Here is a 230,686-nt window from a genome sequence, read left to right as displayed (position 1 = left end):
GATTCTCAGCATCAATTCACCGCAAATGCCCGGCACCGAACTCAGCGATCTGGTGGAAACCCTGCTCGCCCGTCAGATCAGTCAGATCGACGGTGTAGGCCAAGTGAACATCACCGGTCAGCAACGTCCGGCGATTCGCGTGCAGGCCTCGGCGGACAAACTCGCCGCCATTGGCCTGACCCTGGCGGACATTCGCCTGGCGATCCAGAAAACCAGCCTCAACCAGGCCAAAGGTGCGTTGTACGGCGAGTCGAGCATCTCGACCCTGTCCACCAACGACCAGTTGTTCCACCCCGAGGATTACAGCCAACTCATCGTTTCCTACAAGAACGGTGCCCCAGTTCATCTCAAGGACGTGGCCAAAGTGGTCAACGGTTCAGAAGATGCCTACATCCAGGCCTGGGCTGACGGCCAGCCGGGGGTGAACCTGGTGATTTTCCGGCAACCGAGCGCCAACATCGTCGAGACCGTTGATCGTATTCAAGCGGCCCTGCCGACGCTGAATGCCATGTTGCCGGCCTCGGTGCAGGTCAAGGTGTTGATCGACCGCACCCAGACCATCCGCGCCTCGCTGCATGAAGTGGAAGTCACCCTGCTGATCGCGATCCTGCTGGTGGTGGCGGTGATGGCGCTGTTCCTGCGGCAACTGTCGGCGACCCTGATCGTGACAGCGGTGCTCGGTGTGTCGCTGACTGCCAGTTTCGCCCTGATGTACATCATGGGCTTCAGCCTGAACAACCTGACGCTGGTGGCGATCGTGGTGTCCGTCGGGTTTGTGGTCGACGATGCGATTGTGGTGGTGGAAAACATTCACCGGCACCTGGAGGCCGGCGACGGCATGCGGGAGGCGGCGATCAAAGGCGCCGGCGAGATCGGTTTTACCGTGGTCTCGATCAGTTTCTCGCTGGTGGCGGCGTTCATTCCGCTGCTGTTCATGGGCGGCGTGGTCGGGCGGCTGTTCAAGGAGTTCGCCTTGACCGCGACCTCGACCATTCTGATTTCGGTGGTGGTGTCCCTGACCCTGGCACCGACGCTGGCCGCGCTGTTCATGCGCGCACCGGTGCATCATGCCCACAGCAAGCCGGGTTTCGGCGAGCGCTTGCTGGCGCTGTACGACAAAGGCCTGCGCCGCGCCCTCGCCCATCAGACATTGATGATCGGTGTGTTCGGCCTGTCCCTCGGTCTGGCCATCGCCGGCTACATCTTCATCCCCAAAGGCTTCTTCCCGGTACAGGACACCGGATTTGTCCTCGGCACCACCGAAGCAGCTGCAGATATTTCCTACGGCGACATGGTGAAAAAACACTTGGCGATGGCCGAAATTGTCGCCGCCGACCCCGCCGTCGAGACGTTCTCGCACTCGGTCGGCGTTTCGGGCAGCAACCAGACCATCGCCAACGGCCGCTTCTGGATTTCGCTGAAAAAACGTGGCGACCGCGATGTGTCCGCCAGCCAGTTCATCGACCGGATTCGCCCGCAGTTGATGAAAGTCCCGGGCATCGTGCTGTACCTGCGCGCCGGGCAGGACATCAACCTCAGTTCCGGCCCGAGCCGTGCCCAGTACCAATATGTACTCAAGAGCAATGACGGCGCCCTCCTGAGTACCTGGACCCAGCGCCTGACGGAAAAACTGCGCAGTAACCCGGCGTTCCGTGACATTTCCAACGACTTGCAACTGGGCGGCAGCATCACCCACATCAGCATCGACCGCACCGCGGCGGCGCGCTTCGGCCTGACCGCCAGCGATGTCGACGAAGCGCTGTACGACGCCTTCGGCCAGCGGCAGATCAATGAATTCCAGACCCAGACCAACCAGTACAACGTGATTCTGGAACTGGACACCAAACAGCGCGGCAAGGCCGAAAGCCTCAACTATTTCTACCTGCGCTCGCCGCTGAGTGGGGAAATGGTGCCGCTGTCGGCCCTGGCGAAATTCGATGCGCCGACCATCGGCCCGCTGTCCATCGCTCACGACGGGATGTTCCCGGCGGCCAACCTGTCATTCAACCTGGCGCCCGGCGTGGCGCTGGGCGATGCGGTGATCATGCTCAACCAGGCCAAAGCTGACATCGGTATGCCAGCGGCCATCAGCGGTAATTTCCAGGGCGCGGCCCAGGCGTTCCAGAGTTCGCTGGCCAGCCAGCCGTGGTTGATTCTGGCGGCGTTGGTGGCGGTGTACATCATTCTCGGCGTGCTGTACGAAAGCTTCGTGCATCCGCTGACGATCATCTCGACCCTACCCTCGGCGGGGCTCGGGGCAGTGATCATGCTGTGGATCTGCGGCCAGGACTTTTCGATCATGGCGCTGATCGGGCTGGTGCTGCTGATCGGTATCGTCAAGAAGAACGGTATCCTGATGATCGACTTCGCGCTGGATGCCCAGCGCAACCGTGGCCTGCCACCGCTGGAGGCGATCCATGAGGCCTGCCTCACACGGTTCCGGCCGATCATCATGACCACGCTTGCCGCCCTGCTCGGCGCCTTGCCGTTGATGATCGGCTACGGCACCGGCGCCGAACTGCGCCAGCCATTGGGCATCGCGGTGGTCGGCGGTTTGCTGGTGAGCCAGGCGCTGACGCTGTTCACTACGCCAGTCATATACTTGTGGCTTGAGCGGATATTCCATAGACCCACACCAGCACAGCAGCCGGTGCTGGCGACCACAGACTGAGGCGGGGTCATGCGCGTTCTGATTATCGAAGACGAGGAAAAAACCGCGGATTATCTGCACCGCGGCCTGACGGAACAGGGTTACACCGTGGACGTGGCCCGCGATGGCGTCGAAGGCCTGCACCTGGCGCTGGAAAGTGACTACGCGGTGATTGTCCTCGACGTCATGCTGCCGGGCCTCGACGGTTTCGGCGTGCTGCGCGCATTGCGTGCGCGCAAGCAAACCCCGGTGATCATGCTCACCGCCCGCGAGCGGGTGGAAGACCGCATCAAAGGCCTGCGCGATGGCGCGGACGATTACCTCGGCAAACCGTTTTCCTTCCTCGAACTGGTGGCGCGCCTGCAAGCGCTGACCCGGCGCAGCGGTGGCCATGAGCCGGTGCAGGTGAGCATTGCCGACCTGTGGATAGATTTGATCAGCCGCAAAGCCACTCGCGCCGGCACCCGCCTGGATCTGACCGCCAAGGAGTTTTCGCTGTTGAGTGTGTTGGCGCGCAGACAGGGTGAAATCCTCTCGAAAACCGCCATCGCCGAGATGGTCTGGGATATTAATTTCGACAGCGACGCCAACGTGGTCGAAGTCGCGATCAAACGCCTGCGGGCCAAGCTCGACGGGCCGTTCGACGAGAAATTGCTGCACACCATTCGTGGCATGGGTTATGTGCTGGAGAGCCGTGGTGTCCAGTAACTCCATCGCGCTGCGCCTGAGCGGGATGTTTACACTGGTGGCGCTGCTGGTGTTCCTGTTGATCGGCGGTGCGCTGTATCAACAGGTCGACAAGGGCTTGGGCCTGCTGCCCGAAGCCGAACTCGACGCCCGCTACAGCGTGCTCGAATCGGCGCTCAACCGTTACGGCACGCCCGAGCATTGGGTGAAGATCAACGCCAAGCTCAAGCTGCTGAGCGAAGAAGACAAACGCATTCGCTTTTGGGTGGTCAGCGGTAATCCCGGTTATGAATACGGCCAACCCGACGCGTCGATCCGCGCGTTCGCACAAGGCCCGTTGGGCATGCGCGACATGGAATTGCCCGACCATCCGTACCCGCTGAAAGTGCTGCTAACCGAGTTGCCGGCCAAGGACCAGCGCCCACCGCTGCGCTTCATGATCGGCATCGACACCGAAACCTTTTACGAAACGCAGCACCACTTGCTGATCGCCCTGATCAGCCTGGCGATCATTGGGGTATTGCTGGCCTCGCTACTCGGTTATTGGGTGGCGCGGATCGGCCTCAAACCGCTGATCAAGTTGTCGCAGGAAGCCCAGCGCCTGGCACCACCGAGGCTGTCCGGGCGCCTGCAATTATCGCCATTGCCCCCGGAGCTCGATCAGTTCGTCAGCTCGTTCAACGCCACCCTGGAACGGGTCGAACAGGCCTACTCGCGGCTGGAATCGTTCAATGCCGACGTGGCCCATGAACTGCGCTCGCCGCTGACCAACCTGATCGGTCAGACCCAGGTTGCACTGACACGCGGGCGTTCAGCCGAACACTATTTCGAAGTGCTGCAATCGAACCTTGAAGAGCTTGAACGGCTGCGCTCGATCATCAACGACATGCTGTTCCTCGCCAGCGCCGACCAAGGCAGCAAGGCCACCCAACTGACGTCCACCTCACTGGCCGACGAAGTGGCGACGACGCTGGAGTACCTGGATTTCATTCTTGAGGATGCGCAGGTTCAGGTCGAGGTCAGTGGCGATGCGCAGGTGCGAATCGAGATCGCACATCTGCGCCGGGCGTTGATCAACTTGCTGAGCAACGCGGTGCAGCACACCGCGCCTGGGCAAGTGATTCAGGTGCGGATCGAAGTCGAAGAGCATCAAGTGAGCATCGGCGTCGCCAACCCGGGGTCGCCGATTGCCAATGAGCATCTGCCGCGCCTGTTCGAACGTTTCTACCGGGTCGATGCGTCACGCAGTAACAGTGGCAACAACCATGGCCTGGGGTTGGCGATCGTCAAGGCGATTGCGCTGATGCATGGCGGGGATGTGTTTGTGCGCAGTGATCATGGGATGAATACCTTCGGCATTCACCTTCCAGTCTGATAGGACAGGAACCCTGTGGCGAGGGGGCTTGCCCCCTCGCCACAGGATGTCCTTCTGCGCTCAAGGACTGTTACTTTTAGCGCAACAGTCCTTTATGCAATCCACTCTTTTTCCCCTCGCCCAAGCCCCTTATCGTTGCCCCATCAAACAGCACTTGCCAAGCAAGAAGGTTTTAAAGATGTCCAACAGTATGGGTATTGCCAGCGCTTTCGTTTTGTCGTTCTTGTTCCTGTCTCCGTTCGCCATGGCTGAAGAGTCGCAGACATTCGTCGCACAAAATGCCGAACGCGCCAAAGCCTACGAACAGTATCAAAGCGAACTGACAGCCAAGACCCAAGAGGCTGCGCAAACCCCTCAAGCGTCGAGCACTCAAGCCCAGCCACGGGTTGAGAAAGACAGCTGATCCATACATATCGCTCTGTTTCCCTCGACACTTTTCATCGGCTCTTCCCTTTGAAAAGTTGTCTTCAAAGCCGCTGCTATCAGCGGCTTTTTTTCGTGGTGGTTTTAAACCCCTTCAGTTCGTCTTCCCTGACAACAAACATCCGCACTTCAAAACAATGAAATACTTAGTTGACCCAAGGAGCTTTACCGCACGTGCGTTTCCCTCTCAGATTCAGTCCGCTGTTCATTGCAATCACTGCAACGATGGCCAACAACGCGCAGGCCGACGACGAATCCAGCCGCGAAGGCTTTGTCGATGGGTCGAGCCTCAACCTCAATGCCCGCAACTACTACATGAACCGCAATCGCCTGCAAAAGGCTGATGACAACATCGAGTGGGGTCAGGGCTTTCTTGGCCGCTTCGAATCGGGATTCAGCCAGGGCACCATCGGTTTCGGCGTTGATGCCCACGCGATGCTCGGGCTCAAGCTCGACGGCGGCGGTGGCACCGACGGGTCGAGCATCCTGCCGATCAGCGATGGCAACGGCAAGGCACCGGGCTCGTTTTCCACGGCTGGCGGCACCCTGAAAATGCGGGCCTTCGATACCGAATTGAAGGCCGGCGACCTGTTCCTTGCCAACCCGGTGATCGCCGGTGGCGAAACCCGCATGCTGCCGCAGACCTTTCGCGGCGTCAGCCTGACCAACCACAGTGTCGACGGGTTGATGATCGAGGGCGGTCAGGCCAGCTTCACCAAACTCTACAACCAAAGCGGCCACACCCGCATCGGCACGTCCTATGGCAGCCTGGCCGATGGCGATGAAAGCCGGCATCTGAATTGGGCCGGCGTGGCCTGGAGCGGCCTGCCGGGCCTGACCAGCAGCCTGTATGCGGCCGAACTCAAGGACATCTGGAACCAGTACTACTACGACCTGGATTACACCTATGCGCTGAATGACTTGGTCAGCCTCAACCCGGGCCTGCACTTCTATCACACGCAAGACACCGGCGATGCACTGCTGGGCAACATAGACAACAACACCTACAGCCTGCATTTCACTGTCGGCGTGGGCCATCACAGCGTCACCGCCGCCTACCAACGGGTCAACGGCAACACGCCATTCGATTACATCAGCCAGGGCGACAGCATTTATCTCGACAACTCCCAGCAGTATTCAGACTTCAACGGTCCGAATGAGCGCTCGTGGAAACTCAAGTACGCCTACGACTTTGCTGGTATCGACATGCCCGGCCTGACCTCGGCGGTGTCCTACTCACGGGGTGAACTGGACCTGACCAAGGTCGATCCAGACAGCCGCGGCTACGCCTCGTGGTACAGCGCCGACGGCAGAAGCGCCAGGCATTGGGAACGAGACATCGAGCTCAAGTACGTGGTCCAGGGCGGCAAGGCCAAAGACCTGGCGATGCGTCTGCAATGGGCGTCTAACCGTGGCGGCAATGGTTACGGTGCGCTGGATCAGGACACGGATGAATACCGGGTAATTGTCGACTACCCGCTGAATGTCTTCTAAGCTTCAATTAGCAAAAGGCCAGCATGTTTTGCTGGCCTTTTTTTTATCCGGGATTTATATAGGCGCGCTGGACGCGACCGGTTTCTGGGACTCTGCCCGATTCTTGTAAAAGCACTTTCATAACGCCTTATTTGCAGAAGTCAGAACCATGAGTGTGAACAGTGCGAAATCCCGTGATCCGATCCGTTCGACACGCTCGGAGCGGCTTCTGGTTCTCAGTAGTGTGTTGTTGGTGATTGCAATACTGAGCATCGTCGCGTTCCTGCTGATCCGCGAACGCGTCAATGCCGAATTGTCTGCCGCTCGCGCCGCCAACAATATCGTGCAATTGATCGACGCCGACGTGCTGCGCAATGTCGAACTCTATGACGTGTCCCTGCTGGGTTTGATCGCTGCCTCCCAGCGGGAAGACCTCAAGAACGTTTCCCCAGCCATTCGTCACCTGGCCTATTTCGACCGAGCCACTGCCGCGCCGTACAAGGGCAACATCTTGTTGCTCGACAACAAGGGCGATGTGATCGCCGACTCGGCCTCGGTGGAGCCCAGAAAGAGCAACTTTGCCGATCGCGAATACTTCCAGACCCACATCAACAATCCGGACCCTGGCATGTTCATCAGTCGCCCCTTCAGGGCCCGACCGCCGGAACAGGATTGGCGGATCAGTTTCAGCCGCCGGGTGAACGGCACCCAGGGTGAGTTCCTCGGCGTGGCCGAAGCCGCCATGCGCTTGAGCTACTTCGATCAGTTGTTCAACAGCTTGAGCATCGGCCGCGACAGCACGGTCAACCTGATCAGCAAGGACGGGATTCTTCTGGCCCATCAACCCCGCCTGGCCGAAGAGCTGATCGGCAAGGACTTCAGTAACCGCCCCAATTTCCAGCGCATCGTCAAAGAAGGCAACGGCAGCTTCACCGGCATGTCCAGTCGATACAACGATGAGCGCTTGTACACCTTCTCCAAGGTCGGGAATTTGCCGTTGATTGTCATCGTTGCGCTGTCCAGCGATGAAGTCTTTGCGGCCTGGAAGCGCACCGCGGTGGTGGTCACTTCTGCGACCGTTGCCCTGTGCGTGAGCCTGCTGTGGCTGACCTGGTTGCTCTGCCGGGAGCTGCGTCGACGCCAAAGTGCCGAGCAGGAACTGGCACAACTGGCCGCCACCGACCCCTTGACCGGTCTGGCCAATCGCCGAAGCCTGGATCAGGCCCTGCACCATGAATGGTTTCGTGCCCAGCGTTCCGGTCAACCGTTGTCGCTGTTGATGATCGACATCGATCACTTCAAGGCGTTCAATGATCGCCACGGCCACCGAGGGGGCGACGATGCCTTGCGCTCGGTGGCCAAGGTGATCGACACCCATGTTCGACGGCCGGCGGACCTGGTCGCCCGGTATGGTGGCGAGGAGTTTTCAGTGATCCTGGCTGAAACCGACAGCGCCGGCGCCCAACAGATTGCCGAAAAAATCCGTATAGCGGTGGAGCAATTGCCGTTGGTAGGGGGTGATGTGTCGCCGATTACTGTCAGTATTGGTATCAGTACCTGGACGACAGCAACCGACATCAGCCTGGAACAGTTGCTGTTTGCAGCGGACAAGGCGCTGTATCAGGCCAAGGAAAACGGGCGGAACCGGGTGGTCGCTGCGGATTGATCGTTCCCGCTGGCATAAAAAAAGGCCACCCGAAGGTAGCCTTTAAAAAACTAGAGAGGTTTTTTGCTTACACGGCCGCAACAGGACGCATGTAAGAGATCGGTGCGGTGCTGGCGTCTTCGAACGTCACGACTTCCCAAGCATCTGTCTGCTCAATCAACTTGCGCAGCAGCTGGTTGTTCAATGCGTGTCCGGACTTGAAGCCCTTGAACTCACCAATCAGGCTATTGCCCAGTAGGTAGAGGTCACCAATCGCATCGAGGATTTTGTGCTTCACGAATTCGTCTTCATAGCGAAGGCCGTCTTCGTTCAGTACACCATCCGCGTCGACCACAATAGCGTTTTCAACGCTGCCGCCGAGTGCGAGGTTGTGCTTGCGCAGGTACTCGATATCACTCATGAAACCAAAGGTACGTGCGCGGCTGACTTCTTTTACGAACGAAGTGCTGGAAAAATCCACGCTTGCACTTTGTGTGCGGTCACGGAAAACCGGGTGATCGAAATCGATCTCGAAGCTCACTTTGAAACCTTCGAAAGGAACGAAAGTGGCGCGCTTGTCGCCGTCTTCCACTGTCACTTCCCGCAGGATCCGGATGAACTTCTTGGCGGCGTCCTGCTCTTCCAGGCCGGCCGATTGAATCAGGAATACGAAGGGTCCAGCGCTACCATCCATGATCGGGACTTCGGACGCGGAGAGCTCGACGTAGGCGTTATCGATGCCCAGGCCAGCCATGGCCGAGAGCAGGTGCTCCACCGTGTCCACTTTGACGTCACCGTTAACAAGCGTGGTCGACATAGTGGTTTCGCCAACGTTTTCCGCGCGGGCAGGGATCTGCACCACAGGGTCGAGGTCAGCACGACAAAACACAATGCCGGTGTCGACAGGCGCTGGCTTGAGGGTCAGGTAGACCTTCTCCCCGGAGTGCAGGCCGACACCTGTGGCACGGATAATATTCTTCAGGGTGCGTTGTTTAATCATGGCATGGGCCGCTTCAGCGCAAATTGCGAACTGGTATCAACAAAGGCTGGCGATGATAGCAGACCAGACCTTTGCTGAACACCAATCACCCTAATACCCCTGATACATTTCATCAATCGGCCTGACGACGCAGGAAAGCCGGGATGTCCAGGTAGTCCAGATCATCTTGCGGGTTCATCTTCGCGGCAGTCGCAGCACCGGCCTGAGCCTGGTTGCGCATGACGGTCGGACGGTCCAGGTCACGGTAGTTCACCGCAGGCTGTTCCTGACGAACAGGAGCTTGTTGTTGTGGCTGGGAGGCCATCGAGGTGTGAACGGTGTTGTCGATGACCTTCACAGGCTTCTCGATTTTAGCGCCCAGGCCGGTAGCAACAACAGTCACGTGCAGCTCGTCGCGCATGTCCGGATCGATAACGGTACCGACCTTGACCATTGCGTGCTCGGAAGCGAAGGCTTCGATGATGCTACCCACGTCGGAGTACTCACCCAGGGACAGGTCAGGACCGGCGGTGATGTTCACCAGGATGCCGCGTGCACCTTGCAGGTTCACGTCTTCGAGCAGCGGGTTGCGAATGGCCGCTTCGGTCGCTTCACGTGCACGGTTCGGACCGCTGGCGCAGCCAGTGCCCATCATCGCCATGCCCATTTCGCTCATCACGGTACGTACGTCGGCGAAGTCGACGTTGATCATGCCCGGACGCTTGATGATGTCGGAGATACCGCGAACGGCACCGGCCAGTACATCGTCGGCCTTGGCGAAAGCCGACAAGAGGCTTGCGTCTTTACCTAGGATGGTCAGCAGCTTCTCGTTAGGAATGGTGATCAACGAGTCGACGCTTTCAGACAGCAGACGGATACCTTCGTCGGCGAGCTGCATGCGCTTGCGGCCTTCGAACGGGAACGGACGGGTCACCACCGCAACGGTGAGGATCCCCATTTCCTTGGCCACTTCGGCAATGATTGGCGCCGCACCGGTACCGGTACCGCCGCCCATGCCGGTAGTGATGAACACCATGTTGGTGCCCTGCAGGACTTCGGCAATGCGCTCACGGTCTTCGAGAGCGGCCTGACGACCGACTTCAGGGTTGGCGCCAGCGCCCAGACCTTTGGTCACGCTGGTACCCAGTTGCAGAATGGTGCGCGCGCTGATGCTTTTCAGCGCCTGGGCATCAGTGTTGGCGCAGATGAATTCAACGCCTTCAATGTTGCTCTTGACCATGTGATTGACAGCGTTGCCGCCGCCTCCGCCAACACCGATAACTTTAATAACCGGGCTTGCGGGGATGTTGTCTACGAGTTCGAACATTTTCCCTCTCCTTACATTCTCTAGTTTTTTCGCCTACTGCTTTTGAAGCGGTGTTGCGGTAAAGCTTTAGAAATTGCCTTGTACCCAGCTCTTGATGCGATCGAGCAGAGCGGCTTTCGGTTCGTCATTGCTGTAGCTGTCGCGGCTGCCGATGCCCGAGAACGAAATCCCGTCGGACTGCTTCTGCAGGCCGTACATCAACAGGCCAACGCCGGTGGAATAGATCGGGTTGCGGACCACGTCGTCCAGACCCTTGACGCCATGGGGCACGCCCAGGCGAACCGGCATGTGGAAGATCTCTTCGGCCAGTTCGACCGCGCCTTCCATCTTCGAGGTACCGCCGGTCAGCACGATGCCGGCCGGGATCAGGTCTTCATAGCCGCTGCGACGCAGTTCGGCCTGGATCAGGGTGAACAGCTCGTCGTAACGCGGCTCGACCACTTCGGCCAGGGCCTGGCGGGACAGTTCGCGCGGTGGACGGTCGCCGACACTCGGCACCTTGATGGTTTCACCGGCACCGGCCAGTTTGGCCAGGGCGCAGGCATAGCGAATCTTGATTTCTTCGGCGTACTGGGTCGGGGTGCGCAACGCCATCGCGATGTCGTTGGTCACCTGGTCGCCCGCAATCGGGATCACTGCGGTGTGGCGGATCGCGCCTTCGGTGAAGATCGCGATATCGGTGGTGCCGCCACCGATGTCCACCAGGCACACGCCCAGTTCTTTCTCGTCGTCGGTCAGCACCGAATACGCCGAAGCCAGCTGCTCGAGAATGATGTCGTCGATTTCCAGGCCGCAGCGACGCACGCATTTTTCAATGTTCTGTGCGGCGTTGACGGCGCAGGTGACCACGTGAACCTTGGCTTCCAGACGCACGCCGGACATGCCCAGCGGCTCGCGCACGCCTTCCTGGTTATCGATCACATAATCCTGCGGCAGGGTGTGCAGCACGCGCTGGTCAGCCGGGATTGCCACAGCCTGGGCAGCGTCGAGGACGCGCTCAAGGTCGGCAGAGCTGACTTCGCGATCACGAATCGCCACGATGCCGTGGGAGTTCAGGCTGCGGATGTGATTGCCGGCCACGCCGACGAACGCCGAGTGGATCCGGCAACCGGCCATCAGTTGCGCTTCTTCGATAGCGCGCTGGATCGACTGAACGGTGGACTCAATGTTCACCACTACGCCTTTTTTCAGGCCGCGGGACGGGTGAGTACCGATCCCGACGATTTCGAGCGTGCCGTCGTCCGCAACCTCGCCTACCAGCGCCACCACCTTGGAGGTGCCGATATCGAGACCGACGATCATTTTGCCGCTTTGCACGTTTGCCATGGGTCCTGCCTCTTCTCAATTCTTCGCGACAGCGGGTTGGGCTGCCGTGGGCGCTACAGGTTCCCGCCAGCCAACGGCAAGGCCGTTGGCGTAGCGCAGATCGATGCGCGCAATGTTCGTAATCTGCTCTTTGAGCGTCTTGTCGTAGATGGCAATGAAGCGGCGCATCTTTTCCACCAGGTTGCCGCGTCCCAGCAGCAGTTCGATTCCGGGACCCGCGCTGCCTGCGCCGGTGGTCAGGAACCAGCTGCCTCGTTCACGCAACTCCAGGCGTGCAATCGAGAAGCCCAATGGCCTGAGCATCTGGCTCAGCACCTGGTATTGCTGCATCACTTGTTGCTGGGCCCGCTGCGGGCCGAACAGCTGTGGCAAGTGTTCGTAGTTCGCCAGCTCGCGCGGGGTGAACGCCTGTCCCTGGTTGTTCAACAGCGACTCATCGCCCCAACGAGCCACCGGCAGTTGTTCTTCCAGGCGAATCACGACCTGATCCGGCCACACCCGACGCACTTCGGCATGGGCAATCCATGGCATCTGTTCAAGCTCGGTGCGCATGCTCGCCAGGTCGATGGTGAAGAAGCTCGACGCCACGTACGGGGCGATCCGCTGCTGCACCGCTTGCTGGCTGATGTAACTCAAGTCACCCTGCACGGCGATTTTGGTGATCGGCCGGTCGGCGTACGGCAGCAAACGCTGTGCGCCTTCGTAAGTACCGAACCCCAACGCCACCAGCAGCACGGGCCAGAACAGGCTTTTCAGAAAACCGAAGTTGGCTTTCGGCAGGCGCACGGACATCGGCTCTTTGGCCACCATTCGGCTGGCACCCCGCGGCACCGGCTTGCGACCGGGTGGTGCGGAGGGCTGATGTCTCAGCTGTGCGCCTTGCATGGTCTTACCCTCGTGGCTCAATGCTTGCGGCCAGAATCGCCAGAACCAGTTGCTGGAAATCCAGGCCGGCGGCACGGGCCGCCATTGGCACCAGACTGTGATCGGTCATGCCCGGTGCGGTGTTGACTTCCAGGAACCAGAACTGCCCGTCGGCGTCCTGCATCACGTCCGCCCTGCCCCAACCGGCAATACCCAGTGCCTCACAGGCTTTGGCCGTGAGGTCCATGAGTTCCTTTTCTTTGTCGCTGTCCAGGCCGCACGGAATGCGGTACTGGGTATCGTTGGCGATGTACTTGGCGTCGTAGTCGTAGAAACTGTGCGTCGTGCCCAAGGCAATCGGTGGCAACACCTGGTCACGCAGGGTGGCGATGGTGAACTCCGGACCGTGAATCCATTGCTCGACCAACACTTGCGAATCGTAGGTACTGGCCGCTTTCCACGCCTCGATCAACTCGGGCGCGGTAGTCACTTTGGCCATCCCGATACTGGAACCTTCATGGGCCGGTTTGACGATCAGCGGGAAGCCCAGTTCCTTGGCCGCCGAAATACAATCGGCCTCGCAGCGCAGTACCGCGTGGCGTGGCGTCGGAATGCCGAGGCTGTGCCAGACCTGCTTGGTGCGCAGTTTGTCCATGGCCAGGGCCGAGGCCAGAATGCCGCTGCCGGTGTACGGAATCCCTGCGCATTCGAGCAGGCCCTGCATGCTGCCGTCTTCACCGCCACGACCGTGGAGGATGATGAAGGCACGGTCGATTTTTTCGTTCAGCAAGCGTTGCAGCAGGTCATCGCCTACATCAATACCGAACGCGTCCACGCCGGCGCTTTGCAGTGCTTCGAGCACCGCGTTACCCGACTTCAGGGACACTTCACGCTCGGCACTCTTGCCGCCGAACAGCACGGCAACGCGACCGAAATCCTTCGGCGCGACAGTGGAGACGAGGTTGGCGTAAGCAGCAGTCATTTCAACTTCCCCTCTACCGGTGCGGCAACGGCCCCGGCGAACAACGGACTGTTCAACAGTTTGGGTGCGAGACCGCCGATATCACCGGCGCCCTGGCACAGCAGAATGTCGCCAGCACGCAGCAGCGGCTTGACGATCGGCGCGAGGTCGATGCCGCGCTCGATATAGATCGGGTCGAGCTGACCGCGCTGACGGATGCTGTTGCACAGCTTGCGGCTGTCGGCGCCCGGAATCGGCTCTTCGCCGGCCGGATAGACTTCCATCAGCAGCAGCACGTTGGCGTCGGCCAGCACATTGACGAAATCGTCGTACAGGTCGCGGGTGCGGCTGTAACGGTGCGGCTGGTAGACCATCACCAGACGGCGCTCCGGCCAGCCACCGCGCACGGCTTTGATCACGGCCGCGACTTCGGTCGGGTGGTGACCGTAGTCGTCCACCAGCATCACGTTGCCGCCTTCGACCGGCAGTTCGCCGTACACCTGGAAGCGACGGCCAACACCCTGGAACCCGGACAAGCCCTGGACGATGGCTTCATCGCTGACGCCTTCGTCGGTGGCGATGCAAATAGTCGCCAGCGCGTTCAACACGTTGTGGTTGCCCGGCATGTTTACCGAGACATCCAGCGGCTCGCGATCAGGGCGCAGCACGGTGAAGAAAGTCTGCATGCCTTGTTGGCGTACGTTGATGGCACGAACGTCGGCGTCATCGCCGAAGCCGTAAGTGACCGTCGGACGCTTCACTAGCGGAAGGATTTCACGCACCACCGGATCGTCCAGGCACACCACCGCCAAACCGTAGAACGGCAGGTTGTGCAGGAACTCGACGAAGGTTTTCTTCAGTTTGTTGAAGTCACCGTCGTAGGTCGCCATGTGATCGGCGTCGATGTTGGTGACCACGGCCACCAGCGGCTGCAAGTGCAGGAAGCTGGCATCGCTTTCGTCGGCTTCGGCGATCAGGTAGCGGCTGGTGCCAAGCTGAGCATTGGTGCCCGCGGCATTCAGACGGCCACCGATGACGAACGTCGGGTCCAGGCCACCGGCGGCGAACACCGAAGCGATCAGGCTGGTGGTGGTGGTTTTGCCGTGAGTACCGGCGACGGCGATGCCGTGGCGGTAGCGCATCAGCTCGGCGAGCATCTCGGCACGCGGCACCACCGGAATCCGGCGTTCCAGCGCGGTCGCGACTTCCGGGTTGGACGTGTTGACGGCGCTCGACACCACCAGCACGTCGGCGGCTGCGGCGTTCTCGGCACGGTGGCCGATGAAAATATGCGCACCAAAAGATTCCAGGCGCTCGGTCACCGGCGAAGCTTTCAGGTCGGAACCGGACACTTGATAGCCCAGGTTCAGCAACACTTCGGCGATGCCGCACATACCCACGCCGCCGATTCCGACGAAGTGGATACGACGGATGCGGCGCATTTCCGGTTGTGGCATGGCTTTCTTGTTCTCAACCATGGGCCACCTCAAGGCAAGTATCGACCACGTTACGAGTGGCATCGGGTTTGGCCAGGCGGCGTGCCGCGCTGGCCATGTCGTTGAGTCGTTGCGGTTGCATCAAGACCTCTGTCAGGCGAGCGGCAAGGTCCGCTGCGCCAGTCGTTCTTTGCGGCATCAGGAAGGCAGCGCCTTCACGGGCCAAATAATCGGCGTTGCGGGTCTGGTGATCGTCGATCGCGTGGGGCAAAGGCACCAGCATCGAAGGCAGACCGGCGGCCGCCAGTTCACTGATGGTCAGCGCTCCTGCGCGGCACACCACCAGGTCGGCCCAGCCATAGGCTTGGGCCATGTCTTTGATGAAAGGCTGTACTTGCGCCTCGACGCCAGCCGCGCGATAGCGCTCTGCAGTCACTTCATCGTGGTTTTTGCCGGCCTGATGGAACACGTCCGGGCGCAGGTCGGGGGCGACTTGCGACAGGGCTTCAGGCAGCAACTTGTTCAACGGCTCTGCGCCCAGGCTTCCGCCCAGGATCAGCAAACGCGCCTTGCGACCGGCCAGGGCAGGTCGCGGTGTTTCGAGGAACAGCTCGGTGCGCACCGGGTTACCGGTGGTCCGACGGCTGTCCGACAGGGTAAAGGTGTCGGGGAACGCTTCACAGACTCGGGCGGCCAACGGCACCAGCAACCGATTGGCGGTACCGGCCACGGCGTTCTGCTCGTGAACGATGACCGGCACGCCGGCCAGTCTGGCTGCAACGCCGCCAGGGCCAGTCACAAAACCACCAAAGCCGACCACACAGACTGGCCGCAGCTGACGAATGATCGCCCGCGCCTGCCAGATCGACTTGAGCAACATGACCGGCGCCTTGAGCAGGGACAATTTGCCCTTGCCGCGCAAACCGCTGGCGTGGATCCGATGCAATTCAATACCGGCCGCCGGCACCAGATCGTTTTCGATCCCGCGGGGCGTGCCGAGCCAGTGCACGGTGTAGCCGCGGGCCTGGAACTCACGCGCACAGGAAAGTGCCGGGAACACATGGCCCCCGGTGCCGCCAGCCATGATCAGTACGTTAGCGCCCATGGTTCGGCTCCTCGGCGAAGTCGCTCTCATGGAATTCCATTTCTTCGCTGCCCAAATGGGTTCGACTCTCCCACTCGATGCGCAGCAACAAGCCAAGACAGGCACAGCAGATCACCAACGAACTGCCGCCATAACTGAGGAATGGCAGGGTCAGACCTTTGGTCGGCAACAGGCCGACGTTCACGCCGATGTTGATCAGGAACTGGCCGATCCACAGGAACGACAAGCCGTAAGCAACGTAGGCGGCAAAAAACTGTTTGGCTTTCTCGGCCCACAGGCCGATGTACATGCCACGAATACACACGAAGACGAACAGCGCCACCGTGCACAAGGAACCCACGGCACCCAGCTCTTCAGCCAGCACCGAAAACACGAAGTCGGTATGGGCTTCCGGCAGGTAGAACTGTTTCTGCACGCTGTTGCCCAGGCCGACGCCCAGCCATTCGCCGCGACCGAAAGCGATCAAGGCCTGGGAGAGCTGATAGCCGGCACCGAACTGGTCGGCCCACGGATCGGCAAAGTTGGTCAGACGCGCCATTCGATACGGCTGCATTTGAATCAACAACACCACCGCCGCGACAGCCAGGACCACCATCAGGGAAAACCGGAACAGGCCGACTCCGCCGAGGAACAGCATTGCCGCCGCCGCCCCCATCATCACGACGGTGGCACCGAAGTCCGGCTCCATCAGCAACAGACCCGCCATTGGCAACAGCACGATGAACGGCTTGAAGAAGCCCATCCAGCTTTCACGCACTTCTTTCTGGCGACGTACCAGATAACCGGCGAGGTAGATCACCACGAACACCTTGGCGATCTCGGAAGGCTGAACGTTGAAGAAACTGAAGCCGATCCAGCGCATCGAACCGTTCACTTCCCGGCCGATCCCCGGGATGATCACCATCACCAGCAAGCCGAACGCACCGATCAGCATCAGCCAGCCCAGGCGTTGCCAGGTGGCAATCGGAATCATCATGGTGACGATGCAGGCACCCAGGCCCAGCACAACGTAGATCAGGTGGCGAATCATGTAGTACAGGGCGCTGCCCGACTGCACCGCCCCCACCTCGGTCGATGCCGAGGCAATCATGATCAGCCCCAGACCGAGCAGTGCCAGGCAACCGGCGAGCATCGGGAAATCGAGGTCGATACCGCGCCCGGTGATCAGCGGCGATGGATACGGCTTGATGATGTTTCTCAAGCTCATGCCAGATCCTCCACGGCGCGGACGAACTGGTGACCACGGTCTTCATAGTTCTTGAACATGTCGAAGCTGGCGCAAGCCGGCGACAGCAGCACCGCGTCGCCCTTTTCGGCGATGGCGCGGCATTGCTCGACCGCTTCGATCAGCGAGCCAACGCGAATCAGTGGCACGGCATCGCCGATGGCCTCACCGATCTTGTCGGAATCACGGCCCATCAAAATGACGGCGCGGCAGTTGGCCGCCACCGGATCACGCAAATCCTTGAATTCGGCGCCCTTGCCATCGCCACCGGCGATCAGCACAAGCTTGCCGTCGATGTCCGCCCCCAGGCCTTCGATGGCCGCCAATGCGGCGCCGACGTTGGTGGCTTTGGAATCGTTGTAATAGCTCACGCCATCAAGGTCGCGGACCCACTGGCAGCGATGCTCGAGCCCGGCGAAATTACGCAGGGCCGAAAGCATGGCGTCGAACGGCAGGCCCACGGCGTGACCCAGCGCCAAGGCCGCCAGGGCGTTGGACTGGTTATGCGCGCCACGAACTTTCAACTCGCGCACCGGCATCAGGTTCTGGAATTCGAAGGCCAGGTATTTCTCGCCGTTCTCTTCTCGAATGCCGAAGGCCTTGAAGTCGGGTTTGTTCAAACCGAAGGTCCAGCACGGCTGACCTTCACCCATCAGCGGACGGCTCAGGGCGTCCTGACGGTTGACCACAAACTGCCTGGCGCCCCGGAAGATCCGGTGCTTGGCCAAGTGATAGGCCGGCAGACCGCTGTAGCGGTCCATGTGGTCTTCACTGATGTTGAGCACGGTCGCCACTTCGGCGTTGAGCTGATCGGTGGTTTCGAGCTGGAAGCTCGACAGCTCCATCACGTACAGCTCGATGTCATCGCTGAGCAAATCCAGCGCCGGCGTGCCGAGGTTGCCACCAACGGCAACACGCTTACCGGCCGCAGCCGCCATCTCGCCGACCAGGGTGGTGACGGTGCTTTTGGCGTTGGAACCGGTAATGGCGACAATCGGCGCTTTCGCGTTACGCGCGAACAGCTCGATGTCGCCGGACATTTTCACGCCACGGGCGGCGGCAGCCTGCAGGGCCGGGGTCGCCAGCGCCAGGCCGGGGCTCACGTAGAGCTCGTCGGCACGGCACAGGAATTCGACGTCCAGCTCGCCACAACGCACTTCCACGTGCGGATAGTCACGCTTGAGCGTGGCCAGTTCCGGTGGATTTTCCCGCGTATCGGCGACAGCAAACGACACGCCCCGGTTCGCCAGGAAGCGAACCAGGGACATGCCGCTCTTGCCGAGGCCGACAACGATGCGGAAGTGGTCAGAAGCGATCAGAGACACTCGTTCTACCTCAGCTTCAGGGTGGCAAGGCCGATCAACACGAGAATCACGGTGATGATCCAGAAACGGACGATCACGCGCGGCTCGGGCCAGCCCTTGAGTTCAAAGTGGTGGTGAATCGGTGCCATGCGGAACACACGGCGACCGGTCAGTTTAAAAGAGGCGACCTGAATGACGACTGACAGGGTCTCCATCACGAACACACCGCCCATGATGAACAGGACGATTTCCTGACGGACGATCACTGCGATGGTGCCCAGGGCCGCACCCAGCGCCAGCGCGCCAACGTCGCCCATGAAGACTTGTGCCGGATAGGTGTTGAACCAGAGGAAGCCCAGGCCCGCACCGATCAAGGCGCCGCAGAACACAATCAGCTCACCCGCGCCCGGTACGTAAGGAATCAGCAGGTATTCGGCGAACTTCACGTTACCCGACAGGTAGCAGAAGATCCCCAGGCCACCGCCGACCATGACGGTGGGCATGATCGCCAGACCGTCGAGGCCGTCGGTCAGGTTGACCGCGTTGCTCGAGCCGACAATCACGAAATAGGTCAGGACGATGAAGCCTGCGCCCAGCGGAATGCTGTAGTCCTTGAGCATCGGCAGGATCAGGGTGGTTTCCACCGGCGTCGCGGCAGTCATATAAAGGAAGATCGCCGCGCCCAGGCCGAACACCGACTGCCAGAAATACTTCCAGCGGCTCGGAAGACCGCGGGAGTTTTTCTCGATGACTTTGCGATAGTCGTCAACCCAGCCGATGGCGCCGAACAGCAGGGTCACCAACAACACGACCCAAACGTAACGGTTGGTCAGGTCAGCCCAAAGCAAGGTGCTGACGCCGATGGAGGAAAGAATCAGCGCGCCGCCCATGGTCGGGGTGCCCGACTTCGACAGGTGCGATTGCGGGCCGTCGTTGCGAACGGATTGACCGATCTGACGGTTCTGCAGAGTACGGATCATCCACGGGCCATAGCACAGCGACAAGACCAGCGCGGTCAGTACACCGAGAATCCCGCGCAGGGTCAGGTACTGAAAGACCGCGAAGCCTTTGTAGAACTGTTGCAGATACTCCGCTAGCAGCAGCAGCATTAATGTTTCTCCAGACTGGTCCCGCACAAAGCGGCAACGATGTTTTCCATCGCAGCGCTGCGCGAGCCCTTGATCAAAAAGGTGGTGTTTGTGTCCTGCTCGGCATCCAGGGCCTTGATCAGTTCAGCCTGTGTGCTGAAGTGAAAGGCCTGCTCGCCGAAAGCGTTCACGGCGTGAGCCATCATTGGCCCGACGGCGTAAAGCGCGGAAACCTTGCCGCGGGCGTAATCGCCCACATCTCGGTGCCCCTGCTCTGCCCACGCGCCCAACTCGCCGATATCCCCGAGCACCAAAACGGTGCGACCGGAAAAGCCGGCGAGTATATCAACGGCGGCGCACATAGAGGTGGGGTTCGCGTTGTATGTGTCATCGATTACGCGCATGCCGTTAGGCGCCAGTTGCGCGACGGTGCGGCCCTTGACCGGTTGCACCGCGCCAAGGCCGGTGGCGATGCCGAACAGCGACACACCCAAGGCATGCGCGGCAGCGGCAGCGGCCATGGCATTGGCGACGTTATGGGTGCCGAGCAGATTCAGCTGAACCCGCTCCACACCTTCAGGGCTGTGCAGGTTGAACGCCGGGCAACCGCGGGCATCGCGATCCAGGTCGCTGGCATGGAAATCGGCGTTGACGTTGCTCAGGGCAAAAGTCAGCACTTTTCGACTGGCGGCACGGGTCTTCCAGATGTCGAAGGCCTTGTCGTCGAGATTCAGCACGGCGATGCCATCGGCATCCAGCCCTTCGAGAATCTCGCCCTTGGCTTCGACGATTTTTTCCGGCCCGCCGAACTCACCAACGTGGGCAGTCCCGGCGTTGTTGATGATGGCCACGTGGGGTTTGGTCATGGCGACGGTGTAGGCAATCTCGCCAATGCGCGAAGCGCCGAGTTCGATCACCGCGGCGGTGTGTTCCGGCGCCAGTTCGAGCAGGGTCAGCGGTGCGCCGAGGTCATTGTTCAGGTTGCCACGGGTCGCCAGCACCGGACCGCGTGTGCGCAGGATGCTTGCCAGCATTTCCTTGACCGTGGTCTTGCCGCTGGAGCCGGTAACCGCCGCGACCGGCTGAGTGAACGCGGCACGGTTGATCGCACCCAACTGGCCGAGGGCCTGGCGGGTGTCCTTGACCAGCAGTTGCGGCAGCGAGCTGTCGGCAACTTCGCGCTCGACCAGTGCACCCACGGCGCCTTTGGCGGCGACGTCATTCAGGTAGTCATGGCCATCGAAACGCGGACCGGCCAGAGCAATAAACAGCTGGCCGGGCTTGATCGCGCGGCTGTCGATGCTGACACCATCGAAGCTGGCATCGACGGAGATCAGACGGGCATTCAGTGCGCCGGTCAGCTCGCTCAGTTTCAAGGCTTTAAGCATGGGCCACCTCCCACGCGGTCAGGGCATGATCGGCCTCGACCAGATCGGAGAAAGCGAGACGCTCACCGTTGATTTCCTGATAGTCCTCATGACCTTTACCGGCCAGGACAATCACGTCATCCGCCGAAGCGCTGGCGATCAACTGGGCAATCGCCTGGCCACGGCCGGCGACAAAGGTGACTTTATCCACAGCGGTGAAACCGGCGCGGATGTCGTCGAAAATCGCGGCAGGGTCTTCGGTGCGCGGGTTGTCGTCGGTGACCAGCACACCATCGGCCAGGCGCTCGACCACTTCAGCCATCAGCGGACGCTTGCCGCGATCGCGATCACCGCCGCAACCGAACAGGCACAGCAACCGGCCTTTGGCGTGAGGACGCAGGGCCATCAAGACTTTTTCCAGCGCATCCGGCGTGTGGGCGTAATCGACCACCACCAACGGCTGAGTGCCGCCGCCCAGACGCTGCATGCGACCGGCCGGGCCTTCGAGTTTCGGCAGCACGTTGAGGATTTCGTCCAGCGCGTAGTCCAGACCGAGCAAGGCACCGACCGCGGCCAACACGTTGCTCAGGTTGAAACGGCCGAGCAAGGTGCTGCGCAAATGGTGTTCGCCCTGCGGCGTAACCAGCGTGGCGCGCACGCCTTCGTCACTGAACTGGGCTTCGCGGCAATACAGGTAAGCGCGGGAGTCTTCCAGGCTGTAAGTGATCAGCCGCGACTCACGCTCATCAGCCGCCAGTTGCCGGCCAAAATCGTCGTCGAGGTTGACCACCCGGCACTTCAGATCATTCCAGGCAAACAACTTGGCCTTGGTTTCGCCATAGGCCTGCATGGTGCCGTGGTAATCCAGATGATCGCGCGACAGGTTGGTCATCACCGCCACATCGAAGGCCAGTGCGGTTACGCGGCCCTGATCCAGCCCATGGGAAGAGACTTCCATGGCCACGGCTTTGGCACCGGCCTTTTTCAGGTCGGCGAGGGTTGCTTGCAGCGCAATCGGGTTCGGTGTGGTGTGCAAGCCGCTTTCCAGCGCGCCATGGAAACCGGAGCCCAAAGTGCCAACGATACCGCAGTGTTGACCGAGCAAATCGAGGGCTTGCGCGACCAATTGGGTCACGCTGGTTTTACCGTTGGTGCCGGTCACGCCGATCAGGTTCATGTGACGGCTCGGGTCGCCGTAAAAGCGCCCGGCGATGTCCGACAGCTGCGCCGCCAGGCCTTTGACCGGAATCAGCGGCACGTCGGTAATCGGCAGCACGGTCGCGCCTTCGACTTCATAAGCCACGGCGGCAGCACCGCGCTGCAAGGCGTCGGCGATGTGCGCACGACCGTCGAACTTGCCACCAGGGACCGCAAGGAACAAATCACCTGCCCGTACGTTACGGCTGTCCAGCGCCAGTTCGCGGATCAATAGATCATGGCCGGCGTGGGCGAAAATCTTGTTCAGGCTCAGCGACATCAGCCGCGCCCTCCATTAGCTTTCAGCGGAACGACCGGTGCGGCGTTCGCTTGTTGAGTGGCTGGCAGGTTGTCCGGGGTGATGTTCATCAGGCGCAAGGTCCCGGACATCACTTTGCTGAACACCGGCGCCGATACCAGACCACCGAAATAACCGGCCTTGGTCGGTTCGTCGATCACCACCACGATCGCGTAACGCGGGTCGCTCATCGGGCCGAAACCGGCGAACAGCGAGCGGTAGGAGTTCTCGGCGTAGCCTTTGGTTCCGACCGACGTCTTACGCGCAGTACCCGACTTGCCGCCCACGTGATACGCCGGCACCTGCGCACGGAATACGCCGCGCGGGGCTTCGATCACTTGTTGCAGCATGCCTTGCATGGTTTTCGCGACGGCTTCCGGCAGCACCTGAGTGGTTTGCGGCGCCTTGTCGGTTTTGATCAGGGTCAACGGCGCGAGGCGACCATTGTTGGCCAGGGCCGAGAAAGCGTGGACCAACTGGATCGCGGTCACGGAAATACCGTAGCCGTAGGACAGCGTGGCGGTTTCAGCCTTGCGCCATTCGCGGTAGTTCGGCAGGTTGCCGACGCGCTCACCCGGGAACCCCAAGCCGGTGTCCTGGCCGAGGCCAACTTTCTGTGCCAGACGGAAAATCGTTTCGCCACCGATATCGAACGCGACCTTACTCATGCCGACGTTACTGGAATTGATCAGGATACCGGTCAGGTCGAGCACCGGACCTTCGGTCTTGGATACGTCCTTGATGGTGTATTTACCAATCTGCAAGCTGCCCGGGTACACCTCGACGGTGTCGCTCGGTTTCCAGCGCCCGGTTTCGATCGCGGCGCTCATGGAGATCGCTTTCATGGTCGAACCCGGCTCGAACACGTCGATCATCGCGCGGTTGCGCATCATCGCCGGTTGCAGGTTGCGACGGTTGTTCGGGTTGTAGGTCGGCTGGTTGACCATGGCGAGAATCTCGCCGGTCTTCACGTCCATGATCACCAGACTACCGGCCTTGGCGCCGTTCTCGATGATCGCGTTGCGCAGCTCGCGGTTGGCCAGGTATTGCAGACGCAGGTCAATGGACAACGCCAAGGGCTTGCCGGCCTTGGCGTTTTTGGTGACCTGGACATCTTTGATCAGCCGGCCGCGCCGGTCCTTGATGACCTGTCGCTTGCCGGGCACCCCGGCCAGCCATTCGTCGTAGGCCAGCTCGACGCCTTCGCGTCCGTGATCGTCGATGTCGGTAAAGCCGACCATGTGGGCGGTGACTTCACCGGCCGGGTAGAAACGCCGGAATTCTTCGATGCCATAAACGCCCGGCACTTTCAGATCGAGCACAGCCTGGCCCTGCTCAGGGGTCAGCCCGCGCACCAGGTAGATGAATTCTTTGTTGGCCTGGGCTTCGAGACGTTCGGCCAGGGCTTTGGGATCCTGCCCCAGGGCAGCCGCCAGTGCCGGCCATTTCTCTTTGGCCAGTTGCATTTCCTTGGCGTTGGCCCACAGGGTGGTGACCGGGGTACTCACGGCCAACGGCTCGCCGTTACGGTCGGTGATCAGACCACGGTGAGCCGGAATTGGAATATGACGAACACTGCGCGCGTCACCCTGACCTTTAAGGAAGTCACGGTCGACCACTTGCAGATCAATGATGCGCCAGGAAATCGCCGCCACCATGATGCCGAGCAAGCCCAGTACCAGACGGAACCGCCAGGGGAAGAGTGCGCCTTCGAGTTTCATCATGGCGCCACCATCTGCACTTCAGCAGCGCCAGGAATGCGCATCTTCAGTTGCTCGGTCGCCAACACTTCGATACGGCTGTGGGCGGTCCAGGTGCTTTGTTCGAGAATCAACCGGCCCCACTCCGCCTGCGCCTTGTCGCGCACGCTCAATTCGTTGTACAGCGTATTCAACAGCTGACGGTTCCAGTGGGCGCTATAGGACACGCCGATGGCCGACACGAGCACACCGATAAACAGCAGCAGCATGAAAAAGCTTCCGCCGGGAAGTGGTTTGGCGAAAAGCTTGCTCACCGCAGTTTCTCCGCGACGCGCATGATGGCGCTACGGGAACGTGGGTTGGCTTTGAGTTCGGCCTCGGAGGCGGATTGCGCTTTGCCATGGACTTTGATTTTCGGTTCGAAAGCGACGTGACGGACCGGCAAATTGCGCGGCAGGTTGTCGGCTTCACCTTTCACCAGTTTGCGCATGAACAGTTTGACGATGCGGTCTTCCAGCGAGTGGAAGCTGATCACCACCAGACGACCGCCGACTTCCAGGCACTCCAGCGCGGCTTCGAGGCCGGTTTCCAGATCGCCCAGCTCGTTGTTGACGTGAATACGCAGCCCCTGGAATGCACGGGTGGCCGGGTTCTTGCCCTTTTCCCATGCAGGGTTGGCAACTTTCAGCACTTCTGCCAGATCGGCAGTGCGCTCGAACGGCTTGATGTCGCGACGTTCGGCCACGGCACGCGCCATGCGGCCGGAAAAACGTTCTTCGCCGTATTCCTTGAACACCCGGGCGATTTCTTCCACCGGCGCGGTATTGACGAACTCGGCGGCGCTGATCCCGCGGGACGGGTCCATGCGCATGTCCAAAGGGCCGTCGTTGAGAAAACTGAAGCCGCGCTCAGGGTCGTCGAGTTGAGGCGAAGACACGCCCAGGTCAAGCAGAACACCGCTGACCTTGCCGGCCAGACCGCGTTCGGCGACTTCCGAACCGAGCTCGGCAAAGCTGCGCTGTACAACGACAAAGCGGCCGTCTTCGGCCGCTAGCGTTTGCCCGGTGGCAATCGCTTGAGGATCTTTGTCGAACCCGAGCAACCGACCATCGGGCCCGAGCTTGCTGAGGATCAACCGGCTATGTCCGCCGCGCCCGAACGTGCCGTCCAGATAGCAGCCATCAGGACGTACGGCGAGAGCCTCGACGGCTTCGTCAAGCAGTACGGTGATGTGGTTAAAGCCGCTATCAATAGTCACAGGATCAAATCACGCAGTTCATCAGGCATGGCGCCCGGTTGTTGAATGGCAGCCAGGTCAGCGGCAGAAACCGCATTCCAGGCATCCTCGTCCCACAATTGGAACTTGTTCAGTTGGCCTACCAACATTGCGCGCTTATCCAACTTGGCATATTCGCGAAGACGCGGCGGAACCAGAAAACGACCACTGCCATCGAGCTCGAGGTCGACGGCATTACCAATCAGTAAACGTTGCAGGCGGCGGTTTTCTTCGCGAAGCGAAGGCAGTGCGCGCAGTTTGGTTTCGATAATTTCCCACTCATCGAGGGGATAAACACACAAACACGGATCAACGGCATCGATGGTGACGATTAATTGACCGGAACTACGCGAAACGAGCTCGTCACGGTACCGGCTCGGCATGGCGAGACGGCCCTTTGCATCGAGACTGATAGCGTTAGCTCCGCGAAACACGTCAGCGTTTCTCCAAATATTAGCGTTTTGCGCTCAAAAAACCCACTTCATGCCACTTTCCGCCACTTGCGCACACTATAGGAATGCGCCCACCACACCGTCAAGGCGCGGATAGAAGGAAAAGCCTTACAGAACGGAGATTTAGGAGTGTAAAAGGAGGGGAAACGAGAATCTGGCGGATGAATTTGTTCAATAACTTGAATCAGCACAGAAGGCTGCGTTCAGAAGTTAAAGTAGTTTGTTAAGAGTAAGATTTTTTCGGTATTACAAAAGCGCTTCTGCTATTGATTCAGCAGGGAGGGAAATTGCCATTACGCATATCGCTGCCAATGATTGAAGCAGAGAGAAAAAAAGGTGGAGAGTCGATCTGTAAGCCGGGTTCTGTCTTGAACAGTCATTCGTCTACGATGGCCATCACTGGACATCTTTAGCAACCTACCCGGTCCCAGCGCGGGCCACGCCTTGGGACCCTATTTGGTCTTGCTCCAAGTGGGGTTTACCTAGCCACGAACTGTTGCCAGACGTGCGGTGCGCTCTTACCGCACCTTTTCACCCTTACCGGCGCCGAAGCGCTTAGGCGGTTATTTTCTGTGGCACTTTCCGTAGGCTCACGCCTCCCAGGCATTACCTGGCACTTCGCCCTATGGAGCCCGGACTTTCCTCCCCCCCCTAATTTTCATAGAGGGCAGCGACTGTCCGATCGACTCTCCGCCGCGAAGATTAACGGCAGAGCGGTCGAAGAACAAGCTCTAAAAGCCTCTGGCCGGCGCTGCGCGTCGCTTTTTTACTCGCCCTTCTGCTTATCCAGCGCAACCTGATAGAGCACATTCTTGCGCTCGCCAGTAATTTGCGCCGCCAATGCCGCCGCACGCTTGAGCGGCATTTCTTCAAGCAGCAGATTGAGAATACGCATGGCTTCGCTGCTGACAGCGTCCTCAGTCTCGGGAGCAGACCAGCCAGCGACCAGCACTACGCACTCGCCGCGCTGCTGGTTGCTGTCCGATTCGACGAACTCGCGCAACTCGGCCAGCGGCAAGCCTTTAAGGGTTTCGAAGGTCTTGGTCAGCTCGCGCGCCAGCAATGCCGGACGATCGGCCCCGAATACCAGCTCCATGTCTTGCAGGCACTCAAGGATGCGGTGTGGAGCCTCATAAAAAATCAGCGTGCGCGGCTCTTCTTTTATCAGCTCCAGGCGAGCGCGTCGGCCGACAGCCTTGGCCGGTAGAAACCCTTCGAAGATGAAACGGTCCGATGGCAACCCCGCCGCCGAGAGTGCCGCAATCAATGCGCAGGCACCCGGAACCGGCACCACATTGATCCCTGCGGCACGGGCCTGACGCACCAGGTGATAACCCGGATCGGAAATCAGCGGCGTCCCGGCATCGGAGATCAATGCCACATCGTCGCCAGCGAGCAAGCGAGTGATAAAGCGGCTGCCTTCATCCCGCTCGTTGTGTTCATGGCAGGCCGCCAGCGGCGTGGGGATGCCGAAGTGCTGCATCAATCGCTGGGAATGGCGAGTGTCTTCGGCAGCAATCAACGAAACCTCGCGCAGGATCTTCAGCGCACGCGCACTGATGTCGTCCAGGTTGCCGATGGGCGTCGCCACCACATAAAGCGAGCCAGCAGCGGAATTCAAAGCACCTGGAGCAGTCAAAGCGCACACCTCATGATCGGTAAAAGCCGCCATTGTAGCGCGTAGCGACATTCGCGATACCTGCAAGCAACCCTCGGTTTTCCTGCCTTTTGTGCAGTGTCGCAACATTTGCATGAGCTAAATTGATCGATTCACGCCAGTAACATCGCGCCCCGGCCAGCGCTTGGGTACAATTCCACGCCTATTTGATCGAGTATCAGGAACACTTACATGATCGCTTGCCTGCGGCTGTTCTCTGCCCTCTGCCTCGCTGCCTTGCTGGCGGCTTGCGCCAGCTCGCCCTCCTCCAGCCTTGGCGAACTTCCACGGACCCCGGATGCCAGTGTCGAGCAACTGCTCGAACAGGCCACTCAAAGTAAAGCGCCGGACAAGGCAGCCTTGCTGCGCTTGAGCGCGGCAGACCTGGCTTATCGTCAGGGCAATGCCGGCCAATCCGCGCAAATCCTGCAACAAGTACCGATGGAACAACTCAAGCCTGGCCAACAGGTCTTCGCCAGCACCCTGGCGGCAGAATTGGCCATGGTGCGCAATCAGCCCAAAGCGGCGCTGACGGCCCTGAGCCATCCGAGCCTGCAACGGCTGAGCGAACTGCCAGCCGAGCAACAGGTTCGCACCGGCACCGTCCATGCCCGCGCCCTTGAGGCCGACGGCCAAACCCTGGCCGCCGCACGGGAGCGCATTTTCATCGCCCCCATGCTGAGCGATCAAGCTGCGAGCAAAAACCACGAAGCGATCTGGACCCTGATCGCTTCACTGCCGACCGATCAATTGCAGCCGACCACCGACGACGACCTCGGCGGCTGGTTGAGCCTGGCCCGGGCAGTGAAAACAGCCGGCACCCTGGAACAGCAGCAAGCCGCGATCGACAACTGGCGCGCGAACAATCCAAAGCACCCGGCCGCCATCCAGCTGCCACTGCCATTGACCAAACTCAAGGATCTGGCCAGCCAGCCCCTGAGCAAGATTGCCCTGCTGCTGCCGCAAGACGGCCCGCTGGCCTCGGTCGGCAAAGCATTGCGTGAAGGCTTCATGGCCGCACACTACCAGGCGCAACAAGCCGGGCAGAAGCCGCCAGCCATCGAGTTCTATGACAGCTCGCGCCTGACCTCCCTCGACGAGTTCTATCGCAAGGCCCAGGCCGACGGCGTGCAATTGGTGGTCGGGCCGCTGGAAAAACCGCTGGTCAAACAGCTCAGCGCTCGCCCGCAACTGCCGATCACCACCCTGGCGCTGAACTACAGCGAAGGCGAACAAGGTCCGGCCCAGCTGTTCCAGTTCGGCCTTGCCGCTGAAGACGAAGCCCGCGAAGTATCCCGTCGTGCGCGCGCCGATGGCCTGCATCGCGCCGCCATCATGGTGCCGAAAGGCGAATGGGGTGACCGCGTACTCAGAGCATTCAGCCAGGATTGGCAAGCCAACGGCGGCAGCATTGTCGCGACCGAGCGCGTCGACCAACCGGTGCAACTGGCCCAGCAAATTGCCGACATGTTCCAGCTGCGTCAGAGCGAAGGCCGCGCCAAGAGCCTGCAAAACACCGTTGGCTCGCAGGTAGCCGCCCAGCCTTCGCGTCGTCAGGACATCGAGTTCATCTTCCTGGCCGCGACGCCGCAACAGGCTCAACAGATCAAACCGACCCTGAACTTCCAGTACGCGGGTGACGTGCCGGTTTACGCCACCTCCCACGTATTCAGCGCCAGCGGCGACCAGAACCAGTACAACGACATGAACGGTATTCGCTTCTGCGAAACCCCATGGCTGCTGGATGCCAACGACCCGCTGCGCAAACAAGTCACCGCACAATGGCCACAAGCCGCTGGCAGCCTTGGCCGTCTATACGCGATGGGCGTTGACGCCTATCGCCTGGCACCACGCCTGGGGCAACTCAAGGCCTTGCCGGACAGCCGCATCGAAGGTCAATCGGGCAGTCTGGGCATGACTCAGAATCAACGGGTCGTGCGTCAGTTGCCATGGGCACAGTTCGTCAGCGGTCAGGTTCAACGCCTGCCGGACACCTCACGCTGATGCCCGACAGGTCACGCCAGCAGAGCGGCAAGGATGCCGAGCGCCATGCGCTCGAGCATCTTCAGCAACAAGGTCTGCGCCTGCTGGCGCAGAACTGGTTATGTAAACGCGGCGAGCTTGATCTGGTCATGCTTGATGGCGATACAGTAGTATTCGTCGAAGTCCGCTACAGAAAAAACACCCAATGGGGTGGTGCGCTCGATAGCATCGATGAGCGCAAACGGCAGAAACTGATTTTCGCCGCGCAGTACTTTCTTCAGCGCGAGTCGCGTTGGGCCAATTCCCCTTGCCGCTTCGACGTGGTTGCCATCGACAGCAACCTTGATCAGTTGAACTGGTTGCAGAATGCCTTCGACAGCTGATCGCTTGCGCCCCGAACCGGACACCTTCACCCAACACTTTTGCTCTTTGCTTTGCGGGCTGCACATTCATGTGCCGAGTAGCCGCGCTAATTAAGGTCACACAGATGGACATGCAATCGCGAATTCGCCAGCTTTTTCAGGCCAGTATCGACACCAAGCAACAGGCGATGGACGTACTTGCACCGCACATCGAGCAAGCCAGCCAGGTCATGGTCAACGCCCTGCTCAACGAGGGCAAAATGCTGTCCTGCGGCAACGGCGGTTCCGCCGGTGACGCACAACACTTCTCGTCCGAACTGCTCAACCGCTTCGAGCGCGAGCGCCCGAGCCTGCCGGCCATCGCGCTGACCACCGACAGCTCGACGATCACCTCGATCGCCAACGACTACAGTTACAACGAAATCTTCTCCAAACAGATCCGCGCCCTTGGCCAACCGGGTGACGTATTGCTGGCCATTTCCACCAGCGGCAACTCGGCGAACATTATTCAAGCGATCCAGGCCGCACATGATCGCGAAATGATTGTCGTAGCATTGACGGGGCGTGATGGCGGCGGCATGGCGTCACTGCTTTTGCCGGAGGACGTCGAGATTCGCGTACCGGCCAACGTCACTGCACGTATTCAGGAAGTCCACCTGCTGGCGATCCATTGCCTTTGCGATCTGATCGACAGCCAACTGTTCGGGAGTGAAGAATGACCCCTAATCGCCTAGGCCTTCTGGCCTTGACCCTGTGCCTCGGCATCAGCGGCTGCACCTCGGTGGTTAACGCCAGCCGTGAAGCGCCAATCGACGATGACCGCGGCACCCGCACCTTCGGCAGCAAAATCGACGACTCCCTGATCGAAACCAAGGCCGGTGTAAACATCGCCAAGGCCGATCCGGACCTGGACAACAACTCGCATATCGTCGTCACCAGCTTCAACGGCGTGGTACTGCTGGCCGGGCAAACCCCGCGCGCCGACCTCAAGGCCAAGGCCGAACAGGTCGCCGCCTCCGTTCAGCGCGTGAAGAAGGTGCACAACGAACTGCAAGTGCTGCAGCCCTCCTCGCTGCTGGCGCGCCAGAACGACACCTGGCTGACCACCAAGATCAAGACCCAGATGCTTACCGATCCCTCCATCCCGGGCTCGCGCATCAAGGTTGTGACCGAAAACGGCATCGTTTATCTGCTCGGCCTGCTGACCAAGCAGGAAGCGGCGCAGGCGACCAATCTGGTGCAAGGCGTTTCTGGCGTGCAGAAGATTGTGAAGCTGTTTGAGTACATCGACTGATACACCCCTCCTGCAGTAATAAAAAAGGCGATCCATCCGGATCGCCTTTTTTATTACTTCACCACCTTCAAACTGGGTCGACCGCTGGGACGCGGCGGCTCGCTGTCGGGTGGCGGGATATCATCATCCGGCTCGATCTCATCCTCGTCTTCCAGAGGCGATTCCATATCGAACACCATGCCCTGACCGTTCTCCCGAGCGTAAATGCCCAGGATCGACGCGATAGGCACGTACAGGGTGTGTGGCACGCCACCGAAGCGCCCCTCGAAACTGACCGCCTCGTTATCCATGTGCAAATGACGCACGGCTGCCGGGGATACGTTCAGGACAATCTGCCCGTCACTGGCAAAACCCTGAGGCACCTGCACCGACGGATACTCGGAATTGACCAGCATGTGCGGGGTGCAATCGTTGTCCACAATCCACTCGTAGAGCGCGCGGACCAGATAAGGTCGACTGGAGTTCATAGCGGCTCCTTAAGCCTTAGCGCATATCGCGTTCGACACCAGACAGACTCGCCTGGAAAGCCTCACGCGCAAACGAGCGCTCCATGTAATCAAGCAGCGGCTTGGCAGGCCGCGGCAGTTCTATACCCAGAATCGGCAATCGCCAGAGTATTGGCAATAGGCAGCAATCCACCAGACTTTGTTCCTCACTGAGGAAAAACGGCTTGTCGGCGAATAGCGGCGACACGCCTGTCAGGCTTTCGCGCAGCTCTTTACGAGCCACCACGCGAGCTGCTTCCTTGGTCCGCGAATCCAGAATCAGATCCACCAGGCCACACCAGTCACGCTGAATGCGATGAATCAGCAGACGGCTGTTGGCACGCGCCACAGGATAAACCGGCAGTAGTGGCGGATGCGGGTAACGCTCATCCAGATATTCCATCACCACGGTCGACTCCCACAACGCCAGGTCACGATCGACCAGGGTGGGCAGGCTTCCGTAAGGGTTCACTTCAATCAGTTTAGGCGGCTGACGACCAGCCTCCACGTAAATGATCTCGGCGCTGACACCCTTCTCTGCAAGTACGATGCGCACTCGGTGGGAATAGTGGTCGGCGGGGTCGGAGTAACAGGCCAACCGATTGGTCACGCCCATGGCGGTCCTCCTCGCTTGTTGAAATTATCGGAAACGGAAAAACACGCGCGCCCAGAGGGCGCCTCCCGTAACGCCTGGATCACCAGACTCGTTACACCTTCAGAGACGCCCCTGGGCGCGTGCGATTAACAGCAATGGCTTACAACGTTATCAATGGACGTCTTTCCAGTATTCACGCTTGAGCAAGTAAGCGAATACGAAGAAGAACGCCAGGTACAGCAACACATAGGTACCGATGCGCTGATGCTGCAGCTTCACCGGGTTGGCCGAGTAGGCCAGGAAGGTCACCAGATTCTTGACCTTCTCGTTGAACTGCTCTTCGGTCAGCGTGCCGGTTTTCGGCAATACAGTCAGTTGATCGCAGGCTTCATGAGTCAAAGCGGTGCCGGTCAGCGGATCGAATTGCTTCTTGCCGTCATCGACGACTTGAACCTGTTTACAGCCTACCACCTGGCGACCCTGCAAGCCGACCAGAACGTTAGGCATGCCGACGTTCGGGAACACCTTATTGTTCACGCCCCATGGACGCGACGGGTCTTCATAGAACGAACGCAGGTAGCCATAGAGCCAATCTGTGCCACGAACGCGAGCCACCAGTGTCAGGTCGGGTGGCGCCGCACCAAACCAGGTCTTGGCGTCAGCCGGCTGCATGCCGATGCTCATGTGGTCGCCGATCTTGGCACCAGTAAACACCAGCTTCTCGAGCATCAGCTCGTGAGGAATGCCCAGGTCATCGGCGACACGCTCGTAACGCTGGAACTTGGCACTGTGGCAGCCCATGCAATAGTTGGCAAACGTACGTGCGCCATCCTGCATGGCAGCCTTGTCGGAAACGTCGACGTCGACTTTTTCCAGCTCTGGGCCGCCGTGTTCGGCCGCGAAGGACAGTGCTGGCAGAGCAGCAAGAATCAGTACAGCAAATAGTTTTTTCATCAGCCAGTCACCCTTTCCGGAACCGGTTTGGTCTTCTCGAGCCTGGTGTAGAACGGCATCAGAATGAAGTAGGCGAAGTACAGGAAGGTACAAACCTGCGACAGCAACGTACGTTCCGGGGTAGGCGCCATGACGCCCAGCCAGCCAAGAATCACGAAGGAGATGCAGAATACCCAGAGCCAGATCTTGCTCAGCCAGCCCTTGTAGCGCATGGACTTGACCGGGCTACGGTCAAGCCAGGGCAGGACGAACAGCAAGGCAATCGAAGCACCCATGGCAACAACACCCAGGAGCTTGTCCGGAACTGCCCGCAGAATCGCGTAGAACGGCGTGAAGTACCAGACCGGAGCGATGTGTTCAGGGGTCTTGAAGGCGTTCGCCACCTCAAAGTTCGGCTTCTCGAGGAAGTAGCCGCCCATTTCCGGGAAGAAGAACACGATCGCGCAGAAGATGAACAGGAACACCACCACGCCGACGATATCTTTCACGGTGTAGTACGGATGGAAGGCAATGCCGTCCAGCGGTACGCCGTTTTCGTCTTTGTGTTTCTTGATGTCCACGCCGTCCGGGTTGTTCGAACCCACTTCGTGCAACGCCAGAATGTGCAGCACCACCAGGCCGAGGATCACGATCGGCAAGGCAACCACATGCAAGGCGAAGAAACGGTTCAGGGTAATACCGGAAATCAGATAGTCACCACGAATCCACTGGGTCAGGTCGTTACCGATGACAGGGATCGCACCGAACAGCGAGATGATCACCTGGGCCCCCCAGTAGGACATCTGGCCCCACGGCAGCAGGTAACCCATGAAGGCTTCAGCCATCAGCGCCAGGTAGATCAGCATGCCGAACACCCACACCAGCTCACGCGGCTTCTGGTACGAACCGTAGAGCAGGCCACGGAACATGTGCAGATAAACCACGATGAAGAACGCCGAAGCGCCAGTGGAGTGCAGCAGACGCAGGATCGAGCCGTACTCGACGTCGCGCATGATGTATTCGACGGAAGCGAATGCTTCTTCCGCCGACGGGGTGTAGCTCATGGTCAGCCAGACACCGGTAACGATCTGGTTGACCAGAACGAGCAGCGCCAGGGAGCCAAAGAAATAGAAGAAGTTGAAGTTCTTCGGGGCGTAATACTTGCTGAGATGGTCCTCCCACATTTTGGTCGCGGGGAAGCGCGCATCAACCCAATCCATGAACTTGCTCATCACGCTTTCTCCGTATCGACGCCAACGACAATGATGTCATCGGTCTCATAGGAATGCGGGGGAACTGGCAGGTTCAAAGGCGCGGGTTGCGACTTGTAGACGCGGCCAGCCAAATCGTAGTGGGAACCGTGGCAAGGGCAGAAGTAGCCCCCGACCCAATCCTTGCCCAGATCGGCAGGTGCCACTTCCGGACGGAAGGTCGGTGAGCAACCCAAGTGAGTGCAGATGCCGATCAGCAGCAGGACTTCTGGCTTGATCGAACGCGTCTGCGGGTCGACATAGGTCGGTTGCGTCGAGTTCTTGGAGGCGGGGTCAGACAGCTGGCCCTCAATCTTTTTCAGATTCCCCAGGATTTCCTCGGTACGGCGGACGATGAATACCGGCTGGCCGCGCCACTCAGCAATCATTTGCTGGCCTGGCTCGATTTTGCTGACATTCACTTTCACCGGTGCACCTGCGGCTTTCGCCTTGGCACTGGGAAACCATGACCCCACGAACGGGACCGCAGCCCCCACCGCTCCTGCAGCACCCACCACGGATGTGGCTGCTACCAAGAAGCGACGCCGGCCTGCATTCACGCCGTCATTGCTCATTCAGTCCTCTCCCATCAGCTTTGTGGCCTGTTAAATCAGGCGTCTACTAAGTAAAAATCTGAACTTATAAAAATTTTGCCGAATGGTAATGAAAAGCCCCAATTCTGACAAGGTAATTACCGAAGGGCTCCACTGCCAAGCCTTGTAGTATAGGGCCTCTGCGGATGTGGCAAGTTGTCACAGCGTAATTCGCTGATAAATAGCGCCCATAAAAAAACGCCCAGCTTCGCAAGGAAACTGGGCGTTCTTTTTGAACGTGAAAGCGAATTAACGCTTCGAGTACTGCGGACGCTTACGCGCTTTACGCAGACCTACTTTCTTACGTTCAACTTCACGTGCATCGCGGGTTACGAAGCCAGCTTTGCGCAGAGCAGAGCGCAGAGTTTCGTCGTAGTCCATCAGAGCGCGAGTGATACCGTGGCGGATTGCGCCAGCTTGACCACTTACACCACCGCCGATCACGGTGACGTAGATGTCGAACTTCTCGACAGTCTCAGTCAATTCCAGCGGCTGACGAACTACCATGCGAGCAGTTTCGCGGCCGAAGAAATTATCCAGCGAACGGTTGTTGATGGAGATGTTACCAGTGCCCGGACGCAGGAAAACGCGTGCGGTTGCAGTCTTGCGACGGCCAGTGCCGTAATTTTGAGTCGCCGACATAATGAACTATTCCGTTAAAACTTCAGTTCTTGGGGCTGCTGAGCAGTATGAGGGTGAGCAGCGCCCGCATAGACTTTCAGCTTACGATACATGTCGCGACCCAGCGGGTTCTTAGGCAGCATGCCTTTGACCGCGGTCTCGATCACGCGCTCAGGGGCTTTAGCGATCAGCTTTTCGAAGTTGATCGACTTGATGCCGCCCGGGAAACCGGAGTGGGAGTAGTACATTTTGTCAGTGGTTTTAGCGCCAGTAACACGTACTTGCTCAGCGTTGATTACGACGATGTAGTCGCCGGTGTCAACGTGAGGAGTGTACTCAGCCTTGTGCTTGCCACGCAGACGGCTCGCGATTTCAGTGGCCAGACGACCCAGGGTCTGACCAGCAGCGTCGACGACAAACCAGTCGCGCTTTACTGTTTCCGGTTTAGCAGTAAAAGTTTTCATTCTTTATAGCCTCAGGGGCCGCCCTGTAAATTAGACGGCGGATCTTACTGAATAGTGCGTACTTTGACAAGTCAAAGGCAGCCGAATACAGACGCTTTCGGGGGCTCGGGTCGGCGCGTCCGTTCAACGGCAAGATTCTTCGGCGGCGGCGCATCACTTCCACTGCAGAAAGAGGTGCGCAATTATGCAGATTGCGAAAAATATTTCAACCTGCTTTTATGATTGTTTTGCCCAAGGAGCACCCGATGGACTATCGCCAGCTAGGCCGTACCGATCTGAACGTGAGCGCCATCTGCCTCGGCACCATGACCTGGGGCGAGCAAAACAGTGAGGCTGAAGCCTTCGCCCAGATCGAACGCGCCAAGGGCGCCGGGATCAATTTCATCGACACCGCCGAGATGTACCCGGTGCCGCCCAAGGCCGACACCTACGCTACCACCGAGCGCTACATCGGCAACTACTTCAAAAGTCGCGGCGATCGCGCCGACTGGATCCTGGCGAGCAAGATCGCCGGCCCCGGTAACACCATCGACTACATTCGCGACAAAAACCTGCGGCACAACCGCCAACACATCCGCGAAGCCGTGGACGCCAGCCTCAAGCGCTTGCAGACCGATTACATCGACCTCTATCAACTGCACTGGCCGGAACGCAGTACCAATTTCTTTGGCCAGCTCGGTTACAAACACAAGATCGAAGCCAATCTGACGCCACTGGAGGACACCCTCGAAGCGCTGGACGAACAGGTCAAGGCCGGCAAGATCCGCCACATCGGCCTGTCCAACGAAACCCCGTGGGGCACCATGCGCTTCCTTGCCCTCGCCGAAGCCCGTGGCTGGCCCCGCGCGGTATCCATCCAGAACCCCTACAACCTGCTCAATCGCAGCTTCGAAGTCGGTCTGGCGGAAATTGCCATCCGCGAACAATGTGGCTTGCTGGCTTACTCACCACTGGCGTTCGGCTTTCTGTCGGGCAAGTACGAAGGTGGCGCGCGTCCGCCCAAAGGTCGCCTGAGCCTCTACAGCCGCTTCAGCCGTTATTTCAACCCACAGTCGGAAGCAGCGTGCAGTCGTTACGTGGCACTGGCCCGTAAACACGGCCTGGACCCCGCGCAGATGGCGCTGGCATTCGTCACACAACAGCCATTCGTGACCAGCAACATCATTGGCGCAACCACGCTTGAGCAACTGGACAGCAACATTGCCAGCGTCGATTTGAAGCTGTCGGATGAAGTGCTGGCAGGCATTGAGGCGATTCACCAGGATCAGCCGAATCCTGCACCGTAACTTACGTCGACGATCGTTCCCACGCTCTGCGTGGGAACGCATCCCGTGACGCTCCGCGTCACTTCCGAAGCGGACGCAGAGCGTCCATGGCGGCATTCCCACGCAGAGCATGGGAACGATCACGCTGCATTACAGCGACCGCGCAATAATCTCCTTCATGATTTCATTGGTCCCGGCATAAATCCGCTGCACCCGCGCATCCGCCCATGCCCGGGCAATCGGGTATTCCCACATGAATCCGTAACCGCCATGCAACTGCACGCATTCGTCGAGCACCTTGCATTGCAGGTCGGTGCCCCAGTACTTGGCCATCGCCGCCGTCGGCACGTCGAGCTTGCCTTGCAGATGCAGTTCCAGGCAGCGATCGACGAAGACCCGGCCGATCTGAATCTCGGTCGCCATTTCAGCGAGCTTGAAGCGGGTGTTCTGGAAGTCGGCGATGGCCTTGCCGAAAGCCTTGCGCTCACGGGTGTAATCCAGCGTCCACTGCAACGCCGCTTCGGCTGACGCCAAGCCTCCCACCGCGACCGTCAGGCGCTCCTGCGGTAATTCCTGCATCAGATAAGCGAAGCCCATCCCCGCTTGGCCCAACAGGTTTTCCTTGGGCACCCGAACGTCCTGGAAGAACAGCTCCGAGGTGTCTTGAGCCTTCATACCGACCTTTTCCAGGCGCTTGCCCTTGGCGAAACCCGGCGTGTTGGCCTCCACCAGGAATAGACTGGTGCCTTTCGCCCCGGCCTTCGGATCAGTCTTGGCCACGACGATTACCAGGTCAGCCAGAAAGCCGTTGGTGATGAAAGTCTTCGAACCGTTGATCACGTATTCGTCGCCCTCCAGCACCGCAGTAGTCTTCACCCCTTGCAGGTCGGAGCCAGCACCCGGCTCGGTCATGGCAATCGCAGTGACCATCTCGCCAGACACCAACTTGGGCAGGTATTTATGTTTCAGCGCCTCACTGCCGTAATGCAGGATATAAGGCGCAACAATGTCCGAATGAAGAGAAAATCCGATTCCGGTCAGCCCCAGACGACCGACCTCCTCGATCACCACTGCGCTATAGAGAAAGTCTGCCCCCAACCCGCCGTATTCTTCCGGCAGATGCGAACAGAGCATCCCCGCCTCCCCCGCCTTGTTCCAGAGATTGCGGTCGATATAGCCTTGTTTTTCCCATTGCCCATGGAACGGCACGGCCTCTTTTTCGAGGAACGTTCGCACGCTGTCGCGAAAAAGTTCGTGCTCGGGGCTGAACAAGATTCTAGGGATCATGCGGCACCTGTCGTTATTGTTAGACGGAATTGACCTTCAGAGACTAAGCCTCGCTTCCGATACAGGACACTGGACACATCCGACAAAAAATAAGACGATCCAGCCGTCTGGTGACCACTTTCCCCTATAAAAATAAAGTTGAATTATGTCTAATCAAGTCTCAAAGCCCTTGCGGCGCGTCAGTATCCTGGCTATCGACCGGGTTTTCGCTTCCACCCTCATGCAAGCCAAGGATTTCTTCCACCTGGCCAGCCTGCGCTACGGCAAACAACTGGGCCACGGCCTGACACCGGCGTTCGAAACCCGGCTGGTCAGCCCCGACGGCAAACCGGTGAACAGCTTCAGCGACGTGATCATGCCGGTGGACGGCGGCCTGGAAAATGCCGACGTCATCATCCTCCCCGCCTTCTGGGACGATTTCGACACGCTCTGCAAACGTTATCCACAGGTCCTGCCGTGGCTGCGCGAACAACACGCCCGCGGGGCAGTGCTGTGTGGCGAGGCCACGGGGGTGTTCTGGCTCGCCGAAGCCGGGCTGCTCAACGGCAAGGAAGCGACCACGTACTGGCGCTTCTTCAATGCTTTCGCCGAGCGCTTCCCGCAGGTTCATCTCAATCAGGACAAACACCTGACCGACGCCGACAACCTGTATTGCGCCGGCGGCACCACCTCGGCCTGCGACCTCTACATTTACCTGATCGAGCGCTTTTGCGGCGCCAACGTGGCCCAGGCCGTGGCCCGCGACATTCTCTACGAAGTGCAACGCAGCTATGCGCCGGGGCGGATCGGTTTCGGCGGGCAGAAACTGCACCAGGATGTGATCATCCTGCAGATCCAGCATTGGCTCGAAGAACACTTCGCCGATAAATTCCGCTTCGAAGACGTGGCCCGCGAACACGGCATGAGCATCCGCAACTTCATGCGACGCTTCCAGACCGCCACCGGCGATAAACCGCTGCATTACCTGCAACGCCTGCGCATCGAGACCGCCAAGGGCTTGTTGTCCGGCAGCCGCAAGAGCATCAAGACCATCAGCTATGAAGTCGGATACGACGATGCGAGCTTCTTCGCCCGGCTGTTCCGCCAGCATACGGAGTTGTCGCCGAATCAGTATCGGCAGCAGTTTCAACAAGCAGCTTAAGGGCTGGACACCAATCCAGATTGGCTCTTCAGCGCGCATAAAAAAGGGCCTGCATTGCAGGCCCTTTTTTATTTTCCGAAATGTCCTACGGCTTGTGCGCCCGGGACAGGAATTCGTGAGACTGCATTTCCAGCAAGCGGCTAAGCGTGCGCTGGAACTCGAAGGTCAGGCGACCGCCGGTGTAGAGGTCTTTAAGCTCGACTTCGGCGGAGATGATCAGCTTCACGTTACGGTCGTAGAACTCGTCGACCATGTTGATAAAACGTCGGGCGATGTCGTCGGTGGTGGCGCTCATCTGCTCGACGCCGCTGAGCAACACGGCGTGGAAGATCTTGCCCAGTTCGATGTAGTCGTTCTGGCTGCGCGGGCCGTCGCACAGTTCGCGGAAGTCGAACCAGGCCACGTCATCGCAGGTGCGCACGGCGCGGATTTCACGGTTCTCGATCATCAGCACGTCGTTCTCGACGGCAGCCGTGCATTCCGGCGTCAGGGCCCGGAAACTCTTGCGCAGGCTTTCCTGGGCGGCTTCGTCCAGCGGGAAGTGGAACAGCTCCGCTTGCTCGAGGTGACGCAGACGGTAATCGACGCCGCTGTCGACGTTGACGATTTCGGTGTTCTGTTTGATCAGCGCAATGGCCGGCAGGAAGCGCGCACGTTGCAGGCCGTCCTTGTACAGACCGTCCGGCACGATGTTCGAGGTCGCGACCAGGGTCACGCCGTTCTTGAACAGCTCTTCCATCAGCGTGCCAAGGATCATGGCGTCGGTAATGTCGGAGACGAAGAATTCATCGAAACAGATCACTCGCGTCTCGTCGGAAAAGCGCTTGGCGATGATCGTCAGCGGGTTTTTTTCGCCGCCCAGCGTCTTCATCTCTTCGTGCACGCGCTTCATGAAGCGGTGGAAGTGAGTGCGGGTCTTTTCCTTGAACGGCAGCGCTTCGAAGAAGGTGTCGACCAGGTAAGTCTTGCCGCGACCCACGCCACCCCAGAAGTACAGGCCCTTGACCGGCGCCTGGTCCTTCTTGCCAAACAGTTTGCCGAGCAGGCCCGGTTTGTTCTGCGAAGCCGCGACCAGATCGTCGTACAGGCGCTGCAAATGACGCACTGCCGTTTCCTGCGCAGCATCGTGGAAGAATTCCGGGCGTTTCAGATCAGCTTGGTATCGTTCTAGGGGCGTCATAATTCGTTAGCAAGGCAACAAAAACGGGCCGTCACTGTAGCGACGGCCCGTGGGAATGGCAATCGGCCCTTGGTCGGACCGAACCGTTGTTTATTCCTGAACCGGTGTCAGTGCAACCCGCAATGCGCCGATGGCAGCATCGCGAGCAGCACTGTCGGCGAAGGCCGGGCTGTCGGCAACGCACTCGCCTTCCAGCCAGACGCTGAAGCTCAGGTCTTCACTGCGCACGTCCAATGGCTGGCCGGATTGCAGTTGTTTGGTCACCTGACCTGCGGTTTTGCCATCGGCGAAGTGCCGCGACAGCAGCAGCTGCTCGCCATCGGCCGCCAGCAGACGGAAGCGGAAACTGCCATCGTCTTCACGGAAGCTGACAAAACGCGCGGCTTTCGCGGCTTTCTTCTTGGTGGTGGCAGCGACTTGAGTCTGGGCGACGAAAGAACGCAGGCCGACCGCTTCACGCAGTTCGTTGAGGAACGGCGTGGCCACGGCGCGCGCCTTCTTGGCGCCGAGCTGCAGGATGTCTTCCAGGTCTGCCGGGCGGCCGATCAACTGGTGATAACGATCGCGGGACTCGCCCAACTCGTTGTCCAGCAACTGGAACAGGCGATTCTTCGCCTCGCCCCAGCCCAGGCCCTGGAGCAATTCGTTGCGGAACTCGTCGGCTTGTGCCGGTGTAGCGAAAGCCTGGAACAAGGTGAACAGGTGCGAGTTGTCCGGATCTTTGGCTTCCCCCGGGGCACGGGAGTCGGTCACGATCCGCGAAATCGCGTCTTTCATCTCTTTGGCGCTGCTGAACAACGGAATGGTGTTGTCGTAGCTCTTCGACATCTTGCGACCGTCGAGGCCTGGCAGCGTGGCGACGCTTTCCTCGATCAGCGCCTCGGGCATGGTGAAGAACTCCTTGCCCTGGCCGAACAAGTGGTTGAAGCGCTGGCCGATGTCACGGGCCATTTCCACGTGCTGGATCTGGTCACGACCGACCGGCACCTTGTGGGCGTTGAACATCAGGATGTCCGCGGCCATCAGCACCGGGTAGCTGTACAGGCCCATGGTGATGCCCGCATCCGGGTCTTCGCCATTCTCGACGTTCTTGTCCACCGACGCCTTGTAGGCGTGGGCGCGGTTGAGCAAGCCCTTGGCGGCCACGCAGGTCAGCAGCCAGGTCAGCTCCGGGATTTCCGGGATGTCGGACTGGCGATAGAACGTCACCCGGTCCACGTCCAGGCCACCGGCCAGCCAGGTCGCGGCAATTTCCAGACGCGAGCGCTGGATGCGCAGCGGGTCATCGCATTTGATCAGGGCGTGGTAGTCGGCCAGGAAGTAGAACGAATCGGCATTGCTATCGCGGCTGGCAAGAATCGCCGGACGGATAGCCCCGGCGTAGTTGCCCAGGTGCGGCGTGCCGGTGGTGGTGATGCCGGTGAGGATACGGGTACGAGTCGTCATGGGTAATCGCTTGTCAGACTGCAATCAATTCGAAAGACGCGGCAGGATCAGATCCTTGAGATCGGTCAGCTTGCCATGAAAAAAGTGTCCGCATTCTGCCACTTTCAGCAGCTCATGGGGGCGATCGAGTGCGTCGGACCAATCGTAAACGAGCTGCGGATCGATCACTTCGTCGGTTTCCGGCTGGATCAGGGTCAATGTACCTTGGTGCGGCAGTTGATCCTGATCGCCCAGACGCATGACAGCAGGCGCGACCATGAACAGATGCTTGATCTGCTCACCCTTGGCCTCCAGCCGTCCGCCGAGACTGGCTGCAACAAAACCGCCGAAGGAGAAGCCGAACAGGGTCAAAGGTAATTCAGGATGTTTGGCCCGCAGCCACTCGGCCGCTGCCTGGGCATCGTCGACTTCGCCGGAGCCCATGTCGTGCGAGCCTTCACTGGCGCCGACGCCACGGTAGTTGAAACGCAAGGTAATCAAACCGGCGTCCCGCGCGGTACGCTGCAGGGTCGAGACGACTTTGTTCAGCATCGTGCCGCCCTGTACCGGGTTCGGATGGCAGATCAGCGCCAGGCCGCGTGGGTGTTCATTGTCCAGGCTCTTGTTTTCCAGATACAGAGCTTCCAATTGGCCGACTGGGCCATCAATCACTACAGGGGTTTCGCGCATAAGCAAGGAAGGAACTCCGTGACCTCGAATCGGGTCGACTCGTCTAGCAAATTGTCTGTGCCAATCTATTGCGAGTGAATCGCGGTATACAGCGCAGGTTCGAGCCGTTAACGTAAAGCAAAGCCGTTTATAGAGGAAGGACTCGTGGAACACTCGCTCTTAGTTTGGTTGTTGCCGACTCTTGCCCTGGTTGTGGGTGTCGCCATTGGATTCCTGATCGCTCGCCTGGTGCCGAATGCCGCTCCGAGCAGCACGCAACGTCAGCTGGATGATATTCAGGAACGTTTTGACAAGTATCAGAACGAAGTGGTCACCCACTTCAACAGCACTGCATCCCTGGTCAAGAAACTGACTCAGAGCTATCAGGAAGTGCAGGATCATCTCGCCGAGGGTGCCAACCGTCTGGCCCTGGACGAGCAGACTCGCCAACGCTTGCTGGCTGCCCTGCACGCTGACGCGGTGCAGGCTCCACGGGAACGCCTGACGCCACCGCGCGATCAGGAGCCGCCTCGCGATTACGCTCCCAAAGCCCCGAACGCGCCGGGCATGCTCGATGAGCATTACGGCCTGAAGAAGTAATCAGGTTTCGCGCGACACAAAAAGCCCTCGGACGAGTGATTGTCCGAGGGCTTTTTTTATTCTGAAGTTTTCATCGCCTGAACAAGCGGCACAAAAAATGCCCGATCCTTTAAGGATCGGGCATTTTCATTTCAGGGAGAGGTCAGCCTCTCATGGGTACTGCTGGACAGTGCCTTGCTGTTGCTGGCCGCCGTATTGCTGGCCCGGAATCGCCTTCAGGTTAACCTCGACGCGGCGGTTCTGTGCCCGGCCATTGGCATCACCGTTGCTGGCAATCGGGTTATCCGGCCCGGCACCACGTGCCGACAGGTTGGCGCCACTGACACCTTGTGAGGTCAGGTAAGTCGCCACGCTCTGGGCGCGACGCTGGGACAGGTCCATGTTGTGCTGTCGGCTGCCGGTGCTGTCGGTGTAGCCGACGATCTCGATCTGGTTCTGGTTGAACTCCTTGAGCGAGCCCGCCAGGTTGTTCAGCGGCTGGTAGAAGCTTGAGGCAATGTTCGCCGAATCGGTGGCGAACGTGATGTTGCCCGGCATGATCAGCTTGATCTGATCGCCCTGGCGCTGCACCTCAACTCCGGTGTTGGCCATGCTGGCGCGCAACTTTTTCTCTTGCTGGTCGGCGTAGTAACCGTAACCGGCGGCAGAAGCACCCACCACGGCGGCGCCAATCAGCGCACCCTTGCCACGGTTATCGTGACTGATGGCAGCACCGGCCAGCGCACCGGCCAGGGCGCCGAGGCCACCGTATTTGGCGGTTTTGCTCATGCCCGTGGAGCTGCCATCGGCCTGACCCTGGTTGTCATAAGGGTTCGGCGATGCACAACCGGACAACAGAGCCACTGCAGTAGCGACAACGATCAAACGACGCGAGGTGAACATGGAGGAGCTCCTACTTTTTTGCATTCTGTGGTGCAACGGACTTAAGCAATGAACCTTTGCGGGCGTTGGATCACTGGCAATGACAAAAATTCCGTCAGAGCCCTTCAAGCTCTTACAAAGGGGTTACCGCGCATTTCATCGCCCAGACAGGTGTCCGGACCATGCCCGGCCACTACGGTTGCCTCTTCATCGAGGGTATACAACCGCTGCTTGATCGATCGCACGAGCGTTGCCTGATCGCCACCCCACAAATCCGTGCGCCCAACCCCGCGCTTGAACAGCGTGTCACCGGCAATCAGCAGCTTAGCCTCTGAAAACCAAAAGCTCATGGAACCTGGCGTATGACCCGGCGTGTGCAACGCCACGCCACATCCGCAGGCCAGCTCTTCTTCATCGGCCAGCCAGCGATCCGGTGATGGTACCGGGGTGTAAGGCACGCCGAACATCTGGCACTGCATCTCCAGGTTGTCCCAGAGAAATTGATCTTCTTTATGCAGGTGCAGCGTTGCGCCGGTTTTCTCCTTCATCTGGCCGGAGGCCAGGAAGTGATCGAGGTGCGCGTGGGTATGGATGATGCTGACCACCTTCAGGCCCAAGGCGTCGAGGCGCGCGAGGATCAGCTCGTGATTGCCGCCCGGGTCGACGACGATGGCTTTTTTAGTGATGGGGTCGCCGATGATTGTGCAGTTGCACTGCAAAGGGCCGACGGGGAAGGTTTCGCGGATGAGAGTGGGGGTCGGAGCGTTCACGGGAGGCCCTGATAAGTCGATTTCGAACAGGATACCAGCGCGCATTCCTCAAGACTCACTGGCGCACGCCGACACAGATTTACTGGCCAGTTTTTTGACGCCATTATTAAAAAAAATAGTGGCTATGTAATATCAATTGACGCTGACTCTGGTGCAAAATCGCGTCCTTGTAGCGGCCACATACAGGACGGTCGCAGCCCTCTCAGGATATTTAGAATGTCGTCTCCTCTTGGTTACGTTTTAACAAAGCCATCTGTTCTGACCGGTAACCAACAAGTCGACAGCCTTATCCATGGCACCTCCTGGCTGAGCCCTGACTTCGGCTCAGACATCTTCGCGACAAGGCTGACCTATAGTTTCGTCACCCCCGGCCAATCGTATTTCTCTGCCAAATACAGCGAAAAAAATGAATTCCTGAACAGCTTCGCTCTGACATCGGCCCAACAAGACGCCGTGACTGGGGCGCTTGGCGCCTGGAGCGCCGTGGCTAACGTCAAGTTCACTCTGGTCAGTGACAACATCAACACTGTGGGCGACTTGCGATTCGGTGGCTATTTGGGCATGGACGACGCCGTCGCTGCCTGGGCCTACTTCCCCGACCGAACCCCGCTGGCCGGGGATGTCTGGATCGGACCGGCGACGAACAACTCTGCCCCCGTAAAAGGCACCTATGACTTCATGACGTTTGTGCATGAAATCGGTCATGCCCTGGGCCTCAAGCATCCATTCGAGTCGAGCCTATCCAACAGTACGCTGATCTCGCCCCTGCTCGATGATTCGCATTACACGATCATGAGCTACAACAATGCGTACTCCTATCAGCCGACGACACCGATGCTGCTGGATATTCTCGCTATCCAGAAGATTTACGGCGCCAACATGCTTTGGCAAACCGGTGACAACGTCTATCGCTGGGCACCCGGTCAATCTGTATTCGAAACCATCTGGGATGCCGGCGGAAACGATACGATCGATGCCAGCAACCAGCAGGCGGCCGTCAGACTGAACCTGAATGAGGGTGAGTTCAGCAACATCGGCAAGGCATTCGTCGACATCAAGAACCTGCAACTGGTCAATGACGGGCTGGCGATCGCCTTTGGCGCCAAAATCGAAAATGCCACCGGTTCGGCCTTTGACGATGAGTTAATCGGCAATGCGCTGGGTAACGTTCTCGATGGTGGTGCCGGCCAAGACGTCATGATTGGCGGTGCAGGCAACGACGTTTACGTTGTGGATAACGCTGATGACGTGGTGGTGGAAACCAGCACCTCGCTGAGCGAAATCGACACGGTCCTGTCGTCGATCAGTTACACCTTGGGCAACAACCTCGAGAACCTGACCCTCACCGGCAGCGACCAGCTCGACGCCACCGGCAACGCCCTGAGCAACCGCCTGACCGGCAACAGCGGCAACAACGTTCTGGACGGTGGCCTCGGCGCCGACGTGATGATGGGCGGCAGCGGCAACGACACCTACATCGTCGACAGCCTCAAGGACGTGGTCACCGAGACCAGCACCCTGGCGAGCGAAATCGACACCGTGCGTTCCTCGGTCAACTGGACCCTGGGCGCCAACCTGGAAAACCTCACCCTCACCGGCAGCGACAACCTCATCGGTGTCGGCAACGCCCTGAACAACGTGCTGACCGGCAACAGCGGCAACAACATCCTCAGCGGTGGCGCGGGCCTGGACACGCTGATCGGCGGCGCCGGCGACGACACCTACGTCCTCGACCAGGCCGGTGAACTGGCGCTATTGCAGGATGACGTTGATCAGGGCCACGACCTGCTGTACATCAACTACACATCGACTCCGGCCACCAACACCGTCGATCTCAGCCAAAGTAACCTGCAAAACGTCGAAGATGTCATCGTCACCGGCCTCGGCGACTTCACCGTGATCGGCAACGACCTGAACAACATCCTGATAGGCAACAACTACGACAACACCCTGCTGGGCGGGGCCGGCAACGACTGGCTGGATGGTTGGGCCGGGGCTGACAAGCTCATTGGCGGCAGTGGCGATGACACCTATGTCATCTACAACAACGGTGTACAAGTCACTGAACTGGCTGACGAAGGCCACGACCTGATCCAGACGGCAGTAAGTTACTACTTAGAAGACAACGTCGAAGACGCTGTGCTGCTCGGTTCTGCAGCGCTGAGCCTCTCGGGCAACAAGCTCGACAACCGTCTGACCGGCAACTCCGCCGCCAATGTCCTCGACGGCTGGGGCGGGGCCGACACCCTCGACGGCGGTGCCGGTAACGACACCTACTACGTCGACAATGTCGGCGACACGGTGATCGAACGCGGCACCTCGCTGAGCGAAATCGACACGGTTGTGTCGTCGATCAGCTACACCCTGGGCAGCAACCTCGAGAACCTGACCCTTATCGACTTCAACAACCTGAATGCTACCGGTAATGCCCTGAATAACCGCCTGACCGGCAACAGCGGCAACAACGTTCTGGACGGAGGACTTGGCGCCGACGTCATGATCGACGACCGCGGCAGCGACACCTACATCGTCGACAACCTCAAGGACGTGGTCATTGAGACCGGCCGCTCGCTGTGGGATATCGACACCGTACGCGCCTCGGTCAGCTGGACCCTGGGCGCCAACCTGGAAAACCTTACCCTCACCGGCAGCGACAACCTCAACGGCGTCGGCAACACCCAGAACAACGTGCTGACCGGCAACAGCGGCAACAACGTGCTCAACGGCGCGGCCGGACTGGATCGAATGATTGGTGGCGCCGGCGACGACACCTACGTCCTCGACCAGGCCGGTGAACTGGCGCTATTGCAGGAAACGGCCGACCAGGGCCGCGACCTGCTGAACATTGCCTACGCCTCGACCTTGGCCAGCAGCACCGTCGACCTCAGCCAAACCAGCCTGCAAAACGTCGAAGATGTCACCGTCACCGGCCTCGGCAACTTCACCGTGATCGGCAACGACCTGAACAACACCCTGCTCGGCAACGCCTACAACAACACCCTGCAAGGCGGGGCCGGCAACGACTGGCTGGATGGCGGCGCTGGCGCCGACACCCTCAGCGGCGGCAGCGGCGACGACACCTACGTCATCGACAACGCCACCGACAAGGTCACTGAACTGGCCGACGAAGGCCGCGACCTGATCCGCACGGCGGTGAGCTACACCCTCTCGGCCAACGTCGAAGACGGCATGCTGCTCGGCACTGCCGCGTTGAACCTCACGGGCAACGAACTCGATAACAGCCTCACCGGCAACGCCGCTGCCAACCTCCTCGACGGCAAGGCCGGGGCTGATACCCTGGACGGCGGTGCTGGCAACGACACCTACGTGGTCGACAACCTCGGTGACACGGTGATCGAGCGCGGCACCTCGCTGAGCGAAATCGACACGGTCCTGTCGTCGATCAGCTACACCCTGGGCAACAACCTCGAGAACCTGACCCTCACCGGCAGCGACCAACTCGACGCCACCGGCAACGCCCTGAGCAACCGCCTGACCGGCAACAGCGGCAGTAACATTCTGGACGGTGGCCTCGGCGCTGACGTGATGATTGGCGGCTCCGGCAACGACACCTACATCGTCGACAACCTCAAGGACGTGGTCACCGAGACCAGCACCCTAGCGAGCGAAATCGACACCGTACGCGCCTCGGTCAGCTGGACCCTGGGTGCCAACCTGGAAAACCTCACCCTCACCGGCAGCGACAACCTCGCCGGTGTCGGCAACGCCCTGAACAACGTGCTGACCGGCAACAGCGGCAACAACGTGCTCAGCGGTGGCGCGGGCCTGGACACGCTGATCGGCGGGGCCGGCAACGACACCTACGTCCTCGACCAGGCCGGTGAACTGGCGCTATTGCAGGAAACGGCCGACCAAGGTCGCGACCTGCTGAACATTGCCTACGCCTCGACCTTGGCCAGCAGCACCGTCGACCTCAGTCAAACCAGCCTGCAGAACGTCGAAGACGTCACCGTCACCGGCCTCGGCAACTTCACCGTGATCGGCAACGACCTGAACAACACCCTGCTCGGCAACGCCTACAACAACACCCTGCAAGGCGGGGCCGGCAACGACTGGCTGGATGGCGGCGCTGGCGCCGACACCCTCAGCGGCGGCAGCGGCGACGACACCTATGTCATCGACAACGCCACCGACAAGGTCACTGAACTGGCCGACGAAGGCCGCGACCTGATCCGCACGGCGGTGAGCTACACCCTCTCGGCCAACGTCGAAGACGGCATGCTGCTCGGCACTGCCGCGTTGAATCTCACGGGCAACGAACTCGATAACAGCCTCACCGGCAACGCCGCCGCCAACCTCCTCGACGGCAAGGCCGGGGCCGACACCCTGGACGGCGGTGCTGGCAACGACACCTACATCGTCGACAACCTCGGTGACACGGTGATCGAGCGCGGCACCTCGCTGAGCGAAATCGACACGGTCCTGTCGTCGATCAGTTACACCTTGGGCAACAACCTCGAGAACCTGACCCTCACCGGCAGCGACCAGCTCGACGCCACCGGCAACGCCCTGAGCAACCGCCTGACCGGCAACAGCGGCAACAACGTTCTGGACGGTGGCCTCGGCGCCGACGTGATGATGGGCGGCAGTGGCAACGACACCTACATCGTCGACAACCTCAAGGACGTGGTCACCGAGACCAGCACCCTGGCGAGCGAAATCGACACCGTACGCGCCTCGGTCAGCTGGACCCTGGGTGCCAACCTGGAAAACCTCACCCTCACCGGCAGCGACAACCTCGCCGGTGTCGGCAACGCCCTGAACAACGTGCTGACCGGCAACAGCGGCAACAACGTGCTCAGCGGTGGCGCGGGCCTGGACACGCTGATCGGCGGGGCCGGCAACGACACCTACGTCCTCGACCAGGCCGGTGAACTGGCGCTATTGCAGGAAACGGCCGACCAAGGTCGCGACCTGCTGAACATTGCCTACGCCTCGACCTTGGCCAGCAGCACCGTCGACCTCAGTCAAACCAGCCTGCAGAACGTCGAAGACGTCACCGTCACCGGCCTCGGCAACTTCACCGTGATCGGCAACGACCTGAACAACACCCTGCTCGGCAACGCCTACAACAACACCCTGCAAGGCGGGGCCGGCAACGACTGGCTGGATGGCGGCGCTGGCGCCGACACCCTCAGCGGCGGCAGCGGCGACGACACCTATGTCATCGACAACGCCACCGACAAGGTCACTGAACTGGCCGACGAAGGCCGCGACCTGATCCGCACGGCGGTGAGCTACACCCTCTCGGCCAACGTCGAAGACGGCATGCTGCTCGGCACTGCCGCGTTGAATCTCACGGGCAACGAACTCGATAACAGCCTCACCGGCAACGCCGCCGCCAACCTCCTCGACGGCAAGGCCGGGGCCGACACCCTGGACGGCGGTGCTGGCAACGACACCTACATCGTCGACAACCTCGGTGACACGGTGATCGAGCGCGGCACCTCGCTGAGCGAAATCGACACGGTCCTGTCGTCGATCAGTTACACCTTGGGCAACAACCTCGAGAACCTGACCCTCACCGGCAGCGACCAGCTCGACGCCACCGGCAACGCCCTGAGCAACCGCCTGACCGGCAACAGCGGCAACAACGTTCTGGACGGTGGCCTCGGCGCCGACGTGATGATGGGCGGCAGTGGCAACGACACCTACATCGTCGACAACCTCAAGGACGTGGTCACCGAGACCAGCACCCTGGCGAGCGAAATCGACACCGTACGCGCCTCGGTCAGCTGGACCCTGGGTGCCAACCTGGAAAACCTCACCCTCACCGGCAGCGACAACCTCGCCGGTGTCGGCAACGCCCTGAACAACGTGCTGACCGGCAACAGCGGCAACAACGTGCTCAGCGGTGGCGCGGGCCTGGACACGCTGATCGGCGGGGCCGGCAACGACACCTACGTCCTCGACCAGGCCGGTGAACTGGCGCTATTGCAGGAAACGGCCGACCAAGGTCGCGACCTGCTGAACATTGCCTACGCCTCGACCTTGGCCAGCAGCACCGTCGACCTCAGTCAAACCAGCCTGCAGAACGTCGAAGACGTCACCGTCACCGGCCTCGGCAACTTCACCGTGATCGGCAACGACCTGAACAACACCCTGCTCGGCAACGCCTACAACAACACCCTGCAAGGCGGGGCCGGCAACGACTGGCTGGATGGCGGCGCTGGCGCCGACACCCTCAGCGGCGGCAGCGGCGACGACACCTATGTCATCGACAACGCCACCGACAAGGTCACTGAACTGGCCGACGAAGGCCGCGACCTGATCCGCACGGCGGTGAGCTACACCCTCTCGGCCAACGTCGAAGACGGCATGCTGCTCGGCACTGCCGCGTTGAATCTCACGGGCAACGAACTCGATAACAGCCTCACCGGCAACGCCGCCGCCAACCTCCTCGACGGCAAGGCCGGGGCCGACACCCTGGACGGCGGTGCTGGCAACGACACCTACATCGTCGACAACCTCGGTGACACGGTGATCGAACGCGGCACCTCGCTGGCCGAGATTGACACGGTCCTGTCGTCGATCAGCTACACCCTGGGCAGCAACCTCGAGAACCTCACCCTCACCGGCAGCGACCAACTCGACGCCACCGGCAACGCCCTGAGCAACCGCCTGACCGGCAACAGCGGCAGTAACATTCTGGACGGTGGCCTCGGCGCTGACGTGATGATTGGCGGCTCCGGCAACGACACCTACATCGTCGACAACCTCAAGGATGTGGTCACCGAGACCAGCACCCTGGCGAGCGAAATCGACACCGTGCGCTCCTCGATCAGCTGGACCCTGGGTGCCAACCTGGAAAACCTCACCCTCACCGGCAGCGACAACCTCGCCGGTGTCGGCAACGCCCTGAACAACGTGCTGACCGGCAACAGCGGCAACAACGTGCTCAGCGGTGGCGCGGGCCTGGACACGCTGATCGGCGGGGCCGGCAACGACACCTACGTCCTCGACCAGGCCGGCGAACTGGCGCTATTGCAGGAAACGGCCGACCAAGGTCGCGACCTGCTGAACATTGCCTACGCCTCGACCTTGGCCAGCAGCACCGTCGACCTCAGCCAAACCAGCCTGCAAAACGTCGAAGATGTCACCGTCACCGGCCTCGGCGCCTTCACCGTGATCGGCAACGACCTGAACAACACCCTGCTCGGCAACGCCTACAACAACACCCTGCAAGGCGGGGCCGGCAACGACTGGCTGGATGGCGGCGCTGGCGCCGACACCCTCAGCGGCGGCAGCGGCAACGACACCTACGTCATCGACAACGCCACCGACAAGGTCACTGAACTGGCCGACGAAGGCCGCGACCTGATCCGCACGGCGGTGAGCTACACCCTCTCGGCCAACGTCGAAGACGGCATGCTGCTCGGCACTGCCGCGTTGAACCTCACGGGCAACGAACTCGATAACAGCCTCATCGGCAACGCCGCCGCCAACTTCCTCGACGGCAGGGCTGGGGCCGACACCCTGGACGGCGGCGCAGGCGCCGACCTGATGATGGGCGGCAGCGGCAACGACACCTACATCGTCGACAACCTCAAGGATGTAGTCATCGAGACCAGCACCCTGGCGAGTGAAATCGACACCGTACGCGCCTCGGTCAGCTGGACCCTGGGCGCCAACCTGGAAAACCTCACCCTCACCGGCAGCGACAACCTCACCGGGATCGGTAACGCCCTGAACAACGTGCTGACCGGGAACAGCGGCAACAACGTGCTCAACGGTGGTGCGGGGTTGGACACGCTGAGCGGCGGCGCTGGCGACGACACCTATATACTCGACCAGGCCGACGAACTGGCGCTGCTGCAGGAAACGGCCGACCAAGGGCGCGACCTGCTGAACATCACCTACGCCTCGACCTTGACCAGCAGCACCGTCGACCTCAGTCAAACCAGCCTGCAGAACGTCGAAAACGTCACCCTGACCGGCCTCGGTGCCTTCACCGTGATCGGCAACGACCTGAACAACACCCTGCTCGGCAACGCCTCTGTCAACGATCTACAAGGCGGGGCCGGCAACGACTGGCTGGATGGCGGCGCCGATGCCGACACCCTCAGCGGCGGCAGCGGCGACGACACCTACGTCATCGACAACGCCATCGACAAGGTCACTGAACTGGCCGACGAAGGCCGCGACCTGATCCGCACGACAGTGAGCTATACCCTATCGGCCAACATCGAAAACGGCGTGCTACTCGGCCTCGCCGCGTTGGACCTTACAGGTAATGAACTCGATAACAACCTCACCGGCAACGCCGCCGCCAACACCCTCGACGGCAAGGCCGGGGCCGACACCCTGGACGGCGGATTGGGTAACGACACCTACTTCGTCGACAATGTCGGCGACACGGTGATCGAACGCGGCACCTCGCTGAGCGAAATCGACACGGTCATATCGTCGATCAGCTACACCCTGGGCAGCAACCTCGAGAACCTGACCCTCACCGGCAGCGACCAGCTCGACGCCACCGGCAACACCCTGAGCAACCGCCTGACCGGCAACAGCGGCAACAACGTTCTGGACGGCGGCCTCGGCGCCGACGTGATGATGGGCGGCAGCGGCAACGACACCTACATCGTCGACAACCTCAAGGACACAGTCACCGAGACCAGCACCCTGGCGAGCGAAATCGACACCGTGCGTTCCTCGGTGAGCTGGACCCTGGGTGCTAACCTGGAAAACCTCACCCTCACCGGCAGCGACAACCTCACCGGTGTCGGCAACGCCCTGAATAACGTGCTGACCGGTAACAGCGGCAACAACGTGCTCAATGGTGGAGCAGGCAACGACCTGCTTGATGGTGGTATGGGCAATGACCTGCTGATAGGAGGTCTGGGTACAGACATCCTGACGGGCGGCGCTGGTACCGACCGGTTTGTTTTCAATTTACTCAGTGAGCTGGGTAAAGGGGCAAACAGTGACGTCATCACCGACTTCAGCAGCCTACAGGGCGATAAGATCGATCTGTCGAAACTCGATGCCAATATCCTCACCACTGCGTTCAACGCCTTTACATTCATTGACTCGAATGAGTTCACAGGGGCAGGACAACTGCGTTTCGAAGATCATGTGTTGTACGGCAACGTCAACGGGAGGCTGGATGCAGACTTCGAAATCCAGCTGGTGGGCGTCGATACCTTCAGTGCCAAGGACCTGGTAGCTTGACCAAGGTCTGAACAATACGCCCTGACAAATGTCGGGGTGTTTTGTGCCACCAAAACTGAACCAAAACGCTAATACTTGAACGCGAAAAAGTATCGGGTGACCTGCTCTACCCCAACACCCCCAACTCCTTCGCCCGAGCCACAGCCTGCGTACGCCGCTCTACCCCAAGTTTGCTGTTGATATGGCTGGCATGGGTTTTAACGGTATGCAACGAAATGAACAACTGATCACTGATTTCCTGGTTCGAACACCCTTGGGCGATGAGCCGCAAAACCGCCAGTTCACGCGTACTGAGTTGCTCAGCAACAGGCGATGACTCCACCACCGGACGGGAAGCCATTGCTGGAAGCTTTTCCAAGAGGTTCTGCGAAACGGCTGTCGGCGCACAGAGTTGAAGTTGCCCACGCAGCCAGTCCGGCTGCTCGGCCAGCAATCGGTCAAACGGTTGCAGGACGCCTCCGGCGGCCGCTTCCAAAGCCTGGGACAGCGCCCTGCGGGCCTCGGGTTCGCGTCCGCCCGCCAACAACAACGTAACGTTCTGATTCAGCGCCATCACGCTGAGCATCTGCCGACCGCTGCGCTGACCGTGTTCATGCAGCGCATTCAGGCGCCCTTCGGCGAGCATGGGCTGGCCCTTCATCATGTCCAGCACCGCCTGTTGCAACTCAATGTGCAGCGGCAGTTGTGGATGGAATTCCGGGGGGGCCGCCGGGTGCTCGCCGTTATAGGTCTGGCCCAGTCGCGCAAGCCAGGCTTCGGCCAGATCGGTGCGGCCCTGAGCCAGCCAGAGTTCACATTTGACCAGGGTAATCATCGCCAGATAGTAAATCGGCGGGACGTCCCAGATGTGCATCAGGCGCTCGGCTTCGGCAAGTTCGGCGAAGGCCTTCGCGAATTCGCCGCTGTTGCCCTCCAGCCGGGCAATCACGCAGTGGCCGATTAATACGCTGATATCGCGACAGGCCCGGGCTTCGCCCAACCCCGCTTGCAAACGTGCCCGTGCGGCCTGGGGTTGCAAGCGCAGCGCCAGCAAAAAACCCTCGTACAAGGTCAGGCGCGCGCGCACCGCATAAAGCCGTTGAGGGGATAAACCTTGCAGGCGTTGCAGCCCCTGACGGACTTCATCCAGTGAACGCAGGATCTCCCCTCGCGCCTGCAATACCCGGGCGCGGTCGTAATGAGCCAAGGCCTCGAACAACGGATTGCCAACGCGCTGTGCCAACTCCAGCGAATCACGATTCAACCCCCGGGCACGCCACAAGTCGCCATCGGCAATCGCCAGATTGGACAATGTCGACAGGCACATCAGTCGCTGTCCATACCGTTTGGCCGGCAGGCTTTCCAGCGCTTCGGTGCAATAGAGCATGGTCAGCTCGCGATCGCCTCGCCCCCGGGCAATGATCCCGCTCAGGGCCAGCCATTGCGCCAGCATGGATTTTTGCGCAGTAGCCGACGGTGCCGGCAGGAAGCGGCTCAGGTGACTGGCCAGCTCCTCGGCGGCGTCCAGTTGACAGGCCAGCCCCAACGCCCAGCTGTAGAGCACGATCAGCCGTGGCGTGCTGATTAACAGGCTATCGGGCAAGTCCATTTTCCAGCGCAGCAACATGCCGACGTTCTGCTCGGCCAGCAGTTGCTCTTCAGAAAGGTTTTGCACCAGATTCGCCGCGACATCCAGATGCCCGGCGCGCAACGCCTGCTCCACCGCCTCATCGAGTAGCCCTTGGGCGTTGAACCAGCGGCAGGCGCGCAGGTGCAAGCTGGCCGTCGGCACCATCGCCTGGGCGGTGGGCCGGCTGCGCAACAGATCGGAAAAAAGGTGGTGATAGCGATACCAGTGACCGTGTTCGTCCAACGGCACCAGAAACACCTGATGCGCCAGCAGGAAACGCAGGATTTCGGCGCTGTCATGGGCTTCGCGCACAGCGTCGCACAGCTCACTGCAAAAGCGTTCCTGGGGCGCGGTGTCGTACAGGAATGACTGCACCTCGGCGGGCAGGCAATCGATGACTTCTTCGAGCAGGTAATCGCGAATCAGCCCTTCCCCGCCGTACAACGACTGGGGCAATGCACCCTCGCGGCCCACCTCGGAGGCCGCCAAGAGCCAGAAGCGCAGCCCTGCCACCCAGCCTTCGCTGCGCTGGATCAAATTCTCCAGCGCCTCGCCACGCAATGAAATGCTGTGTCGATCAAGCAGGCTCAGGGCTTCATCATGGGTCAACCGAAGATCCTGCTCATGCAACTCGAGCAGTTGCCGCGACAGCCGCAGGCGTGCCAGATGCCAGTCCGGACGCTGCCGACTGGTGACCATGACCAACAGGCCATCGGGTAAATGATTGAGGAAAAACTGCAGACAACGATCAAGCACCGGGCCCTGGGCCAGATGATAGTCATCAAGTACCAACAGCAGCGGCGTGTTGGGTGAGAGGTGCACGGCCAGTTCATCGAGCAAACCGTCCAGCCATTCTTCAAAGGCGAACGGTTGATGACGTTGGCGCATTTTCAGCAGCCCCAACGCCTGGCTGCCCAGTTGTGGAAAGTAGTCCTGAAGACCTTCGAGCAGGCGCTCAAGAAAACGGCCGGGATCACTGTCCCGCAGACTCAAGCCCAGCCACAGGCTTTGCCAGTGATCCGGCAACCCCTGACAGAACTCCACCGCCAATGAACTCTTGCCGAACCCCGCCGGCGCGCTGACCAGCAACAGCCTGCCACCCAGGCCTGCACTCAGGCGCTCGCACAGACGCGGCCGCAGCACATGGCCGGCGGGCAGCGGAGGCCGGAAAAAACGCCCGTCCAGTGCCGCGACGGCAACGCTTGCAGGGCCCGGAAGTGGGGACAGATCAGTCATGGCCGGCTCTTGTTTGAAATACTGATGGCGGCGTTACAGATGTCCGCAGCCTAGCGGTAAACGAAGAGCTATTGAAGGTTATTGCTACAAATGGCTACAAAAAGACTACGAGCAAAAATGTCGGTAAACCGGACAACCACACCGGACAACGATCTTTATGAACTGCCAAAAAAAACGCCCCGAACCAGTCGGGGCGCTTTTTCGAGGATGCGGCCTCGGGTTACAACGTTTTAGCGAACGCCTTCCTGACGCAACGCGGCCGGAGTGAAGTCGGCGGTGCTGGCGGTGAAGCCGAAGTTATAGGCCGACTTCTCTTCGTTCTTCATGCCCAGTGCCAGGTAGCGGCCCGATTGCAGGTCGTACAAGGTTTCGAGGGCGTACCACGGCACTTGCTTGTCGTAGTAGTTCTCGGAGTGAGCCTCGGCGACGCGCCACAGTTGCCCGCGACCGTCGTAGTGGTCGACCACTGCCGCCTGCCAGGTGTCTTCGTCGATATAGAAGTCACGTTTGGCGTAGATGTGACGCTGACCTTCCTTCAGTGTCGCGACCACATGCCAGACCCGGCGCAGTTCATAGCGAGCCAGGTCCTGGTTGATGTGACCAGCCTTGATGATGTCGGCGTACTTCAGCTGTGGCGAATCGAGCTTGTAGCTGTCGGAGGCGATGTACATCTCTTTCTTGCCTTCGAGCTTCCAGTCATAGCGATCCGGCGCACCGTTGTACATGTCCAGGTTGTCGGAGGTACGCAGGCCATCGGCAGCGGTACCCGGCCCGTCGTAGGACACTTGCGGCGCACGACGCACACGGCGCTGCCCGGCGTTGTAGACCCACGCCGAACGCGGTTCTTTAACCTGGTCGAGGGTTTCGTGCACCAGCAGCACGCCACCGGCCAGACGAGCCGGCGCGGTCACTTTCTGCTTGAAGTAGAACAGAATGTTGCCCGGGTTCTTCGGGTCGTAATCCTTCATCCTGTCGCGGAACACGAACTGGTCCTCGAAGTACACCAGGCTGAACGAGCCGTTCGGCTGCGGCGTGGCCTGGGTTATCAGACGGGTCACACTGCCGCCGCGATAACGGGTGATATGGTTCCAGATAACTTCAACGCCACTTTTCGGAATCGGGAACGGGATCGCGGTTTCGAAGTTCTCCAGACCATTACCACCGGACACCAGGTTAGTGTTGGTAGCGTTCTTCTTGATGGAGGCAAACACCTCATCCGGCACAGTGGCGCCACGATGGGACGGGTAGACCGGCATCTTGAAGGTTTCCGGGTAGCGCTTGAACATCGCGTACTGGCCCGGCGCGAGTTTGTCCTTGTACTGGTCGACGTTCTGCGCGGTGATGGTGAACAGCGGTTTTTCACCCGCGAACGGATCAGACAGAAAACCCTTGCTGTCCACGCTACCGGCGTTTTTTGGCATCGGTTTCCAGGCCGGGATCGAGCCGTCGGCGTTGCCCGCCATCTCGGCCCCCATCGGGGTCAGGCTCTTGCCCAGCTTGTCCGCTTCGGCCGCAGGGACCGCCGCCATGACAGCGGTCGCCAGCAGCGAAAGCCCCAGAACACCAACATGGAACAGACTCTTTGTTATTTTCATAAATGTGTTCGTCCTGAAAATGCAGTGCTTAGAAGTTCACGCCGAAGCTGAGCGCAACGAAGTCGCGGTCATCTACGGTGGTGTACTTGCCGTCAAAGAAGTTGGTGTACGCCAGGCTCGCGGTGTAGGTGTTCTGGTATTCGGCATCGAGCCCCAGGCTTACCGCTTTACGACCTTCCTCGAAGTTGCCGCCAGGGCCTGGCGAGTAACCGCTCACGTCGTGGGACCAGGCCACGTTCGGCTTGAGGTTCACACCGGCGAATACGTCGGGGTATTCCCAAATGGCCCGGGCGCGATAACCCCACGAAGTAGCCGTAGTGAAGCCGTCGTTGTTGCAATTGCGGCTGCGGTTGTTGGTAGCGGCACCCGCGCCGGCACCATTGATGGTGCTGGTGTTGAGGATCGCCGAGCAGGTATCGAGGCCACCGGTGGACGGCAGTTCGCCAGGCCCGTAGACCGGGTCACGGCCATAACGGACGTCAGAGGTACTTTCCAGGCCACCGACGTGGGTCACGCCCACTTCGCCCACCAGGGTCAGGCGGCTGGCGCCCATGACCTGATCGAAGAAGTGCGTCAGGGTGGTCTGGAACTGGGTGATTTCCTTGCGGCGATAGCCGTGCAAGTCCTGACCCGGCACGCCATCGAGCAGCGAAGCATTGGTCAGGGCGCCGCCCAATGGGCGCACGCCAGCAAACAGGATGTCAGTGGAGTTGAGCTGCACCGGCGCGTTCGGACGGTAGCTGATCTCGCCGCTCCACGCCGTACCGGTAGGCAGGGTGGTGGAGAAGCTCAAGCCGTAGAGGCGGATGTCTTCCGGGTACTCGACGAAGTACTGGGAATTACCTGCGACTACCAGTGGCCCCAGCGCGCGGAACGCCGCCGGCAAAGCTGCCACGCCGTTGTAGATCGATTGCGGAGCACCGGTGGCACTGAAGATCGGCGCACGGCTGTGGTAATTCATGAAGTACGCGCCGAACTCTGTATCGAGCGGATCGAACATGTACTTCAAGGACGCGCCCCACTGGCCGCTGTCCCGCGCATCGCGGTCAGCACCACGACGCACCAGCACACCTTCTTCGTTGACGTCGACGCCCGCCGCGGCCAATGGGCCCAATGCTATGGACGGAATGGTCGAGCGCTTGTTCAGCACGCGCAGGTTGTTGTCGCAACCGTCGGCAATGATGTCGGGCTGGGAGAAAAAGGTGCCGCAGTTGTCGACGACGGTCTGGTCCCATTCCAACTGATAGAAGGCTTCGGCCGACAGGGTGTCGGTGAGGCTCTGGGACACGTAGAACATGTTGACCGGGATCAGCCCTTCCTTGACCTCGGCGCCGGGACGACGGAACGCGGAGACGTCGATCGGGTTGATCGAGTTGATGCCGCCGCCGATGAAAGTACTTTCACCCCAGCTCACAACCTGCTTGCCCAAACGCACGGAACCCGGCTGATCGGCAATGGAGTAGTTGTGGTAGACGAAGGCGTCGAGGATCTCGCCGCCGGAGGATTTGGCGCCTTCCTTGCGGTTGCTGTCGCTGATGTCCTTGAATTCGCGGCTTTCATCCTTGAGTTCGAAGTCGTACCAGTATTTGCCCCGAACGAAGACACCGGTGTCGCCATATTTCAGTTCAAGGTCATGGATACCCTTGAAGATCTTCGAGAAGGTTTCGCCGCTCTTGAAGTTGGCGTGACCGTCATCGGACGTCTGGGACAGGCCGTGGCCCCCGTTATTGACGCCGATAAGGTTTTTGTTGGGACTCTGAGTAGACCAACTGGCTCCGATCGACAGGGATGAGTCGAATTGGCCTTCGATTTCACCGACGTTGAAACTGACGCCGAATGCAGGCCCGGCGAGCGAAGAAGCAAGACTGACCGCCAAGGGCAGTTTCGCCCGGCGCCAGAACTGGTTTACTGATGTCATCGACGCTACTCCATGTGCATTATTGTTATGGCTTAGTACTTTTAAAAACGCTGTGGGTAACCGAAGCCAAGCGGTCCGAAGTCACTCCAAAGTTGCATCGCCCCCGTTTATTGCGTGAGCTCCGTTCTTAAAAATCCTTGAGCGGACTATAGCCAGCAGGTAGTAGTGCTTGATCCCTCTAAAGTGTGATTTGCGCTGCCGGCCAATCTGGAACAGTCCTTTCGCCAGTCCGACACATGTCGGCACGGCAAGGATGGCTGAAAATTCGGATTTCACAAGCCAAGCGCTTGCTTGGTGGCTCTGGCGTGCCCTTTCGGACACGCCAGATGACGCTTAAAGCGTCGAGAGGAAGGTGCTGTTGTTGGCCTGCCATTCGGTGATGTCGACGCGGATACGCTTCTTGTCGAGCTTGCCGACGCTGGTCTTGGGAATTTCAGTAACAATGGCGATCTGACTCGGGATAGCCCACTTGCTCAGGTGCCCCTGTTCAACGTACGGCTTGAGGTGCTCCTTGAGTTCCCTGGCCCCGATCTGATGCCCTTCGCGAACCACCAGCAGCGCAAATGGACGCTCGCCCCACTGCGGATCGGCGATGCCCACTACTGCTACCTCGCGTACCGCAGGGTGGCGACTGATCAGGTCTTCCAGGTCCAGGGAAGAGATCCACTCGCCACCGGTCTTGATCACATCCTTGATCCGGTCACGGATGTCGATCACGCCCATGCTGTCCAGGGTTGCCACGTCGCCGGTGTGCAGCCAGCCCCCGGCCCAGAGCTCGGCGCCTTTTTGCGGCTCGTTGAAGTAACCCTCGGTGAGCCACGGCGCACGCAGCACCAGTTCGCCCTGGGTTTCACCATCGGCAGGCAGGAAGTTGCCTTCGGTGTCGACGATTGCCGCCTCAACCAACGGCCCCGGCACACCAGCCTTGATCCGGTAGGTGGTGCGTTCGTCTTCGGTGCCGGCCATCAGCTCATCGTTGAGGTGGGCGCAGGATACCAATGGCCCGGTCTCCGACATGCCATAAGCGGCGGTCAATTGGATGCCCTTGGCCTTGGCGGCGTCGTACAGCGCATGGTTGAGCGCACTGCCGCCGATGACGATTTTCCAGCCACCGAAATCGACGTTTTGCGCCGCCTTGGCATTGAGGACCATTTGCAGAATGGTCGGCACGCAGTGGGAAAAGCTCACCTTCTCCTTGCGCCACAGCTCCACCAGATATTCGGGGTCGTAACGGCCCGGATAAACCTGCTTGAGCCCGAGCATGGTCGCCACATACGGCAAGCCCCAGGCATGCACATGGAACATCGGGGTGATCGGCATGTACACGTCGTTGGTGCCCAACAGCCGCACGCTGTCGATGGCGCCCATGATGGTCGCCACGCCCATGGTATGCAGCACCAGCTGCCGATGGGTGAAATACACGCCTTTGGGGTTACCGGTGGTGCCGGTGGTGTAGAACGTGGTGGCCACCGAGTTTTCGTCGAAGTCCTGGAAGTCGTACTGCGGGCTCGCCGCGGCCAGCAGTTGCTCGTACTCACCGACAAGGTTCGGCAACTCGGCAGTTTTTTCCGGCAAGTCGGTCAGCAGCAGGGTTTTCTCCACCGTGGTCAGGTGCCCGGCAATCGCCTTGTACAAACCGACGAACTCGCTGTTGACCAGCACAAAGCGGTCCTCGGCGTGGTTCATGGTGTAGAGAATCTGTTCTGGCGACAGCCGCACGTTAATGGTGTGGATCACCGCGCCGATCATCGGGATGGCGAACATGCATTCCAGGTAGCGATGGCTGTCCCAGTCCATTACCGCCACGGTATCCCCGGCCTTCACGCCGGCCTCTGTCAGCACATTGGCCAGCCGCGCAACCCGCTCGATCAGGGTCGGATAGCTGTAGCGCAACTGATCGCGGTAGATGATTTCGCGAGTTTTTTCGTAACGGGCGCCGGACATCAGCAGCCGTTTAATCAACAGCGGATACTGGTAAGCGCCCTCGGCTGGAGGAATAACGCGAGTCTGCAACATAAGAGTCCCTTTTTGACTGCACAGTCTTGGCTGCTAAAGCTAAGCACTCTAGAGGCCTTGAACGCCAGCCAAATCAGCCAAAGGTATGATTTGCAGAGCCGTACAAATGATAGCTTTGCGCCAGCATTTGCGAGAGTTCGTCAGCCGTTACGCCATTTTTCCTACGGCAGCCTCGGCTGGTGTCCGGGGGAAAACCATTGCAGCCACGAAGGTCAACGCCGCAATACTCGCCAATATCAGGTAAAGGCCTACAAAACCTTGGCGCGGTTCGACGAACGAAATCAGCGGAATCGCGGTAGCACTGGCACCGAACGATAAACAGTAACGCAGCGCGAAGACTCGGGATTGCCATTGCGGCGCGACAAAGTTGGCGACCATCGCATCATTCACCGTGACCTGGCCAAACACCACGAACATGAACGCCGCACCCAGCACGATCACGGCCCAGCCGTCGACATAGGCCAACCCGAACAACAGTGGCGCCTGGCACAGCGTCAACACTATGAACGGCCATTTCAGACTGAAACGATGCAAGACCCGGCCGATGCTCAACTGTGCCACGGCGCCGAAGGCATACGCCAGGCTGACCACGACGCCAAGGATTTGCGGTGAAGTAAACAAATCGTGCAGGCGTTCCTGAAACAATTTCGGATAGGTCATGGTCGTGGCGTTGAACACCACACCGCCGGTCGCGGTGGCCAAGGCCAGTACGCCGAACACCATGACCATGGAAATCCGCTGACCGGCCGCATCTTTGAGCGGTGTATGCGCACGCTTGGGGATCGGTTCTTCGCGCACCTGAAACGCGAAACCGATGCCCAGCCCAATCGCCACCACGCCAGGCAAAACGAACGCCGAACGCCAGCCGAGTTGCGCCACCAGCAACCCGGTGATCAGCGCCGAAAACGCCACGCCAAGGTTGCCCCACATGCCGTTGATACCGATTTCGCGGCCCCGGTTCTGCGCGTAAGCCACCAGCATCGCGGTGCCCACCGGGTGATAGATCGCAGCGAAAATACCGATCAGCGTCAGGCCGAGTACCAGCATCGGTGCGCTGCTGCTCACGCCGGTAAAGATCGCCGAAGCGCCAATGCCGAAAAAAAACACCAGCATCATTTTCCGTCGGCTCCAGCGATCCCCCAGCCAACCGGCCGGCAGCGAACAGGCGCCAAAAGCAATAAAGCCACCGAGAGACAGGCCGATCAGCGCAGCGTAGTCCAGTGTGAAGGCCTGGGTCATGCCGAGAACGGCGGCGGGAAAAATCAGCATGAACATGTGATCGATCACATGGGCTGCGTTGATATAGCGGAGGACATTTCTGGACTGGTTCATCGCGGCACGCTTACGTTGTAGTGAGCGGCTTATGCTAAGTTGGCGAAAAAGAGTAATCCTGACAACAAAGTCATTGGATCTGACATGTTAATCAGCCATTTCCTGCACGGGCCGGTCAGCGCCTATCCGCGAGACTACGTGGACGGTGCTCATCAGGAACTGCATCAACACCGCGAAGCTCAGTTGCTGTACGCCGTTTGCGGCACCATGCGAGTGGTCACTGCGCAAGGTGCCTGGGTCATTCCACCAACCCGAGCCGTGTGGATTCCGCCATTGGTGGCGCATGAAATTTTCATGTCGGGCGAGGTGCGCATGCGTTCGCTGTTCATTGCCCCCGAACTGTCGCCGCCAACGCTGCAACAGTGCTGTGTGCTGGCCGTCACGCCGCTGCTGCGCGAGCTGATCCTGCGCGCGGTGCAAGGTCCGCGACACGCGGAAAACTCATTGATTCAGAAGCTGATGCTGGAAGAGATCGCCAGCCTGGAAAACCTTCCGCTACACATTCCAATGCCCGAGGACCGACGCCTGCAGGGCATCTGCATGGCGCTGCTGCGCGCACCGAATCACTCCAACACCCTGGAAGACTGGGCACAGCAGGTCGGCGCCAGTTCTCGAACCTTGGCGCGACTATTCCAGCAGCAACTGAAGATGAATTTCAATGCATGGCGCCAGCAACTGCGCCTGATGGAAGCCCTGCCGCGTCTGCTCGCCGGGGAAAGCGTGCAGAGCGTGGCGCGCGACCTGGGCTACGGCAGTGCTCGAGCGTTCAGCGCAATGTTTCGCCGTTTGCTCGGGGAAAACCCTCGGGAATACCTGAACGCGCTGAACAAATTGAGCGAACTCAATCCCCCGTAGACACTCAGCGCGATCAATGCATCTCGGTGAACGCGAGTTTCACGCCGATGGCGATCAGCACCGCGCCCATGGTCCGGTCGAACCAGTGGCCCATGCGGGCGAAACCGGCGCGCACGCGTTGTTGACTGAACAACATCGCCACCAGGCAAAACCAGAGCGCCGTTGCCGCTGCCAGATAGATCCCGTAACCGGCCTGTACCGCCAGCGGCGTGTGCGGGTTGATCACCACGGTGAACAGCGACAGGAAAAACAGCGTGGCTTTCGGGTTCAGGCCATTGGTCACGAACCCCGCAGTGAAGGCGCCCCGCGCGGTGCGCTCACCCGCTTCCTGGTGCAGGTCGTCAGCCGCAGGTTTGGTCGGTTGTGCGCGCAGGGCCTTGTAGCCGATGTACAGCAGGTACGCGGCAGCGGCCCATTTCAAGGCGTTGAACAGCACGATCGACTGAGACACGATCAGCCCGATCCCCAGCAGCGAATAACCGACGTGCAGGAAAATCGCCGAACCGACGCCCAGCGCCGTCCAGGTCCCGGCACGGCGACCGTGAGTCACGCTCTCTCGCACCACCACGGCGAAATCCGGGCCTGGGCTTGCAACAGCCAGCAGGTGAATCAGCGCAACGGTCAAGAATTCTGTCCAGTACATGGGGGCTCCTTTTGGCCAAGCGTAACTGCTTGTTTCATCTGGTAGGCTCGGCAGATTACGCCTTCAGTTCAACGCACAAAAGGTACAGTTGATGACGAACTCTCGCCGCGCCGTTTTCCTCGACCATCCGTCCCTGGACCTCGGCGATCTCGACCTCAGCCCACTACGCGAGTGCTTCAGCGACTTGCAGCTGTTCGCCCAGACCACGCCTGCGCAGGTGATCGAACGCCTCAAAGGCGCCACTGTCGCCATCACCAATAAAATCCTGATTGATGCGGCGGCCATGGCGGCCAGCCCCGAGTTGAAGTTGATCCTGATCACCGCCACCGGCACTAATAACGTCGATCTGGCCGCCGCCCGCGCCCACGGAATCACTGTTTGCAATTGCCAGGGTTACGGCACGCCGTCGGTGGCTCAGCACACAATCATGTTGTTGCTGAACCTGGCGACGCGCCTGGGCGACTATCAAAAAGCTGTCGCCGAAGGTCGCTGGCAACAGGCGAAACAGTTCTGCCTGCTGGATTACCCGATCGTCGAACTCGAAGGTAAAACCCTCGGTTTGCTCGGCCACGGTGAACTGGGCGGTGCCGTCGCGCGGCTGGCAGAAGCGTTCGGCATGCGCGTCTTGCTGGGGCAGATTCCGGGCCGCCCTGCCCGCCCGGATCGCTTGCCGCTGGACGAACTGCTGCCGCAAATCGACGCCCTGACCCTGCATTGCCCGCTCAACGAACACACCCGACACTTCATCGGTGCCCGTGAACTGGCCTCGATGAAGCCCGGTGCTTTCGTGGTCAACACCGCGCGCGGTGGCTTGATCGACGAACAAGCATTGGCCGACGCCCTGCGCAACGGCCACTTGGGCGGCGCGGCCACCGACGTGTTGAGTGTCGAACCACCGACTGCGGGCAATCCGCTGCTGGCCCAGGACATTCCACGGCTGATCGTCACCCCGCACAACGCCTGGGGCAGCCGCGAGGCGCGGCAGCGAATCGTTGGCCAGTTGACGGAAAACGCTCAGGCTTATTTCAGCGGTAAAGCGCTGCGGGTCGTCAGTTGATAAACTGCGGCACTTTTTTTCAAGGAGCAGAGTATGGATCCGCGCAGTGAAGTACTGCTTCGTCAGGCCGAGTTGTTCCAGGGTTCGGTATTGCTGGCCGGTTTGCCCGCCGACGACTTGCTGGGTCGCTTGCCCGATGCCCACGGCTGGTGCTGGCACGCCGGCGATCAAGCAGCACTGGACGCCCGTTTCGCCGGGCGCAGCCATTTTGGCGTGAATGCGCCCGAGCGCGAATTCGAAAGCGCCGTGGTGTTTCTGCCCAAGTCCAAGGACCTGACCGACTATATCCTCAACGCCCTCGCCTCTCGTCTGGCCGGTCGTGAGTTGTATCTGGTCGGCGAAAAACGCAGCGGCATCGAAGGCGCGGCCAAGCAGTTGAACCCCTTCGGCAAACCACGCAAGCTCGACAGCGCGCGACATTGCCAGCTCTGGCAGGTCACCGTGGCCAATGCGCCAGAAGCCAAGTCGCTGGAAAGCCTGGCCCAGACCTATGAACTGCCATTGGCCGAAGGGCCGTTGAAAGTCATCAGCCTGCCGGGCGTGTTCAGCCATGGCCGACTGGATCGCGGCAGCGCCCTGCTACTGGAGCATCTGGACAAACTGCCTGGCGGCCACTTGCTGGACTTCGGTTGCGGCGCAGGCGTGCTGGGGGCAGCGGTCAAGCGGCGTTACCCGCACAACCAGGTCACCCTGCTCGATGTCGACGCGTTTGCCGCCGCCAGCAGTCGCCTGACCCTGGCCGCCAACGGTCTGGAGGCGGAAGTGTTGACCGGTGACGGCATCGACGCAGCGCCCATGGGCTTGAGCGCGATTCTGAGCAATCCACCGTTCCATGTCGGCGTACACACCGACTACTTCGCCACAGAAAACTTGCTGCGAAAAGCAGCTAAACATCTGAAAAATGGCGGCGAACTGCGGCTGGTTGCGAACAGTTTCCTGAAGTATCAGCCGCTGATCGAAGAGCACTTGGGCGTGTGTGCAATCAAGGCTGAAGGACAGGGTTTTAGAATCTACCGGGCCAAGCGTGGCTGAAAACGCTTTTGCAAAAGAGGGCTTGCCCAATCGGATTTGCCTAGGCAGAATCCGCTCCGTCCTAGGGGAGTAGTCTCCCACGAGCGCCATGCTCGTCCGGCATACGTCAACATACTTGGTCCTCAGACCATGGCGTATGCGACCCACGCGTTCGCATCAGACGGATCGCAGGGTTTGACAAGACCTATGACACGAACACCTTACCCGGGGCGGGAAGGCTGTACGTGTCATAGCCGTGTCGACCCGCCCCTTAGGAAAACCCTGATGATGCTGGACTCTCTACTCGTTCCCACCGCAATCGTTGCCTTGGCCGAAATTGGCGACAAGACGCAACTGCTCGCACTCATTCTCGCCGCTCGCTTTCGCAAACCCTGGCCGATCATTGCCGGTATCGTCGCCGCGACCCTGGCCAACCACGCGGCGGCCGGTGCGGTAGGCGCCTGGTTCGGCAGTTTCTTCTCGAATGCGACGCTGCACTGGATCCTCGCCGCCAGCTTCGCCGCCACCGCGCTGTGGACCCTGGTGCCGGATAAAATGGACGAAGACGAAGCCAGCACCGCCCGCAAGTTCGGACCGTTTCTGACCACGCTGATTGCGTTCTTCCTCGCGGAGATGGGCGACAAGACCCAGGTCGCGACCGTGATGCTCGCCGCGCAATACCCGGATCTGTGGCTGGTGATCCTCGGCACTACCGCCGGGATGTTGATTGCCAACGTGCCGGTGGTACTGGCGGGCAACTTTGCGGCGGAAAAACTGCCTCTGACTTTGATCCGTCGCCTGGCGGCGTCGGCGTTCTTCATCCTGGCGATTGTCGCGGTGTACAAGGCGATGCAGAGCAGTGGCTGGGTTTGAGACGACAACCCGATCATTCCCACGCTCTGCGTGGGAATGCATCCGGTGACGCTCCGCGTCACGACGTTAAAGCGGACGCGGAGCGCCCATGGCGGCATTCCCACGCAGAGCGTGGGAACGATCACTTACTCAAGATTTCCTGGCTTTCTCGTACAACGGCATGACTTTCGGAATCGCCGCCTGCAACGACGCAATCCGACTGGCCGACGCCGGGTGGGTGCTCAAGAACTCCGGCGGTGCGCCTTCCGAGGCTTTGCTCATTTTGTTCCACAGGGTGATCGCGGCGTTCGGGTTGTAACCGGCGCGGGCGGCCAGTTCGAGGCCGATCAAGTCGGCTTCGTTTTCGTTTTCGCGACTGTTGGGCAACGTCATGCCGTATTTGGCCACGGTGTCTGCCAGGGCCAGGCTGTCCTGCCCCAGACCGAGCAGCGCACCGGCGCCCTGCTTGGCCATTTCGAGACCGTAAGCCCTGGACATTGCTTCACGACTGTGCTCGCGCAAGGCGTGAGCGATTTCATGGCCAATGATGGCGGCGATTTCGTCGTCAGTGAGTTGCAGGGTGTCGATCAGCCCGCTGTAGAAAATGATCTTGCCGCCAGGCCCGCAGGAGGCATTCAGCTCGTCGCTCTTGATCAGGTTCACTTCCCATTGCCACTGGGCCGAATCCGGACGAAACACGGGTGCCTGGGCAATCAGGCGATTGGAGATGGCCTGGACGCGCTTCGCATTGTTACTGGATTTATCCAGCACGCCTTTGGTGCTCGCCTCCCCGATGGTTTGTTGATAAGACTGGGCGTACATCTGGTTGACCTCGGAGGTCGACAACATACTGAACATGTATTGCGTGCGCTCAACGCCCACGGCGCCACCGCTGGTGGTGTTGACCGACTGACAACCGGAAAGCAGCAGACTTGCACTCAGTGCACACAAAACCAATGTCTTACTCATCAAGAAGCTCCCTGGAAACATGCCGCGTATCCTAGGTGGGGATTTGTATCGGCGCCAGATACAACGGACGTGTAGCACGTACATTTCAGACAAAGCCCCTATCACCGTAGGAAAAAATTCACACAACAACGTCCGCCGCGGCTGATCACGGCCAGCAATGATTCATTTACGACATCCAGCACTCTAAAACAGCCAATTCGTTACACCTGGCTCATGCCCCACCGCCCCAGTGCCGATACAGCTCTGCAGACGTCCTCTTGCGTGCGGAGCACCCATGAAATTCAAGTCGATCCAGTTTTCCGTTGCCGCCCTGGCCGGGGCCATTGTGCTCAGCGTTGTCGCAGCCCTGGTGCTGTACGCGCTGTTTTCCGGCGCCCGGACCCAAGACATGGTCCAGCAACGGACTCAGGCGCAGTTCGAGCAAGTCATCGAACAGCGCCTGACATCGCTGGCGCAAACCCAGGTCAGCCAGATCCAGCGCGAACTCGAAGCGCCGCTGCTGATTGCCGGCGGTCTGGTACGGGTCAATGCGCTGATCGGCACACCGGGCGCCGACGGCCAGCCGCAACTGAGCCTGAGCCGTGAGCAACTGATCAGCCTGATCAAGGAAAACGTCGCCCGGAACCCGAAAATTCTCGGCACCTACATTGGGTGGGAAAAAAACGCCCTCGACCACAATGATGCGGCCTACGTCGACACCAAAGTGGTCGGCATCGACGCCAGCAACGGGCGTTTCCTGCCGTGGTGGTTCCGTAACGAAGACGGCAGCCTGGGCCTGGACAAACTGGTGGACGTCGACGACCAGAAAACCTTGTCCACCGGTGTGCGCGCAAGCGAGTACTACCTGTGCTCCAAGGAAACCAAAAAATCCTGCGTGATTGATCCGGCGCCCTACAAGGTGGGCGACAAGATCGTCATGCTCGCCTCCTTCATTGAACCGATCATGCTCAACGGCGCGTTCCAGGGCATCGTCGGCGCCGACCTGTCGGTGAACTTCATCCAGGAAATGCTCCTGGGGGCGAATCAGAAACTGTACAGCGGCGCCGGAGAAATGGCCTTGATCGGCGGGAATGGCCGGATCGTCGCTTACACCAAAGACCCGAGCAAATTCGGCGAAAAGGTCAGCGACATCCTCGACAGCAAGCAGATTGCCAACATGGCCAATCTCAAGCGCGGCGAAGTCACTTACACCGTCGACAAGGCCCAGGGCCGGATCGAGTTGTACCTGCCCTTCGGCATCGGCCAGACCGACGCCCGCTGGACCTTGATGCTGCAACTGCCGCTGAACGCGGTGATGGCCGACCTGCAAAAACTTCAGGGTGACCTGGACGTACAGCGCAAGTCCGACACCTTTGGCATGGCCATGGTCGGCTTGCTGATCGCCGGCATTGGTTTGTTGGTGATCTGGCTGGTGGGCCACGGCATTGCCCGGCCGCTGAAGCAGATGGTGACCATGCTCGATGACATCGCCCAGGGCGAAGGCGACCTGACCCGCCGTCTAACCAGCGACCGCAGCGACGAACTGGGCTCGATCGCCAAGGGTTTCAACACTTTCCTGGCTAAGTTGCAGGCGATGATTACTCAAGTGGTGACATCGGTGCAGAGCGTCAGCGACTCATCGGAACACACCGCCGACATCGCCATTCGCACCAACATCGGTGTGCACAAACAAATGGCCGAGATCGATCAGGTCGCCACCGCCGTACACGAAATGACCGCCACCGCCCAGGACGTGGCGCGCAACGCCACCCAGGCCGCGCAAGCTGCCAGTCATGCCGATCAGGCGGCGGCGCAAGGCATGCAAATCGTCCGGGATACGTCGAATTCGATTGGTGTGTTGGCCATCGAAATCGGCAAAGCCGTCGGCGTGGTGCAGACCCTGGCCAAGGACAGCGAAAACATCAATGCGATCCTGACGGCCATTCGCGGTATCGCCGAGCAGACCAACCTGCTGGCCTTGAATGCGGCCATCGAAGCGGCGCGGGCCGGTGAGCAGGGCCGGGGTTTTGCGGTGGTGGCCGATGAAGTACGCAACCTGGCGCAGAAAACCCAGAAGGCCACGGAAGAAATCCAGACCATGATCCAGCAATTGCAACAAGGCACCCGGGATGTGGTGCGGGTCATGGAAGACAGTCAGAACCGCACCGATGAAAGCGTGCAACACGCGGCGAAAGCGGCCGAAGCGCTGGAAACCATTACGCAAGCGGTGTCGGTGATCAACGACATGAACACCCAGATCGCCAGCGCCGCCGAGGAACAGAGCGCGGTGGCCGACGACATCAACCGCAACGTGATCAACATCGGGCAAGTAGCCAATGAAGTGGCCGGGGGCGCGGATGAATCGAGCGCGGCGAGTGCGGATTTGACTAAGTTGGCGGAACAGCAGCGGCGGTTGATCAATCAGTTCAAGGTGTAGGGTTCAATGATCGTTCCCACGCTTTGCGTGGGAACGATCATTACGCGCTCAACCCGGGGTTAAACATTCCGGCCCATTAAGCTTCGGATCATTCACCAGGTTCGCCAGCACCCGCTCGCGCAATGCCGCGGGTTCGCTGGCCAGCAGCGCCTGCAAGGCATGTAGCGGGGTTTCAGGATTGAGCCAGGCTTCCTGCCCCCCCGCATCGAGAATCAACGGCCGACGCTGACTCGAAGCAGGTTGGGTGATCACCGCCGTACTCAGCCATACCTGCTCCTGCACTGGATACGCTTCCCAGATCGCCGCGAAGTACAGCGTCGAGCCCTCCCCCGGCGTCAGCCAATATGGACGTTTGCGCGTAGTGCCGCGCCACTCGTAAAAACCATTGGCCGGCAGCAGACAACGGCGCAGGCGCAAGGCTTCGCGAAACATCGGCTGTTCGGCAACGGTTTCGGCACGGGCATGGGCCGGCGTACGGGACAGGTCGGTCAGCCACGGCGGCGTCAGGCCCCAACGGGCGCGGGCCAACTCACGCTGCCCGTCTGCACCGGCACGCAGCATCAGTACCGAATCATTGGGGGAGATATTCCACTGGGCCTGCTGATCGGCGGGGAATCCGGGCAGGGCCGCGAAGGCGGGGTTCCAGCGAAACAGGGCATAACGTCCACACATGGGGCAATACGACTCTTGACCAAACGAACGTCAGCCTAACAGACCAGCGTGCCGGGAAAGCTGTCCGGTTCATCGCCGGACAGCGGCAGCGCGGCATTGTACGCGGCGATCAGCTCCCGCGCGTATTGCGCCTGGTCGTTATCGACCGATACACCCAGCAGGCCGAATATCGGCAATTCCCCGGTACCGCCGATCAAATCCCGGCCCACCAGATGCGCCTCGATACCTTCACTGGCCAGCATGCTTAGCAGCAATTCGCCTTCCATCAGATTTTCCGGCTCATAGATACGCTGCATGGGTGACCCCCTTCATTCGTTTTCGCTGTAGACGTCGAGGTGCCATTCCTCGCCGTGAACCTGCAAGACAAAGGTAATGGGACGACAACACACCGGACAATCCTCGATATAGGTCTGATCACCGCCAGACAAATCCAGAACAGCCTCGACTTCTTCACCGCAATACGGACATTCATACTGCGCAGTTTCCAGCATCGCGGTCTCCCAGGTGACTTGTGCGTATAATCGCCGGTCTATTTGCAGGGCTATTTTTGTCTGGCTACCTTTTCAGACCGTGCCCCGTTGGTTTTCGATCAATACCTTTACTTACCCTAGCCGTTTCTAACAAGAGAGCATGATGGGCGAATTCGATGCCATCCGACCTTACGACGACAGCGAAGTCCCAGCGGTGCTGGCACGGCTGCTCGGCGACAAGGCGTTTCTAGATATCCTCACCCACTTCCGCTTCCCGCGCTTTGCCGGTGCCTTCGGCTGGATGCTCAAACCTCTTATAGCGCATCGGCTGCGCCGTGAGTTCGCCGACGTCACGTCGGTGGCCACGTTGCAGGACAAAGTCGAGTTTTACGTCGACCACACCATCGAGCGCGCCACGGACGGGGTGACCTACACCGGCGTGGAGCAATTCAAGTCCGGCAGCGCCTACCTGTTCATCGCCAACCACCGCGACATCGTGATGGACCCGGCCTTCGTCAACTACGCCGTGTACCACGCCGGCCTGCCGACCCCACGCATCGCCATTGGCGACAACCTGCTGCAGAAGCCTTTTGTCAGCGACCTGATGCGCCTGAACAAGAGCTTCATCGTGCACCGTTCAATCACCGGTCGTCGCGAGAAAATGGCGGCGTATCAATTGTTGTCGGCTTACATCAATCACTCGATCCGCAACGATTGCGCTTCGATCTGGATTGCTCAGGCTGAAGGCCGGGCCAAGGACGGCGACGACCGCACCGAGTCGGCGATCCTCAAGATGTTCCACATGAGCCGCAAGGACGAGCCGTTCGGCGAAGTCATCCGTTCGCTGAACCTCACCCCGGTGTCGATCAGCTACGAGTACGACCCCTGCGACCAGGCCAAGGCCCGCGAGCTGTACATCCGCGCCACCACCGGCACCTACACCAAGGCGCCGGGCGAGGATGACGTGAGCATCGCCAAGGGCATCACCGGTTACAAAGGCCGGGTCCACGTGAACTTCGCCGCGCCGATCACCGAACTGTTCGAAGACACCAAGCAATTGGCGATCGAAATGGACAAGCAGATTCTGGGCGGTTACCGGTTATTCCCGGTGCACTACCTGGCGTATGCACAGTGGAAAGATGCTGACCCGCAATTGCAGGTGCCAAAAGCGGCCGAGCTGTTTGCGGCTGATGAGCTGGCCAAGGCTCAGGAAGAGTGGCAGCGCCGGCTGGAGGCTTGCCCTGAGGAGCATCGTCCGTTCCTGGTGCTGCAATATGCGACGCCGGTACGCAATCAGTATCGGGTCAAGGCCGGGTTGCCGCTGTAGGGCAATGGCTGGAAATGACAACGGCGCCCTGTGGCGAGGGGGCTTGCCCCCGTTCGGCTGCGCAGCAGTCGTAGAACCGATGGCAGCGGGCATGTCAGAAAGACCAGCGATTGCCATTTCAGGGCTGCTGTGCAGCCCAACGGGGGCAAGCCCCCTCGCCACAAGTTACCGCGTCGCGATTAGACGCGAGTACTGACCCACGACACCAGCAACGCCATCCCAAGGCAGGCAAAACCGAAGCGGTAGAAAAACCGGTTCATGCGCAAGGTCGCCCAATCGAGGGTTGGCTCTTCGCTGGGCCTGCTCTGGCGCTGGGCTTCGATACTGGCCATCGCGCGCTGTTCACGACGACGGGTGGCGTGCAGCAACCAGCCGCCCGGGCAGGCGAACAGCAAGGCCAGCAGGTTGATCAGTTTGGCGGGATGAGCGGTAAAGAGCGAAATCAATTGCAGCGACATCACAAACCTCAGGCAAACCGGTGTAACAGACGCCGGGACCGACGACCACGGCGCGGATTCTACCGAAAGCGCTCCGGCCTGCCCCCCCTTTCCGACAAATAACGAAACCATTTAGCCGATTATTGTCCTGTGTCACGGCGCCGTCATCTGAATCCGCCAGTCTGTCGCCCTTCGAAACCGACACGGACCGCGTCATGCTCCACGCCGAAAACCAGGATCGTCTTTACCTCATTGCCCAAAGCGACGAACAACAAACCTTAGTCGGCAGCCTCGCCTTCAATGTACAGGACCGGCATTGGCTGGTGTATTGCGCGTTGGGCGGGCATCAACATGCGGATTTGCCGGAGACGGATTTGCTGACCGGGGTGAGTGTTCTGGACTTCTATTCGCAAGCGGCTTGATTTCCCTTGCTGGAACGGCAGGCACAAAAAAACCCGGCGCCATCACTGGCGCCGGGTTCTTTAAACAAGCTACAAACCGTTACTCGCCAAGCACCTGACCAATCGTCGGGTCCTTGAACAAGCGGGTCAACGCATCACTCAGCACATCACTGACCAGCTTGGTATTGGTTTCCTGATTCGGCGCCATGCCAAAACGCTGATCCAGCGACGCGCCGTAGCGACCGCTGTAACGACGGTTGGCATTCTGCACATCGGAACGGAACGTCGCGCCAATTGTAGCTTCAGTCACATACAAACCTTCTTTGGGCGACTGATACTTCAGCTCGGCCAGGGTTACCGTCAATTGCGGCGCATTCAGCGCATTGGCCGTCGGCGTGAAGCCCAGCAACCGCACGGCCGCCTCAGCCTGAGCCTGCAGCTTCGGCAGAATCTGCGCGCCCTGCACCGTGATCGCACTGGTCTCCGGGTACAGACCGCCACGAGTCCCCAGGGTTGGCGATGGACGACCGTCCACCACACGCACCACCACCGGCTGACCATGGCCGACCGGCGCCAGCTGAGCCGTCAGCTTGGGTTCCGGGTTCAGTTGTTGCGGGCTGTGGGCGCAGCCGACGAGGGTCAAACTGGTCACAGTGATCAAACCGAACAACAGGCGTTGCAACATGCTCTTCTCTCCAGAATCAGGCAACTAACAATGCCCGCAGTATAGCGGTGCGCCACTGCGGCGAACTAGCTTCGCGCAACGATTACTGAAATCTCTGACAAACCCGGCGCAGCGCGGTTCCTGTCACACCTTTGTCACCGCCCGCTGGCAACCTTTATGGCAGTCACCTCAAAAGGTACGTTGCCATGCGTTTTCTCATCTCCCTGTTCGCGCCACGCCCGCTGCACCGCAGTTTCGCCCTGCTCGACCACAATGGCCACTGCCAGGCTTTCAAGCAGTGCAGCCTCCAACCCATGGGTGATGGCTGGGTCGAAATCGAAGAAATCCGCCTCAACTGGCTGCACCATCCCCTGCCCGCCAGCGCCCGTGTCAGCCAGCACCCGCCACGTGCACGCGCGCAGCAACTGCTGACCACCTGACCGGACATCTAATAAAAGTCATTAAACACGACCATTTCCCTGCGTTTCTTCGTTACAATCTCCCCCCGATTATAAGGACGTCTCCTGATCGGGCCTCGCAGCATCGTTAATGCCTCGGTATTGACACCCCGAACCGCCCACAGAGAGCCGCCCACACAGATCGAGTGAAGCTGGCGCGCTTGCTGTTTCTCAAGCAAAAACCCCACTTTTCGCGAATCTGCAGAGCTGTCATTACGCTCGGTCACTGAGCTGTTTGCCCGTTTTTGCCGTCCATGCATCCCATGGTGGCAATCCATCCGGGCGCGGTGCCAGGCTGGGACAGCCCTTTTTTGAGGTTCACGTCTTCAAAAGAGCGTGAAAAAAACGGGTTTTCACAACTTCACAAGAGTGTGGCGAGCAAATGAATAGTTTTGCGTCTGAACATGCACCATTAGCGTCTACAACAGCCCAACGACACAGGACCGAGTACTCCTCGAACACCGGAGCCTGAAGCCTGTCCGCTACGGATTTGGTTGCACAAACGGATGTCTCGACCATAAGTCGAATTGCCAGCCGCGTGCCGAAATGAGTTCATGTGACTCTTGAAGCCAGGCTGCATGCATCCGTCGAAGTTGCGAAAAATTGCGAAGATTCGGACATGGCGATCCTGGCCATGGGTACCTGGGGCATCACTGACACGCCCCGGAACGCCTGGCAGCTATGCCGACAATTTGGTGCTGCAGATTTTGGAGACGCGTTAAATGGCGCATAACGAAGCAGTCGACGTAGTACTGGTTGGGGCCGGCATCATGAGTGCCACCCTCGCTGTGCTGCTTAAAGAGCTCGACCCCGCGATCAAGCTGGAAGTCGTCGAGCTGATGGATTCCGGTGCCGCGGAGAGTTCCAATCCGTGGAACAACGCCGGTACCGGTCACGCCGGGCTGTGTGAGCTGAACTACACGCCGCAGGCCGCTGACGGCACCGTCGACATCAAGAAAGCCGTGCACATCAACACCCAGTTCGAGGTGTCGAAGCAGTTCTGGTCCTACCTGACCAAGAAAGGCACCTTCGGTTCGTGCAAATCGTTCATCAGCCCGGTGCCGCACCTGAGCTTCGTGCAGGGTGAGAATGGCGTGTCCTTCCTCAAGGAACGCTTCAAGACCCTGAGCAAGCACCATGCCTTCTCGGACATGGAATACACCGAAGACAAAGCCAAGATGGCCGAGTGGATGCCGCTGATGATGCCGGGCCGTCCGGCCGACGAAGTCCTCGCCGCCACCCGCGTGATGAACGGCACCGACGTCAACTTCGGCGCCCTGACCAACCAACTGCTCAAGCACCTGACCAGCGCGCCCGATGCCCAGGTCAAGTACTGCAAGCGCGTCACTGGCCTGAAGCGTAACAACGGCGGCTGGACCGTCAGCATCAAGGACGTCAACAGCAGCAATACCCGCGAAGTCGACGCCAAATTCGTCTTCCTCGGCGCCGGCGGCGCGGCACTGCCGCTGCTGCAAGCGTCGGGCATCGAAGAAAGCAAAGGCTTCGGCGGCTTCCCGATCAGCGGCCAGTGGCTGCGTTGCGACAACCCGGAAGTGGTCAAGCACCACCAGGCCAAGGTCTACAGCCAGGCCGCGGTCGGCTCGCCACCGATGTCCGTGCCGCACCTGGACACCCGTGTGGTCGATGGCAAGAAGTCCCTGCTGTTCGGACCTTATGCCGGTTTCACCACCAAGTTCCTCAAGCACGGTTCGTTCATGGACCTGCCGATGTCGGTCCGCGCCGGCAACATCGGCCCAATGCTGGCCGTGGCCAAAAACAACATGGACCTGACCAAGTATCTGGTCAGCGAAGTGATGCAGTCGATGGAGCAGCGCCTGGAATCCCTGCGTCGCTTCTACCCTGAAGCGAAAGCCGAAGACTGGCGCCTGGAAGTGGCCGGCCAACGGGTGCAGATCATCAAGAAAGACCCGAAGAAAGGCGGCGTTCTGCAGTTCGGTACCGAACTGGTCGCGGCCAAGGACGGTTCCCTTGCCGCTCTGCTCGGCGCCTCGCCAGGCGCCTCGGTGACCGTGTCGATCATGCTGGAATTGATCGAGAAGTGCTTCCCGAACAAGGCCAAGGGCGAGTGGGCTGCCAAACTGGCGGAAATCTTCCCGGCCCGGGAGAAAGTCCTGGAAACCGACGCTGCGCTGTATCGCAAGATCAATGCGCAGAACAACGTCGCACTGGAACTGGTTGAAGCAAGCAGCGAAACCCAAAGCTACGCTTGATTCAGCCGCATAAAAAACGCCCCGTCCTCATTGAGGGCGGGGCGTTTTTTTATATGCGGTGAAACAATCTTGTGGCGAGGGAGCTTGCTCCCTCGCCACAAATTCCAGTGCCTGACGTTAACCGCGAGCCTTTTCGATCAACTCGATGTACTCGGCCGCGTTACGTTGATCCTGAATCAGGGCCACGAAGTCATTGCCGTGCTCATCCTTGCCGTCCAGATCGTAACCGGCTTCGACAAAGAACGTCAGAAAACGCTCGAAGTCATCGATGCGCAGGCCGCGGTACGCCTTGATCAGTTTGTGCAGCGACGGTGAAGTGGCGTCGACCGGCTCGAAATCGAGGAACAGTTTGATCTGCGCATCGCCGATCTCGTCACCAATCACTTGCTTCTTATCTTTACGCATTGCCGACTCCAGCTCGCAGACATTTCACAGGGCGGGCAGTTTACCCCTGCCTTGAGGCCAGGCTCAACGCGGACGAACGCTGCCGGTGTGCAGATCGGCCCAGATATGGCCATTGTCGTAACTCAGAAACTGGCAATACACCGTTTCGTTGCGCAACAAGTCGATCACCACCCGGTACTGGGCCAACGGGTAATAGAGCGTTAGCGTTTTACTTTTGTTGTCGTAGATCGGCTTTTTCAGGCTTTTGCTTTCGCCATCGAAGTTGACCAACACCTGGCTGATAGTCGCGCCCTTGTTCAAGGGTTTGCCCTTGAGGCGGACCAGCAACGGTGAGGTGACCGGGATCGGTTGTTGGTTGGACTGACGCTGGCTGCCGAGGACCACCGAATACTCGGTGACCTGCAACAGTTGTTGCTGCTCGGGTTCCGCTTCACGCAGAGTCAAGTCGTCCGGGGGCAAAAACTGCACATGCATCGGTGCCGGGGCAGCGGCCAGGGGTAGGCTGAAGACCAACATCAGGGCGGCGCAGCTGCGGATCAAAAGACTCATGACAGGCTCCAGGGACGAGGCCGAGCACTCTAGCATGATGATCAATCGGGCGAATAACCGATCCAGATCAATACTCTCGAAGACAAGGCTGGGCATACTGAAAGAGCCTTCAGCCCTATTTCGACGGCGTGCCGTCTACTGTGGAGTCCCTATGCCATTCTCCATCCCCCCGTTATTCGCCGCCTGGCGTCAAACTCTGCGTGCAGGTTATAGCCTCAGACGCTTGCGCGGCGACATCAGCGCCGGGGTGACGGTAGGGATTATCGCCATTCCCCTGGCCATGGCCCTGGCGATTGCGGTGGGAGTAGCGCCCCAGCAAGGTTTATATACGGTGCTGATCGCGGCCCCGCTGATCGCCCTGACGGGAGGCTCGCGCTTCAATGTCAGCGGGCCGACAGCCGCGTTCGTGGTGATACTGCTGCCGATCACCCAACAATATGGCCTGGGTGGCCTGCTGCTTTGCACCATGCTTGCTGGGGCCATCCTGATTGCCTTGGGGCTGATTCGGGCCGGACGGCTGATTCAGTACATTCCTTATCCGGTGACCCTGGGCTTTACCGCCGGGATCGGCATAGTCATCGCCACACTCCAACTAAAGGATTTGCTGGGCCTGAGTACCACCGGGCATGCCGAACATTACATCGAGCAATTAGGTGCGCTGCTCCAGGCGTTGCCCAGCGCCCGTCTGGGGGACGGGATCATCGGAGTTATGTGCCTGGCGGTTCTGATCGTCTGGCCGCGGTTTGTGCCAAGGGTTCCGGGGCATCTGGTGGCACTGGCCGTCGGCGCGTTGCTGGGGCTGGCGCTGGAAAGCGGCGGGTTACCGATTGCGACGCTGGGCGAACGCTTCAGCTATATCGTCGACGGCGTCAGTCACCCCGGCATTCCGCCGTTTCTGCCGAGCTTCGACTGGCCGTGGAATCTGCCAGGGCCCAATGGTCAGCCGCTGCATCTGTCTTACGACCTGATCCGCCAATTAATGGCACCAGCGTTCGCCATTGCCATGCTCGGTGCCATCGAATCGTTGTTGTGTGCGGTGGTGGCCGATGGCATGACAGGCAGCAAACATGACCCCAACGCCGAACTCCTGGGTCAGGGCATTGGTAACCTGGTCGCACCGTTGTTCGGCGGCATTACCGCCACCGCGGCGATTGCCCGCAGCGCCACCAACGTACGCAGCGGGGCGTTTTCGCCATTGGCGGCAATTATCCACAGCGCGGTGGTGCTGCTGGCGATACTCGTCCTCGCCCCGCTGTTCAGCTACTTGCCGATGGCCGCGCTGGCGGCATTGCTTGTGATGGTGGCGTGGAACATGAGCGAGGCCCGGCATGTCGTGCACACCTTGCGCATTGCACCACGCAGCGATGTGCTGGTCTTGCTGACCTGCCTGAGCCTGACAGTGCTGTTCGACATGGTGCTGGCCGTTGCCGTTGGGCTGTTGCTGGCCGCCGGGTTGTTCGTCAAGCGCATGAGCGACCTCACGGACACCGCCGAACTGCCTCGAGAGTTCCATCAAGCCTTACAGGATTTGCCGGAGCATGTTCGTTGCTATGCGATACGCGGGCCGTTGTTTTTCGGTGCGGCGGAAAAGGCCCTGGGCGTGCTGCGCAAATTCAGCCCGGAGGTCAAAGTGGTGATTGTCGAGATGAGTGCCGTGTCCATGCTGGACATGACGGCGTTGGCAGCCTTCGACAATATCCTCAGGGATTACCGCACCGACGGCATCGGCCTGATTCTGGTCGGGACGGCTGCGCGCGTGCGCCTGAAACTCAGGCGCGCGGGCATCCATCGGGAACAGCGTCAGTTGGCTTACGTGAACAACCTGGAACAGGCTCGACGCAAAAGCGAACGCTGGCTCGTCGGGCAGGACTGAACGCGCGGTTCAAGCGAACTGCGCACGCATTCGGATGGGAGATCTGCCTTCAAGCATCAACGTGTCTGGCGGCTGAAACCGCCCCCAGACAGTCAATCTGCTTACAGGCCTTTAACGGCAAAAATCCCGTTCGCGTTACGCCAGTAGCCTTTGTAGTCCATGCCATAACCGAAGATGTAACGGTCAATGCACGGCAGACCGACGAAATCGGCTTTCAGGTCCGGGCGAGCCTTGCGGTCGTGGTCCTTGTCGATCAGCACGGCGGTGTGCACTTTGCGGGCGCCGGCGTGTTTGCAGAAATCGATGATCGCGCCCAGGGTATGACCTTCATCGAGGATGTCGTCGATGATCAGTACGTCACGGTCGATGAACGAAACTTCCGGCTTGGCTTTCCAGAACAGCTCGCCGCCGCTGGTTTCGTTGCGATAGCGGGTGGCGTGCAGGTACGACGCTTCCAGCGGGAATTGCAGATGGGTGAGCAGCTTGCCGGCGAAAATCAGGCCACCGTTCATCACACAGAACACCACCGGATTGCTTTCAGCCAGTTGTTCGTTGATGTGTGCACCGACGCGGGCGATGGCCGCCTCGACTTCAGCTTCGGTGTACAGGCAGTCAGCCTCTCGCATGATTTGACGGATATGCTCGAGATCAGCGGACATGGCGCTCTCCAAGGGGTTTGAGGGGGAGGGACGGATTCGGAAAAGCGGGCAAAGGTACGCATCCCGCACGGCCAGATCAAGCGTTTGTGGACTAACGTACTGTATGTCTATAGGACAACACCCCCGGATAGATTAATCTAGGCCGGTTTTTTTGCCCGCCGCCGGAGCCTTTCCCCATGCCCATCCGTGAGATCCGCCATCCGCTGATCCGTCATAAACTTGGCCTTATGCGCCGCGCCGACATCAGCACGAAGAATTTTCGTGAGCTCGCTCAGGAAGTCGGCGCCCTGCTGACCTATGAAGCCACCAAAGACCTGCCACTGGAAAGCTACGACATCGAAGGCTGGTGCGGCACGGTGTCGGTGGAGAAAATCGCCGGCAAGAAAATTACCGTGGTGCCGATCCTGCGTGCCGGTATCGGCATGCTCGAAGGCGTGCTGAGCCTGATCCCGGGCGCCAAGGTCAGCGCGGTAGGCGTGGCCCGTAACGAGGAAACCCTCGAAGCCCACACCTACCTGGAAAAACTGGTGCCGGAAATCGACGAGCGCCTGGCGATGATCATCGACCCGATGCTCGCCACCGGCGGTTCGATGGTCGCCACCATCGATTTGCTGAAAAAGGCTGGCTGCAAAGACATCCGCGCGATGGTGTTGGTGGCCGCTCCCGAAGGCATCGCCGCTGTGGAGAAGGCTCACCCGGACGTGACCATCTACACCGCTTCCATTGACCAGAAACTGAATGAACACGGTTACATCATCCCAGGCTTGGGCGATGCCGGTGACAAGATCTTCGGCACCAAGCAAAAGGACGCGTGACCATGCAGCAAGAGTTCAACGATCCGCTCTGGCGCACGGTACTGTCCGGCGCGCAGATGCTGTTCGTGGCCTTCGGCGCCCTGGTGTTGATGCCGCTGATTACCGGCCTCGACCCGAACGTGGCGCTGTTCACCGCAGGTTTAGGGACGATCCTGTTCCAGATCGTCACCGGGCGTCAGGTGCCGGTATTCCTGGCGTCGAGCTTCGCCTTCATCACCCCGATCATTCTCGCCAAGGGCCAGTTCGGCCTGGCGGCGACCATGGGCGGCGTGATGGCGGCCGGTTTCGTCTACACCTTCCTCGGCCTTGCGGTGAAGATCAAAGGCACCGGGTTTATCGACCGGTTGCTGCCTCCGGTGGTGATTGGCCCGGTAATCATCTCCATCGGCCTGGCCATGGCGCCGATTGCCGCCAACATGGCGATGGGCAAGGCGGGCGACGGCACTGAGCTGATTCATTACCAGACGGCGATGATGATTTCGATGCCCGCGCTGCTGACCACCCTGATCGTCGCAGTGTTCGGCAGAGGTATTTTCCGCCTGGTGCCGATTATCTCCGGTGTGCTGGTGGGTTTTGCCATGGCGTTTTATTTCGGCGTGGTCGATACCGCGAAGATTGCCGTGGCACCATGGTTCGCGATTCCACACTTCACCGCGCCGGAATTCAACTGGCAGGCGATTCTGTTCATCGTTCCGGTGGCCCTGGCCCCGGCCATCGAGCACATCGGTGGCGTGATTGCCGTGGGTAGCGTGACTGGTCGCGACTACCTGAAAAAGCCCGGCCTGCACCGCACCCTGCTCGGCGATGGCATTGCCACCACCGCAGCCGGCCTGTTCGGTGGCCCGCCCAACACCACTTACGCCGAAGTGACTGGCGCGGTGATGCTGACCAAAAACTACAACCCGAAAATCATGACCTGGGCGGCGATCTTCGCGATCAGCCTGGCGTTCATAGGCAAGTTCGGCGCGCTGCTGCAAAGCATTCCGGTGCCGGTGATGGGCGGGATTCTCTGCCTGTTGTTCGGTTCGATTGCCGCGGTGGGGATGAACACCATGATCCGCCACAAGATCGACCTGGGCGAAGCACGCAACCTGGTGATCGTCTCGGTGACGCTGGTGTTCGGGATTGGCGGCATGCTGGTCGGCACCGGTACCGGCCAGAACGATTTCGGCCTCAAAGGCATCGCGCTGTGCGCGGTGGTGGCGATTGCGCTGAACCTGTTGCTGCCGGGCAATGACAGCTGGAAGCACAAGAAAGCGGATGAGCCGTTGATCTAAGAACGCCATCGCGGGCAAGCCCGCTCCCAGGTCAGCGTAAAACCTGTGGGAGCGGGCTTGCCCGCGAAGCTTTTAAAGCGCCAACGGCGCCCGTTCACACAAGGCAGTCAATGCCTTGGCCCATTGCGGCTCATCGTTGAGGCAAGGCACCAGCACCAATTCCTCCCCTCCTGCCTCGCGGAATTGCTCCTTCCCGCGATCACCGATCTCCTCCAGCGTCTCGATGCAATCGGCAACGAACGCCGGGCACATCACCAGAACTTTCTTCACGCCGCTTTTGGCCAACTCGTCGAGGCGAGCTTCAGTGTAAGGTTCTATCCACTTGGCCCGACCCAGACGCGACTGAAACGATACCGACCACTTGCCGTCCGGTATGCCCACACGTTTGGCAAACTCTGCGGCCGTGCGCAGGCACTGACCGCGGTAACAGGTCGCGACCACTTCCGGTGGCGCACCGGCGCAGCAATCGCCGCCCCCCTCGAAGCTGTGCCCCGGATTAAGCTTTTTCAGGTGACGCTCCGGCAAACCGTGGAAGCTCAGCAGCAGATGATCGAAATCCTGTTGCAGATAAGGCCTGACACTGGCCACCAACGCATCGAGGTATTCCGGCTGATCGTAAAACGGCTGAAGAACCGAGAACTGCACGTCGAGCTTTTTATCGCGCACCACGCGCTTGGCTTCTTCGATCACCGTGGTCACAGTGCTGTCGGCGAATTGCGGATAGAGCGGTGCCAGGGTCACTTTCTTATGCCCCTGGGCAGCCAGCCGCACCAGCGCGGACTCAATGGACGGCTCGCCGTACCGCATCGCCAGCTCAACAGGCCCGTGAGTCCACTGCCGGGTCATGGCCTGTTGCAGGCGACGGCTGAGCACCACCAGCGGCGAGCCCTCCTCCCACCAGATCGACGCGTAAGCGTGAGCCGATTGTTCCGGGCGCTTGATCAGAATCAACGACACCAGCAAACGCCGCACCGGCCAAGGCAGGTCAATCACGTACGGGTCCATCAGAAATTGATTGAGGTAACTGCGCACATCCGCCACCGAGGTGGAGGCAGGTGAACCCAGGTTGACCAGAAGCAACGCGTGATCGGTCATGCAACGTCCTATTTCAGAGGCGGCCGGACAGATCGTCCAATGCCGCGCGCAAATCAGTGAACCGGAAAGTGAAACCCGCTTCCAGCAAGCGAGCCGGCATGGCCTTCTGGCCACCCAGCAGCAACAATGACAATTCGCCCAGAGCGACCTTCAAGACGAGGGTCGGCATCGGCATGAACGCCGGACGATGCAACACCTCACCCAACGTTTTAGCGAATTCGCGATTGCGCACCGGCTTGGGCGCGCAGGCATTATAGGGACCGCTGGCCCCATTGCGATGCAGAAGAAAATCAATCAGGGCGATTTGATCTTCGATATGAATCCACGACATCCACTGCCGACCGCTGCCGATCGGCCCGCCCAGCCCCAGTTTGAAGGGCAACAACAGCCGCGACAAAAAGCCGCCCTCGGCGGACAACACCAACCCGGTACGGATGAGAACCACGCGAATGCCCAAGGCCTCGGCACGTTGCGCGGTTTCTTCCCAGGCGATGCACAACTGGCTGGCGAAATCATCGATGACCGGTGGCGATTGCTCGGTCAACTCCCGCTCGCCGCCATCGCCGTACCAACCAATCGCTGAGCCGGAGATCAGCACCTGCGGTTTCTGCTCACGACTTTCGAGCCAGGCCAACAGGGTTTCGGTCAGGGTGATCCGGCTGCTCCACAACAGCGCTTTGCGTTTGTGGGTCCAGAGCCGATCGGCGATCGGCGCCCCCGCAAGGTTGATGACTGCATCCACCGGTTCTGGCCCAAAATCCTCAAGCCGTGCGATTCCCCGTACCTGAGGGCCGCAGATTTTGGCGACTTTTGCGGGCGTGCGACTCCAGACCGTGAGGTGATGTCCCTGACTCAACCAGTGTCGGCAGAGCTGACGTCCTATCAAACCAGTACCGCCGGTCAGCAATATGTGCATGACATCTTCCTCGCGTGGCGTTTTACCCAGATCACTAGTCTATTTTTATATGCAGGGATCTTTGGTATCGGGCAGGTTCTGTGTTTAACAATAGGCCAAGCTCTCAGAACGAGAACGCTAAAAGTTATACCAAAAAACAATATTGTACAGGTTTGAACCACGGCGTAGTCTGTACAGAAAGGCAAACGAGGCCCCTATGACTGTACCTATCGCAATCATCGGCACCGGCATCGCCGGACTCTCAGCCGCCCAGGCCCTTACGGAGGCCGGGCATGTCGTTCATCTGTTCGATAAAAGCCGCGGCAGTGGCGGACGCATGTCAAGCAAGCGCAGCGATGCGGGTGCTCTGGACATGGGCACGCAATATTTCACTGCCCGCGACCGTCGCTTCGTCACCGAAGTCCAGCGCTGGCAAGCCAACGGTTGGGTCGCCGTGTGGACACCGCAGCTCTATACCTACCACGGCGGCCAGCTCAGACCCTCGCCGGACGAACAGATACGCTGGGTCGGCACGCCGCGCATGAGTGCCATTACCCGTGCGCTGCTCGGTGACCTGGAAGTGCAGTTCGGCTGCCGGATCACCGAGGTCTATCGCGGTGAAGAGCACTGGCATCTGCAAGACGCCGAAGGCTTCACCCACGGGCCGTTCAGTCATGTGGTGATTGCCACGCCAGCCCCTCAGGCAACCGCGCTGCTGCCCGCCGCGCCGAAACTCGCCGGGGCCGCCGCCGGGGTAAAAATGGAGCCGACCTGGGCGGTCGCCCTGGCTTTCGACACACCACTGGATACCCCGATCGAAGGCTGCTTCGTGCAGGACAGCCCCCTCGATTGGCTGGCGCGCAACCGTAGCAAACCGGGACGCGACAACACCCTCGACACGTGGGTGCTGCACGCCACCAGCGCCTGGAGCCGGCAGCATATCGATCTGCCCAAGGAAGCGGTGATCGAGCAATTGCATGGTGCCTTTGCCGAACTGCTGCACGACGCCATGCCTGCACCGACTTTCAGCCTCGCTCACCGCTGGCTTTACGCCCGTCCGGCCAGCAGCCATGAGTGGGGTGCCCTGGCTGATGCTGATCTGGGCTTGTACGTATGCGGCGACTGGTGCCTGTCCGGCCGTGTCGAAGGCGCCTGGCTCAGTGGCCAGGAAGCGGCCCGCCGTCTGCACGAACACCTGCAGTGAACCGCCTCGACTTGAGCACATTGCTGCTGTCGACATGGACAGCAGCCCTGGAAAAACCTATACAAAAAAATTGACTTGTACACCTTTGAATCTATGCTGAATGAATGTTGTACAGATTTAATAATCCGTACAGGTCTGGATTCGAGGTGCTTCGATGCCTGCACAATCAGCGACCCCACCCAAAATCGCCATCAGCGCCTGCCTGATGGGGGCCGAGGTGCGCTACAACGGCGGGCACAAGACGTCACGGCTGTGCAGCCACATCCTTTCTGATTATTTCGATTTCATCCCGGTGTGCCCGGAAGTCGCCATCGGCCTGGGTATCCCTCGCGAACCGATCCGCCTGGTCGGCAACCCCGAACATCCGCAGGCGGTCGGCACGGTCAACCCTGAAAACAATGTCACCCGGCCGTTGGCCGAGTATGCTCGGAAAATGGCGCTGGAACTGGGCGACATTTGCGGCTATATCTTCATGCAGAAATCCCCTTCGTGCGGTCTGGAGCGGGTCAAGGTCTACCGCGCCAACGGCGCGCCAGTGGACGGCGGTAGCCGTGGTATTTACGCCCGGACCTTCTGCGCGCTGCATCCCGATTTGCCGGTGGAGGAAGAAGGCCGGCTCAACGATCCGGTGCTGCGGGAAAACTTCCTTACCCGCGTATTCGCCTACAGCGCCTGGCAGCAGTTGCTGCAAACCGGCCTGACCCGGCGCGGCCTCACGGATTTTCATTCGCGCTACAAATACCTGTTAATGGCCCACAACCCGGTGCAATACAAAACCCTGGGAAACCTGCTTGGCAACATGGGCCGGACCGCCCCTGAAGTCATCGGCCCGCGCTATTTCAGCGAGCTGATGGCGGCCTTGAAAAAATGCGCCACGCGCCGCACCCACACTAACGTCCTGCAACACCTCAGCGGCTACCTCAAACAGGCCATCAGCACTGAAGACAAACAGGAAATGCAGCATGCGATCAGCCAGTATCGTCACGGCATCGTGCCGCTGGTGGTACCGCTGACGTTGCTCAAACACTACTTTCGCCAGCACCCGGATCCATACATTGCGCAACAGGTTTACCTGCAACCGCACCCGGAAAACCTCAGCCTGCGAAACGCAATCTAATGAAAACCCCACCGGACACCAGCGCCAGCGAAGACCTTGGCACCGACTTCAAAAAGGCCCTGGACGCAGGCTGGCTGCCCATCCGTGAAGTGGCCCGGCAGACCGGGGTCAACGCCGTCACCTTGCGCGCCTGGGAACGGCGCTATGGGCTGATCGTGCCTCAGCGCACTCCCAAGGGGCATCGGCTGTTCTGTGCCGAACACGTTCAACGCATCCTGACGATCCTCACCTGGCTCAATCGCGGCGTGGCGGTCGGTCAGGTCAAGCAACTGCTCGACACGCCTCAGGTACTTGCCGAGCCCGTCGGAAACGATTGGCTGGTGCTGCGCCAGACACTGCTACAAGCCGTTACCCAACTGGCCGAACGCACCCTCGATGACACCGTGAACCAGGCGATGGCGCTGTATCCGCCACGCACCTTGTGTGAACACCTGTTGATGCCGTTGCTGGCGGAACTGGAACAACGCTGGCAAGGCCAGTTCGGCGCGCAGATGGAGCGGGTGTTTGTCTATTCCTGGTTGCGCAGCAAATTCGGCGCGAGGATTTACCACAACAACCGCCAGTTACGCACCGCGCCGCTGCTGATGATCAATCACTCGGACCTGCCTCTGGAACCTCATCTATGGCTCACCGCCTGGCTGATCAGCAGCACCGATTGCCCGGTGGAAGTTTTCGACTGGCCACTCCCGGCCGGCGAACTGACGCTGGCGGTCGATCACCTGCAAGCCCGGGGCGTTCTGCTGTATTCCAGCAAAGCCATGAATCTTGCAAAATTGTCAAAACTTTTGAATGGCGTCAGTTGCCCAAAAATGATCGCCGGACCAACGGTAAGCATCCACCACGCCGATTTGTCCGCAAAAAACACCGCCATTGCTGATTTGATCCTGGCCGATAACCCGTTATCGGCCCATCTGGACCTGATACAGCGCGGGCTCATTTAATGGCGCTTTTGATGAATCGTACGGATACGACCATGCAATTGATCTGGCTGCGCAGCGACCTGCGTCTACACGACAACACCGCCCTCTCGGCCGCCGCAGCCCGTGGCCCGTGTGTGGCGGTGTATTTGCCGAGCCCGCAGCAGTGGCTTGCGCACGACGACGCGCCGTGCAAAGTGGACTTCTGGTTGCGCAACCTCGCCGAATTACGCCGCGCGCTGGACGCCCTCAACATCCCGCTACTGATTCGCCAGGCGTCCCGCTGGGATGAAGCGCCCAAGGTTCTGCTCGAACTGTGCCAGCAGCTGAAGATAGATGCGGTGCACGTCAACGAGGAATACGGCATTCATGAGACTCGCCGTGATGCGGCGGTGGCCCAAACGTTGAAAGCCCAGGGCATCGATTTTTACAGCCACCTTGATCAGCTGCTGTTCAAGCCAGGCACCGTGCTCACCAGAACCGGAACCTACTTTCAAGTCTTCAGCCAGTTTCGCAAAGTCTGCTACGAACGCCTGCACGCTTCATTGCCCGGATTGGTCGCTGCACCCGCCCTTCAGGCTCCATTGCATATCAGCAGCGACGAACCGCCCTCCCGTGTCGAGGGTTTCGATTCTCCCAACGACAGCTTGCGTGCCCTCTGGCCGGCCGGTGAAACCGAAGCCCGGCGCCGCCTCGACACCTTTGTCGACGCCCAGATCGACTATTACCACAGCGAACGCGACTTCCCGGCAAAACCCGGCACCAGCCAGCTCTCGGCCTATCTCACCGCCGGGGTGATTTCCCCTCGTCAGTGCCTGCACGCCGCGTTGCGAAGCAATCAGGGCGAGTTCGAAAGCGGCAAGGTCGGCGCCGTCACCTGGATCAACGAGCTGCTGTGGCGCGAGTTCTACAAACACATATTGGTGGGCTACCCCCGTGTATCCCGACACCGCGCCTTCCGTCCGGAAACCGAAGCCCTGGTCTGGCGTGACGCCCCGCAAGAACTCAAGGCCTGGCAGCAAGCCCGCACCGGCCTGCCGATCATCGATGCCGCCATGCGCCAGTTGCTGGAAACCGGTTGGATGCACAACCGCCTGCGCATGGTGGTGGCGATGTTCCTGACCAAGAACCTGCTGATCGACTGGCGTGAAGGCGAGCGCTTCTTCATGCGGCACCTGATTGATGGCGACCTGGCGGCGAACAATGGTGGCTGGCAGTGGAGTTCGTCCACCGGCACCGATTCGGCGCCCTACTTCCGGATTTTCAACCCGCTGAGCCAGTCGGAAAAATTCGATGCACAAGGGGTGTTCATCAAGCACTGGTTGCCGGAGCTCAACGAAATGAACAATAAAGACCTGCACAATCTGGCCAATCTCGGCGGATTGTTCGGCGTGAGGGGCTATCCGTCGCCTATCGTCAATCTGAGCGCTTCTCGTGAACGGGCCCTAGCCGCGTTCAAGAACCTGCCATCACGACAGGGTTTATTGCCACCGTGATTAAAATGATGCTGCAGCGTTGCGTCATGAACACGGAATTGAGCCAGGGAAATATTGGGTAAATAAGGGGATTGGGATGAGTCGTACACCTCCAAGGCGATACTGGTTGACCGGCGCCAGCAACGGTATTGGTGCTGTGCTGGCTGAAGGAATACTGAAAACCGGGGCTCATCTGGCCGTCAGCTCCCGCTCGGAGGCGTCATTGAAAGCCCTGTCTCAGCGATATCCCGGACAGGTGCTGGTGGTCGCGGGGGATTTGACCAACGGCCAAAGAGTGCGCGAAATCGGTGAGCAGATTGCGCAGGAATGGGGCTCTCTGGACACCATGATCCTTAACGCAGGCACCTGCGAATACGTCGACGCCAATCAGCTCGACTCGTCAATCATCGAACACATCATGCGTACCAACTTGCTTGCCAGCAGTTATTGCATCGCAGCCGCCCGGCCCTTGCTGCAGGCGGGCACTGCGCCGCATCTGGTGGGCATTGCCAGTTCGGTGACCTGGTTACCCCTGCCGAGAGCCGAATCCTATGGCGATTCAAAGGCCGGGTTGCGTCATCTATTCGAGTCGTTGCGCATCGACATGGAGCCGGAAAACATCGAAATGACCGTGGTCAGCCCAGGATTTATCGATACGCCTCTGAACGACGGCGTCCCGATACATCTCGACTGGTCGGCAGGCCAAGCCGCGCGATATCTCCTCGACATGATCAGGAATCGTCCACTGGAATTCTCCTTGCCGGAGCTGCTCATGCCTGTTCTTTGGCCCCTGCCGCAACAACCCGACCGGACGGGACTGGCAATCGACGAACAAGTGCGAAACAAGCCGCCGATCGAGGATCTGCCGTGAAGCCTGAGCGTCTGTCAGGCCTTTTACACAGTGTGGGCCCACTGCCTTACACTGCGTGCCATGAAAACCATTCCCCACACGCAAGTCGCCGAGCCTGCGGTCACCTGTTCGACCTGCGCAGCCTGTTGCTGCCAGCTTGAAGTGATGCTGATCACGGACACCGGCGTGCCCGAACGTTTTATCGATACCGATGATTGGGGTGGTGAAGTCATGCTGCGGCTGGATGATGGCTGGTGCGCCGCACTGGATCGCAACAGCATGATGTGCACCATCTACGAAAAGCGTCCGCTGATCTGCCGGGAGTTCGAAATGGGCGCACCGGAATGCATCACCGAACGCCAGGGGATTGCGACGGCGTATCGCTGAGATCGAAGTCACCCGATGTCATGTGAGAGCCCCCGCTACAGGTAGCTCCCACATCCAAACATTGCAGGCTTACAACGGCATTGTGTAATGCAATGCGTAGCTTTCTACACCGTCGTTCGGGGTACTGATCCCGGCATTGGAGTAGTGGGTGGCGCGAATCCCGACTTCATGTCCGCCGGCAAAGCGCAGGCCAAACCCGAAACGGTCTTCGAACTGAAAGGCACTGCCAAGCTTGTTATCTTCGTATTCGGTGTTGGCAAACACCGCGATACCGATACCCGCTTCGACGTAGGGCTTGATGGTCTGACCGGCAAACTCGTACACCAGCACCGGCGAGAACGACAAACTGTGATTGCTCGCCGTTTTGTCGCCATCCCAGTAGGTGTAAGCGCCGCTCCAGTAGCCGGTCAAGCGACCAACATCACTCTGCAACCAGCTCTTGTCCCAATCGAACTGCATGCCCAGTCGGTAGGTCATGGTCGAATCGCTGGTCTGGCCGACCCCGAACTCCACCCCTGCCGCCTGCGCGGTAAAACTGTGCCCCATCAATGCGGTCGCAATCGCGGCCAAACAGAATAGTCGCTTCATTAGAAACATCCTTTTCCGAACAATTTAGTATGGTTTTTATGCTGCACAACAAACAAAGTTATAGAAGTCACCGTTTAATCAGAAGCTCACCCCAATTATTCGTTTGCTACGCATCTCTATCTTTCGAAGCTTCGCACAACCCCAGACATATTCCACAGGATCGGCAAGATATTTCTGAAATGCTCTGGGTCCGCACTCGACCAGAACTGTGCGGGGCGAGCAGGCCCCTCGGCCAGCAGTTCACGCTCGGCCAGCAGACGCTGGAGCTGCCGCGCCACAGCGGCACCGGTATCGATCAAGCTGATGCTTTGCGGGAGCATCTGCTTTAGTAGCGGCTTTAAAAAGGGATAATGCGTGCAGCCCAGAATGATCGTATCTGCACCTGCAGCCAACAGCGGCTCGACATACCCTCGCAGCAACTGACGCAATGCCTCGCTGTGCAAATCGCCATTTTCAATCAGCTCCACCAGCCCGGGACACGGCTGAGTAATCACCCGCACATCGGTGGCGAAACGGTCAAGCAAGGCGGCGAACTTGGCGCTCTGTAAAGTACCGGTGGTGGCGAGCACGCCGACCACACCGCTGCGCGTCGCCGCAGCGGCCGGTTTGACCGCAGGCTCCATGCCGACGATAGGCCACTCGGGGTAATCGCGCCGCAAGTCCGCAACGCCGGCCACCGTCGCGGTGTTGCAAGCCAGCACCAGCGCCTTGGCGCCTTGCTGCTGAAAGAACTGCGCCATGACACTGCAACGCTGGCGGATGAATGCCGGGGTTTTCTCGCCATAGGGAATATTCCCGCAATCACCGAAGTACAACAGAGACTCGTTTGGCAGCAACTGCTGGATCTCGGCCAGCACGGAGAGTCCACCGACGCCGGAATCGAACACAGCAATCGGCGCTTCACGCATGGCGCGCCCCGCAGACGCTGCAGCCCGGATCACGCTTGACCCGCAATTCACGGAAGCGTGAGCCCAAGGCATCGATCAATAACAGGCGCCCCACCAGCGGCTCGCCGAACCCCACCAGCAGTTTCAGCGCTTCCAGTGCCTGGAGGCTGCCGACCAACCCGACCAAAGGACCAACGACGCCCGCCTCGCTGCAGGTCAACTCGGCCTCGCTGCCGTGCCCGTATAAACAGTGGTAGCACGGGCTCTCTGGACGACGTGGGTCGAACACCGACAATTGCCCTTCCAGGCGAATCGCCGCACCGCTGACCAGCGGCTTGCGCGCGGCCACACACGCAGCGTTGACCGCCTCGCGGGTGGAAAAATTGTCGGAACAGTCCAGCACCAGATCCACTGCAGCAACAGCGGCGGCCAGCGAATCCTCGTCCAATGCAGTGCGATGGGCGATCAGCTGAATTTCTGGATTGATCGCGGTCAGGCGACGGATCGCCGAATCGACCTTGCTCAGGCCGACGCTGTCGGTGTCGTGAACGATCTGGCGTTGCAGATTGGTCAGGTCGACCGTGTCGAAGTCCGCCAGATGCAACTCACCGACACCGGCCGCGGCCAGGTACAGCGCAACCGGCGAACCTAGGCCACCGAGACCGATAATCAGCACACGGCTTTCTTTGAGCCGTAACTGGCCGTCGATGTCGACGTGTTGCAGCAGAATCTGCCGGCTGTATCGCAGCAATTCCTGATCATTCAGCACGGCAAGCGCCCCAGACTGATGCGTTGGTGGCCGCCCAGATCGGTGCGGCTGTGGACTTCTTCAAAGCCGCGGGTCAGCAGCAAATCGCGCACCGCGCAGGCTTGATCGTAACCGTGTTCGAGCATCAACCAGCCACCTGCTTCAAGATAATCCGGTGCCTGGGCGACGATCAAACGCAGATCGTCGAGCCCGTCGACGCCGGCCACCAGCGCACTGGCCGGTTCGAAGCGCACGTCGCCCTCCACCAGATGCGGATCGGTCGACGCGATGTAGGGCGGATTGCTGATGATCAGTTGAAAACGCTGGCCTTCCAGGGCACTGAACCAATGACTGCTCAACACCGTGGCATTGCTCAGGCTCAAGCGCTGACGATTGCGCTCGGCCAGGGCGACGGCTTCCAGCACGCGATCCACGGCGGTGACCTTCCAGGCCGGACGCTCGCTGGCCAGCGCCAGGGCGATGGCACCACTGCCGGTGCCCAGATCGAGCACCTTGGCCGGGGTGGCCGGCAACAGTTCCAACGCCGCTTCCACCAGCAATTCAGTGTCGGGACGCGGAATCAACGTGTGGGGCGCGACTTCCAGGTCGAGCTTCCAGAAGCCTTGCTGACCCAGAATATAGGCCACTGGCTCACCGCTGCGGCGGCGCTGCAAATACTCGGCAAACTTCAGTGCCGCTTCGCTCGGGACGATACGCTCAGGCCAGGTGTGCAGAAAGCTGCGGGACTTGCCCAAGGCCGCCGCCAGCAGCAATTCGGCATCCAGACGCGCGGTGGGCGAATCAGGCAAATCGGCGGCGCGCAGCAAACTGGCAATGATCGTCATTTACTCACCTATCGCTGCCAATTGATCGGCCTGGTACTCGGCCAGCAACGGTTCGATCACCGCATCCACGCCGCCCGCAAGAATTTCGTCGAGCGAATACAGCGTCAGGTTGACCCGATGGTCGGTGACCCGGCCCTGGGCGAAGTTGTAGGTACGGATCCGCTCGGAGCGGTCACCGGAACCGACCAGCAATTTACGCTCGCTGGCGATGGCATTGGCCGCGGCACTGGTCTGCTGGTCGTTGAGCTTGGCCGACAGCCAGGACATCGCCCGGGCGCGGTTCTTGTGCTGGGAACGTTCTTCCTGGCACTCGACGACAATACCGGACGGCAAGTGCGTGATACGAATCGCCGAGTCGGTCTTGTTGACGTGCTGACCACCGGCACCGGAGGAGCGATAGGTGTCGACCCGCAGATCCGCCGGGTTGATCTCAATGGCTTCCTGCTCATCCGGCTCGGGCAATACCGCCACGGTGCAGGCCGAAGTGTGGATGCGACCTTGAGACTCAGTGGCCGGAACCCGCTGCACACGGTGCGCACCGGATTCGAACTTCAGTTTGCCGTAGACGTTCTCGCCTTCGACACGGGCGATAACTTCTTTATAGCCACCGTGTTCGCCTTCGTTCTCCGAGAGAATCTCTACCCGCCAGCCACGCCGCTCGGCGTAACGCGAATACATGCGGAACAGGTCGCCGGAGAAAATCGCCGCTTCGTCACCGCCGGTGCCCGCGCGGATTTCCAGGAACACGTTGCGACCGTCGTTCGGATCCTTGGGCAGCAGCATGCGTTGCAGGCTGGCTTCGAGCTCGATCAATCGCTCCTTGGCTTCGCGGACTTCTTCCACGGCCATTTCACGCATGTCCGGGTCGCTGTCCTTGAGCAGTGCCTGTGCACCTTCGAGGTCGCCCTGCACTTTAAGCAGCTGTTTATAGGTGTCGACGATCGGCTCGACTTCCGCGTATTCCTTGGAATAGGTGCGGAATTTGTTCTGATCGGAAATGACTTCGCCATCGCCAAGCAGGGCGGTCAATTCCTCGAAACGGTCCTGGAGGATGTCCAGCTTATTGAGCAGTGACGCTTTCATTGCGGTTTCTTATCCGAAAAGCTATCCGATGAGCCCTCACCGAGGGCAAAGAGTTCCTGGGCCATGGCCAGCGCATCGAGGCGGCCTTCGGCAGAGAGCTTTTTCAATTGCACGCTCGGGGCATGCAAGAGTTTGTTGGTCAGGCCACGGGCCAGTTGCACCAGCACGTCCTCGGCACTGCTGCCGTTGGCGAGCATACGCTGGGCCTTCTGCAATTCTTCGTCGCGCAGGCGCTCGCTTTGTTGACGATAAGCCTTGAGCACATCCACCGCCGCCAGTTCGCGCAGGCGAACCATGAAATCTTCGGCACCGACCGATACCATCTCTTCGGCCGCCTGGGCGGCGCCCTGGCGGCTCTTGAGGTTTTCGGCGACCACTTCGTGGAGATCGTCGACGCTATACAGGTAAACGTCATCCAACTCGCCGACTTCCGGCTCGATATCCCGAGGGACTGCGATATCCACCATGAAAATCGGCTTGTGCTTACGCAATTTCAAGGCGCTTTCCACCGCGCCTTTACCGAGAATAGGCAACTGGCTGGCGGTGGAACTGATGACGATGTCGCTGCGCACCAGTTCTGTCGGGATGTCCGAGAGCAACACCGCGTGGGCGCCAAACTGCTCGGCCAGGGTGCTTGCCCGCTCCAGGGTGCGGTTGGCGACCACGATTCGCTTCACGCCCAGTTCATGCAGATGGCGGGCGACCAGGGTGATGGTCTCGCCGGCGCCGATCAACAAGGCCTGGCTGCGTTGCAAATCACTGAAAATCTGTTTCGCCAGGCTGACCGCAGCAAACGCCACGGACACCGGGTTTTCACCGATGGCGGTGTCGGTTCGCACCTGTTTGGCCGCATTGAACGTGGCCTGGAACAAACGCCCGAGTAGCGGACCAATGGTGCCCGCCTCGCGAGCCACGGCGTAGGCCGATTTCATCTGGCCGAGAATCTGTGGTTCACCCAACACCAGCGAATCGAGCCCGGAGGCGACCCGCATCATGTGGCGAACTGCCGCATCATCTTCATGCACATAAGCGCTCGCACGCAGCTCGTCGAGGCTCAAATGATGATAATCGGCCAGCCAGCGCAGCACGATGTCAGCCGAAAGGTGATCCTGTTCTATATACAGTTCACTGCGATTGCAGGTGGAGAGGATCGCAGCTTCGCGGCTGTCGGTGAGTCGGCAGAGCTGCTGCAAGGCCTCAACCAGCTGCTCAGGGGTAAAGGCCACGCGCTCGCGGACGTCTACTGAAGCAGTCTTGTGGTTAATACCGAGTGCAAGGAAGGCCATTCAAGGTCGCTGATGGTGACGTGAAGCCGACAATTGTCCTACTTCGACAGAGCCAGAACAACCACTCGATATCTATCGTCCCGGTTGACGCTACCGAAGCTGCGATCCGTTCTCGTTTACACCAGCGCCGGGCCTGCCGGGATTGCATGCGCGGGTAAATTGGCCGGGCGGTTATGTTTGGCCGAAGGCTTGTGTCATGATGATCCGACCGCAGGTTAGTCGTCCTCTTCCCTATATGAATAGATCTTCCGCGTTGCTCCTTGCTTTTGTCTTCCTCAGCGGCTGCCAGGCCTTGGCACCCGTTTCGTCGGACGGTACGCCGCCGGTCGAAGACAGCACTCCGGCGCCTGAAAAGCCCAAGGTTTACAGCTCGTTCAGCGAAGAAACCGTCTTCAGCCTGTTGAGCGCCGAACTGGCTGGCCAGCGCAATCGTTACGACATTGCCCTGGACAACTACGTGACCCAGGCCATCAATACCCAGGATCCGGGCATCTCCGAGCGGGCGTTTCGCATTGCCGAATACCTGGGCGCCGATCAAGCGGCCCTCGACACTTCGCTAATCTGGGCAAAAAACGCCCCGAACGATCTCGAGGCGCAACGGGCGGCGGCCGTGCAACTCGCCCGCGCCGGGCGTTACGACGACTCCATGGCTTATATGGAAAAAGTCCTGCAAGGCAAAGGCGACACGCATTTCGACTTCCTCGCCCTGTCTGCGGCCGATACCGACCAGGAAACCCGCAACGGCCTGATGAAAGGTTTTGACCGTTTGTTGCAGCGTCATCCGCACAACAACCAGCTGATTTTCGGCAAGGCCTTGCTGCTGCAACAGGATGGCGATGCCAAAGGCGCGCTGACCCTGCTCGAAGACAACCCGCCGGAAGAAGGCGAAATAGCGCCGATTCTGCTGCGCGCGCGCCTGCTGCAAGGGCTCAACCGTGGCGGTGAAGCCTTGCCGTTACTGCAAAAAAGCATCAAGAAATACCCGGACGACAAACGCCTGCGCCTGACCTACGCGCGCACGCTGGTCGAACAGGACCGCATGGACGACGCCAAGGTCGAGTTCTCGAGCCTGGTGCAGCAATACCCGGAAGACGACGAACTGCGTTATTCGTTGGCTCTGGTCTGCCTGGAAGCCAAGGCCTGGAACGAGGCAAAAGGTTATCTGGAAGACTTGATCGCCAGGGAAAGCCATGTCGACTCGGCGCATCTGAACCTTGGACGTATCGCGGAAGAGCGTAACGACCCTCAGGGCGCGCTGATCGAGTACGCCCAGGTCAGGCCGGGCAACGATTACCTGCCAGCGCAATTGCGTCAGGCCGATATTCTGATGAACAACGGCAGGACCGCCGAAGCCCAAAGCCGTCTGGCGGCCCAGCGCGACGAGCAACCCGATTACGCGATCCAGTTGTACCTGATCGAAGTCGAAACCTTGTCGGCCAACAAACAGGGCGACAAGGCCTGGAACGTCTTGCAGCAAGCCCTGCAGAAATTCCCGGATGATTTGAATCTGCTGTATACCCGAGCCATGCAGGCGGAAAAACGTAATGACCTGGCGCAGATGGAAAAAGACCTGCGACTGATCATCAAACGTGACCCGGACAATGCGATGGCGTTGAACGCCCTCGGCTACACCCTGTCCGACCGCACCACGCGCTACGCCGAAGCCAAGGCCCTGATCGAACAGGCGCACCAGTTGAACCCGGAAGACCCGGCGGTTCTCGACAGCCTCGGCTGGGTGAATTTCCGCCTGGGCAACCTCGACGAAGCCGAGCGCTATTTGCGCCAGGCGCTGGAGCGCTTCCCTGATCAGGAAGTTGCCGCTCATCTGGGCGAAGTCCTGTGGGCCAATGGCAAACAACGCGAAGCCAAACAAGTCTGGAGCAAGTTCCTCAAGGAGCAGCCCGACAGCCCTACCCTGCGCAGCACCATCAAGCGCCTGACCGGATCAGAGACTCTTTAAGATTATGTTTTTGCGCCACATCATCGTTTTCAGCTTCATCGCCCTGCTCGCCGGTTGCGCGGGCTTCAGCGCCCGTGAATCGGTCGGGGGGCACGGTAACCCGGCCCAATGGCGCGAGCACAAACAACAACTGAGCAACCTCGACGGCTGGCAGATCAATGGCAAGATCGGTATCCGCGCGCCAAAAGATTCGGGCAGCGGCACCCTGTTCTGGCTGCAACGCCAGGATTACTACGACATCCGCCTCTCCGGCCCGCTGGGTCGTGGCGCGGCCCGCTTGACCGGGCGCCCCGGCAAAGTCTCGCTGGAAGTGGCCAATCAGGGCCGTTATGACGCGTCGACTCCGGAAGCCCTGGTCGAAGAACAACTGGGCTGGAAATTGCCGGTGTCCCATCTGGCGTGGTGGGTTCGCGGTCTCCCGGCCCCGGACAGCAAAAGTCGTCTGACCCTGGACGTCGACAGCCGCCTGGCCAATCTCGAACAGGATGGCTGGCAGGTCGAGTACCTCAGTTATGCCGAGCAAAACGGCTATTGGCTGCCCGAGCGGATCAAACTGCACGGCTCCGACCTTGATGTCACGCTGGTGATCAAGGACTGGCAACCGCGCAAACTGGGGCAGTGAAGATGACTACCCCACGCCTGACACTGCCCTCGCCCGCCAAACTCAACTTGATGCTGCATATCCTCGGTCGCCGTGAAGACGGTTACCACGAGTTGCAGACGATTTTTCAGTTTCTCGATTACGGCGATGAAATCACCTTCGCCGTTCGCGACGATGGCGTGATTCGGTTGCACACCGAATTCGCCGACGTCCCTCACGACAGCAACCTGATCGTCAAAGCCGCAAAAAAACTCCAGGAGCAATCAGGTTGTTCGTTGGGCATCGACATCTGGATCGAAAAAATCCTGCCCATGGGCGGTGGAATCGGTGGCGGCAGTTCGAATGCGGCGACCACGTTGCTGGGCCTCAATCATCTTTGGCAACTGGGCTGGGATGACGACAGGCTGGCCGCGCTGGGTCTGACGCTTGGCGCCGACGTCCCGGTTTTCGTGCGTGGCCACGCGGCTTTCGCCGAGGGCGTGGGAGAGAAACTCACGCCTGTAGAACCCGAGGAACCGTGGTATCTGGTGCTTGTGCCGCAAGTATCTGTAAGTACAGCAGAAATTTTTTCAGATCCACTGTTGACACGTAACACTCCTCCCATTAAAGTGCGCCCCGTTCCCAAGGGAAACAGTCGAAATGACTGCTTAGCGGTGGTAGCAAGACGTTATCCAGAGGTACGTAACGCCTTGAATTTGCTAGGTAAATTTACCGAAGCAAAACTCACCGGAACTGGAAGTTGTGTGTTTGGGGGCTTCCCAAGCAAAGCTGAAGCTGATAAAGTCTCGGCCCTTCTTACAGAGACCCTTACAGGGTTTGTAGCAAAAGGAAGCAACGTTTCGATGTTGCATCGCAAGCTGCAAAGTCTGCTCTAAAAGGAATCGGGTACTGGGTACTCGTAGCAACAGATACAGGGGCGTCGCCAAGCGGTAAGGCAGCAGGTTTTGATCCTGCCATGCGTTGGTTCGAATCCAGCCGCCCCTGCCATTTTCCTATACTCATCCAGGTTACCCTCAGCCTTCAGGTACTGCGCGTGTCCAAGATGATGGTCTTTACGGGGAACGCTAACCCCGATCTGGCTCGGCGTGTTGTACGTCAGCTGCATATCCCTCTCGGTGACATCTCTGTCGGTAAGTTTTCCGACGGCGAAATTACAGCCGAGATCAATGAAAACGTCCGCGGTAAAGATGTCTTCATTATTCAGCCGACTTGCGCTCCGACCAACGATAACCTGATGGAACTGGTAGTGATGGCTGATGCCTTCCGCCGCTCCTCGGCTACTCGTATCACTGCTGTTATTCCTTACTTTGGTTATGCCCGTCAGGATCGCCGTCCGCGTTCCGCACGTGTGGCTATCAGCGCGAAAGTCGTTGCTGACATGCTTACCGTAGTCGGCATCGACCGTGTTCTCACGGTTGATCTGCATGCTGACCAAATCCAGGGTTTCTTCGATATTCCGGTAGATAACATCTACGGCTCCCCGGTACTGGTGGATGACATTGAAGATCAGCGCTTCGAAAACCTGATGATCGTGTCCCCGGACATTGGCGGCGTCGTGCGTGCACGGGCTGTTGCCAAATCCTTGGGCGTGGATCTCGGGATCATCGACAAACGCCGTGAGAAAGCCAATCACTCTGAAGTGATGCATATCATCGGTGATGTCGAAGGGCGTACCTGTATTCTGGTCGATGACATGGTCGATACCGCCGGCACTCTGTGCCATGCGGCCAAGGCCTTGAAAGAGCATGGCGCTGCCAAGGTTTTCGCCTACTGCACGCACCCTGTGCTGTCGGGTCGGGCGATCGAAAACATTGAAAATTCCGTGCTGGACGAGCTGGTGGTGACGAACACCATCCCGCTGTCCGCTGCAGCACAAGCCTGTGCGCGTATCCGCCAACTGGATATCGCACCGGTAGTTGCCGAGGCGGTCCGCCGCATCAGCAATGAAGAATCGATCAGCGCGATGTTCCGTTAAGGGCCCTGCCCTTTTCATTACATCCTGTTGACGAAAAGCGCCCCGCCCCGGCATTCATGTCGGGGCGGGGCTTTTTTGCCCATATCGCCTTTAGCGCTGGTCGCAAACGCTGGGGCGAATGTGGTTATTTTGGAGATACAACATGAACGATTTTACTCTGAATGCTGAAGTGCGTTCCGACCTGGGGAAAGGTGCGAGCCGCCGCCTGCGTCGTCTCGCAAGCCTGGTTCCAGCTGTAGTTTACGGTGGCGAAAAAGCCCCTGAATCCATCAGCATGCTGGCTAAAGAAGTGGCCAAACTGCTCGAAAACGAAGCGGCTTACAGCCACATCATCGAGCTGAACGTTGGTGGCACCAAGCAAAATGTAATCATCAAGGCTCTGCAGCGTCACCCGGCCAAAGGCCACGTGATGCACGCTGACTTCGTACGCGTAGTTGCTGGCCAAAAGCTGACCGCTATCGTTCCAGTGCACTTCATCAACGAAGCTGCTCCGGTGAAGAAAGGCGGCGAGATTTCGCACGTTGTTGCTGAAATCGAAGTGTCCTGCCTGCCGAAAGACCTGCCTGAATTCATCGAAGTTGACCTGGCTAACGCCGAAGTCGGCTCGATCATTCACCTGTCCGACATCAGCGCTCCTAAAGGCGTTGAATTTGTTGCTCTGGCTCACGGTAACGACCTGGCTGTTGCCAACGTTCACGCTCCACGTGTTGCTCCAGAAGCTGCAGAAGGCGCTGCAGAGTAATTTCACTCTGTACGCCGGAGTGACCGGAAACATCGCGGACTAGAGCGTAGCGAGAAAGCGGGCGAGAACGCGGAGTTTACATAATGGTAAATGAGCACTTGTCGTCCACTTTCGCCGCACGCCCTGATGGCGGCGATGTTATCCACCACTTCAAGGAAGGGCCCCTATCGTGACTGCCATCAAACTGATCGTTGGCCTGGGAAATCCAGGCGCTGAATACGAACAGACCCGGCATAACGCAGGGGCCCTTTTTGTTGAGCGCATCGCGCAGGCACAGGGTGTCAACCTTGTGGCCGATCGCAAATATTTCGGCCTGACCGGGCGCTATTCGCATCAGGGTCAGGATGTTCGTCTACTGATTCCCACCACCTACATGAACCGTAGCGGCCAGGCCGTAGCGGCACTTGCCGGCTTCTTTCGCATAAAGCCGGAAGAGATTCTGGTGGCGCATGACGAACTCGACCTGCCTCCGGGCGTTGCCAAGCTCAAACAGGGCGGCGGCCATGGCGGTCATAACGGGTTGCGCGACATCATTGCGCAACTGGGCAATCAGAATACCTTTCACCGCCTGCGGCTTGGCATTGGCCACCCGGGCGTTGCCAGTATGGTTTCAAACTTCGTCCTGGGTCGTGCGCCACGCGCCGAACAGGAAAAACTCGATGCCAGCATCGACTTTGCCCTCGGCGTGCTGCCGGATATCCTCGCCGGGGAATGGAACCGCGCGATGAAAAACCTGCACAGCCAGAAGGCCTGACTCTTACCCGAGGGGAAACACCATGGGATTCAATTGCGGCATCGTCGGCCTGCCTAACGTCGGCAAGTCCACCCTGTTCAACGCCCTGACCAAGTCCGGGATCGCGGCCGAGAACTTCCCCTTCTGCACCATCGAGCCCAACAGCGGTATCGTGCCGATGCCGGATCCGCGCCTGGAAGCCTTGGCGGCCATCGTCAAGCCCAAGCGTATCCTGCCGACCACCATGGAATTCGTCGACATCGCAGGCCTGGTGGCCGGCGCCTCGAAAGGTGAAGGCCTGGGCAACAAGTTCCTCGCCAACATCCGCGAGACCGATGCCATCGCCCACGTGGTCCGCTGCTTCGAAGACGAGAACGTGATTCACGTCTCCAACAGCGTCGACCCGAAACGCGACATCGAGATCATCGACCTGGAACTGATCTTCGCCGACCTCGACAGCTGCGAGAAGCAACTGCAGAAAGTCGCTCGTAACGCCAAAGGCGGTGACAAGGACGCAGTGGTCCAGAAAGGCCTGCTTGAGCAGTTGATCGCTCACTTCACCCTGGGCAAGCCTGCGCGCAGCCTGATGAAAAACATGAGCACCGATGAGAAGCAGGTGATTCGCGGTTTCCACCTGCTGACCACCAAGCCGGTCATGTACATCGCCAACGTCGCTGAAGACGGTTTCGAGAACAACCCGCTGCTGGACGTGGTCAAGGCCATCGCCGAAGAAGAAGGCGCCGTGGTGGTTCCGGTCTGCAACAAGATCGAAGCCGAGATCGCCGAACTGGAAGACGGCGAAGAGAAAGACATGTTCCTCGAAGCCCTGGGCCTCGAAGAACCTGGCCTGAACCGCGTAATCCGCGCCGGCTACGAAATGCTGCACCTGCAGACCTACTTCACCGCCGGTGTCGAAGAAGTCCGTGCCTGGACCGTCCGCGTCGGTGCTACCGCACCGCAAGCCGCCGGCGTGATCCACACCGACTTCGAAAAAGGCTTCATCCGCGCCGAAGTTATCGCCTATGACGACTTCATCCAGTACAAAGGCGAAGCCGGCACCAAAGAAGCCGGTAAATGGCGCCTGGAAGGCAAGGATTACATCGTTAAAGACGGCGACGTAATGCACTTCCGTTTCAACGTGTAGCGTTGTTGGAATCGAAGAAGCCGCGTTGATTCGCGGCTTTTTTTTGGGCGTTATATCGACCTGCTATGCGCGACTAGAACAGATAGCCCATGTAGATCGCGGCGCCTCCACCGGCCTGCACACCAGCGTTCATGCCGGCCATGACCACCGCCCCCTTGGCCGACTGCAGCAACTGCCGGTTGACCGTGGAGGAGGCAATGGGAACAAATGTCCCTGGCGCCGCCTGACACCCTGCTGAACTATTACGGAGTCCCGTTTCTTCCATGCAAGAGGTAGCCAGGTCGACGACTCAACCGTTCGTAATAGGCACTTACAGCAGGAAAGTCTGGATGATCGAGCGGTGTTTCAAACCACCGGTTAACCGACAGGCCTATCGGTATGTCTGCGAGAGAAAACCCGTCTTCACTGACATAGGCTCCTGTTGATTCGAGTTGTCGATTCAGGATCTCCATGCGCCTTGACCACAGACTGCAAGCGGCTGCCAAGGCTCTGCTGTCCTGATGGTCAGGTGAATGCCTGACCAACGACATGAAGGCATACGTCCACGATTTGTTGAGGTCCGACGCTTGCCAGTCTATCCATTGGTCCACCCGCGCTCTTGCTCTCGGTTGGACCGGGTAAAAATGACCTCCGTTATAGCGAGACGCCAAATACCGAATGATCGAGTTTGACTCCCAGAGCACGAAGTCATCGTCCAGGATCACCGGCACCGTTGCGTTGGGGTTCAGCGAAATGAATTTGGGCGTGCGCGTCGACTTGAAGCCAGACCCCCAATCCTCTCGCTCAAAGGGGATTTCGATCTCTGCGCATGCCCAAAGTACCTTTCGTACATTGATCGACGATGCCTTACCCAATATGCGCAACATTTCATGTCCTTATCGTTCAGGGTGGTTGGTCAGGGGCTTTCGATAACCCGCTCGGATCTTTGTCTAGTGCGCCTGGCGCGATGCACAGGGGCCGCTCTCAAATCCGGATGACGCAGGTTTACCGCGCCGCGCCAACCGCAAACAGCCCGGTTCAGCGCCGCCCTACTACGGCCATGCGCACGGCCAGCCCGCGAGGACCGTCCCCATCAGCCAGCGTTGCACGATCTGCCACACGAGCCTGCTGGCGAGAAATGTCACGATGGAGCCAGCCATGACGGCAATCAGCGCGTTGACGCTCACGCTAATGACGATCTGCCTAAAACCAAGCACGGTGGATTGCGCCAGCATGCTGCCGTGGTCGGCGTGTTGGACTTGACCGCTTGCCAGGCAAGGTAGAGCAGATAGCGCGCGCAGCCGAGTCGCAGCGCGTCATACGCATAGGGAACCACCAAGACCAAGGATGCGATAGTAGGGTGGTCAAAGGGGGAACGTTAGATACAGATTGACTGACAAAACGTCATACAGCGGTCGCAGCACTGGGTATCCGCTCCCTGGGAATACGTTCGACTTCAACGTGAGCAATGGCTTGCCCCAATAGCGCATCCAAACACTCTGACGCAGTCAGCCGCGTGCATTATGGATGAGGGCTTTCGGTCAGGAACCACCTGTTGTGACAGGCCGGAATCGACCGACTCTGTTGAAAACAGTCGGTCATGGTTTGCGCATCAAAAAAGTACGCGTCCGGGATTGAAATCTTTACTTTTGGCAGAGGCTTCCGGAGTCGATCTTTTTCTGGGGTTGGGTTCAGCCTGGGTCAGCCAGAATCGGCCACCCGGGTCAAAATTTAGTCGGCGCCTACAACCACGCCCAACAACCCCCTGTCGCGGCAGCGGGGGGCTTGGGCCTTGTCGCGCTACAGTTCTGCTGCGAAGGTCTTGGCTTTCTTCGGCGTGACACCGTACCGTTGCTTGTAGACCTTGATGAAGTGGGAGGTATTTTCATATCCCACCTCCGCAGCCGCGTCGGTGACGGAATAATTTTTAGCCGTCAACAGCTGATGCGCGATGTCGACTTTTTTTTCGATGATCCAGCGGTTCGGTGTGGTGTTGTAGCTGCGCCTGAAGTCGCGGATAAAGGTCGACACGCTGCGTCCCGTCAGCAGGGCATAATCCTCAATCTTCAGCTTGTGCGAATAGTACTGCTCCATGAAGTCGGTGATGAGGCGGCGTTTGCGGCTGCCGCCGCAGGACAGCTCGCGCAGGAAACGGAAGGACTTGTCCTGGATGGCGATCAGGTGCAGTAGTTCGAGCAGTTTCAATTCCAGCAGCGCGTCGGAGCCCTCCGCGCCCTTGTAGACATAATTCAGCGAATCGATATAGCGCTGAATCTGTTCATTGGCGTGCAGGGTATAAGTGCCGTGCACGTTTTTCTGCAGGCCGTCCGTATGCCAATTACCTGTGCCGGCCGCGCGCGACAGGTATTTGGCGATCAGCTTGTCGTCGAAAAACAGCAGCACCGCCTCGAAGATATCGCTGCCAGTGACGTAGTCCGATACCGTGTAAACGCCTTTGGAGAGGAAAATCAAATGATTCTCGTCGACGACATTGGCCATGGCGTCATAGTCGCGAATAATCTGCTTGCCCTGCTTGATGTAGACGATCAACGGCGTGGCGATATAGATCGCCTTGTTTTCCAGGTTCGTTTCAAGCGTTTTATGGAGGATGGACGAGCTACCGTCAGCGAGGATAGGCTTTACGTTGCGCATAGAATAAAGCGCCGCCGGTACTACTTCGAGTGTCATTGTTATGGCTTCTCAACAAATTGGCCGCCCCATTTGGACAGGACGGTATCCAGCAGCGCGACATGCTGCTGCCCAAGCGTGTAGGACGTTCGGGACGGAAGAGGATATCCAGGAAAATAGCAGAAAATACATAACAGCAAATAGCGCGTGTATGCCCGAGATGGCGCCGGAGGCGCGGCCGGACTCGCCGCACGCGCCCTGCCGCTGACGTTACGGCATCAAACTTCGCTGAAGTAGCCGCTGACCGGCGCACTGCTCAGATGCTCGACGATGACGCTCCACTGACCGCTCAAGATCATCTGGTCGACGTGGGTGCCGTGCATTTCACGCGAATCCCAGGCTTCCACTAGCGTGAACGCGAGTGGATCCTCCAAGTGGTTGAGGATCTTGACCGTTTGGCAACCGTCCACCTTCGGCAGATTGATCTTCACGTCGTTCATGATGTCCTTGAACGATTGCAGCTTTTCTTCTTTAACATTAAAGCTGATGACGAAATTGACGGACATATTACTTCTCCAGTTGGATTTGACTACAAAAAACATCGTCGTTTGCAAGAACCGTAGATTGACGAGGCGGCGCAAACAAAATGCGCAGAATACGAAAAGAATGTTCAGGCTTTCATTTGCTGTTCCGTTCCCGTATCTAACATGGCCAAACCGACCAGCGAAAACACTAAGTTCTTGATCCATTGCTTGACCTGGACTGCATCAATAAAATCTTTTCCTTTCACATGACACGCAGCGCTAGCCCAAAACCCTCTTCCGTTAGAGATCATTATGTAAATTCCTTTTTGGTGTAGATTCGATATGGCGCAAAGAATTCGCTATGGAAGCAACTACTATATATATAGTGAAAAAATGAAAATGATTAAAAATGATTAAAAATGCACGATTCCAGTCACTCTTGCGTTTTTCTTGCGCGACGGCCGATGGCATGCGCCGCCTGAAATTGACGAAACGGCTGAATATTTTGAGGATCCTGAAACAGGTATAAACCTCATTCAGGACGCGACATCTTTTTTCGTGGATAAAACCAGCACAACAAAGGCTACGGCGGCTCCTTTATCAGGAACCGCCACCGCGATGTTCACACTCGGTACTTACTCCGATTGAAGAACATCGAAGACCCCGCCCCCACTACCGCGATTGCAAAGATCCCGACATCAATGCTGCCAATGTAGGGTGGTAGCACAAACATCACGCCAAAGCCCAGACCGACCAGAGCAATACCGAGCCATTTCCTGAGTACGTAGCTCCTTACGCAAGTGTACAGCAGCACCATCCCCACACAGGCCAACGCATACTGACTGTAGAGATTCATGGGCCTATGTTCCTTGGGACTTGATGATCATGGAAGACACCGAGCGCTGCGGTCCGATGCCGCCGCTGACTTTAGCGTCCAGACTGACGATGATATCGCCAGCGTGATAGGTCGGTAGCTTGCCCTTCACCAACTCTCGGCCAAAATAGCCGGCCGCTGGCCCGACAGCGAGACCAATAACCGGTACTTTAGAGCCAGCCGCCATAAAGATCCCGGCGGTAACGTTGGCAATACTCATGCGCTGGTCGTTGAGCAGGTCACCCTGCTTGCGGGTCAGCGGGCTGGAGATACCTACCATCATTACGCAGGGCAGGTCCTTGGCGAGCATCTTGTCATACAGCTCGACCAGCAAACTGCTGACCTCAAAATGGGCCGATTTCGCCTCCCCGAAATGGAGCGTCCTGAGGCCACTCCGGTCACTGGGGGTGATGCTGAAACGGGTGACGCTGAAGACAATGCCGTGATTGGCGATAAATTGATTCCTGTCAAACTCCACTGCTCGCGTCCTTATCGAGTCCAGAAAGGCGCGAAGTGTCCACCAGGATAGTGATTTGCGCAAATTGCAATCACGGCTGCAGGTGCCCGCAGGCGCTCCGGGTCAGACTTTTTTGGTCCGTGGCAGAAAGATCGCCAACACCCCCAACAACGGCAAGAACGAACACAGGAAGTACACATACTCGATGCCGCGAATATCCGCCAAATGCCCGAGCAACGCCGCACCAATCCCACCGAAACCGAACATGAGGCCGAAGAACACTCCGGCAATCATCCCGACATTCCCCGGCACCAGTTCTTGCGCATACACCACGATGGCGGAGAACGCCGAGGCCAGAATGAAACCGATCACCACGCTCAACACACTGGTCCAGAACAGGTCCACATGGGGCAGCAGCAACGTAAACGGCGCCACCCCGAGGATCGAGAACCAGATCACCGCCTTGCGTCCGATCCTGTCGCCGATAGGCCCGCCGAAAAAGGTCCCCGCCGCTACCGCCCCCAGAAACAGGAACAGATGCAGCTGCGAACTGGCCACCGACAGGTCAAATTTCTCGATCAGGTAGAACGTGAAGTAACTGGTGAGACTGGCCATGTAGAAATACTTGGAGAACACCAGCAACCCCAGTACCACCAACGCACTGATCACCCGGCCCTTTGATAAGCCGTGCGTCGCTGCCTGACCTTGTTTGAGTTTGAACAGGTTCAAGTGATTGGCGTACCAGCGGCTGATCCGGTACAGCACGAACAACGCAAACAGTGCGAACAAGCCGAACCAGGCCACATTGCCCTGACCATAGGGAATGATGATCGCCGCCGCCAACAACGGCCCGAAGGCCGAGCCCGCATTACCGCCGACCTGAAACGTCGATTGCGCCAGGCCGAAGCGCCCGCCCGAGGCCAGTCGCGCGACGCGAGAAGCTTCCGGGTGAAAAGTCGACGAGCCGATGCCGATCAACCCTGCTGCCAGCAAAATCATCGGAAAGCTACCGACCACCGACATCATCAGAATGCCGATCAATGTGCAGACAGTGCCGGCCGGCAACAGCCAGGGCTTGGGATGGCGATCGGTGTGGTAACCAACCCATGGCTGCAACAGCGAGGCCGTCAGTTGAAAGGTCAGGGTAATCAGGCCGACCTGCGTGAAGGTCAGGCCATAGTTGGCCTTGAGCATCGGATAGATCGACGGCAATACCGCCTGAATCAGGTCGTTGATCAAATGCGCCAGCGCCACCGCGCCGATGATGCGCATGACCAGCGGACTGCTTTGTGAAGGAGCGGGCGTCGATGTCGCGGCGGACTGAGCGTTGCTGATGGCCATGAGAGTTTCCGTACTGCGGATGGGTGCGCACAGGCAGGTCGGTCAATGTGCCATTTTTCGGTGCAGTCGCGCCATCCCCTTAGCTTGCTAACGACCTCAAAAAGGTGATAGCGCAAAGCCATGGTCTGAATCTTGCCTTGCTTATCTGCTTCAACGCGGCCCCTTACAAAGGGGACCGAGAATGGGAAGTTTCGCTACAGAGTCGGCCTACAGAGCGGACCAAGGTGAACTTTCGAGGCCTTTTAGAAGGACATCAGTCGCGGTCGCCACGGCCTCGACGCACGCCAATGGTGCGTGGTGTCCAGAGGAGTCATGGGGCATGCAGGCTTTTTTATCACCGGGGATCGGGCTGCTGGGGCGTTTCGGCTTCGCGCGCAAATTTCAGCTGCTGTTTCTGCTGTTTATCCTGCCGCTGGCAGGCAGCTTGTGGATGATCGGCCAGGACTATCGTGACAAGTTGAGCCTGATCGCCGGCGAACGCGCCGGGGTCCGGCAATTGATTGCCCTGGATGCGCTCGACAACTTGCTCGCCGCCCAGCGTGACCGTGCCGCGCGCTGGCGCGCCACCGAAACCAACCGCCAGCCGACGCCAGCAACCATCGCTGCGATGGCGGCGTTCGACACGGTTCAGCCGGCTGTGGCCCAGGCAATCACAGACTTGGGTAATGCCCTGAACACCGAAGGCGCCGAGGGCGAGACCCTCACCCGCTATCAAGCCCTGCAAAGCGCCCTCACCGGCCTGGATTCGAAAAGCCTGAGCAGCGTTGGATGGTGGCCGGACGGCTATGATCGCTTCACCAATGCCTTGAGCGCCCTGCAAGCGTTGCGCGAACAAATTGCCATGGACAATCGCCTGACCCTCGCGCCATGGCTGGAAACTTATCTGCTGACGCAAATCTCCACTCAACACGCACCGGACCTGATCGAACGGGTCGGTCGCCTCGCCGCGGTTGGTCAAGCTTCGGTGGTGTCCGGGCAGTTCACTCTGCAAAGCCGCCTGCAATTGCGCGACTTGCGCAGCCGCATCGGCGACGCTCGGGAACAGCTGGTGAAAACTGGTAGCCTGCTGGAAGCGCGCCTGCCCAGTGCCCTGCAAACCTGGGCCGGGCAGTACCATGACAGCCTCAAGCAGCTGGATACCGGCTTGAAAGTGCTGGACGACGGCGTCTTCGGTGGCAGCATCAACCTCAAGCCCGAAGACTTCGAACGCAGTCTCGACGCCCTCCTCGGTAACCTTGCCTCGCTGCGCCAGCAATCGTTGGTTTCTCTGGATCAACGGCTGGATTATTACCACGGCTCGGCCATCCGCCAGTTCATCCTGGTGGCGACAATTTTTGGCTGCCTGCTGCTGGCCGCGCTGTACCTGTTCATCTGTCTACAGGCCTCGATCCGTCGCAGCGCCAGCGGCATCACACTGCTGGCCGAAGCACTGCGCGACGGCAACCTGAGCCTGCAAGTACCGGTACAGGGCCGCGACGAACTGGCAGCGATCAGCACCTCGCTTAACGTCGCGGTGGTACAACTGCGCAACAGTTTGCTGGGGGTCGATCACGAAACCCTGCAGTTAAGCAACGCGGTGCGCACCCTCAACGATCACTCCAGCGGTGCCCTTGGCGAAGTCGAAGCCCAGCAGTTGCAAATCAGCCAGATCGCCGCAGCGGCCACGCAATTGGCCGCCACCTCACAAGGGGTCGCCCAGAGTTGCGAACAGGCGTCTGGTAGCGCTCAGCACACCCAGCGCATCGCCGCCGACAGCAGCCGCGACAGCCAACGCACGACAGCGAGTATTCAGCAGCTCAATCAGCGGTTGAACGAAACGGCGGCGGCACTGGGTCGGGTCAGCGAGCAAGGGCAGCAGATTCAATTGGTGGTCGATACCATTCGCGGCGTGGCCGAGCAGACTAACCTGCTGGCCCTCAACGCCGCCATTGAGGCCGCACGGGCTGGCGAGCAAGGTCGCGGCTTTGCGGTGGTGGCCGATGAAGTGCGCAGCCTGTCGCAACGCACCCAGTCCTCCACCGCGCAGATCGCCGGCACCGTCGACAGCCTGCGCAGCACCGTGAACGAAGCGGTAAGCCTGATGGAGGCTGCCTGCGGCCAGGCGCAATCGGATGCACAAGCCGTCACCGGTCTCGGCGAACGCCTGGGGGAAATCGCCAGCGCGGTGCAAAGCGTCACCGACACCCTGGCACAAATCGCCACTGCCGTTGAAGAGCAAGCGAGTACTGCCGATGAAGTCAGCGGCAACATCCAGCAAGTCGATCAGGCGGCGGTACGCTTGCTCGAAGGCGCGCGGGCGGTGAATCTCGCCGCGGACACCTTGAGCCAGGGTAGCAAGGCCTTGAGTGCGAATACCGGGAGATTTCAGCTCGGTTGATGCCCTCCCCTGACCCGTTTTTTCGGGTCAGCGGGATAAGCGGTTGAAAGTGTGGAGAAATATTTTAGATTTACGCTTGACGCATCGTCGTTCCAGGTGAATAATGCGCGCCACTTGGCTACATAGCTCAGTTGGTTAGAGCATAGCATTCATAATGCTGGGGTCCGGGGTTCAAGTCCCTGTGTAGCCACCAAGTACTAAAAACGGCTTACCGAAAGGTAGGCCGTTTTTTTATGCCCCGAGAAAAGTGGCGGGCGAATCCTGATTTGCGTAGCACTCCTTCGGCCGATAAAGTCCCCAGACCTTTTATCCCATGGACGGAGTGCCTCGCGTGTTCTCAGCCTTCCACTCGAACCGCTATCGCCTGTCAGCCTTTTCGCTGATCGCCACCGCTTTAACCCTCGCCGCGTGTAACGCCCCGCCCTCTTCGCCTTCGGTCTCGACCTTGCCGGTCGCGCCGGAAATCACCTCCGGTTATCGCACCGACCTGCAGACGCGACACGCCTCCAGACACATGGCCGCAGCCGCCAATCCGCTGGCAGCCGAAGCCGGGCGGGAGATGTTGCGCGAGGGCGGCTCGGCGATTGATGCAGCCATTGCCATGCAAGCGGTGTTGACGTTGGTCGAGCCGCAATCGTCGGGTATCGGCGGTGGCGCGTTGATTGTGCTGTGGGATGGCAAGGCCGTACGCACCTACGACGGTCGCGAAACCGCACCGGCTGGCGCCACCGAGAAACTGTTCCTGCAAGCCGACGGCAAACCGATGCCTTTCACCCAGGCGCAGATCGGCGGGCGCTCGGTGGGTACGCCGGGTGTGTTGCGGGCGTTGGAGCTGGCCCATCAAAAGCACGGTCGCCTGCCGTGGGCGAGGCTGTTCGAGCCCGCCATCAAACTCGCCGAGCAAGGTTTCGCCATCTCGCCACGACTGCATCAGTTGATCGCGGCCGACGCGTTTATCCAGCGCTCACCGGACATGGCCACCTACTTTCTGACTGCCGATGGTCACCCGAAAGCCGTCGGTACACAGCTGAAAAACCCGGCACTCGCCGCGGTGTTCAAGCGCATCGCCAAGGAAGGTCCCGACGCGCTGTACACAGGGCCGATCGCAAAAGAAATCGTCGCCAAGGTTCAGGGCCATACCAACCCCGGCAGCCTGTCGCTGAACGATCTCCAGGGCTACAAGGCCAAGGAACGCGCGCCGCTGTGCACCGACTACAAACGGTGGCAAGTGTGCGGCATGCCACCGCCGTCATCGGGCGGAATCGCCGTGGCGCAAATCCTCGGCACCTTGCAGGCCCTGGAAACCCGCGACCCACGCTTTGCCCTGGCACCACTCAAACCGGTCAAGACCAGCAAACCGGCGGGCATAGAGCCAGCCCCTGAAGCCGTGCACCTGATCGCCGAAGCCGAGCGCCTGGCTTATGCCGATCGTGCGCAGTACGTTGCCGACACCGACTTCGTACCCGTACCGGTCAAAGGGCTGGTCGACCCGACTTACCTGGCCAGTCGCGCCGCCTTGATAGGTGATCGCAGCATGGGCCAGGCCAAACCCGGCACCCCGCCGGGCATTCAGGTCGCCTACGCGCCGGACCGCTCGCCGCTGCGCATCTCCACCTCGCAGGTGGTGGCGGTCGATGACGAGGGCGATGCCGTGTCCATGACCACCACCGTGGAAGCGGCATTCGGCTCACACTTGATGGTCCAGGGTTTCCTGCTCAACAACCAGATGACCGACTTCTCGTTCATCCCCGAAGAGCAAGGGCAAAAAGTCGCCAACCGCGTCGAACCCGGCAAACGCCCGCGCTCGTCCATGGCGCCCACGCTGATCTTCGACCGCCAGAGCGGCGAGTTCGTGGCCACTGTCGGCTCGCCCGGCGGTTCACAGATCATCGAGTACGTGGCCAAATCCACCATCGGCCTGCTCGACTGGAACCTCGACCCACAGGCCGCCATCAACCTGCCCAACTTCGGCAGCCGCAACGGCCCGACCGAACTGGAACAGGGTCAGTTCAGCCCGGCACTGATTCAGGCGCTGAAGGACAAAGGGCACAGCGTGGGCGAGATCGACATGACCAGCGGGACTCAGGCGATTGTTCGGGTCAAGGATGCGCAGGGGAAAGCCGCGTTGGCCGGCGGGGCCGATCCACGGCGCGAGGGGGAAGCGTTGGGGGATTGAGTCGTACGCAGGAACGAGGAAAGGCTTACCGGGCGGGGTAGGCCTTTTTGAGGACCACCCGCGCCGGGTAGATAGCATCAAGTCGATAGTTGGTTGGCAAACTGCCCAACCGCGTTCACCACTTTCTGCGCACCGTCCTGGATCTCGACGATCACCGTGCCCGCCTCCGCCGCCAGCGCCAGACCTTGCTCAGCCTGGAGCTTGCCGTCAGTCATGAGCGCCACGGCATTGCGCGCCATGTCCTGGTTCTGACGCACGACGCCGACAATTTCATCGGTCGCCTGGCTGGTGCGCGAGGCCAATTGCCGGACTTCGTCCGCCACCACGGCAAACCCGCGACCCTGTTCACCGGCGCGAGCCGCTTCGATGGCCGCATTGAGCGCCAGCAGGTTGGTCTGTTCGGCGATGCCGCTGATGGTTTTGACGATGGTGCCGATCACCAACGATTGCTCGTTCAGTGCTTCGATGCCTTCGCCAGCGGTTTGCATGTGTTTGGCCAAGTCACGCATCACATCCACAGCTTGGGTCACCACGGCAGTACCGCGCTGTGCACTCTGGTCGGTTTGCTGAGAAGTGCTGTAGGCAATGTTGGCCGCCTCGGCGACAGCCTGCTCCTGATGCACCTGATCGGTAACCATCGTGGCGAACTTCACCACTTTGTAGAGCTTGTTGTTGGCGTCGAGCACCGGGTTGTAGGAAGCCTCCAGCCAGACCACGCGACCGTGGCTGTCGATGCGTTTGAAACGATCAGCGACGAACTCCCCGGCGTTCAGGCGACGCCAGAAGTTCTGATACTCGGCGCTGTTGTATTCCTCTGGCTCGCAAAAGGTCCGGTGATGTTTACCCTGGATCTGCGCCAGGCTGTAACCCATGCCACTGAGGAAACGCTCGTTGGCCATCAGCACGTTGCCATTGAGGTCGAACTCGATCACTGCCGTCGAACGCACCAGCGCGCCAATCAGGTTTTCATGCTCACGGGACGCCTCGATGGTACGGGTCAGGTCGCTGGAGTAAATCGAGAAGTTCTTGATACGGCCGTCCGAGGACCGCACCGGCTGCATGATCGAACGCAACCAGGCTTCGGCACCGTTGCCGCGTAGCAAACGGACCGCGCCGGCAAAGTGCTCGCCACGGGTCAGCGCGGCCTTGAAACGGTTGTGGAATTCATCCGATTTCACATGGACCGGAACAAGGTCTTCGATGTTCCGGCCGATCAGATCATTGCTTTTGTAGAGCATCTCACTGACGAAGTTTTGGTTGACCGATTGAATTCGCCCATCGGAGTCGAGGGTCAGGACCAGCATCTCGCTTTCCAGACTCTCCTTGACTTGCAGAAGGCTGGAGAGTTCTTCGCGAAGAGCCGACAGCTCCTGCTTCAAGCGTTTATTGAACATGGGAAGCACCGATGGACAGAGATAAAAAGCGGCTTACAGCCTAACCATCGGCTTTGCGGATATTTTCTGAAGAGTGTTGCAGGGTTGTCCTACAAAAATAGTCGCGGCACAAACAGCCTCATGCCGCGCCAGCCACCGAACAGCGTCCGACTCGCGGCATTCGCGCACCGAAATACACCGCGCTGCTGATGCCCACGGTCCCCATCACCGCGCAGAAGATCACACAAATCCACGGACTCCACGGCATCAAACCGATCAACAGCAGCGGTGTGACACTCGCCCAGGCGGCGTAGGCAATGTTGTAGGTGAAAGAAATCCCCGAGACACGAATCCGCGCCGGAAACAGGCTGACCATCACTGACGGCACTGCGCCGACCACCCCACAACCCAGGCCGGCCAGCGCATAGGCCAGACCGATCCACTGGCCCTCAATGATCAGACAGGTATAGAGCACGCCGATACCCAGAGGCAGCAGCAGGCTATACAGCATCACCGTGCGCCAGGCGCCGATACGATCGACGAGCAGCCCGGCGAGCACACAGCCAATATTCAGAAAGACGATGCCCAAGGCACTCAGCGCGAAGGTATGGCTGGCGGTCATGCCGAAGGTTTTCTGCATCATGGTCGGGGTGATGACTACAAACACCACCACGGCCGAGGTCAGCACGCAGGTGAGGATCATCGCCGGCAGCATCGCCAGACGGTGCTCACGCAGGACCGTACGCAGCGGCAGTTCGACAGCGGCCTCGCGCTGGGCCTGCATCGCCATGAACACCGGGGTTTCGCTGAGCCAGCGGCGCAGCCAGACACCGATCACGCCAAACACACCGCCCAACAGAAACGGGTAACGCCAGGCGTAATCGAGGATTTGCGCCGGGGTGAACGCCTGAGCCAGAAAAGTCGCCGTCAAGGCGCCGATCAGGTAACCGAAGGTCAGCCCCGCCTGCAGGAAACCAAGGGCATAACCGCGATGCCCGACCGGCGCGTGCTCAGCGACGAACACCCAGGCGCTCGGCACTTCACCACCCACCGCCGCGCCTTGCAGGACCCTCAGGGCCAACAGCAGCAGTGGTGCGAAATAGCCGATCTGGGCGTAGGTCGGCATGATCCCGATCAGCAAACACGGCAACGCCATCATCAGAATGCTCAGGCTGAACACCTTCTTGCGTCCCAACCGGTCAGCGAAATGCGCCATCAGGATCCCGCCCAACGGACGCGCGAGGTAGCCAGTGACGAAGATCCCGAAGCTTTGCAGCAGACGCAGCCACTCGGGCATTTCCGGCGGGAAGAACAGCTGGCTGAGGGTCAGCGCGAAGAATACGAAAATAATGAAGTCGTAGATTTCCAGCGCACCGCCCAAGGCTGCAAGCCCCAGGGTCTTGTAGTCCGAGCGAGTGAAGGGCGCCGGGCGCGCATTGATGTTGGCAGTCATGTAAAAGAACTCTGACAGGCAAAAAACCAAGGCGCCCATGGTCTACGCAAATGCGCTTGTGGACAACCCGTTAGACCATAGTCCCAAACGCCCCAAACAGCGTCCCCGCAACGGGCCGATTGATTTACTGTTGGCACCGACCGGATGGGCCATTGCGCCCTGAACCCCACAATAAACATAAAAACGAGGTACTCCCGTGGCCGCTGATATCGAAGATAGCCGCTATGCGCGCTTTGCCCTGCATTGTTCAAACTTTGCCGAACGCTGGTTTCCCGACTCCTGGGTATTCGCCGCGCTGGCAGTGATCATCGTCGCTGTGGCGACCATGGCCATGGGCGCCAAACCCACCGACGCCGCCATGGCCTTCGGTGACGGTTTCTGGAGCCTGATTCCGTTCACCATGCAGATGGCATTCGTGGTGATCGGCGGTTACGTGGTCGCCAGTTCGCCACCGGCGGTGAAACTGATCGATCGCCTGGCACGGGTCCCGAAAAACGGCCGTTCCGCCGTGGCCTGGGTGGCGCTGATTTCCATGGTCGCGTCGTTGCTGAACTGGGGGCTGTCACTGGTATTCGGCGGGCTGCTGGTACGTGCCCTCGCCCGCCGTACCGATCTGAAAATGGATTACCGAGCCGCCGGTGCCGCCGCCTATCTTGGCCTGGGCGCGGTCTGGGCCTTGGGTCTGTCGTCGTCCGCGGCACAATTGCAGGCCAACCCCGCCAGTTTGCCGCCATCGATTCTGTCGATCACGGGCGTCATTCCCTTCACTCAAACGATCTTTCTCTGGCAGTCGGGTGTGCTGTTGCTGGCACTGACCGTGGTTTCGCTAATCGTTGCCTACGCCACCGCGCCCGGCCCCGCGACAGCTCGTGACGCCAAAGCCTGCGGTATCGATCCGGGTTTCAGTCTGCCGGCGCCAGCACCGCGTACCCGCCCCGGTGAATGGCTGGAATACAGCCCGTTGCTGACGATTCTGCTGGCATTGCTGGCGGCCGGATGGCTGTTCCATGAGTTTGCGACCAAACCGGCGATCAGCGCGATTTCCGGACTGAACACCTACAACTTCCTGTTCCTGATGCTCGGCGCACTGCTGCACTGGCGCCCGCGCAGCTTCCTCGATGCGGTGGCCCGTGCGGTGCCGACCACCACCGGCGTGCTGATCCAGTTCCCGCTGTACGGCTCGATCGCTGCCCTGATGACGGTGGTCAAGGGCACCGACGGACAATCATTGGCCCACCACATCTCGACCTTTTTCGTACAAATCGCGTCCCACGACACCTATGCCCTGCTGATGGGCGTGTACTCGGCCATCCTCGGCTTTTTCATCCCTTCCGGTGGCGGCAAATGGATCATTGAAGCGCCATACGTCATGCAAGTGGCCAATGACCTGAACTACCACCTGGGCTGGGCCGTGCAGATCTACAACGCCGCCGAAGCGCTGCCGAACCTGATCAACCCGTTCTACATGCTGCCGCTACTGGGCGTGCTCGGGTTGAAGGCCCGGGATCTGATCGGGTTTTCGTTCGTGCAGTTGCTGGTGCACACGCCACTGGTGCTGTTTCTGCTGTGGGCGCTAGGGACGACGCTTACGTATATGGCGCCGGTGATGCCTTGACGCCGACCTTCAATCCACCACCAATCCAGTGTGGAAGCGGGCTGCTTCCACACTGGCGACTCATTGTTTTCACAAACGTAACCCCTCTGTCACACCTCGCTGCTAGCGTCCCGCCGAAACATATTGAAACAACTTAGCAAGACGGAACTCGCCATGAACGATGAAGAAAACCGCAACGACGCCTCCTCCCCGCAACCAGATACGCCCACCGACACCAGTCGCCGCCGCTTCCTGGGTGGCGTGGCGGTACTCACTGTCGGCGCGACCCTCAGCGCTTGTGGCAGTCATGGCGATGAATCGGGTAAACCGCTCGAACGCCTGCTTTCACCTGTCGAATTGGACAAAGCCCTACGCGACCAGGTGAAAACCGTAGTAGTGATCTACGCCGAGAACCGTAGTTTCAATAACCTGTTCGGCGACTTCCCTGGTGTCGAGAAACCGCTCTCGGGCCTCAAGCCTGTCGAATATCAGCAGCGCGATCGCGATGGCAGCCTGTTGCAGACCCTGCCGCCAGTCTGGGGCGGCGTGCTGCAGATCGGCCCGCAAACCCTCGATGGCGTGACTTACCCCAGTGCAACCCAGTTCCAGGAACACCTGCCTAACGCGCCCTTTGCCCTCAAAGGTCCGAACGCAGAAGACTTGCCGTTCGGCCTGGTGACACGCGATCTGTGGCATGCGTTCTATCAGAACCAGATGCAGATCAACGGTGGCAAAAATGACGGCTTTGTCGCCTGGGGCGACTCCGGTGGCCTGCCCATGGGGCATTACGCCCAGAGTCGATATTCCCTGCGGTTGTGGGACGTTGCCCAAGAATTTGTGCTCTGCGATAACTTTTTCCAGGGGGCTTTCGGCGGCTCGTTTCTCAACCATCAGTACCTGATCAGCGCCACCGCGCCGTTTTATCCGGACGCCGTCAACTCGGTAGCCAAGACACAGATCGCCACGCTGCAAAGCGACGATCCGGCCGACCCACGCCTCAAGCCTCTGGAACAATCCCCGGCCAGTGCCATGACCGGCCCACCCCAATTCGGCCCCAGCGCGCTGACGCCGGACGGCTATGGGGTCAACACGCTCGCTCCGCCGTACTGGCCGACCTGGATTCGCGACCCCGAGCGTCCGGCGTACGCCAAACCAGACCTGCCGAACGTCATGGTCCCCCAGACCCACGAGCACATAGGCGACAAGCTCTCGAAGAAAAATATCGACTGGGCCTGGTATGCCGGAGGTTGGCAGGCGACGCTGGATCAGTACAAGGACTCTGGCGGCATTCCGAAAATCCCGAACTTCCAGTACCACCACCAACCGTTCAACTACTTCAAGCAGCAGGGGCCGGAAAACCCGCTGGAGCGCGGTAAACGTCTACGGGATGCGGGGTTGGGCGATGAGTCGAATACCAACAAGTTCTTTGCCGATGCCGAGGCGGGCAAGCTGCCGGCGGTGAGTTTCTATAAACCCCAGGGCAACCTGAACATGCACGCCGGTTACGCCGATGTAGCGTCCGGCGACCGGCACATCGTCCGCGCCCTGAAAGTGCTGCGGGAAAGCCCGCAGTGGAAAAACATGGTGGTCGTGGTCACGGTCGATGAGAACGGCGGTTGGTGGGATCACGTCGCACCGCCCAACGGCGACCGCTGGGGGCCGGGCTCGCGGGTACCGACGCTGGTGGTTTCGCCGTTTGCGCGCAAGGGCATGGTGGATCACACGGTCTATGACACCGGCTCGATTCTGCGGTTGATCACCCGGGTGTTTCAGCTTGAAAAGCTCGATGGGCTCAGGCAGCGGGATGACGCGATGATTGCCCGGGGCCAGAAACCCATGGGCGATTTGAGCAATGCACTGCACTTTGCCGGATGAAAGAGGTGCTCTGACTGGCGATCTTTTCACTTGTCTACTAGACCGTTCGACACAACTAGTTTCAGTATGTACCCGCCCCACCTCCGAGGGCTCACGCTGAAAAGGATCTGAGCATGTTCAAACTCGCAGGATTCACCCTCGCCGCACTCACCCTGAGTGCTGCCGCCCACGCCGATGTCGATCTGAATCTGGGCAGTACCGAACGCGTCACCCGGCTGTTCGCCTACCCCAACAACTGTAATGTCATCTGCTTCCGCAACTGGACACTGGAGCAGACCGTCGAGCATTACCTGACCCAAAGCGTACAGCGCGATGGCTACAAGACCGCAAAAGTGCTGGTCAAAACCGACAATAACCAGCTCCACGCCCATATCAGCGGTGTGCCCAAAGGCTATGACAAGCCACTGACCGCGCTGCTCAATGCTGGGGATTTGGCCTACAACGGCGCCAACAAGCTGAGTGCCGATGGCAAATGGACCTATAACTGGTACCTGTTCCTGCCGCTGGGCATGGCGCTGGAAAACCGCAAAAGCGTCGAACTGCTGCACTTCCCGCCAGATTATTCCCTGACCCAGGCCCAGGACTATCTTGAGTCCAAGACCACCGACCGCTGGGCCGCGCTGCTGACCGCCAACAACATTCCCGCCGATCAGACGCCGGCCTATCAGACCATCATCGACATCGCGCCGATTGCCGCGCCGTCCACCGCCGGGAAGGATCTGGAAGGCGTCTACAACTACTTCACGGACTACCAGACCACCATGGTCAAGGAGGTCAGCCAGAATGCCAAAGGTGCAGCATTGCCAATGGTCGCCTTTGGTTCACCGGTGCGTAACTGGATCAAGCAACAATACGGGCAGACCGTAGAAATATTGGGCCTGGCAACCATCAGCCCGAAGAAGGGTGTGACGGTCCCCGTACTGGGTTCCAACCACCCGAGCTACATCTGGTACGCCGCCGACCCCGAAGCCTATAGCGGCGACGATGCGCAGGCCAAGGCCGACGCCGCGGGGCTGAAAGTCATGGGGCAGGATTTGAGTGCCGCGTGCTGGCAGGCCGGAATGGGCAGCAAACCGGGCACTGACCCTACCGCTCAGCTGAAAAGCTGCACTCAGACCTGGCAAGTGACCCAGAAAGAAAAAACCTGCGAACTGTTCTACACCTCGATTCGCAACCTGACGCCAGAGCAAGCGGTGGCCAAATGCTCGACAGCGCCGGTCAAATCCGAGCTGAAACAGCTGCAGACCCCGGCCCTTATGACCTCCGCATCTGCCCCACACTTGTAAAACAATGGAAGTCTTTCCCGCGTGAGCCATGGCTGACGCGGGAAAGAGCTTTTTTCGCCTGTCATATCTGACAGTAGACCGGTTATTTCATTTGCGAGAGGCTTGTGTCGTATCCACGTGCTGCAGAGCTGACAGGATGTCAGCAGACGGAGGTCGTAGCACCCAACTGACAAGGATTGTTATGAGAAGCCATGCCGAACAAGGACTACCACCGCCGTCATCAAATGGCATCTATCCGTTTGTAGAGTTACCCCTTCGCCTTGGATTCCCCTCTAAAGACGACTTTGAAATCATCCATAACGCTCAGGGCTCGGCAATGGCGGTCGCGGCACTGCGCGAGTTTCCCCGCATCAGCCGAATCTGTCGGGTTTCCGGACATCTATTGCCCTATCGCTGCCGACACACCCGGCAGTTGGCGCCGGGAATCCATGTCTACGATCCGTGCTTCAGTGGTCTGCTGAGTCACTCCTGCGACCCCAACGTCTTTCTCGATATGAGCGAGCTGTGGCTATGGGCGCTCAAAGACATCAAAAAGGGTGACCGACTGACGATGGATTTCGCCGCGACAGAAGACAAGCTGCTGCGGCAGTTCGCCTGCCGCTGCGGTTGTCCCTGCTGCCGTGGCTGGATCATCGGCTACGACGAGTCACCGAATGCCAATGGTGAACAGTTCTTTCAACACTGGCGTCGGCGAAGTCTCGGCTGAAAGGCTTTTACAACGCCTCGACCGGGCGCAAACGGTACTGCGGCGGCAACTGCTCGAAACCACTGATGGTGGCGTTCAGGCTCTTCCAGCGACCGTCCTTGATGCCATAGATGCAGCCGTGGATCGACAGGCTCTGCCCGCGGTGCCAGGCGTTTTGCACAATGCTGGTGTGACCGACGTTGGCCACCTGCTGGATCACATTGAGCTCACAGAGGCGGTCGACCCGCTCTTCTTCGGTGGGCAACTTGGCCAGTTCTTCGCGTTTTTCATAGTAGAGATCACGAATCGAGCGCAGCCAGCCGTCGATCAGGCCCAACTGACGATCCTGCATCGAGGCGCGTACACCGCCGCAGCCATAGTGGCCGGTCACCAGGATGTGTTTGACCTTGAGTACATCCACCGCGTACTGAATCACCGACAGACAGTTGAGGTCGGTGTGCAGTACCACGTTGGCCACGTTGCGATGCACGAACAAGTCGCCTGGCAGCATGCCGACGATCTCGTTGGCTGGCACGCGGGCATCGGAGCAACCGATCCACAGGTATTCGGGTGTTTGTTGACGGGCCAGCTTGGCGAAGAAATCAGGGTCTTCTTTGGTGATCGCGTCGGCCCAGCGCTCATTGTTATCAATCAGATCTTGTAATTCGTTCATGCAATGAAGCCTCAAGAATGATTTGCTGCTTTGACAGACAACCGTGTGTCGGGGTCACGCGCAATATGCAGATATCCCCTGACGCCCTGTCTATAACGGCTAGCCGGCGCTCCATGCCCGCGGGAATTCTCGGCAGCCCAGTGGGTCAATTGTAGTAGGGCCTACAGTATGAGGAATTGCCATGACTGATTCACGACGTCCGTTCGATCAGGAGCCACCCGAGCCCATCGACGACGATGAAGACCGCATGGGCTCGGTGCATGAGCTGGATTTCGACGAGGAAGAACCCGGCACCAGAATCGGCGACCTGACACCTGAACACGAGCACGCACAGCAGATGCCCGACGCGCGCGTCCGTAAACCCCGCATGACTGGGGGCTCGACCAATGACAATGACGCCACCGACGATGACTTGACCCCGGAAACCCTGATCCGTGAAGACGGCGCACGGGATGCCCACGAAGCGGGTGAAGACGGCCAGGCGGATTGGGAGTTGCGCATTGTCGACGAGGACGATATCGGTGGGGGCGATGGGCTGGATGAAGAGGAACTGGCACAGCAGGATCCATTGGACGGCAAGCCTTGATCGTTGACGTTCGTGAAGACGCCTTCGCGGGCAAGCCTCGCCCGCGAAGGCTTTAGAAACGATCAATCAACCAAGGTGCAAGCCATCACCACCGCATCTTCCCGCCCGCCAACCGCCGGGTAGTAATCCCGCCGACGCCCGATCTCGTTAAACCCATACCGCTCATACAACCGAAACGCCGCCCGGTTGCTGTCGCGCACTTCCAGGAAACATTCCCGCGCCTCAGCCTTGTAGGCAATCGACATCAAGTGCTCCAGCAGCGTCAAGCCCAGGCCGCGGCCCTGATTTTCCGGTTTGACGGTGATGTTCAGCAGATGCGCCTCATCAAGGATGATCTGCACTACGCCATGACCGACCTGCTGCTGCCCTTCGAACATCAGCCAGATCTGGTACTTGCCCAGGCCATCGAGAAAAATCCCGCGGGTCCAGGGATGGCTGTAGGCTGCGTATTCGATTTTCAGTACAGCGTCCAGGTCCGCCTCGGTCATCGGGCGGAACGATACAGCGTCACTCATTCGATTCTTTCCAACGCGCCATCAGCCGACGCATGGCTTGCCAGACATCAGCCTTACGCTGTGGCTCTTCCATTAATAACTCCAGGCCCGGCAAGGCCCAGACCGACCCCAGGCCTTCGACCTGAAGTTCACGGTTGAAGGATTCGGCGCTGGCCTCACCGGCAAAACGCACCGCCGGCAGGCCGATCAGCCACAGGCAGACGCACGGTGCGTCTTCCAGGCGGGCCGACAGAAAACCTTGTACGAAATCCCGAGCCGCTTCCGGCCCTTGGTCCATGGTGCCGCGAGCCAGCAGCGGCCAGCGCACCGGCTCGCCGACGATCTGCGGGCTGTCCGGCAGACCGGCGGCGCGCAGCATGTCTTTGAGCAACAGATAAGCGGGATCGCGGGTCTGGAAAGTTTCGCCTGTGGGTAACTCCACCAGCAACAGGCAGCGACCGGCTCGCAGCAATTGCAGAGCGAAACGCGGCGGCGGCACTGGCGCAGCCTTGGCGACGAGCGGTACCTCTTCGCTCTCTTGCGTCGCTTTGCTTGCTGGTTTTCCAGCCGATGGCGTCGGCCGTGGCACCTCGATTTTCACCCGCTCGGCCGGTTTGGCCGCCGGTTCCACGGGCGTTTGCGCTACCGGAGCAGGCGTCACCGGGGCGACGACCAACGGTTCAGGCATCTCCAGCAGCTCGGGCCGCGATGGCGCAGCAAAGGGCAATTCGGTGCGCGGCAGCCAGTTGACCACCTGCATGGCGGTCAAATAAGCGCGGCGACGGGACTCGATAAGCAAAGGTCGGCCACTTGTGGATAACTAAAGTGCGGTGATTCTACCGCCCTTCGCTCAAGATCGCCCACGCTTGATCGATAGACTTCACCGATAGAAGAAGCGACAGCCCATCCCCAGAGTGAATCGACACGGCTGCGATGAAGTACAATCGCGGCTTTTAATTGCCAACCAGCCGGCCATTCCGATGATCGAACCCAAGCGCGTCTTGCGCGCCCTCGCTGAACACTGGGCACTTCTGGAGCCACTGTGCGAGCACTTCGACCAAGGCACCCTGAGCCTCAACGAACTGCGTTCACAGTTGGCCGCCCAGCAACTGGACAGCACACCGCAGGACATCACCAGCCTGCTGGACGTGTGGATTCGCCTCGACATTCTGGTTCCCGTGGCGAAAAGCCCGAACCGTTTCGAGCTCAACGCACAGATCCATGACTTCCTCGCTTACCTGCGCCGTGAGCACCGTCTGGGCCTGTGCCTGGAAATCGAAGCCTATCTGCGCCACCTCGAACGCCTGGCCGGTTATATCCAGGACGCCTTCGACATTCGCGACGGCAACGATCTGGCGCGCCAGTTGCGCCTGCTCGACATGCGTGTGCGGGACGTGCTGAAGAAACTCGCCAACGACGAACAGGCCCTGGTGGCCGTCGCCGAACGGGCCAAGACCAGCGACCGGCAGATTCCGCTGCGTCAGCGTTATGCTGAAGTGCTGGCGACCTGGGACGAATACGTCGAACCGATGATCCAGCTGGTGAATGCCGACGGCGCCTTCGAACAAGGCGTGCGCAAGGTTGAGAACGTGTTGTTGCGCATGCTCACCGAACAGCAGCGCCTCGGCCATCTGGTCGACGACGACATGCTGCTGCGCACCCACGCACGCATCCTCGAAATGCAGACCAGCGCCCAGCTGACCTTGCGTCACGCCCGCGAACTGCTGCTGCCGCTGCGCGAAGAAGCGCGCCGGCACAACGCCGTGACCCGTGGCGCAGCCCTGGCGCTGTCGGCCATTCGTCGCAAAGGCATCGATGCGGTGCCACAAGCCGCGATGCCGCTGTTCACCCGCCCGCAAAGCACCTTCCTCGGCAGTGCCAGCCAGGTCGAAGCCTACGTGTACGCCCTGGCCCGTTTCGAGCCGAAACCGGCGCGTTTCCCCAAGGCCCACAAGACCCAGAAAGGCGAAGCCCCACGCGCGCCACGCACGGTTCGGGAAATGCTCGAACGCTGCGAAGACGCCCTGCCAATGCCGGACCTGATGAGCTGGCTGCTGGAGCAGGAGCCGGACGGCGCCACCGACGAATTGCTCTACTGGTTCTCGCGCCTGTCGCGGGAAAAACGCTTCAAGCGCGAGCGTCTGGAACGCCGCGATTACCATACTCACGAGCATCAGGTCAGCCTGCGCTCCTTCGCCCTGCTCTCGGCCCGCGACACCGCCGCCGAGGATTCTGCGAGCACCCCACATGCATCTTGATCTAAACGAACTGTCCCAGCTGGCGCCGATTTTTCGCGAGCTGTTCAAGGGCTACCACGTCAGCCGCCGCGACCCGGAGCTGTACGCCCAACTGTCGAACTTCCAGGACCAGTACCGCACCCTGTTCAAGGCGCTGGGCTTTGAACTGGTGTGCGACACCCGTGGTTTCTATTACTTCGTGCCGGACCTGGCCGCGGCGGCGGTAAACAAGACGGCGCAACGCCTGGCGCTGTTCACCTTCATCCTCGTCGAACACCTGGCCGACCAGGGCCGCGACCCGATCGCCGTGCTCGACGGTGGCAGCCTCGGTCGCGATGAGTTGCCATCGTTGCTGGAGAAGTACCGCGACCTGTTCATCCAGGCCGAAGTGCAGACCGTCGAAGAACTCGAAGAAAAAATCATGCGCCGCATGACCCAACTCGGTTTCGCCGGCGAAGAAAACGGTGTCTACCGTTTCCTGCCGCCGATGCACCGCTTCCTCGATGTCTGCCTGTCGGTTCAGCAGGACCGCGACCTGGCCGCCAGCCTGCACAGCGTGCTGCCGTTACCAGCGCCGGTGCTGATCGACGAAGACAGCGACGAAAAACTGCTGCAGACCGACGACCCGCTCGATCTCACCGAGTTTGAAGAAGAGAGCGAAGAAGACGCCCTGGCCCGCGCCATTGCCGAAGAACAGGAGACCGACGCATGAGCAAGGAACGCTACGGCATTCGCCGCTTTGCCCTTTTGAACACCGCCGGTTACAGCCTTGGCCTGTTCCCGCTGGAAGAACCGCTGTCGGTCTACGGCGCGAACAACCTTGGTAAGTCCGCCTCGATCAACGCCTTGCAGTTCCCGATCCTGGCGCGCATGTCGGACATGAGTTTCGGCAAGTACAGCCTGGAACAATCGCGGCGTTTCTACTTCGCCTCGGACACCAGTTACATCCTCGTCGAAGTTTCCCTGCCCCACGGCCCGCACGTGATTGGCGTGGTCGGTCGCGGCCCGGGTGGTGGTTTCGGTCACCAGTTCTTTGCCTACGCCGGCAAACTCGACCTGGCTCATTATCAGAAAGACGACACCTGCCTGCGGCAGAAAGAGCTGTTCACCAATCTTGAGCGCGAAGGCCTGAAAGCCTACGAACTCAAGCCGGATGAACTGCGTCGTTTGCTGGTGGGCGGCCACACCTCGATTCCGCTCGACCTGACGCTGATCCCGCTGCGCTCCACCAGTGAGCAGAGCCTGAAGACCTTCCGCGCCCTGTTCATCAACCTGCTGCACATGCGTGAAATCACCGCGGCCAAACTCAAGCAGCTGTTCCTCGATGCCTTCGAACACAGCCTGCGTTCCGGCAGTGTCGATTACATCGCCGCGTGCGAAGAAGCGTTCCGCGATGTCCGCCGCATGGAGCAGGACTACAACTCGCTGGTCGCGGCCGGTCCCTTGGTCGAAGCCTTGGCCAACGGCGTGAAACAGCGGGATATCCTGCGCGGCAAACTGCATCGCCTGTCGCCGCTGCTCGACTCCCTGCTCGGCACCTGGTCGGACTACGCCAGTGCGCGCAAGGAAGAACTGACGATTCAGGCCGAGCACTACCGCAACGAGCAGGACGCCCTGCAAAACGATCAACGCGGTGGCACTCAAGAGCTGATGCGCCTGGAGCGGGAAATCACCGGCATCCAGCGCTGGCTGGGCGAATTGTCGGTGCTCAAGCATCGCTTCGCCCTGGTCGATGACGTCAAAGTCCTCGAACAGCAATTGCTCGCCGCCAAGGACGCGCACGATGAACTGGCCGGTGCGCTGGCCCAGTCGCGGCAGTTCTCGGCCGAAGACCTGGAAGAGCGTCTGCGGGATCTGGAAAAACGCCTGAAATCGGTGAAGCAACAACTCGATCACGCTGACAACAACAGCTATGCCCGTCTGCGCGAAGAGTTCTCGCAGCAGGACGTCGAGCGCCTGATGCGACTGTTCAACAGCGCGCTGTTCAGCCTGCCGTTGGGTGAACACGGCATCGCGCTGGATGAAGACGGTGAGTGGGTCAAGTCCATGGAGCTGATCCTCGATGGCTTCAAAGGCGAGCGCTTCGAAGTGCCGGGCCTGTCCATCGACCTGTCGCACATCGAGCCGCCGGCCCTGCAAGCCTTGGCCGACCGAGCGGCACTGCGCGATCAGAAAGAGCGTCTGGACAAAGAACTCAAGCAACTGAAAACCCAGCAAGCCGTAGCAGCCGACCGTGCGGCCAGCAAGACCCAGACCGAGGCGCTGTACCAACAGGTGCTGGATGCGCAGAAAGCCCTGGAAGACTTCCGCCGCGCGCAAACCCTGAGCGCCGAAGAAGGCGACAAGCTTGAGCAATTGGCGCAGATGGAAGCCGCCCAGGACGAGTTGAAACGCTCCAGCGATGCCTTCACCGAACGCGTCCAGCAACTGTCGGCCAAGCTGCAATTGGTTGGCCGGCAGATCGGTGACATGGAAGCCAAACAACGCACCCTCGACGATGCCCTGCGCCGCCGTCAGCTGTTGCCGGCGGACCTGCCGTTCGGCACACCGTTCATGGACCCGGTCGACGATTCCATGGACAACCTGCTGCCATTGCTCAATGACTATCAGGACAGCTGGCAAGGCCTGCTGCGGGCCGACGGGCAGATCGACGCGCTCTACGCGCAGGTTCGCCTCAAGGGCGTGGCCAAGTTCGACAGCGAAGACGATATGGAACGTCGCCTGCAACTGCTGATCAACGCGTACGCACACCGTACCGATGAAGCCCTGACCCTCGGCAAGGCGCGTCGCGCGGCGGTTACCGACATCGCCCGGACCCTGCGCAACATCCGCAGCGACTACGACAGCCTCGAACATCAACTGGCGCTGTTCAACCGCGAGATCAACAAACGTCAGGTCTCCAACCTGCAGAGCTTCCGTATCGTGCTCGCACCGAACAAGGAAGCGCTCAAGCACATTGACCAGATCATCCACAGCGCCGGCCAGTACGAAGAAGGCGAAACCCTCTCCGTCTTCGACCTGAGCCAAAGCGCCGAGCAGGACAACAAGAACGAAGAAGCCAAGGAATATCTGGCACGGCTGGTGGCGGCCAACCACAACCAGCTCGGTCTCAAGGATCTGTTCGAACTGGCGTTCGAGATCACCAAGGTCAATGGCCAACCGGTGATCCACACCGACATCGACGGCGCGGCGTCCAACGGCACCACCATGACCATCAAGGCGCTGACAAACATGTACTTGTTGCTGCACTTGATGGACCGCGACCAGGCTGGTCGCGTGCGCCTGCCGTACTACCTCGACGAGGCAGCGGACATCGACGAGAAGAACCAGGCAGCGCTGTTGGAAACCAGCCTGCAACTGGGCTTCGTGCCGATCCTGGCGAGTGTGAAGCCGCAAGTCTGCGCCAGCGTCGCCATCGACCTGGAAGGCGGCAGCGGCCCGAACGGTATCTACATCGACGAGGCGGACTGGAAGTTCATCCGTCGTCACGATGACGTGAAAGCAAACGTTAACATCCAGGCGGACGAACCGGAGCTGGATGCGGTCTGACGCCTGAATCGAAGCCAATGAAAAGGCCGCGATCCAATATGGATCGCGGCCTTTTTATTGATGGGTACATTCTTGAAACCTTCAGTCAGTTCCAAGGCCCCTTCACGGACAAGCCCGCGATGAACGATAACGCTGCCTTACGTGATCGGCGCCGGGTTGAACAAGGTGATGTCGTTATGCAGCTTGTGCTGCTCCGCCCACGTCTGTTTCTTGCCGCTGGCCACGTCCAGGTAGTAGTGGAACAACTCCCAGCCGAGGTCTTCGATCGATGCCCGCCCGGTGGCAATCCGCCCGGCATCGATGTCGATCAGGTCCGGCCAGCGCTGCGCCAGTTCTGTGCGAGTCGAGACCTTCACCACTGGCGCCATCGCCAATCCATAAGGCGTACCACGCCCGGTGGTGAACACATGCAGGTTCATACCCGCCGCTAACTGCAACGTCCCGCAGACAAAATCACTGGCCGGGGTCGCGCAGAAAATCAGCCCTTTGCGCTTGAACCGTTCCCCAGGGCCAAGCACCCCGTTGATCGCACTGCTGCCGGACTTGACGATCGAGCCCAAGGACTTCTCGACAATGTTCGACAACCCGCCCTTCTTGTTCCCCGGCGTGGTGTTGGCGCTGCGATCCGCTTCGCCCTTGGCCAGGTAACGGTCGTACCAGTCCATTTCCCGCACCAGTTCCTGAGCGACTTCTTCAGTTTCCGCCCGGGACGTCAGCAGGTAAATCGCATCGCGCACTTCGGTGACTTCGGAAAACATCACCGTCGCACCGGCCCGCAGTAACAGGTCCGAGGCATAGCCCAGGGCCGGGTTGGCGGTGATCCCGGAGAACGCATCGCTGCCGCCGCACTGCATGCCGAGGATCAGCTCGGACGCAGGCACGGTTTCCCGGCGGCGTTGATCGAGCTTCTTCAAACGGGTTTCGGCCAGCGCCATGATCTGCTCGATCATCTCGGTGAAACCGTGACTGGAATCCTGCAAGCGATACAACCACGGCTCACTCAAATCCACCGAGCTGTCGTTCTCATGCATCACCTGCCCGGCCTGCAATTTCTCGCAGCCCAGGCTGATTACCAGCGCCTCGCCCCCCAGGTTCGGGTTGCGCGCCAGATTGCGCACGGTGCGGATCGGGATGTACGCGTCGGTGGCGGTGATCGCCACGCCACAGCCGTAACTGTGGGTCAGCGCCACCACGTCATCGACGTTCGGGTACTTGGGCAGCAACTCGTCCTTGATGCGTTTTACCGCGTGATCCAGCACGCCGGTGACGCACTGCACGGTGGTGGTGATGCCGAGAATGTTGCGCGTGCCGACGGTGCCGTCGGCGTTGCGATAGCCCTCGAAGGTGAAGCCTTCCAGCGGTGCCTGCGCGGCCGGCACTTCGGTGGATAGCGGCAAGCTGTCCAGCGGTGGCGCGGTGGGCATGCGCAGTTGATCTTCCTTGACCCAACTGCCGCGAGGAATCGGCTGCAACGCGTAGCCGATCGTCTGGCCGTATCGAATCACCTGGCCGCCCTCGGGAATGTCCTCGAGGGTGACCTTGTGGCTCTGCGGCACGAAATCCACGGTGACCAGGCCATCGGGGAATTCGGTGCCGGCCGGTACGCCCTGATCGTTGACCACGATCACCACATTGTCCCGCTCGTGCAGGCGGATGTAGCGCGGCGAGTCGGAATGTTCAATCAACTGCATGACGCCGCTCCTCAGGAATGCGCTTCAGATAACTTGTTGTTCGTTTCAGGACCGCTGACTGGCGGCTCTTTGAGTACCACACGTTTGATCGGGCCAACGATCACCAGGTAGCTGAATACCGCGACCAACGCGTTGCAACCGACGAACACCAGCGCCCATTTGAACGAGCCGGTGGAGCTGATGATGTAACCGATGACAATCGGCGTGGTGATCGAGGCGATGTTGCCGAAGGTGTTGAACAGGCCACCACTGAGACCGGCAATCTGTTTTGGCGAGGTGTCGGACACCACCGCCCAACCCAGTGCGCCAACGCCTTTGCCGAAAAAGGCCAGGGCCATGAAGCCGACCACCATCCATTCCACGTCCACATAGTTGCAGGCCACGATGCTGCTGGAAACCAGCAGGCCAGCGATGATCGGCGCCTTGCGAGCGAAGGTCAGCGAGTGGCCCTTGCGCAGCAGGTAATCGGAAATCACCCCGCCGAGCACCCCCCCGATAAACCCGCAGATCGCCGGTAACGAGGCAATGAAACCGGCCTTGAGAATGGTCATGCCGCGCTCCTGCACCAGGTACACCGGGAACCAGGTCAGGAAGAAGTAGGTGATGCCGTTGATGCAGTACTGGCCCAGGTACACGCCGAGCATCATGCGGTTGGTCAGCAACTGGCGGATGTAGTCCCACTTCGGACCGTCGCCCTTTTTGCCTTTGCCCTTGTCCGAGTCCATGTCAACCATGCCGCCGTTGTCGGCGATGTGCTTGAACTCGGCGTCGTTGATCATCGGGTGCTGGCGCGGACTGTGGATAACTTTCAGCCAGATCCCCGAGAAGATGATGCCGATCACACCCATGACGATGAACACGTGCTGCCAGCCGAAGCTGTAGACGATCCAGCCCATCAGCGGTGCAAACAGTACGGTGGCGAAGTATTGCGCCGAGTTGAAGATCGCCGAGGCGGTGCCGCGTTCTGCGGTCGGGAACCACGCCGCTACGATGCGTGCGTTGCCGGGGAAGGATGGCGCTTCGGCCAGGCCCACCAGAAAGCGCAGCATGAACAGCGCGACGACGGCGGTGGAAAGCCCGAACTCACCGACATAGCCTTGCAGTACGGTGAACAGCGACCAGGTAAAGATGCTCAGGGCATAGACTTTTTTCGAACCGAACCGGTCCAGCAGCCAGCCACCGGGAATTTGCCCGGCCACGTAGGCCCAACCGAATGCGGAGAAGATATAACCGAGGGTGACCGCGTCGATGCCGAGGTCTTTTTGCAGGCTGGAGCCGGCGATTGCGATGGTGGCCCGGTCGGCGTAGTTGATCGTGGTCACCAGAAACAGCATGAGCAAAATCAAATAGCGGACGTGAGTCGGCTTGGTCGATTGCATTGTAGATGTACTCCCACTGATTATTTTTATGCGGGTAATAGCGATTTATTTGTAAGCGCCGGCCTTTATGGGAGCCGACGCCTACAGGTATTGCGGTGTATCAGGAACCGACGTAGGCAGTTTTTACGACCGTGTAGAACTCTTGCGCATAGCGACCTTGCTCACGTGAGCCATAGGATGAACCTTTACGCCCACCGAACGGAACGTGGTAATCCACGCCGGCGGTCGGCAGGTTGACCATCACCATCCCGGCCTGGGAATAGCGCTTGAAGTGGTTGGCATACTTCAGCGACGTGGTGGCGATACCCGCCGACAGGCCGAACTCGGTGTCGTTGGCCATTTCCAGCGCAGCGTCGTAATCCGCTACGCGAACGATGTTGGCCACCGGGCCGAAGATCTCTTCGCGGCTGATGCGCATCGCAGCTTCGCTGTCGGCAAACAGCGTCGGGGCGAGGAAGTAGCCCTCGGTGTCGCACGTCACCAGACCACCGCCGCTGACCAGACGCGCACCTTCGGACTGGCCGATGTCGATGTACTTCAGGTCCTGTTCCAACTGCGCTTGCGAGACCACCGGGCCGATGTCGGTGCCGGACTTCAACGCATGACCGACCTTGATCGACTTCATGCGCTCAGCCATGGCTTCGACGAATTTGTCGTGAATCCCGGCGGTGACGATGAGACGGCTCGACGCGGTGCAACGCTGGCCGGTGGAATAGAACGCGCTCTGCACCGACAGTTCGACCGCTTGCTTGAGGTCGGCATCGTCGAGAATGATCTGCGGGTTCTTGCCGCCCATCTCCAGCTGCACCTTGGCCTGGCGCGACACGCAATTGACCGCGATCTGCCGGCCCACGCCGACCGAACCGGTGAAGCTGATGCCATCGACTTTCGGGCTGTTGACCAGCGCCTCGCCGACTACTCGCCCGCTGCCCATCACCAGGTTGAACACGCCGGCCGGGAAACCGGCGCGGGAGATGATTTCCGCCAGCGCCCAGGCACAGCCTGGTACCAGATCGGCAGGTTTCAGCACCACGCAGTTGCCGTAAGCCAAAGCCGGAGCGATTTTCCACGCGGGGATCGCGATCGGGAAGTTCCATGGCGTGATCAGGCCGACCACGCCCAGCGCTTCGCGAGTGACTTCGACATTGACGCCCGGACGCACCGACGGCACGTAGTCACCGGACAGGCGCAGGCACTCACCGGCGAAGAACTTGAAGATGTTGCCGGCGCGGGTCACTTCGCCAATGGCTTCGGGCAAGGTCTTGCCCTCTTCCCGGGCCAGCAACGTGCCGAGCTCTTCGCGACGGGCGAGGATTTCGCCGCCGACTTTATCCAACGCATCGTGCCGAGCCTGAATACCGGAAGTGGACCATGCCGGAAACGCAGCGCGAGCGGCGTCGATGGCGGCGTTGACCTGAGCCAGATCGGCCTTGGCGTAGTCACCGATGGTGTCGGTCAATTCCGATGGGTTGATGTTGCCGGAATAGTCGGCGCCGGCGACCCATTGGCCACCGATGTAGTTGTCGTAACGCTTCAAATCAGCCACGGCTTGCACCTTTTAAAAGAAGTCCTCACGCAAAAAGCCGCTGATTGCTCAGCGGCCTTGGTTTGTCGGGTGTTACTGCGCGCCCTGCTTGTCGATCAGCGCGGCGAGCATTTCATACTCCTCGCCCGTCAGATCGGTCAGCGGTGCACGCACCGGGCCTGCGTCATAGCCTGCGATTTTTGCCCCGGCCTTGACGATGCTCACCGCGTAACCGGCCTTGCGGTTGCGGATATCCAGGTACGGCAGGAAGAAGTCGTCGATGATCTTGCCGACGGTGGCGTGATCTTCGCGAGCAATGGCGTGGTAGAAATCCATCGCGGTTTTCGGGATGAAGTTGAACACCGCCGAGGAGTAAACCGGTACGCCCAAAGCCTTGTAGGCCGCGGCGTAGACTTCAGCGGTCGGCAAGCCGCCCAGGTAGCTGAAACGATCGCCGAGGCGGCGACGGATCGACACCATCAGCTCGATATCGCCCAGGCCATCCTTGTAGCCGATCAGGTTCGGGCAGCGCTCGGCCAGTCGTTCCAGCAGCGGCGCGGTCAGGCGGCAAACGTTGCGGTTGTAGACCACCACACCGATTTTTACCGATTTGCACACGGCTTCAACGTGGGCGGCAACGCCGTCCTGGCTGGCTTCGGTCAGGTAGTGCGGCAGCAGCAACAGGCCTTTGGCGCCCAGGCGCTCGGCTTCCTGAGCGTACTCGATAGCCTGGCGGGTCGAACCGCCGACACCGGCAAGAATTGGCACGCTGCTGGCGCAGGTGTCGACGGCTGTCTTGATGATTTCCGAATATTCGCTGGCCGCCAGAGAGAAGAACTCACCGGTACCGCCTGCGGCGAACAACGCCGAGGCGCCGTATGGGGCCAGCCACTCGAGACGCTTGATGTAGCCCGCGCGATGGAAGTCGCCCTGGGCATTGAAGTCGGTGACCGGGAACGACAGCAAGCCGGAAGAGAGGATGGACTTCAGTTCTTGTGGATTCATTATTCGAACACCCTGGGTAGCAACGTTGTGTGAGAAAACCGTTCAGCCTTCGCTGAAGTTGTAGGTCATCGTACAACTTAAAATACAACCGTCAACTGCATTTCATCGCTGGGTGGGTATTTTTGTCAGACAGCATTGTTGTTTAAAGGGGTGAAAGGGGCGCCTTTCAAGCTCAGGAGAGAGATACGTTGTCGGAAGAGTACCTCGGGGATTTTTCACTCAACGCCCCGGAATCATTGCCTTCGCGCAGTGTTGAACCTTGAAATGCCTGGTCATGATCGGGTTCGGCAGATCACCGATGCGCCCGGTAAAGTGCGACGACTGCCGCGAAGGATCGCGGCAGATCTTTCAAGGAGAGCGATTCAACATGAGTTTTGCTATTGCACACCTTCCGCAGTTCCCGGAGCACTCAGCCGATCAGGCAACCATCCAGCTATCGACCCTAAGTGAAGACTTGATCGTCCGCGTGCCGGACCCGAACGATATTCCGCCGAACTGGGATGTCTACCCGATCCTCGGCATAAATACGGAAGAGCCTGACTGGGAGGGCCTCGCAGAGCCTACCGGCGCCTGGGATGACGCCAGTGACGACATGGTAAAACTGACGGGAATTGAACTGCGAATCCCCAAAACAGAGCTGGAAAAGTACCTGAACACAGAAGTGCAATTGCGCTACAAATTCGCGGATGAGTCGAGTCTGGAGCCGTGCTCTGAGCCCCTGATACTGTTTATCGAAGCCTGACCCTCATCGCGCCTGATCGTTTACCGGTCAGGTGCTTTTTTGTGTAGTACGATTTCCTGCCATGCACTGCTCAACCCTGCGCCTGCGCCTCTTCATGGGCCTGGCGCAGCCGCTCACGGCTATTCGTCAAATGCAAACGCATAGCTGCCCGCGCCGCATCGGAATCCTGCCGGGCAATCGCATCGTAAATCTCTTCGTGTTCACGGCTCAGGCGACTCATGTAGTGCTGCTGGTCGTCATGGGCCAGGCGCGCGGAGTTGAGGCGTGTGCGCGGAATGATACTGGTGCCTAGATGGGTCATGATGTCGGTGAAGTAGCGATTGCCGGTGGCCAGGGCGATTTGCAGGTGGAACTGGAAGTCCGACGCCACGGCATCGCCGGCGTGGGCGGCACTTTCGTTTAGGGCGTCCAGCGCCTCACGCATCGCCGCTAACTGCTCCGGGCTGCGACGTTGCGCGGCAAGGCCGGCGGACTCCACTTCCAGGCTGATGCGCAGCTCCAGAATCGCCAATACGTCGCGCAAGGTCACCACGGTCGCCGGGTCGATGCGAAAACCGCTCGGGCTCGGGGTGTCGAGCACGAAGGTGCCGATGCCGTGACGGGTTTCCACTTGCCCTGCGGCCTGCAAACGGGAAATCGCTTCACGCACTACGGTGCGGCTGACGCCATGGGCATTCATGATCGCCGACTCGGTGGGCAACTTGTCGCCACGCTTGAGCTGACCGTCGCGGATCTGCTCGGACAACACCGTGACCAATTCCTGTGCGAGGCTGCGGCGCTTGCGAGGGAGGCGAGGTGCGTCGATCGGGTTTTCCATGGTGAACGTCTGTCTCGAAAAAACGGCTGAAACCGCATCATAGCGCATGCGGGTTGTACGATCACCGTTGACCTGTGGGAGCGTGGCATGCCACGCTCCCACAGGTTCAGGCGGTCACGGCCTGGTCCACCAGGTGACCATTCTCGATGCGCACATGCCGTGGATGGAAACGTTTCAGGCTGCTGCGATGGCCGACGCTGACAATGCTCAGCCCCGGCAATTCATCGATCAACGCCTGATACAACGACGCTTCATCCTCTTCATCCATCGCCGAGGTGGCTTCGTCCATGTACAGCCATTGCGGCGCATACAACAGCGCACGGGCGAAGGCCAGGCGTTGCTGCTCACCCGGCGAGAGCATGCGCTGCCAGTGGTTGGCTTCATCCAGACGCGAAACCAGGTGCGGCAAGCGGCAGGTTTCCAGCACGTGAACATAACGCTCGTGCGGGTAAGTGTCGCCCGGTTGTGGATAACTCAACGCCTCACGCAGGCTGCCAATCGGCAGATAGGGTTTTTGCGGCAGGAACAGATAACGCGCCGTCGGCAGGCGAATGCTGCCGTGGCCGGCTGGCCAAAGGTGCCCCATCGCTCGCAGCAAGGTCGACTTGCCGCTGCCGGAACGACCGCTGAGCATGACGCGCTCGCCCTCCTCCACGGTCATGTCGGCGTTGGTCAGCAAGTGACGACCATCCGCCAGGTCGAGACCAAGGTTATGCACCCGTAGCGCCGAGCCCTGATTCTGCACGTCGATAGCCGGCGCGCGCTCTTCGTTGTCGGTCATGGCCTGACGGAAACTCAGTAGACGATCGCAAGTGGCACGCCACTCGGCAAGGTCCTGGTACGCGCTGATGAACCAGCTGAAGTTCTCCTGCACGTTGCCGAATGCCGAATTGATTTGCATCAGCTCACCGAGTTCGATCTTGCCGGCGAAATAGCGCGGCGCAGCGACCATGAACGGGAAAATGATTGCAATCTGGGCATAACCGGAGGTGAAGAAGGTCAGGCGCTTGGACACTTTCATGATGTCCCAGAAGTTGTGCCAGACCAGGCCGAAGCGACTGCTCAGACGACGGTTCTCGTTGGGTTCGCCGTTGTACAGCGCAATGCTCTCCGCATTTTCGCGGACCCGCACCATGGAGAAACGCAAGTCGGCTTCGAAACGTTGCTGGTTGTTGTTGAGGCTGATCAAGCGACGACCGATCACATGCGTCAGCCAGCTGCCGACGGCGGCGTAAACCAGTGCGCACCAGAACATGTAGCCGGGAATCGTGAAGCCAAACACTTCGATGCTGCCCGACACGCCCCACAAAATGATCGAAAACGACACCAGGCTGACGATGTTCCGTATCAGCCCAAGGCCCAGGCCCAAGGTGTTGGTGGTGAACTTATTGAGGTCTTCGGAAATCCGCTGGTCCGGGTTATCGGTGTAACCGCCCTGCTCCAGCTGATAGTAATTCTTGCTGCCAAGCCAGCGGGCGAAGTGCTTTTCGGTGAGCCAGGCTCGCCAGCGAATGGTCAGCATCTGAGTCAGATAAAGCCGATACACCGCGCCAAGAATCGCCACGGCGGCGATGCCGCAGAAATACAGAATCAGCTGCCAGAAGGCTGCTTCGTCCTTCTTTTGCAGGGCGTTATAGAAGTCTTTGTACCAACTGTTGATCCACACCGAAATCGCCACGCTGAACAATGACAGCGCGATCACGGCGATCAACAGCGTCCAGGCCTTGCCCTTCTCTTCGCTGCGCCAGTAAGGCGTGGTCATCGCCCAGACTTTGCGAAAAAACTGCCCGCGCACAGCATCGTTGACCGCGGAATATTCAGCGTTCTGATTCATGGATAAGGCTCGATAAAGAAAAGAACACACACGAACCGATGATAGATGATCGGCTCGTGTGATCGCGAGGGCTGGCGATAACCGTTCAGCGCTCGTTCAGCGACGGACCGGGCGCTTCTGCAGTTTGCGCTGCAGCGTGCGGCGGTGCATGCCCAGGGCACGGGCGGTGGCGGAGATGTTGCCTTCGTGCTCGGTCAGGACGCGCTGGATGTGTTCCCACTGGAGACGGTCCACGGACATCGGGTTTTCCGGCACCAGGCTGTCGAGGTCGGCATGCTCGGAGAGCAACGCGGCCAGCACGTCATCGGCGTCCGCCGGTTTGCACAGGTAATTGCAGGCGCCACGCTTGATCGCCTCGACGGCGGTGGCAATGCTCGAATAACCGGTGAGGATCACCACGCGCATGTCCGGGTCGAGTTCGAGCAGCTTGGGCAGTAACACCAGGCCCGAATCACCGTCCATTTTCAGGTCCAGCGCGGCGTAATCCGGGATATCGGCCTGGGCGATGGTCAGGCCTTCTTCGGCGGAACCGGCGGTGCTGACGCGAAAACCACGGCGGGCCATGGCGCGGGCCATCACGCGGGTGAAGGTTGCATCGTCGTCTACCAGCAGCAAATGCGGCAGTTCTTCGCCTTCAACTTGGATCTCGTCACTCATGTTCGTCTCCTCGGGCGACACGGGGCAGGCGCAGCTCGGTGAGCGTGCCGCCTTCCTCATGACTGTAGAGTTTCACTGAGCCGCCGGCGCGTGTCACGCTGGCCTTGCTCAAAAACAGGCCCAGGCCGAAACCTTTGCCCTTGGTGGTAAAAAACGGTTTGCCGATCTGCTCGGCGATAGCCAGTGGCACACCGGCGCCATGGTCGCGAATGCTGATGGTCAGGTCTTCGGCGGTCCAGTCCAGGGTCACTTGCAAGCCTTCAGGGCAGGCATCGGCGGCGTTGTTCAGCAGGTTCAACAGCGCTTGAGTCAAATCCGGCGGCGGCGCCATGCGCGGCACCGTGCCCTGGCCCAGACGCTGGAAGCGATAACTGGCCTCAGGACGCATCAGGTGCCAGCGGTTGAGCGCTTCGTCGAGCCAGTCGGTGACATCCTGCATCTCCACCGCCATACGACGGTTGGCCTCGGCGGCGCGCACCAGTTGCTGCAAGGTTTCCTTGCACAACTTGACCTGATCCTGCAAAACCTTCAGATCGTCCTGCAACATCGGGTCGGGGTGATCCTGCTGCATCTCTTTGAGCAACACGCTCATGGTCGCCAGCGGCGTACCCAATTCATGGGCGGCACCGGCAGCCTGAGTCGCGACGGCCAGCAATTGCTGATCGCGCAGGCCCTCTTCGCGGCGGATCGCGCGCAGCTCTTCCTGACGACGCAGCTCTTCAGCCATGCGGGCGGCAAAGAAGGTGATGACGGCGGCGGCCAAGGCAAAACTCAACCACATGCCGTAGATCTGCAGGTTTTCCCGGGCGATGGGGAAGGTTTCCAGCGGGTAGAACCGCGCCAGCAACAAGGTGTACAGCGCCAGGGCGATGCCGGACAGAATCACCGAATAGCGCCACGGCAGCGTCACGGCGGCGATGGTCAGCGGCACCAGGTAATAAGAGACGAACGGGTTGGTCGAGCCACCGGAAAAATACAGCAAGGCACTGTGGATAAACAGGTCGCAGGCCAGTTGCAGGGCGTATTCAAGCTCGGTGACCGGCCACGAAGTGCGCAGGCGCACGGCGGTGAACACACACAACAGCGTCGAACAGCCCAGGGTCATCGCCAGTGGCACCCACGGCAACGGCAGCAGTTGGAGCCAGTAGGCCAGGCCCACGGAGCCGGCCTGGGCGGCGAGCACCAGAATCCGGATGAAAGTCAGCCGCCAGAGGTTCTGGCGAGTGGCGGAAGTCAATTGTACGGGGGCGAGCATGAGCTCTCCTGATGAGCGCTCCAGGCGGATCGCACGGAGTATAACCAAGCCGCGGGCCTGAGAGGCGAAAGTGCGGCAAACGACCACAGTTGCGGCTCATGGATTTATAAGTGAATGCTTCGCCGATGAGCCCCTGTGGCGAGGGAGCTTGCTCACGTCGGCCTGCGAAGCGGACCCCAACCATTCAACCGGGTGAAACTGGCAAACCACGCATACCGACTTTGCGACTGCTTCGCAGCCGAGCGTGAGCAAGCTCCCTCGCCACAAAAGCCCGGCACCGGTTGAGACTGTATAGAAGTTGTAACTGTGCGAAACGGACCATTGAAGCTAGAGTCTGATGGTTTCACGCAGGTTCGGACCCTAACCCCTGCGCATCGTCCAAGGAGCTTTTCATGCACACATTGCGCCGCAGCGCCGCCCTTCTTGCCTTAAGCGTTGGCACCGCCGCCAGCCTCCCGGCCCTGGCCGTCGACGAGTTGCATTACAACCAGATCTCCCTGCGCGCCGAAGTCAGCCAGGAAGTGGCCCGCGACCTGATGATCGTGACCCTCTACACCGAAGAACAAAACACCGATCCGGCCAAACTCGCCGCCGACGTCAGCACCACCATGAACAAGGCGCTGGCCCAGGCCAAACAGGTCAAGGACATTACCCTGCGTCAGGGCAGCCGCAACAGCTACCCGATCTACGACACCAAGGGCCAGAAAATCACCGGCTGGCGTGAACGCGCCGAACTGCGCCTGGAAAGCTCGGACTTCGCCGCCCTGTCCAAACTCACTGGCGAACTGCTCACCGACCTGAAAATGGGCGGCATGGACTTCGCCATCGCGACGCCAACCCGCAAAGCCAGCGAAGACGCCCTGCTCAAAGAAGCCGTGACCGCCTTCAAGTCCCGCGCCCAACTGGCCACCGACGCCCTGGGTGGCAAGAGCTACAAAATCGTCAACCTGAACCTCAACAGCAACGGTTATCCACAACCGTACATGCGCGGGCCGATGATGATGAAAGCCGCCAGCATGGATTCGGCACCGGTGACGCCAGAAGTTGAAGCCGGCACCAGCCAGGTCAGCATGACGGCGGATGGGGCGATTGAAGTGTTGATGCCTTGATCTGGTGGTGGATCAGTCAGTTTAGTAGTGACTGATCCGTCGCCTTCGCGAGCAAGCCCGCTCCCACAGTTGATTTGTGTCGTACGCCGAATCGGTGAACGACGATGAACCTCTGTGGGAGCGGGCTTGCTCGCGAAGAACGATAACGCGGTCTAACTGACTGAACGCCTGCTTATCCCTGCGGATCGACCTTGTCCAACGCACGACTCACCGACAACTTGGTAAATGTCAGTGAATGCCTATGCTGATTGAGCATCAGCTCTGGACAGATTTATGGGAAGCTCTGATGGCATCAATCGCCTCTTGAGTGAGCGTCATAACAGTCGTTGTGGTTACTTCAATCCGACTGATGATGTCTGCTCTCGGACCTTGCTTCCAATCAGTACTTGAGTAAAAAAGATCTTGAGAGGCTTGGCGATGATTCTCGCTCTCGTAGGAGCGAATTAAGTGATAGCTGTCATCGTCATGCAAAGAGCCGCCATAAGAAACAACATCCATACCCGCCTTTAAGTGAAGCGGAACACTTACTTCCCGCATTATTCGATGGAAATCCAATCCTGATCCCGGTTTCAAGGTGTACATCAGGATTTCAACAATTCGAGTCATTCCAAATCTTCCCTGTGGGATTTCAGTTCCTGCCTAAGGATATGTGCTGGCTGATCTGCCGCCTTCGCGGGCAAGCCTCGCCCCGATCAACTATGCCCAGATAGAGGGGTCCCCCTCAAAAAACGATATTTCCACCCTCCCCACCAACAACGCTACCCTCAGGAAAACATCGCCGCAAAGCCCTCGGGGACTCCATGGAAAGAACCACCGTCAAACCATTCCTGCTCGCACTCGCCCTCGCCACATCCGCACCATTGGCCCAAGCTGCCACCACCCTGGTCTACTGCTCCGAAGCCAGCCCCGCCGGCTTCGACCCCAGCCAATACACCAGCGGCACCGACTTCGATGCCTCGGCCGAAACCGTCTTCAACCGCCTCACCCAATTCAAACGCGGCGGCACCGAAGTCGAGCCCGGCCTGGCAACAAAATGGGACGTGTCCGAAGACGGCCTCGCCTACACCTTCCACCTGCGCGACGGCGTGAAGTTCCACACCACCGACTACTTCACCCCCACCCGCGACTTCAATGCCGACGATGTGCTGTTCACCTTCCAGCGCCTGCTCGACCCGGACAACGCCTTCCGCAAAGCCTACCCCGCCGAGTCGCCGTACTTCACCGACATGGGCCTGAACACCACGATCAAAAGCATCGACAAAATCGACGACCACACCGTGCGCTTCAGCCTGAACAACGTCGACGCCGCGTTCGTGCAAAACCTCGCCATGAGCTTCGCCTCGGTGCAGTCCGCCGAATACGCCGCCCAATTGCTGAAAGAAGGCAAAGCCGCCGACCTCAACCAGAAACCGGTCGGCACCGGCCCGTTCGTGTTCAAGCGCTACCAAAAGGACTCGCAAATCCGCTACGCCGCCAACAAGGCCTACTGGAAACCCGAGGACGTGAAACTCGACAACCTGATTTTCTCGATCACCCCGGACGCCGCCGTGCGTTTGCAGAAGCTCAAGGCCGGCGAGTGCCAGGTCAGCGGCTACCCGCGCCCGGCGGACATTGAAGTGATGGAAAAAGACCCGAACCTGACCGTACTCAAGCAGGCTGGCTTCAACCTCGGCTTTCTCGCCTACAACGTGACCCACCCACCACTGGACCAGCTCAAGGTGCGTCAGGCGCTGGACATGGCCATCGACAAGCCGGCGATCATCAAGGCTGTCTACCAGAGTGCCGGGCAACTGGCGCAGAACGCCCTGCCACCGGCGCAATGGTCGTATGACCCGACCATCAAGGACGCGCCCCACGACCCGACCAAAGCGAAAGCGCTACTGAAAGAAGCGGGGGTTGCACCCGGCACCACAATCAATCTGTGGGCCATGACCGTACAGCGCGCCTCCAACCCCAATGCGCGGATGTCGGCACAGATGATCCAGCAGGATTGGGAGAAAGTCGGGATCAAGGCCAACATCGTCAGCTATGAATGGGGCGAATACATCAAGCGCGCCAAGAATGGCGAACATGACGCGATGATCTACGGCTGGACCGGCGACAATGGTGACCCGGACAACTGGCTCGGCGTGCTCTACAGCTGCGCTGCGGTGAAAGGTAGCAACTACGCCAAATGGTGCGACCCGGCCTACGACAAACTGGTGCAGCAAGCCAAGGTGTCCACGGACAAACAGCAGCGGGTCAAACTGTACCAACAGGCACAGCAAATCCTTAAGCAACAAGTACCTATCACACCGATTGCCAACTCGACGGTGTTTCAGCCGCTGCGCAAGGAAGTCACCGACTTCAAGATCAGCCCGTTCGGCCTCACACCGTTCTATGGCGTGGGTATAAATAAGTAACACCAGGCTCCAACCGGGTGCGTCACACGCCCCGGTTGCTCCTTCTCGGTGCACGTTTTGCACCGTAAAAAACCTGCGCAAACGGTCAAATGCGTCAGCTTTTACACATATGCGACATTAAGGTACGTTCGTGCCACTCTTTAGGACTTGTGGCCATTCAGGATCTTGCATTGGGTACGGCCCCTGCATAAGTATCCGCAGGTCGACTCACGAGGTCGTCCTCTAATTCCAAAAATGACAACAAATCATGAGGCCACCATGCTTAAACACGCGGTCATTCCGTTTTTAGTCGGCGCAAGCCTGTTAGCCAGCGCACCTTTCGCCCAAGCGGCGTCTAACCTGGTGTTCTGCTCCGAAGGAAGCCCGGCCGGTTTCGACCCAGGTCAGTACACCACCGGAACCGACTTCGACGCCTCTGCAGAAACCATGTTCAACCGCCTGACCCAGTTCGAGCGCGGCGGCACCGCCGTGATTCCTGGCCTGGCGACCAAGTGGGACATCTCCGATGACGGCCTGACTTACACCTTCCACCTGCGTGAAGGCGTCAAGTTCCACACCACCCCGTATTTCAAGCCGACTCGTGAGTTCAACGCCGACGACGTGCTGTTCACCTTCAATCGCATGATTAACAAGGACGACCCGTTCCGTAAGGCGTACCCGACCGAATTCCCGTACTTCACCGACATGGGGATGGATACCAACATCACCAAGATCGATAAAGTCGACGACCACACCGTCAAGTTCACCCTCAAAGATGTAGACGCCGCGTTCATCCAGAACATGGCCATGAGCTTCGCCTCGATCCAGTCCGCCGAGTACGCCGCCCAGCTGCTCAAGGAAGGCAAGGCCGCCGACATCAACCAGAAGCCGATCGGCACCGGCCCGTTCGTGTTCAAGAGCTACCAGAAAGACTCCAACATCCGCTACACCGGGAACAAGGATTACTGGAAGCCCGATGACGTGAAGATCGACAACCTGATCTTCGCCATCACCACCGACCCGTCGGTACGTATCCAGAAGCTGAAGAAGAACGAGTGCCAGATCACCCTGTTCCCGCGTCCAGCCGACCTGAAGGCGCTCAAAGAAGATAAAGCTTTGAAGATGCCTGAGCAGGCCGGTTTCAACCTGGGCTATATCGCCTACAACGTGATGGACAAGGTCAAGGGCAGCAACGAGCCGAACCCGCTGGCCGATCTGCGCGTTCGTCAGGCGCTGGACATGGCCGTCAACAAGCCGCAGATCATCGACTCGGTTTATCAGGGCGCAGGCCAACTGGCCGTCAACGCCATGCCGCCGACTCAATGGTCCTACGACACCACCATCAAGGATGCCAAGTACGATCCTGAGAAAGCCAAGCAACTGCTCAAGGAAGCCGGCGTCAAGGAAGGCACCGAAATCGTTCTGTGGGCGATGCCGGTACAGCGTCCGTACAACCCGAACGCCAAGCTGATGGCTGAAATGCTGCAGTCCGACTGGAAGAAGATCGGCCTGAACGTCAAGATCACCAGCTATGAATGGGGCGAGTACATCAAACGCTCCAAAGGCGGCGAGAACCAGGCGATGATCATCGGTTGGAGCGGCGACAATGGTGACCCGGACAACTGGCTCAACGTGCTGTTCGGCTGCGACTCGCTGAGTGGCAACAACTTCTCCAAATGGTGCGACAAGAAATTCGACGGCCTCGTCAAGGAAGCCAAACGCACCACCGATCAGGCCAAGCGCACCGAACTGTACAAACAGGCGCAACACGTCCTCAAAGATGCTGTTCCAATGACACCTATCGCTCACTCGACGGTGTTCCAACCCATGCGCGCCGACGTGCAGGACTTCAAGATTAGCCCATTTGGCTTGAACTCCTTCTACGGCGTCAGCGTCAGCAAATAAGAAAAAGCAGCGGCGACGTTTTCAGCGTTACCGCTGCTTTTTTCTGCCGAGAAGTTAGGAATTTGCCTACATCCAAATCCGCTGTCTGACGCAGCCAGGGGTTAGGACGCGTTGCCTTTTCCTACGAGTCTTTAGGACTCAGCGCATTTACTGCCAGACCCACGGCACCTACCGTCGGGTTCTGACCAGTGACTGCGTGGGCTATCGGTTTGCTGCCCGTATTGGTTTGAGCTCAATGCCGCCACAACGTCCACGGACGGGATCGCGGCGCATTGAATAACACTAAAAAAAGAGGGAGCGTCATGCGCCATTCCTTGGTTTTATCCGCATTGCTGGGCACCGGCCTGCTGGCCGCCACTTCGATCAGCCAGGCCGCCAATAACAGCCTGGTGTTCTGCTCCGAAGGCAGCCCCGCCGGTTTCGACACCGCGCAGTACACCACTGCGACCGATAACGACGCCGCCGAGCCGCTGTACAACCGTTTGGCAGAGTTTGAAAAAGGCGCCACCAATGTCGTGCCAGGCCTGGCAACCCGCTGGGATATTTCCGAGGACGGCCTCAAATACACGTTTCATCTGCGCGAGGGGGTGAAATTTCACACGACCAAATACTTCACGCCGACCCGCGATTTCAACGCCGATGACGTGCTGTTCACATTCAATCGCATGCTCGATCCACAGCACCCCTTCCGTAAGGCTTACCCGACCGAGTTCCCGTATTTCAACGGGATGAGCCTGAACAAGAACATCGCCAAGGTCGAAAAGACCGGGCCACTGACCGTGGTGATGACGCTCAATAGCGTTGACGCCGCGTTCATCCAGAACATCGCCATGAGCTTCGCCGCCATTCTGTCCGCCGAGTACGCCGACAAACTGCTGGCCGAAGGCAAACCGAGCGAGATCAACCAGAAGCCGATCGGCACCGGGCCGTTCGTGTTCAAGAGCTACCAGAAAGATTCCAACATCCGTTACAGCGGCAACAAGCAGTATTGGGACCCAAGCCGGGTCAAACTCGACAACCTGATTTTCGCCATCAACACCGACGCTTCGGTGCGCGTGCAGAAGCTCAAGGCCAACGAATGCCAGATCACCCTGCACCCGCGCCCCGCCGACGTGACCGCACTGAAAAATGACCCGAAACTGAAGCTGATCGAGAAACCCGGCTTCAACCTCGGTTACATCGCCTATAACGTTCGGCACAAGCCTTTCGACCAGCTCGAAGTGCGCCAGGCGCTGGACATGGCGGTGAACAAGCAAGGCATTCTCAACGCCGTCTACCAAGGCGCCGGTCAACTGGCGGTCAACGCCATGCCCCCGACCCAGTGGTCCTACGACGACACCGTCAAAGACGCCGCCTACAACCCGGAAAAAGCCAAGGAACTGCTCAAGGCTGCCGGCGTGAAGGAAGGCACCGAAATCACCCTCTGGGCCATGCCGGTCCAGCGCCCGTACAACCCCAACGCCAAACTGATGGCCGAAATGCTCCAGGCGGATTGGGCGAAGATCGGCCTCAAGGTCAAGATCGTCAGCTACGAATGGGGCGAGTACATCAAGCGCACCAAGAACGGCGAGCACGACATCAGCCTGATTGGCTGGACCGGTGACAATGGCGACCCGGACAACTGGCTCGGCACGCTGTACAGCTGCGATGCCATCGGCGGCAACAACTACTCCATGTGGTGTGATCCGGCTTACGACAAGCTGATCAAGCAGGCCAAGGTCGTCACCGACCGCGACCAGCGCACCGTGCTCTACAAACAGGCGCAGCAGTACCTCAAGCAGCAGGTACCGATCACGCCGGTCGCCCACTCGACGGTCAACCAGCCGTTGAGCGCCAAAGTCGAAGGGTTCAAGGTCAGCCCCTTCGGTCGCAACGTGTTCTCGGGCGTCAGTATCGACCAATAACCAATTAGCCAGAAACGCTGGGGGGCGGATTCCGCCCTCACGCAAGCGTATTGCCGTAATTCGTCAAATCGGCCTGCAGCAAACGTTTGCGAAGCCTGAATGAGTTCTAAACCAAATAGCCGGATCACCAAAAAAGACCGGCATTAAAAAAGAAAGAAAGGAGCTTCACACATGAAACTGAGCAGCACCGCGTTATTGGCCTTGGCCATCAGCAGCGTGACCGCCACGGCTTACGCAGAATCCCAGAGCCAGGCGTTCACCCCGGTTACCGTGAATGAGAAAAGTGCTCAGAGTGAAGCCACTGGCTTCGTCGAAGGGCAGTCGATCACCGGTAGCACGCGTAACTGGTATGCCAACGAGCAACTGAAACGTGGCGGCACGTTCAGCTACAAGAAAGACGGTGTATCAACCCCGACTGATCGTCGTATCAACTGGGTTCAGGGCACCATCCTCAAGTACAACTCCGGCTTCACTCAAGGCACCGTAGGTTTCAGCACCGAAGTGGCGGCCTACAACGCCATCGCTCTGGATCGTGATCGCAAGGATCTGGCGTCCAACAACGGCGGCGCACCGGGAACCCGTCCTGGCGCGGGCAACAACCGTACCCTGACCGAAGAAGGTGGCGACGCCGTCGGCCAGTGGAGCAAACTGGGCCTGGCCAACGTCAAGGCCCGTGTCTCCAACACTACCCTGACCGCTGGTCGCATGAACTTCAGCAGCCCGATGGTCGATGTCATCGGTAACCGTGCGCTGCCTTCGAGCTTCGAAGGTGTGGCCATCCACAGCGAAGAGCTGAACAACCTGGTTTTCGACCTGGCCACCTTCGATCGCAACTCTCCGCGTACCGAAGAAAGCCAGCGTAAATTCCGCACCGAATACGCCAACGGCATCGTTGAAACCGATCACATCTACACCGGCGGTATCACCTACACCCCATTCGCCAGCCTGACCACCAGCCTCTGGGCGACCCAGGCCGAAGACATCTGGAACCAGTACTACTTCGGCGCCAGTCATGTGCTGGGCGACAGCCAGGTCCTGAGCCTGACCACCGGCCTGAACTACTACAAAACCCAGGAAGAAGGTAAAGCCCTCATAGGCAAAATCGACAACGACACCTACTCCCTGTCGTTCGGCCTGACCCACCAGGCCCACAGCCTGACCTTCTCCTACCAGGAAGTGAACGGTAACGAGTACTTCGACTACCTGCACGAAACCAACGGCATCTACCTGGCCAACTCCCTGCTGTCGGACTTCAACGGCCCGAACGAGAAGTCCTTCCAGATTGCCTACGGTCTGAACATGGCCGAATACGGCGTGCCAGGTCTGAAGTTCAACATCTACCAGGCACGTGGCTGGGGCATCGACGGTACTCACTACACCGGCAATGAAGGCGTAGCAGGCAAGGGTTACGACGGTATCCAGGCCCAGGATGGCGAAACCCATTACGAATACGGTATCGGTGCGACCTACGCCCTGCAGAGCGGCCCGCTGAAGGCCACCACTGTTCGCGCAACCTACACCGCGCACCGTGCCAGCGAAAACCAGGCGGATGGCAGCATCAACGAGTTCCGTCTCGTGACCACCATCCCTTTCAACATTTTGTAAAACGCACGCCGGCGGCTGACTCATGACGAGTCGGCCGTTCGGTATTTTCCTGTTCAACCGATTGCAGAGGGTCCTTGATGAAAATGCTTCCCCTACGAGCGGCCATCGCTGCCGCATTGCTGAGTGTCGCTGTTGGCGTCTCGGCCAAACCCTTGGTGGTCTGTACCGAAGCCAGTCCGGAAGGCTTCGATATGGCCCAGTACACGACTGCAGTCACAGGCGATGCAGTGTCCGAAACCATATTCAATCGCCTGATAGGCTTCAAACCTGGCACCACCGAAATGATTCCCTCGCTGGCCGACTCCTGGGACATCAGCGAAGACGGCCTGACCTACACGTTCCACCTGCGCAAAGGCGTCAAGTTTCACACCACCGATTACTTCAAGCCGACCCGCGACATGAATGCCGACGACGTGGTCTGGAGCTTCCAGCGTCAGCTGGACCCGAATCACCCATGGCACAAGCTGTCGAGCGTGGGCTTCCCGTACTTTGAGAGCATGGGCTTCAAGGAACTGCTCAAACGCGTAGAGAAAGTCGACGACAACACGGTCAAGTTCACCCTGACCCGCCGCGAAGCGCCGTTCCTGGCCGACATCGCCATGGCCTTCTCCTCGATCTACTCCGCCGAGTACGCCGATCAACTGCTCAAGGCCAACAAGACCGGCGACCTGAACAACAAACCGGTCGGCACCGGCCCGTTCATATTCCAACGTTACGCCAAGGACGCCCAGGTTCGCTTCAAGGCCAACCCGGAGTATTTCCTCGGTAAGCCACCGGCTGATTCGCTGATCCTGGCGATCGCCACCGACAACAACGTACGCCAGCAAAAACTCAAGGCCAACGAGTGCCAGATCGCTCTATATCCGAAACCGGATGACATCCCGAGCATCAAGAAAGACACCAACCTGAAGGTCGCGGAACTGGATGCGATGACCGTGTCCTACATCGCCATGAACACCCAGCACAAATACATGAGCGACGTGCGGGTACGCAAAGCCATCGACATCGCGTTCGACAAGGAAGCCTACGTCGCCGCGCTGTTCGGTAAAGGTAACGCCACAGTGGCGGTCAACCCGTACCCACCGACCCTGCTGGGCTACAACCATCAACTGACCAACCCGCCTCGCGACCTCGACAAGGCTCGTGCCCTGCTCAAGGAAGCCGGGGTGCCGGAGGGCACCGTGTTCACCCTGTTCACCCGTAACGGCGGCGGCCCGACCAACCCTAATCCGATGCTCGGCGCACAAATGATGCAGGCAGATCTGGCCAAGGTCGGCATCAAGGTCGATATTCGTGTCATGGAATGGGGCGAGATGCTCAAGCGCGCGAAGAACGGCGAGCACGATATGGTGTCCGCCGGTTGGGCAGGCGATAACGGCGACCCGGATAACTTCCTGACGCCTATGCTCAGTTGTGAGGCCGCCAAGAACGGCGAAAACTACGCTCGCTGGTGCAATGAAAAGTTCCAGGCGCTGATCGACGAAGCACGGGCCAAAGTGAACCCGGCTGAACGCACAGCACTCTACGAACAGGCCCAGGACGTTTTCAATCAGGACCAGCCATGGATCAGCATGGCGCACACCCGCATGTTCACTGCAATGCGCACCAACGTAGAGGGTTATCACATTAGCCCCCTCACCACTAACAACTTCGCCACCACCCAGGTGAAGTAGATAAGAAACGCCCGGCATCGCTGACCCCAGCGATGCCGGGCACGCCTAACCGGCTGATGAGGTACCACACAAGATGTTTAGTTTTATTGCCCGCCGATTGGGGTTACTGATCCCCACGTTCTTCGGCATCACCTTGTTGACTTTCGCGTTGATCCGCATGATTCCTGGCGACCCCGTGGAAGTGATGATGGGCGAACGTCGGGTCGACCCCGAAATGCATGCTCAGGCAATGGAACGCCTAGGTCTGAACAAACCGCTGTATGCCCAATACCTGGATTACATTGGCAAACTGGCCCACGGCGATCTCGGCGAATCCCTGCGTACCCGTGAAAGCGTCTGGACCGAGTTCAGCTCTCTATTCCCCGCGACCCTGGAACTGGCCTCGGCCGCCATGTTGTTCGCCGGCATCCTGGGCCTTCTGGCCGGGGTGATCGCGGCACTCAAGCGAGGGTCCCTGTTCGACCATGGGGTAATGGGTGTCTCCCTGGCGGGATACTCGATGCCGATCTTCTGGTGGGGCCTGATCCTGATCATGTTCTTCTCGGTGAGCCTGGGCTGGACCCCGGTATCCGGGCGGATCGACCTGCTCTACGACATCGAGCCACGCACCGGCTTCATGCTCATCGATACGTTGCTGGCCGATGACGTCGGAGCGTTCTTCGATGCCCTGCATCACCTGATCCTGCCAGCCATCGTGCTCGGCACCATCCCGCTGGCGGTGATTGCGCGGATGACCCGTTCGTCGATGCTCGAAGTGCTGCGTGAAGACTACATCCGCACCGCCCGCGCCAAAGGCCTGTCGCCATCGCGCGTGGTGTTCGTGCACGGTCTGCGCAATGCGCTGATTCCGGTACTGACGGTGGTCGGCCTGCAGGTCGGCACGCTGCTGGCTGGCGCGGTCCTGACCGAAACCATTTTCTCCTGGCCCGGCATCGGCAAATGGCTGATCGAAGCCATTGGCGCACGGGACTATCCCGTGGTGCAGAACGGCATCCTGTTAATCGCCTGCCTGGTGATTCTGGTCAACTTCGTAGTGGACATCCTCTACGGCTTTGCCAACCCACGCATCCGTCATCAGCGCTGAGATCAATGACCATGACCACTCTCACTACACCGGTAGCAGTCGATCAAAGCCTGCTGTATCCGTCGCCCTACAAAGAATTCTGGCAGGCCTTTTCCAGGAACAAAGGGGCCGTCGCCGGCCTGTTGTTCATGCTGCTGGTGATTTTCTGCGCGATCTTCGCCCCATGGGTCGCACCGCATAACCCGAGCGAACAGTACCGCGACTTCCTGCTGACCCCGCCCTCCTGGCTGGAAAGCGGGCATATCCAGTTCCTGCTGGGTACCGATGAACTCGGTCGTGACCTGCTGTCGCGTTTGATTCACGGCTCGCGCCTGTCCCTGCTGATCGGCTTGTCATCGGTGGTGATGTCGCTGATTCCAGGCATCCTGATGGGACTGTTCGCCGGGTTCTTCCCGCGCGTGCTCGGCCCGACCATCATGCGTCTGATGGACATCATGCTGGCCCTGCCGTCCCTGCTGCTGGCGGTGGCAATTGTCGCCATCCTCGGTCCTGGCCTGATCAACACCATTATTGCCATCGCCGTGGTTTCGTTGCCGTCCTATGTTCGTCTGACCCGCGCCGCGGTGATGGGCGAATTGAACCGCGACTACGTGACCGCCGCGCGCCTGGCCGGTGCCGGTCTGCCTCGCCTGATGTTCGTCACCGTGCTGCCCAACTGCATGGCGCCGCTGATCGTTCAGGCCACCTTGAGTTTCTCCTCGGCGATTCTCGATGCCGCGGCACTGGGCTTCCTCGGCCTTGGCGTACAACCGCCAACCCCTGAGTGGGGCACCATGCTGGCTTCGGCTCGCGACTACATCGAACGCGCCTGGTGGGTGGTGAGCTTGCCTGGTTTGACCATTTTGCTCAGCGTGCTGGCAATCAACTTGATGGGCGACGGCCTGCGCGATGCGCTGGACCCGAAACTCAAGAACGCCGCCTGAGGAGATTCAAATGTCACTGTTAGAAATCAAGAATCTCAACGTTCGCTTCGGCGACGCCAACGCCGTTCCGGTGGTCGATGGTCTCGACATTTCCGTGGAAAAGGGCGAAGTGCTGGCCATCGTCGGCGAATCGGGTTCCGGCAAGTCCGTGACCATGATGGCGCTGATGGGCCTGATCGAGCATCCGGGGATCGTCACCGCCGACGCCCTGAATTTCGACGGCAAGAACATGCTCGCGCTCAGCAACCGTCAGCGTCGGCAAATCGTCGGCAAAGACCTGGCCATGGTCTTCCAGGACCCGATGACCGCGCTGAACCCGAGCTACACCGTGGGCTTCCAGATTGAAGAAGTGCTGCGCCTGCATCTGAAAATGTCCAGGAAGGACGCTCGCAAGCGCGCCATCGAACTGCTGGAAAAAGTGGAAATCCCCGGCGCCGCCAGCCGTATGGATGCCTACCCGCATCAACTCTCCGGCGGCATGAGCCAGCGTGTTGCAATCGCCATGGCGATTGCCGGCGAACCGAAACTGCTGATCGCCGACGAACCGACCACGGCACTCGACGTAACGATTCAGGCACAGATCATGGACCTGCTGCTGGCCCTGCAGAAAGAGCAGAACATGGGCCTGGTGCTGATTACTCACGACCTCGCGGTCGTGGCCGAAACCGCCCAGCGCGTGTGCGTGATGTACGCCGGTCAAGCGGTTGAAGTCGGTCAGGTGCCACAACTGTTCGACATTCCGGCGCACCCGTACAGCGAAGCGCTGCTCAAGGCCATTCCAGAACACAGCCTGGGTGCTGCGCGCCTGTCGACGCTACCGGGCATCGTTCCCGGTCGTTACGACCGTCCGCAAGGTTGCCTGCTGTCGCCGCGCTGCCCGTACGTGCAAGACAATTGCCGCACCCAGCGTCCAGCCCTTGACCAGAAAAGCAACAGCCTCGCCCGCTGCTTCTACCCGTTGAACCAGGAGGTGGCGTAATGGCCGTCGTACTTACCGCCCGCAACCTGACCCGTCACTACGAAGTGTCCCGTGGCCTGTTCAAGGGCCATGCGACCGTGCGCGCCCTCAACGGTGTGTCGTTCGAACTGGAAGCCGGCAAGACCCTCGCTGTCGTGGGTGAGTCCGGTTGCGGCAAATCCACCCTGGCCCGTGCCCTGACGTTGATCGAAGAGCCCTCCTCCGGCTCATTGAAAATCGCCGGGCAGGAAGTCGCCGGCGCCGACAAGGCTCAGCGCAAGCAACTGCGCAAAGATGTGCAGATGGTGTTCCAGAGCCCGTACGCGTCGTTGAATCCACGGCAGAAAATCGGTGATCAACTGGCTGAACCGCTATTGATCAACACCAACCTTTCCGCCGCCGAACGTCGCGAGAAAGTCCAGGCGATGATGAAGCAGGTGGGCTTGCGTCCCGAGCACTACCAGCGCTATCCGCACATGTTCTCCGGCGGTCAGCGCCAGCGGATCGCCCTGGCCCGCGCGATGATGTTGCAGCCGAAAGTGCTGGTGGCGGACGAACCGACCTCGGCGCTGGACGTGTCGATTCAGGCGCAGGTACTCAACCTGTTCATGGATTTGCAGCAAGAGTTCAACACCGCCTACGTGTTCATCTCCCACAACCTGGCGGTGGTACGCCACGTTGCCGATCACGTGATGGTGATGTACCTCGGCCGTCCAGTGGAAATGGGCCCGAAAGAGGACATCTACACCCGTCCCCTGCACCCATACACCCAGGCGCTGTTGTCGGCGACGCCGACCATTCACCCGGATCCGGACAAGCCGAAAATCAAGATCGTCGGCGAACTGCCAAACCCGTTGAACCCGCCGTCCGGCTGCGCCTTCCACAAGCGTTGCCCGTACGCGACCGAGCGCTGTGCCATCGAAGAACCGCTCCTGCGCCTGCTCGACACACGCCAGGTGGCTTGCCACTACGCCGAGCAATTCCTGGACGGCGCGGCATAAAACTTGTGCGGGCAGGCTTGCTCACCCGCACACGAGTTGTGTTGCCTGGATCCTTGAAGCCTTGACCAATCCCTCTACTCGATTGCGCATCAGTCGAGTAGAGGGTTACTTTTATCAGCACATCGTTTTCAGTTACCGTAAGACAACAGAGCACTGACGCCATCAAACAAATACCTGCCATACCGGTGCAATCTCGCCGCACATCATCACGATAAGCTGCGTGAACATTCAGACCAGAGGAGCAAGACATTGGACAAGGAACTTCCAACCGATTTTGATCAGTATGTCGAGACGCTGACGCGTTTGAGCAAGAAAAACGGCCTGACCCTGGGGCGACTCAATGGTCAGGAGTTTGCCATCATGCTGCTTTACGTCAGCACCGCTCTGACACCTGGCAAACGTTACAACGAACGTGAAGCGACCGCAGCGCTGGATCATTGGAGAACTCAGTTCGCGCCGATGCTGCGTAGTGATGTCGTCGAGCTGCGACGCACTTTGATAGACGCCTGCTACTGGGTGCGAGACCCGGACGGTCGTGGTTACCAACTCGCCCCCCACCTGACAACCAATGCCTTGTTCATCCGGCTGATCGAAGAACGCATTGAAGCTCGTGTTGCCGAACAACTGCTGCTGGCTGCTCGCGACCGCGAAGAGCGAAAGAAAGCAGCGCTGCATGGCTGACTTGCCATTCTTTCAACAGAACGGGGGAATGCCCGAGTGAAATGGGCACTCCTCCCAGGAAAGGAAGCGTTTGTGCTCGCGCCCTATTGCACTCTGATGAACACTGCCTGTTCAGCGCCCTGCCGTTTTCTCCCGGCACTGTCCACAGAGAGATCCGCGGTCCACCGGATGAAATTGGTAAGCACCCGGGAGCTTGCCCCCCCATGTTCGGAGCTTGCCAGCACCAGATGCATATAAAGACCGGTGTCCGAGTAATGGATATCAGGCACCTCACGGGCGAAAACCCTGAGGACAGGCTGACGCATTTCGATGCCCGCGGCACAAAGCCGCGAATTGCGTGAGAGCAGATAGTTTTCGTAACTGTCGAGCAATGCCGATTGAGCAAGCGAGGTCACTGTCCTCTCGTAAAGAGCTTCGTCGCTGCATCCCGCCATATCGTCAATCGCAATCAGCTTTGCTCCTTCTTTGGCAACGTACTGCAAAAGAAAACGACCACCGCCCAGAACCTTTGACGCATGCTTCAGAAACGGCACGATCCAGGCATTTTCCTGATGAGGGCTGCTGACGATATTCACGGCTGGTTTCAGAGGTGTTTGGGTCTGTTCGCCTGTCTGCACAGACATAGGGCCACTATTATCAGAGTCCAGCCATGCAGCAGCGGCCCGCAGACTCACCTCGGCAACCTTGAAGTGCGCGGCCGACTCCATGGATAGATTGGGCATTGCGACCACCGGGCTCTGCGTCGGCAGTGCGGCACTGAAATTGAAACGTTCTCTGATCGAATCGGGAAGAGCCACCTCGTCCCCATGCAACAGTTGATGCTTTACGGCAGCATTAAAGCCATCCAGATAACCGAGAATGTTGCCCTGCTCCATCCCCAGTCGTCGCAGATAAAACAGACTCCACTGCTCAAAACCGAATTGCGGGAGCCATGTCGACTTTTCAGTCGTGAGGAAGAACCGTTCGGTGATGGAAGCAGCCAACTCGCTGTTCATCGTATCGTGAGACCAGTCAAAACCCGACCCTGTGATCCCGTACTTTTCCCGATCATTCCAGATAGGTGTCAGGGGATCGCAGTACCACACCTGAGCACGGAAGGTGTCCGGCGCAAATACCTCAATGAAATCCAGACTCTCCTGCACCGTCTCGAAGGTTTCCCCTGGAAACCCGATAATGAAGGACGCGTGAGTCGCTATGCCCACAGACCTGAATGAAGTGATGGCCTGCTCATAGTTCTTTCTGCGAGACGTCTTGCGCATCAGTGCGAGCATCTTGTCGGAGGCTGACTCGATTCCGAGAAACACTCCTTCGCACCCTGCCCGGGCCATGAGCTCAATGGTCTCAGGATCACCCTGATCAGAGCGGTAAAACGAATTCCATTTAAAGTTGTATTTGTTGTCGATCATCATCTGCATGATTTCCCGGAACCGCTGCTTGGGCACATTGAATGTGTCATCCAGGAAAGTCAGCGTATCGACGGTGCCGATTGCCTTGATCGCGTCAAGTTCACGTTCTACATCGCTGGTGGACAGATAGCGGTATTTACCAGCCCGCTGAGGAAATCCGCAGAAAGCACAGGAGTAAGGGCAGGACTTGGCCGTACGCGTTGACAGAAAACGCCCGATACCGCGAGGCTGGAATAGCGTGTAGTTGACGAAGTTTTCTTTCAGTTCGTTGTATTCCGGCTCATCCGTACCGAACACCCAGTCCTCGCCGTCCAGCACCGCCGTACGATTTAGTCCAGTCACCGAGCGGTTAGCGTTGATCGCCTCAAGCACTTGCCGAAGCGTGTCCTCACCTTCATTACTGTTGATGTAAATATCGCCGCCAAGGACACTGAGATAGTCACCCAGCATGTCGCGCTCATGGGCCTTGAACAGACCACTGATATAAGGCCCGCCGATGATGATCTGCACATCGGGCGCATGTGCTCTCACAAAGTCAACGATTTCCTGCACTGGGTGCGGCATGACATAAAGGGTCGTCGTGATGACCACGGTATTGATGACACCGGAAGCCAACTTTTGCGCCAGTACTTCTTTTTCGCTCTGAAAAAGATTCACGTAGTCAAAGGCAATACCGTGCTTTTCAAGATAGGAGCCTAACACCATCACAACGGGCCAAAGAAAATCGGCGTTGTTAAGGTTCAAGTCTGTCAGGCCTTCCATCTTGCGGGTCTTGTTAAGGACACCCAAAGCATGGCAGCGTGAGCCTTCGTAATTCACAAACGCCAAACGTAAATCGCGCTTTGCCGCAGATTGCGGCCCAAGTTGATCAAGCATCTGACAGTAATCTTCAAACGAGAAATCGTTGAAGCCGATGATCATGCACTTTTTATTTTGCACCGGTCACTCCTCCCTGGAATGGATGACGAAGGCTCGCTGACTCTGCGAATGATTACTCAGCCGTTGGAAGCCGCCCAACGCCGCGTATCGGGAATGAAGTCCGGGATGTTGGTATAGCCCCCCGTTTCCAGACACCTTTCGACGAACAACTTGCCCACCACGAGATCCAGAACACCCAGCCCGAAAGGTGAAAAAATCAATGGGCGCGAACGATCGATCTGTTCCGGATGGGTCAGAACGCTGGCCAGTGTTCCATTTACAAACGAACGATCACCGTACTTCTGCTCGGCCAGATGAGGTGACGTATTGGCTTTCATACAGTGTTCAACATCGTCAAATATGTTGAAGGCCTGCCAGATAATGTCGGGACTGATATCACGCAACGAGACATTCAGAATGATCTGCCCCGGCGCAAAGACATCGCCGCCCGAAACATAGGGTTCACCCGCATTGGTGGCGAAAACAATAATATCGGCCGAGCTGATTGCGGATTTCACATCTTCGACAAACCGGACGTTTTGGTGACCATCCGCCTGAACATGGCGACAAAGCTCATTGGCCGACCCCGAGTCAAGATCGCACACGGTGATCTGCTCGAACGTCCAGCCGTCAGCCTTGAAGAAGTCGAAGATCGCCCGCGAAATGACGCCCGCCCCCACAAACGTGATCTTTACAGGCGCCTTGGGTTCAACCGTCAGAGCCCTGGCAGCGACGACCGCAGAAGCCGCGGTCCGGGCTGCACTGATTTGTGAGGCTTCCAGGCACGCTACCGGATACCCCGTTTCGTAATCATTCAACAACAGCACAGCGGAAGCCCGCTGCAGATTACGTTCAATGTTCTTTGGATAACTGGCGATCCACTTGATGCCGGAAATGGGTGAGTCGTTGGAAATGGCTGCCGGCAGGGCAATGATCCGATCCGACTGACGATCGGCAAATCGCAGAAAATAGCTGTCGGGATTGTTGGTCAGACCGGCATCGTGTTGCAGATAGGTCGTTTCAACCAGCTTCAGGATATCCCTGCGCAACGAAGGCATTAACGTGGCAATTTGAGAACCGGAAACAATGGTCAAGGGATGGGATGACATTCTACGAACCTTCCATGGAGAGACTTATTTAATAGTGGCGTGGCTGAAAGCGTCGGGTTCACTGGAGCTTTCCCCCTCACTCAGGAGCCTGTATCGCTCTAACGTTTCGTTCAGCAGATGTTTCAGCGTCAGCATGTCTTCAGCGCAAATCCTGTCGGCCTGATACTGCAACTTGACAAACGAATGTTCACTTGAGACAGGAACCCACAAGAACAGGGGCCAGGGCTGATAGTCCGGTAACTGGACCTGGGACACGGCAACGTTTTCCAGATGCCAGCTTTCAAAGGGACTTTCAGCGCCGATATGGATGGGTAAGCTTTGCTTGATCTCGGACTCGGCCATCATGTCGCCGATGGATAGACTGACGTTCTCGAAAGTCTCGTAGAGGGAGTCCGCCACATTCAAGATATGAGTCTGCAGCGCCAGCGTTGAGTCGATACGTACCCGCAGCGGGATCCGTGCAGACAAATACGAGACGACTGTTTGTGTGCCTTCCATCCAGCGTGGCGTCACATTGGTCTGGATCAACAGGTCATCCGAGGCGCAAAACCGGGCCAGTGCGATAGACGCAGCAGCGGTGTAAACCACAAAGGGCGTTACATCCAATGCATTGCAAAGCTGATTGATCGCCTTGTGAACCTCTTGTGGGGGAGTGATCACATCGAATGTCGATTTCGCTTGTGCGCTCTCCCCGACGCCCAAGCCTGGAATGGCCGGTATTTTTGCGCCCTTCAGGTAGTCCCGCCAGAACTGCGCTTGTCTTTGACGCTCATCTGGCTCCAAAGGCTGTGCAAGGATTTCGTAGTCGAAGGTCAGGGGAGAAAGCAACGGTTCCCCGGCTCCGGACATCGCTCGATTGTAGGCAGTCGCCAGGTCATCCAGGATCACTTCCAACGACCATGAGTCGACCACGATGTGGTGAATAATCAGGGCCAGCAGATATCGCTCATGATCAATGGGATTCAAATAAGCCCTGAAGGGTATATCGACTTTCAGATCAAGCGGAACCTGGCATAACGCCTCAATGCTCGCATCAAGCCGAGACATCTCGAACGGTTCGCTCCCCACCTGTAGTACATCGCGTGCAGCGGCTCGAGGAAAGCGTCGCACGCCCTCCGCAGTTTCCCGGAAATTCGACCTTAGCTGCTCGTGACGATTGACCACTGCATCAACCGCACGACTGAACAAGGGGATGTTTACCACCCCCTCAAGGACAAAGCCAATGCTCACACAAGCAGTCTCGGGGAGATCGTAAGCGCTCGACGCGTTCCAGTAATATTGTTGGTATGTGTTCAGTCCTTTGCCCGCCATCTTTCATTCCCCTATCAGACAAGCCATTTGCGACAAGGTCGGCGCACCAAACACACGTTTCAGAGGAATCTGGATGTTGTGGCGCTTCATGAGCGCGACAAGCCGCATCGCCAAAAGGGAATTCCCGCCGAGTGCAAAAAAATTCGCTTCACGGTCTTCAACCGGTCGGTCCAGAATCTGCGCCCAGATCAGCGCCAGCGTTTCTTCCTGGCGGGTCATTGCGCCCGCAGGTGCGATACTTTCCTGCAGGACATCCAATTGAGCCACCAGCGCAGCTCTATCGATCTTGCCCGCCGGATTTCGGGGCAACTCATCACGCACAAGGATGCGGGCAGGCATGAAGTAATTGGGAAGGTCACGGGCGATCTTTTCTCTCAGGGCAGATTCAACCGCGACGGCCTCTGTTCCGTTTGAAGGCACGATAAAAAGCGCGATTCTCACCCCCGATGCACCAGCGTCGGTGCTGCAGGCATGGCAACTTTGAACAAGCGATGAAGCCATGGCACAAGCTTCAATTTCGGCAAGCTCGACCCGGTTACCGTTTACCTTGACCAGGTCGTCTTGGCGTCCTTCGAACAGGATGTCTCCATCGGCATTGCGCCTGGCGAAATCACCCGTTCGAAAAGTACGCCCGGGCACACCCTCCGCCCCCCCGAAAAAGCGAGCCGCGCTCAAGTCCGCAAGCCCCAGATAGCCGTGAGCAACACCCCCCCCCGAAATATAGATTTCACCCACTTCCCCGTCGCCAACTTCCTCCATCTGCTCGCTCAGGATATGCACCGTCACATTGGAGAGTGCCCGACCAATATTGGCCGGCGAGGTCTCGGCGCAACACAATTTCACGGTTGTCGCGACCGTTGCCTCGGAAGGGCCGTAGGCATTGAGCAACCGGGTTTTGCTTGCCCAATTGGCAATCACTTCCTTGCTGCATCGTTCACCCGCGACCACCAATGTCGACAGGCTGATTGGAAGATCGATCGGTAACAGCGACACCAATGAAGGAGGCAGTGTGACTACGTCAATTTGACGGTGGCACAGCAGGTTCTGAAGACTGTCAAAATCCCGAAGTTCATGATCCGCCACCGCCACCAGACAACCGCCCGCAAACAGCGTCATCGCGATTTCGGCGATAATCGCGTCAAAGCAGACAGGGGAAAACATCAGTACCCGACTGCCTTTCGAGATTCCGTAGGTCAGCGCATGGCGCGCCAGATTCGGAATGCCCCGGTGGGGCACCAGAACCCCTTTGGGTTGCCCGGTCGAGCCGGAGGTAAAGATGATATAGGCAAGATCGTCAGAGGATACTCCGGGCGCGGCGAAATGCAGAGGTTGCGCAGATTCCAGAACCTTGCCAAGCGTTACCACATCCACACCGGCGAACGCGCAGTTAGCCGTCAAAGCATCTGCGTCCGATACCAGAACCCGTACTGGCCTGGCCATTTCAAATTGCACGGACAGCCGAGTGGGGGCTGCGTCCAGCTCAAACAGGAAAAAGGTCGCACCACTCTTCATGACCCCCAGCATGGCAATGAGAAGGTCTTTGCCCCGCGGACAGCCCACAGCAACAATTGCGCCGGCACCGATGCCGTTTTGAACCAGGTAAGCCGCAACCTGGTTGCTTTGCGCGTCAATATCCACATAGCTATAGAGGATTCCGCCACTGTCTATCGCAGGTGCATTCCTGTAGTCATGACTGGACTGGCGCCACAGATCGAGAAAGACCTGCGTCTCGGTAACACTGTCGGGAGGGAATAGAAGTTCTGACAAGATAGGTTCTTTCCAATCAAAGAGAAGAGCGTCTGGCACAGTCAATACACATCAGCCAACCAGAGCGTGTTGGTACAACTGACTGCCAAAGTTGGCATCACACCATTTGTCCGAGTAGATCGTCTCGAGATAGCGCTCCCCCATATCGGGGCTGATCACGACCACTTCGTCACCCGCTGGAATTTGATTCCACAGGCGTTTTACCGCGACCAGCACGGTCCCCGTGGAGCCACCGACAAGCAGGCCATAGTCCAGCGCAATGCTGCGGCACATGCGGATCGTCTCGACTTCGTCGACAAACTCAATATGCTCGATCAAGTCACGGTCGAGAATCTCGGGGCGCCGGCTCGTCCCCAGACCAGGAATCAGCCGTTTCTTCGCCACTTCCTGAAAGTTGATCGAGCCGACGGTATCGACGGCGATCAGTTTCACGCCTGGTGCCTTGTCTCGCAGATAACGCGCACAACCGATGAGGGTTCCGGTCGTACCGGCACCGACAAACAGCCATTTGCAGTTCGGGTGCTGCTGAAGTATTTCGGGTGCGGTGCGGTTGTAATGCGCCAGGGGGTTGGCCGGATTCGCATACTGGTTGGTCCAGAAATATCTCGGGTCCTTACGAATCATTTCCTGAATCAAAGCAATACGCGCCCCGAGGAAACCACCATTGCCGTCACGGGTGTCACAGACAATCACCTCCGCGCCATACGCTTTCATCAGGTTGATGCTGACCTGATTGACATTAGGGTCAGTTACGCAGGTGAACGGATAGCCTCGTTGCGCACAGATTATCGACAGCGCAACACCCAGGTTCCCCGAGCTGGACTCGATGACTTTATGCCCGGGAGAAAGATGCCCCAACCTTTCACTTTCATCGATCAACGAGATGGCTGTCTTGAGCTTTATGGAGCCGGCAGGATTCAGTCCTTCGATCTTCAGGTATACCGGCACATCACCAATAAAGTTATCCAGCTTATGAAATTGATTCGCACTGTAAACTTGCATCATGCTCAAGGTTTCCATTTCCAAGAGAGGACAGTTGAGCCAGTTCAAGAACAATCCTTTCTTGAAGATCGGCCATTTGCGCTATGCAGAACTTTTCGCGGTTAAAGTTGAGTTCGATCAAAAAATCTTCTGCCGGAACCAGACCGAGAATCAGAGGAAACTCCGAACGCTCGATCCATTGCAGATTGCTGAGACGGTAGCGATCACCGGCCGGCAGGTTGTCCTGAAGTTCGAAGTTCTCGATCACCAGAACGGTGTTGAAAAGCTCCTCTTCCTGACCTAATCCCGAGACACTCTTGAAATGGCTCATGGAGACATGTCCTTCGTCCTGAAGAACTGCGTTGCGACGCTGTAACTCCCGAACGCCCGACACAGTCGATGTGCCAACCACGTCAACCTTGCAAGGTACAATTGAAGTCATCAGGCCAATGATGTCTTCAGCTCCATCAAGGTCGGCAGGCCTTCCCGATATTGCCCAGCCGAAAACAGGTGTGTCGTTGCCTGTGTTTCGCGCAAGGATCTGAGCCCACATGCATTGAAAGACAACGGCAACGGTCACACCATGGTCCATACAGAACTTCTCGATGGAGCGAGACAGGTCATGGCCCAGCGTAAAGCGATAGGCGCTATGATCTGCGTGTGAGACAGGCTCGTAAGCAACCGGGCTGGTGAAGACACAGGAGCTGATGCCCGACAGATAGTTGCCCCAGAACGGACGGTTTTCTCGCGCCTCCTGATGAGCCAGCCACTCGATGTAGTCGCGATAGACCCGGCCGAATGCCGGGGCCGGCTGATCTCCGCGGATCAGATGATCATAGAGGTCAAAGAGTTCTCTGATGACTCTGGCCACACACCAGCCATCCAGCAGAATGTGATGGTACGTCCAGATCAGCTTGTGCACATGCGGGCCATGGGACAGCAACGTGAAGCGTGTCAGAGCGGGCGTTTCAAGATCGAATCCGTGGGAGCGGTCGTTTTTCATCACGCGCTCGAACAACATCGGATCATCACCGCCCGCCATGACCGACCAGGTGCATCGTTGCTCTTGCGAAACATACTGCACCGGCCCGGCCACCGCGTCCCAATAGAATCCGCTGCGCAGGACCGGGTGACGTTCAGCCATCAAACGCCATGCGTCCTCCAGCACACTGATGTCGATCTCGCCATTGATGTCCAGGACATATTGCAGGATGTAAGTATCGTCATCGCTCATCAAGTGCTGAAACAGGATTCCCTTTTGTGTCGGGGACAAAGGGTAGATATCCGCGGGTACGGCTCCCGCCTTGTTGATCAGAGCCTGCAGCTCATCGTCGGTCAGATCGGCGTCCGGGTAGTCGGACGGCACGCGCACCAGGGTTGCGCAGGAACAGTGAGCAATGATCTCGTCCAGTGCCGCGCAGTAGCGTGTCGCAATATCCTCTGCCTCCCATGAAGACAGGATGGCGTCGTCAAAGTACCAGTCGATCTCGAAACGTCCTTGGGCAATGCGCGCTTCAATTTCAAGCGCGTGCTGACGTCCATTACGCGGATCAACCGACACCTGATCGACAAGACTCAGGATCTGGGCAGATGGCATCGATACATCCGGGTCATCAAATGACACGTTGTCCCATTGCCCCAGATAGTTGAACTGCACCATCGGTTCGGCGTCCGGAATAACCTCGGACACATTGAACAGATAACGCAGCAATCCATAGCCAATGCCCCGTTGCGGAATATCCGCCAGCGTACGCTTTGTCTGCTGGATCAAATTGGCCAAGCCACCCTGAGGATCCTGAAGACAGACAGGGAATACTGAAGTAAACCAACCCACCGTACGGGATATATCAACGCCATCCAGGACGTTCTCACGCCCATGCCCTTCGAGGTTGATGGCGATCTCGTTTTTCCCCCGCCAGCCAGAAAAAGCCCGTACCAGCGCTGAAATCAGAATGTCGTTGATGCGAGTGTTATAGGCCGCCGATACATCACGTACCAACGCGGTGGTCTGGGCAACACTCAACCCCCTGGAGACTATTCTGGCGCGCCTTGACGGTTGCCTGTCCGGGTCAAAAGGCACCGATGCGGGAATCCTGTCGACCACCTTTGACCAGTAAGCCGTCTGCGATAGAACATCGCTCTTGAAGGCTTGCCCATCGCTCGTAAGCTGCTGTGCCCAACTGCGAAACGGTGTGACTTCCGCAGCAATGGTGGCACCTGCACACAAGTGTAGAAAGTCCTCGACCAGAACACGCAGGGACACAGCATCTACCACGAGGTGGTGAGCCAGCATCACCAAGAGATCGGCGTCGGTATCCGGGGTACGGAAGAGCACCACGCGAAACAGATCGCCCGCGGCCAGATCCAGGCTTTCCAGGAAGCCGCTCAGCCTGTCCCGGATGTCATCCAGTGCTTGATCGATGGGGCCGTTCAACTGCACGATCTTGCAGCTCATCAGCCCATCGACAGGCCGAGCAGGAATGGTCTGGGAATAGCCTTCGGCGCCGACTTTGAACTGTGCACTCAGTACCGGGTAGTGCTCGAGTATTTTTTTAGTCGCCAGGACCAGGGCATCCGACAGGACGGGCCGGTGGATCTCGATGGCCGTCCCCAGGCACCAATGGTCTGCATTCACCAGTGACTGTTGTGCGAACCATCGCTGCACAGGCACCAGAGAAGTCGGACCGATTGGCGGATAGCTTTTTCCGCAGACGGTGCTGTCCAGATACCGCACAGCGAGGGCGATTTCAGAGAGTGATCGACTGGCAAAGATGCGATCAAGGTCAATCGCCATTGCGTCCCGTCTAAGGCGTGCGATCAATTGAAGCGCGCTGATCGAATCCCCACCCGAGGAAAAGAAGTTATAGTGCAGCGCCAACGTGTCATCACCCAAGATCTCGCGCGCGGCAGTAAGAACAACGGTGTCAAAGGATGAATGCACCGAAGGCAACACTGGCGGATTTTTCGTAATGTCTGTTCCGCTCACGCCCGCCGGCACACCTTTCCAGCTTTGCCACGCTTGCAGCGGGCCATTGGCATCGCAGATGTAGGCCAGCGCGCTCAGGAACTGCTCGGACAACCCGGCTGCTCGCTCCTTGGAGACGCGCTCAGGATCCCAGATGAAATCCACGGTGATAGCATCGCTACTGCTGAGTACCTCGACGGCAAACGGAAACTCGGTGAGGTCCGTCACGTGAGTGAGCTCAACGCTGTTACCGGCGCTTTCAAGCGAAGCCCAATCCGCAAGTGTCTCGACGTTCAGAACCGTATCAAAAGCCTCGTTGGCAAAACGCGAACGGGTGCTGACAAGCGCCTCATTCATCGATACCGATTCGAATCGCAACAACTCGGCAATGCGTCGGCTGACTTCCTGCAGGCTGACATCAGGTCGCTCAGACGGATATAGCGCAACGGGAATCGGCAGCGTATTGGCATACATGCCGAAATCATCCAGCCCGACGCCTGTCTCCGCCCTCCCCGATACGATCATGCCGAACAACTGATGTTGCCCACCGCATACGGCATTCAGCGCCATGGCCCAGGCCGTGGCCGCGACAGCGGAGATCGTGATCCCGGCGCGAACGCAAATACCCCCGATAGCTTGTTCGAGGTCAGCGGGAAGGCGCTTCTGCAGACACGCATGCTGCACCGAAGACAGGGTGGGCTCACCCGAACTGTCGGATACACAGACTGGAAACTCAAAAGGCTCGAGGAGCTCGGCCCAGAGCAATTGGTCTGGCGTCTCCAGGCGAAATTTTTCCTGGCCGGCGATGTAGGTTGAATACACATCGTGCGGAGCAGGCCGTCCTCCGAAAACTTCGGTCATCAGTGGAAAGATCGACGCGCCATCAACAATCAGATGGTGTGCACTCAAGACGAACTGATAATCGGAGCGTCCCAGGTGGAACAGGTGCAATCGATAGAGTGCTGACTGCTCCAGAACGAAACCCGCTTGCTTATCCTCGTGAAGAAACGTTTCCAGAAAAGTTCGTTGTTGCCCGTCGTTCAGGTGCGAAAGATCGGTTCTCATCCACCTCAACGGAGCGTCTTCGGCAACTACCCTGACCGGCTGGCTTGACGGGCCGAGAATGAATGCGCTGCGCAACAGTTCGTGGCGCTCATGCGCCTTTCGCCAACCCGCTTCGAGCGCCACACCATCATCCGTCATCGTCATGCGGAACGAATATTGAAGGATGTAAGTGTTGCGATGCCGCGAGCGCAGGGACTGAACAAAAATGCCCCTTTGAGCAGGTGACATCGGCAAAAAAGATAACGAGTCGTCCGCCAGCGGTTCACGTCCTGGCAGCGACTGGTCTTTTGCGCTTGTGGTGCTCTGCGTATTTGCCACGGCACTTTTTGTGCGGGTGACCTTGAGCAGTCCCAACGTGGTCGGGTTACGAAAAACATCCCCGAGAGTGAAGGCATGCCCCAAGGTCTTTGCCCGCGCAATAAACTGCAAAGCGAGAATGGAATCGGCACCCTGCCTGAAAATATCATCCGTGGGTTGCAAAGCCGGATTGCGGAGTAGATCACGCCACATCTCAAGAAAATCCTGACCGCCCTTTGCTGTCCCCGCGCCAGCGCCTGGCGTACCGGCAGACAGTGGCGTGTCATTGGCGATGGTCGTGAGTTTTTTCTTGTCAATCTTGCCGTTGGGTGTCTCGGGCAGAGACGACTGAATACGAAACTCGGACGGGATCATGTGCTCTGGCAAGTGATCGCGCAGTTGGAGTCGCAGGCTCTCGAGGTCAGTCTCGGCACCCTCCTGCTCCACTATGAACGCTGTGAGAAAGGCGCGCGTGTTGGACGTGTTGAGTACGACCGCAGCCTGTTTGATCTGTACAAGCCGCAGGATGCCGAACTCGACCTCACTCAATTCGATCCGGTAACCACGTACCTTGACTTGATCATCGGTCCGGCCGTGGTAGTGATAAACACCCTCGCTGTCACAACTAACCAGATCGCCGGTTTTGTAAGCTCGCCGCCCGTCGACAGTAACAAATGCCTTGAGAGTCAGGTCCGGGCGACCGATGTAACCCAGCCCCACTGCAATCCCTTCGACGTAAAGCTCCCCTACTTCACCTACGGGCAGCTCCACCAGATCGGTATCGCGCACAGTCAGGTTAACCCCACGAACAGCGCGACCAATGGGAATGGCCTGATCGGCTGAGGGCATCTCGGTAATGACTTGATGTGTGACATCGTCACTGCACTCGGTCGGGCCATAGGCGTTGACCAAGGGAACATGGGGTTTTGTCGACAACCATCGGCGAGCCAGAGAAACCGGAAGCACTTCGCCCGTGGCGACCAGGCAGGTCAACCGATCAAAACGTGCATTGTCCGCGTCCACGATGATTGCATCGAGAATGGCCAAAAGATGGCTGGGCACTACCTGCAAGATATCAATCTCGTCCTGCACGATTCGCGCACCCAGACGATCCAGGTCCAGAAACTCTGATCGAGTCAGGATAGCTGTCCGCCCTGCGCATATCAGCGGAGCGAGAAATTGCCATACAGAAATATCGAAACTCTGTGGCGCCGTTTGCGCGACATTGGGCGCCTTGCGCATCCCCAGATCATCAACTTTGGCCAGCAGATGATTGACCATGCCCCCATGATGGACCATCGCGCCCTTGGGCATCCCGGTCGAACCCGAGGTGAAGATGACATAAGCGAGGCTGTCGTCTGTCAGGGCGCACCGTTCAAAGGTTGCACCGCCCGTCATGCCCTCAAACCGCTCCGGCATCACCAACAGACCAACGCCGTCGAACAGCGACTGCGTATCATCCTCGGCGATCAACCACTTGCAACCGCATTGCTCGAGCATGTAAGCGCGTCGGTCCCGCGGAAGTGTGCGATCGAGTGGCAGATAGGCGGCCCCGACCTTAAAAAGGCCGATCATCGATACCAGGAACTCCAGCCCACGTTCCAGACCGATGGCTACGATATCGCCACGCGTTACTGAGGCCGCATTGAGCTTGCGGGCAAAGCTGTCAGAGATCTCATCAAGTTCACGATAGCTCAGGCGGTCATGGCCATCGGAGGCTGCGGTGGCGTGGGGAAACCGCCGAACTTGATCGGTGAATAAATCCAGAAAATTTTCCATATCATCCATGTCTTATGGTTTAAATTTCGGTGCTTGTGTCTTTCAGGATCCTTCCCGAAGGTATTTATTCACCCCCAAATACCAAAGTAATCGAGACAACAGCGCGAATCCGACAGTCGCCAACAACGCCCCCAGCAAGGAACCGCCCGTGGTCATCCCCATCGCGGATTGCGCTGGCACTTCCATGATGAAAAAGACAGGCACCACCGTCATGATCACCACCTGAATCCACTCCGGGTAAGCACCGGATGGAAAACGTCCGGTGGTCAGGAACATGAACAGCAGATGAGAAACGTTGCTGGTTTTCTTCGTCCAGAACGCCAGGCTCGCGATGCTGAACCAGACCGCATAGACCAACGCACAGGCCAGCGTTATGAAAATGCAGAAAGCCCCCAGCGTCTTCGCGGTCAATTGTCCTTGTGCAGAACTGCCGCCAAGCATCAACCCCAATCCCAGCAACACGCCAAAAACATGCCAAAGACGCAGCTGCCCAAAGGCCAGAATGGCTTGGATATCAATTGGCTTTGATAAATAAGTATCGATGGACTTACTGATGATTAACCGTGAGGCGGCCTCACAGTTGGGCAAGACAACCATTTGTACAAAAGATCGAATCAGGATGAACGCGCCGTACAGTACAATTGACTGTTCTTTGTTCCACCCGCCAATTTTGTCGACATTACCAAAGAAGATCTCGACCACTACATAGACGGACAAACCAAGAAGAGCTGTATTCAACAAACTTACAAATACCGGCACGCGATCTTTCAAGTTTTCTTTCAGCCTGGCTAACAAGAGCGCTCTAATAGCGCTTACCGTTTTCATTAGCCGAATACCGAATAGCGCTTGATACCCGCAACCCAAATAAAACGGGCCAACAAGGACAGAGCGACCACCAGGACAACCTGAAACAAGAGCCCGCTCATTAATTGTTCGACACTCAGCTCACCCATAATGATTCGGATAGGAAAGTTAATGATATAGGGAAACGGTGACCACTCCAGAATCAATTGCATCCACCCGGGATAAAGTGACAACGGCGCCAAAACTCCGCCAAACAAAGTCAGCATATAGGTCAACACCAAATCGAACGAACTGGCTTGATCCGACCAGAACGCCGCAAGCCCGCCAATGAAATAGAGTAAATAGTTTATTGCAAAACCCAGAACAACCCCCAGCAAGGCAGGGAACAGATAAACCACATTAAAATAGGAGCCCGCCTCCGAAAAAACGAAGACCCCGGCCACCAGAAAAAATATCGGAATCACTCTGACAAAAGCGGAAGCCAGCTCACTCAAAAAGTAGTAGAGACCAATATTGAATGGTTTTAAAAGAAAGCTTCCAATATCACCCGAGTGAATATCACTCTCGACCTCTTCTGCCGCCGTGCTTGACACTATTTCACCGATCAGAAAAACAAGTGTAAAGTAAGCAGCAAACTTGGCGGGAGTGAAACCATCCAACGCGGCATCCTTCGCGATACCCATCCAGATAACCATCATGAATAACGGTACTAACGAGGCCAGCACCAGTACGAACAGTTCCGCACGATGTGCAACTTTACGGCGAATGGCTGTACGGGCAACGCCCGCGACTTTCATTACGAACCGGCTCATGCAACGCACTTCCCGGACGCACCCTCAGCCCGCATGACGGCTTCTGCCTGTGAGTCCTTGAACAGCTTCAGAAGGGCCTCTTCGATAGGCGGATCACTGATGGAAATATCTAACACAGACTGCTCCGCCAGCACCCGCGAGCAGACGGAAACCACGTCCGACGCAGGGACCATGAACTCATGTACAAAGCCATCGCCGGAACGGACCATCCCGTATTTGCCGAGTGTCGAAGCCATGGCTGCTTCGGACAGCTCCACCGTGATGATGCGGTGATTGGACATACGTTTGCGCAAAGACTCCAAGGTATTGTCAAACGAAATCCTGCCGTCCGACACGACAATGACCCGCTCACATAACGCTTCGATGTCCTGCATGTAATGCGACGTCAGAAGTACACTTACATTTCTCTCGCGACTGTAGTCTTTAATGAAGGAGCGGACTATTTTCTGGACCCCTACATCAAGCCCGATAGTTGGCTCATCCAGAAATAAAATTTTCGGCTCATGAATCAACGAGGCAACCAGCTCGCACTTCATCTTCTCGCCAAGAGAGAGCGTACGTACTGGTGCCTTGGCCAGTTTGGAGACTTGCAACAATTCATCCAGATAGCCATAGACCTGCTTGAACTGTTCATCAGGGATTTCAAATATCTTCTGATTCAGCCGAAATGTTTCCATTGCCGGCAGATCCCAAATCAATTGCTGGCGCTGCCCCATGATCAGCGAAATTGATTTGAGGAATTCTTTACTACGTAGTTTAGGCGTATAGCCCAATACCGAGATTTGTCCAGCTGTCGGATGGAGCAAGCCCGAAAGCATTTTCAGGGTAGTTGTTTTCCCCGCACCATTGGGGCCAAGAAAGCCAACTACTTCACCTTGACCGACGGTAAATGAAACATCATCAACGGCAGTCTTCTCGGAAGACCGGGGAGAAACAAGATTTGTCAGCCAACCGAAAGCCCCTTCAGAGCGCTCTTTGATTCGGTAAGTCTTCGACAAACTCTTAACACTTATGCAATCCATTGCTTATCAGACCCTGAAAAAAATGAGCTATCCATTGCGCATATCATCTCAACGTGCGCTTTGATATCACGCACCGCTCTATGCCGTCAAGAAACACCACTGCACATTTAATTTTTCAATTCGCCCCACTGGCTATTCATTGCTATCGCCAGGTGATTTTGAAGGTTTCGCAAGTCTAATTCGCATCAATACGCAATGTACGACTGCTCTCATTATTTGCGACTCACCCCCTAAAACTAGTCGCACGCGTTTTCATTGTCGAGGGCAAAAAGAACGAGAAAAACAGAAGAGGACTGGAACTACGATCCAAGGAAAAAAAGCTTACAGGAATTTCTGGCAACGAAGGATTTTGCCAGTGCTGATGGGCCATAAGCCCTTTCATTTGAGTACGTGGTCGTTCCCCTCCTTCGATTGAACCTCAGGCGCGGAAGAAGGGAGACTCTTTACTCTTTACGCCTTACGTCTGACTGTCGCCATCATCCGGATTATCAGTGTCTGGGTCGTCGGTGGTCGAGTCGTCATCCTCCGAGCTGCCCGATTCCGATGCGGCGAGCATCAGCTCGCTGTGCACGCCTTGCCCGCTCCAGGCCTGCTCATCATGGTTCGTGCACTCCGCCCACGCCGCTGACGTGCCGAGGGATAGCATCACCAAAACCTTCAGCAGCAACACTATGCGTTGAATAATGCTCATAGCCGATTCCATCCTTTCTTGGGTGAAGCATGGGTGCCGGAATGGCGCAGAGAGAAATTTAGCGCGATTCTCCAGATAGGACGCTAACGAAGGTCGGGAAATGCCGTGAGAAGGGAGATTGGTTTCGAATAATGCCTATAACCAGATCAACTAAGTGATGCGGGCTCGCCGAGCACGGAAGGAAGAACCCTGTTGCGCCCGGACAACCGAGTCGCTTCGGTGCGGTACACAGCCCAGACAATAAAAAGCCCCGAGACTCGCGCATCGGGGCTTTGGGGTTTGCAACTCGGCGCTTAGTGATGCTCACGCGTCGCACGGAATTTCACGTCCGGCCAGCGCTCTTCCATCAGTGCCAGGTTGACCCGGGTCGGGGCCAGGTAGGTCAGGTGACCGCCGCCGTCGAGGGCGAGGTTTTCCACGGCCTTGTTGGTGAATTCCTCAAGCTTCTTCTTGTCGCCGGACTCGATCCAGCGCGCGGAATACACGGTGATCGGCTCGTAGGAGCACTCGACCTTGTATTCCTCTTTCAAGCGGCTGGCGACCACATCGAACTGCAGCACACCGACGGCGCCGAGAATGATGTCGTTGCTGCGCTCGGGGAAGAACACCTGGGTGGCGCCTTCTTCGGCCAGTTGCTGCAAGCCCTGACGCAGTTGCTTGGATTTCAGCGGATCGCGCAGGCGCACGCGGCGGAACAGTTCCGGGGCGAAGTGCGGGATGCCGGTGAAACCCAGGGTTTCGCCTTCAGTGAAGGTGTCGCCGATCTGGATGGTACCGTGGTTGTGCAGGCCGATGATGTCGCCGGCGTAGGCTTCTTCCAGTTGCTCACGCTCAGAGGAGAAGAAGGTCAGCGCGTCGCCGATCCGCACGTCCTTGCCGGTGCGCACATGGCGCATCTTCATGCCCTTTTCGTATTTGCCGGAGCAAATACGCATGAAGGCAATGCGGTCGCGGTGTTTGGGGTCCATGTTCGCCTGGATCTTGAACACGAAACCGCTGAACTTCTCTTCCACTGGCTCGACGGTACGCTCGTTGGCGACACGGGCCAACGGTTGCGGCGCCCAGTCGACCACAGCGTCGAGCACGTGATCGACACCGAAGTTGCCCAGCGCGGTACCGAAGAACACCGGGGTCAGTTGGCCGTCGAGGAATTCCTGTTGATTGAATTCGTGGCAGGCGCCCTGCACCAATTCCAGCTGCTCGATGAAACGCTCGTACTCGTCACCCAGGTGCGCGCGCGCTTCATCGGAATCGAGCTTCTCGATAATTTTGGTTTCGGTGCGCTCATGACCGTGGCCGGCGGTGTAGACAATGATGTAGTCGTCGGCGAGGTGATAAACGCCTTTGAAATCGCGGTAGCAACCGATCGGCCAGGTGATCGGCGCGGCTTTGATCTTCAGGACCGCTTCGATTTCGTCGAGCAGTTCGATCGGATCGCGGATGTCACGGTCGAGTTTGTTGATGAAGCTGACGATCGGCGTGTCACGCAGACGGCAGACGTCCATCAGGGCGATGGTCCGTGGTTCTACACCCTTACCGCCGTCGAGGACCATCAATGCCGAGTCCACCGCAGTCAGGGTGCGGTAAGTATCTTCGGAGAAGTCTTCGTGGCCCGGGGTGTCGAGCAGGTTGATCATGTGGTCGCGATACGGGAACTGCATGACCGACGTGGTAATGGAAATACCCCGTTGTTTTTCCATTTCCATCCAGTCGGAGGTGGCATGGCGGTCGGACTTGCGAGATTTCACCGTGCCGGCAACCGCAATCGCCTTGCCCATCAGCAAGAGCTTCTCGGTGATGGTGGTCTTACCGGCATCGGGGTGGGAAATAATGGCGAAAGTGCGGCGTTTCGCGACTTCGGCGGCCTGTTTGGTCATAGGAAATCGCCTGGCGGTGATTCAAAAAAGGGCCGCGATTATAGCCCAACTTCATCGAATAACCGAACCGTTGAGCACATTAGAGGTGGCCAAATGCTGCTTCAGATGGGAACCTTTCAGGGCGTGGAGGCGTCCACTGCCCTGTTACGACCATCGTCAGGGTTTGAAAAATCAGCAAGTTAGCCTGACGAGGCTGCGCTTATGGCTCGATCTCATGCGGTTTCATCGGCATGAAGAGCTGCTTCTCGCGAACGTTGATAATCCCGGCAGCCAGGAATGGCATTGCCACTCGGGACTGCGTTTGCCGACAAAGAAAAAAGGAGTCCGCCTGTGGCTATTCGCTATGGCAAAGGGCTGATAGGAGGTGCGGTTGTCGTCGCCCTCCTGGCCCTGCTGGTCCACTGGATTGGCATCAACACGATCGAACAGTACCGCGACGATTTGTTGTTTTACCTGCAAGCTCATCTGATTCTTGTCCTCGCTTCCATGCTGGCCGCCCTTGTTGTGGGCATCCCCGCCGGTATCTTCCTCAGCCGCCCGACCATGGTTGGCCGCGCCGAACGCTTCATGCAGATCTTCAACATCGGCAACACCGTGCCGCCGCTCGCCGTACTGGCCATCGCCCTGGGCATCCTCGGCATCGGCAGCGGTCCGGCAATCTTCGCTCTGTTCCTGGCTTCGCTGTTGCCGATTGTGCGCAACACCTATGAAGGGCTGAAAAACGTTCAGGGTTCGCTCAAGGAAGCCGCCGTCGGCATCGGCATGACCCCGACTCAGGTGCTGTGCCGGGTCGAATTGCCGAATGCCGTGCCAATCATCATCGGTGGCGTGCGCGTGGCGCTGGCAATCAACGTCGGGACCGCGCCGCTGGCGTTCCTGATTGGCGCCAACAGTCTGGGCAGCCTGATTTTCCCCGGCATCGCCCTGAACAATCAGCCGCAACTGCTGCTCGGCGCGGCCTGCACCGCCCTGCTGGCCTTGCTGCTCGACGGTCTGGTGACACTCGCCAGCCGCCTCTGGCTCGAACGCGGCCTGCGCCCGTCTTAAGCCTCGGCAAAGGAATTCTCATGAAGACATCAAGCTTTTTACTAGGCTGCGTTCTGCTGTTCGCAGGAATCGCCCAAGCCGCTGAAAAACCGCTGATCCGCATCGGCGCCCGGGTGTTCACCGAACAAACCCTGCTGGCGGAAATCACTTCCCAATACCTGCGCACCAGGGGTTACGACACCCAGGTGACCGGCGGCCTGGGCAGCAATCTGGCCCGCAGCGCCCACGAAAGTGGCCAACTGGACATGCTCTGGGAATACACCGGCGTGTCACTGGTGGCTTACAACCATGTCACTGAAAAACTCGACAGCGCGCAGTCCTACCCCCGGGTGAAAGAACTCGACGCGAAAAAAGGCCTGATCTGGTTGACTCCGTCGAAATTCAGCAACACCTACGCCCTGGCCCTGCCGGAAAAAACCGCGAAGGCTTACCCGCAGATAAACACCATCAGCCAGTTGAACGAGGTGTTGCAAGCCGAGGCGAAGACTAATCATCTGGTCGCGCTGGACACCGAATTCGCTAACCGTTCCGACGGTCTGGGCGGCATGGTTGATCTCTATGGCATGAACCTGACCCGCAACAACATTCGCCAAATGGATGCCGGGCTGGTCTACACCGCCCTGCGCAACGGCCAGGTGTTCGCCGGCCTGGTCTACACCACCGACGGTCGCTTGAACGCCTTCAAACTCAAGTTGCTCGAAGACGACAAGCATTACTTCCCCGACTACACCGCCGCGCCGGTGGTGCGCCAGGCCTACCTCGATGCCCACCCGAAACTCGCCGAAGAGCTCAAGCCACTGGCCGAACTGTTCGACGACGCCACCATGCGCCAGCTCAATGCGCGGGTCGATGTCGATCACGAAAGCCCTTCATCCGTTGCCGCCGATTTCCTGCGCCAGCATCCACTGCTGCCTGTTCAATAAGGCAGAGGAGAAAAAGACATGGAATTTCTCAACGCCTTTTCCCATCTCGATTGGCCGCTAGTGCTGCACCTGACCTGGCAGCACATCACCCTGGTTGGCATCGCGGTAACGCTGGCGATTCTGGTCGGCGTGCCGCTGGGCATCCTGATGACCCGCTTCCCGACATTGGCCGGCCCGTTGCAAGCCAGCGCCACGGTTTTGCTGACCGTGCCGTCGATTGCGCTATTCGGCCTGCTGTTGCCGTTCTATTCCAGGTTCGGCCAGGGCCTGGGCCCGATGCCGGCAATCACCGCCGTGTTTCTCTACTCGCTGCTGCCGATCATGCGTAACACCTACCTGGCGCTGACCGGCGTGGAACCCGGCATTCGCGAAGCCGCCCGCGGTATCGGCATGACCTTCGGCCAGCGCCTGCGCATGGTCGAACTGCCCATTGCCGTGCCGGTGATCCTCGCCGGTGTACGCACCGCCGTGGTGATGAACATCGGCGTGATGACCATCGCCGCCACCATCGGCGCCGGTGGCCTCGGTGTACTCATCCTCGCTTCCATCAGCCGCAGCGACATGTCGATGCTGATCGTCGGCGCGGTGCTGGTCAGTCTCCTGGCCATCTTCGCCGACCTGCTTCTGCAACGGCTGCAACGCACGCTGACTCCAAAAGGACTGCTCAAATGATCGAACTTCAAAACCTCAGCAAGACCTTCCAAAGCAACGGCAAAGATGTGAAAGCCGTGGACTCGGTGAGCCTGACCGTCAATGAAGGCGAGATCTGTGTGTTCCTGGGACCATCGGGCTGCGGCAAAAGCACCACGCTGAAGATGATCAATCGCCTGATCAAGCCGACCTCCGGCAAGATCCTGATCAACGGCGAAGACACCACCGACCTCGACGCCGTGACCCTGCGCCGTAACATCGGTTATGTGATCCAGCAGATCGGCCTGTTTCCGAACATGACCATCGAGGAAAACATCACCATCGTTCCGCGCCTGCTCGGCTGGGACAAACAGAAATGCCACGACCGCGCCCGCGAGTTGATGAGCATGATCAAGCTTGAACCCAAGCAATACCTGACTCGCTACCCCCGTGAATTGTCCGGCGGCCAACAACAGCGGATCGGTGTGATTCGTGCGTTGGCGGCAGATGCGCCGCTGTTGTTGATGGACGAACCGTTCGGCGCGGTCGACCCGATCAACCGCGAGATGATCCAGAACGAGTTCTTTGAAATGCAACGGGCACTGAACAAGACCGTGATCATGGTCAGCCACGACATCGACGAAGCCATCAAGCTCGGCGACAAGATCGCGATCTTCCGCGCCGGCAAGTTGTTGCAGATCGACCACCCGGACACCTTGCTCGCGCATCCGGCGGACGATTTTGTCAGCAACTTCGTCGGCCAGGACAGTACGCTCAAACGCTTGCTGCTGGTGAAGGCTGAAGATGCGGCGGACAACGCGCCGTCGGTGAGCCCGGAAACCCCGGTGGCCGAAGCGCTGGAATTGATGGACGAACTGGACCGCCGCTACGTGGTGGTGACCTGCGCCGAGAACAAGGCCTTGGGCTATGTGCGTCGGCGCGACCTGCATCGCCAGACCGGCACCTGCGCGCAATACCGGCGCGAGTTCAACGCCACCGCGGCGTATGACGAACATTTGCGCATCCTGCTGTCGCGTATGTACGAGTTCAACCGCTCGTGGTTGCCGGTGATGGATGCCGAGCGGGTGTTTCTGGGGGAAGTGACTCAGGAATCGATTGCGGAATATTTGAGCTCCGGCAAGTCTCGTGGGGGCAAGACCAGCATTGTTTCGCCAGCGGAAACTGCGTTGACCTGACTTGTATGAGGCTCTAGTGCTTTTGTGGCGAGGGAGCTTGCTCCCGTCCGGCCGCGAAGCAGTCGTGAAGTCAGCCGATGCGATCCTTCTGAAGAACCGCATTGCCTGATTTTGGGGGCGCTACGCGCCCCAGCGGGAGCAAGCTCCCTCGCCACAAAAGCCAAGCAAGCTCCCGTCTAAAATCCTTGTCTTGGGAACATCACACTGTCACGCAGGTCGGTTACATCAGTAGCTGTCAGGGACCGCACGACGGAAGCGTGCAAAAACGCGACATTTTTTGTTGATCTCAAGCCCCTCACGCCCTAAAGTTCGCGCCGAACGTCCATGCTGGAAACGATCCATCCGGCTCAAGTACTGACGACGAGACAGCAAGGCCAAGGGAAGCACCGCCTCCCATGGCCTTTTTGCTTTCGGCGACATGCCTTGGGAAGTAGGCGAACCAAAGTGGGGATACGGAGGGCGTTCATTTGCACCCATTGATAATTTCAGTTTGCCAGTAGGAGTTCCCAGCATGTCGATCAACGTCGAAGACTATTTCGCGCGCGAAACCTTCCAGAAAATGAAGGCCTTCGCCGACAAACAAGAAACCCCGTTCGTGGTGATCGACACCGCGATGATCGCCCAGGCCTATGACGACCTGCGTGCCGGTTTCGAATTCGCCAAGGTCTACTACGCGGTCAAGGCCAACCCGGCCGTGGAAATCATCGACCTGCTCAAAGCTAAAGGCTCGAGCTTCGACATCGCCTCGATCTATGAGCTGGACAAAGTGCTGAGCCGTGGCGTCAGCGCCGACCAGATCAGCTACGGCAACACCATCAAGAAATCCAAAGACATTCGTTACTTCTACGACAAAGGCGTTCGCCTGTACGCCACCGACTCCGAAGCCGACCTGCGCAACATCGCCAAGGCAGCTCCGGGCTCGAAAGTCTACGTGCGTATCCTGACTGAAGGCTCGACCACTGCCGACTGGCCTTTGTCGCGCAAATTCGGCTGCCAGACCGACATGGCCATGGACCTGCTGATCCTGGCTCGTGACCTGGGCCTGGTGCCGTACGGCATTTCGTTCCACGTCGGTTCGCAGCAGCGCGACATCAGCGTCTGGGACGCGGCAATCGCCAAGGTCAAAGTGATCTTTGAACGCCTGAAAGAAGAAGACGGTATCCACCTGAAGCTGATCAACATGGGTGGCGGCTTCCCGGCCAACTACATCACCCGCACCAACAGCCTGGAAACCTACGCGGAAGAAATCATCCGCTTCCTGAAGGAAGACTTCGGCGATGACCTGCCGGAAATCATCCTGGAGCCGGGCCGTTCGCTGATCGCCAACGCCGGCATTCTGGTCAGCGAAGTGGTATTGGTGGCGCGTAAATCCCGTACCGCTGTAGAGCGATGGGTGTACACGGATGTGGGCAAGTTCTCCGGCCTGATCGAAACCATGGACGAAGCCATCAAGTTCCCGATCTGGACCGAGAAGAAAGGCGAGATGGAAGAAGTGGTCATCGCCGGCCCAACCTGCGACAGCGCCGACATCATGTACGAAAACTACAAGTACGGTTTGCCGCTGAACCTGGCGATCGGTGATCGTTTGTACTGGCTGTCGACCGGTGCGTACACCACCAGCTACAGCGCCGTCGAGTTCAATGGCTTCCCGCCGCTGAAGTCGTTCTACGTGTAAGCACTGCACGCAGAAATCAAAAAGCCCATGACGTGTCATGGGCTTTTTTGTGCCTGTGCTGATCGCTCCCACACGGGGCGTGGGAACGATCTATCCTGGCGTCAGCTCCCGAGCACGCTGTTGATACTCGATAGCCAGCCCATGAATTCTTGGATCGGTCGACGTCAATAGCGCCTTGCTTGCCACCCGCAAGAAATTCAAATTCCCGCCATCCAAGGCCTTGCGTAACCAGTCCAACGCCTCGTCGACCTTGCCTTCATCCGCCAACACCGCCGCATAACTGAACTGACCGCGAAAATCCCCTCCTTCAGCCGAGCGTCGATACCAGTCACGGGCAGCATGCGGATCTGCCGGGCAATCGTGCCCCTCTTCCAGATATCGCCCCAGCAGGTTCATCGACTTTGCGTGGCCCAATTCAGCGGCACGCCGATAGAGATTCAGCGCTTGCACCTGATCCTCGACCACCCCGCGCCCGGTAGCCAGCAGATTGGCGTAGTTGTACATCGCCCAATCCAGTCCGGCCTCGGCGGCGAGGCGATAATGCCCCGCGGCGCTCGTGGCGTTGACGGTGCCCCCCCAGCCATGTTCATGACAACGACCGAGCATGTTGCGCGCCATCAAGTGCCCGCGCTGAGCCGCAATCTCGAACCAGCGCAGCGCCAGCGGCTGATCCCGCTCGATACCCCGCCCGTCCAGCAAAATCTGTCCCAGCAAGGCCTGGGCATCCAGCACACCTTCACGGGCGGCGATCAGAATCGCCTGGGCTGCGCGCGCCGGGCTTTCTTCCAGCATGGCCTTGAGGCGATCACCGTCGAGGGCTTCCTCGCGGCGCAATTGATAACTCATACCTCGACCCAGCGACGCAACAGGTTGTGGTAAGTACCGGTCAGGCGGATCAATGAAGGATGGTCGGGCATGCCCTGGGTCAGTTGCTGGATCGCCCCGTCCATCTCGAACAGCAAAGCGCGCTGGCTGTCTTCACGCACCAGGCTTTGCGTCCAGAAAAACGATGCGTAGCGGGTTCCACGCGTGACGGCGTTGACCTTGTGCAGGCTGGTGCCGGGATACAGGACCATATCGCCGGCCGGCAATTTCACGCGCTGAGTGCCGAAGGTGTCCTGGATTTCCAGTTCGCCGCCGTCGTAATCCTCCGGGTCACTGAAAAACAGCGTCGCCGACAGGTCGGTGCGCACCCGCTCGATGCTGCCCTTGGGCTGACGCACGGCATTGTCGATATGGAAGTCGAAACTGCCACCGGCCGTGTAACAGTTCAACAACGGAGGGAAGACCTTGTGCGGTAATGCCGCTGACATGAACTGCGGATTTTTCCACAGCCGTTCGAGCATCGCCGCACCGATTTCCTTGGTCAACGGATGTCCTACAGGCAATTGCAGATTGTGCTTGGCCTTCGCCGACTGATAACCGGCGGTAATTTTGCCATCGGCCCAATCCGCCTGCGCCAGGGCCTTGCGAATACGCTGCACTTCTTCTTTCGCGAACACGCCGGGAATGTGCAACAACATGGAAAGACACCTGAAAGCAAAGGGACGCTAATGGTATTGATTCTTATTACTTATGTAAAACCCAAGAGACGAATGAAACCGCAAAAACCGTAAAGGCAAATTGTAAAGAATGTAAATTCGGCGCGAATAGCAACGTCTCGCAATTGATACAGATACGCATTTACTCTACATTCCGCGACCTCAAATCCTTGGGGAGGGGAATTCACATGTCACGCCAACAACCACAATCAACGGTCAGTTCACCGCGTTTGCTCGCGTCTGCAATTGGCGTGGCAATCACTGCCGGTTCTGCGGGCCACATGGTTTTCGCGGCCGAGAAGACCGACGAAAAAGCACCCGGCAATGCGATATCCCTGGACGCCACCAGCGTTGTAGGCGAGCAGGATGACACCTCCTACAAGACCGATACCTCGGCCTCCAGGAAGTACACCGCGCCACTGCGCGAGACGCCGAAAAGCGTCACCGTGATCCCGCAACAAGTGATTCGCGACACCGGCGCCACCAGCCTGGTCGACGCCCTGCGCACCACCCCGGGCATCACCTTTGGTGCCGGCGAGGGTGGCAACCCGGCCGGTGATCGTCCGATCATTCGCGGCTTCAACGCCGAAAGCGATGTGTTCATCGACGGCATGCGCGACGTGGCGTCCCAGAGCCGCGAGATCTTCAACGTTGAATCGATCGAGGTCAGTAAAGGCCCGGGATCAGCCTTCACCGGCGCCGGTTCCACCGGTGGCAGCCTGAACCTGGTGAGCAAGACCGCCAAACTGGGCAATGCCTACAACGGCGGCTTCACCTGGGGTTCGGACCAGACCAAGCGCACCACCCTCGATCTGAACCAGCAGATGACCGACACCTCGGCGTTCCGGCTGAACCTGATGAAGCACGAAGCCAACGTCGCCGGGCGTGATGCCGTGGACGTCAGTCGCTGGGGCGTGGCACCGTCCTTCGCCTTCGGCCTGGGCACCGACACCCGCTTGATCGTCGGCTACTACCACGTCGAAACCGATGACATGCCCGACTACGGCATCCCGTTGACCTTGAGCCCCAACCGCAGCAAGTACAACGTCGACAAGCCGGCCAACGTCAACCGCGACAACTTCTACGGCCTCACCGGCCGCGACTATCGCCAGACCAGCAACGACAGCGGCACGATCAAGCTCGAGCACGATCTGAACGATAGCCTGACCGTGTCGAACAGCTTCCGCATGTCCCGCTCGACCCTGGACTACATCGTCACCAACCCGGACGACAGCAAGGGCAACGTCGCCAACGGCAGTGCCTACCGTGGCGCGAAGAGCCGTAACTCGACGTCCAGCGGCTGGATCAACCAGACCGACCTGAGCGCCAAATTCAACACCGGCGCCATCGAGCACAGCCTGGTGAGCGGTCTGGAGTTTTCCTATCAGGACACCCACAACCGCCCGTACCTCCTGACCTCCAGCGCCAGCGGCACCCGGTGCAACCGCGCCCTGTTCAACTCCGGCGACTGCACCAGCCTGTACAACCCGACGCCTGGGGATAACTGGAACGGCACGATCACCGACAGCAAAGCCTTCACCGACACCGACACCAAGACCGCCGCGGCTTACGTGTTCGACACCCTGAAGTTCAACGAGCAATGGTCCCTGAACCTGGGCCTGCGTTATGACAACTACCAGGTCGAATCCAGCGGCTTCGCCAACGCCAGCAGCACGGCTCCAGCGGGCAGTTTCTCCCGTCAGAACACCAGCGACCTGGTGAACTACCAGATCGGCGTGGTCTACAACCCGCTGCCAAACGGCAGCCTCTATGCCGCCTACTCGACGTCCAGCAACCCGGCCGGCGAAACCAGCGGCAACGGTGGCCTGGAACTGGCGGCGAACAACAGCAGTCTGGACCCGGAAAAGAACCGCAACTACGAGATCGGCACCAAGTGGGACTTCTTCGGTGACGACCTGTCGCTGACCGCCGCACTGTTCCGCACCGAGAAAACCAACGCGCGTATCAACGATCCGGACGGCGGCACCACCCAAGTGCTGGACGGCGAACAGCAGGTCAATGGCCTGGAACTGACCTACACCGGCAAGCTGACCCGTAACTGGCGAGTCTTCGGCGGCTACACCTACATGGACAGCGAAGTGGTCAAAACCACCCTCGCCGCCGATGAAGGCAACCACATGCCAAGCACCCCACGAAACAACTTCACGTTCTGGTCGACCTACGACCTGGTGCCGGACAAGTTGACCGTCGGTGCCGGTGCGACCTTCGTCGATTCCCAGTTCGGCAACGTCGCCAACTCGGTGGAGATTCCGTCCTATTGGCGTTACGACGCGATGGCCAGCTACCGCCTGACCAAGAACGTCGACCTGCAACTCAACGTACAAAACCTGGCCGACAAGCGTTACTTCGACCAGGTATTCCAGACGCACTACGCCCACGTGGCGCCGGGCCGCACTGCTCTGCTGAGTGCCAACTTCCACTTCTGATAACAGAAGCGTGAAGACCAAAGCGCTCAGGCAAAAGCCCCGTTCATCAAAGTGAACGGGGCTTTTGCGTGTAAAAAAGAATGCTTCTCGACAACTCACGGCATAATGCGCGCCGTGATGATGACTTTTGAACGAACAAGGCGAGCGACGTGTTGAAGAAATCCCTGTTCCAGTTGCACTGGTTTTTCGGCATCAGCGCCGGACTGGTCCTGGCCCTGATGGGCATTACCGGGGCGGCAGTATCGTTTCAGGACGAAATCCTGCAAACGCTGAACCCCTCCGTGCTGCACGTCGAGAAGCAGATCGCCGGCGTGCTGCCACCGGCCGAACTGGTGGAGAAAATCGAAAGCGCTTCGGGCAAGATCGTCTCGATGCTCTGGGTCGAGACCGACAGCGGCAACGCTGCGCGGGTGATCTTCACAGCGCCGCCCGGCGAACGTCGCGGGCAGATGCGTTATTTCGACCCGTACACCGCCGAGTTCATGGGCGACGTCACCGGCCAGGACTTCTTCGGTCTGATGCTGCAACTGCACCGCTTCCTCGCCATGGGTGATACCGGCCGGCAGATCACCGGCGCCTGCACGCTGATTCTGGTGTTCTTCTGTCTGTCCGGCCTGTACCTGCGCTGGCCGCGCCAGTGGAAAAACTGGCGCGCCTGGCTGACGCTGGACTGGAAGAAGAAGGGTCGCAGCTTCAACTGGGACCTGCACTCGGTGGCCGGTACCTGGTGCCTGGCGTTCTACCTTTTGGCGGCACTGACCGGGTTGTCCTGGTCGTACGAGTGGTACAACAAAGGGCTGACCAGGCTGCTTTCCGATTCGCCGCAAAACGAGCGGGTTCGCAGTGGTCGCAGCCCTGCACCAAGCGGCCCGGCCCCCACCGCCGATTACGCCGCGATGTGGAGCAGCATCTACAGCGCCGCCGGCCCTGGTCTTTCGTCCTACAACGTTCGGATGCCGCCCGTGGCCGGGCAACCGGCAACCGTGTTCTACCTGCTGAAGGATTCACCCCACGACCAGGCACGGAACCAGATCACCCTCGATCCGGTGACCGGCGCCGTCAGCCGTCATGACCGCTACAGCGACAAGAGCCTCAAGGCGCAGTTGCTGACCAGTATTTATGCACTGCACGTCGGCAGTTATTTCGGGTTGCTCGGGCGGATCATCCTGACCATCGCCGCGCTGAGCATGCCGCTGTTTTTCGTCACGGGCTGGTTGCTGTACCTGGACCGCCGACGCAAGAAACGTCAGATCAAGGAGGCCCGTAAAGGCCTTGAGCAACCGGGTAGCGACGCACCGGCATGGCTGATCGGCTTCGCCAGCCAGAGCGGGTTTGCCGAACAGCTCGCCTGGCAGACTGCCGGGCAATTGCAGGCCGCCGGATTACCGGTGAAAGTTCAACCGCTGGCCGATGTCAGCGAACAGGACCTGCAAAATTCCAGCAACGCACTGTTTGTGGTCAGCACCTTCGGCGACGGCGAAGCGCCGGACAGCGCCCGCGGTTTCGAACGTAAAGTGCTGGGGCGTGCACCGAGTCTTAAAAGACTGAACTATGCCGTGCTCGGCCTCGGCGACCGCCAGTATCAACACTTCTGCGGCTTCGCCCGTCGCTTGCACACCTGGCTGGGCGAACACGGCGGCAAGACCTTGTTCGCCCCGGTTGAAGTCGACGGTGGCGACCCTTACGCCCTGCGTCACTGGCAACAGCAACTCGGCCTGCTGACGGGTCAGGCGCTAGTCGACACCTGGCAAGCGCCCAGCTACGACAACTGGACCCTGACCCGCCGTGAGCTGATGAACCCGGACAGCAGCGGTGCTCCCGTGTACTTGCTCGGCCTCACCGCTCCCAGCCCCCGCAGTTGGCTGGCCGGTGATCTGGTGGAAGTGCTGCCGCGCAATGGTGCGTGGGCCATCGAGCATTTCCTCGACGGCCTGGGAATTGACGGTCGGGCCACGGTTGAACTCGATGGCCTGTCGCAGTCTCTGGAACAAGCCCTGGCCAGCCGCCAACTGCCCGATAACCTCGCTCATCTGGTCGGCCTGCATGCGCAGGCGCTGGTGAATGCGTTGGTGCCACTGGTCCTGCGCGAATACTCCATCGCCTCGATCGCCGCCGACGGCGTGCTGGAATTAATCGTGCGTCAGGAACGGCACCCAGACGGCAGCCTGGGCATCGGTTCCGGCTGGTTGACCGAACATGTCCCTGTGGGTAACCACATCAGCCTGCGGGTGCGGCGCAACAGTGGTTTCCATCTGCCGAACGAACCGGTGCCGATGATCCTGCTGGGCAACGGCACCGGCCTGGCCGGGCTGCGCAGCTTGCTCAAGGCACGGATTGCCGACGGGCAGCAGCGTCACTGGCTGCTGTTTGGCGAGCGTAATCGGGAACACGATTTTCTGTGCCGTGCCGAGCTGGAAGAATGGTTGATCAACGGTGATCTGGCGCGTCTGGACCTGGCGTTTTCCCGCGATCAGGCCGAGAAATTTTATGTACAGGATCGCCTGCGCGAATCTGCCGGTGAGCTGAAGAAATGGCTGGCCGATGGCGCCGCGATTTACATCTGCGGCAGTTTGCAGGGGATGGCGTCAGGGGTGGACCAAGTGCTTAACGACGTGCTGGGTGCGGATGAAGTCGAGCGCCTGATCGAACAGGGCCGCTACCGCCGCGACGTTTACTGAGAGCATGAAGAAATTAATCCTGACGTTACGTTAAGAACATAGCGTCAGGATTAGCCGAATCACTAAAAACAAAATTCAAGGAGCCTTTAAAGGATCGTTATTTATCACTCGTTTTTTAGTGTTCAAATATAGATCGAGATTTTTAATTTCACGTGGAGCAGGGCATTGAGCTTTAGAACAGTCGAACTCGCGGCACATCTTGTCACAATCATAAGACTTTACATTTCCCAGCTCATCAACAATGCAGGTGTCGCTGGTTCCACTCCGAAAAGCACCGTCACGATCATTATCTCTCCCGAACAAAATGCAATAAGCATCACCTGGCATACCGCCCCAGCAGAGATAACCACCGACTAACGCCCATTCTCCATTACATATACCTGCATTGGTTTCATTAGTATTTTTGCATGCAGTAAGAAAAATCGTACAAAAGATCAAGGATACAACGATCTTCCATGACAATCTTTGTTGCCCATTAAACAGCCTCATCATTAGCGCCTCGGTTGGTTTTAGATTTCAGTCTAAATAAAACCAACCAAATAACACCTGTTAGAAATAACAGTAAATTATATTCATTGGCTATAACCCGACAGGGTTCTTAGCCTGCAACTCTCACCCCGCTTGGACCGGTTGCAACTTCTGCTCGAATACCGACACCCCATCCAAATCCCGCAACACCACACTCATGTCCCCGGTCTGCCCGTCAATATTCACCTCGCCAAAAAACTGAAACCCGGCAAACGGCGAGGTGTTCTGCGCCGCTGGCGCCTTCTGGAACACCACCTCGGGGCCGAAGGTTTTATCCAGCGCATTCGGCCCGAAGCTCCCCGCATTCAGTGGCCCCGCGACAAATTCCCAGAACGGTTCGAAGTCCTGGAACGCCGCGCGATCAGGATGGTAATGGTGCGCCGCGCAATAATGCACATCCGCCGTCAGCCAAACGAAATTGCGCACCTGCTGCGCCCGCAGAAAGCCCAGTAATTCAGCGATCTCCAGTTCACGGCCCTGAGCCGGGCCTGGATCACCGTTGGCCACCGCCTCCCAACGCGCCACACCGGGGCTGACTTCGCCGTCCGGGACGCCGAGGCCGATGGGCATGTCGGCGGCGATGACTTTCCATTGAGCCTGGGAGCCTTTCAATTCACGTTTGAGCCAGTCCAATTGTTCGCGACCGAGAAACGGCTTGGCGGCACCGAGGTTGTCGTCGTTGGCACCTCGGTAGCTGCGCATGTCGAGCACGAACACATCGAGCATCGGCCCGTAACTCAGCTTGCGATAAATCCGCCCGCCACCGTCGGCGCTCTGCAAACGCATCGGCGCATATTCCAGCCAGGCCTGCCGTGCGCGGCCCACCAGGCTGTGGATATCTTTGCTCTTGTAGCGATCATCCAGTTGCTTGCCCGGCGACCAGTTGTTCACCACTTCGTGGTCGTCCCACTGCCAGATCTGCGGCACTTCGGCGTTGAAACGACGGACGTTTTCGTCCATCAGGTTGTAGCGGTAATTGCCGCGATACTCGTCGAGGGTTTCGGCGACTTTGCTCTTGGCTTCGCTGGTGACGTTGCGCCACACCCGGCCGCTTTCGGTGGTCAGTTGCGCCGGCACCGGGCCGTCGGCGTAGATGGTGTCACCGCTGTGGATAAAAAAGTCCGGCAGGCGCAAACGCATGGCTTCGTAGATGCGCATACCGCCGATGTCCGGGTTGATGCCGAAGCCTTGGCCAACCGTGTCGCCACTCCAGACGAAACGAATATTCCGCCGAGCGCTGGGCACACTGCGCAGATGGCCGAACCAGGGTTCGCTGGCGACACCGCTCTGGGCGTCTTCGAACGTCACGCGGTAGAAAATTGCCTGATCGGCAGGCAGGCCGGTGAGTTCGACCCGAGCGGTGAAATCGGTGCCGGCATCGGCCAATGGCGAGACGAATCGACGAGGGTTGCTGAACAGGCTACGCGTGTCCCATTCCACCACCATCCGCGCCGCACGATCGCTACGGCTCCAGATCATCGCCCGGTCGCCCAACAGGTCGCCGGACTGCACACCATCGGTGAGTTGCGGCCGATCCTTGACCGATGCAATCACCGCTGGCGCCAGGCCGGGCAGCAACAGCCCGGCTCCGACAGCTTGTATGACACGACGGCGGCCGAGGTCGAATTCGCTCATGGTGCTCTCCCTGAAAAAGGAAAACTAAAGCATGGCCGCATGAATCAGGTATGACACAGAAAAGATCGCAGCCGCCAGCAGCTCCAGGCTCGATGTACGCCGCCATATCGCGGTCGAACACTGTTCCGGGCAGGAGCTGCCAAAGGCTGCGATCTTTGGCTGTTAAGCGTTAGCCGGCTCCAGCGCCAGTTCCACTGTTTCCGGCCGCTTGAGCACCGAGTACACCACCGCCGTCAGCAGACTCCCGGCCACGATCGCCAGCAGATACAACAGCGCATGGTTGATCGCATTCGGAATCAGCATCACAAACAATCCACCGTGCGGCGCCATGAGTTTGCAGCCGAAGTACATCGACAACGCGCCGGTCAGCGCACCGCCGGCGATGCTCGCCGGAATCACCCGCAGCGGGTCTTTGGCCGCGAACGGAATCGCCCCTTCGGAGATAAAGCACAGCCCCAGCACCAGCGCCGCTTTACCGGCCTCGCGTTCCGTCTGGGCGAACTTGCGCCGAGCAATCAACGTGGCGATGCCCAGGCCAATCGGCGGCACCATGCCGGCGGCCATGGTCGCGGCCATCGGTGCATAACTCTGCGATGCCAGCAGCCCCACCGAAAACGCGTAAGCCGCCTTGTTGATCGGCCCGCCAAGGTCGACGCACATCATGCCGCCCAGCAGCACACCGAGCAGAATCGCGTTGGTGGTGCCCATGCTGTCGAGGAAATGGGTGAGCCCCGCAAGCATCCCGGCCACCGGTTTGCCAACCACGTAGATCATCACCAGACCGGTAAACAGGCTCGCCAGCAACGGAATGATCAGGATCGGCTTCAGCGCCTCAAGACTTTGCGGCAAGCGCGCATAACGGTTGATCGCCTGGGCCGCATAGCCGGCGATGAAACCGGCAATGATCCCGCCGATGAAACCGGCACCGAGCGTGCTCGCCAGCAAACCACCGATCATCCCCGGCGCCAGGCCCGGACGGTCAGCGATCGAGTAGGCGATGTAACCCGCCAGCAGCGGCACCATCAGTTTGAACGCGCTCTCGCCGCCGATCTGCATCAGCGCCGCCGCGAGCGTGCCTTGCTCCTTGAACGCGGTGATGCCGAACACGAAGGACAAGGCAATCATCAGACCGCCCGCCACCACCATCGGCAACATGTACGAGACACCGGTCAGCAGGTGTTTGTAGATACCGGTCTTCTCTTGCTTGGCCGGGCCTTTGGCGCCGGTCGCAGCGCTTTCCTGCTTGCCTTCGGCCAGAGCTTTGTTCAGCGTCGCTTCGGCCTGTTTCAGGGCGATGCCTGTGCCGCAGCGGTAGATTTTCTTGCCGGCGAAACGCTCGGTGGCAACTTCGATATCTGCCGCCAGCAGCACCACGTCGGCATCGGCAATCGCCTCTGCACTAAGCGGATTGCGTGCGCCGACCGAGCCCTGGGTTTCCACTTGCAGGTCGTAACCCAGACGCTTGGCCGCTTGCTGCAAGGCTTCGGCGGCCATGAAGGTGTGGGCGACACCGGTCGGGCACGCGGTGACGGCCACCAGGCGTGGCGCCTGTTTAGCAACCGCGGCAGGTTCAGCGGTGGCTGCGGGCGCGACGTAAACCTCGGCTTCCTCTACCCCACGGCGCAGCACGGCTTCGACATCTTGCAGGGCCTGGGCCGGGGTGCTCTGGAACACCCGTTTGCCGATAAACCGCGACATATCCACCGGCGCGCTGGTGACCAGCAACACCCACTCGGCGGCCTCGATGATCGCCGCCGACAATTGACGTTCCGGATGGGCTGCATCCACGACTTCGACACTGGTGCTCCAGCCCTGACGCTGGGCCGCTGCATCGAGCAGACGAGCACACAGCACACTGGTGACCATGCCGTTCGGGCAGGCCGTAACAATGGCTAATTTCATTGCAAACCCTCTTATTGTTCTGTCAGGGGGCGCACGCGCACGCCCTGTTCGAGCTGCGCCAGTTGCGCGGCGTCGCCGATTCCAAAACCGATCTGAGTCACGGCCATGGCGGCAATCGCGGTGGCGGTACGCAAGGTCTGTTCAGGCGTATCGGCACTGAGCAAGCCGTGCAACATGCCCGCCAGCAACGAATCCCCCGCACCGACGGTGCTGACCACGCTGACCTTGGGCGGTGTGGCGTGCATCGCCGAGCCGACACTGAACCAGTTCACCCCATCCGCACCGTGGGAAATCACCACGTGCTCGATGCCATGAGCATGCAAACGACTCGCGGCCTCGGCTTGGGCGCCCACGGAAACCACTTCGCAATCCAGTGCTTCAGCCAGCTCTTCGGTGTTGGGCTTGATCAGCCACGGGCCAGCCGACATGCCGGCGCGCAAGGCTTCACCGCTGGTGTCGAGCGCAACGTTCAAGCCGCGTTTTTTCAAGCGCAGGATCAACTCCCGCAACCATTGAGCACTCACGCCACGGGGCAAACTGCCGGCCACCACGACCGCGTCATGCCCTGGTGCAATCTGATCGAGCCGATCGAGCAAAGCCTGCTGCGCCGCTTCACTGACCCGCGGCCCCGGACCGTTGATATCGGTGATGCGCCCATCGTTTTCCGCCAGTTTGATATTGCTGCGGGTCTCGCCGGGGACGCGGATAAACGCGTCGGTGAAGCCGCGTTTGGCGAACAGGGTTTCGAACGCCTGAAGGTTATCTTCCCCGAGAAATCCGCTGACAGTCAGCTGATGCCCGAGGTCGGCCAGCACCTGCGCCACGTTCACCCCTTTACCGGCGGCATGGGTGTGCATTTCGTCGCTGCGATTGACCTGACCGGGCACAAGCACCGGCAATTGAACGGTAAGGTCCAGCGCCGGGTTGAGGGTCAGGGTTAAGATCTTGGCCATTACAGCGCCTCCACTAATGCGCGGACTTCGTTCGCGCTGCCCACGGCCAGAGCCTGCTGGGCAAGGGTTTGAGTCTGGGTCAGGCTAAGTTCACGAATGCGTGCCTTGACCTCGGCAATGCTGCGGCCCGACACGCTCAACTCATCCACACCCAGGCCCACCAGCACCGGCACCGCCAGCGGATCGGCCGCCAGTTCACCGCACACGCCGACCCACTTGCCATGAGCATGAGCCGCACGCACGGTGATGTCGATCAGTTGCAGCACCGCCGGGTGCAAGCCGTCAGCCTGGGCCGACAAAGTCGGGTGACCACGGTCGATGGCCAGGGTGTACTGGGTCAGGTCGTTGGTGCCGACGCTGAAGAAGTCCACTTCCTTGGCCAAGACCGGCGCCAGCAAGGCGGCCGACGGCACTTCGATCATGATCCCCAGTTGCAGATCGGCGACCGGGATTTCCAGACGCAGACGTTCGGTCATGTCCCGAGCCTGGCGCCACTCATCGACGCTGCCGACCATCGGGAACATGATCCGCAAGGGACGGTTATCCGCCGCACGCAGCAAGGCGCGCAATTGCGCTTCCATGACCTGCGGACGTTGCAGGGTCAGGCGAATGCCACGCACACCGAGGAACGGGTTCTCTTCTTTGGCGATCGGCCAGTACGGCAGCGGTTTGTCGCCACCGACATCGAGGGTGCGCACTACCAGCGGTCGCCCGGCCAGGCCATCGAGTACGCGACGGTATTCGACTTCCTGGGTGGCCTCGTCCGGTGCTTGTGAATGAGCCATGAAAATCAGTTCGGTGCGCAACAGGCCAATGCCTTCGGCGCCCTGCTCCACCGCGCTGGTGACGCCAGCGCTTTCACCGATATTGGCGAACACTTCCACGGGGTGGCCGTCGGTGGTCAGCGCCGGTTGATGGCGTTGTTCGGCGGCGGCTTTGAGGCGCAGTTCGCGGGTGTCGCGCTCTTCGGTGGCGCGCTGCAAGGTCGCGGCATCGGCGTCCACGTGCAGGCGGCCGCGTTGGCCATCGATCAACAGCGGCGTGCCCGGTTTCAGCAGCAACACGGCGGCGCCGGCGCCCACCAGTGCTGGAATACCCAGGGCCCGGGCGACAATCGCACTGTGGGCCGTGGCACCACCGCGAGCGGTGAGAATGCCGGCGACGCGCGTCGGATCAAGACGCGCCACATCCGACGGACCGACTTCGTCCATCACCAGAATGTACGGTTGCGCAGGCTCCGCAGGCGTTTCGACGCCACACAAATGCGCCAGCACCCGACGGCCAATGTCGCGCAAGTCGGCGGCCCGTTCGGCGAGCAACGCGTCCTGCAGCGCTTCCTGTTGTTTGGCGGCGGCTTCGATCACCGTCATCCACGCCGCTTCGGCGCTTTCACCTTGCTTGAGGCGGGTTTCGACTTCGTCGGTCAATTCCGGGTCGTCGAGCATTTCCTGATGGGTGATGAAAATCTCGCGAATCGCTTTGGCCTTGCTGCGCTCGATCAGACCTTCGATGTCACGACGCACATCGGCCAGCGCTTGCTTGAGACGCTCGCGCTCGATGGCCGCAGACTCACCGCGCAGCGGGTAATCGATGACTTGCAGCACTTGAATATGCGCCGGGCCGATGGCGATCCCCGGTGCCGCGGCAATCGCCTGAATCAGGCTGCCGGACTCTGGCGCGAACAGTGTTTCGGTGACCTCCACCTCTACGAGCACTTCGCGCTGCTGGCTCACCGCGGGCAGCGGCTCGACTTCTTCACCGAGGCCTTCTTCGATGGCCGCCAGCAAGGCCGACAAGGCGTCGGCGGCGATGACCGGTTCGGCGATGAGCTCCAGCACCTGACCGCGACGGGCGCCAAGGCTGAGCAGTTTGCTCAAACTCTTCACCGACACCGCGCTGTCGTGACCATCGACGATGCGTATACGGATCTCGCCTTCAAAACTTTTCGCCAGTTGCGCGAGGATCTTCGCCGGGCGCGCATGCAAACCGTGGGCGTTGGCCAGGGCAATGCGTGCGCTCGGCCAGTCCGCCGGCACTTCACCGCCAAGGACTTCCAGCACCGCGCGGCTACTGGTGGCACGGCCCAATTCATGGCCGCGACCTTCAATCAGCAACGCGCAAAGACGTTCGAGCAGTGCCTGGTGGGCTTCACCGAGGCTGGCCAGGCAGAACAGCCCGCTCAGCGGCTGACCGAGGTAGCGGATGGGTTTGTCCGGGGTAACGAACGCCAGGCCGGGACGCTTCACTGTTTGCTCGCTGTGCAGCCACCACAGGCCATCGCCCAGCGGCAGCGCTTCGACCTGCTGCAAGACGCCGGCAAAACCGTTGCTCACGCAATCGGCCTGACGCAGCAAACGGGCACCGCGCCAAACCAGCTCTTCGAAGTCATCGGCGGACACACCGAGGCCGATCATCTGTGCGTCCAGTGCCAGCTCTTGTGGCGCGCCTTGCAGCAATTTCAGCAAGGCTTCGGCGGAACTGGCGCGGCGCAGGGCCTGGCCCAGGTCGGTTTCACCGAGGGCACGGGTCAGCAGTTGCAGCAGGCGCAGGTGTTCATCGGATTTGGCGGCGATACCGATGGCCAGATAAACGATCTGGCCATTGCCCCAGTCCACGCCGTCAGGAAACTGCATCAGCCGCACGCCAGTGGCGAATACCTGATCGCGGGTTTCGGGAGTGCCATGGGGGATGGCAATACCTTGGCCGAGAAAGGTCGAGCCCTGGGCTTCCCGGGCCTGCAAGCCTGCAAGGTAACCGTCGGCCACCAGGCCATCGGTCACGAGTCGGTCAGCGAGCAATTGCAAGGCGGTGGCTTTATCCACAGCCGACTGGCCCATGGATATCTGCTCTATGGTGAGCTCGAGCATGCTTTCTCCTTTTTGGCGCCGTGTGACGCCAGGTATTGTTTTGATTGATTCAGCTTAGGCGTTTTGAGAACACCTTTTCAGACGCAGTTTTGGCGGTTTCGCGGCAGAACCGGCCAAAGCGACCTATAACGTAGAAAATACGCCTGCTGAAACGTTTAATCTAGAATCTTAGGCACGTTACTCGATAATGTCTCATCCTTGAAGTCCAATTATCGGATGTGCTGCGACAATGGTCGCCTGCCTCAATCGGGTAGGATTGGCGAAAATGTCGGGGCACGCTCTAAAAACAAGGAATACCGGGTTGAAACTCAGTGATATTGCACAATTGGCCGGTGTCTCCGTGACCACCGCCAGTTACGTCATCAATGGCAAGGCCGAACAGCAACGCATCAGCAGCGCCACCGTCGAACGCGTGCGGGCAGTGGTCGAACAACATGGCTTCACGCCCAACCCGCAGGCCGCCGGGCTGCGCAGTCGGCACACCCGCACCCTGGGCTTCATTCTGCCGGACCTGGAAAACCCCAGTTACGCGCGAATCGCCAAACTGCTGGAACAAGGCGCCCGGGCGCGCGGCTATCAGCTGCTGATCGCCAGCTCCGACGATGCGCCGGACAGCGAACGGCAATTGCTGCAACTGTTCCGCGCCCGCCGCTGCGATGCGCTGATCGTCGCCAGTTGCCTGCCAGCCGGTGACGACAGCTATCGCCAGTTGCAGGCCAAAGGCATTCCGATCATCGCCATCGACCGGGTGATGGAGCCCGAACATTTCTGCTCGGTGATCAGCGATGATCGCGAAGCCAGCCTGCACCTGACCCGCAGCCTGCTGACCCCGCTGCCAAAACAGATCGCGCTGCTCGGCGCACGCCCTGAATTGAGTATCAGCCAGGAGCGGGCAGCGGGCTTCAAGGAGGCGCTGAACGGTTTCAAAGGCGAGGCGCTGATCGAGCACGGCGAGTCGTTCAGCCGTGAGTGCGGCAAACAACTGATGGAAGAATTGATCCAACGCCTGGGCCATTTGCCGGATGCGCTGGTGACCACCTCCTACGTGCTGCTTCAGGGCGTGTTCGATGCCTTGCACGATTTCCCGCTGAAAAGCCGCCCGCTGCGCTTGGGCACCTTCGGTGATACGCAGTTGCTGGACTTCCTGCCACTGCCGGTCAACGCCATGGCCCAGCAGCATCAACTGATCGCCGACAAAGCCCTGGAACTGGCAGTGGCCGCCATCGAACAGGCCGATTACCAGCCCGGCGTGCAGGCCATCGCGCGGACGTTCAAGCAGCGTATTCTTCAGGACTGAACCGTGGAACTGATCGACACCCACACTCACCTGGACTTTCCGGACTTCGACCCGGATCGTCAGGCGCTGCTGGCCGAGAGCCGCGCCCTCGGCGTGCGGCGGATGGTGGTGCTGGGGGTGTATCGGGCCAATTGGCAGCGGGTCTGGGAGCTGGTGCAAAGCGATCCCGATCTGTACGCGGCGTTTGGTTTGCACCCGGTGTATCTGGATGACCATCGCCCCGAAAATTTGACCGAACTCGGTGACTGGCTGACGCGGCTAGCGGGCCATCGCCAGCTATGCGCGGTGGGCGAGATCGGTCTGGATTACTTCATCGAAACTCTGGATCGTGAACGTCAGCAAACGCTGTTCGACGCCCAACTGCAACTGGCGGCGGACTTCAATCTTCCAGCATTGATTCATGTGCGACGCAGCCACGCAGCGGTGATCGCCACACTCAAAAGGTTTCGCTTGAAACGGGCGGGGATCATTCATGCCTTCGCCGGCAGCCAGGAAGAGGCTCGCGAATACATCAAGCTCGGTTTCAAACTCGGCCTCGGCGGCGCCGCGACCTGGCCGCAGGCCTTGCGCATGCACCGGGTGATTGCCGGTTTGCCCCTTGAATCGGTGGTACTGGAAACCGACTCACCGGACATGGCCCCCGCCATGTTCCCCGGCCAACGCAACAGCCCGGCCCATTTGCCAGCGATCTGCGAGGCACTGGCCGCCATGATGGCGATCAGCCCAGAACGTCTGGCCGCCGCCAGCACGGCCAATGCCTGTGCGCTGTTCAACTGGTAATCCGTTGATTCCCACATTTGATCTGCTCTGATCGTTCCCACGCTCCGCGTGGTAATGCCTCCTGTAACGCTCTGCGTCACGCTTTTTGGACGCGGAGCGTCCCGGGCTGCATTCCCACGCAGAGCGTGGGAACGATCATGCTTAAACCCGGAAAGCGCTGATCAATTGCTTCAATTCCACCACCTGCGCCGACAATGCTCGGCTCGCATTCTCGGTCTGGTGGGCGCCTTCGGCGGTACGTTCGCCGGCGCGGTTGATCTCGACGATGTTCTGGTCGATGTCGTGGGCCACAGCGGTCTGCTGCTCTACCGCAGCGGCAATCTGCTGGTTCTGGTCGACGATCATGCCGACGGCGCCGAGGATGTTTTCCAGCGCCTGCTGGACCTTTTCCGACTGCCCGACCGTGCCGCTAGCCATCTGATGGCTGGTGCCCATTGCCTTGACCGCCGCACCGACACCGCTGTGCAACTTGGCGATCATCTGCTCGATTTCTTCGGTCGATTGCTGGGTGCGCTTGGCCAGGGTCCGCACCTCATCCGCCACCACCGCAAAACCCCGGCCCTGCTCGCCCGCGCGGGCGGCTTCGATGGCGGCGTTGAGGGCCAGCAGGTTGGTCTGTTCGGCAATGCTTTTGATCACCTCCAGCACACGACTGATGGACTGACTGTCGCTGGCCAGTTGATTGATCACCCGCACCGACTGATCGATTTCGCTGGCCAATGCCGCGATGCTGCCCTGCTGGGACTCCACCAATCCGCGACCGTTGATGGTCTCGTCATTGACGCTGTGGGCACTGCTGACGGCCGCGGAGGCACTGCGCGCCACCTCCAGGGAAGTGGCCGACATCTGGTTCATCGCGGTGGCGACCTGTTCGATCTGCGTACGCTGTCCCGCCACCGCCTGGTTACTCTGGGCGGAGACGCTTTCGACCTGCCCGGCCTGGCGCTCGACCTCGCTGACGGTCTGCCCCACTCGCTCGATCAGATCATGGATTTTCTTCACGGTACCGGTGAACACCTCGCCCAACTCGCCCAGTTCGTCGCGGCTGTTGGCGCTGAAGGTTACGGTCATGTCACCGGCCGCCACCTTGTCCATCACCGCGCCCAGACGCTTGAGGGTGGTGCGGGTCGAGGCGTAGAACCCGCCATAGAGGTAAAAAATCAACACGAACACCAGCGCCAGCGCCAGCGCCTGCAACACCATGTGGGTACGGTGCTGCTCCAGCCGCTGCTGCAACTGGGTGCCGAGAAACTTCAGGGTGGCTTCGTTGAGTTGATAGGTCTGGTCCATCAGGCCCGTGACCTGATCGAAAAAGGCCTGCCACGGCGCATCGAGGGTGTCGGCCATCACCACCTGTTCTTCGAACAGTTCACTGGCCTTTTTCAGGGAGGCCTTGCTGCTTTCTGCCTGAGCCGCCAGGGTTTCGTGAGCGGCTTTACTGGAACCCAGTGCGTCCTTCAACTTCAGGCCGTATTCGGCCTGAAGTTTCTCGATCTGCGCCAGCAACTCATCGAATCGGGTACTCGAGGCCGAATTGAGAAAACCCTGCCCCAGCGAGTAAGACCCCATCGCCCGGCCCTCGCCGAGTGTCTGGGTGACGGCCGGCGTGACGTTGGTAATGAGTTCGCTCAGCTGACGCATGTCGCTCTGGCTGTCGCGGCTCAGGCCGGCCTGACTGGCGATGATCTGGCTGAAAATCTGCGCGTTACCGAGCAACTTGCCGATCAGCGCACTTTTGCTTTGCAGGGAGTTTTCCGCCTGCTGGGCCTTGAACGCGGCGATCATTTCATCGCGTTTGCCATCGAAAAACGTGATTTGCTCCGGGTCAGTGGTCATCGCCGCCAACCCCTGCAAACGGCTCAGGACGCTTTGCTCCAGGGCACTGACCGTCGATTCGACATGATTGGCCTTGCCGGACTGGCCCAGGGTGACGTTGATCTGTACCAGGTTGTTCAGGGTCTCCAGGTCCCGACGCAGGCTCAGGCCGCTGCCCAACAGGTCGAGGCTCTGCAACTCGATCCGGGTGCCCTGGAATTCGCGATAGGAGTCGCGCACCAGATAGAAGTTGGTCACCAGCATCGGTACGAGGAACAGCACGCTGATCAGGCTGAACTTCATGCCGAAGCTCAGGCGGTTCATCAGCGCGACGGCGGGATAGAGCAAGCTCTTCACTGTGAAGTCTCCCTTTGATTTCTTATTTTTATTGGCAGGCGCGCAGAGACAGCAGATAGCCACTATTGGCGCTGCCTCTGTATAGCCTAAATCGGAAGGAGGTTTTGTAACTTAAGGTTAACGACAGGTCGCCGTTGTTGGAGCGGATGAGCCCCTGTGGCGAGCCCCCTCGCCACAAAAGCGTCCGTAGATTGGAGTCAGAACAAAACAGTCCACAACGCAAAACCGGCATACCAAAGCACTGCCGCGCGCAGCAGCAGTTCCCAGATCCGGTCCAGGCTGTTGATGCCGTCCGGGCCGACCACCGGCGCCGGAATTTCACCGGCAACCAGTCCGACCTTCTCGATCAGTTGGGCGGCGCTGATGTTCCAGTTCAGCAGCTCATGCAGCATCACCCGGCTGACCGCGACAAAGTTGCCGACCAGCGCGAAGCTCGCCGCCAGCAACCGCACCGGCACCCAATCGAACGCGTGGCGCAGTTGTGTCGCGCGCTCGACCACAGCCGGGTTCTGCCCATGCTCTTCGGCCAGCGCCAGCAATCGATAGCTCAGGGCCGCGACCGGGCCCAGCAGGAAGTACCAGAAGATCACCGCGAAAAAGCTCTGATAGGCCTCCCACAACAGATGCCCCTGCACCCGTTCCAGCAGTTGCTCGCCACTGTCGGCGCAGATATCCAGGTCGCGTTTGGCCACATGGGCGGCAGCCTGCAGGTCTTCCCGGCGCCAGGCATCGCGAAACGGCCCCAGGCCGGCCAGCAGATCGCCACGCCCCAGACTGTAAATCACCACCAACAGGTGCACGGGCAACGCCAGCAAGCCATAGGCCACCGGGTCCAGCACCACCAACAGCAATCCCAGCAGCGCCACCGGCAACAACACCAGCACCACCAGTATCAGCCACGGACGGTTGCTCATGCGTGGGCTCACTTCAAGCTTGTTCAGCTCGCGCACCCAACCCGCATCACGTTGAACCCGATGGCGCAGGGCCGAGAATTTCTCGATCCATACCGCTAACAGCAGCACCAGAAAACTCATTGTTGCTCCTCTTCTTCCTGAGCGGCTTTTGCCAGGGCCGCACGATAGCGTGCCCAGTCAAACGCCGGTCCCGGATCAGTCTTGCGCCCGGGTGCAATGTCGCTATGCCCGCAGATACGTTGCGCGGTGATGCCCGTGAAGGCGCTTTGCAACTGTCGGGTCAGGGCCGTCAACACTTGATATTGCGCATCGGTAAACGGTAGATCATCCGTGCCTTCAAGCTCGATGCCCACGGAAAAATCGTTACAGGTTTCCCGTCCCTCGAAACACGAAACGCCGGCGTGCCAGGCGCGCTCAAGACAAGAGACAAACTGAGTGACGGTGCCGTCACGTTCAATCAGAAAGTGCGCAGACACTCGCAGGTCGGCGATCCCTGCAAAGTAGGGATGTTCCGTGACATCCAGACGATTCTGGAAAAACTCCTGCACCTTGCCGGTCAGAAACTGCGCGGGCGGCAGACTGATGTTGTGGATCACCAGCAGGGAAATCTCGCCCTCGGGGCGCGCATTGAAGTTGGGCGAAGGGCATAAGCGCACACCCTGACACCAACCACTCGCGGGGTCCAACTGCATACAGGCTCCTTCAACGACGACTGTGTTGGCGCCCAGTATGCCGCGATAGACCCTCGGCGCGCGATCACTTGCCGCGATTGAGACGCCGCAGGTTGCCCAGCACCGATTCCAGCGCCCGATCGAACAGCAAGGTGTCGTCCAGCGTGCGCACCGCACCACGCCGAAACTCCAGGGCCAGGCCGGTACGGTTGTGCTCCAGCACTTTCATTCCGGTACGGTCGACAAAGATGTACTTGCCGGTGGATTCAATGATTGCCGTCAATTTACAACGCAGGGTGTTTTCTTCGTCTTCCTGAAACTCGACCCAGCACCCCGGGCGCAGTTGATCGACTTGCAGTAGCGCGGCATCATCCTCCGGCAAACGCACCGAGGCCGTTTCGACCGGGCCTTCGTCGGCAGTGCGAAGCACGATTTCCTCCTGCACTTCGACCATCATCGGCCCCTCGACAGGCGTGCTGTTCTGGCTCGGACGTTCAAACAGTTGAACGTGCAGGGCTTCCAGCTCGCTGAAAAACTCGCTGGTAGCGAACGGGTCGAATGCCGAGCTGTTCAGCCCATCGCGCAACGACTTGAGCAACCCTGGCACCAGCGCCAACAAGCGCAGGCTCGCATCGGGTTCGTCATGGCGCTGCACGCTCCAGATCAACTGCTCCATGGTCTGCACATCGGCGTGCCATTCGGCGGACTGATCACCGTGCTTGAGGCTGGTCAGCAACAGCACTTTGCTCCAGGCCTCCTGGACAAACACCACCACGCTGTGCGGCAAAACCTTGCCCACCAACACCTGATTCAACGCCTGCTCGACGCGCTGACGGGCCAGTTCGGTCCTGGCGCGGCCTTCTTCGGCGTCTCGGGTGCGCTGCTCCAGCAATTCACTGCGACGACGCTCGTCATTGGTGAAGGCGAGGAAATCCGCCAGCAGTTCGGAAAAGATCGCCGGGTCATCGACAAAGTCGTTCAACAAGCGCTGCACCACCTGCTCAATGCGCAGGTACAGACTGTCGCGCTGATGGTCATCGCACTCGCCCCAGCCCATGGCCGCCGCGGCGATCTCGTTGAGCAAACGCCGGGCGGGATGGCTGCTGCGGCTGAAAAAACTCTTGTCGAGCACCGCGACTTTCAGCATCGGAATCTGCAAGCGGCCGATCAGCGCCTTGAGGGAGTCCGGCAAGTTGCGGTCATCGAGAATGCATTCGAAGAGCATGGCGATCAGGTTGATCACGTCTTCGTCAGCCACCCCGACCACCCGCGACCTGCCGCTTTTGACGCTGACCCGGGTCAGCAGCAGTTCGAGCTGGTTACGCAGGTCGAAGTCGTCCTGAACCGCCAGCGCCGGCACGTATTGCTGCAAGTGCGAGAGCAGTCGCAGCAGATCGCGGGTGGAGATGGGCTGGGTCTGGGCACTGACCTCCAGGGTCGGCGCAACGCTGCCGCGCACATGGAGCAGCAACTCCTGCAAGGCGGCGAAAACTTCCTGCACCCCCTCGTCAATCTGTGGATTGCCGCTGCGACTCCCTGCCTCGACAGGGTCGGCGTGAGCACTGGCAGCCGCTCGATCGGTGGCACGTCGCGCCGGGGCGGGCTTGAGGTCCGGCAGCACGCCGGTGGCGATCAGCAGTTGATTGGCTTCGGCGTAGAGCTGATCGGCGTTGCTGAGCACATAGCGCTCGAACAGCTTGAGGATGATCAGTTTGACCTTGATCTCCATCCCCAGGTTGCGCCCCGCCTGCAGGAAATACTCGCAGAGCAGCGTCGGCCCCAGGGGGTTGTGCTGTTCGACCAGTTTCTTGCCCAGCAAGGTGCTCAGTCGGGCGGTGAGCTGGTCGAGGGCGAAGCCATCACGGTTCAGCACTTTGCCGACCATGACCTCTACCGCCACATTACGCTCCATGTCGTCATGGGATAGCGACACGGAGGTATCGAAAGCCAATGCCCGGGGCAAGGCAGCCTGTGAGGTGTCGCACTGCGTGAGTCTGAGGAAAGCCTCGACGAACTGCTCGAGAAAACCGCGCTCGATATTTTTGCGCTTGAGGCGCAAATCGCGCATGGCTTCGAAGAAGATGTTTTGCTCGACATCGTTCCGGGCTCGGTCGGCCATTTCGAACAAGGTGTCGTCGGCGTTATCGAACAGCTCCTGCAAACCCTGCTTGAGCTGTTGGGCAGCTTTGTCGCGAACCTGAAGCAGAATCACAGGCAGGCGGGCGAGCAGCGAATGAGTCGCCTGATCGGTAGTCGCCTTGTGCAAAGGCACTACATTCCCGTCGTTGTGCATCCAAGCCTCCTGAAACGGTGATTCTTCGGTTCGGTAAGAAAGATCGAGCACGCCGGCCACACGGCCGGCGTTCAGCGGAGAACATTGCCCACCCGCTGTCATTCAATAATCGGGAATCCAAAGGTACGTCAAAGCTATGACGTCAAATGCAAGGCAGAATTATCTGCAAAAGACCTCTCTTGTGCCAGCAGACTCTGCGCCCCCCAAAGAAACAGACGTTTATGAAAGACCCTTGCTTAGAGTCAATTGCTCACGCGAATCGACCAAATGCAGGTTTGCGAACGACGGGATGGTTGTTGATGCCTTGGGTTGCCTCGCGCCATGGCCCTATAATCGGGCCACTTTGTTTGTGGAGCCCGTTATGCCGAATCTACGTCTCGCCGATTTGACCGCCGAAATCGAAGCCAACGTGCGCCGTGCGTTGCTCGAGGACATCGGCAGCGGCGACATCACTGCGCAACTGATCCCGGCCGAACGTCTGGCCAAAGCCACCATCATCACCCGCGACGCTGCCGTCATCAGCGGCACTGCATGGGTCGATGCCGTGTTTCGGCAGCTGGATCCGCGGGTCGCCGTGCACTGGCAGGTGAGCGATGGCGAGCGGGTGAAACCCAATCAGGCGCTGTTCCACCTCGAAGGCCCGGCACGCTCGCTGCTCACCGGCGAACGCAGCGCGCTGAACTTCCTGCAGCTGCTTTCGGGCGTGGCCACGCGCGCGCAGTACCTGGCGGATTTCGTCGCCCAAACCCAAGTGAAGTTGCTCGATACCCGCAAAACCCTGCCGGGGCTGCGTCTGGCCCAGAAATACGCCGTGACCTGCGGCGGTTGCTACAACCACCGCATCGGCCTGTATGACGCCTTCCTGATCAAGGAAAACCATATCGCCGCCTGCGGTGGCATCCCTGAGGCTATTGCTGCCGCGCACAAGATCGCTCCGGGCAAACCGGTGGAGATCGAAGTGGAGAACCTGACGGAGCTCAAAGAAGCCCTGGCGGCGGGGGCCGACATCATCATGCTCGATGAACTGAGCCTGGATGACATGCGTGAAGCCGTGCGCCTGAATGCCGGCAAGGCAAAACTGGAGGCCAGTGGCGGCATCAACGAAAGTACGTTGCTGCCGATTGCGCAAACCGGGGTGGATTACATTTCGATTGGTGCGATGACCAAGGATGTGAAGGCCGTAGACCTGTCGATGCGACTGAGTCTCTGATCAGGCCCCTGATAATGAAAAACGCCAGCCTCATGAAGGCTGGCGTTTTTTTTCAGACCACCAGATTGTTCATCTCGCAGTACTCTTCCCACTCGACGCCCAACACCTCGGCCGCCTCCTTGTGCAGTGCCAGGCGCGCGGCCTCGAACTCTTCAGGGCTTGAGGTGTACTTGAGCGTCAGCTCCCACGGCTGCAAACCCTGGGCTTCTGCCTCATCCTCGAACGCCCACTGGATCTGGTCCTTCTGATCGTCGGCAGGCAAGTCCTTGATCTCTTCCAGTAACTGGGGTGCATCCAGTACGTACTTTTTCAGGGCTTCTTCGTGTCTGGCTTCTTGGGTCAATTCTTTAACGGTCATGGCGTTCTCGCTGATCTGGGGAATGGAAGATGGATCTGGATCATCAAGGATCTCTCTGACGCAAAAAAACCGTTTGAAGCCCGGTTTGTCTGGCCTTCAGAACCATTCGGGATCATCTGAAAACTGCTGGGCGATGCTCATGCAGGCAACGAATATAGGACGTTTTGCCGACGATTTACACGGCTCTTTACATCTATCCCGCAAAAAGCTGTGCGCAAGAGATGCTGGGGACCTCGGGGAACATAAATTCAAATCCCAAGTCATAGCGATGTGCCATATCGGCACTTCACAAGGAACCCCAGTGATGCGCAGTTTTTCGAAGCTTTCGTCTACCCGTCTTGCCGCTGCTATCCTGCTGCTCGGCAGCCTGACATTGGCCAGCGCAGCTCAAGCGGCTGTCGAAGTCGCCTCTGACCCTTCGCTGTACTCCGACAAAATCTCCGCCCTGCACAATTCATACGGCAAGGACACGCTCGTCAGAACCAGTGTCAGCATCGATGATCTGGAAAACCTGCAAAAAACCGTGAAGGCCAATGCCAGCGAACTGGAAAGCCAGAAGCGCACCATCAGCGAACAGGCCCGTCAGATTGAAGAGCTCAAACGCAACAGTGGTTCCAGCACCAGCTCCAGCAGCAAGGAGATTGATGATCTCAAGCGCACGGTCAATGAACAGGAACGCGACGTGAACACTCTCACCAAACAAGTGGAAGAGCTCAAGCGCAACAGCGGTTCCAGCTCCAGCTCGAACAACAGCGAGATCTCCAGCCTGAAACAGAAGATCAACGACCAGGATCGCGCGATGGATCAGCTCAAGCGCACCGTCGAGGAGCTGAGCAGAAAGGTGAAGTAAGCGGGGGAAATGGTGCCCGAGACAGGAATCGAACCTGCGACCTTCGCGTTACGAGTGCGCTGCTCTACCGGCTGAGCTACACGGGCTGTGGGCTAAACCTAGCACTGGTCTCGAGGTCCGGCAACTTGTGGCGAGGGAGCTTGCTCCCGCTCGGCTGCGCAGCAGTCGTAAAACAGTGGGGTCGCTTCGCAACCCGGCGGGCGCAAGCTCCCTCGCCACACCAAATTCCACGCTCAGCTTTTTCCTGCACACAGCAAAACGCCCCGAACCAGTCGGGGCGTTTTGCTGTTCAACGGTCAGGCGCGGGGGTAATTAAACGCCCGAAGCCTTGGCCGCTGCTACGTCTTTGATGGACAGCTTGATACGGCCGCGGTTGTCCACGTCCAGTACCAGAACTTCCACTTCCTGGCCTTCTTTCAGGATGTCGGTCACTTTCTCTACACGAGCATCGCTCAGCATCGAGATGTGAACCAGACCGTCCTTGCCTGGCAGGATGTTAACGAATGCGCCGAAGTCGACGATGCGCTCAACCTTACCTACGTAGATCTTGCCGATTTCAGCTTCAGCGGTGATGCCCAGAACGCGCTGGCGTGCAGCTTCAGCCGCTTCCTTGGTTTCGCCGAAGATCTTGATCGAGCCGTCGTCTTCGATGTCGATCGAAGCCTTGGTCTCTTCACAGATCGCACGAATGGTCGCGCCGCCTTTACCGATGACATCACGGATTTTGTCGGTGTCGATTTTCATCGCGATCATGGTCGGAGCGTTTTCCGACAGTTCGGTACGCGACTGGCCAATGATCTGGTTCATCTGACCGAGGATATTCAGGCGCGCTTCCAGGGCTTGGCCCAGAGCGATTTCCATGATTTCTTCGGTGATGCCCTTGATCTTGATGTCCATCTGCAGCGCGGTAACACCTTTGGCGGTACCCGCTACTTTGAAGTCCATGTCGCCCAGGTGGTCTTCGTCACCCAGGATGTCAGTCAGGACGGCGAATTTCTCGCCTTCTTTAACCAGACCCATGGCGATACCGGCAACCGGTGCCTTCATCGGTACACCGGCGTCCATCAGCGCCAGGGAAGCGCCGCAGACCGAAGCCATGGAGCTCGAACCGTTGGACTCGGTGATTTCCGACACGACACGGATGGTGTACGGGAACACGTCGGCAGCAGGCAGCATGGCCTGAACCGAACGACGAGCCAGACGGCCGTGACCGATTTCACGACGACCAGCGCCACCCATGCGACCACACTCGCCCACCGAGAACGGAGGGAAGTTGTAGTGCAGCATGAACGGGTCTTTTTTCTCGCCTTCCAGGGTGTCCAGCAGCTGTGCGTCACGGGCGGTGCCCAGTGTCGCGACGACCAGAGCCTGGGTTTCGCCACGGGTGAACAGTGCCGAACCGTGGGTCTTCGGCAGAACACCCACTTCGATGTTCAGCGGACGTACGGTGCGGGTGTCGCGGCCGTCGATACGTGGCTTGCCGTTAACGATGTTTTCGCGAACGGTGCGGTATTCGATTTCGCCGAAAGCAGCTTTGACGTCAGCAGCGGAAGGCTGGCCTTCTTCACCGGACAGCTTGGCAACCACTTGGTCTTTCAGTTCGCCCAGGCGAGCGTAACGGTCGGCCTTGATGGTGATGGTGTAAGCCTGGGAGATCGCTTCGCCGAACTCGGCACGGATAGCACCCAGCAGAGCAGTGGCTTCTGGCTGAGGAGCCCAGGCCCAGGTCGGCTTGGCAGCTTCAGCGGCCAGTTCTTTAACGGCGTTGATCACGACCTGGAACTCGTCGTGAGCAAACAGTACCGCGCCCAGCATCTGGTCTTCGGTCAGCTCTTTGGCTTCCGATTCAACCATCAACACGGCTTCCGAAGTACCGGCAACGACCATGTCCAGGCTCGAAGCTTTCAGTTGTTCGTAAGTCGGGTTCAGCAGGTAACCGGTGCTTTCGTGGAACGCAACGCGGGCAGCGCCGATCGGGCCATCGAAAGGAATGCCGGAGATAGCCAGCGCAGCCGAGGTACCGATCATCGCAGCGATGTCCGGATCGGTCTTCTTGCTGGTGGAAACGACGGTGCAGACAACCTGCACTTCGTTCATGAAACCTTCAGGGAACAGTGGACGGATCGGACGGTCGATCAGTCGGGAAGTCAGGGTTTCTTTCTCGGAAGGACGGCCTTCACGCTTGAAGAAACCGCCAGGGATCTTGCCGGCGGCGTAAGTCTTTTCCTGGTAGTGAACAGACAGAGGGAAGAAGCCCTTGCCTGGATCGGCTTGTTTGGCACCGACTACGGTCACCAATACGCTGACGTCGTCGTCAACGGTGACCAATACTGCGCCGGAGGCCTGACGGGCGATACGGCCAGTCTCGAGGGTAACGGTCGACTGACCGAACTGGAATTTTTTGATTACCGGGTTCACGGTGTCCTACCTTCTTTGTGGCTCTTGGGGGAACTTGTCTTCTTGCGAAATTCGTGGGCAACGCCGGGAATCGGCCCGACTGTCATTGTCCAGGGTAAAACTATTGTCCAGATAAAACTTGAGGCTGGGAGCCTGCCATGTACCTGCGGGAAACCCGCTGGCACACAGCAAACAACCAACCTCTAGCGCAATCGCTTATTAGCGACGCAGACCCAGGCGAGCGATCAGAGCGCTGTAACGGCTCACGTCCTTGCCTTTCAGGTAGTCCAGCAGCTTACGACGCTGGTTAACCATGCGGATCAGACCACGACGGGAGTGGTGATCTTTACCGTTGGCCTTGAAGTGACCTTGCAGTTTGTTGATGTTGGCGGTCAGCAGTGCAACTTGCACTTCTGGCGAACCAGTGTCACCAACAGCTTGCTGGTAGTCAGCTACGATTTGAGCTTTTTCTTGAACGTCGAGAGCCATGAGGCAATCCTTTTATCAGGAAACTGTTTCAGAAAAACAGTTTCAACAGGCCAGGGACAAATCCCTGTATCTAAAAATGAGTAGTGACCGTGCCTGTTAACAGCCACCCTCGTTCGGTCATTCTGACCGAATCAGTCGACGTGGCGCGATGCGCCCGTCTTCGCTCACTTCACCGATACCGATGAAGCGACCATTGTGATCCTGTACCCGTACCATGCCAAATTTCGGTGCATCCGGGGCACGTACCGGCTGGCCGTTGAGCCAGTAGAACGCGCTCGCTTCCGAGAACTGCAACAGTGGCCAATCCAGCAGGCCGCTGTCCGATGGCATCAGGAAGCGGTCGACCGCTTCGTTGCCGCCTTCGGCATGTACCGCTTCCAGCTCTTCCAGAGTGACGGTCTGTGCAAGCGTGAAAGGCCCGGCCTGGGTACGTCGCAATTCAGCCACGTAAGCGCCACAACCGAGTTGCTCACCGATATCCTCCACCAGGGTACGGATATAGGTGCCTTTGCTGCAATCCACCGCAAGCCGCGCAGTATCACCCTCAAAGGCCAGTAATTCCAAGCGCGCAATAGTAACAGAACGCGGTTCGCGCTCCACTACTTCACCTGCACGGGCCAGCTTGTACAGCGGCTGCCCATCGCGCTTGAGTGCCGAGTACATCGGCGGTATCTGACTGATTTGCCCACGAAATTTCGGCAGCACAGCTTCGATATCGGCACGACCAACGGTCACCGGACGTTCCAGCAAAACCTCACCTTCGGCATCCGCCGTGGTGGTGGTCTTGCCCAGTTGCGCCAGGGTTTCATAACCTTTGTCGGAATCGAGCAGGTATTGCGAGAACTTGGTGGCCTCGCCGAAGCACAACGGCAACACGCCAGTGGCCAGCGGATCGAGACTGCCGGTGTGCCCGGCCTTCTCGGCATTGAGCAACCAGCGGACCTTCTGCAACGCCGCGTTGGAAGTGAACCCCAACGGCTTGTCGAGCAGGATGATACCGCTGACGTTACGACGGATACGTTTGACCTGAGCCACCGATTACTCCTTGGCGTCTTCGGGTTCAGCCGCTACCGGGTGCTGATTGTCTTCAGCCACCGCGCGTTCGATCAGGGCCGACAGGTGCGCACCACGCACGACACTTTCGTCGTAATGGAAGTGCAACTGTGGAACGCTGCGCAATTTCATCTCGCGAGCCAACTGCATGCGCAGGAAACCGGCGGCGGAGTTGAGCACCTTGATGCTTTGCGCGATATCGTCGCGGCTGTCCTGCCCCATCACGGTGATGAAGATCTTGGCGTGACCGACGTCACGGCTGACTTCAACAGCGGTAATGGTGACCAGCCCGACGCGCGGGTCTTTGACTTCACGACGGATCAGCTGTGCCAGCTCACGCTGCATCTGATCGCCGATACGTTGGGTACGGCTATATTCTTTTGCCATGTTTTGTTACCTGTTACTGCCCCACGGTGAAACCCGAAGGGTCTGAAAGCGGCAAACGCCCGGCCTGACAAAAGCCAGACCGGGCGTTGCGTTTAGAGTCCGACTGATGTGCCGCGCAATTGCATGCGGCTGGCCATCACGGCTCTTGAAGTGCGCGAGTTAGAGGCTGCGAGCAACCTGAACCTTCTCGAAGACTTCGATCTTGTCACCGACTTTGACGTCGTTGTAGCTCTTCACGCCGATACCGCATTCCATGCCGGCACGTACTTCGGAAGCGTCATCCTTGAAGCGGCGCAGGGATTCCAGCTCGCCTTCGAAGATAACGATGTCTTCACGCAGTACACGGATTGGACGGTTACGGTGAACAACACCTTCGATAACCATGCAACCGGCGATCGCGCCAAACTTCGGCGAACGGAACACGTCACGCACTTCAGCGGTACCCAGGATGTTCTCGCGAACATCGCTGCCCAGCATACCGGTAAGGGCTTTCTTGACGTCTTCGATGATGTCGTAGATCACGTTGTAGTAACGCATATCCAGACCTTCCTGCTCGACGATCTTGCGAGCGCCGGCATCGGCACGCACGTTGAAGCCGAACAGTACAGCGTTGGAGGCCAGTGCCAGGTTGGCGTCGGATTCGGTGATACCACCGACACCGCCACCGACCACACGCACTTGCACTTCGTCGTTACCCAGGCCATTCAAGGCACCGTTCAACGCTTCCAGCGAACCACGGACGTCGGATTTGAGGACGATGTTGAGCGTCTTCTTCTCTTCCTGACCCATGTTCTCGAAGATGTTTTCAAGCTTGCCGGCGTGAGCACGGGCCAGTTTGACTTCGCGGAACTTGCCTTGACGGAACAGAGCCACTTCACGGGCTTTCTTCTCGTCAGCAACTACGCTCATCTCGTCGCCAGCGTCCGGAGTACCGTCCAGGCCGAGGATCTCGACAGGGATCGAAGGACCGGCTTCCTTGATTGGCTTGCCGTTCTCGTCGAGCATGGCGCGAACGCGGCCATAGTTCGAACCGACCAGCACCATGTCGCCCTGGCGCAGGGTACCGTCTTGAACCAGAACGGTAGCAACCGGGCCACGACCTTTGTCGAGACGCGATTCAACCACAACACCACGACCAGGGGCCGATGGGGTTGCTTTCAGTTCCAGAACTTCAGCTTGCAGCAGAACAGCTTCGAGCAACTCGTCCACGCCGGTACCGACTTTCGCCGAAACCGAAACGAACGGGGTGTCGCCGCCCCACTCTTCCGAAGTCACGCCGTGAACCGACAATTCGCTACGGATGCGATCAAGATCGGCGCCCGGCTTGTCGATTTTGTTCACTGCGACAACCAGAGGTACGCCAGCCGCCTGAGCGTGCTGAACAGCTTCAACGGTCTGCGGCATTACGCCGTCGTCCGCTGCAACCACCAGGATCACGATGTCGGTCGCCTTGGCACCACGGGCACGCATGGCGGTAAACGCGGCGTGACCAGGGGTGTCGAGGAAGGTGACCATGCCGCGTTCGGTTTCAACGTGGTACGCACCGATGTGCTGGGTGATACCACCGGCTTCGCCAGCAGCTACCTTGGCACGACGGATGTAGTCGAGCAGCGAGGTCTTACCGTGGTCAACGTGACCCATTACGGTCACAACCGGTGCACGGGAGAACGTCTCACCTTCAAACTTCAGGGACTCGGCCAAGGAATCTTCCAGGGCAGTGTCGCTGACCAGGGTCACTTTGTGGCCCAGCTCTTCGGCAACCAGTTGGGCAGTTTCCTGATCCAGTACCTGGTTGATGGTCGCTGGGGTACCCAGTTTGAACATGAACTTGATGATTTCAGCAGCCTTGACCGACATCTGCTGGGCAAGATCGCCAACAGTGATGGTCTCGCCGATCTTCACTTCGCGCACAACAGGGCCGGTTGGGCTCTGGAAACCGTGGGCGTTGCGTTTCTTCAGCTTGGCCTTGCCGCGACCACCACGACGGAAGCCATCGCTTTCTTCGTCGGTAGTACGTGGGGCAACGCGTGGAGCAGGCGCTTTTTCCTTGACCGAAGCACGATGCGGAGCGTTTTTGCGCTCGCCATCGCCACTGCCACGACGATTGCTATCGTCGGCACGTGGTTTGTCCGGACGACGCTGTTCGTCGCGTTTGCGAGTGTCGGCTGCAGGTGCGGCGGCCACGACCGGGGCGCTTTCACGCACAGGTTCGGCAACTGCTACAGGCGCTGCGACAGCTTCGACAGGAGCGGTTTGCGCAGCAGCAGGCTGGCGACGCGCTTCTTCTTCGGCGCGACGCTTGGCTTCTTCTTCAGCCTTCTGACGTGCAGCATTTTCTACTGCGCGACGTTCTTCCAGTTCGCGTTTGCGCTCGGCTTCGATTTCTTCCGGGCTGCGCTGCACGAAGACTTTCTTCTTGCGTACTTCAACGCTGATGCTTTTGCTGCCAGCAACACGCAGGGTGCTGGTGGTTTTACGCTGCAGCGTGATCTTGCGTGGTTCTTCCACTTTCGCCTTGTGACTGCTTTTCAAGTGAGTCAGCAAAGATTGCTTCTCACTGTCAGTCACATGTTCTTCGGCGGCGGTGTGCGGCAGACCTGCCTCACGCATCTGCTGCAACAGGCGCTCTACCGGTGTTTTGACCTCATCGGCCAGTTGTTTCACCGTGACTTGCGTCATGCACTTCTCTCCTCAGGCCGCGCCTAATTACTCGAACCAGTGGGCTCGGGCGGCCATGATCAACTTGCCGGCACGATCATCGTCAATGCCGTCGATGTCGAGCAGGTCGTCAATAGACTGCTCGGCCAGGTCTTCGCGGGTAATTACGCCGCGCACCGCCAGTTCCATCGCCAAATCCTTGTCCATGCCCTCAAGCGAGAGCAGGTCTTCGGCCGGATGGGCGTCTGCCAGCTTTTCCTCAGTAGCGATGGCTTTGGTCAACAAACGATCCTTGGCGCGAGCGCGAAGCTCGTTGACGGTTTCTTCGTCAAAGCCGTCGATGTTGAGCATTTCTTCCAACGGTACGTAGGCAATCTCTTCCAGGCTGGTGAAACCTTCATCTACCAGCACCTGTGCCAGGTCTTCGTCGACTTCCAGCTCGTCGATGAAGTTGCGCAGGATATCGCCGGTTTCTGCTTGCTGCTTAGCCTGGATGTCCGATTCGGTCATCACGTTCAGGGTCCAGCCAGTCAACTGGCTAGCCAGACGCACGTTCTGACCACCGCGACCGATGGCCTGAGCCAGATTGTCTGCGCCAACGGCGATGTCCATTGCGTGGGCATCTTCGTCAACGATAATTGCCGCCACTTCAGCCGGCGACATTGCATTGATCACGAACTGAGCAGGGTTATCGTCCCACAGGACGATGTCCACACGCTCCCCGCCCAACTCGCCGGACACTGCCTGGACACGCGAACCGCGCATGCCGATGCAAGCGCCTTGCGGATCGATGCGTTTGTCTTTGGAGCGGACCGCGATCTTGGCACGCGAACCCGGGTCACGGGACGCAGCCATTACTTCGATCAGGCCTTCAGCGATTTCCGGCACTTCGATGCGGAACAACTCGATCAGCATTTCCGGCGCGGTACGCGACAGGATCAGCTGCGGGCCGCGGTTCTCGGTGCGGATTTCCTTGAGCAGCGCACGCAGGCGCACGCCAACCCGGAAGGTTTCGCGAGAGATGATGTCTTCACGGGCCAGCAACGCTTCTGCGTTATTGCCCAGGTCGACGATCACGTTGTCGCGGGTGACTTTCTTCACGGTGCCGGAGATGATTTCCCCCAGACGCTCGCGATAGGCATCAACGACTTGAGCACGCTCGGCTTCGCGAACTTTCTGCACGATGACTTGCTTGGCAGTCTGTGCAGCAATGCGGCCGAACTCGATGGATTCGATTTTTTCTTCGACAATGTCACCGACCTTGGCGCCAGGATGCGTTTGCGCAACCTTGCTCGGCCAGGTTTCGATAGCCGGATCGTCCAGATCTGCTTCTTCGACGACCGTCCAGCGACGGAATGTCTCGTAAGCACCGGTGTGGCGATTGATTTCCACACGCAGATCGACTTCGTCCTCGAAACGCTTTTTGGTAGCAGTGGCCAGAGCCAGCTCCAGCGCTTCAAAAATTACGTTTGCCGGTACGCCCTTTTCATTGGATACCGACTCAACAACCAGCAGTACTTCTTTGCTCATCGTACGCCTCGCCTTTCGCAAGCCATTGGATCCGCGGGATCCGCGTCTCAGTCAAAACTGGGAATAATGTTGGCCTTGTCGATCATATCGATCGGCAACAGGAACTCATGGTCTTCAACCTGCACCACGACGTCCTGCTCTTCTACACCGCGCAGAAGGCCCTGAAAGTTGCGTCGACCTTCAAAAGGCGAGCGCAGCTTGATCTTCACTTGTTCACCGGCAAATTTTGCAAACTGCTCAAGAGTGAACAGTGGGCGTTCCATGCCAGGCGAGGAAACTTCAAGGGTGTACTCAACGGAGATTGGATCTTCAACATCCAGCACACCGCTGATCTGGCGACTGACGATGGCACAATCGTCCACCAGCACGCCGCCTTCTTTATCGATATAAACGCGCAACATTGAGTGGCGACCTTGAGCCGAAAACTCAATACCCCAGCATTCATAGCCTAGGGCCACGACCACCGGGGCCAGCAAGGCCTGCAACTCTTCTAGCTTGCTCGACACCTGAACCCCCTCGTGCATGTATGTGCATGCTATGCAAAATAAAAAAATGGGCGAAACGCCCATCCTTGAAACGCCGCCGAATAGCGGCGTTGAAAGTGTCCAGCTAACAAAAAGCCCCTGAAAAGGGGCTCCTTAAACTGGTTGCGGGGGCCGGATTTGAACCGACGACCTTCGGGTTATGAGCCCGACGAGCTACCAGACTGCTCCACCCCGCGACAAAGCTGGGGCGGAAGTATACGACCGATCCCTGACAGGGTCAATGTAACCTTCCACCTACAAGAAAGCCCGCAACAGCGGGCTCTCCTGATAATTGGTACCGAGAAGGGGACTCGAACCCCTACACCCTATGGGCACAACCACCTCAAGGTTGCGTGTCTACCAATTCCACCACCTCGGCAATACTACGTTTGAAACTCTTCTTACTTCTGCTCTTGAGCTGGAGGCACGTCAGTCGCTGGAGTAGCCGACTTTTGCTCTTGAAGCACCGGGACATCATCAGAAGCCGGTTTTTGCTTTGGAACTTCCAACACTGCTGGGTTTGGCAAACCTACCTGAGTCAGCTGGTGAGCTTTCTCTTTAGCAAAGTAACCTAACCCCAAGCTGGTCATGAAGAAACCGGCGGCAAGTATAGCAGTAAACTTACTAAGAAAGGTAGAGGTACCTTGGCTTCCGAACACAGTATTTGAAGCACCTGCTCCGAAAGATGCACCAGCGTCCGCACCTTTACCCTGCTGCAGCAATACAAGAGCAACTACGCCCAACGCACCCAGCAGATGAAAAACGACTACGACTGTTTCCAGCATTTTTTCAGTTTCCCGCGGCGCGACAAATCGCACCGAACTCATCTGCATTCAGGGAGGCCCCACCAATGAGCCCCCCATCGATATCCGGCATGCCGAACAGTTCGGCCGCATTGGCCGCCTTCACGCTGCCGCCGTATAGAAGCCGCACACCTTGTGCGACTTCAGAATTCTCTGCCGCCAACTGGGCGCGAATGGCTGCGTGCACATCCTGCGCTTGTTGCGGCGAAGCAGTCAGCCCGGTGCCAATGGCCCAGACCGGCTCGTAAGCGATTACTGCCTTTGCAAAAGCACCAACACCCAGCTCCTCGATGATGCTGCCTAGCTGACGCCCGACAACCTCAAGAGTTTTTCCAGCTTCGCGCTGCTCGAGGGTTTCCCCTACACACAACACCGGAATCAAGCCACACGCCTGTGCTGCCGCAAATTTGCGATTCAGCGCCCCGTCGAGCTCGCCCATTATCTGGCGGCGCTCGGAGTGCCCGACAAGCACCAGGGAACAACCTGCATCCACTAACTGACTCGGCGAAATCTCACCTGTCAACGCACCCTGCCCGGATTCAATCGCAGAGTTCTGCGCGCCGACCGAAATCGACTCCCCTTGCAAACCATCAATCACTTGATTGATATACAAGCAAGGCGGGAACACCGCGACATCAACACCGCTCGGCAAGGCCAGATGACGAAGGCCGTCGATCAGCTCAGCGACGCTGGCGCGGGTACCGTGCATCTTCCAGTTACCAGCTACCATAGGGCGACGCATGCTGTACCTCGTCGGTCAAAGTGGGCGCAGATGTTACCCAACACAATCATGGCTGGCAAGCCGAAATCAGGCAGAAACTTCAGTTACCAGTTTTGCCAGCTCTTCGGCGTAATCGCGAACCTGCGTTTCGTCCTCGCCTTCGACCATGACACGCACCAGCGGCTCTGTCCCGGACTTGCGCAACAACACGCGCCCACGGCCCGCCATCGCTTGAGTGACACGATCACTGGCCTCCTTGACAGTCGGATGCTCGAGCGGGCTCACACCACCGCCAAACCGCACATTGATCAACACCTGAGGGCACTTGCGCAACGCCTGACGCGACTGAGCCAGGCCTTCTGCGCGCCGTTTCAGCGCCATCAAGACCTGCAATGCAGCAATGATCGCATCACCGGTAGTGGTGTGACTGAAGCAGACAATGTGCCCCGAGTTTTCACCGCCCACCAGCCAATCGCGCTCCAGCAACTCGGAGATGACGTAACGGTCACCAACGTTGGCCCGTACAAAAGGAATCGCCAGATCCGCCAGGGCCAACTCCAGCCCCAGGTTACTCATCAGCGTACCAACCACACCGCCCTGCAACTTGCCCCGCTCTTGCAGGTCACGCGCGATGATGAACAGCAACTCATCACCATCGACAACAGCACCGGTGTGATCAACCATTTGTACCCGATCACCGTCACCGTCGAAGGCAATACCCAAATCGGCGCGCTCGGCCAGTACGGCGGCTTGCAGCGGCGCCATATGGGTCGAACCGCAATTATCATTGATGTTCAGGCCGTTAGGATGGGCAGAAAGCACAACGACATCAGCCCCCAACTCACGGAACACGCTAGGCGCCACTTTATAAGTCGCACCATGAGCACAATCGAGCACGATTTTCAGGCCGGCAAAACTGGTGCCGGTAGGAACGCTACTCTTGCAGAATTCGATATAACGGCCCGAGGCATCGTTGATTCGCGACACTTTGCCGATCTTGCTCGACTCAACCACGGTCATCGGGGTGTCTAGCAGCTCTTCGATCATCAGCTCGACTTCATCCGGCAGTTTGGTGCCCTTACCAGAGAAAAACTTGATGCCGTTGTCGTCATGAGGGTTATGCGAAGCGCTGATCACGATGCCGGCTTCGGCATGAAAGGTCCGTGTCAAATAGGCGATGGCCGGAGTCGGCATTGGCCCCAACAGCATCACATCAGCACCGGCCGAGGTCAGCCCAGCCTCAAGCGCCGACTCGAACATGTAACCGGAGATACGGGTGTCCTTGCCCACGAGCACCTTGCAGGCGCCCATGCTGCGAAATGCCATGCCTGCCGCCCAGCCAAGCTTGAGCATGAAATCAGGAGTGATCGGGTATTGACCGACCCGACCACGAATGCCGTCGGTGCCAAAGTATTTCTTACTCATAAGTACTCCATCTTTCTTATTCAGCTGATTCTACGGCGGCAATCATCCGCACTACGTCGACCGTTTCCGCTACATCATGGACGCGCAATATACGCGCACCTTTGACCGAAGCCAGCGCCGCAAGTGCCAGACCACCATGCAGACGCTCTCCCACAGGTCGATTCAAGGCCTGGCCGATCATGCTCTTTCGCGAAACACCGACCAACAGAGGCCGCCCCAAGGCATGCAGGGCCTCCATATGCTTAAACAAACTTAGATTGTGCTGCAGGGTTTTCGCGAAGCCGAAGCCCGGATCAAGAATAATCCGCTCAGCAGGGATACCTACCGATGCACACTGAACCATGCGCTCGGCAAGAAACTCGCCGACCTCTTTCGTAACATCCTGGTACTGAGGGTTGTCCTGCATGTCGCCCGGCTCACCAAGCATATGCATCAGGCACACCGGCAAACCGGTGGCCGCCGCTGCATCCAGAGCACCATCTCGACGCAACGAGCGCACGTCATTGATCAACCCTGCCCCCAGCCTTGCGGTTTCACGCATGACGGCAGGCGTGGAGGTATCGACCGAAATAATCACATCCAGTTCGCGACTGATGCGCTCAACGATAGGCGCTACGCGCTCGAGCTCTTCAAGCGGCGAAACGGCCCTGGCACCGGGCCGAGTCGATTCACCACCGACGTCGATCAGCGTCGCACCGGCCGCCACCATCGCCCCGGCGTGGCGCAGGGCCGCGTCCAGCTGGCTGTATCGGCCGCCATCGGAAAAGGAATCGGGAGTGACATTGAGAATGCCCATGACATGCGTCTGGGCCAAATCAAGAACCCGGTTGCCGCAAGGCAACCGGGTCGAGGACTGAACAGAAGTCATTTCAAACCTTAAACGTCAGCAGCCGGGCCGCCGATAGGTGTTTCCGGACGCCCATCCTGCACCACCGGAGGCGTGCCGGAAGTGTCGTTGCCGCCAGACCAGTCGCGAGGTTCGCGAGGCGTACGACCCGCCATGATGTCATCGATCTGATCGGCATCGATCGTCTCGTACTTCATCAAGGCATCCGCCATCGCATCAAGCTTGTCACGGTTATCCGTGAGGATCTGCTTGGCCGTGCCGTAGCACTGGTCAATGATGCTGCGCACTTCGGAGTCGATCAGCTTGGCCGTCTCGCCAGAGAAACTGGCATGCTGACCACCGCCGCCACGACCGAGGAACACTTCGCCCTCTTCTTCGGCGTACATCAATGGACCGAGTTTTTCCGACAACCCCCACTTGGTCACCATGTTTCGTGCTATCTGGCTGGCACGCATGATGTCGTTGGACGCACCGGTGGTGACGCCATCGAAGCCCAGGGTCATCTCTTCAGCGATACGACCGCCGTACAGCGAGCAGATCTGGCTGATCAGTGCACGCTTGGACAGGCTGTAGCGATCTTCTTCCGGCAGGAACATGGTCACACCAAGTGCGCGACCGCGCGGAATGATCGACACCTTGTAGACCGGATCATGCTCAGGCACGACGCGACCGACGATAGCGTGGCCGGCTTCGTGATAAGCAGTGTTCTGCTTCTCTTTCTCGGACATGACCATGGATTTGCGCTCGGCACCCATCATGATCTTGTCTTTAGCCAGTTCGAACTCTTTCATCTCGACGATGCGCTTGCCGGCACGAGCCGCAAACAACGAAGCCTCGTTCACCAAGTTGGCCAGGTCAGCACCGGAGAAACCAGGCGTACCACGAGCGATCACGGCCGGAGCGACGTCGTCACCCATCGGCACTTTGCGCATGTGGACTTTGAGAATCTGCTCGCGACCACGGATGTCGGGCAGGCCAACCACGACCTGACGGTCGAAGCGGCCCGGACGCAGCAACGCAGGGTCCAGTACGTCCGGACGGTTGGTCGCGGCGATGACGATGATGCCGTCATTCATTTCGAAGCCGTCCATCTCTACCAGCAACTGGTTGAGGGTCTGCTCGCGCTCATCGTGACCACCACCCATGCCGGCACCACGGTGGCGACCGACGGCGTCGATTTCATCGATGAAGATGATGCATGGCGCATGCTTCTTCGCCTGCTCGAACATGTCACGGACACGGCTGGCACCGACGCCGACGAACATTTCAACGAAATCGGAACCGGAAATAGTAAAGAACGGTACTTTGGCTTCGCCGGCAATCGCCTTGGCCAGCAAGGTTTTACCGGTACCCGGAGGACCAACCATCAGCACGCCGCGAGGAATGCGACCGCCCAGGCGCTGGAACTTGCCCGGATCACGCAGGAACTCGACCAGCTCGCCGACCTCTTCCTTGGCTTCGTCACAACCTGCAACGTCAGCCAGGGTGGTTTTCACCTGATCTTCGGAGAGCAGGCGCGCCTTGCTCTTGCCGAAACTCATCGGCCCGCCCTTGCCACCGGCACCGCCCTGCATCTGCCGCATGAAAAACATGAAGACGGCGATGATCACCAGGATCGGGAAGCTTGCGACCAGGAGTTGAGTCCAGATGCTTTGCTGCTCAGGCTGCTTGCCTTCGACCACAACGTGGTTATCCACGAGGTCGCCGATCAGACCGTTGTCCTGGATTGCCGGACGAATGGTCTTGAAGCTGTCGCCATCGTTGCGCTTGCCGGTAATCACGTAGCCATCAACCGCTACGCGCTCGACCTTGCCATCCTTGACCTGCTGGATGAAGTCGGAATAGTTGAGGGTCTGCGGCTCGTTAGGGCTGGAGAAGTTGTTCATCACCGTCACCAGGACAGCCGCGATGATCAACCACAGGATCAGATTCTTTGCCATATCGTTCAATTAACTACCCTCTGAAGCAAGCTCCGCTAATGGCGCGCGCTTCGCATGATATTCACCGGCCTAACTTACTACATTACCTACGGCTCTGGCAGGCGCCGTCTGTAACCCTTTGTGAAACACTTTCTACACGATATTCGCTAATGCACGCGGGGCGAAATATGAAAAACCTATCACCCCGCCAAAAAACCTCGTTTTACTCACTACGCCCGCGGTAACCCCAAGCCAGCATGTATTGCTCGCGGGAACTGTCACGGGAAGAGTCTGGCTTGATCATCTGGATCTTGTCGAATTTCCGACGAGCATCCTTCAGGTAAACATCAAACCCTTCGCCCTGAAAAATCTTGATCACAAAATTACCACCCGGCTTGAGTATCCGTTCCGCCAAATCAAGCGCCAGCTCGCAAAGAAACATGGCTTTTGGCATGTCCACTTCAGGCGTACCACTCATATTGGGGGCCATATCGGAAATCACAAGGTCCACCTGCGAATTACCCACAGCTTCAAGGATCCGCGTGAGCACTTCGTCCTCGGTGAAGTCCCCCTGAATGAAAGTCACGTCCGGAATGCTGTCCATTTCCAGAATGTCCGAGGCGATCAGACGCCCCTGACCACCAATCAGACGGCTAGTCACCTGCGACCACCCCCCGGGCGCCGCACCCAGGTCGACAACGCTCATGCCGGGACGGATCAGCTTGTATTTCTCCTGGACCTCCAGAAGTTTGTAACTCGCACGCGAGCGGTAGCCATCCTTCTGCGCCTGCTTCACATAGGGATCGTTGACATGTCTTTTCAGCCAACCAAGGCTTGTCTTGGAACGCGCCATTGGGCACCTCGATGATAAGGGTCGTGATTAATTGGGCGGATCCACGAGCCCTCGGGTAAAATGGCCGCCATTTTACAGAATCCAGACGAAAGGGTCAGATTATGCCGCTCACTCAAGAGCAGAAGAAACAGTACAAGTCCATTGGCCACCATCTGAAACCAGTTTTGATTGTGGCTGACAACGGTTTGACTGAAGGTGTGTTAGCCGAACTTGAACGCGCTTTGGCGGATCACGAGCTGATCAAAATCAAGCTCAACATCCTCGATCGCGAATCGCGCCTAGCAGCCATTGCAGAACTCTGCAAGGCCGGCAAAGCCGATCTGGTTCAGGTCATCGGCAAGATGGCACTGATTTATCGCAAGAACTTCAGCGTCAACAAGCAGCTGTCGAACGTCCATCGCTTCAAGTGATGGCAAGGGTCAAGGGTGTGCTTCGCGCACCCTGACACTCCATCCAGGCACCGGCTGCATCACCAGCACCAGCCCGGAAAAGCCCAGGACAAGATAGCTGAACAACTGCCAATGCAGCGCCTGCGGCCAACCGAAGCGTACTGCGAAATACATCGCACACCCATACAGCGCCATCAGCAGCAGTTGCCCTCGCATATCCCGCCATAGACTGGCAAGGCCCTCGGCCTGTACCAGCACCAAAGCCTGAAAAATCACACTCGCTGTGGCGAATCCCACCATCAGCGTATTCAGCGCACCTGCAATTTCGTCGATCAGCAGCGGCGCCAGGCCTATTTGCCCCAGCACCGGCAGCAGACCGATGTGCAACAACCACAAGCCGCCAACCCAGAGCATCTGGGTCAGCTGCCAAAGCATGGCACCCGCACGTAGCGGGCGCCTTCTTTCAGATGTGGCGAACTTCGACAATCTCATACTCGATAACGCCACCCGGCGTTTTGACCGCCACCACATCACCCTCTTCCTTGGCGATCAAGGCACGGGCGATCGGCGAACCGACGGAGATCTTGCCGAGCTTGATGTCTGCTTCATCCTCACCAACGATCTGGTAAGTCACGCTTTCATCGGTCTCGACGTTGGCGATTTCGACGGTGGTGCCGAAAATCACCTTGCCGGTGTGCTCGATGGTCGTTACGTCGATGACCACAGCGTTTTGCATGCGGCCTTCAATGTCACGAATCCGCGCCTCGACCATCCCCTGCTGCTCGCGAGCAGCGTGGTATTCGGCGTTTTCCTTCAAGTCACCCAACTCGCGGGCCGTACCGATGTCCTGACTGAGTTTCGGACGAACGACCTTGGTCAGATGAGCGTGTTCTTCTTCCAGGGCTTTAGCGCCCTTGACGGTCATTGGGTATTTGATCATGCCTTCAATCCTGCGTGTAGATCCTGCAAGCGGCGCACGGTCTTCTCGGGACCGAACTTCAGCGCTTCGCAGATAGCTTCGCCAGCAGCAATAGTAGTGGTGCAGTAGATCTTGTGCTGCAAGGCATTACGACGAATGGAGTAGGAATCAGCGATCGACTGACGACCTTCGGTGGTGTTGATGATCAGAGTGACTTCGTCATTCTTGATCATGTCGACCACGTGCGGACGACCCTCGGTCACCTTGTTCACACGACGCACTTTCAAGCCTGCGGCTTCGATCAGCTTGGCAGTACCGGCAGTGGCGACCACTTCGAAGCCCAAGTTGATCAGATCACGGGCCACGCCTGCAACCAGCGGCTTGTCATCGTCGCGCACGCTGATGAACGCGGTACCGCCGGTTGGCAGCACTTCACTGGCGCCCATCTGGGCTTTGGCAAAGGCTTCGCCGAAGGTGTCGCCCACGCCCATTACTTCACCGGTGGACTTCATCTCTGGGCCCAGGATCGGGTCCACGCCAGGAAATTTGGCGAATGGGAACACTGCCTCTTTCACGCTGTAGAAGTTCGGAATGATTTCTTTGGTGAAACCGATTTCCTTCAGGGTTTTACCGGCCATCACGCGAGCCGCGATCATCGCCAGGGACACACCGATGCACTTGGAGACGAACGGTACGGTACGGGATGCGCGCGGGTTGACTTCGATGACGTAGATGTCTTCGCCTTGCAGCGCCAACTGAACGTTCATCAGGCCGACAACGCCCAGTTCCAGGGCCATTTTCTTGACCTGTTCGCGCATCTCGTCCTGGATATGTGCAGGCAGCGAGTACGGCGGCAGGGAGCACGCGGAGTCACCGGAGTGAACGCCGGCCTGCTCAATGTGCTGCATGATCGCGCCGATCACCACGTCGGTGCCGTCGCAGACCGCATCCACGTCCATTTCGATTGCGCAGTTGAGGAAGTGGTCCAGCAGCACCGGGCTGTCGTTGGACACTTGAACCGCTTCACGCAGGTAGCGCTTGAGTTCTTCTTCTTCGTAAACGATTTCCATCGCACGGCCGCCCAGTACGTAGGACGGACGAACCACCAGCGGGTAACCGATTTTGGCGGCGGCACGAATCGCTTCATCTTCACTGCGCACGGTGGCGTTAGGCGGCTGACGCAGGTTCAGACGCTCAACCATCTGCTGGAAGCGCTCACGGTCTTCGGCGCGGTCGATGGCGTCAGGGCTAGTGCCGATGATCGGCACGCCGGCGGCTTCCAGGGCACGGGCCAGTTTCAGCGGGGTCTGACCGCCGTACTGAACGATCACGCCCTTTGGCTTCTCGACGCGGACGATTTCCAGCACGTCTTCCAGGGTCACTGGTTCGAAGTACAGACGATCGGAGGTGTCGTAGTCGGTGGAAACGGTTTCCGGGTTGCAGTTGACCATGATGGTCTCGTACCCGTCATCGCGCAGGGCCAGTGCTGCGTGTACGCAGCAATAGTCGAACTCGATGCCCTGGCCGATGCGGTTTGGACCGCCACCCAGGATCATGATCTTGTCGCGACCCGACGGCGCGGCTTCGCACTCTTCCTCGTAAGTCGAGTACAGGTACGCGGTGTCGGTGGCGAACTCGGCGGCGCAGGTGTCGACGCGCTTGTAGACCGGGAACACTTCCAGCTTGTGACGATGGGTACGCAGGTTCTTCTCGGTGACGCCCAACAGCTTGGCCAGACGTTGATCGGAGAAGCCTTTACGCTTGAGGCGGAACATCAGGTCGCGGTCGATAGCGGACAGACCCAGGGTCTTGACCTTCTCTTCTTCCTTGATCAGATCTTCGATCTGCACCAGGAACCACGGGTCGATCATGTTCATGCCGAAGATGTCTTCGACCGACAGGCCCGCGCGGAACGCGTCAGCCACGTACCAGATACGCTCGGCACCCGGCACGGTCAGTTCGCGCTTGAGGATGCTCATGCTTTCCGGGTTGCTCAGGTCGAGCTTCTCGTCCAGGCCGCAAACACCCACTTCAAGCCCGCGCAGAGCTTTCTGCAGGGACTCCTGGAAGGTCCGGCCGATGGCCATGACTTCACCGACCGACTTCATTTGAGTGGTCAGGCGTGCGTCGGCTTTCGAGAATTTCTCGAAGGCAAAGCGTGGCAGTTTGGTGACGACGTAGTCGATGGACGGCTCGAAGGACGCCGGAGTCTTGCCGCCGGTGATGTCGTTCGACAGCTCGTCAAGGGTGTAACCGACGGCCAGCTTCGCCGCGACCTTGGCGATCGGGAAACCGGTGGCTTTCGATGCCAGGGCCGAGGAACGGGATACCCGCGGGTTCATCTCGATGACCACCATGCGGCCAGTGTTCGGGCAGATGCCGAACTGGACGTTGGAGCCGCCGGTTTCCACGCCGATCTCGCGCAGTACCGCCAGGGAGGCGTTACGCAGGATCTGGTATTCCTTGTCGGTCAGGGTCTGTGCGGGTGCAACCGTGATCGAGTCACCGGTGTGCACGCCCATCGGGTCGAAGTTTTCGATGGAGCAGACGATGATGCAGTTGTCCTTTTTATCGCGGACAACTTCCATCTCGTATTCTTTCCAGCCGATCAGCGATTCGTCGATCAGCAGTTCTTTGGTCGGCGACAGGTCCAGACCGCGGGCGCAGATTTCTTCGAACTCTTCACGGTTGTAAGCGATACCGCCACCGGTGCCGCCCATGGTGAAGGACGGACGAATGATGCACGGGAAGCCCAGACGATCGAGAACCGCGTTGGCCTCTTCCATGCTGTGGGCGATACCCGAACGCGGGCAGTCCAGACCGATGGATTTCATCGCCTTGTCGAAGCGCGAACGGTCTTCAGCCTTGTCGATGGTGTCAGCGTTGGCGCCGATCATCTCTACGCCGAACTTCTCCAGAACGCCTTCGCGCTCCAGGTCCAGGGCGCAGTTCAGGGCAGTCTGGCCACCCATGGTCGGCAGCAGTGCGTCCGGACGCTCTTTCTCGATGATCTTGGCAACGGTCTGCCACTTGATCGGTTCGATGTAGGTGGCGTCGGCCATGGCCGGGTCGGTCATGATGGTCGCCGGGTTGGAGTTCACCAGGATGACGCGGTAACCCTCCTCGCGCAGGGCTTTACAGGCCTGGGCGCCGGAGTAGTCGAATTCGCAGGCCTGGCCGATCACGATCGGGCCAGCGCCGAGAATCAGGATGCTTTTAATGTCTGTACGTTTTGGCATGGGTTGTCACTCAAATCCGCAGGTCAGTCGGCAAGCCGTCTTGTTCAATCTCTGAAGCCTTGAGGGGGCCGCCGGTTTCGGGACCGCCCCCAGGCTTCGCCACATCAGGGCGAGCGATTAGCGTCGCTTGGCCATTTCGTTGATGAAGCGATCAAACAGTGGCGCTACGTCGTTCGGGCCAGGGCTGGCTTCAGGGTGACCCTGGAAGCTGAAGGCGCTCTTGTCGGTACGCTCGATGCCTTGCAGGGTGCCGTCGAACAGCGATTTGTGGATCGCCCGAACGTTGCCTGGCAGGGTCGCTTCGTCTACCGCAAAACCGTGGTTCTGGCTGGTGATCATCACCACACCGCTGTCCAGATCCTGAACCGGGTGGTTGGCACCGTGGTGGCCGTGGCCCATTTTCAGGGTCTTGGCACCGGAGGCCAGAGCCAGCAGTTGGTGGCCGAGGCAGATACCGAATACCGGGATCTCGGTTTCCAGCACGTCTTTAATGGCCTGGATCGCGTAGTCGCATGGCTCAGGGTCACCCGGGCCGTTGGACAGGAACACGCCGTCCGGCTTCAGAGCCAGAACGTCAGCCGCCGGCGTTTGAGCTGGCACCACAGTCACGCGGCAACCGCGCTCGACCAGCATGCGCAGGATGTTCAGCTTGACGCCGTAATCGTAGGCAACCACGTGGTATGGCAGATCGGAAGCGTCGATGGTCGCGTGGCTGTCGGTCTTCAAGTCCCAGACAGTCGAGCGCCACTCGTACTTCTCTTTGGTGCTGACGACTTTCGCCAGGTCCATGCCTTTGAGGCCAGGGAAGCCCTGGGCGGCGGCGATGGCAGCGGCTTCGGAGATGTTGTCACCGGCCATGATGCAGCCGTTCTGCGCGCCTTTCTCACGCAGGATGCGTGTCAGACGGCGAGTGTCGATACCAGCGATTGCCACGACATTGTTGGCTTTCAGGTAGTCGGACAAAGACATCGTGTTGCGCCAGTTGCTCGCAACCAGTGGCAGGTCACGGATGACCAGGCCAGCGGACCAGACGCGATCGGACTCGGCGTCTTCCGGCGTGGTGCCGGTGTTGCCGATGTGCGGGTAAGTCAGGGTAACGATCTGTTGGGCGTAGGAAGGATCGGTAAGGATTTCCTGATAGCCGGTCATTGCGGTGTTGAACACCACCTCACCAACGGTTTGACCGTCGGCTCCAATGGCTTCGCCGCGAAAAATGCTGCCATCAGCAAGGGCGAGTATGGCTGGCTTAGTCAAGAAGACCTCCCGTAAATAAAGCCTGAAAGGGCGATCGCAGGTTGTAAAAAAGCGGAGTGACGTATGGACACGTCACCCCGCTTCTTCATCGAATTATTCTGCGCGCTTTTAGTGGACACACTAAAGCTGTAGCTTACAGAAAAAGGCATTTTTGGTCTACCGCCAATGAGCCCTAAAGGCCGGAGAATGCGACAGGACGTCGCTTGGCGGTTTAAAACCGGGCTCAAAGGCTATGTTTGAACCCGGTTTCGGCTGCATCTTAACGCAGGTCGAGCACGTCTTGCATGTCGTAAAGGCCTGGCTCACGACCGTCCAGCCACAAAGCCGCACGTACCGCGCCCTTGGCGAAGGTCATACGACTGGATGCCTTGTGCGTGATTTCCAGTCGCTCGCCCTCGCAGGCGAACAGCACCGTATGATCACCGACCACATCACCACCGCGAACAGTCGCAAAGCCGATCGTTTCACGCTCGCGCACACCGGTGTGACCTTCACGCCCATAGACCGCAACCTTCTCCAGATCACGATCCAGCGCATTGGCGATTACTTCACCCATACGCAGTGCCGTACCTGAAGGGGCATCAATTTTGTGCCGATGGTGAGCCTCGATGATTTCGATATCCGCATCATCACCCAACACACGAGCCGCCATGTCGAGCAGCTTCAGCGACAGGTTTACACCGACGCTGAAATTGGCCGCGAACACGATAGGAATATCCTTGCCCGCCTCGGCCAACAACTGCTTCTGCGCGGCGTCCAGTCCCGTCGTGCCGATCACCATGGCCTTGCCCGCCTTACGGCAGAAAGCCAGGTTTTTCAGCATGACTTCCGGGAGCGTGAAGTCGATCAGCACGTCGAACTCATCGGCCACCGAATCCAGACTACCGGACAGCGGCACACCAATACGCCCCAACGAGGCCAGCTCGCCGGCATCCACGCCAATCAGCGTACTGCCGGGGCGCACGATGGCGGCGGTCAGACCGGTCAGCGGCGCGCGCTGCTGCACCGCCTCGACCAGGATCTTGCCCATGCGGCCGGCGGCGCCCATCACAGCTATACGTCGCATGCTCACTCCTTACAAATCGCCGAAGAAGCGCTTCACGCCTTCGAACCAACCGGTGGTTTTCGGCGAATGACTATTGTCATCGGCCAGGGAGCTACGGAACTCTTCCAGCAGTTCGCGCTGACGACGCCCCAGGTTGACCGGGGTTTCGACCGCCACACGGCACATCAGGTCACCAGCACCGCCACCGCGCACCGGCGCAACACCCTTGCCGCGAACACGGAACTGCTTGCCGGTCTGAGTCCCCTCAGGGATCCTCAGCTTGACTCGACCATCCAGAGTCGGAATCTCCAGCTCGCCGCCCAACGCCGCGTCGACGAAGCTGATCGGCACTTCGCAGAACAGGTGTTTGCCGTCACGCTGGAAGATCGCGTGCTCTCGCACATTGATCACCACGTACAGATCGCCGGTCGGACCACCCTGCGCGCCTGCTTCGCCTTCGCCGGACAGACGAATACGGTCACCGGTATCGACACCGGCCGGCACTTTGACGGAAAGCGTCTTGTACTCTTCGACACGACCTTCGCCGTGGCAGGAATCGCAAGGATCGGAAATGATCTTGCCCTGGCCATGGCAACGCGGGCAGGTCTGCTGCACCGAGAAGAAGCCTTGCTGCATGCGTACCTGACCGATACCGCCACACGTCGGGCAGGTGACCGGCGAGGAGCCTTTCTTGGCGCCCGAGCCATCACACGGCTTGCAGTTGACCAGTGTCGGAACGCGGATATTCACGGTTGTGCCGCGCACCGCTTCTTCCAGGTTCAACTCCAGCGTGTAACGCAGGTCGCTGCCGCGCTGAGCGCCGCCACGGGAGCCGCCGCGACCGCCACCGAAGAAGTCACTGAAGACATCGCCAAAGATATCGGAGAAGTTCTGGCCACCAAAACCGGCACCGCCGCCACCCATGCTCGGGTCGACACCAGCATGACCGTATTGGTCATAGGCCGCGCGCTTGCTGGAATCGGACAGCACTTCGTAGGCCTCGTTGGCCTCCTTGAACATATCTTCCGACGCTTTGTCATCGGGATTACGGTCCGGGTGGTGCTTCATCGCCAGGCGGCGGTAGGCCTTTTTCAGGTCTGCTTCGCTTGAGCCACGCTCGACACCCAATACTTCGTAATAGTCACGCTTTGCCATAAGTCTTTGCACTCTTAAGGACGTCCGACAAACCTCTCCTGAGCCTCGTCAAACTCGTTGAGCCCCAATACAGGCCCGGACCCAACTCACGTCAATTCAACGATCCTGGTCTTTGATTCGATGCGGTACCTTCGGCTCGAAAAGCAGGAGCATTCCCGGCCATACCGCCAGCACCCGAGCGTTGTCGCATGCTGTAAAAATTCACTAACTCCAGACACGCCAACGCGGGAGCAAGCTCCCGCGCGGCGACATCCTACCAGTCACCGCCTGAAGGCAGTCAACCGGGCGACCAACAACTTACTTGTGGTCTTTGACTTCTTCGAACTCGGCATCGACAACGTCGTCAGCCTT

Annotated in this window: 189 protein-coding genes, 5 tRNA genes, 1 other RNA gene, 4 pseudogenes and 1 riboswitch (2 of these 200 cut by a window edge); of the genes and pseudogenes, 76 read left to right on the top strand and 123 right to left on the bottom strand. The window is 59.1% G+C overall.

Features of this window, described 5'->3' with window-relative positions; translation table 11 throughout:
- From PSH69_RS04690 to PSH69_RS04665, 6 genes are all read left to right on the top strand, one after another.
- Positions 1-2,671, top strand: partial view of a multidrug efflux RND transporter permease subunit gene (locus PSH69_RS04690; RefSeq protein ID WP_305411202.1) — the 3' portion only. Its footprint begins 431 nt before the window's first position; 2,671 of the gene's 3,102 nt are visible here — the last part of the coding sequence; its start codon lies off the left edge, out of view; the stop codon is at positions 2,669-2,671.
- A gap of 9 nt (positions 2,672-2,680) precedes the next feature.
- A complete protein-coding gene (locus tag PSH69_RS04685) occupies positions 2,681-3,358 on the top strand; it encodes a heavy metal response regulator transcription factor (protein WP_007943491.1) in 678 nt (225 codons plus the stop codon).
- The gene (locus PSH69_RS04680) at positions 3,348-4,712 is read left to right on the top strand and encodes a heavy metal sensor histidine kinase (protein ID WP_018930140.1); all 1,365 of its coding nucleotides are present in this window, start codon (positions 3,348-3,350) and stop codon (positions 4,710-4,712) included. The genes PSH69_RS04685 and PSH69_RS04680 overlap by 11 nt, the downstream gene beginning before the upstream one ends.
- Positions 4,713-4,890: 178 nt before the next feature.
- Positions 4,891-5,115 carry a hypothetical protein gene (locus tag PSH69_RS04675; protein ID WP_305411201.1) on the top strand — a complete coding sequence of 75 codons (225 nt, stop codon included), beginning with the start codon at positions 4,891-4,893 and terminating at the stop codon, positions 5,113-5,115.
- Positions 5,116-5,309: 194 nt separating this feature from the next.
- Complete coding sequence (locus PSH69_RS04670) at positions 5,310-6,629, top strand: OprD family porin (protein ID WP_305411200.1); 1,320 nt, start codon at positions 5,310-5,312, stop codon at positions 6,627-6,629.
- Between the two features lie 148 nt (positions 6,630-6,777).
- On the top strand, positions 6,778-8,274 hold the full coding sequence (locus PSH69_RS04665) for a sensor domain-containing diguanylate cyclase (protein WP_305411199.1): 1,497 nt from the start codon (positions 6,778-6,780) through the stop codon (positions 8,272-8,274).
- A 67-nt stretch (positions 8,275-8,341) separates the two neighbouring features.
- Here the strand turns inward: PSH69_RS04665 and lpxC are convergent, their stop codons facing one another.
- From lpxC to rsmI, 18 genes are all read right to left on the bottom strand, one after another.
- On the bottom strand, positions 8,342-9,253 hold the full coding sequence (gene lpxC, locus PSH69_RS04660; protein ID WP_007939852.1) for a UDP-3-O-acyl-N-acetylglucosamine deacetylase: 912 nt from the start codon (positions 9,251-9,253) through the stop codon (positions 8,342-8,344).
- A gap of 112 nt (positions 9,254-9,365) precedes the next feature.
- Positions 9,366-10,559: a cell division protein FtsZ gene (gene ftsZ, locus PSH69_RS04655; protein ID WP_007939850.1), complete on the bottom strand. Its 1,194-nt coding sequence runs from the start codon at positions 10,557-10,559 to the stop codon at positions 9,366-9,368.
- Between the two features lie 66 nt (positions 10,560-10,625).
- Positions 10,626-11,885: a cell division protein FtsA gene (gene ftsA, locus PSH69_RS04650; RefSeq protein WP_007939849.1), complete on the bottom strand. Its 1,260-nt coding sequence runs from the start codon at positions 11,883-11,885 to the stop codon at positions 10,626-10,628.
- Positions 11,886-11,900: 15 nt separating this feature from the next.
- On the bottom strand, positions 11,901-12,770 hold the full coding sequence (locus PSH69_RS04645) for a cell division protein FtsQ/DivIB (protein ID WP_305411197.1): 870 nt from the start codon (positions 12,768-12,770) through the stop codon (positions 11,901-11,903).
- A gap of 4 nt (positions 12,771-12,774) precedes the next feature.
- Entirely contained in the window at positions 12,775-13,731 is a 957-nt protein-coding gene (locus PSH69_RS04640) for a D-alanine--D-alanine ligase (RefSeq protein ID WP_018930136.1), read from the bottom strand.
- Positions 13,728-15,188, bottom strand: a complete 1,461-nt coding sequence (gene murC, locus PSH69_RS04635) for a UDP-N-acetylmuramate--L-alanine ligase (RefSeq protein ID WP_018930135.1) — start codon at positions 15,186-15,188, stop codon at positions 13,728-13,730. The genes PSH69_RS04640 and murC overlap by 4 nt, the downstream gene beginning before the upstream one ends.
- Positions 15,181-16,251, bottom strand: a complete 1,071-nt coding sequence (gene murG, locus PSH69_RS04630; protein ID WP_018930134.1) for an undecaprenyldiphospho-muramoylpentapeptide beta-N-acetylglucosaminyltransferase — start codon at positions 16,249-16,251, stop codon at positions 15,181-15,183. The genes murC and murG overlap by 8 nt, the downstream gene beginning before the upstream one ends.
- Positions 16,241-17,458 carry a putative lipid II flippase FtsW gene (gene ftsW, locus PSH69_RS04625; RefSeq protein WP_018930133.1) on the bottom strand — a complete coding sequence of 406 codons (1,218 nt, stop codon included), beginning with the start codon at positions 17,456-17,458 and terminating at the stop codon, positions 16,241-16,243. Before ftsW ends, murG begins: the two co-directional genes overlap by 11 nt.
- Positions 17,455-18,801 (bottom strand): UDP-N-acetylmuramoyl-L-alanine--D-glutamate ligase, encoded by a 1,347-nt coding sequence (gene murD, locus PSH69_RS04620; RefSeq protein ID WP_018930132.1) that lies wholly within the window; start codon positions 18,799-18,801, stop codon positions 17,455-17,457. Before murD ends, ftsW begins: the two co-directional genes overlap by 4 nt.
- Positions 18,802-18,806: 5 nt before the next feature.
- Entirely contained in the window at positions 18,807-19,889 is a 1,083-nt protein-coding gene (gene mraY / locus PSH69_RS04615; protein ID WP_008016698.1) for a phospho-N-acetylmuramoyl-pentapeptide-transferase, read from the bottom strand.
- Complete coding sequence (gene murF / locus PSH69_RS04610; protein WP_305411196.1) at positions 19,889-21,256, bottom strand: UDP-N-acetylmuramoyl-tripeptide--D-alanyl-D-alanine ligase; 1,368 nt, start codon at positions 21,254-21,256, stop codon at positions 19,889-19,891. The genes mraY and murF overlap by 1 nt, the downstream gene beginning before the upstream one ends.
- Positions 21,249-22,712, bottom strand: coding sequence for a UDP-N-acetylmuramoyl-L-alanyl-D-glutamate--2,6-diaminopimelate ligase (locus tag PSH69_RS04605; RefSeq protein ID WP_019651806.1), 1,464 nt, complete (start codon positions 22,710-22,712; stop codon positions 21,249-21,251). Before PSH69_RS04605 ends, murF begins: the two co-directional genes overlap by 8 nt.
- Positions 22,712-24,451, bottom strand: a complete 1,740-nt coding sequence (locus PSH69_RS04600; RefSeq protein ID WP_019651807.1) for a penicillin-binding protein 2 — start codon at positions 24,449-24,451, stop codon at positions 22,712-22,714. The genes PSH69_RS04605 and PSH69_RS04600 overlap by 1 nt, the downstream gene beginning before the upstream one ends.
- The gene (gene ftsL, locus PSH69_RS04595; RefSeq protein ID WP_018930128.1) at positions 24,451-24,744 is read right to left on the bottom strand and encodes a cell division protein FtsL; all 294 of its coding nucleotides are present in this window, start codon (positions 24,742-24,744) and stop codon (positions 24,451-24,453) included. The genes PSH69_RS04600 and ftsL overlap by 1 nt, the downstream gene beginning before the upstream one ends.
- On the bottom strand, positions 24,741-25,688 hold the full coding sequence (gene rsmH / locus PSH69_RS04590; RefSeq protein ID WP_007939834.1) for a 16S rRNA (cytosine(1402)-N(4))-methyltransferase RsmH: 948 nt from the start codon (positions 25,686-25,688) through the stop codon (positions 24,741-24,743). Before rsmH ends, ftsL begins: the two co-directional genes overlap by 4 nt.
- Positions 25,685-26,140, bottom strand: a complete 456-nt coding sequence (mraZ, locus tag PSH69_RS04585; RefSeq protein ID WP_003205355.1) for a division/cell wall cluster transcriptional repressor MraZ — start codon at positions 26,138-26,140, stop codon at positions 25,685-25,687. The genes rsmH and mraZ overlap by 4 nt, the downstream gene beginning before the upstream one ends.
- A gap of 354 nt (positions 26,141-26,494) precedes the next feature.
- Positions 26,495-26,848, bottom strand: an RNA gene (gene rnpB / locus PSH69_RS04580) — RNase P RNA component class A.
- 76 nt (positions 26,849-26,924) lie between these two features.
- A complete protein-coding gene (gene rsmI, locus PSH69_RS04575; protein ID WP_018930125.1) occupies positions 26,925-27,830 on the bottom strand; it encodes a 16S rRNA (cytidine(1402)-2'-O)-methyltransferase in 906 nt (301 codons plus the stop codon).
- A gap of 177 nt (positions 27,831-28,007) precedes the next feature.
- Here rsmI and PSH69_RS04570 point away from each other — a divergent pair, with 177 nt between their 5' ends.
- The 4 genes from PSH69_RS04570 (at position 28,008) to PSH69_RS04555 (ending at position 31,454) form a co-directional block, all read left to right on the top strand.
- Positions 28,008-29,819, top strand: a complete 1,812-nt coding sequence (locus PSH69_RS04570) for a penicillin-binding protein activator (protein WP_305411195.1) — start codon at positions 28,008-28,010, stop codon at positions 29,817-29,819.
- A complete protein-coding gene (locus PSH69_RS04565; protein ID WP_019582357.1) occupies positions 29,819-30,181 on the top strand; it encodes a YraN family protein in 363 nt (120 codons plus the stop codon). Before PSH69_RS04570 ends, PSH69_RS04565 begins: the two co-directional genes overlap by 1 nt.
- A 104-nt stretch (positions 30,182-30,285) precedes the next feature.
- Positions 30,286-30,879 (top strand): phosphoheptose isomerase, encoded by a 594-nt coding sequence (locus tag PSH69_RS04560; protein ID WP_007904374.1) that lies wholly within the window; start codon positions 30,286-30,288, stop codon positions 30,877-30,879.
- On the top strand, positions 30,876-31,454 hold the full coding sequence (locus PSH69_RS04555) for a BON domain-containing protein (RefSeq protein WP_019582358.1): 579 nt from the start codon (positions 30,876-30,878) through the stop codon (positions 31,452-31,454). The genes PSH69_RS04560 and PSH69_RS04555 overlap by 4 nt, the downstream gene beginning before the upstream one ends.
- A 53-nt stretch (positions 31,455-31,507) precedes the next feature.
- On the opposite strand, the gene PSH69_RS04550 is transcribed toward PSH69_RS04555, so the two are convergent.
- From PSH69_RS04550 to rplM, 7 genes are all read right to left on the bottom strand, one after another.
- The gene (locus PSH69_RS04550; protein ID WP_305411193.1) at positions 31,508-31,921 is read right to left on the bottom strand and encodes a ClpXP protease specificity-enhancing factor; all 414 of its coding nucleotides are present in this window, start codon (positions 31,919-31,921) and stop codon (positions 31,508-31,510) included.
- Positions 31,922-31,937: 16 nt separating this feature from the next.
- Entirely contained in the window at positions 31,938-32,555 is a 618-nt protein-coding gene (locus tag PSH69_RS04545) for a glutathione S-transferase N-terminal domain-containing protein (protein ID WP_007905304.1), read from the bottom strand.
- A gap of 150 nt (positions 32,556-32,705) precedes the next feature.
- Positions 32,706-33,488 (bottom strand): cytochrome c1, encoded by a 783-nt coding sequence (locus tag PSH69_RS04540; RefSeq protein WP_305411192.1) that lies wholly within the window; start codon positions 33,486-33,488, stop codon positions 32,706-32,708.
- Positions 33,488-34,699, bottom strand: a complete 1,212-nt coding sequence (locus PSH69_RS04535; RefSeq protein ID WP_018930119.1) for a cytochrome bc complex cytochrome b subunit — start codon at positions 34,697-34,699, stop codon at positions 33,488-33,490. The genes PSH69_RS04540 and PSH69_RS04535 overlap by 1 nt, the downstream gene beginning before the upstream one ends.
- The gene (gene petA / locus PSH69_RS04530; protein WP_007939825.1) at positions 34,699-35,292 is read right to left on the bottom strand and encodes a ubiquinol-cytochrome c reductase iron-sulfur subunit; all 594 of its coding nucleotides are present in this window, start codon (positions 35,290-35,292) and stop codon (positions 34,699-34,701) included. Before petA ends, PSH69_RS04535 begins: the two co-directional genes overlap by 1 nt.
- A 267-nt stretch (positions 35,293-35,559) precedes the next feature.
- Positions 35,560-35,952 carry a 30S ribosomal protein S9 gene (rpsI, locus tag PSH69_RS04525; protein ID WP_003228056.1) on the bottom strand — a complete coding sequence of 131 codons (393 nt, stop codon included), beginning with the start codon at positions 35,950-35,952 and terminating at the stop codon, positions 35,560-35,562.
- 14 nt (positions 35,953-35,966) lie between these two features.
- A complete protein-coding gene (gene rplM / locus PSH69_RS04520; protein ID WP_007939824.1) occupies positions 35,967-36,395 on the bottom strand; it encodes a 50S ribosomal protein L13 in 429 nt (142 codons plus the stop codon).
- Between the two features lie 245 nt (positions 36,396-36,640).
- Between rplM and PSH69_RS04515 the strand changes: the two genes are divergently transcribed.
- Positions 36,641-37,681, top strand: coding sequence for an NADP(H)-dependent aldo-keto reductase (locus PSH69_RS04515; protein ID WP_305411191.1), 1,041 nt, complete (start codon positions 36,641-36,643; stop codon positions 37,679-37,681).
- A 129-nt stretch (positions 37,682-37,810) separates the two neighbouring features.
- Here the strand turns inward: PSH69_RS04515 and PSH69_RS04510 are convergent, their stop codons facing one another.
- A complete protein-coding gene (locus PSH69_RS04510; RefSeq protein WP_305411190.1) occupies positions 37,811-38,947 on the bottom strand; it encodes an acyl-CoA dehydrogenase family protein in 1,137 nt (378 codons plus the stop codon).
- Between the two features lie 244 nt (positions 38,948-39,191).
- Here PSH69_RS04510 and PSH69_RS04505 point away from each other — a divergent pair, with 244 nt between their 5' ends.
- The gene (locus tag PSH69_RS04505; protein WP_172901249.1) at positions 39,192-40,088 is read left to right on the top strand and encodes a GlxA family transcriptional regulator; all 897 of its coding nucleotides are present in this window, start codon (positions 39,192-39,194) and stop codon (positions 40,086-40,088) included.
- 85 nt (positions 40,089-40,173) lie between these two features.
- Here PSH69_RS04505 and zapE read toward each other — a convergent pair whose 3' ends face one another.
- From zapE to PSH69_RS04490, 3 genes are all read right to left on the bottom strand, one after another.
- On the bottom strand, positions 40,174-41,268 hold the full coding sequence (gene zapE, locus PSH69_RS04500; RefSeq protein ID WP_305411189.1) for a cell division protein ZapE: 1,095 nt from the start codon (positions 41,266-41,268) through the stop codon (positions 40,174-40,176).
- Between the two features lie 90 nt (positions 41,269-41,358).
- Positions 41,359-42,714, bottom strand: a complete 1,356-nt coding sequence (locus PSH69_RS04495) for a tryptophan--tRNA ligase (protein WP_305411188.1) — start codon at positions 42,712-42,714, stop codon at positions 41,359-41,361.
- A 24-nt stretch (positions 42,715-42,738) separates the two neighbouring features.
- Positions 42,739-43,383, bottom strand: coding sequence for an alpha/beta hydrolase (locus tag PSH69_RS04490; RefSeq protein WP_305411187.1), 645 nt, complete (start codon positions 43,381-43,383; stop codon positions 42,739-42,741).
- 144 nt (positions 43,384-43,527) lie between these two features.
- Between PSH69_RS04490 and PSH69_RS04485 the strand changes: the two genes are divergently transcribed.
- Positions 43,528-43,962 carry a YhcB family protein gene (locus PSH69_RS04485; RefSeq protein WP_018930114.1) on the top strand — a complete coding sequence of 145 codons (435 nt, stop codon included), beginning with the start codon at positions 43,528-43,530 and terminating at the stop codon, positions 43,960-43,962.
- A gap of 150 nt (positions 43,963-44,112) precedes the next feature.
- Here PSH69_RS04485 and PSH69_RS04480 read toward each other — a convergent pair whose 3' ends face one another.
- Complete coding sequence (locus tag PSH69_RS04480) at positions 44,113-44,844, bottom strand: OmpA family protein (protein ID WP_305411185.1); 732 nt, start codon at positions 44,842-44,844, stop codon at positions 44,113-44,115.
- Positions 44,845-44,948: 104 nt separating this feature from the next.
- Complete coding sequence (locus tag PSH69_RS04475) at positions 44,949-45,638, bottom strand: MBL fold metallo-hydrolase (RefSeq protein WP_305411183.1); 690 nt, start codon at positions 45,636-45,638, stop codon at positions 44,949-44,951.
- A 171-nt stretch (positions 45,639-45,809) separates the two neighbouring features.
- Between PSH69_RS04475 and PSH69_RS04470 the strand changes: the two genes are divergently transcribed.
- Positions 45,810-54,788: a M10 family metallopeptidase C-terminal domain-containing protein gene (locus PSH69_RS04470; protein ID WP_305411182.1), complete on the top strand. Its 8,979-nt coding sequence runs from the start codon at positions 45,810-45,812 to the stop codon at positions 54,786-54,788.
- A gap of 106 nt (positions 54,789-54,894) precedes the next feature.
- Here the strand turns inward: PSH69_RS04470 and PSH69_RS04465 are convergent, their stop codons facing one another.
- The 5 genes from PSH69_RS04465 to PSH69_RS04445 all read right to left on the bottom strand — a co-directional run bounded on the left by PSH69_RS04465 (position 54,895) and on the right by PSH69_RS04445 (position 64,494).
- On the bottom strand, positions 54,895-57,633 hold the full coding sequence (locus tag PSH69_RS04465) for a LuxR C-terminal-related transcriptional regulator (RefSeq protein WP_305411181.1): 2,739 nt from the start codon (positions 57,631-57,633) through the stop codon (positions 54,895-54,897).
- 230 nt (positions 57,634-57,863) lie between these two features.
- Positions 57,864-59,228, bottom strand: a complete 1,365-nt coding sequence (locus tag PSH69_RS04460; RefSeq protein WP_305411180.1) for a DUF1329 domain-containing protein — start codon at positions 59,226-59,228, stop codon at positions 57,864-57,866.
- 28 nt (positions 59,229-59,256) lie between these two features.
- Positions 59,257-61,146, bottom strand: a complete 1,890-nt coding sequence (locus tag PSH69_RS04455) for a DUF1302 domain-containing protein (RefSeq protein ID WP_305411179.1) — start codon at positions 61,144-61,146, stop codon at positions 59,257-59,259.
- Positions 61,147-61,479: 333 nt separating this feature from the next.
- Positions 61,480-63,162, bottom strand: a complete 1,683-nt coding sequence (locus tag PSH69_RS04450) for a fatty acid--CoA ligase (protein WP_305411178.1) — start codon at positions 63,160-63,162, stop codon at positions 61,480-61,482.
- Positions 63,163-63,309: 147 nt separating this feature from the next.
- The gene (locus PSH69_RS04445) at positions 63,310-64,494 is read right to left on the bottom strand and encodes an MFS transporter (protein WP_305411177.1); all 1,185 of its coding nucleotides are present in this window, start codon (positions 64,492-64,494) and stop codon (positions 63,310-63,312) included.
- An 84-nt stretch (positions 64,495-64,578) separates the two neighbouring features.
- Here PSH69_RS04445 and PSH69_RS04440 point away from each other — a divergent pair, with 84 nt between their 5' ends.
- A complete protein-coding gene (locus PSH69_RS04440) occupies positions 64,579-65,349 on the top strand; it encodes a helix-turn-helix domain-containing protein (protein ID WP_111454523.1) in 771 nt (256 codons plus the stop codon).
- Between the two features lie 13 nt (positions 65,350-65,362).
- Here PSH69_RS04440 and PSH69_RS04435 read toward each other — a convergent pair whose 3' ends face one another.
- Positions 65,363-65,992 carry a LysE family translocator gene (locus tag PSH69_RS04435; protein ID WP_305411176.1) on the bottom strand — a complete coding sequence of 210 codons (630 nt, stop codon included), beginning with the start codon at positions 65,990-65,992 and terminating at the stop codon, positions 65,363-65,365.
- A gap of 91 nt (positions 65,993-66,083) precedes the next feature.
- Here PSH69_RS04435 and PSH69_RS04430 point away from each other — a divergent pair, with 91 nt between their 5' ends.
- The 3 genes from PSH69_RS04430 (at position 66,084) to PSH69_RS04420 (ending at position 68,933) form a co-directional block, all read left to right on the top strand.
- Complete coding sequence (locus tag PSH69_RS04430) at positions 66,084-67,049, top strand: 2-hydroxyacid dehydrogenase (protein WP_204125520.1); 966 nt, start codon at positions 66,084-66,086, stop codon at positions 67,047-67,049.
- 33 nt (positions 67,050-67,082) lie between these two features.
- A complete protein-coding gene (locus PSH69_RS04425; RefSeq protein ID WP_305411175.1) occupies positions 67,083-68,081 on the top strand; it encodes a class I SAM-dependent methyltransferase in 999 nt (332 codons plus the stop codon).
- A 52-nt stretch (positions 68,082-68,133) separates the two neighbouring features.
- Positions 68,134-68,256, top strand: a riboswitch (yybP-ykoY riboswitch).
- Between the two features lie 92 nt (positions 68,257-68,348).
- On the top strand, positions 68,349-68,933 hold the full coding sequence (locus PSH69_RS04420) for a TMEM165/GDT1 family protein (protein ID WP_026286682.1): 585 nt from the start codon (positions 68,349-68,351) through the stop codon (positions 68,931-68,933).
- A 129-nt stretch (positions 68,934-69,062) separates the two neighbouring features.
- On the opposite strand, the gene PSH69_RS04415 is transcribed toward PSH69_RS04420, so the two are convergent.
- On the bottom strand, positions 69,063-69,881 hold the full coding sequence (locus tag PSH69_RS04415) for a M48 family metallopeptidase (RefSeq protein ID WP_305411174.1): 819 nt from the start codon (positions 69,879-69,881) through the stop codon (positions 69,063-69,065).
- A 274-nt stretch (positions 69,882-70,155) separates the two neighbouring features.
- On the opposite strand from PSH69_RS04415, the pseudogene PSH69_RS30210 reads away from it, so the two are divergent.
- Together PSH69_RS30210 and PSH69_RS30205 are read left to right on the top strand one after the other, a co-directional pair.
- Positions 70,156-71,394 (top strand): annotated as a pseudogene (locus tag PSH69_RS30210) (methyl-accepting chemotaxis protein); the annotation flags it as partial.
- Positions 71,395-71,454: 60 nt separating this feature from the next.
- Positions 71,455-72,297, top strand: a complete 843-nt coding sequence (locus PSH69_RS30205; protein WP_370695251.1) for a methyl-accepting chemotaxis protein — start codon at positions 71,455-71,457, stop codon at positions 72,295-72,297.
- A 48-nt stretch (positions 72,298-72,345) separates the two neighbouring features.
- On the opposite strand, the gene PSH69_RS04405 is transcribed toward PSH69_RS30205, so the two are convergent.
- The 3 genes from PSH69_RS04405 to PSH69_RS04395 are packed head-to-tail and all read right to left on the bottom strand — an operon-like array spanning position 72,346 to position 73,460.
- On the bottom strand, positions 72,346-72,969 hold the full coding sequence (locus PSH69_RS04405) for an SOS response-associated peptidase (RefSeq protein WP_305411172.1): 624 nt from the start codon (positions 72,967-72,969) through the stop codon (positions 72,346-72,348).
- Between the two features lie 35 nt (positions 72,970-73,004).
- Positions 73,005-73,265 carry a putative signal transducing protein gene (locus PSH69_RS04400; protein WP_007939795.1) on the bottom strand — a complete coding sequence of 87 codons (261 nt, stop codon included), beginning with the start codon at positions 73,263-73,265 and terminating at the stop codon, positions 73,005-73,007.
- Positions 73,266-73,277: 12 nt separating this feature from the next.
- On the bottom strand, positions 73,278-73,460 hold the full coding sequence (locus PSH69_RS04395; RefSeq protein WP_018929594.1) for a CPXCG motif-containing cysteine-rich protein: 183 nt from the start codon (positions 73,458-73,460) through the stop codon (positions 73,278-73,280).
- Positions 73,461-73,599: 139 nt separating this feature from the next.
- On the opposite strand from PSH69_RS04395, the gene PSH69_RS04390 reads away from it, so the two are divergent.
- Entirely contained in the window at positions 73,600-74,766 is a 1,167-nt protein-coding gene (locus tag PSH69_RS04390) for a 1-acyl-sn-glycerol-3-phosphate acyltransferase (protein ID WP_305411171.1), read from the top strand.
- 179 nt (positions 74,767-74,945) lie between these two features.
- On the opposite strand, the gene PSH69_RS04385 is transcribed toward PSH69_RS04390, so the two are convergent.
- Positions 74,946-75,224 carry a hypothetical protein gene (locus PSH69_RS04385; protein ID WP_007939791.1) on the bottom strand — a complete coding sequence of 93 codons (279 nt, stop codon included), beginning with the start codon at positions 75,222-75,224 and terminating at the stop codon, positions 74,946-74,948.
- Between the two features lie 194 nt (positions 75,225-75,418).
- Here PSH69_RS04385 and PSH69_RS04380 point away from each other — a divergent pair, with 194 nt between their 5' ends.
- Positions 75,419-75,625, top strand: coding sequence for a hypothetical protein (locus PSH69_RS04380; protein ID WP_018929592.1), 207 nt, complete (start codon positions 75,419-75,421; stop codon positions 75,623-75,625).
- Between the two features lie 79 nt (positions 75,626-75,704).
- On the opposite strand, the gene PSH69_RS04375 is transcribed toward PSH69_RS04380, so the two are convergent.
- Complete coding sequence (locus PSH69_RS04375; protein ID WP_305411170.1) at positions 75,705-76,289, bottom strand: YajG family lipoprotein; 585 nt, start codon at positions 76,287-76,289, stop codon at positions 75,705-75,707.
- A gap of 185 nt (positions 76,290-76,474) precedes the next feature.
- Between PSH69_RS04375 and PSH69_RS04370 the strand changes: the two genes are divergently transcribed.
- Together PSH69_RS04370 and mqo are read left to right on the top strand one after the other, a co-directional pair.
- Positions 76,475-76,708, top strand: a complete 234-nt coding sequence (locus tag PSH69_RS04370; RefSeq protein WP_028939858.1) for a hypothetical protein — start codon at positions 76,475-76,477, stop codon at positions 76,706-76,708.
- Positions 76,709-77,448: 740 nt separating this feature from the next.
- Positions 77,449-78,957: a malate dehydrogenase (quinone) gene (mqo, locus tag PSH69_RS04365; protein WP_305411169.1), complete on the top strand. Its 1,509-nt coding sequence runs from the start codon at positions 77,449-77,451 to the stop codon at positions 78,955-78,957.
- Positions 78,958-79,074: 117 nt separating this feature from the next.
- Here the strand turns inward: mqo and PSH69_RS04360 are convergent, their stop codons facing one another.
- Both PSH69_RS04360 and PSH69_RS04355 read right to left on the bottom strand, forming a co-directional pair.
- Positions 79,075-79,362, bottom strand: a complete 288-nt coding sequence (locus PSH69_RS04360; RefSeq protein ID WP_105347971.1) for a PA4642 family protein — start codon at positions 79,360-79,362, stop codon at positions 79,075-79,077.
- Between the two features lie 63 nt (positions 79,363-79,425).
- On the bottom strand, positions 79,426-79,911 hold the full coding sequence (locus PSH69_RS04355; RefSeq protein WP_305411168.1) for a hypothetical protein: 486 nt from the start codon (positions 79,909-79,911) through the stop codon (positions 79,426-79,428).
- 151 nt (positions 79,912-80,062) lie between these two features.
- Between PSH69_RS04355 and dauA the strand changes: the two genes are divergently transcribed.
- Positions 80,063-81,784 carry a C4-dicarboxylic acid transporter DauA gene (gene dauA / locus PSH69_RS04350; protein ID WP_305411167.1) on the top strand — a complete coding sequence of 574 codons (1,722 nt, stop codon included), beginning with the start codon at positions 80,063-80,065 and terminating at the stop codon, positions 81,782-81,784.
- A gap of 101 nt (positions 81,785-81,885) precedes the next feature.
- On the opposite strand, the gene PSH69_RS04345 is transcribed toward dauA, so the two are convergent.
- The gene (locus PSH69_RS04345; RefSeq protein WP_007939779.1) at positions 81,886-82,443 is read right to left on the bottom strand and encodes a hypoxanthine-guanine phosphoribosyltransferase; all 558 of its coding nucleotides are present in this window, start codon (positions 82,441-82,443) and stop codon (positions 81,886-81,888) included.
- Positions 82,444-82,619: 176 nt separating this feature from the next.
- On the opposite strand from PSH69_RS04345, the gene upp reads away from it, so the two are divergent.
- Positions 82,620-83,258 carry a uracil phosphoribosyltransferase gene (gene upp, locus PSH69_RS04340; protein ID WP_007939777.1) on the top strand — a complete coding sequence of 213 codons (639 nt, stop codon included), beginning with the start codon at positions 82,620-82,622 and terminating at the stop codon, positions 83,256-83,258.
- Between the two features lie 2 nt (positions 83,259-83,260).
- Positions 83,261-84,535 carry a uracil-xanthine permease family protein gene (locus PSH69_RS04335; protein WP_305411166.1) on the top strand — a complete coding sequence of 425 codons (1,275 nt, stop codon included), beginning with the start codon at positions 83,261-83,263 and terminating at the stop codon, positions 84,533-84,535.
- A 72-nt stretch (positions 84,536-84,607) separates the two neighbouring features.
- On the opposite strand, the gene hemH is transcribed toward PSH69_RS04335, so the two are convergent.
- Together hemH and PSH69_RS04325 are read right to left on the bottom strand one after the other, a co-directional pair.
- Positions 84,608-85,630 (bottom strand): ferrochelatase, encoded by a 1,023-nt coding sequence (hemH, locus tag PSH69_RS04330; RefSeq protein WP_305411165.1) that lies wholly within the window; start codon positions 85,628-85,630, stop codon positions 84,608-84,610.
- Between the two features lie 13 nt (positions 85,631-85,643).
- Positions 85,644-86,546, bottom strand: coding sequence for a TIGR01777 family oxidoreductase (locus PSH69_RS04325; RefSeq protein WP_305411164.1), 903 nt, complete (start codon positions 86,544-86,546; stop codon positions 85,644-85,646).
- 196 nt (positions 86,547-86,742) lie between these two features.
- Here PSH69_RS04325 and PSH69_RS04320 point away from each other — a divergent pair, with 196 nt between their 5' ends.
- The 6 genes from PSH69_RS04320 (at position 86,743) to PSH69_RS04295 (ending at position 92,475) form a co-directional block, all read left to right on the top strand.
- The gene (locus tag PSH69_RS04320; RefSeq protein ID WP_305411163.1) at positions 86,743-87,729 is read left to right on the top strand and encodes an NAD(P)/FAD-dependent oxidoreductase; all 987 of its coding nucleotides are present in this window, start codon (positions 86,743-86,745) and stop codon (positions 87,727-87,729) included.
- Between the two features lie 154 nt (positions 87,730-87,883).
- Positions 87,884-88,846 carry a DUF523 and DUF1722 domain-containing protein gene (locus PSH69_RS04315; protein WP_305411161.1) on the top strand — a complete coding sequence of 321 codons (963 nt, stop codon included), beginning with the start codon at positions 87,884-87,886 and terminating at the stop codon, positions 88,844-88,846.
- Entirely contained in the window at positions 88,846-89,787 is a 942-nt protein-coding gene (locus PSH69_RS04310) for a MerR family transcriptional regulator (protein WP_305411160.1), read from the top strand. The genes PSH69_RS04315 and PSH69_RS04310 overlap by 1 nt, the downstream gene beginning before the upstream one ends.
- Before the next feature lie 32 nt (positions 89,788-89,819).
- Positions 89,820-91,259 (top strand): deoxyribodipyrimidine photo-lyase, encoded by a 1,440-nt coding sequence (gene phrB / locus PSH69_RS04305; protein ID WP_305412783.1) that lies wholly within the window; start codon positions 89,820-89,822, stop codon positions 91,257-91,259.
- Positions 91,260-91,335: 76 nt separating this feature from the next.
- Complete coding sequence (locus PSH69_RS04300; protein WP_305411159.1) at positions 91,336-92,109, top strand: SDR family oxidoreductase; 774 nt, start codon at positions 91,336-91,338, stop codon at positions 92,107-92,109.
- Between the two features lie 60 nt (positions 92,110-92,169).
- Positions 92,170-92,475 (top strand): YkgJ family cysteine cluster protein, encoded by a 306-nt coding sequence (locus PSH69_RS04295; protein ID WP_018929577.1) that lies wholly within the window; start codon positions 92,170-92,172, stop codon positions 92,473-92,475.
- 69 nt (positions 92,476-92,544) lie between these two features.
- On the opposite strand, the gene PSH69_RS04290 is transcribed toward PSH69_RS04295, so the two are convergent.
- From PSH69_RS04290 to hemA, 6 genes are all read right to left on the bottom strand, one after another.
- A complete protein-coding gene (locus PSH69_RS04290; RefSeq protein ID WP_019582388.1) occupies positions 92,545-93,063 on the bottom strand; it encodes an acyloxyacyl hydrolase in 519 nt (172 codons plus the stop codon).
- A 116-nt stretch (positions 93,064-93,179) separates the two neighbouring features.
- Positions 93,180-93,971: a glutamate racemase gene (gene murI / locus PSH69_RS04285; protein ID WP_305411158.1), complete on the bottom strand. Its 792-nt coding sequence runs from the start codon at positions 93,969-93,971 to the stop codon at positions 93,180-93,182.
- Positions 93,964-94,719 carry a molybdopterin-synthase adenylyltransferase MoeB gene (locus PSH69_RS04280; protein ID WP_305411157.1) on the bottom strand — a complete coding sequence of 252 codons (756 nt, stop codon included), beginning with the start codon at positions 94,717-94,719 and terminating at the stop codon, positions 93,964-93,966. Before PSH69_RS04280 ends, murI begins: the two co-directional genes overlap by 8 nt.
- A complete protein-coding gene (prmC, locus tag PSH69_RS04275; protein WP_305411156.1) occupies positions 94,713-95,543 on the bottom strand; it encodes a peptide chain release factor N(5)-glutamine methyltransferase in 831 nt (276 codons plus the stop codon). Before prmC ends, PSH69_RS04280 begins: the two co-directional genes overlap by 7 nt.
- The gene (gene prfA / locus PSH69_RS04270; RefSeq protein WP_007939759.1) at positions 95,544-96,626 is read right to left on the bottom strand and encodes a peptide chain release factor 1; all 1,083 of its coding nucleotides are present in this window, start codon (positions 96,624-96,626) and stop codon (positions 95,544-95,546) included.
- Complete coding sequence (gene hemA, locus PSH69_RS04265) at positions 96,623-97,912, bottom strand: glutamyl-tRNA reductase (RefSeq protein WP_007939757.1); 1,290 nt, start codon at positions 97,910-97,912, stop codon at positions 96,623-96,625. Before hemA ends, prfA begins: the two co-directional genes overlap by 4 nt.
- 235 nt (positions 97,913-98,147) lie before the next feature.
- Here hemA and PSH69_RS04260 point away from each other — a divergent pair, with 235 nt between their 5' ends.
- The 8 genes from PSH69_RS04260 (at position 98,148) to ychF (ending at position 105,067) form a co-directional block, all read left to right on the top strand.
- Positions 98,148-99,872, top strand: a complete 1,725-nt coding sequence (locus tag PSH69_RS04260) for a tetratricopeptide repeat protein (RefSeq protein WP_086946020.1) — start codon at positions 98,148-98,150, stop codon at positions 99,870-99,872.
- A 4-nt stretch (positions 99,873-99,876) separates the two neighbouring features.
- Positions 99,877-100,494 (top strand): lipoprotein insertase outer membrane protein LolB, encoded by a 618-nt coding sequence (gene lolB, locus PSH69_RS04255; protein WP_305411155.1) that lies wholly within the window; start codon positions 99,877-99,879, stop codon positions 100,492-100,494.
- Positions 100,495-100,496: 2 nt separating this feature from the next.
- Positions 100,497-101,348, top strand: coding sequence for a 4-(cytidine 5'-diphospho)-2-C-methyl-D-erythritol kinase (gene ispE / locus PSH69_RS04250; RefSeq protein WP_305411153.1), 852 nt, complete (start codon positions 100,497-100,499; stop codon positions 101,346-101,348).
- 37 nt (positions 101,349-101,385) lie between these two features.
- Positions 101,386-101,460 (top strand) — tRNA-Gln (locus PSH69_RS04245).
- 46 nt (positions 101,461-101,506) lie between these two features.
- Positions 101,507-102,448: a ribose-phosphate pyrophosphokinase gene (locus tag PSH69_RS04240; protein WP_003171603.1), complete on the top strand. Its 942-nt coding sequence runs from the start codon at positions 101,507-101,509 to the stop codon at positions 102,446-102,448.
- 142 nt (positions 102,449-102,590) lie between these two features.
- The gene (locus PSH69_RS04235; protein ID WP_018929567.1) at positions 102,591-103,190 is read left to right on the top strand and encodes a 50S ribosomal protein L25/general stress protein Ctc; all 600 of its coding nucleotides are present in this window, start codon (positions 102,591-102,593) and stop codon (positions 103,188-103,190) included.
- A 169-nt stretch (positions 103,191-103,359) separates the two neighbouring features.
- Complete coding sequence (gene pth, locus PSH69_RS04230) at positions 103,360-103,944, top strand: aminoacyl-tRNA hydrolase (RefSeq protein ID WP_008074178.1); 585 nt, start codon at positions 103,360-103,362, stop codon at positions 103,942-103,944.
- 22 nt (positions 103,945-103,966) lie between these two features.
- On the top strand, positions 103,967-105,067 hold the full coding sequence (gene ychF / locus PSH69_RS04225) for a redox-regulated ATPase YchF (protein ID WP_018929566.1): 1,101 nt from the start codon (positions 103,967-103,969) through the stop codon (positions 105,065-105,067).
- A 242-nt stretch (positions 105,068-105,309) separates the two neighbouring features.
- On the opposite strand, the gene PSH69_RS04215 is transcribed toward ychF, so the two are convergent.
- From PSH69_RS04215 to PSH69_RS04180, 8 genes and pseudogenes are all read right to left on the bottom strand, one after another.
- On the bottom strand, positions 105,310-105,933 hold the full coding sequence (locus PSH69_RS04215; RefSeq protein WP_305411152.1) for a glutathione S-transferase family protein: 624 nt from the start codon (positions 105,931-105,933) through the stop codon (positions 105,310-105,312).
- Positions 105,934-106,084: 151 nt separating this feature from the next.
- Positions 106,085-106,400 (bottom strand): annotated as a pseudogene (locus tag PSH69_RS04210) (LysE family translocator); the annotation flags it as partial.
- A 446-nt stretch (positions 106,401-106,846) separates the two neighbouring features.
- Complete coding sequence (locus PSH69_RS04205) at positions 106,847-107,734, bottom strand: AraC family transcriptional regulator (protein ID WP_305411151.1); 888 nt, start codon at positions 107,732-107,734, stop codon at positions 106,847-106,849.
- A gap of 218 nt (positions 107,735-107,952) precedes the next feature.
- The gene (locus tag PSH69_RS04200; RefSeq protein WP_305411150.1) at positions 107,953-108,240 is read right to left on the bottom strand and encodes a putative quinol monooxygenase; all 288 of its coding nucleotides are present in this window, start codon (positions 108,238-108,240) and stop codon (positions 107,953-107,955) included.
- A 104-nt stretch (positions 108,241-108,344) separates the two neighbouring features.
- On the bottom strand, positions 108,345-108,509 hold the full coding sequence (locus PSH69_RS04195; protein ID WP_305411149.1) for a hypothetical protein: 165 nt from the start codon (positions 108,507-108,509) through the stop codon (positions 108,345-108,347).
- Between the two features lie 311 nt (positions 108,510-108,820).
- Complete coding sequence (locus PSH69_RS04190) at positions 108,821-109,054, bottom strand: hypothetical protein (RefSeq protein ID WP_019651144.1); 234 nt, start codon at positions 109,052-109,054, stop codon at positions 108,821-108,823.
- A 4-nt stretch (positions 109,055-109,058) separates the two neighbouring features.
- The gene (locus PSH69_RS04185; RefSeq protein WP_305411148.1) at positions 109,059-109,550 is read right to left on the bottom strand and encodes a hypothetical protein; all 492 of its coding nucleotides are present in this window, start codon (positions 109,548-109,550) and stop codon (positions 109,059-109,061) included.
- 102 nt (positions 109,551-109,652) lie between these two features.
- Positions 109,653-110,870, bottom strand: coding sequence for an MFS transporter (locus PSH69_RS04180; protein WP_305411147.1), 1,218 nt, complete (start codon positions 110,868-110,870; stop codon positions 109,653-109,655).
- Between the two features lie 319 nt (positions 110,871-111,189).
- Between PSH69_RS04180 and PSH69_RS04175 the strand changes: the two genes are divergently transcribed.
- From PSH69_RS04175 to ggt, 3 genes are all read left to right on the top strand, one after another.
- Positions 111,190-113,247 (top strand): methyl-accepting chemotaxis protein, encoded by a 2,058-nt coding sequence (locus tag PSH69_RS04175; protein ID WP_305411146.1) that lies wholly within the window; start codon positions 111,190-111,192, stop codon positions 113,245-113,247.
- 116 nt (positions 113,248-113,363) lie between these two features.
- Positions 113,364-113,440, top strand: a tRNA-Met gene (locus PSH69_RS04170).
- A gap of 138 nt (positions 113,441-113,578) precedes the next feature.
- Complete coding sequence (gene ggt / locus PSH69_RS04165; RefSeq protein ID WP_305411145.1) at positions 113,579-115,423, top strand: gamma-glutamyltransferase; 1,845 nt, start codon at positions 113,579-113,581, stop codon at positions 115,421-115,423.
- 77 nt (positions 115,424-115,500) lie between these two features.
- Here the strand turns inward: ggt and PSH69_RS30200 are convergent.
- From PSH69_RS30200 to PSH69_RS04155, 3 genes and pseudogenes are all read right to left on the bottom strand, one after another.
- Positions 115,501-115,938 (bottom strand): annotated as a pseudogene (locus PSH69_RS30200) (methyl-accepting chemotaxis protein); the annotation flags it as partial.
- A gap of 150 nt (positions 115,939-116,088) precedes the next feature.
- Positions 116,089-116,727: pseudogene (locus tag PSH69_RS30195) on the bottom strand (PAS domain-containing protein); the annotation flags it as partial.
- 208 nt (positions 116,728-116,935) lie between these two features.
- On the bottom strand, positions 116,936-118,249 hold the full coding sequence (locus PSH69_RS04155; RefSeq protein ID WP_305411143.1) for an MFS transporter: 1,314 nt from the start codon (positions 118,247-118,249) through the stop codon (positions 116,936-116,938).
- 196 nt (positions 118,250-118,445) lie between these two features.
- Between PSH69_RS04155 and PSH69_RS04150 the strand changes: the two genes are divergently transcribed.
- The 4 genes from PSH69_RS04150 to PSH69_RS04135 all read left to right on the top strand — a co-directional run bounded on the left by PSH69_RS04150 (position 118,446) and on the right by PSH69_RS04135 (position 123,710).
- A complete protein-coding gene (locus tag PSH69_RS04150) occupies positions 118,446-119,864 on the top strand; it encodes a short-chain fatty acid transporter (RefSeq protein WP_064616166.1) in 1,419 nt (472 codons plus the stop codon).
- A 153-nt stretch (positions 119,865-120,017) separates the two neighbouring features.
- On the top strand, positions 120,018-121,718 hold the full coding sequence (locus PSH69_RS04145) for an acid phosphatase (protein WP_305411142.1): 1,701 nt from the start codon (positions 120,018-120,020) through the stop codon (positions 121,716-121,718).
- Between the two features lie 113 nt (positions 121,719-121,831).
- Complete coding sequence (locus PSH69_RS04140; protein ID WP_305411141.1) at positions 121,832-123,004, top strand: hypothetical protein; 1,173 nt, start codon at positions 121,832-121,834, stop codon at positions 123,002-123,004.
- A 181-nt stretch (positions 123,005-123,185) separates the two neighbouring features.
- Positions 123,186-123,710, top strand: a complete 525-nt coding sequence (locus PSH69_RS04135) for an SET domain-containing protein-lysine N-methyltransferase (RefSeq protein ID WP_305411140.1) — start codon at positions 123,186-123,188, stop codon at positions 123,708-123,710.
- Positions 123,711-123,717: 7 nt separating this feature from the next.
- Here the strand turns inward: PSH69_RS04135 and can are convergent, their stop codons facing one another.
- The gene (can, locus tag PSH69_RS04130) at positions 123,718-124,362 is read right to left on the bottom strand and encodes a carbonate dehydratase (RefSeq protein ID WP_305411139.1); all 645 of its coding nucleotides are present in this window, start codon (positions 124,360-124,362) and stop codon (positions 123,718-123,720) included.
- Positions 124,363-124,543: 181 nt separating this feature from the next.
- Here can and PSH69_RS04125 point away from each other — a divergent pair, with 181 nt between their 5' ends.
- The gene (locus PSH69_RS04125; RefSeq protein ID WP_111454504.1) at positions 124,544-124,948 is read left to right on the top strand and encodes a serine kinase/phosphatase; all 405 of its coding nucleotides are present in this window, start codon (positions 124,544-124,546) and stop codon (positions 124,946-124,948) included.
- A gap of 62 nt (positions 124,949-125,010) precedes the next feature.
- Here PSH69_RS04125 and rimI read toward each other — a convergent pair whose 3' ends face one another.
- Positions 125,011-125,463 (bottom strand): ribosomal protein S18-alanine N-acetyltransferase, encoded by a 453-nt coding sequence (gene rimI / locus PSH69_RS04120; protein ID WP_018929537.1) that lies wholly within the window; start codon positions 125,461-125,463, stop codon positions 125,011-125,013.
- A complete protein-coding gene (locus PSH69_RS04115; protein ID WP_305412782.1) occupies positions 125,456-126,202 on the bottom strand; it encodes an energy transducer TonB in 747 nt (248 codons plus the stop codon). The genes rimI and PSH69_RS04115 overlap by 8 nt, the downstream gene beginning before the upstream one ends.
- Positions 126,203-126,422: 220 nt before the next feature.
- Between PSH69_RS04115 and mksB the strand changes: the two genes are divergently transcribed.
- Genes mksB through mksF form a run of 3 tightly spaced genes read left to right on the top strand, consistent with a single transcriptional unit; the run spans position 126,423 to position 131,228 of the window.
- Positions 126,423-127,700: an Mks condensin complex protein MksB gene (gene mksB, locus PSH69_RS04110; protein ID WP_026286675.1), complete on the top strand. Its 1,278-nt coding sequence runs from the start codon at positions 126,423-126,425 to the stop codon at positions 127,698-127,700.
- Entirely contained in the window at positions 127,690-128,391 is a 702-nt protein-coding gene (gene mksE / locus PSH69_RS04105; RefSeq protein ID WP_018929534.1) for an Mks condensin complex protein MksE, read from the top strand. The genes mksB and mksE overlap by 11 nt, the downstream gene beginning before the upstream one ends.
- Complete coding sequence (mksF, locus tag PSH69_RS04100) at positions 128,388-131,228, top strand: Mks condensin complex protein MksF (protein ID WP_305411138.1); 2,841 nt, start codon at positions 128,388-128,390, stop codon at positions 131,226-131,228. Before mksE ends, mksF begins: the two co-directional genes overlap by 4 nt.
- Positions 131,229-131,365: 137 nt before the next feature.
- Here mksF and garD read toward each other — a convergent pair whose 3' ends face one another.
- The 4 genes from garD to kdgD all read right to left on the bottom strand — a co-directional run bounded on the left by garD (position 131,366) and on the right by kdgD (position 136,828).
- On the bottom strand, positions 131,366-132,919 hold the full coding sequence (gene garD, locus PSH69_RS04095; RefSeq protein WP_018929532.1) for a galactarate dehydratase: 1,554 nt from the start codon (positions 132,917-132,919) through the stop codon (positions 131,366-131,368).
- 11 nt (positions 132,920-132,930) lie between these two features.
- On the bottom strand, positions 132,931-134,298 hold the full coding sequence (locus tag PSH69_RS04090) for an MFS transporter (protein ID WP_305411137.1): 1,368 nt from the start codon (positions 134,296-134,298) through the stop codon (positions 132,931-132,933).
- Positions 134,299-134,398: 100 nt separating this feature from the next.
- Positions 134,399-135,844, bottom strand: a complete 1,446-nt coding sequence (locus PSH69_RS04085) for an aldehyde dehydrogenase family protein (RefSeq protein ID WP_305411136.1) — start codon at positions 135,842-135,844, stop codon at positions 134,399-134,401.
- Between the two features lie 72 nt (positions 135,845-135,916).
- Positions 135,917-136,828, bottom strand: a complete 912-nt coding sequence (gene kdgD / locus PSH69_RS04080) for a 5-dehydro-4-deoxyglucarate dehydratase (RefSeq protein WP_007939720.1) — start codon at positions 136,826-136,828, stop codon at positions 135,917-135,919.
- Positions 136,829-137,195: 367 nt separating this feature from the next.
- On the opposite strand from kdgD, the gene PSH69_RS04075 reads away from it, so the two are divergent.
- A complete protein-coding gene (locus PSH69_RS04075; protein ID WP_305411135.1) occupies positions 137,196-137,570 on the top strand; it encodes a hypothetical protein in 375 nt (124 codons plus the stop codon).
- A 70-nt stretch (positions 137,571-137,640) separates the two neighbouring features.
- Here PSH69_RS04075 and PSH69_RS04070 read toward each other — a convergent pair whose 3' ends face one another.
- The 4 genes from PSH69_RS04070 to PSH69_RS04055 form a co-directional block, all read right to left on the bottom strand.
- A complete protein-coding gene (locus tag PSH69_RS04070) occupies positions 137,641-138,387 on the bottom strand; it encodes a FadR/GntR family transcriptional regulator (protein ID WP_018929528.1) in 747 nt (248 codons plus the stop codon).
- 106 nt (positions 138,388-138,493) lie between these two features.
- Positions 138,494-140,221 (bottom strand): ABC transporter ATP-binding protein/permease, encoded by a 1,728-nt coding sequence (locus tag PSH69_RS04065; RefSeq protein ID WP_305411134.1) that lies wholly within the window; start codon positions 140,219-140,221, stop codon positions 138,494-138,496.
- Positions 140,222-140,317: 96 nt separating this feature from the next.
- Entirely contained in the window at positions 140,318-140,878 is a 561-nt protein-coding gene (locus tag PSH69_RS04060; protein WP_007939714.1) for a response regulator transcription factor, read from the bottom strand.
- Positions 140,871-142,133 (bottom strand): ATP-binding protein, encoded by a 1,263-nt coding sequence (locus PSH69_RS04055; protein WP_019582419.1) that lies wholly within the window; start codon positions 142,131-142,133, stop codon positions 140,871-140,873. Before PSH69_RS04055 ends, PSH69_RS04060 begins: the two co-directional genes overlap by 8 nt.
- A 392-nt stretch (positions 142,134-142,525) precedes the next feature.
- On the opposite strand from PSH69_RS04055, the gene PSH69_RS04050 reads away from it, so the two are divergent.
- Positions 142,526-143,242, top strand: a complete 717-nt coding sequence (locus tag PSH69_RS04050; RefSeq protein ID WP_305411133.1) for an SIMPL domain-containing protein — start codon at positions 142,526-142,528, stop codon at positions 143,240-143,242.
- 255 nt (positions 143,243-143,497) lie between these two features.
- On the opposite strand, the gene PSH69_RS04045 is transcribed toward PSH69_RS04050, so the two are convergent.
- Positions 143,498-143,848: an NIPSNAP family protein gene (locus tag PSH69_RS04045; protein ID WP_305411132.1), complete on the bottom strand. Its 351-nt coding sequence runs from the start codon at positions 143,846-143,848 to the stop codon at positions 143,498-143,500.
- Between the two features lie 194 nt (positions 143,849-144,042).
- Between PSH69_RS04045 and PSH69_RS04040 the strand changes: the two genes are divergently transcribed.
- The 10 genes from PSH69_RS04040 (at position 144,043) to PSH69_RS03995 (ending at position 157,357) form a co-directional block, all read left to right on the top strand.
- Positions 144,043-145,644, top strand: coding sequence for an ABC transporter substrate-binding protein (locus PSH69_RS04040; protein WP_305411131.1), 1,602 nt, complete (start codon positions 144,043-144,045; stop codon positions 145,642-145,644).
- Positions 145,645-145,902: 258 nt separating this feature from the next.
- Positions 145,903-147,528, top strand: coding sequence for an ABC transporter substrate-binding protein (locus PSH69_RS04035; RefSeq protein ID WP_305411130.1), 1,626 nt, complete (start codon positions 145,903-145,905; stop codon positions 147,526-147,528).
- Between the two features lie 302 nt (positions 147,529-147,830).
- Entirely contained in the window at positions 147,831-149,432 is a 1,602-nt protein-coding gene (locus tag PSH69_RS04030) for an ABC transporter substrate-binding protein (RefSeq protein ID WP_305411129.1), read from the top strand.
- Positions 149,433-149,603: 171 nt separating this feature from the next.
- Positions 149,604-151,037 carry an OprD family porin gene (locus tag PSH69_RS04025; RefSeq protein ID WP_305411128.1) on the top strand — a complete coding sequence of 478 codons (1,434 nt, stop codon included), beginning with the start codon at positions 149,604-149,606 and terminating at the stop codon, positions 151,035-151,037.
- Positions 151,038-151,114: 77 nt separating this feature from the next.
- Positions 151,115-152,710, top strand: coding sequence for an ABC transporter substrate-binding protein (locus PSH69_RS04020; RefSeq protein ID WP_305411127.1), 1,596 nt, complete (start codon positions 151,115-151,117; stop codon positions 152,708-152,710).
- Between the two features lie 73 nt (positions 152,711-152,783).
- Positions 152,784-153,794: an ABC transporter permease subunit gene (locus PSH69_RS04015; RefSeq protein WP_018929516.1), complete on the top strand. Its 1,011-nt coding sequence runs from the start codon at positions 152,784-152,786 to the stop codon at positions 153,792-153,794.
- Positions 153,795-153,805: 11 nt separating this feature from the next.
- Complete coding sequence (locus tag PSH69_RS04010) at positions 153,806-154,717, top strand: ABC transporter permease subunit (RefSeq protein WP_019582425.1); 912 nt, start codon at positions 153,806-153,808, stop codon at positions 154,715-154,717.
- Between the two features lie 10 nt (positions 154,718-154,727).
- The gene (locus PSH69_RS04005) at positions 154,728-155,696 is read left to right on the top strand and encodes an ABC transporter ATP-binding protein (RefSeq protein WP_007941106.1); all 969 of its coding nucleotides are present in this window, start codon (positions 154,728-154,730) and stop codon (positions 155,694-155,696) included.
- Positions 155,696-156,676, top strand: a complete 981-nt coding sequence (locus PSH69_RS04000) for a peptide ABC transporter ATP-binding protein (protein WP_018929514.1) — start codon at positions 155,696-155,698, stop codon at positions 156,674-156,676. The genes PSH69_RS04005 and PSH69_RS04000 overlap by 1 nt, the downstream gene beginning before the upstream one ends.
- A 249-nt stretch (positions 156,677-156,925) precedes the next feature.
- Positions 156,926-157,357 carry a DUF2087 domain-containing protein gene (locus tag PSH69_RS03995; protein ID WP_305411125.1) on the top strand — a complete coding sequence of 144 codons (432 nt, stop codon included), beginning with the start codon at positions 156,926-156,928 and terminating at the stop codon, positions 157,355-157,357.
- 83 nt (positions 157,358-157,440) lie between these two features.
- Here the strand turns inward: PSH69_RS03995 and PSH69_RS03990 are convergent, their stop codons facing one another.
- The 11 genes from PSH69_RS03990 to PSH69_RS03940 form a co-directional block, all read right to left on the bottom strand.
- Positions 157,441-159,702 carry a PhpK family radical SAM P-methyltransferase gene (locus PSH69_RS03990; protein WP_305411124.1) on the bottom strand — a complete coding sequence of 754 codons (2,262 nt, stop codon included), beginning with the start codon at positions 159,700-159,702 and terminating at the stop codon, positions 157,441-157,443.
- A gap of 56 nt (positions 159,703-159,758) precedes the next feature.
- Positions 159,759-160,790: a 2,3-diaminopropionate biosynthesis protein SbnB gene (gene sbnB, locus PSH69_RS03985; protein ID WP_305411123.1), complete on the bottom strand. Its 1,032-nt coding sequence runs from the start codon at positions 160,788-160,790 to the stop codon at positions 159,759-159,761.
- 24 nt (positions 160,791-160,814) lie between these two features.
- Positions 160,815-162,101, bottom strand: coding sequence for a condensation domain-containing protein (locus PSH69_RS03980; RefSeq protein ID WP_305411122.1), 1,287 nt, complete (start codon positions 162,099-162,101; stop codon positions 160,815-160,817).
- A gap of 3 nt (positions 162,102-162,104) precedes the next feature.
- Entirely contained in the window at positions 162,105-163,868 is a 1,764-nt protein-coding gene (locus PSH69_RS03975) for an amino acid adenylation domain-containing protein (RefSeq protein ID WP_305411121.1), read from the bottom strand.
- A 51-nt stretch (positions 163,869-163,919) separates the two neighbouring features.
- Complete coding sequence (gene sbnA, locus PSH69_RS03970) at positions 163,920-164,873, bottom strand: 2,3-diaminopropionate biosynthesis protein SbnA (RefSeq protein ID WP_305411120.1); 954 nt, start codon at positions 164,871-164,873, stop codon at positions 163,920-163,922.
- Entirely contained in the window at positions 164,839-170,955 is a 6,117-nt protein-coding gene (locus tag PSH69_RS03965) for a non-ribosomal peptide synthetase (RefSeq protein WP_305411119.1), read from the bottom strand. Before PSH69_RS03965 ends, sbnA begins: the two co-directional genes overlap by 35 nt.
- 42 nt (positions 170,956-170,997) lie before the next feature.
- Positions 170,998-171,780: an ABC transporter permease gene (locus PSH69_RS03960; protein WP_305411118.1), complete on the bottom strand. Its 783-nt coding sequence runs from the start codon at positions 171,778-171,780 to the stop codon at positions 170,998-171,000.
- Positions 171,780-172,571: an ABC-2 family transporter protein gene (locus tag PSH69_RS03955; protein ID WP_305411117.1), complete on the bottom strand. Its 792-nt coding sequence runs from the start codon at positions 172,569-172,571 to the stop codon at positions 171,780-171,782. The genes PSH69_RS03960 and PSH69_RS03955 overlap by 1 nt, the downstream gene beginning before the upstream one ends.
- Positions 172,568-173,569 (bottom strand): ATP-binding cassette domain-containing protein, encoded by a 1,002-nt coding sequence (locus PSH69_RS03950; protein WP_305411116.1) that lies wholly within the window; start codon positions 173,567-173,569, stop codon positions 172,568-172,570. Before PSH69_RS03950 ends, PSH69_RS03955 begins: the two co-directional genes overlap by 4 nt.
- Before the next feature lie 481 nt (positions 173,570-174,050).
- Positions 174,051-174,284 (bottom strand): hypothetical protein, encoded by a 234-nt coding sequence (locus tag PSH69_RS03945; RefSeq protein WP_028939897.1) that lies wholly within the window; start codon positions 174,282-174,284, stop codon positions 174,051-174,053.
- Between the two features lie 293 nt (positions 174,285-174,577).
- On the bottom strand, positions 174,578-176,161 hold the full coding sequence (locus PSH69_RS03940) for a peptide chain release factor 3 (protein WP_305411115.1): 1,584 nt from the start codon (positions 176,159-176,161) through the stop codon (positions 174,578-174,580).
- A gap of 330 nt (positions 176,162-176,491) precedes the next feature.
- Between PSH69_RS03940 and PSH69_RS03935 the strand changes: the two genes are divergently transcribed.
- The 5 genes from PSH69_RS03935 to PSH69_RS03915 all read left to right on the top strand — a co-directional run bounded on the left by PSH69_RS03935 (position 176,492) and on the right by PSH69_RS03915 (position 181,632).
- On the top strand, positions 176,492-177,208 hold the full coding sequence (locus PSH69_RS03935) for an ABC transporter permease (RefSeq protein WP_305411114.1): 717 nt from the start codon (positions 176,492-176,494) through the stop codon (positions 177,206-177,208).
- Positions 177,209-177,228: 20 nt separating this feature from the next.
- Positions 177,229-178,131 carry a glycine betaine ABC transporter substrate-binding protein gene (locus PSH69_RS03930; RefSeq protein ID WP_305411113.1) on the top strand — a complete coding sequence of 301 codons (903 nt, stop codon included), beginning with the start codon at positions 177,229-177,231 and terminating at the stop codon, positions 178,129-178,131.
- 18 nt (positions 178,132-178,149) lie between these two features.
- Complete coding sequence (locus PSH69_RS03925; RefSeq protein ID WP_305411112.1) at positions 178,150-178,803, top strand: ABC transporter permease; 654 nt, start codon at positions 178,150-178,152, stop codon at positions 178,801-178,803.
- Positions 178,800-179,957 carry a betaine/proline/choline family ABC transporter ATP-binding protein gene (locus PSH69_RS03920; RefSeq protein ID WP_305411111.1) on the top strand — a complete coding sequence of 386 codons (1,158 nt, stop codon included), beginning with the start codon at positions 178,800-178,802 and terminating at the stop codon, positions 179,955-179,957. The genes PSH69_RS03925 and PSH69_RS03920 overlap by 4 nt, the downstream gene beginning before the upstream one ends.
- 511 nt (positions 179,958-180,468) lie before the next feature.
- Positions 180,469-181,632 carry a type III PLP-dependent enzyme gene (locus tag PSH69_RS03915; protein ID WP_253416818.1) on the top strand — a complete coding sequence of 388 codons (1,164 nt, stop codon included), beginning with the start codon at positions 180,469-180,471 and terminating at the stop codon, positions 181,630-181,632.
- Positions 181,633-181,722: 90 nt separating this feature from the next.
- Here PSH69_RS03915 and PSH69_RS03910 read toward each other — a convergent pair whose 3' ends face one another.
- Positions 181,723-182,478, bottom strand: a complete 756-nt coding sequence (locus tag PSH69_RS03910; protein WP_305411110.1) for a tetratricopeptide repeat protein — start codon at positions 182,476-182,478, stop codon at positions 181,723-181,725.
- Positions 182,475-183,155, bottom strand: a complete 681-nt coding sequence (locus PSH69_RS03905) for a Fe2+-dependent dioxygenase (protein WP_305411109.1) — start codon at positions 183,153-183,155, stop codon at positions 182,475-182,477. Before PSH69_RS03905 ends, PSH69_RS03910 begins: the two co-directional genes overlap by 4 nt.
- A 206-nt stretch (positions 183,156-183,361) precedes the next feature.
- Here PSH69_RS03905 and PSH69_RS03900 point away from each other — a divergent pair, with 206 nt between their 5' ends.
- Positions 183,362-185,620 carry a TonB-dependent siderophore receptor gene (locus PSH69_RS03900; protein ID WP_305411108.1) on the top strand — a complete coding sequence of 753 codons (2,259 nt, stop codon included), beginning with the start codon at positions 183,362-183,364 and terminating at the stop codon, positions 185,618-185,620.
- Between the two features lie 149 nt (positions 185,621-185,769).
- Positions 185,770-188,298: a sulfite reductase flavoprotein subunit alpha gene (locus PSH69_RS03895; protein ID WP_305411107.1), complete on the top strand. Its 2,529-nt coding sequence runs from the start codon at positions 185,770-185,772 to the stop codon at positions 188,296-188,298.
- Positions 188,299-188,373: 75 nt separating this feature from the next.
- Here the strand turns inward: PSH69_RS03895 and PSH69_RS03890 are convergent, their stop codons facing one another.
- The 5 genes from PSH69_RS03890 to ptsP form a co-directional block, all read right to left on the bottom strand.
- Entirely contained in the window at positions 188,374-188,787 is a 414-nt protein-coding gene (locus PSH69_RS03890; protein ID WP_155949117.1) for a hypothetical protein, read from the bottom strand.
- Positions 188,788-188,910: 123 nt separating this feature from the next.
- Entirely contained in the window at positions 188,911-190,461 is a 1,551-nt protein-coding gene (locus PSH69_RS03885; RefSeq protein WP_258613107.1) for an alkaline phosphatase, read from the bottom strand.
- Positions 190,462-190,623: 162 nt separating this feature from the next.
- Positions 190,624-192,363 carry a PTS fructose-like transporter subunit IIB gene (locus tag PSH69_RS03880; RefSeq protein ID WP_064616146.1) on the bottom strand — a complete coding sequence of 580 codons (1,740 nt, stop codon included), beginning with the start codon at positions 192,361-192,363 and terminating at the stop codon, positions 190,624-190,626.
- An 11-nt stretch (positions 192,364-192,374) separates the two neighbouring features.
- The gene (pfkB, locus tag PSH69_RS03875) at positions 192,375-193,316 is read right to left on the bottom strand and encodes a 1-phosphofructokinase (RefSeq protein ID WP_305411106.1); all 942 of its coding nucleotides are present in this window, start codon (positions 193,314-193,316) and stop codon (positions 192,375-192,377) included.
- Positions 193,316-196,183 (bottom strand): phosphoenolpyruvate--protein phosphotransferase, encoded by a 2,868-nt coding sequence (gene ptsP / locus PSH69_RS03870; protein WP_305411105.1) that lies wholly within the window; start codon positions 196,181-196,183, stop codon positions 193,316-193,318. The genes pfkB and ptsP overlap by 1 nt, the downstream gene beginning before the upstream one ends.
- Positions 196,184-196,484: 301 nt before the next feature.
- Here ptsP and cra point away from each other — a divergent pair, with 301 nt between their 5' ends.
- Positions 196,485-197,480 (top strand): catabolite repressor/activator, encoded by a 996-nt coding sequence (gene cra, locus PSH69_RS03865; protein WP_064616145.1) that lies wholly within the window; start codon positions 196,485-196,487, stop codon positions 197,478-197,480.
- Between the two features lie 3 nt (positions 197,481-197,483).
- Positions 197,484-198,260, top strand: coding sequence for a TatD family hydrolase (locus PSH69_RS03860; RefSeq protein WP_305411103.1), 777 nt, complete (start codon positions 197,484-197,486; stop codon positions 198,258-198,260).
- Between the two features lie 141 nt (positions 198,261-198,401).
- Here PSH69_RS03860 and PSH69_RS30190 read toward each other — a convergent pair whose 3' ends face one another.
- The 4 genes from PSH69_RS30190 to PSH69_RS03840 form a co-directional block, all read right to left on the bottom strand.
- A complete protein-coding gene (locus tag PSH69_RS30190) occupies positions 198,402-199,106 on the bottom strand; it encodes a methyl-accepting chemotaxis protein (protein ID WP_370695250.1) in 705 nt (234 codons plus the stop codon).
- Between the two features lie 1,523 nt (positions 199,107-200,629).
- Positions 200,630-201,466, bottom strand: a complete 837-nt coding sequence (gene ampE / locus PSH69_RS03850) for a regulatory signaling modulator protein AmpE (RefSeq protein ID WP_305411101.1) — start codon at positions 201,464-201,466, stop codon at positions 200,630-200,632.
- Positions 201,463-202,038 (bottom strand): 1,6-anhydro-N-acetylmuramyl-L-alanine amidase AmpD, encoded by a 576-nt coding sequence (gene ampD / locus PSH69_RS03845; RefSeq protein WP_019651084.1) that lies wholly within the window; start codon positions 202,036-202,038, stop codon positions 201,463-201,465. Before ampD ends, ampE begins: the two co-directional genes overlap by 4 nt.
- A gap of 64 nt (positions 202,039-202,102) precedes the next feature.
- Positions 202,103-204,310, bottom strand: coding sequence for a DUF1631 domain-containing protein (locus PSH69_RS03840; RefSeq protein ID WP_305411100.1), 2,208 nt, complete (start codon positions 204,308-204,310; stop codon positions 202,103-202,105).
- A 361-nt stretch (positions 204,311-204,671) separates the two neighbouring features.
- Between PSH69_RS03840 and nadC the strand changes: the two genes are divergently transcribed.
- A complete protein-coding gene (nadC, locus tag PSH69_RS03835; RefSeq protein ID WP_019582448.1) occupies positions 204,672-205,520 on the top strand; it encodes a carboxylating nicotinate-nucleotide diphosphorylase in 849 nt (282 codons plus the stop codon).
- 52 nt (positions 205,521-205,572) lie between these two features.
- Here nadC and PSH69_RS03830 read toward each other — a convergent pair whose 3' ends face one another.
- Positions 205,573-205,878 carry a DUF6388 family protein gene (locus PSH69_RS03830; RefSeq protein WP_019582449.1) on the bottom strand — a complete coding sequence of 102 codons (306 nt, stop codon included), beginning with the start codon at positions 205,876-205,878 and terminating at the stop codon, positions 205,573-205,575.
- Positions 205,879-206,182: 304 nt separating this feature from the next.
- On the opposite strand from PSH69_RS03830, the gene PSH69_RS03825 reads away from it, so the two are divergent.
- Positions 206,183-206,728, top strand: a complete 546-nt coding sequence (locus PSH69_RS03825; protein ID WP_305412781.1) for a hypothetical protein — start codon at positions 206,183-206,185, stop codon at positions 206,726-206,728.
- A gap of 10 nt (positions 206,729-206,738) precedes the next feature.
- Here the strand turns inward: PSH69_RS03825 and PSH69_RS03820 are convergent.
- The 16 genes from PSH69_RS03820 to rlmE form a co-directional block, all read right to left on the bottom strand.
- Positions 206,739-206,814: transfer RNA gene (locus PSH69_RS03820), tRNA-Thr, on the bottom strand.
- Positions 206,815-207,040: 226 nt separating this feature from the next.
- On the bottom strand, positions 207,041-209,146 hold the full coding sequence (pnp, locus tag PSH69_RS03815) for a polyribonucleotide nucleotidyltransferase (protein WP_018929489.1): 2,106 nt from the start codon (positions 209,144-209,146) through the stop codon (positions 207,041-207,043).
- Between the two features lie 198 nt (positions 209,147-209,344).
- The gene (gene rpsO / locus PSH69_RS03810) at positions 209,345-209,614 is read right to left on the bottom strand and encodes a 30S ribosomal protein S15 (protein WP_011332409.1); all 270 of its coding nucleotides are present in this window, start codon (positions 209,612-209,614) and stop codon (positions 209,345-209,347) included.
- Positions 209,615-209,731: 117 nt separating this feature from the next.
- A complete protein-coding gene (truB, locus tag PSH69_RS03805; RefSeq protein WP_007933551.1) occupies positions 209,732-210,649 on the bottom strand; it encodes a tRNA pseudouridine(55) synthase TruB in 918 nt (305 codons plus the stop codon).
- Positions 210,650-210,652: 3 nt separating this feature from the next.
- Positions 210,653-211,054 (bottom strand): 30S ribosome-binding factor RbfA, encoded by a 402-nt coding sequence (rbfA, locus tag PSH69_RS03800; protein WP_007900467.1) that lies wholly within the window; start codon positions 211,052-211,054, stop codon positions 210,653-210,655.
- 159 nt (positions 211,055-211,213) lie between these two features.
- Entirely contained in the window at positions 211,214-213,733 is a 2,520-nt protein-coding gene (gene infB / locus PSH69_RS03795) for a translation initiation factor IF-2 (protein ID WP_019582451.1), read from the bottom strand.
- Between the two features lie 27 nt (positions 213,734-213,760).
- On the bottom strand, positions 213,761-215,242 hold the full coding sequence (gene nusA, locus PSH69_RS03790) for a transcription termination factor NusA (RefSeq protein WP_105340009.1): 1,482 nt from the start codon (positions 215,240-215,242) through the stop codon (positions 213,761-213,763).
- A gap of 47 nt (positions 215,243-215,289) precedes the next feature.
- A complete protein-coding gene (rimP, locus tag PSH69_RS03785; RefSeq protein WP_007973115.1) occupies positions 215,290-215,748 on the bottom strand; it encodes a ribosome maturation factor RimP in 459 nt (152 codons plus the stop codon).
- Positions 215,749-215,886: 138 nt separating this feature from the next.
- Positions 215,887-215,963 (bottom strand) — tRNA-Met (locus PSH69_RS03780).
- A gap of 96 nt (positions 215,964-216,059) precedes the next feature.
- Positions 216,060-216,145, bottom strand: a tRNA-Leu gene (locus PSH69_RS03775).
- Positions 216,146-216,167: 22 nt separating this feature from the next.
- Positions 216,168-216,551, bottom strand: a complete 384-nt coding sequence (gene secG, locus PSH69_RS03770; protein ID WP_018929487.1) for a preprotein translocase subunit SecG — start codon at positions 216,549-216,551, stop codon at positions 216,168-216,170.
- Between the two features lie 4 nt (positions 216,552-216,555).
- Entirely contained in the window at positions 216,556-217,311 is a 756-nt protein-coding gene (gene tpiA / locus PSH69_RS03765) for a triose-phosphate isomerase (protein WP_305411099.1), read from the bottom strand.
- Between the two features lie 66 nt (positions 217,312-217,377).
- Entirely contained in the window at positions 217,378-218,715 is a 1,338-nt protein-coding gene (glmM, locus tag PSH69_RS03760; RefSeq protein WP_018929485.1) for a phosphoglucosamine mutase, read from the bottom strand.
- A 16-nt stretch (positions 218,716-218,731) separates the two neighbouring features.
- Positions 218,732-219,583 carry a dihydropteroate synthase gene (gene folP, locus PSH69_RS03755; protein WP_305411098.1) on the bottom strand — a complete coding sequence of 284 codons (852 nt, stop codon included), beginning with the start codon at positions 219,581-219,583 and terminating at the stop codon, positions 218,732-218,734.
- Positions 219,584-219,591: 8 nt separating this feature from the next.
- Positions 219,592-221,502 carry an ATP-dependent zinc metalloprotease FtsH gene (ftsH, locus tag PSH69_RS03750; protein ID WP_018929483.1) on the bottom strand — a complete coding sequence of 637 codons (1,911 nt, stop codon included), beginning with the start codon at positions 221,500-221,502 and terminating at the stop codon, positions 219,592-219,594.
- Positions 221,503-221,704: 202 nt separating this feature from the next.
- The gene (gene rlmE, locus PSH69_RS03745; protein ID WP_007933535.1) at positions 221,705-222,334 is read right to left on the bottom strand and encodes a 23S rRNA (uridine(2552)-2'-O)-methyltransferase RlmE; all 630 of its coding nucleotides are present in this window, start codon (positions 222,332-222,334) and stop codon (positions 221,705-221,707) included.
- Between the two features lie 101 nt (positions 222,335-222,435).
- Between rlmE and PSH69_RS03740 the strand changes: the two genes are divergently transcribed.
- A complete protein-coding gene (locus PSH69_RS03740) occupies positions 222,436-222,744 on the top strand; it encodes a YhbY family RNA-binding protein (RefSeq protein WP_007900503.1) in 309 nt (102 codons plus the stop codon).
- Between the two features lie 9 nt (positions 222,745-222,753).
- Here the strand turns inward: PSH69_RS03740 and PSH69_RS03735 are convergent, their stop codons facing one another.
- From PSH69_RS03735 to dnaK, 7 genes are all read right to left on the bottom strand, one after another.
- On the bottom strand, positions 222,754-223,158 hold the full coding sequence (locus tag PSH69_RS03735; protein WP_305411097.1) for an MFS transporter: 405 nt from the start codon (positions 223,156-223,158) through the stop codon (positions 222,754-222,756).
- Between the two features lie 28 nt (positions 223,159-223,186).
- Positions 223,187-223,663, bottom strand: a complete 477-nt coding sequence (greA, locus tag PSH69_RS03730) for a transcription elongation factor GreA (RefSeq protein WP_018929481.1) — start codon at positions 223,661-223,663, stop codon at positions 223,187-223,189.
- Positions 223,660-226,881, bottom strand: a complete 3,222-nt coding sequence (gene carB / locus PSH69_RS03725; RefSeq protein WP_305411096.1) for a carbamoyl-phosphate synthase large subunit — start codon at positions 226,879-226,881, stop codon at positions 223,660-223,662. Before carB ends, greA begins: the two co-directional genes overlap by 4 nt.
- 117 nt (positions 226,882-226,998) lie before the next feature.
- Entirely contained in the window at positions 226,999-228,135 is a 1,137-nt protein-coding gene (gene carA / locus PSH69_RS03720; protein ID WP_019651073.1) for a glutamine-hydrolyzing carbamoyl-phosphate synthase small subunit, read from the bottom strand.
- A 259-nt stretch (positions 228,136-228,394) separates the two neighbouring features.
- Positions 228,395-229,201, bottom strand: a complete 807-nt coding sequence (gene dapB, locus PSH69_RS03715) for a 4-hydroxy-tetrahydrodipicolinate reductase (RefSeq protein ID WP_305411095.1) — start codon at positions 229,199-229,201, stop codon at positions 228,395-228,397.
- 9 nt (positions 229,202-229,210) lie between these two features.
- Positions 229,211-230,335, bottom strand: coding sequence for a molecular chaperone DnaJ (gene dnaJ, locus PSH69_RS03710; RefSeq protein ID WP_305411094.1), 1,125 nt, complete (start codon positions 230,333-230,335; stop codon positions 229,211-229,213).
- A gap of 297 nt (positions 230,336-230,632) precedes the next feature.
- On the bottom strand, positions 230,633-230,686 hold the end of the coding sequence (dnaK, locus tag PSH69_RS03705) for a molecular chaperone DnaK (protein WP_305411093.1). 1,863 nt of this gene lie beyond the right edge of the window; the window shows 54 of its 1,917 coding nt (coding positions 1,864-1,917); its start codon lies beyond the right edge, outside the window — the gene reads right to left on this strand; the stop codon is at positions 230,633-230,635.

The organism is Pseudomonas sp. FP1740 (assembly GCF_030687165.1).
Classification (GTDB): Bacteria; Pseudomonadota; Gammaproteobacteria; order Pseudomonadales; family Pseudomonadaceae; genus Aquipseudomonas.
The sequence above is the reverse complement of the archived record's forward strand: the minus strand, read 5'-3'. Positions and strand labels throughout refer to the sequence as shown.

Excerpts from the sequence above, each read along its gene's own strand:
- PSH69_RS04685 (WP_007943491.1), top strand. The coding sequence starts at position 2,681 with ATGCGCGTTCTGATTATCGAAGACGAGGAAAAAACCGCGGATTATCTG.
- PSH69_RS04675 (WP_305411201.1), top strand. The coding sequence starts at position 4,891 with ATGTCCAACAGTATGGGTATTGCCAGCGCTTTCGTTTTGTCGTTCTTG.
- PSH69_RS04665 (WP_305411199.1), top strand. The coding sequence starts at position 6,778 with ATGAGTGTGAACAGTGCGAAATCCCGTGATCCGATCCGTTCGACACGC.
- lpxC (WP_007939852.1), bottom strand. The coding sequence starts at position 9,253 with ATGATTAAACAACGCACCCTGAAGAATATTATCCGTGCCACAGGTGTC.
- ftsZ (WP_007939850.1), bottom strand. The coding sequence starts at position 10,559 with ATGTTCGAACTCGTAGACAACATCCCCGCAAGCCCGGTTATTAAAGTT.
- ftsA (WP_007939849.1), bottom strand. The coding sequence starts at position 11,885 with ATGGCAAACGTGCAAAGCGGCAAAATGATCGTCGGTCTCGATATCGGC.
- PSH69_RS04645 (WP_305411197.1), bottom strand. The coding sequence starts at position 12,770 with ATGCAAGGCGCACAGCTGAGACATCAGCCCTCCGCACCACCCGGTCGC.
- PSH69_RS04640 (WP_018930136.1), bottom strand. The coding sequence starts at position 13,731 with ATGACTGCTGCTTACGCCAACCTCGTCTCCACTGTCGCGCCGAAGGAT.
- murC (WP_018930135.1), bottom strand. The coding sequence starts at position 15,188 with ATGGTTGAGAACAAGAAAGCCATGCCACAACCGGAAATGCGCCGCATC.
- murG (WP_018930134.1), bottom strand. The coding sequence starts at position 16,251 with ATGGGCGCTAACGTACTGATCATGGCTGGCGGCACCGGGGGCCATGTG.
- ftsW (WP_018930133.1), bottom strand. The coding sequence starts at position 17,458 with ATGAGCTTGAGAAACATCATCAAGCCGTATCCATCGCCGCTGATCACC.
- mraY (WP_008016698.1), bottom strand. The coding sequence starts at position 19,889 with ATGCTGCTGCTGCTAGCGGAGTATCTGCAACAGTTCTACAAAGGCTTC.
- murF (WP_305411196.1), bottom strand. The coding sequence starts at position 21,256 with ATGCTTAAAGCCTTGAAACTGAGCGAGCTGACCGGCGCACTGAATGCC.
- PSH69_RS04605 (WP_019651806.1), bottom strand. The coding sequence starts at position 22,712 with ATGTCGCTGAGCCTGAACAAGATTTTCGCCCACGCCGGCCATGATCTA.
- PSH69_RS04600 (WP_019651807.1), bottom strand. The coding sequence starts at position 24,451 with ATGAAACTCGAAGGCGCACTCTTCCCCTGGCGGTTCCGTCTGGTACTG.
- rsmI (WP_018930125.1), bottom strand. The coding sequence starts at position 27,830 with ATGGCGGCTTTTACCGATCATGAGGTGTGCGCTTTGACTGCTCCAGGT.
- PSH69_RS04570 (WP_305411195.1), top strand. The coding sequence starts at position 28,008 with ATGATCGCTTGCCTGCGGCTGTTCTCTGCCCTCTGCCTCGCTGCCTTG.
- PSH69_RS04565 (WP_019582357.1), top strand. The coding sequence starts at position 29,819 with ATGCCCGACAGGTCACGCCAGCAGAGCGGCAAGGATGCCGAGCGCCAT.
- PSH69_RS04560 (WP_007904374.1), top strand. The coding sequence starts at position 30,286 with ATGGACATGCAATCGCGAATTCGCCAGCTTTTTCAGGCCAGTATCGAC.
- PSH69_RS04555 (WP_019582358.1), top strand. The coding sequence starts at position 30,876 with ATGACCCCTAATCGCCTAGGCCTTCTGGCCTTGACCCTGTGCCTCGGC.
- PSH69_RS04550 (WP_305411193.1), bottom strand. The coding sequence starts at position 31,921 with ATGAACTCCAGTCGACCTTATCTGGTCCGCGCGCTCTACGAGTGGATT.
- PSH69_RS04545 (WP_007905304.1), bottom strand. The coding sequence starts at position 32,555 with ATGGGCGTGACCAATCGGTTGGCCTGTTACTCCGACCCCGCCGACCAC.
- PSH69_RS04540 (WP_305411192.1), bottom strand. The coding sequence starts at position 33,488 with ATGAAAAAACTATTTGCTGTACTGATTCTTGCTGCTCTGCCAGCACTG.
- PSH69_RS04535 (WP_018930119.1), bottom strand. The coding sequence starts at position 34,699 with ATGAGCAAGTTCATGGATTGGGTTGATGCGCGCTTCCCCGCGACCAAA.
- petA (WP_007939825.1), bottom strand. The coding sequence starts at position 35,292 with ATGAGCAATGACGGCGTGAATGCAGGCCGGCGTCGCTTCTTGGTAGCA.
- rpsI (WP_003228056.1), bottom strand. The coding sequence starts at position 35,952 with ATGTCGGCGACTCAAAATTACGGCACTGGCCGTCGCAAGACTGCAACC.
- rplM (WP_007939824.1), bottom strand. The coding sequence starts at position 36,395 with ATGAAAACTTTTACTGCTAAACCGGAAACAGTAAAGCGCGACTGGTTT.
- PSH69_RS04515 (WP_305411191.1), top strand. The coding sequence starts at position 36,641 with ATGGACTATCGCCAGCTAGGCCGTACCGATCTGAACGTGAGCGCCATC.
- PSH69_RS04510 (WP_305411190.1), bottom strand. The coding sequence starts at position 38,947 with ATGATCCCTAGAATCTTGTTCAGCCCCGAGCACGAACTTTTTCGCGAC.
- zapE (WP_305411189.1), bottom strand. The coding sequence starts at position 41,268 with ATGACGCCCCTAGAACGATACCAAGCTGATCTGAAACGCCCGGAATTC.
- PSH69_RS04495 (WP_305411188.1), bottom strand. The coding sequence starts at position 42,714 with ATGACGACTCGTACCCGTATCCTCACCGGCATCACCACCACCGGCACG.
- PSH69_RS04490 (WP_305411187.1), bottom strand. The coding sequence starts at position 43,383 with ATGCGCGAAACCCCTGTAGTGATTGATGGCCCAGTCGGCCAATTGGAA.
- PSH69_RS04480 (WP_305411185.1), bottom strand. The coding sequence starts at position 44,844 with ATGTTCACCTCGCGTCGTTTGATCGTTGTCGCTACTGCAGTGGCTCTG.
- PSH69_RS04475 (WP_305411183.1), bottom strand. The coding sequence starts at position 45,638 with ATGCGCGCTGGTATCCTGTTCGAAATCGACTTATCAGGGCCTCCCGTG.
- PSH69_RS04470 (WP_305411182.1), top strand. The coding sequence starts at position 45,810 with ATGTCGTCTCCTCTTGGTTACGTTTTAACAAAGCCATCTGTTCTGACC.
- PSH69_RS04465 (WP_305411181.1), bottom strand. The coding sequence starts at position 57,633 with ATGACTGATCTGTCCCCACTTCCGGGCCCTGCAAGCGTTGCCGTCGCG.
- PSH69_RS04460 (WP_305411180.1), bottom strand. The coding sequence starts at position 59,228 with ATGAAAATAACAAAGAGTCTGTTCCATGTTGGTGTTCTGGGGCTTTCG.
- PSH69_RS04455 (WP_305411179.1), bottom strand. The coding sequence starts at position 61,146 with ATGACATCAGTAAACCAGTTCTGGCGCCGGGCGAAACTGCCCTTGGCG.
- PSH69_RS04450 (WP_305411178.1), bottom strand. The coding sequence starts at position 63,162 with ATGTTGCAGACTCGCGTTATTCCTCCAGCCGAGGGCGCTTACCAGTAT.
- PSH69_RS04445 (WP_305411177.1), bottom strand. The coding sequence starts at position 64,494 with ATGAACCAGTCCAGAAATGTCCTCCGCTATATCAACGCAGCCCATGTG.
- PSH69_RS04440 (WP_111454523.1), top strand. The coding sequence starts at position 64,579 with ATGTTAATCAGCCATTTCCTGCACGGGCCGGTCAGCGCCTATCCGCGA.
- PSH69_RS04435 (WP_305411176.1), bottom strand. The coding sequence starts at position 65,992 with ATGTACTGGACAGAATTCTTGACCGTTGCGCTGATTCACCTGCTGGCT.
- PSH69_RS04430 (WP_204125520.1), top strand. The coding sequence starts at position 66,084 with ATGACGAACTCTCGCCGCGCCGTTTTCCTCGACCATCCGTCCCTGGAC.
- PSH69_RS04425 (WP_305411175.1), top strand. The coding sequence starts at position 67,083 with ATGGATCCGCGCAGTGAAGTACTGCTTCGTCAGGCCGAGTTGTTCCAG.
- PSH69_RS04420 (WP_026286682.1), top strand. The coding sequence starts at position 68,349 with ATGCTGGACTCTCTACTCGTTCCCACCGCAATCGTTGCCTTGGCCGAA.
- PSH69_RS04415 (WP_305411174.1), bottom strand. The coding sequence starts at position 69,881 with ATGAGTAAGACATTGGTTTTGTGTGCACTGAGTGCAAGTCTGCTGCTT.
- PSH69_RS30205 (WP_370695251.1), top strand. The coding sequence starts at position 71,455 with ATGATTACTCAAGTGGTGACATCGGTGCAGAGCGTCAGCGACTCATCG.
- PSH69_RS04405 (WP_305411172.1), bottom strand. The coding sequence starts at position 72,969 with ATGTGTGGACGTTATGCCCTGTTTCGCTGGAACCCCGCCTTCGCGGCC.
- PSH69_RS04400 (WP_007939795.1), bottom strand. The coding sequence starts at position 73,265 with ATGCAGCGTATCTATGAGCCGGAAAATCTGATGGAAGGCGAATTGCTG.
- PSH69_RS04395 (WP_018929594.1), bottom strand. The coding sequence starts at position 73,460 with ATGCTGGAAACTGCGCAGTATGAATGTCCGTATTGCGGTGAAGAAGTC.
- PSH69_RS04390 (WP_305411171.1), top strand. The coding sequence starts at position 73,600 with ATGATGGGCGAATTCGATGCCATCCGACCTTACGACGACAGCGAAGTC.
- PSH69_RS04385 (WP_007939791.1), bottom strand. The coding sequence starts at position 75,224 with ATGTCGCTGCAATTGATTTCGCTCTTTACCGCTCATCCCGCCAAACTG.
- PSH69_RS04380 (WP_018929592.1), top strand. The coding sequence starts at position 75,419 with ATGCTCCACGCCGAAAACCAGGATCGTCTTTACCTCATTGCCCAAAGC.
- PSH69_RS04375 (WP_305411170.1), bottom strand. The coding sequence starts at position 76,289 with ATGTTGCAACGCCTGTTGTTCGGTTTGATCACTGTGACCAGTTTGACC.
- PSH69_RS04370 (WP_028939858.1), top strand. The coding sequence starts at position 76,475 with ATGCGTTTTCTCATCTCCCTGTTCGCGCCACGCCCGCTGCACCGCAGT.
- mqo (WP_305411169.1), top strand. The coding sequence starts at position 77,449 with ATGGCGCATAACGAAGCAGTCGACGTAGTACTGGTTGGGGCCGGCATC.
- PSH69_RS04360 (WP_105347971.1), bottom strand. The coding sequence starts at position 79,362 with ATGCGTAAAGATAAGAAGCAAGTGATTGGTGACGAGATCGGCGATGCG.
- PSH69_RS04355 (WP_305411168.1), bottom strand. The coding sequence starts at position 79,911 with ATGAGTCTTTTGATCCGCAGCTGCGCCGCCCTGATGTTGGTCTTCAGC.
- dauA (WP_305411167.1), top strand. The coding sequence starts at position 80,063 with ATGCCATTCTCCATCCCCCCGTTATTCGCCGCCTGGCGTCAAACTCTG.
- PSH69_RS04345 (WP_007939779.1), bottom strand. The coding sequence starts at position 82,443 with ATGTCCGCTGATCTCGAGCATATCCGTCAAATCATGCGAGAGGCTGAC.
- upp (WP_007939777.1), top strand. The coding sequence starts at position 82,620 with ATGCCCATCCGTGAGATCCGCCATCCGCTGATCCGTCATAAACTTGGC.
- PSH69_RS04335 (WP_305411166.1), top strand. The coding sequence starts at position 83,261 with ATGCAGCAAGAGTTCAACGATCCGCTCTGGCGCACGGTACTGTCCGGC.
- hemH (WP_305411165.1), bottom strand. The coding sequence starts at position 85,630 with ATGACCGATCACGCGTTGCTTCTGGTCAACCTGGGTTCACCTGCCTCC.
- PSH69_RS04325 (WP_305411164.1), bottom strand. The coding sequence starts at position 86,546 with ATGCACATATTGCTGACCGGCGGTACTGGTTTGATAGGACGTCAGCTC.
- PSH69_RS04320 (WP_305411163.1), top strand. The coding sequence starts at position 86,743 with ATGACTGTACCTATCGCAATCATCGGCACCGGCATCGCCGGACTCTCA.
- PSH69_RS04315 (WP_305411161.1), top strand. The coding sequence starts at position 87,884 with ATGCCTGCACAATCAGCGACCCCACCCAAAATCGCCATCAGCGCCTGC.
- PSH69_RS04310 (WP_305411160.1), top strand. The coding sequence starts at position 88,846 with ATGAAAACCCCACCGGACACCAGCGCCAGCGAAGACCTTGGCACCGAC.
- phrB (WP_305412783.1), top strand. The coding sequence starts at position 89,820 with ATGCAATTGATCTGGCTGCGCAGCGACCTGCGTCTACACGACAACACC.
- PSH69_RS04300 (WP_305411159.1), top strand. The coding sequence starts at position 91,336 with ATGAGTCGTACACCTCCAAGGCGATACTGGTTGACCGGCGCCAGCAAC.
- PSH69_RS04295 (WP_018929577.1), top strand. The coding sequence starts at position 92,170 with ATGAAAACCATTCCCCACACGCAAGTCGCCGAGCCTGCGGTCACCTGT.
- PSH69_RS04290 (WP_019582388.1), bottom strand. The coding sequence starts at position 93,063 with ATGAAGCGACTATTCTGTTTGGCCGCGATTGCGACCGCATTGATGGGG.
- murI (WP_305411158.1), bottom strand. The coding sequence starts at position 93,971 with ATGCGTGAAGCGCCGATTGCTGTGTTCGATTCCGGCGTCGGTGGACTC.
- prmC (WP_305411156.1), bottom strand. The coding sequence starts at position 95,543 with ATGACGATCATTGCCAGTTTGCTGCGCGCCGCCGATTTGCCTGATTCG.
- prfA (WP_007939759.1), bottom strand. The coding sequence starts at position 96,626 with ATGAAAGCGTCACTGCTCAATAAGCTGGACATCCTCCAGGACCGTTTC.
- hemA (WP_007939757.1), bottom strand. The coding sequence starts at position 97,912 with ATGGCCTTCCTTGCACTCGGTATTAACCACAAGACTGCTTCAGTAGAC.
- PSH69_RS04260 (WP_086946020.1), top strand. The coding sequence starts at position 98,148 with ATGAATAGATCTTCCGCGTTGCTCCTTGCTTTTGTCTTCCTCAGCGGC.
- lolB (WP_305411155.1), top strand. The coding sequence starts at position 99,877 with ATGTTTTTGCGCCACATCATCGTTTTCAGCTTCATCGCCCTGCTCGCC.
- ispE (WP_305411153.1), top strand. The coding sequence starts at position 100,497 with ATGACTACCCCACGCCTGACACTGCCCTCGCCCGCCAAACTCAACTTG.
- PSH69_RS04235 (WP_018929567.1), top strand. The coding sequence starts at position 102,591 with ATGAACGATTTTACTCTGAATGCTGAAGTGCGTTCCGACCTGGGGAAA.
- ychF (WP_018929566.1), top strand. The coding sequence starts at position 103,967 with ATGGGATTCAATTGCGGCATCGTCGGCCTGCCTAACGTCGGCAAGTCC.
- PSH69_RS04215 (WP_305411152.1), bottom strand. The coding sequence starts at position 105,933 with ATGTTGCGCATATTGGGTAAGGCATCGTCGATCAATGTACGAAAGGTA.
- PSH69_RS04205 (WP_305411151.1), bottom strand. The coding sequence starts at position 107,734 with ATGACACTCGAAGTAGTACCGGCGGCGCTTTATTCTATGCGCAACGTA.
- PSH69_RS04200 (WP_305411150.1), bottom strand. The coding sequence starts at position 108,240 with ATGTCCGTCAATTTCGTCATCAGCTTTAATGTTAAAGAAGAAAAGCTG.
- PSH69_RS04195 (WP_305411149.1), bottom strand. The coding sequence starts at position 108,509 with ATGATCTCTAACGGAAGAGGGTTTTGGGCTAGCGCTGCGTGTCATGTG.
- PSH69_RS04190 (WP_019651144.1), bottom strand. The coding sequence starts at position 109,054 with ATGAATCTCTACAGTCAGTATGCGTTGGCCTGTGTGGGGATGGTGCTG.
- PSH69_RS04180 (WP_305411147.1), bottom strand. The coding sequence starts at position 110,870 with ATGGCCATCAGCAACGCTCAGTCCGCCGCGACATCGACGCCCGCTCCT.
- PSH69_RS04175 (WP_305411146.1), top strand. The coding sequence starts at position 111,190 with ATGCAGGCTTTTTTATCACCGGGGATCGGGCTGCTGGGGCGTTTCGGC.
- PSH69_RS04155 (WP_305411143.1), bottom strand. The coding sequence starts at position 118,249 with ATGACTGCCAACATCAATGCGCGCCCGGCGCCCTTCACTCGCTCGGAC.
- PSH69_RS04145 (WP_305411142.1), top strand. The coding sequence starts at position 120,018 with ATGAACGATGAAGAAAACCGCAACGACGCCTCCTCCCCGCAACCAGAT.
- PSH69_RS04140 (WP_305411141.1), top strand. The coding sequence starts at position 121,832 with ATGTTCAAACTCGCAGGATTCACCCTCGCCGCACTCACCCTGAGTGCT.
- PSH69_RS04135 (WP_305411140.1), top strand. The coding sequence starts at position 123,186 with ATGAGAAGCCATGCCGAACAAGGACTACCACCGCCGTCATCAAATGGC.
- can (WP_305411139.1), bottom strand. The coding sequence starts at position 124,362 with ATGAACGAATTACAAGATCTGATTGATAACAATGAGCGCTGGGCCGAC.
- PSH69_RS04125 (WP_111454504.1), top strand. The coding sequence starts at position 124,544 with ATGACTGATTCACGACGTCCGTTCGATCAGGAGCCACCCGAGCCCATC.
- rimI (WP_018929537.1), bottom strand. The coding sequence starts at position 125,463 with ATGAGTGACGCTGTATCGTTCCGCCCGATGACCGAGGCGGACCTGGAC.
- PSH69_RS04115 (WP_305412782.1), bottom strand. The coding sequence starts at position 126,202 with ATGCAGGTGGTCAACTGGCTGCCGCGCACCGAATTGCCCTTTGCTGCG.
- mksB (WP_026286675.1), top strand. The coding sequence starts at position 126,423 with ATGATCGAACCCAAGCGCGTCTTGCGCGCCCTCGCTGAACACTGGGCA.
- mksE (WP_018929534.1), top strand. The coding sequence starts at position 127,690 with ATGCATCTTGATCTAAACGAACTGTCCCAGCTGGCGCCGATTTTTCGC.
- mksF (WP_305411138.1), top strand. The coding sequence starts at position 128,388 with ATGAGCAAGGAACGCTACGGCATTCGCCGCTTTGCCCTTTTGAACACC.
- garD (WP_018929532.1), bottom strand. The coding sequence starts at position 132,919 with ATGCAGTTGATTGAACATTCCGACTCGCCGCGCTACATCCGCCTGCAC.
- PSH69_RS04090 (WP_305411137.1), bottom strand. The coding sequence starts at position 134,298 with ATGCAATCGACCAAGCCGACTCACGTCCGCTATTTGATTTTGCTCATG.
- kdgD (WP_007939720.1), bottom strand. The coding sequence starts at position 136,828 with ATGAATCCACAAGAACTGAAGTCCATCCTCTCTTCCGGCTTGCTGTCG.
- PSH69_RS04075 (WP_305411135.1), top strand. The coding sequence starts at position 137,196 with ATGAGTTTTGCTATTGCACACCTTCCGCAGTTCCCGGAGCACTCAGCC.
- PSH69_RS04070 (WP_018929528.1), bottom strand. The coding sequence starts at position 138,387 with ATGGAAAACCCGATCGACGCACCTCGCCTCCCTCGCAAGCGCCGCAGC.
- PSH69_RS04065 (WP_305411134.1), bottom strand. The coding sequence starts at position 140,221 with ATGAATCAGAACGCTGAATATTCCGCGGTCAACGATGCTGTGCGCGGG.
- PSH69_RS04060 (WP_007939714.1), bottom strand. The coding sequence starts at position 140,878 with ATGAGTGACGAGATCCAAGTTGAAGGCGAAGAACTGCCGCATTTGCTG.
- PSH69_RS04055 (WP_019582419.1), bottom strand. The coding sequence starts at position 142,133 with ATGCTCGCCCCCGTACAATTGACTTCCGCCACTCGCCAGAACCTCTGG.
- PSH69_RS04050 (WP_305411133.1), top strand. The coding sequence starts at position 142,526 with ATGCACACATTGCGCCGCAGCGCCGCCCTTCTTGCCTTAAGCGTTGGC.
- PSH69_RS04045 (WP_305411132.1), bottom strand. The coding sequence starts at position 143,848 with ATGACTCGAATTGTTGAAATCCTGATGTACACCTTGAAACCGGGATCA.
- PSH69_RS04040 (WP_305411131.1), top strand. The coding sequence starts at position 144,043 with ATGGAAAGAACCACCGTCAAACCATTCCTGCTCGCACTCGCCCTCGCC.
- PSH69_RS04035 (WP_305411130.1), top strand. The coding sequence starts at position 145,903 with ATGCTTAAACACGCGGTCATTCCGTTTTTAGTCGGCGCAAGCCTGTTA.
- PSH69_RS04030 (WP_305411129.1), top strand. The coding sequence starts at position 147,831 with ATGCGCCATTCCTTGGTTTTATCCGCATTGCTGGGCACCGGCCTGCTG.
- PSH69_RS04025 (WP_305411128.1), top strand. The coding sequence starts at position 149,604 with ATGAAACTGAGCAGCACCGCGTTATTGGCCTTGGCCATCAGCAGCGTG.
- PSH69_RS04020 (WP_305411127.1), top strand. The coding sequence starts at position 151,115 with ATGAAAATGCTTCCCCTACGAGCGGCCATCGCTGCCGCATTGCTGAGT.
- PSH69_RS04015 (WP_018929516.1), top strand. The coding sequence starts at position 152,784 with ATGTTTAGTTTTATTGCCCGCCGATTGGGGTTACTGATCCCCACGTTC.
- PSH69_RS04010 (WP_019582425.1), top strand. The coding sequence starts at position 153,806 with ATGACCACTCTCACTACACCGGTAGCAGTCGATCAAAGCCTGCTGTAT.
- PSH69_RS04005 (WP_007941106.1), top strand. The coding sequence starts at position 154,728 with ATGTCACTGTTAGAAATCAAGAATCTCAACGTTCGCTTCGGCGACGCC.
- PSH69_RS04000 (WP_018929514.1), top strand. The coding sequence starts at position 155,696 with ATGGCCGTCGTACTTACCGCCCGCAACCTGACCCGTCACTACGAAGTG.
- sbnB (WP_305411123.1), bottom strand. The coding sequence starts at position 160,790 with ATGTCATCCCATCCCTTGACCATTGTTTCCGGTTCTCAAATTGCCACG.
- PSH69_RS03980 (WP_305411122.1), bottom strand. The coding sequence starts at position 162,101 with ATGGCGGGCAAAGGACTGAACACATACCAACAATATTACTGGAACGCG.
- sbnA (WP_305411120.1), bottom strand. The coding sequence starts at position 164,873 with ATGATGCAAGTTTACAGTGCGAATCAATTTCATAAGCTGGATAACTTT.
- PSH69_RS03965 (WP_305411119.1), bottom strand. The coding sequence starts at position 170,955 with ATGGAAAATTTTCTGGATTTATTCACCGATCAAGTTCGGCGGTTTCCC.
- PSH69_RS03960 (WP_305411118.1), bottom strand. The coding sequence starts at position 171,780 with ATGAAAACGGTAAGCGCTATTAGAGCGCTCTTGTTAGCCAGGCTGAAA.
- PSH69_RS03955 (WP_305411117.1), bottom strand. The coding sequence starts at position 172,571 with ATGAGCCGGTTCGTAATGAAAGTCGCGGGCGTTGCCCGTACAGCCATT.
- PSH69_RS03945 (WP_028939897.1), bottom strand. The coding sequence starts at position 174,284 with ATGAGCATTATTCAACGCATAGTGTTGCTGCTGAAGGTTTTGGTGATG.
- PSH69_RS03940 (WP_305411115.1), bottom strand. The coding sequence starts at position 176,161 with ATGACCAAACAGGCCGCCGAAGTCGCGAAACGCCGCACTTTCGCCATT.
- PSH69_RS03930 (WP_305411113.1), top strand. The coding sequence starts at position 177,229 with ATGAAGACATCAAGCTTTTTACTAGGCTGCGTTCTGCTGTTCGCAGGA.
- PSH69_RS03925 (WP_305411112.1), top strand. The coding sequence starts at position 178,150 with ATGGAATTTCTCAACGCCTTTTCCCATCTCGATTGGCCGCTAGTGCTG.
- PSH69_RS03920 (WP_305411111.1), top strand. The coding sequence starts at position 178,800 with ATGATCGAACTTCAAAACCTCAGCAAGACCTTCCAAAGCAACGGCAAA.
- PSH69_RS03915 (WP_253416818.1), top strand. The coding sequence starts at position 180,469 with ATGTCGATCAACGTCGAAGACTATTTCGCGCGCGAAACCTTCCAGAAA.
- PSH69_RS03910 (WP_305411110.1), bottom strand. The coding sequence starts at position 182,478 with ATGAGTTATCAATTGCGCCGCGAGGAAGCCCTCGACGGTGATCGCCTC.
- PSH69_RS03905 (WP_305411109.1), bottom strand. The coding sequence starts at position 183,155 with ATGTTGTTGCACATTCCCGGCGTGTTCGCGAAAGAAGAAGTGCAGCGT.
- PSH69_RS03900 (WP_305411108.1), top strand. The coding sequence starts at position 183,362 with ATGTCACGCCAACAACCACAATCAACGGTCAGTTCACCGCGTTTGCTC.
- PSH69_RS03890 (WP_155949117.1), bottom strand. The coding sequence starts at position 188,787 with ATGAGGCTGTTTAATGGGCAACAAAGATTGTCATGGAAGATCGTTGTA.
- PSH69_RS03885 (WP_258613107.1), bottom strand. The coding sequence starts at position 190,461 with ATGAGCGAATTCGACCTCGGCCGCCGTCGTGTCATACAAGCTGTCGGA.
- PSH69_RS03880 (WP_064616146.1), bottom strand. The coding sequence starts at position 192,363 with ATGAAATTAGCCATTGTTACGGCCTGCCCGAACGGCATGGTCACCAGT.
- pfkB (WP_305411106.1), bottom strand. The coding sequence starts at position 193,316 with ATGGCCAAGATCTTAACCCTGACCCTCAACCCGGCGCTGGACCTTACC.
- ptsP (WP_305411105.1), bottom strand. The coding sequence starts at position 196,183 with ATGCTCGAGCTCACCATAGAGCAGATATCCATGGGCCAGTCGGCTGTG.
- PSH69_RS30190 (WP_370695250.1), bottom strand. The coding sequence starts at position 199,106 with ATGTCGGCCACTTCCCTGGAGGTGGCGCGCAGTGCCTCCGCGGCCGTC.
- ampE (WP_305411101.1), bottom strand. The coding sequence starts at position 201,466 with ATGAGTTTTCTGGTGCTGCTGTTAGCGGTATGGATCGAGAAATTCTCG.
- ampD (WP_019651084.1), bottom strand. The coding sequence starts at position 202,038 with ATGCAGTTGGACCCCGCGAGTGGTTGGTGTCAGGGTGTGCGCTTATGC.
- PSH69_RS03840 (WP_305411100.1), bottom strand. The coding sequence starts at position 204,310 with ATGCACAACGACGGGAATGTAGTGCCTTTGCACAAGGCGACTACCGAT.
- nadC (WP_019582448.1), top strand. The coding sequence starts at position 204,672 with ATGCCGAATCTACGTCTCGCCGATTTGACCGCCGAAATCGAAGCCAAC.
- PSH69_RS03830 (WP_019582449.1), bottom strand. The coding sequence starts at position 205,878 with ATGACCGTTAAAGAATTGACCCAAGAAGCCAGACACGAAGAAGCCCTG.
- PSH69_RS03825 (WP_305412781.1), top strand. The coding sequence starts at position 206,183 with ATGCGCAGTTTTTCGAAGCTTTCGTCTACCCGTCTTGCCGCTGCTATC.
- rpsO (WP_011332409.1), bottom strand. The coding sequence starts at position 209,614 with ATGGCTCTCGACGTTCAAGAAAAAGCTCAAATCGTAGCTGACTACCAG.
- rbfA (WP_007900467.1), bottom strand. The coding sequence starts at position 211,054 with ATGGCAAAAGAATATAGCCGTACCCAACGTATCGGCGATCAGATGCAG.
- infB (WP_019582451.1), bottom strand. The coding sequence starts at position 213,733 with ATGACGCAAGTCACGGTGAAACAACTGGCCGATGAGGTCAAAACACCG.
- nusA (WP_105340009.1), bottom strand. The coding sequence starts at position 215,242 with ATGAGCAAAGAAGTACTGCTGGTTGTTGAGTCGGTATCCAATGAAAAG.
- secG (WP_018929487.1), bottom strand. The coding sequence starts at position 216,551 with ATGCTGGAAACAGTCGTAGTCGTTTTTCATCTGCTGGGTGCGTTGGGC.
- tpiA (WP_305411099.1), bottom strand. The coding sequence starts at position 217,311 with ATGCGTCGCCCTATGGTAGCTGGTAACTGGAAGATGCACGGTACCCGC.
- glmM (WP_018929485.1), bottom strand. The coding sequence starts at position 218,715 with ATGAGTAAGAAATACTTTGGCACCGACGGCATTCGTGGTCGGGTCGGT.
- folP (WP_305411098.1), bottom strand. The coding sequence starts at position 219,583 with ATGACTTCTGTTCAGTCCTCGACCCGGTTGCCTTGCGGCAACCGGGTT.
- ftsH (WP_018929483.1), bottom strand. The coding sequence starts at position 221,502 with ATGGCAAAGAATCTGATCCTGTGGTTGATCATCGCGGCTGTCCTGGTG.
- rlmE (WP_007933535.1), bottom strand. The coding sequence starts at position 222,334 with ATGGCGCGTTCCAAGACAAGCCTTGGTTGGCTGAAAAGACATGTCAAC.
- PSH69_RS03740 (WP_007900503.1), top strand. The coding sequence starts at position 222,436 with ATGCCGCTCACTCAAGAGCAGAAGAAACAGTACAAGTCCATTGGCCAC.
- PSH69_RS03735 (WP_305411097.1), bottom strand. The coding sequence starts at position 223,158 with ATGCTTTGGCAGCTGACCCAGATGCTCTGGGTTGGCGGCTTGTGGTTG.
- greA (WP_018929481.1), bottom strand. The coding sequence starts at position 223,663 with ATGATCAAATACCCAATGACCGTCAAGGGCGCTAAAGCCCTGGAAGAA.
- carB (WP_305411096.1), bottom strand. The coding sequence starts at position 226,881 with ATGCCAAAACGTACAGACATTAAAAGCATCCTGATTCTCGGCGCTGGC.
- dapB (WP_305411095.1), bottom strand. The coding sequence starts at position 229,201 with ATGCGACGTATAGCTGTGATGGGCGCCGCCGGCCGCATGGGCAAGATC.
- dnaJ (WP_305411094.1), bottom strand. The coding sequence starts at position 230,335 with ATGGCAAAGCGTGACTATTACGAAGTATTGGGTGTCGAGCGTGGCTCA.